Source organism: Nocardioides jensenii JCM 1364 = NBRC 14755 (assembly GCF_001552535.1).
Classification (GTDB): Bacteria; Actinomycetota; Actinomycetes; order Propionibacteriales; family Nocardioidaceae; genus Nocardioides; species Nocardioides jensenii.
In genome coordinates this window covers 1-178,261 of record NZ_BCRJ01000008.1, presented here as the reverse complement: position 1 = coordinate 178,261, position 178,261 = coordinate 1, and the positions used below count along the sequence as shown (strand labels likewise).

At 66.5% G+C, this 178,261-nt stretch carries 190 protein-coding genes, 1 tRNA gene and 1 pseudogene; 81 read left to right on the top strand and 111 right to left on the bottom strand.

Going from position 1 to position 178,261, the window contains the following annotated elements:
- A partial coding sequence (gene nudC / locus NJ4_RS05135) for an NAD(+) diphosphatase (RefSeq protein ID WP_157550736.1) occupies positions 1 to 785 on the top strand: 785 nt, incomplete at its 5' end.
- 9 nt (positions 786 to 794) lie between these two features.
- Here nudC and NJ4_RS05130 read toward each other — a convergent pair.
- Positions 795 to 1,040 (bottom strand): mycoredoxin, encoded by a 246-nt coding sequence (locus NJ4_RS05130; protein WP_217996759.1) that lies wholly within the window; start codon positions 1,038 to 1,040, stop codon positions 795 to 797.
- Between the two features lie 75 nt (positions 1,041 to 1,115).
- Between NJ4_RS05130 and NJ4_RS05125 the strand changes: the two genes are divergently transcribed.
- The 4 genes from NJ4_RS05125 (at position 1,116) to NJ4_RS25915 (ending at position 4,389) form a co-directional block, all read left to right on the top strand.
- A complete protein-coding gene (locus NJ4_RS05125; protein WP_067431141.1) occupies positions 1,116 to 3,152 on the top strand; it encodes an ATP-dependent DNA helicase UvrD2 in 2,037 nt (678 codons plus the stop codon).
- Positions 3,153 to 3,603: 451 nt separating this feature from the next.
- Positions 3,604 to 3,912 (top strand): WhiB family transcriptional regulator, encoded by a 309-nt coding sequence (locus NJ4_RS05120; protein ID WP_067431138.1) that lies wholly within the window; start codon positions 3,604 to 3,606, stop codon positions 3,910 to 3,912.
- A 71-nt stretch (positions 3,913 to 3,983) separates the two neighbouring features.
- Positions 3,984 to 4,136, top strand: coding sequence for a hypothetical protein (locus NJ4_RS05115; RefSeq protein ID WP_245644463.1), 153 nt, complete (start codon positions 3,984 to 3,986; stop codon positions 4,134 to 4,136).
- An 88-nt stretch (positions 4,137 to 4,224) separates the two neighbouring features.
- A complete protein-coding gene (locus tag NJ4_RS25915) occupies positions 4,225 to 4,389 on the top strand; it encodes a hypothetical protein (RefSeq protein ID WP_169799215.1) in 165 nt (54 codons plus the stop codon).
- Between the two features lie 62 nt (positions 4,390 to 4,451).
- On the opposite strand, the gene NJ4_RS05110 is transcribed toward NJ4_RS25915, so the two are convergent.
- Together NJ4_RS05110 and NJ4_RS25910 are read right to left on the bottom strand one after the other, a co-directional pair.
- Positions 4,452 to 5,375, bottom strand: coding sequence for a hypothetical protein (locus tag NJ4_RS05110; RefSeq protein ID WP_157550733.1), 924 nt, complete (start codon positions 5,373 to 5,375; stop codon positions 4,452 to 4,454).
- A 139-nt stretch (positions 5,376 to 5,514) separates the two neighbouring features.
- Positions 5,515 to 5,673 (bottom strand): DUF5679 domain-containing protein, encoded by a 159-nt coding sequence (locus NJ4_RS25910; protein WP_168618186.1) that lies wholly within the window; start codon positions 5,671 to 5,673, stop codon positions 5,515 to 5,517.
- Between the two features lie 149 nt (positions 5,674 to 5,822).
- On the opposite strand from NJ4_RS25910, the gene NJ4_RS05105 reads away from it, so the two are divergent.
- The 3 genes from NJ4_RS05105 (at position 5,823) to NJ4_RS05095 (ending at position 8,482) form a co-directional block, all read left to right on the top strand.
- Positions 5,823 to 6,626: an enoyl-CoA hydratase/isomerase family protein gene (locus tag NJ4_RS05105; protein ID WP_067431128.1), complete on the top strand. Its 804-nt coding sequence runs from the start codon at positions 5,823 to 5,825 to the stop codon at positions 6,624 to 6,626.
- Positions 6,627 to 6,912: 286 nt separating this feature from the next.
- A complete protein-coding gene (locus NJ4_RS05100) occupies positions 6,913 to 7,944 on the top strand; it encodes a PHP domain-containing protein (RefSeq protein WP_067431124.1) in 1,032 nt (343 codons plus the stop codon).
- 10 nt (positions 7,945 to 7,954) lie between these two features.
- Entirely contained in the window at positions 7,955 to 8,482 is a 528-nt protein-coding gene (locus NJ4_RS05095; protein WP_067431121.1) for a M48 metallopeptidase family protein, read from the top strand.
- A 39-nt stretch (positions 8,483 to 8,521) separates the two neighbouring features.
- Here NJ4_RS05095 and NJ4_RS05090 read toward each other — a convergent pair whose 3' ends face one another.
- Positions 8,522 to 9,076: an NUDIX hydrolase gene (locus NJ4_RS05090; RefSeq protein WP_067431118.1), complete on the bottom strand. Its 555-nt coding sequence runs from the start codon at positions 9,074 to 9,076 to the stop codon at positions 8,522 to 8,524.
- On the bottom strand, positions 9,073 to 10,383 hold the full coding sequence (locus tag NJ4_RS05085; RefSeq protein WP_067431115.1) for a zinc-dependent metalloprotease: 1,311 nt from the start codon (positions 10,381 to 10,383) through the stop codon (positions 9,073 to 9,075). Before NJ4_RS05085 ends, NJ4_RS05090 begins: the two co-directional genes overlap by 4 nt.
- A gap of 54 nt (positions 10,384 to 10,437) precedes the next feature.
- Between NJ4_RS05085 and NJ4_RS05080 the strand changes: the two genes are divergently transcribed.
- The 10 genes from NJ4_RS05080 to NJ4_RS05035 all read left to right on the top strand — a co-directional run bounded on the left by NJ4_RS05080 (position 10,438) and on the right by NJ4_RS05035 (position 18,245).
- Positions 10,438 to 10,875, top strand: coding sequence for a molybdenum cofactor biosynthesis protein MoaE (locus NJ4_RS05080; RefSeq protein WP_067431112.1), 438 nt, complete (start codon positions 10,438 to 10,440; stop codon positions 10,873 to 10,875).
- Between the two features lie 80 nt (positions 10,876 to 10,955).
- Complete coding sequence (locus NJ4_RS05075; protein WP_245644462.1) at positions 10,956 to 11,207, top strand: hypothetical protein; 252 nt, start codon at positions 10,956 to 10,958, stop codon at positions 11,205 to 11,207.
- Between the two features lie 53 nt (positions 11,208 to 11,260).
- Positions 11,261 to 12,313, top strand: coding sequence for a YlbL family protein (locus tag NJ4_RS05070; RefSeq protein WP_067431109.1), 1,053 nt, complete (start codon positions 11,261 to 11,263; stop codon positions 12,311 to 12,313).
- Complete coding sequence (locus NJ4_RS05065; RefSeq protein ID WP_245644461.1) at positions 12,310 to 12,873, top strand: PPA1309 family protein; 564 nt, start codon at positions 12,310 to 12,312, stop codon at positions 12,871 to 12,873. The genes NJ4_RS05070 and NJ4_RS05065 overlap by 4 nt, the downstream gene beginning before the upstream one ends.
- The gene (locus NJ4_RS05060; RefSeq protein ID WP_082748182.1) at positions 12,870 to 15,827 is read left to right on the top strand and encodes a UPF0182 family membrane protein; all 2,958 of its coding nucleotides are present in this window, start codon (positions 12,870 to 12,872) and stop codon (positions 15,825 to 15,827) included. The genes NJ4_RS05065 and NJ4_RS05060 overlap by 4 nt, the downstream gene beginning before the upstream one ends.
- A gap of 50 nt (positions 15,828 to 15,877) precedes the next feature.
- Positions 15,878 to 15,951, top strand: a tRNA-Met gene (locus NJ4_RS05055).
- Positions 15,952 to 16,133: 182 nt separating this feature from the next.
- On the top strand, positions 16,134 to 16,364 hold the full coding sequence (locus NJ4_RS05050; RefSeq protein WP_067431106.1) for a helix-turn-helix transcriptional regulator: 231 nt from the start codon (positions 16,134 to 16,136) through the stop codon (positions 16,362 to 16,364).
- Positions 16,365 to 16,370: 6 nt separating this feature from the next.
- Positions 16,371 to 17,567, top strand: coding sequence for a tyrosine-type recombinase/integrase (locus NJ4_RS05045; RefSeq protein ID WP_067431104.1), 1,197 nt, complete (start codon positions 16,371 to 16,373; stop codon positions 17,565 to 17,567).
- The gene (locus tag NJ4_RS05040; RefSeq protein ID WP_217996757.1) at positions 17,564 to 17,938 is read left to right on the top strand and encodes a BrnT family toxin; all 375 of its coding nucleotides are present in this window, start codon (positions 17,564 to 17,566) and stop codon (positions 17,936 to 17,938) included. The genes NJ4_RS05045 and NJ4_RS05040 overlap by 4 nt, the downstream gene beginning before the upstream one ends.
- Entirely contained in the window at positions 17,922 to 18,245 is a 324-nt protein-coding gene (locus NJ4_RS05035; protein WP_217996756.1) for a hypothetical protein, read from the top strand. The genes NJ4_RS05040 and NJ4_RS05035 overlap by 17 nt, the downstream gene beginning before the upstream one ends.
- On the opposite strand, the gene NJ4_RS05030 is transcribed toward NJ4_RS05035, so the two are convergent.
- The 33 genes from NJ4_RS05030 to NJ4_RS04870 all read right to left on the bottom strand — a co-directional run bounded on the left by NJ4_RS05030 (position 18,246) and on the right by NJ4_RS04870 (position 48,059).
- Positions 18,246 to 19,562 (bottom strand): hypothetical protein, encoded by a 1,317-nt coding sequence (locus tag NJ4_RS05030; protein ID WP_067431102.1) that lies wholly within the window; start codon positions 19,560 to 19,562, stop codon positions 18,246 to 18,248.
- Positions 19,562 to 19,858, bottom strand: coding sequence for a hypothetical protein (locus NJ4_RS05025; protein ID WP_067431099.1), 297 nt, complete (start codon positions 19,856 to 19,858; stop codon positions 19,562 to 19,564). The genes NJ4_RS05030 and NJ4_RS05025 overlap by 1 nt, the downstream gene beginning before the upstream one ends.
- Positions 19,859 to 19,979: 121 nt before the next feature.
- Positions 19,980 to 20,495: a hypothetical protein gene (locus tag NJ4_RS05020; protein WP_157550755.1), complete on the bottom strand. Its 516-nt coding sequence runs from the start codon at positions 20,493 to 20,495 to the stop codon at positions 19,980 to 19,982.
- Between the two features lie 81 nt (positions 20,496 to 20,576).
- Positions 20,577 to 21,005, bottom strand: a complete 429-nt coding sequence (locus NJ4_RS05015; protein WP_067431093.1) for a single-stranded DNA-binding protein — start codon at positions 21,003 to 21,005, stop codon at positions 20,577 to 20,579.
- A 404-nt stretch (positions 21,006 to 21,409) separates the two neighbouring features.
- The gene (locus NJ4_RS05010) at positions 21,410 to 23,173 is read right to left on the bottom strand and encodes a type IV secretory system conjugative DNA transfer family protein (RefSeq protein WP_067431090.1); all 1,764 of its coding nucleotides are present in this window, start codon (positions 23,171 to 23,173) and stop codon (positions 21,410 to 21,412) included.
- Complete coding sequence (locus tag NJ4_RS05005) at positions 23,170 to 23,658, bottom strand: hypothetical protein (protein ID WP_067431087.1); 489 nt, start codon at positions 23,656 to 23,658, stop codon at positions 23,170 to 23,172. Before NJ4_RS05005 ends, NJ4_RS05010 begins: the two co-directional genes overlap by 4 nt.
- A gap of 2 nt (positions 23,659 to 23,660) precedes the next feature.
- Complete coding sequence (locus tag NJ4_RS05000; protein ID WP_067431085.1) at positions 23,661 to 24,716, bottom strand: ArdC-like ssDNA-binding domain-containing protein; 1,056 nt, start codon at positions 24,714 to 24,716, stop codon at positions 23,661 to 23,663.
- Entirely contained in the window at positions 24,716 to 26,248 is a 1,533-nt protein-coding gene (locus NJ4_RS04995) for a VirB4 family type IV secretion system protein (RefSeq protein WP_067431083.1), read from the bottom strand. Before NJ4_RS04995 ends, NJ4_RS05000 begins: the two co-directional genes overlap by 1 nt.
- Positions 26,245 to 26,649: a hypothetical protein gene (locus NJ4_RS04990; protein WP_067431079.1), complete on the bottom strand. Its 405-nt coding sequence runs from the start codon at positions 26,647 to 26,649 to the stop codon at positions 26,245 to 26,247. Before NJ4_RS04990 ends, NJ4_RS04995 begins: the two co-directional genes overlap by 4 nt.
- A gap of 61 nt (positions 26,650 to 26,710) precedes the next feature.
- The gene (locus NJ4_RS04985; RefSeq protein ID WP_067431076.1) at positions 26,711 to 28,177 is read right to left on the bottom strand and encodes an SCO6880 family protein; all 1,467 of its coding nucleotides are present in this window, start codon (positions 28,175 to 28,177) and stop codon (positions 26,711 to 26,713) included.
- A 2-nt stretch (positions 28,178 to 28,179) separates the two neighbouring features.
- The gene (locus tag NJ4_RS04980; RefSeq protein WP_067431073.1) at positions 28,180 to 29,469 is read right to left on the bottom strand and encodes a conjugal transfer protein TrbL; all 1,290 of its coding nucleotides are present in this window, start codon (positions 29,467 to 29,469) and stop codon (positions 28,180 to 28,182) included.
- A gap of 28 nt (positions 29,470 to 29,497) precedes the next feature.
- Positions 29,498 to 29,812 carry a DUF6112 family protein gene (locus tag NJ4_RS04975; protein ID WP_425489391.1) on the bottom strand — a complete coding sequence of 105 codons (315 nt, stop codon included), beginning with the start codon at positions 29,810 to 29,812 and terminating at the stop codon, positions 29,498 to 29,500.
- A gap of 55 nt (positions 29,813 to 29,867) precedes the next feature.
- Positions 29,868 to 30,599 (bottom strand): DUF6349 family protein, encoded by a 732-nt coding sequence (locus NJ4_RS04970; protein WP_067431070.1) that lies wholly within the window; start codon positions 30,597 to 30,599, stop codon positions 29,868 to 29,870.
- Positions 30,596 to 30,883, bottom strand: a complete 288-nt coding sequence (locus NJ4_RS04965) for a DUF6112 family protein (RefSeq protein WP_067431203.1) — start codon at positions 30,881 to 30,883, stop codon at positions 30,596 to 30,598. The genes NJ4_RS04970 and NJ4_RS04965 overlap by 4 nt, the downstream gene beginning before the upstream one ends.
- Positions 30,884 to 30,900: 17 nt before the next feature.
- Entirely contained in the window at positions 30,901 to 31,989 is a 1,089-nt protein-coding gene (locus NJ4_RS04960; RefSeq protein WP_067431067.1) for a M23 family metallopeptidase, read from the bottom strand.
- A 6-nt stretch (positions 31,990 to 31,995) separates the two neighbouring features.
- Complete coding sequence (locus NJ4_RS04955; protein ID WP_245644460.1) at positions 31,996 to 32,607, bottom strand: hypothetical protein; 612 nt, start codon at positions 32,605 to 32,607, stop codon at positions 31,996 to 31,998.
- Positions 32,608 to 32,688: 81 nt separating this feature from the next.
- Entirely contained in the window at positions 32,689 to 33,675 is a 987-nt protein-coding gene (locus tag NJ4_RS04950; RefSeq protein WP_082748181.1) for a ParB N-terminal domain-containing protein, read from the bottom strand.
- Positions 33,668 to 34,525 (bottom strand): hypothetical protein, encoded by an 858-nt coding sequence (locus tag NJ4_RS04945; protein WP_067431056.1) that lies wholly within the window; start codon positions 34,523 to 34,525, stop codon positions 33,668 to 33,670. The genes NJ4_RS04950 and NJ4_RS04945 overlap by 8 nt, the downstream gene beginning before the upstream one ends.
- Positions 34,522 to 34,875, bottom strand: a complete 354-nt coding sequence (locus NJ4_RS04940) for a hypothetical protein (protein ID WP_067431052.1) — start codon at positions 34,873 to 34,875, stop codon at positions 34,522 to 34,524. Before NJ4_RS04940 ends, NJ4_RS04945 begins: the two co-directional genes overlap by 4 nt.
- Positions 34,872 to 35,777, bottom strand: a complete 906-nt coding sequence (locus NJ4_RS04935) for a bifunctional DNA primase/polymerase (RefSeq protein ID WP_082748180.1) — start codon at positions 35,775 to 35,777, stop codon at positions 34,872 to 34,874. Before NJ4_RS04935 ends, NJ4_RS04940 begins: the two co-directional genes overlap by 4 nt.
- A 161-nt stretch (positions 35,778 to 35,938) precedes the next feature.
- Positions 35,939 to 37,255, bottom strand: coding sequence for a hypothetical protein (locus NJ4_RS04930; protein WP_067431049.1), 1,317 nt, complete (start codon positions 37,253 to 37,255; stop codon positions 35,939 to 35,941).
- 58 nt (positions 37,256 to 37,313) lie between these two features.
- Positions 37,314 to 40,409 (bottom strand): LysM peptidoglycan-binding domain-containing protein, encoded by a 3,096-nt coding sequence (locus tag NJ4_RS04925; RefSeq protein WP_067431046.1) that lies wholly within the window; start codon positions 40,407 to 40,409, stop codon positions 37,314 to 37,316.
- Positions 40,406 to 40,831 carry a pilus assembly protein TadG-related protein gene (locus NJ4_RS04920; protein WP_082748179.1) on the bottom strand — a complete coding sequence of 142 codons (426 nt, stop codon included), beginning with the start codon at positions 40,829 to 40,831 and terminating at the stop codon, positions 40,406 to 40,408. Before NJ4_RS04920 ends, NJ4_RS04925 begins: the two co-directional genes overlap by 4 nt.
- Positions 40,828 to 41,253, bottom strand: a complete 426-nt coding sequence (locus NJ4_RS04915) for a TadE/TadG family type IV pilus assembly protein (RefSeq protein WP_067431038.1) — start codon at positions 41,251 to 41,253, stop codon at positions 40,828 to 40,830. Before NJ4_RS04915 ends, NJ4_RS04920 begins: the two co-directional genes overlap by 4 nt.
- On the bottom strand, positions 41,250 to 41,603 hold the full coding sequence (locus tag NJ4_RS04910; protein WP_245644459.1) for a TadE/TadG family type IV pilus assembly protein: 354 nt from the start codon (positions 41,601 to 41,603) through the stop codon (positions 41,250 to 41,252). The genes NJ4_RS04915 and NJ4_RS04910 overlap by 4 nt, the downstream gene beginning before the upstream one ends.
- A 22-nt stretch (positions 41,604 to 41,625) precedes the next feature.
- On the bottom strand, positions 41,626 to 41,814 hold the full coding sequence (locus tag NJ4_RS04905; protein WP_067431031.1) for a hypothetical protein: 189 nt from the start codon (positions 41,812 to 41,814) through the stop codon (positions 41,626 to 41,628).
- Positions 41,815 to 41,858: 44 nt separating this feature from the next.
- Entirely contained in the window at positions 41,859 to 42,764 is a 906-nt protein-coding gene (locus tag NJ4_RS04900) for a type II secretion system F family protein (RefSeq protein WP_067431018.1), read from the bottom strand.
- Positions 42,761 to 43,435, bottom strand: a complete 675-nt coding sequence (locus NJ4_RS04895; protein ID WP_245644458.1) for a type II secretion system F family protein — start codon at positions 43,433 to 43,435, stop codon at positions 42,761 to 42,763. Before NJ4_RS04895 ends, NJ4_RS04900 begins: the two co-directional genes overlap by 4 nt.
- A 179-nt stretch (positions 43,436 to 43,614) precedes the next feature.
- Positions 43,615 to 45,084 carry a CpaF family protein gene (locus NJ4_RS04890; RefSeq protein ID WP_082748177.1) on the bottom strand — a complete coding sequence of 490 codons (1,470 nt, stop codon included), beginning with the start codon at positions 45,082 to 45,084 and terminating at the stop codon, positions 43,615 to 43,617.
- Entirely contained in the window at positions 45,081 to 45,791 is a 711-nt protein-coding gene (locus tag NJ4_RS04885; protein WP_245644457.1) for a hypothetical protein, read from the bottom strand. The genes NJ4_RS04890 and NJ4_RS04885 overlap by 4 nt, the downstream gene beginning before the upstream one ends.
- Before the next feature lie 56 nt (positions 45,792 to 45,847).
- Complete coding sequence (locus tag NJ4_RS04880; RefSeq protein ID WP_067431011.1) at positions 45,848 to 46,516, bottom strand: SAF domain-containing protein; 669 nt, start codon at positions 46,514 to 46,516, stop codon at positions 45,848 to 45,850.
- A 32-nt stretch (positions 46,517 to 46,548) separates the two neighbouring features.
- A complete protein-coding gene (locus tag NJ4_RS04875) occupies positions 46,549 to 47,496 on the bottom strand; it encodes an ATP synthase (RefSeq protein ID WP_067431008.1) in 948 nt (315 codons plus the stop codon).
- Entirely contained in the window at positions 47,484 to 48,059 is a 576-nt protein-coding gene (locus tag NJ4_RS04870) for a hypothetical protein (RefSeq protein ID WP_067431006.1), read from the bottom strand. The genes NJ4_RS04875 and NJ4_RS04870 overlap by 13 nt, the downstream gene beginning before the upstream one ends.
- A 376-nt stretch (positions 48,060 to 48,435) precedes the next feature.
- On the opposite strand from NJ4_RS04870, the gene mobF (NJ4_RS04865) reads away from it, so the two are divergent.
- The 10 genes from mobF (NJ4_RS04865) to NJ4_RS04820 all read left to right on the top strand — a co-directional run bounded on the left by mobF (NJ4_RS04865) (position 48,436) and on the right by NJ4_RS04820 (position 69,656).
- Positions 48,436 to 51,918, top strand: coding sequence for a MobF family relaxase (gene mobF / locus NJ4_RS04865; RefSeq protein WP_067431003.1), 3,483 nt, complete (start codon positions 48,436 to 48,438; stop codon positions 51,916 to 51,918).
- 106 nt (positions 51,919 to 52,024) lie between these two features.
- Positions 52,025 to 52,336 carry a hypothetical protein gene (locus tag NJ4_RS04860; RefSeq protein WP_082748175.1) on the top strand — a complete coding sequence of 104 codons (312 nt, stop codon included), beginning with the start codon at positions 52,025 to 52,027 and terminating at the stop codon, positions 52,334 to 52,336.
- Positions 52,337 to 52,468: 132 nt separating this feature from the next.
- Complete coding sequence (dpdE, locus tag NJ4_RS04855) at positions 52,469 to 55,696, top strand: protein DpdE (protein ID WP_067430991.1); 3,228 nt, start codon at positions 52,469 to 52,471, stop codon at positions 55,694 to 55,696.
- Complete coding sequence (dpdF, locus tag NJ4_RS04850; RefSeq protein WP_067430989.1) at positions 55,689 to 58,235, top strand: protein DpdF; 2,547 nt, start codon at positions 55,689 to 55,691, stop codon at positions 58,233 to 58,235. The genes dpdE and dpdF overlap by 8 nt, the downstream gene beginning before the upstream one ends.
- Positions 58,236 to 59,105 carry a hypothetical protein gene (locus tag NJ4_RS04845; RefSeq protein WP_067430988.1) on the top strand — a complete coding sequence of 290 codons (870 nt, stop codon included), beginning with the start codon at positions 58,236 to 58,238 and terminating at the stop codon, positions 59,103 to 59,105.
- On the top strand, positions 59,102 to 62,095 hold the full coding sequence (dpdH, locus tag NJ4_RS04840; RefSeq protein ID WP_067430987.1) for a protein DpdH: 2,994 nt from the start codon (positions 59,102 to 59,104) through the stop codon (positions 62,093 to 62,095). Before NJ4_RS04845 ends, dpdH begins: the two co-directional genes overlap by 4 nt.
- Positions 62,088 to 62,762, top strand: coding sequence for a hypothetical protein (locus NJ4_RS04835; protein WP_157550730.1), 675 nt, complete (start codon positions 62,088 to 62,090; stop codon positions 62,760 to 62,762). The genes dpdH and NJ4_RS04835 overlap by 8 nt, the downstream gene beginning before the upstream one ends.
- Positions 62,759 to 67,156, top strand: coding sequence for a protein DpdJ (gene dpdJ, locus NJ4_RS04830; RefSeq protein WP_067430979.1), 4,398 nt, complete (start codon positions 62,759 to 62,761; stop codon positions 67,154 to 67,156). Before NJ4_RS04835 ends, dpdJ begins: the two co-directional genes overlap by 4 nt.
- On the top strand, positions 67,153 to 67,671 hold the full coding sequence (gene dpdK, locus NJ4_RS04825) for a phospholipase D-like domain-containing protein DpdK (RefSeq protein ID WP_067430975.1): 519 nt from the start codon (positions 67,153 to 67,155) through the stop codon (positions 67,669 to 67,671). The genes dpdJ and dpdK overlap by 4 nt, the downstream gene beginning before the upstream one ends.
- A complete protein-coding gene (locus NJ4_RS04820) occupies positions 67,668 to 69,656 on the top strand; it encodes a hypothetical protein (RefSeq protein ID WP_157550727.1) in 1,989 nt (662 codons plus the stop codon). The genes dpdK and NJ4_RS04820 overlap by 4 nt, the downstream gene beginning before the upstream one ends.
- A gap of 2 nt (positions 69,657 to 69,658) precedes the next feature.
- Here the strand turns inward: NJ4_RS04820 and dbpB (NJ4_RS04815) are convergent, their stop codons facing one another.
- The 4 genes from dbpB (NJ4_RS04815) to NJ4_RS04800 are packed head-to-tail and all read right to left on the bottom strand — an operon-like array spanning position 69,659 to position 73,569.
- Positions 69,659 to 70,765 carry a DGQHR domain-containing protein DpdB gene (gene dbpB, locus NJ4_RS04815; protein ID WP_067430969.1) on the bottom strand — a complete coding sequence of 369 codons (1,107 nt, stop codon included), beginning with the start codon at positions 70,763 to 70,765 and terminating at the stop codon, positions 69,659 to 69,661.
- A complete protein-coding gene (gene dpdA, locus NJ4_RS04810) occupies positions 70,758 to 71,987 on the bottom strand; it encodes a tRNA-guanine transglycosylase DpdA (RefSeq protein ID WP_067430966.1) in 1,230 nt (409 codons plus the stop codon). Before dpdA ends, dbpB (NJ4_RS04815) begins: the two co-directional genes overlap by 8 nt.
- Positions 71,984 to 73,120, bottom strand: a complete 1,137-nt coding sequence (dbpB, locus tag NJ4_RS04805) for a DGQHR domain-containing protein DpdB (RefSeq protein ID WP_067430963.1) — start codon at positions 73,118 to 73,120, stop codon at positions 71,984 to 71,986. Before dbpB (NJ4_RS04805) ends, dpdA begins: the two co-directional genes overlap by 4 nt.
- Positions 73,117 to 73,569, bottom strand: a complete 453-nt coding sequence (locus tag NJ4_RS04800; protein ID WP_067430961.1) for a hypothetical protein — start codon at positions 73,567 to 73,569, stop codon at positions 73,117 to 73,119. The genes dbpB (NJ4_RS04805) and NJ4_RS04800 overlap by 4 nt, the downstream gene beginning before the upstream one ends.
- Before the next feature lie 517 nt (positions 73,570 to 74,086).
- Here NJ4_RS04800 and queC point away from each other — a divergent pair.
- From queC to NJ4_RS04760, 8 genes are all read left to right on the top strand, one after another.
- Positions 74,087 to 74,785: a 7-cyano-7-deazaguanine synthase QueC gene (gene queC / locus NJ4_RS04795; protein WP_067430960.1), complete on the top strand. Its 699-nt coding sequence runs from the start codon at positions 74,087 to 74,089 to the stop codon at positions 74,783 to 74,785.
- Entirely contained in the window at positions 74,782 to 75,417 is a 636-nt protein-coding gene (queE, locus tag NJ4_RS04790; protein WP_067430956.1) for a 7-carboxy-7-deazaguanine synthase, read from the top strand. The genes queC and queE overlap by 4 nt, the downstream gene beginning before the upstream one ends.
- On the top strand, positions 75,414 to 75,782 hold the full coding sequence (gene queD, locus NJ4_RS04785; RefSeq protein WP_245644455.1) for a 6-carboxytetrahydropterin synthase QueD: 369 nt from the start codon (positions 75,414 to 75,416) through the stop codon (positions 75,780 to 75,782). Before queE ends, queD begins: the two co-directional genes overlap by 4 nt.
- 4 nt (positions 75,783 to 75,786) lie before the next feature.
- Entirely contained in the window at positions 75,787 to 76,584 is a 798-nt protein-coding gene (locus tag NJ4_RS04780; protein ID WP_082748174.1) for a GTP cyclohydrolase I FolE2, read from the top strand.
- On the top strand, positions 76,581 to 78,875 hold the full coding sequence (locus tag NJ4_RS04775) for an AAA family ATPase (protein ID WP_067430951.1): 2,295 nt from the start codon (positions 76,581 to 76,583) through the stop codon (positions 78,873 to 78,875). The genes NJ4_RS04780 and NJ4_RS04775 overlap by 4 nt, the downstream gene beginning before the upstream one ends.
- A 227-nt stretch (positions 78,876 to 79,102) precedes the next feature.
- Entirely contained in the window at positions 79,103 to 79,567 is a 465-nt protein-coding gene (locus NJ4_RS04770) for a hypothetical protein (protein ID WP_157550724.1), read from the top strand.
- The gene (locus tag NJ4_RS04765) at positions 79,564 to 80,706 is read left to right on the top strand and encodes an ADP-ribosylglycohydrolase family protein (RefSeq protein ID WP_067430947.1); all 1,143 of its coding nucleotides are present in this window, start codon (positions 79,564 to 79,566) and stop codon (positions 80,704 to 80,706) included. Before NJ4_RS04770 ends, NJ4_RS04765 begins: the two co-directional genes overlap by 4 nt.
- 110 nt (positions 80,707 to 80,816) lie before the next feature.
- Positions 80,817 to 81,830 carry a tyrosine-type recombinase/integrase gene (locus tag NJ4_RS04760; protein ID WP_067430944.1) on the top strand — a complete coding sequence of 338 codons (1,014 nt, stop codon included), beginning with the start codon at positions 80,817 to 80,819 and terminating at the stop codon, positions 81,828 to 81,830.
- A 182-nt stretch (positions 81,831 to 82,012) separates the two neighbouring features.
- Here the strand turns inward: NJ4_RS04760 and NJ4_RS04755 are convergent, their stop codons facing one another.
- From NJ4_RS04755 to NJ4_RS04740, 5 genes are all read right to left on the bottom strand, one after another.
- A complete protein-coding gene (locus NJ4_RS04755) occupies positions 82,013 to 82,684 on the bottom strand; it encodes a hypothetical protein (RefSeq protein WP_067430941.1) in 672 nt (223 codons plus the stop codon).
- Positions 82,685 to 82,776: 92 nt separating this feature from the next.
- Complete coding sequence (locus NJ4_RS04750) at positions 82,777 to 83,199, bottom strand: DUF6153 family protein (protein ID WP_067430939.1); 423 nt, start codon at positions 83,197 to 83,199, stop codon at positions 82,777 to 82,779.
- Positions 83,200 to 83,299: 100 nt separating this feature from the next.
- Complete coding sequence (locus NJ4_RS26870; protein WP_281178254.1) at positions 83,300 to 83,434, bottom strand: hypothetical protein; 135 nt, start codon at positions 83,432 to 83,434, stop codon at positions 83,300 to 83,302.
- A 27-nt stretch (positions 83,435 to 83,461) separates the two neighbouring features.
- Positions 83,462 to 84,028 (bottom strand): DUF4396 domain-containing protein, encoded by a 567-nt coding sequence (locus NJ4_RS04745; RefSeq protein ID WP_245644454.1) that lies wholly within the window; start codon positions 84,026 to 84,028, stop codon positions 83,462 to 83,464.
- Between the two features lie 11 nt (positions 84,029 to 84,039).
- Positions 84,040 to 84,645 carry a TetR/AcrR family transcriptional regulator gene (locus tag NJ4_RS04740; protein WP_067430936.1) on the bottom strand — a complete coding sequence of 202 codons (606 nt, stop codon included), beginning with the start codon at positions 84,643 to 84,645 and terminating at the stop codon, positions 84,040 to 84,042.
- Between the two features lie 83 nt (positions 84,646 to 84,728).
- On the opposite strand from NJ4_RS04740, the gene NJ4_RS04735 reads away from it, so the two are divergent.
- Both NJ4_RS04735 and NJ4_RS04730 read left to right on the top strand, forming a co-directional pair.
- Complete coding sequence (locus tag NJ4_RS04735; RefSeq protein ID WP_067430933.1) at positions 84,729 to 84,950, top strand: hypothetical protein; 222 nt, start codon at positions 84,729 to 84,731, stop codon at positions 84,948 to 84,950.
- Positions 84,947 to 85,486 (top strand): hypothetical protein, encoded by a 540-nt coding sequence (locus NJ4_RS04730; protein ID WP_067430930.1) that lies wholly within the window; start codon positions 84,947 to 84,949, stop codon positions 85,484 to 85,486. The genes NJ4_RS04735 and NJ4_RS04730 overlap by 4 nt, the downstream gene beginning before the upstream one ends.
- A gap of 22 nt (positions 85,487 to 85,508) precedes the next feature.
- Here NJ4_RS04730 and NJ4_RS04725 read toward each other — a convergent pair whose 3' ends face one another.
- The 4 genes from NJ4_RS04725 to NJ4_RS04710 all read right to left on the bottom strand — a co-directional run bounded on the left by NJ4_RS04725 (position 85,509) and on the right by NJ4_RS04710 (position 88,358).
- Positions 85,509 to 86,333 (bottom strand): DUF3152 domain-containing protein, encoded by an 825-nt coding sequence (locus tag NJ4_RS04725; RefSeq protein WP_169799212.1) that lies wholly within the window; start codon positions 86,331 to 86,333, stop codon positions 85,509 to 85,511.
- A 10-nt stretch (positions 86,334 to 86,343) separates the two neighbouring features.
- Positions 86,344 to 87,180, bottom strand: a complete 837-nt coding sequence (locus NJ4_RS04720) for a F510_1955 family glycosylhydrolase (protein ID WP_067430925.1) — start codon at positions 87,178 to 87,180, stop codon at positions 86,344 to 86,346.
- A gap of 66 nt (positions 87,181 to 87,246) precedes the next feature.
- Positions 87,247 to 87,810, bottom strand: a complete 564-nt coding sequence (locus NJ4_RS04715; protein WP_067430922.1) for a DUF305 domain-containing protein — start codon at positions 87,808 to 87,810, stop codon at positions 87,247 to 87,249.
- Positions 87,811 to 87,893: 83 nt separating this feature from the next.
- Positions 87,894 to 88,358: a DUF6153 family protein gene (locus NJ4_RS04710; protein ID WP_067430919.1), complete on the bottom strand. Its 465-nt coding sequence runs from the start codon at positions 88,356 to 88,358 to the stop codon at positions 87,894 to 87,896.
- Positions 88,359 to 88,521: 163 nt separating this feature from the next.
- Here NJ4_RS04710 and NJ4_RS26505 point away from each other — a divergent pair, with 163 nt between their 5' ends.
- The 8 genes from NJ4_RS26505 to NJ4_RS04675 all read left to right on the top strand — a co-directional run bounded on the left by NJ4_RS26505 (position 88,522) and on the right by NJ4_RS04675 (position 92,761).
- A complete protein-coding gene (locus tag NJ4_RS26505; protein ID WP_245644453.1) occupies positions 88,522 to 88,881 on the top strand; it encodes a hypothetical protein in 360 nt (119 codons plus the stop codon).
- An 8-nt stretch (positions 88,882 to 88,889) separates the two neighbouring features.
- Positions 88,890 to 89,528 carry a sulfite exporter TauE/SafE family protein gene (locus NJ4_RS04705; protein ID WP_245644452.1) on the top strand — a complete coding sequence of 213 codons (639 nt, stop codon included), beginning with the start codon at positions 88,890 to 88,892 and terminating at the stop codon, positions 89,526 to 89,528.
- A 313-nt stretch (positions 89,529 to 89,841) separates the two neighbouring features.
- On the top strand, positions 89,842 to 90,192 hold the full coding sequence (locus NJ4_RS04700) for an arsenate reductase (protein WP_067430917.1): 351 nt from the start codon (positions 89,842 to 89,844) through the stop codon (positions 90,190 to 90,192).
- Complete coding sequence (locus NJ4_RS04695) at positions 90,189 to 90,641, top strand: MerR family transcriptional regulator (RefSeq protein WP_067430909.1); 453 nt, start codon at positions 90,189 to 90,191, stop codon at positions 90,639 to 90,641. The genes NJ4_RS04700 and NJ4_RS04695 overlap by 4 nt, the downstream gene beginning before the upstream one ends.
- Entirely contained in the window at positions 90,638 to 90,928 is a 291-nt protein-coding gene (locus tag NJ4_RS04690; RefSeq protein ID WP_067430902.1) for a hypothetical protein, read from the top strand. The genes NJ4_RS04695 and NJ4_RS04690 overlap by 4 nt, the downstream gene beginning before the upstream one ends.
- A 176-nt stretch (positions 90,929 to 91,104) precedes the next feature.
- Positions 91,105 to 91,512: a redoxin domain-containing protein gene (locus NJ4_RS04685; protein WP_245644451.1), complete on the top strand. Its 408-nt coding sequence runs from the start codon at positions 91,105 to 91,107 to the stop codon at positions 91,510 to 91,512.
- 6 nt (positions 91,513 to 91,518) lie between these two features.
- On the top strand, positions 91,519 to 92,412 hold the full coding sequence (locus tag NJ4_RS04680; protein ID WP_067430896.1) for a cytochrome c biogenesis CcdA family protein: 894 nt from the start codon (positions 91,519 to 91,521) through the stop codon (positions 92,410 to 92,412).
- Between the two features lie 10 nt (positions 92,413 to 92,422).
- Entirely contained in the window at positions 92,423 to 92,761 is a 339-nt protein-coding gene (locus tag NJ4_RS04675; protein WP_067430893.1) for a YnfA family protein, read from the top strand.
- A gap of 136 nt (positions 92,762 to 92,897) precedes the next feature.
- Here the strand turns inward: NJ4_RS04675 and NJ4_RS04670 are convergent, their stop codons facing one another.
- From NJ4_RS04670 to NJ4_RS04660, 3 genes are all read right to left on the bottom strand, one after another.
- Positions 92,898 to 93,143, bottom strand: a complete 246-nt coding sequence (locus tag NJ4_RS04670) for a YgaP family membrane protein (RefSeq protein ID WP_067430891.1) — start codon at positions 93,141 to 93,143, stop codon at positions 92,898 to 92,900.
- A gap of 192 nt (positions 93,144 to 93,335) precedes the next feature.
- Positions 93,336 to 93,722 carry a carboxymuconolactone decarboxylase family protein gene (locus tag NJ4_RS04665; RefSeq protein WP_067430889.1) on the bottom strand — a complete coding sequence of 129 codons (387 nt, stop codon included), beginning with the start codon at positions 93,720 to 93,722 and terminating at the stop codon, positions 93,336 to 93,338.
- A gap of 44 nt (positions 93,723 to 93,766) precedes the next feature.
- Positions 93,767 to 95,932, bottom strand: a complete 2,166-nt coding sequence (locus tag NJ4_RS04660) for an MMPL family transporter (RefSeq protein ID WP_067430887.1) — start codon at positions 95,930 to 95,932, stop codon at positions 93,767 to 93,769.
- A 116-nt stretch (positions 95,933 to 96,048) separates the two neighbouring features.
- Here NJ4_RS04660 and NJ4_RS04655 point away from each other — a divergent pair, with 116 nt between their 5' ends.
- The gene (locus NJ4_RS04655; RefSeq protein ID WP_067430885.1) at positions 96,049 to 96,450 is read left to right on the top strand and encodes a DUF302 domain-containing protein; all 402 of its coding nucleotides are present in this window, start codon (positions 96,049 to 96,051) and stop codon (positions 96,448 to 96,450) included.
- A gap of 1 nt (position 96,451) precedes the next feature.
- The gene (locus NJ4_RS04650; protein ID WP_067430883.1) at positions 96,452 to 96,712 is read left to right on the top strand and encodes a metal-sensitive transcriptional regulator; all 261 of its coding nucleotides are present in this window, start codon (positions 96,452 to 96,454) and stop codon (positions 96,710 to 96,712) included.
- A gap of 54 nt (positions 96,713 to 96,766) precedes the next feature.
- Here the strand turns inward: NJ4_RS04650 and NJ4_RS27130 are convergent, their stop codons facing one another.
- Both NJ4_RS27130 and NJ4_RS04645 read right to left on the bottom strand, forming a co-directional pair.
- Complete coding sequence (locus NJ4_RS27130; protein WP_082748169.1) at positions 96,767 to 97,081, bottom strand: DUF202 domain-containing protein; 315 nt, start codon at positions 97,079 to 97,081, stop codon at positions 96,767 to 96,769.
- On the bottom strand, positions 97,078 to 97,434 hold the full coding sequence (locus NJ4_RS04645; protein WP_067430881.1) for a YidH family protein: 357 nt from the start codon (positions 97,432 to 97,434) through the stop codon (positions 97,078 to 97,080). The genes NJ4_RS27130 and NJ4_RS04645 overlap by 4 nt, the downstream gene beginning before the upstream one ends.
- A 337-nt stretch (positions 97,435 to 97,771) precedes the next feature.
- On the opposite strand from NJ4_RS04645, the gene NJ4_RS25525 reads away from it, so the two are divergent.
- Positions 97,772 to 98,188, top strand: a complete 417-nt coding sequence (locus NJ4_RS25525; RefSeq protein WP_067430880.1) for a hypothetical protein — start codon at positions 97,772 to 97,774, stop codon at positions 98,186 to 98,188.
- A gap of 67 nt (positions 98,189 to 98,255) precedes the next feature.
- Here the strand turns inward: NJ4_RS25525 and NJ4_RS04635 are convergent, their stop codons facing one another.
- Positions 98,256 to 98,774 (bottom strand): MerR family transcriptional regulator, encoded by a 519-nt coding sequence (locus NJ4_RS04635; RefSeq protein WP_217996754.1) that lies wholly within the window; start codon positions 98,772 to 98,774, stop codon positions 98,256 to 98,258.
- A gap of 92 nt (positions 98,775 to 98,866) precedes the next feature.
- Between NJ4_RS04635 and NJ4_RS04630 the strand changes: the two genes are divergently transcribed.
- The 8 genes from NJ4_RS04630 to NJ4_RS04595 all read left to right on the top strand — a co-directional run bounded on the left by NJ4_RS04630 (position 98,867) and on the right by NJ4_RS04595 (position 106,357).
- On the top strand, positions 98,867 to 100,366 hold the full coding sequence (locus NJ4_RS04630) for a SulP family inorganic anion transporter (RefSeq protein WP_067431179.1): 1,500 nt from the start codon (positions 98,867 to 98,869) through the stop codon (positions 100,364 to 100,366).
- A gap of 289 nt (positions 100,367 to 100,655) precedes the next feature.
- The gene (locus tag NJ4_RS25005) at positions 100,656 to 101,264 is read left to right on the top strand and encodes a fluoride efflux transporter FluC (protein ID WP_245644450.1); all 609 of its coding nucleotides are present in this window, start codon (positions 100,656 to 100,658) and stop codon (positions 101,262 to 101,264) included.
- Positions 101,261 to 101,623: a DUF190 domain-containing protein gene (locus NJ4_RS04620; RefSeq protein ID WP_067430878.1), complete on the top strand. Its 363-nt coding sequence runs from the start codon at positions 101,261 to 101,263 to the stop codon at positions 101,621 to 101,623. The genes NJ4_RS25005 and NJ4_RS04620 overlap by 4 nt, the downstream gene beginning before the upstream one ends.
- The gene (gene crcB / locus NJ4_RS04615; RefSeq protein ID WP_157550721.1) at positions 101,620 to 101,991 is read left to right on the top strand and encodes a fluoride efflux transporter CrcB; all 372 of its coding nucleotides are present in this window, start codon (positions 101,620 to 101,622) and stop codon (positions 101,989 to 101,991) included. Before NJ4_RS04620 ends, crcB begins: the two co-directional genes overlap by 4 nt.
- A gap of 127 nt (positions 101,992 to 102,118) precedes the next feature.
- Positions 102,119 to 102,802: a phosphatase PAP2 family protein gene (locus tag NJ4_RS04610; RefSeq protein WP_157550718.1), complete on the top strand. Its 684-nt coding sequence runs from the start codon at positions 102,119 to 102,121 to the stop codon at positions 102,800 to 102,802.
- The gene (locus tag NJ4_RS04605; protein ID WP_067430869.1) at positions 102,799 to 103,638 is read left to right on the top strand and encodes an undecaprenyl-diphosphate phosphatase; all 840 of its coding nucleotides are present in this window, start codon (positions 102,799 to 102,801) and stop codon (positions 103,636 to 103,638) included. Before NJ4_RS04610 ends, NJ4_RS04605 begins: the two co-directional genes overlap by 4 nt.
- A 259-nt stretch (positions 103,639 to 103,897) precedes the next feature.
- A complete protein-coding gene (locus tag NJ4_RS04600) occupies positions 103,898 to 105,145 on the top strand; it encodes an MFS transporter (RefSeq protein WP_067430866.1) in 1,248 nt (415 codons plus the stop codon).
- Positions 105,146 to 105,340: 195 nt separating this feature from the next.
- Positions 105,341 to 106,357, top strand: a complete 1,017-nt coding sequence (locus NJ4_RS04595) for a tyrosine-type recombinase/integrase (protein WP_010831425.1) — start codon at positions 105,341 to 105,343, stop codon at positions 106,355 to 106,357.
- Between the two features lie 61 nt (positions 106,358 to 106,418).
- On the opposite strand, the gene NJ4_RS04590 is transcribed toward NJ4_RS04595, so the two are convergent.
- Both NJ4_RS04590 and NJ4_RS04585 read right to left on the bottom strand, forming a co-directional pair.
- The gene (locus tag NJ4_RS04590) at positions 106,419 to 107,543 is read right to left on the bottom strand and encodes a HupE/UreJ family protein (RefSeq protein ID WP_169799211.1); all 1,125 of its coding nucleotides are present in this window, start codon (positions 107,541 to 107,543) and stop codon (positions 106,419 to 106,421) included.
- Between the two features lie 64 nt (positions 107,544 to 107,607).
- A complete protein-coding gene (locus NJ4_RS04585; RefSeq protein ID WP_067431176.1) occupies positions 107,608 to 107,994 on the bottom strand; it encodes an ArsR/SmtB family transcription factor in 387 nt (128 codons plus the stop codon).
- Positions 107,995 to 108,047: 53 nt separating this feature from the next.
- On the opposite strand from NJ4_RS04585, the gene NJ4_RS04580 reads away from it, so the two are divergent.
- Entirely contained in the window at positions 108,048 to 109,088 is a 1,041-nt protein-coding gene (locus NJ4_RS04580; RefSeq protein WP_067430860.1) for a cation diffusion facilitator family transporter, read from the top strand.
- Positions 109,089 to 109,508: 420 nt separating this feature from the next.
- Here the strand turns inward: NJ4_RS04580 and NJ4_RS04575 are convergent, their stop codons facing one another.
- The 8 genes from NJ4_RS04575 to NJ4_RS04540 all read right to left on the bottom strand — a co-directional run bounded on the left by NJ4_RS04575 (position 109,509) and on the right by NJ4_RS04540 (position 116,066).
- Positions 109,509 to 109,868 (bottom strand): hypothetical protein, encoded by a 360-nt coding sequence (locus NJ4_RS04575; RefSeq protein ID WP_067430857.1) that lies wholly within the window; start codon positions 109,866 to 109,868, stop codon positions 109,509 to 109,511.
- 178 nt (positions 109,869 to 110,046) lie between these two features.
- Entirely contained in the window at positions 110,047 to 110,955 is a 909-nt protein-coding gene (locus tag NJ4_RS04570) for a metallophosphoesterase family protein (RefSeq protein WP_067430854.1), read from the bottom strand.
- 96 nt (positions 110,956 to 111,051) lie between these two features.
- A complete protein-coding gene (locus NJ4_RS04565) occupies positions 111,052 to 112,215 on the bottom strand; it encodes an MFS transporter (RefSeq protein ID WP_067430852.1) in 1,164 nt (387 codons plus the stop codon).
- A gap of 185 nt (positions 112,216 to 112,400) precedes the next feature.
- Positions 112,401 to 113,018 carry a hypothetical protein gene (locus tag NJ4_RS04560; RefSeq protein WP_067430849.1) on the bottom strand — a complete coding sequence of 206 codons (618 nt, stop codon included), beginning with the start codon at positions 113,016 to 113,018 and terminating at the stop codon, positions 112,401 to 112,403.
- Positions 113,015 to 114,001 carry an ABC transporter permease gene (locus NJ4_RS04555; protein ID WP_067430846.1) on the bottom strand — a complete coding sequence of 329 codons (987 nt, stop codon included), beginning with the start codon at positions 113,999 to 114,001 and terminating at the stop codon, positions 113,015 to 113,017. The genes NJ4_RS04560 and NJ4_RS04555 overlap by 4 nt, the downstream gene beginning before the upstream one ends.
- On the bottom strand, positions 113,994 to 114,908 hold the full coding sequence (locus NJ4_RS04550; RefSeq protein WP_067430843.1) for an ABC transporter permease: 915 nt from the start codon (positions 114,906 to 114,908) through the stop codon (positions 113,994 to 113,996). The genes NJ4_RS04555 and NJ4_RS04550 overlap by 8 nt, the downstream gene beginning before the upstream one ends.
- Positions 114,905 to 115,639 (bottom strand): ABC transporter ATP-binding protein, encoded by a 735-nt coding sequence (locus NJ4_RS04545; protein WP_010834836.1) that lies wholly within the window; start codon positions 115,637 to 115,639, stop codon positions 114,905 to 114,907. Before NJ4_RS04545 ends, NJ4_RS04550 begins: the two co-directional genes overlap by 4 nt.
- A 154-nt stretch (positions 115,640 to 115,793) precedes the next feature.
- Positions 115,794 to 116,066, bottom strand: a complete 273-nt coding sequence (locus tag NJ4_RS04540) for a hypothetical protein (protein WP_067430840.1) — start codon at positions 116,064 to 116,066, stop codon at positions 115,794 to 115,796.
- A 735-nt stretch (positions 116,067 to 116,801) separates the two neighbouring features.
- Here NJ4_RS04540 and NJ4_RS04535 point away from each other — a divergent pair.
- From NJ4_RS04535 to NJ4_RS04480, 12 genes are all read left to right on the top strand, one after another.
- A complete protein-coding gene (locus NJ4_RS04535) occupies positions 116,802 to 117,467 on the top strand; it encodes a response regulator transcription factor (RefSeq protein ID WP_010834838.1) in 666 nt (221 codons plus the stop codon).
- 28 nt (positions 117,468 to 117,495) lie between these two features.
- Entirely contained in the window at positions 117,496 to 118,866 is a 1,371-nt protein-coding gene (locus tag NJ4_RS04530; RefSeq protein WP_010834839.1) for a sensor histidine kinase, read from the top strand.
- A gap of 464 nt (positions 118,867 to 119,330) precedes the next feature.
- Positions 119,331 to 119,912: a TMEM165/GDT1 family protein gene (locus tag NJ4_RS04525; protein ID WP_010834840.1), complete on the top strand. Its 582-nt coding sequence runs from the start codon at positions 119,331 to 119,333 to the stop codon at positions 119,910 to 119,912.
- Positions 119,913 to 120,234: 322 nt separating this feature from the next.
- Positions 120,235 to 120,615, top strand: coding sequence for an ArsR/SmtB family transcription factor (locus NJ4_RS04520; RefSeq protein ID WP_036491572.1), 381 nt, complete (start codon positions 120,235 to 120,237; stop codon positions 120,613 to 120,615).
- Positions 120,612 to 121,313, top strand: coding sequence for a cation transporter (locus tag NJ4_RS04515; protein ID WP_442937089.1), 702 nt, complete (start codon positions 120,612 to 120,614; stop codon positions 121,311 to 121,313). The genes NJ4_RS04520 and NJ4_RS04515 overlap by 4 nt, the downstream gene beginning before the upstream one ends.
- Complete coding sequence (locus tag NJ4_RS04510; protein WP_067430838.1) at positions 121,313 to 122,224, top strand: cation diffusion facilitator family transporter; 912 nt, start codon at positions 121,313 to 121,315, stop codon at positions 122,222 to 122,224. Before NJ4_RS04515 ends, NJ4_RS04510 begins: the two co-directional genes overlap by 1 nt.
- Positions 122,208 to 122,699 (top strand): methyltransferase family protein, encoded by a 492-nt coding sequence (locus NJ4_RS04505; protein ID WP_036491574.1) that lies wholly within the window; start codon positions 122,208 to 122,210, stop codon positions 122,697 to 122,699. Before NJ4_RS04510 ends, NJ4_RS04505 begins: the two co-directional genes overlap by 17 nt.
- Complete coding sequence (locus tag NJ4_RS04500) at positions 122,696 to 123,265, top strand: hypothetical protein (protein WP_036491575.1); 570 nt, start codon at positions 122,696 to 122,698, stop codon at positions 123,263 to 123,265. Before NJ4_RS04505 ends, NJ4_RS04500 begins: the two co-directional genes overlap by 4 nt.
- Positions 123,266 to 123,651: 386 nt before the next feature.
- Positions 123,652 to 123,882: a helix-turn-helix transcriptional regulator gene (locus tag NJ4_RS04495; RefSeq protein ID WP_067430832.1), complete on the top strand. Its 231-nt coding sequence runs from the start codon at positions 123,652 to 123,654 to the stop codon at positions 123,880 to 123,882.
- Positions 123,883 to 123,888: 6 nt separating this feature from the next.
- Positions 123,889 to 125,085 (top strand): tyrosine-type recombinase/integrase, encoded by a 1,197-nt coding sequence (locus NJ4_RS04490; RefSeq protein ID WP_067430829.1) that lies wholly within the window; start codon positions 123,889 to 123,891, stop codon positions 125,083 to 125,085.
- Positions 125,082 to 125,441: a type II toxin-antitoxin system RelE/ParE family toxin gene (locus NJ4_RS04485; protein ID WP_245644449.1), complete on the top strand. Its 360-nt coding sequence runs from the start codon at positions 125,082 to 125,084 to the stop codon at positions 125,439 to 125,441. The genes NJ4_RS04490 and NJ4_RS04485 overlap by 4 nt, the downstream gene beginning before the upstream one ends.
- A 53-nt stretch (positions 125,442 to 125,494) precedes the next feature.
- The gene (locus NJ4_RS04480) at positions 125,495 to 125,800 is read left to right on the top strand and encodes a helix-turn-helix domain-containing protein (protein ID WP_067430826.1); all 306 of its coding nucleotides are present in this window, start codon (positions 125,495 to 125,497) and stop codon (positions 125,798 to 125,800) included.
- Positions 125,801 to 125,812: 12 nt separating this feature from the next.
- Here the strand turns inward: NJ4_RS04480 and NJ4_RS04475 are convergent, their stop codons facing one another.
- From NJ4_RS04475 to NJ4_RS04310, 34 genes are all read right to left on the bottom strand, one after another.
- Complete coding sequence (locus tag NJ4_RS04475) at positions 125,813 to 127,099, bottom strand: hypothetical protein (protein ID WP_067430822.1); 1,287 nt, start codon at positions 127,097 to 127,099, stop codon at positions 125,813 to 125,815.
- Complete coding sequence (locus tag NJ4_RS04470) at positions 127,099 to 127,419, bottom strand: hypothetical protein (protein WP_067430819.1); 321 nt, start codon at positions 127,417 to 127,419, stop codon at positions 127,099 to 127,101. Before NJ4_RS04470 ends, NJ4_RS04475 begins: the two co-directional genes overlap by 1 nt.
- A gap of 119 nt (positions 127,420 to 127,538) precedes the next feature.
- Positions 127,539 to 128,012: a hypothetical protein gene (locus tag NJ4_RS04465; RefSeq protein WP_245644464.1), complete on the bottom strand. Its 474-nt coding sequence runs from the start codon at positions 128,010 to 128,012 to the stop codon at positions 127,539 to 127,541.
- 162 nt (positions 128,013 to 128,174) lie between these two features.
- Complete coding sequence (locus tag NJ4_RS04460) at positions 128,175 to 128,615, bottom strand: single-stranded DNA-binding protein (RefSeq protein WP_067430816.1); 441 nt, start codon at positions 128,613 to 128,615, stop codon at positions 128,175 to 128,177.
- A 113-nt stretch (positions 128,616 to 128,728) separates the two neighbouring features.
- Positions 128,729 to 130,489 carry a type IV secretory system conjugative DNA transfer family protein gene (locus NJ4_RS04455; RefSeq protein WP_067430813.1) on the bottom strand — a complete coding sequence of 587 codons (1,761 nt, stop codon included), beginning with the start codon at positions 130,487 to 130,489 and terminating at the stop codon, positions 128,729 to 128,731.
- Entirely contained in the window at positions 130,486 to 131,091 is a 606-nt protein-coding gene (locus tag NJ4_RS04450) for a hypothetical protein (RefSeq protein WP_067430810.1), read from the bottom strand. Before NJ4_RS04450 ends, NJ4_RS04455 begins: the two co-directional genes overlap by 4 nt.
- Positions 131,088 to 132,194: an ArdC-like ssDNA-binding domain-containing protein gene (locus tag NJ4_RS04445; protein ID WP_067430807.1), complete on the bottom strand. Its 1,107-nt coding sequence runs from the start codon at positions 132,192 to 132,194 to the stop codon at positions 131,088 to 131,090. The genes NJ4_RS04450 and NJ4_RS04445 overlap by 4 nt, the downstream gene beginning before the upstream one ends.
- Before the next feature lie 213 nt (positions 132,195 to 132,407).
- On the bottom strand, positions 132,408 to 133,844 hold the full coding sequence (gene merA / locus NJ4_RS04440; RefSeq protein WP_456093713.1) for a mercury(II) reductase: 1,437 nt from the start codon (positions 133,842 to 133,844) through the stop codon (positions 132,408 to 132,410).
- A gap of 18 nt (positions 133,845 to 133,862) precedes the next feature.
- The gene (locus tag NJ4_RS27225) at positions 133,863 to 134,351 is read right to left on the bottom strand and encodes a hypothetical protein (protein ID WP_067430802.1); all 489 of its coding nucleotides are present in this window, start codon (positions 134,349 to 134,351) and stop codon (positions 133,863 to 133,865) included.
- A 122-nt stretch (positions 134,352 to 134,473) separates the two neighbouring features.
- The gene (locus tag NJ4_RS04430; protein WP_067430799.1) at positions 134,474 to 135,994 is read right to left on the bottom strand and encodes a TraC family protein; all 1,521 of its coding nucleotides are present in this window, start codon (positions 135,992 to 135,994) and stop codon (positions 134,474 to 134,476) included.
- Positions 135,991 to 136,386, bottom strand: coding sequence for a hypothetical protein (locus NJ4_RS04425; protein WP_067430796.1), 396 nt, complete (start codon positions 136,384 to 136,386; stop codon positions 135,991 to 135,993). Before NJ4_RS04425 ends, NJ4_RS04430 begins: the two co-directional genes overlap by 4 nt.
- Before the next feature lie 57 nt (positions 136,387 to 136,443).
- On the bottom strand, positions 136,444 to 137,913 hold the full coding sequence (locus NJ4_RS04420; RefSeq protein WP_067430793.1) for an SCO6880 family protein: 1,470 nt from the start codon (positions 137,911 to 137,913) through the stop codon (positions 136,444 to 136,446).
- A complete protein-coding gene (locus NJ4_RS04415; RefSeq protein WP_174524581.1) occupies positions 137,910 to 139,133 on the bottom strand; it encodes a conjugal transfer protein TrbL in 1,224 nt (407 codons plus the stop codon). Before NJ4_RS04415 ends, NJ4_RS04420 begins: the two co-directional genes overlap by 4 nt.
- A 97-nt stretch (positions 139,134 to 139,230) precedes the next feature.
- Entirely contained in the window at positions 139,231 to 139,503 is a 273-nt protein-coding gene (locus NJ4_RS04410; protein ID WP_067430786.1) for a DUF6112 family protein, read from the bottom strand.
- 102 nt (positions 139,504 to 139,605) lie between these two features.
- Positions 139,606 to 139,896 (bottom strand): DUF6112 family protein, encoded by a 291-nt coding sequence (locus NJ4_RS04405; RefSeq protein WP_245644448.1) that lies wholly within the window; start codon positions 139,894 to 139,896, stop codon positions 139,606 to 139,608.
- A 57-nt stretch (positions 139,897 to 139,953) separates the two neighbouring features.
- Positions 139,954 to 140,814 (bottom strand): M23 family metallopeptidase, encoded by an 861-nt coding sequence (locus NJ4_RS04400; RefSeq protein WP_407668044.1) that lies wholly within the window; start codon positions 140,812 to 140,814, stop codon positions 139,954 to 139,956.
- 249 nt (positions 140,815 to 141,063) lie between these two features.
- Positions 141,064 to 141,750, bottom strand: coding sequence for a hypothetical protein (locus tag NJ4_RS04395; protein ID WP_067430780.1), 687 nt, complete (start codon positions 141,748 to 141,750; stop codon positions 141,064 to 141,066).
- A 14-nt stretch (positions 141,751 to 141,764) separates the two neighbouring features.
- Positions 141,765 to 142,592, bottom strand: a complete 828-nt coding sequence (locus tag NJ4_RS04390; protein WP_456093712.1) for a hypothetical protein — start codon at positions 142,590 to 142,592, stop codon at positions 141,765 to 141,767.
- Positions 142,593 to 142,776: 184 nt separating this feature from the next.
- Positions 142,777 to 143,622 (bottom strand): hypothetical protein, encoded by an 846-nt coding sequence (locus tag NJ4_RS04385; RefSeq protein WP_067430774.1) that lies wholly within the window; start codon positions 143,620 to 143,622, stop codon positions 142,777 to 142,779.
- 407 nt (positions 143,623 to 144,029) lie between these two features.
- Entirely contained in the window at positions 144,030 to 144,956 is a 927-nt protein-coding gene (locus tag NJ4_RS04380) for a bifunctional DNA primase/polymerase (RefSeq protein WP_082748184.1), read from the bottom strand.
- A 175-nt stretch (positions 144,957 to 145,131) separates the two neighbouring features.
- Complete coding sequence (locus tag NJ4_RS04375; protein WP_067430770.1) at positions 145,132 to 146,271, bottom strand: helix-turn-helix domain-containing protein; 1,140 nt, start codon at positions 146,269 to 146,271, stop codon at positions 145,132 to 145,134.
- Positions 146,255 to 146,932: a hypothetical protein gene (locus NJ4_RS04370; protein ID WP_067430767.1), complete on the bottom strand. Its 678-nt coding sequence runs from the start codon at positions 146,930 to 146,932 to the stop codon at positions 146,255 to 146,257. The genes NJ4_RS04375 and NJ4_RS04370 overlap by 17 nt, the downstream gene beginning before the upstream one ends.
- A 146-nt stretch (positions 146,933 to 147,078) precedes the next feature.
- Entirely contained in the window at positions 147,079 to 150,135 is a 3,057-nt protein-coding gene (locus NJ4_RS04365; protein WP_067430757.1) for a LysM peptidoglycan-binding domain-containing protein, read from the bottom strand.
- A complete protein-coding gene (locus NJ4_RS04360) occupies positions 150,132 to 150,560 on the bottom strand; it encodes a pilus assembly protein TadG-related protein (protein ID WP_067431164.1) in 429 nt (142 codons plus the stop codon). The genes NJ4_RS04365 and NJ4_RS04360 overlap by 4 nt, the downstream gene beginning before the upstream one ends.
- Positions 150,557 to 150,988: a TadE family protein gene (locus tag NJ4_RS04355; protein ID WP_067430755.1), complete on the bottom strand. Its 432-nt coding sequence runs from the start codon at positions 150,986 to 150,988 to the stop codon at positions 150,557 to 150,559. Before NJ4_RS04355 ends, NJ4_RS04360 begins: the two co-directional genes overlap by 4 nt.
- Entirely contained in the window at positions 150,985 to 151,392 is a 408-nt protein-coding gene (locus NJ4_RS04350; RefSeq protein ID WP_082748163.1) for a TadE family protein, read from the bottom strand. Before NJ4_RS04350 ends, NJ4_RS04355 begins: the two co-directional genes overlap by 4 nt.
- Positions 151,361 to 151,546 carry a hypothetical protein gene (locus tag NJ4_RS04345; protein ID WP_067430753.1) on the bottom strand — a complete coding sequence of 62 codons (186 nt, stop codon included), beginning with the start codon at positions 151,544 to 151,546 and terminating at the stop codon, positions 151,361 to 151,363. Before NJ4_RS04345 ends, NJ4_RS04350 begins: the two co-directional genes overlap by 32 nt.
- Positions 151,547 to 151,569: 23 nt before the next feature.
- Positions 151,570 to 152,475 carry a type II secretion system F family protein gene (locus tag NJ4_RS04340; protein ID WP_157550710.1) on the bottom strand — a complete coding sequence of 302 codons (906 nt, stop codon included), beginning with the start codon at positions 152,473 to 152,475 and terminating at the stop codon, positions 151,570 to 151,572.
- Entirely contained in the window at positions 152,472 to 153,203 is a 732-nt protein-coding gene (locus NJ4_RS04335; RefSeq protein WP_217996753.1) for a type II secretion system F family protein, read from the bottom strand. Before NJ4_RS04335 ends, NJ4_RS04340 begins: the two co-directional genes overlap by 4 nt.
- Before the next feature lie 119 nt (positions 153,204 to 153,322).
- Positions 153,323 to 154,798: a CpaF family protein gene (locus NJ4_RS04330; protein ID WP_245644446.1), complete on the bottom strand. Its 1,476-nt coding sequence runs from the start codon at positions 154,796 to 154,798 to the stop codon at positions 153,323 to 153,325.
- A complete protein-coding gene (locus NJ4_RS04325; protein ID WP_067430734.1) occupies positions 154,788 to 155,564 on the bottom strand; it encodes a P-loop NTPase family protein in 777 nt (258 codons plus the stop codon). The genes NJ4_RS04330 and NJ4_RS04325 overlap by 11 nt, the downstream gene beginning before the upstream one ends.
- A gap of 5 nt (positions 155,565 to 155,569) precedes the next feature.
- Complete coding sequence (locus NJ4_RS26865) at positions 155,570 to 156,178, bottom strand: SAF domain-containing protein (protein ID WP_281178255.1); 609 nt, start codon at positions 156,176 to 156,178, stop codon at positions 155,570 to 155,572.
- Between the two features lie 93 nt (positions 156,179 to 156,271).
- Positions 156,272 to 157,189 (bottom strand): hypothetical protein, encoded by a 918-nt coding sequence (locus NJ4_RS26325; protein ID WP_157550707.1) that lies wholly within the window; start codon positions 157,187 to 157,189, stop codon positions 156,272 to 156,274.
- A gap of 23 nt (positions 157,190 to 157,212) precedes the next feature.
- Positions 157,213 to 157,830 carry a hypothetical protein gene (locus tag NJ4_RS04310; protein ID WP_157550704.1) on the bottom strand — a complete coding sequence of 206 codons (618 nt, stop codon included), beginning with the start codon at positions 157,828 to 157,830 and terminating at the stop codon, positions 157,213 to 157,215.
- A gap of 285 nt (positions 157,831 to 158,115) precedes the next feature.
- On the opposite strand from NJ4_RS04310, the gene mobF (NJ4_RS04305) reads away from it, so the two are divergent.
- Both mobF (NJ4_RS04305) and NJ4_RS25520 read left to right on the top strand, forming a co-directional pair.
- The gene (gene mobF, locus NJ4_RS04305; RefSeq protein ID WP_217996751.1) at positions 158,116 to 161,649 is read left to right on the top strand and encodes a MobF family relaxase; all 3,534 of its coding nucleotides are present in this window, start codon (positions 158,116 to 158,118) and stop codon (positions 161,647 to 161,649) included.
- Between the two features lie 127 nt (positions 161,650 to 161,776).
- On the top strand, positions 161,777 to 162,121 hold the full coding sequence (locus NJ4_RS25520; protein WP_067430728.1) for a hypothetical protein: 345 nt from the start codon (positions 161,777 to 161,779) through the stop codon (positions 162,119 to 162,121).
- A gap of 54 nt (positions 162,122 to 162,175) precedes the next feature.
- Here the strand turns inward: NJ4_RS25520 and NJ4_RS24995 are convergent.
- The 6 genes and pseudogenes from NJ4_RS24995 to NJ4_RS04270 form a co-directional block, all read right to left on the bottom strand.
- A pseudogene (locus NJ4_RS24995) lies at positions 162,176 to 162,448 on the bottom strand (integrase core domain-containing protein); the annotation flags it as partial.
- A 398-nt stretch (positions 162,449 to 162,846) separates the two neighbouring features.
- Positions 162,847 to 163,050: a YgaP family membrane protein gene (locus NJ4_RS04290; RefSeq protein WP_067430721.1), complete on the bottom strand. Its 204-nt coding sequence runs from the start codon at positions 163,048 to 163,050 to the stop codon at positions 162,847 to 162,849.
- A 318-nt stretch (positions 163,051 to 163,368) separates the two neighbouring features.
- Positions 163,369 to 165,534: an MMPL family transporter gene (locus NJ4_RS04285; RefSeq protein ID WP_067430718.1), complete on the bottom strand. Its 2,166-nt coding sequence runs from the start codon at positions 165,532 to 165,534 to the stop codon at positions 163,369 to 163,371.
- A 38-nt stretch (positions 165,535 to 165,572) separates the two neighbouring features.
- The gene (locus tag NJ4_RS04280; RefSeq protein WP_067430712.1) at positions 165,573 to 166,397 is read right to left on the bottom strand and encodes a sulfite exporter TauE/SafE family protein; all 825 of its coding nucleotides are present in this window, start codon (positions 166,395 to 166,397) and stop codon (positions 165,573 to 165,575) included.
- Between the two features lies 1 nt (position 166,398).
- Positions 166,399 to 167,877 (bottom strand): MBL fold metallo-hydrolase, encoded by a 1,479-nt coding sequence (locus NJ4_RS04275; RefSeq protein ID WP_082748162.1) that lies wholly within the window; start codon positions 167,875 to 167,877, stop codon positions 166,399 to 166,401.
- Positions 167,878 to 167,885: 8 nt separating this feature from the next.
- Positions 167,886 to 168,188: a rhodanese-like domain-containing protein gene (locus NJ4_RS04270; protein WP_067430709.1), complete on the bottom strand. Its 303-nt coding sequence runs from the start codon at positions 168,186 to 168,188 to the stop codon at positions 167,886 to 167,888.
- 142 nt (positions 168,189 to 168,330) lie between these two features.
- Between NJ4_RS04270 and NJ4_RS04265 the strand changes: the two genes are divergently transcribed.
- The 9 genes from NJ4_RS04265 to NJ4_RS04225 all read left to right on the top strand — a co-directional run bounded on the left by NJ4_RS04265 (position 168,331) and on the right by NJ4_RS04225 (position 174,668).
- A complete protein-coding gene (locus NJ4_RS04265; protein ID WP_067430706.1) occupies positions 168,331 to 168,735 on the top strand; it encodes a DUF302 domain-containing protein in 405 nt (134 codons plus the stop codon).
- Complete coding sequence (locus tag NJ4_RS04260) at positions 168,735 to 169,001, top strand: metal-sensitive transcriptional regulator (RefSeq protein ID WP_067430698.1); 267 nt, start codon at positions 168,735 to 168,737, stop codon at positions 168,999 to 169,001. Before NJ4_RS04265 ends, NJ4_RS04260 begins: the two co-directional genes overlap by 1 nt.
- Complete coding sequence (locus NJ4_RS04255; protein ID WP_067430692.1) at positions 168,988 to 169,509, top strand: rhodanese-like domain-containing protein; 522 nt, start codon at positions 168,988 to 168,990, stop codon at positions 169,507 to 169,509. Before NJ4_RS04260 ends, NJ4_RS04255 begins: the two co-directional genes overlap by 14 nt.
- A 96-nt stretch (positions 169,510 to 169,605) precedes the next feature.
- Positions 169,606 to 169,845, top strand: coding sequence for a YgaP family membrane protein (locus tag NJ4_RS04250; protein WP_067430687.1), 240 nt, complete (start codon positions 169,606 to 169,608; stop codon positions 169,843 to 169,845).
- A 10-nt stretch (positions 169,846 to 169,855) separates the two neighbouring features.
- Complete coding sequence (locus NJ4_RS04245) at positions 169,856 to 170,623, top strand: sigma-70 family RNA polymerase sigma factor (RefSeq protein WP_067430684.1); 768 nt, start codon at positions 169,856 to 169,858, stop codon at positions 170,621 to 170,623.
- A 125-nt stretch (positions 170,624 to 170,748) separates the two neighbouring features.
- Positions 170,749 to 171,318: a DUF2243 domain-containing protein gene (locus NJ4_RS04240; protein ID WP_067430681.1), complete on the top strand. Its 570-nt coding sequence runs from the start codon at positions 170,749 to 170,751 to the stop codon at positions 171,316 to 171,318.
- 13 nt (positions 171,319 to 171,331) lie between these two features.
- Positions 171,332 to 172,249 (top strand): cytochrome c oxidase assembly protein, encoded by a 918-nt coding sequence (locus NJ4_RS04235; RefSeq protein WP_217996750.1) that lies wholly within the window; start codon positions 171,332 to 171,334, stop codon positions 172,247 to 172,249.
- Between the two features lie 14 nt (positions 172,250 to 172,263).
- Entirely contained in the window at positions 172,264 to 173,670 is a 1,407-nt protein-coding gene (locus tag NJ4_RS04230) for a cytochrome ubiquinol oxidase subunit I (protein ID WP_067430678.1), read from the top strand.
- The gene (locus tag NJ4_RS04225; RefSeq protein WP_067430675.1) at positions 173,667 to 174,668 is read left to right on the top strand and encodes a cytochrome d ubiquinol oxidase subunit II; all 1,002 of its coding nucleotides are present in this window, start codon (positions 173,667 to 173,669) and stop codon (positions 174,666 to 174,668) included. Before NJ4_RS04230 ends, NJ4_RS04225 begins: the two co-directional genes overlap by 4 nt.
- Before the next feature lie 605 nt (positions 174,669 to 175,273).
- Here the strand turns inward: NJ4_RS04225 and NJ4_RS04220 are convergent.
- The 4 genes from NJ4_RS04220 to NJ4_RS04205 are packed head-to-tail and all read right to left on the bottom strand — an operon-like array spanning position 175,274 to position 178,014.
- Complete coding sequence (locus NJ4_RS04220) at positions 175,274 to 176,188, bottom strand: cytochrome c biogenesis CcdA family protein (protein ID WP_082748161.1); 915 nt, start codon at positions 176,186 to 176,188, stop codon at positions 175,274 to 175,276.
- Positions 176,185 to 176,892, bottom strand: coding sequence for a DsbA family protein (locus tag NJ4_RS04215; RefSeq protein WP_067430672.1), 708 nt, complete (start codon positions 176,890 to 176,892; stop codon positions 176,185 to 176,187). Before NJ4_RS04215 ends, NJ4_RS04220 begins: the two co-directional genes overlap by 4 nt.
- Positions 176,885 to 177,352, bottom strand: coding sequence for a hypothetical protein (locus NJ4_RS04210; protein WP_067430670.1), 468 nt, complete (start codon positions 177,350 to 177,352; stop codon positions 176,885 to 176,887). The genes NJ4_RS04215 and NJ4_RS04210 overlap by 8 nt, the downstream gene beginning before the upstream one ends.
- Complete coding sequence (locus NJ4_RS04205; RefSeq protein ID WP_217996748.1) at positions 177,349 to 178,014, bottom strand: ArsR/SmtB family transcription factor; 666 nt, start codon at positions 178,012 to 178,014, stop codon at positions 177,349 to 177,351. Before NJ4_RS04205 ends, NJ4_RS04210 begins: the two co-directional genes overlap by 4 nt.
- Positions 178,015 to 178,261: the final 247 nt, after the last annotated feature.

The following is a 178,261-nucleotide window of genomic DNA, read 5'->3' as shown; positions in this document are numbered from 1 at the left end:
CCCGGGTGCGGACGGCGGGCGCCGGCCCGGTCTGGGTGCGCCCCGACGAGGCCCCCGAGGGAACCCGCGTCCTGCTCGGCGAGCGCGGCGGCCGAACACACTTCGCGGTGCTGTTCGACCCCGAGCAGGCACCCGGCGAGCGCGACGAGTGGGTCGGGCTCCGGGCGCTGGCGCCGCACTTCATGGACCACGACTCCTCCGAGGCGCCGTTGGCCTTCCACGCGATCGGGCTGGCCGAGTGGCACTGGCGCACCCGGCACTGCCCCGCGTGCGGCGGCCGGCTCGAGTCGCGGCAGAGTGGCCACCTGCTGGTCTGCACCGTCTGTCAGGGGCAGCAGTTCCCGCGCACTGACCCAGCGGTGATCATGGTCGTCGCCATCGGCGAGCCCGGGGCCGACGACGAGTGCTGCCTGCTGGGCCGCGGTGCCGGTTGGGGCGAGGGACGGTTCTCCACGCTGGCCGGCTTCGTGGAGCCGGGGGAGTCCCTGGAGGACGCGGTACGCCGCGAGGTGTTCGAGGAGGTCGGGGTCGAGGTCGGCCCGGTCGACTACTTCGGCAACCAGCCGTGGCCGCTGCCGACCAGCCTGATGCTCGGCTTCCTCGGGCGTGCCACGACCACCGACATCGTCATCGACGACACCGAGATCGCCGAGGCACGGTGGTTCACGCGCGCGCAGATGAAGGCCGAGGCCGAGGCCGGCACGATCGTGCTGCCCGGCGGCGTCTCGATCTCGCGTTCGCTGGTCGAGCACTGGTACGGCGGCCCGCTCCCCGGCCGCTGGTGACTCTCCCGGTCAGGCCAGGGCGGCGATCTTCGCCTTCACCTGGGCCAGGCTCGGGTTCGTCTGCGCGGATCCGTCGGAGTAGACGAGAGTCGGCACCGTCTGGTTGCCGCCGTTGGCCTTCTCGACCAGCTCGGCAGCGTCGGGCTGCTGCTCGATGTCGACGATGTCGTAGCTGATGCCCTCCCGGTCCAGCTGGCTCTTCAGGCGGTGGCAGTAGCCGCACCACGGCGTGGTGTACATCGTGAACTCGCTCAACGGATTGTCCCCTCGGGCATCTAGGCTGCTTGGTGTTCGACCGACTCAACCGCACTCCGAGGTGAATTGTTCCCGATGGCCCGTCCTGACAGCCTGCTCGACGCACTCGACCCCGAGCAGCGACAGGTCGCCGAAGCGCTGCGCGGGCCGGTGCGGGTGCTGGCCGGTGCCGGCACCGGCAAGACCCGGGCGATCACCCACCGCATAGCCCACGGCGTGGCCACCGGCGTCTACCAGTCGACCGAGGTGCTGGCGGTCACGTTCACCACGCGGGCCGCGGGTGAGATGCGCACCCGTCTGCGCGAGCTGGGTGCGCCGGGTGTCCAGGCCCGCACCTTCCACGCCGCCGCCCTGCGCCAGCTGCGCTACTTCTGGCCGGCCACCCACGGCACCGAGCTGCCCACCCTGACCGAGTCGAAGCTGCCGCTGATGGCCCTGGCCGCCCGGCGGCAACGCCTCGGCGTCGACCAGGGCACCCTGCGCGACCTCGCCTCCGAGGTCGAATGGTCCAAGGTCAGCAATGTCCGCCCCGAGGAGTACGCCGCCCTGGCCCCCACCCGGGGGCGCGAGGTCAACGGCGTCGACCCCGAGACGGTCGGCCGGGTGTTCGGCACCTACGAGGACGTCAAGCGGGGCCAGGGCCGCATGGACATGGAAGACGTGCTCCTGCTCAACGCCGCCCTGCTGGCCGAGGACGAGCGGGTCGCGGCGCAGGTCCGACGTCAGTACAAGTTCTTCGTGGTCGACGAGTTCCAGGACGTCTCGCCCCTCCAGTCGGCGCTGCTCGACCTCTGGCTCGGGGGGCGCGACGAGATCTGCGTGGTGGGCGACCCGGCGCAGACCATCTACAGCTTCGCCGGCGCCAACGCCGACTACCTGCGTGACTTCCCGGGCAAGCACCCCGGCACCACCGCGATCGATCTGGTCCGCAACTACCGCTCCACGCCCGAGGTGATCGGCTCGGCCAACCGGCTGCTCGCCGGCAGCAGCTCCCGGGGCGTCCAGCTGGTGGCCCAGCGTCCCTCCGGCCCGGCAGTCGCCTATCGGGAGTACGACGACGAGGTCGCCGAGGCCGAAGCAGTCGCGGCCGAGGTGCTGCGGTTGCGTGACTCGGGGGTGTCGTTGGGGTCGATGGCGGTGCTGTTCCGCATCAACGCCCAGTCCGAGGCGTTCGAAGATGCGCTTGCGGCCCGCAACCTCGCCTATGTCGTGCGCGGGGCGGCTCGGTTCTTCGACCGCCAGGAGGTGCGCCAGGCGATCACCCTGCTGCGCGGCACGGCTCGCTCCGGCGGCGGTGGCGACGACCTGGCCGCCGACGTGCGCGGCACGCTCGGCGGCATGGGCTGGACCGCCGAGCCGCCCTCGGGGCGGGGCACGGCCCGTGACCGGTGGGAGTCCCTCCAGGCGTTGGTCTCCCAGGCCGAGTCCGCGGCCGCCCAGACCGAGGTGTCGCTCGGCGACTTCGTCGACGATCTCGACCGGCGCGCAGCCGAGCAGCACGCACCCGTGGCCGACGGCGTCACCCTGGCCACCCTGCACACCGCGAAGGGCCTGGAGTGGGACGCCGTGTTCGTGTGCGGCGCCCAGGAGGGCTCCATCCCGATCTCGTTCGCCCAGACCCCGGCCGAGGTCGAGGAAGAGCGCCGTCTCCTCTACGTCGGCATGACCCGGGCTCGACTGCACCTGTCGGTCTCGTGGAGCCTGTCGCGCAACCCCGGCGGTCGTCGTACCCGCAAGGCGTCGCGGTTCCTGACCGGCCTGAGGCCAGACACCGGCAGCGCGGCCGAGCCGAAGCGGGCCAAGAAGGCAGCCCGGGCAGCCATGTGCGGCACCTGCGGTCGTCCGTTGTCGACGGCGGGGGAGCGCAAGGTCGGCCGGTGCATGGACTGCCCGGCGACCTACGACGAGGACCTCTTCGCCCGGCTCAAGGAGTGGCGTCGCCAACGGGCCAGTGACGACGGGGTGCCGGCGTACGTCGTCTTCACCGACAAGACGCTCGAGGCGATCGCCGAGGTCAAGCCGACCGGAGACGCCCAACTGCTCAAGATCAGTGGCGTCGGAGCCACCAAGATCGAGCGGTACGGCGAGGAGTTGTTGGCCCTGATCGACTGATCCGAAGAAAATCCGTGAAATACCCATAAAATCGATTGCCCATTACAGGGTTCCCGCGATAGTTTTCCTCTCACGCAATCAAACGCGCACACGATCTTGGCACGATCAGCGCCCGACGCACCGAAGGAGGTGGCACCAGTGAACAGCATCACGACTCGAATCACGACTGCGAACCAGTCGCGCATCGTCATGCCCACCTACGCCGCCTTTGGCGTGTCTGCGTGCGCTGGTGCCGATGTCCCGGCTCGCAAGCGCGTGATTGCTCTCGTCACGGGAGCAACCCAGGGGACCACTGTCTGGAGTCCACCGCCCTGTTGAGTTGACACTCAACTGGCAGCCTCCAGGCCGCGGAACCCGAGAACCGGGATCCGCGGCCCTTTTGTTTCTCCACGCACCGACGTGGGGGACCCGGATCAACAATCACGATCAGGTCGAAGAGGAGGTGACACACATGACCATCAGCGAACTCAAGCCGCCCGCCGATTCAACACTGGGCGAGCTGCACGCGGCGGCCGACACCGTCGACGACGAACTGCTGCCCTGCCGGGCCAACAACCCGGAGCTGTTCTTCGCCGAGTCGCCCACCGACGTCGAGTACGCCAAGGCCCTGTGCACGGACTGCCCGGTCCAGGCACTCTGTCTCGCCGGCGCTCTCGAGCGGCGCGAGCCCTGGGGCGTTTGGGGCGGTGAGCTCTTCCTCCAGGGAGTAGTGATCCCCCGCAAGCGGCCGCGCGGCCGTCCCCGCAAGAACGCCGCCTGACGCGGCCAGCACAAGAAAGTCGATCACTTGTCATGACCACTCACACGAACCGGAGCACCACGATGAATCTCATGCATGAAGAACTGGCGCGCGCACAAATGTCCGCGCGCCTGGGAGAGGCGCAACGCAACGGCCAGGCCCGGCGACTCGTCGTCGCCCGCAGGTTGAGCCGCAAGGCGGAACGCGCTGCCGCACAGGCGCGTCTCGCCATGGCCCGCCTCTGATCAACCACTGAGCCGGCACGAGGGGACAGTTCCCCTCGTGCCGGCTCGGCGCATTCCTACCGTCCAGGCGCCGGCGTAGGCTCGCCACGTGGCAGCCACCTGTGACTTCTGCGGTCGTCAGTCCGATGATGAGAACCTCCCGCTCACCTGGACCACGGCCGTCGAGAACGGCCGTCGGCGCACGTTCTGTGACGTGTGCTCCCGCGAGCACCTGCGCGCGATGGAGAGCAAGCTCGACAGCGAGTGGTGGTAGCAGGACCGTCGAACGGCTCGGAGAGACACCACGGCGGATCGTCGCGGACACCCCTCACGGCCTCACATGGCGAAGGCCCGACCCCAGCCGCATCCGCACGCCGGGTGCTGACGCCACGGCGTCGAGCCCAGTTCGAGGGCCGGGTCGAAGGTCAGCGTCGAGCTCCAGCTGCGTGGTCGGTGGCCGTCGACCCAGTTGAGCAGGTCGCGCACCGCCCACAGCATGGCCATCTCGAACAGGTCGTGGTGGATCGGCTCGGGGAGACCGTCGGGCGTCGCGGCCGCGTCGACGTACTGCGCCACGATGAGCGGCCGGCGCGGGTCGCGGTCGGCGAGGTGGGCGTCGATGCAGCGCAGGCACGCCGTCTCACCGGGCACGACGAAGGGGCCGAGGCGCACGACGCCCTCGCTGGTGCTGACCACCAGATGAGGGAGGTCGGAACGCACCCACTCGTCCAGGCGATCGCGGTCGGGTTCGCCCCGGGCGACCAGGAGGGCGGCATCGGCACGCGAGGTGGTGGCCGTGGTGGAGACACCGCCGCTCGTGAGCACGTCCACGATGCGACGCTCGGAGCGACGGTCGCCCTGGTGGGCGACCCCGATCGTGGTTCCACGACGACGAGCCAACAGGTCGGGACCATCCCTGCCGTTGTCCCCGAGATACGCGGCCAACGACTCCCGGCCAACCTGGTCCCTGGCGGTGCCCAGGGCCGAGAGGAATCCGTCGGCGTCGAGGACGAGCGCCTTGTCGAGCAAGCGGTTGCAGAAGCGCAGGACCGCCGGCGTGAGTTCGCAGGCGGGCCCGGGAGGGACGCCGTTGCGCAGGTCGAGGAGCACGGCACGGATCTCGTCGGTGTCGGGTGCGGTGACAGCGAGGTGGGCGACCAGCCCGACCTGCAGGAGGCCGTCCTCGCGGCGGCACACGCGAACTCCGGGGCGCAGCAGAGGCCGGGCCGGGAATCCGGGGTGTCGGGGCAGCCGAGGCATGCCGGCACTCTCACACAGAACATCGATGTCGCGCTCGCGTCATCCACAGGCTCGCCCAGCACCGGCGAGAGGCCCGGGTCGTGCAACGACGCAGCGGCGCCGCCCCCGAGGGGGACGGCGCCGCTGCGGCTGCTCGGTGTTACGCCTTGCCGAGGATCCGGTTGAGGTTGGTGCCACACTCGGGGCAAACGGCCTTGGCCATCCGCGTGCCCTTGTCGTTGACCTTGACCTCACCCGAGGCCTCACGCTTGGCCTTGCACTTCACGCAGTAGAACTCGCCGCTCCAGGTCTCCGCCATGACGGCCTCCTTGCCTAATTGTTTCTCGGTCGTCGCGACGGGGGGATCGGGGAAGCCCGCCGGGGTTCCCACGCCGGGCATGTGAACCATCAAAAACCCTACGTCACGCCTGCGTACAGGCGTGGGAGGCGCCCCGTTAGGGTGCCGACATGCCCGAAAACGACGATCTCACCTTTCTCCGTCTGGACCGCCCCCGACCCGGGGTCGCACTCCTCACCCTGGACGACCCGGACCGACGCAACGTGATGTCCGACGAGATGACCGACTCGTGGGTGCGTGCCCTCGACGAGCTCGCCGCAGACCCGGAGCTGCGCGCCGTCGTCGTGACCGGGGCCGGCACCTCCTTCTGCTCGGGGGGTGACATCGGCTGGATCGCCAGCGAGCCCGACGCCTCGGTCGATCGGCTGCGCACGCGCATGCTCGCGTTCTACCGGGCCTGGCTCTCGATCCGGCGACTCGAGGTGCCGACCATCGCCGCCATCAACGGTCACGCGATCGGGGCCGGGCTCTGCATGCCACTGGCCTGTGACATCCGGTACGCCGCAGCCGGCGCGAGGCTCGGAGCACCGTTCGTCAAGCTCGGCATGCACCCGGGCATGGCCGCGACGTACCTCTTCCCGGACGTGGTCGGCCGGGCAGCGGCCCGCGACCTGCTGCTCACCGGGCGCATCGTCGACGCCGAGGAGTCCCAGCGTCTGGGCCTGGTCAGTCGGGTGATTCCCGATGAGGGTTTTCTCGACGAGGTGCTCGACACCGCCGCCGGGGTGGCCGAGACGGCGCCGATCGCGAGTCGCTGGACGAAGCTCGGCCTGGCCGGCGCCGGGCACCGCGACATCGAGGCGGCCCTGCAGTGGGAGGCACTGGCCCAGCCGGCCACGCTGGCAACGACCGATCTGCAGGAAGGCATCTCTGCTGCGCGGGCCAAGCGCACTCCCCGCTTCACCGGGCGATGACGGCGAGGCGGCGACGGGCCGGCGGACCAGAAGGGCGAGAAGAGGCCCCTGACCGGCACTCCCACACGTGCCTTCCCCTTGCGAGTGTGGAACTGCCCCGCCGAAGCGGATGGCCCGGGGCCCCATCCGTGCCGACGCTAGGGGCACCCATGGTCCCGGGTCAATGGGGTGGTGGCGGCTGGTCGACCCCACCTGTGGAGAACACTGTGGAGAACGTGTGGAAACCACGGCGGCCGCTGTGGAACTGTAGGAAGTCACCGTGGACGAGAGTGGAGGAGTCGAATCCATGACCGGCGACCCGATCAGCCCGGTCGCGGCACTTCGCCGGATCGCCTTCCTGCTCGAGCGTGCCCGCGAGGACACCTACAAGGTCAAGGCCTTCCGCAGCGCCGCCGCCACGATCCTCCCGCTGACCGAGGACGAGCTCTCCGGACACGTCGCCGACGGCACCCTCACCGACCTGCCGGGCATCGGGGCGAGCTCCGGCACGGTGATCACGCAGGCGTGGCGCGGCGAGGTCCCCGAGCGGCTGGCCGCACTCGAGAAGCAGTACGCCGGCCCGCTGGCCGCGGGCGGACGGGAGCTGCGGTCGGCACTGCGCGGCGACCTGCACTCCCATTCGGACTGGTCCGACGGTGGCTCGCCGATCGAGGAGATGGCCTTCACCGCGATCGAGCTCGGCCACGACTACCTGGTCCTCACCGACCACTCACCGCGACTGAAGGTGGCCCGGGGACTCAGCGCCGAGCGCCTCGGCCGACAGCTCGGGGTGATCGACGCGGTCAACACGCATCTCGGAGACGGCTTCCGCCTGCTCAAGGGCATCGAGGTCGACATCCTCGACGACGGGTCGCTCGACCAGAGCGACGAGATGCTGGCCCGGCTCGACGTACGCGTGGCCAGCGTGCACTCCAAGCTGGCGATGGACCCCGCCGCGATGACGCGGCGGATGGTGGCCGCGGTCGGCCAGCCCTTCACGAACGTGCTCGGCCACTGCACCGGCCGGCTGGTCACCGGCAACCGCGGCACCCGGCCGGGCTCGCAGTTCGACGCGCGGGCGGTCTTCGAGGCCTGTGTGGCCCATGACGTCGCCGTCGAGATCAACTCACGGCCCGAGCGACGCGACCCGCCGACGAAACTGCTCGAGCTGGCCCGCGACCTCGGGTGCCTCTTCTCCATCGACAGCGACGCTCACGCCCCCGGCCAGCTGGACATGCTCGACTACGGCTGTGAGCGCGCCGAGGCCGCCGGAATCGAGCCCGAACGGATCGTCAACACGTGGCCGGCAGACCGCCTCCTGGCCTGGGCGAACCGCTAGCCTGCAGGCCATGGGGGATCCCGAGATCGAGGTGCGCCGCTCGAAGCGGCGCCGCCGCACCGTGTCGGCGTACCGCGACGGCGACAAGGTCGTGGTGCTGATCCCGGCCTCGCTCAGCCGGGCCCAGGAGGCCGAGTGGGTCGAGACGATGGTGGCCCGGCTCGACCGGCAGCAGAAGCGTCGGCGGCCCTCCGACGAGCAGTTGGCCCGCCGCGCCGCGGACTTGTCCGAGCGCTACCTCGGGGGCCTGGCCGTGCCCGATTCGGTGCGCTGGGTCGAGAACCAGACCACCCGGTGGGGGTCGTGCACGCCGGGAGACCGCTCGATCCGTCTGTCCTCGCGACTGCAGGGCATGCCGTCCTGGGTGGTCGACTACGTGCTGATCCATGAGCTCACCCACCTGATCGAGCACGGCCACAACGAGAAGTTCTGGGCCTGGGTGGCGCACTACCCGAAGTCGGAACGGGCCAGGGGCTACCTCCTCGGCTACTCGGCGGCCTCGGAGATGGAGCCGCCCTCCAGCGAGCTCGACGAGTAGGGCGGGACGACGAGTCCGGGCTCGGTGTCCGGCCGCGGCTCAGCCGGCAGCGAGTCTGGCCCGGGCCAGCTCGATCAGCTCACGCATGTCGGAGCCGATGCCGTCGGGCAGCGCGTCCACCGGCCACCACCGCACGTCGAGCGACTCGTCGCTGACCGCGTGGTGGGCGCCCGGTGGCGCCACGGCGACGTACCGGACGTCGAGATGGGCCACGGTGCCGCGGGCGTCGCAGAACGGGACGGCGTGCTCGTCCAGCTGCACCGGCAGCGGGTCGAAGTCGACGCGGGGCAGCCCGGACTCCTCGAGGGCCTCCCGGTGAGCCACCTCGGCGAGCGTCGCGTCCCCGTCCTCACAGTGCCCACCGAACGCGAACCACTGCCGTGCCTTGCCGTGCAGGTTCAACAGCACCTCGGTGCCGTCGGTCGAGACGACCAGGGTGCCGGCCGTGACGTGGTCGGGAAAGCAGGAACGCGACATCCCGTCAGGGTGACGCTCCAGGTGCGCGACGATGCGCCGTCGGTGGCGCTCCTGCTCCGGGTCGGGTGCAGACCAGGCACCCAGCACGGCCAGGGCGTCGGCGTGCAGGGACCTCACTCGCGTGGTTCGTCGCCGGACGCGCCTTCGGTGTTGCCCCCGTCGGAGCCCTCGTCGAGCAATTTCGCCAGCTCGGCGTCGAAGTCATCGTCGGCGGGGGTGAGGGGTTCGGCGGTCTCCTCGCGGAAGCCGAGCGGGTCGTCGAGGTCGGCCGCCGTCGGCAGGAGGTCGGGGTGCAGCCACACAGAGTCGCGGGCGTCGGTGCCGTGCCGGGACCGCAGTGAGCCCCACAGGGTCGAGGCGTCGCGCAGGCGCCGCGGGCGCAGCTCGAGCCCGACCAGCGCGGCGAACGTCTCCTCGGCGGGACCACCCGCGGCCCGGCGTCGGCGTACGGCCTCCTGCATCTTCACCGCAGTGGGCATCCGCTCCGTCGTGGCCTGGCCGACGACCTCGTCGACCCAGCCCTCGACCAGGGCGAGCGTGGTCTCGAGACGCAGGAGCGCGGCCTCCTGGGCGGGCGTCTGCTTCGGCTCGAAGAGGCCCCCCTCGAGAGCCTCCTGGATCGCCGTCGGGTCGGAGGGGTTGAGGTTGCGCATCTGCTCCTCGATGCCCGAGGTGTCGATCGCGATGCCGCGACCGTAGTCGGCCACCGCCGAGATCAGGTGCTCTCGCAGCCACGGGACGTGGGCGAACAGCCGCTGGTGCGCGGCCTCGCGCAACGCCAGATAGAGGCGTACGTCGTCGGCGGGGACGTCGAGGCCCTCGGCGAACGCGGCGACGTTCGAGGGGACCAGTGCTGCGCGACCGGCGGGGCCGAGGGGGAGTCCGATGTCGGAGGCGGTCAGCACCTCGCCGGCGAGCCCGCCGAGGGCGGCACCGACCTGGCTGCCGAACATGGCTCCGCCCATCTGGCCGAGCATGCCGATCAGTGGACCGGCCATCTGGCGGGCCTCCTCGGGGAGGGCGTCACCCATGGCGGCCACGACGTGCTCGGCGACGGGATCGACGAGGACCTTCCAGACCTCACGTGTGGACTCGATCCATTCCGCGCGGCTCCAGGCCGCGGTCGACTGCACACCGGAGGGGAACTCGCAGGCCTCGTCGAGCCAGTGGTCGGCCAGGCGCACGGCGTCCGCGACGGCGTCCTGTTCACGCTGTGAGGGTGTGGGGTCAGGGCTCTCGGCGACCGCTCGGCGGGCGATGTCACCGGCCAGGTTCCAGTTCACCGAGCCCTCGTGAGGCGTCATCATGGCCTGCATCTGGCTCATCAGACCGGAGAGGTCGGGCATGCCGGACGCGCCGAAGAGTTGTTCGAACGGCGTGCCCTTGAACGGGTTCTCGGGCTGCTCGGCGGGGTCGTCAGTCATGTCCCCAAACTACTCGGTCACTGGTGGCTGCCAAGAGGGGAATAGGGTTTCGGCATGGCTTCTGCTTCTGGCGAACGCGTTCGGTTGGTGGCCCTGCGTGAGCAGGCCCTCGATGTCGACGAGGTGCTCGACGCCTTGGGCGACCGGACCGCGGGGGGACTCAACCTCTTCGTCGGTCGGGTCCGCGACCACGACGGCGGCCGTGGCGTCACCGGCCTGGAGTACGCCGCCCACCCCAGTGCGGAGCAGCGGTTGGCCGAGGTGTGCGCCTCCGTGGCCGCCGAGCACGACGTGATCGCGCTCGCCGCCGTCCATCGCGTGGGGTCTCTCGCGATCGGGGACGCCGCGGTGATCGTGGGGGCCGCGGCGGCTCACCGCGACACGGCGTACGCCGCCTCCCGGGTGCTGATCGACCGGCTCAAGGCCGAGGTCCCGATCTGGAAGCATCAGCTCTTCGCCGACGGCGACCAGGAGTGGGTCGGGTCGCCCTGAGCCGCTGATCTCGGGAAATCGTGCGTGGTCTCCCTGAAAGTCTTCGGCGATCGGACGCCCTCGCATGGCACGCTGGGGGTGTGGAGATTCTGTGGTGGCTGGCTCCGCCGGCGGTGATCACGATCCTGGCCATGCTCTGGATCACGTGGTTGGGTCGGGAGGGTCGGGGCGAGGTCGACCGGGACGTGGCTGCCCAGCGACTCGAGCGGGCGCTGCGCAAGGACCACCCCGCCCTGTCTCGACCCGGGCCCGCAGCGAGCCGTCCGCGCGACCGCAGCACCGGCATCGCCGTCCGCCCGTCGGGCAGCCGGGACGATCGCCGCACCGCCTAGGTGCACCCGGCCACCACGCCGACTGATTTCGCCCGGATGAGAAGGTTGGCGGCATGAGTCGGCGCACCCTGGCTATTGCCATCTCCGTCCCGTTGCTGGTGGCGCTGTGGCTCACTGCCGCCCTGGTCCCGATTCCCTACGTGACCTTCCAGCCGGGCGTCACCGTCGACATGCTCTCCGAGGCCGGTGGCCAGGAGCGGATCCAGGTCAACGGCCACAAGGCCTACTACGACGACGGGACGCTGCGGATGACCACGGTCTCGGTCACCCGCGCGGGCGAGTCGGTGAGCGTGTTCGCTGCGATCGAGGCCTGGTTGAGCAAGGACGAGGCCGTGCAGCCCTACTCCGCGGTCTACGAGGAGGAGGAGACCGAGGAGTCGAGCCAGCTCGAGTCGGCCCTGATGATGACCAGCTCCCAGGACGACGCGGTCGCCGCGTCACTGCGCGAGCTCGGCTACACGATCAAGCCTGCGGTGGAGATCTACAACGTGGAGAAGGGCCTGCCCGCCGACGGCAAGCTCAAGGTGCGCGACCGGATCCTTGCCATCGACGGCACCAAGGTCAACTCGCCCGGTCAGGTGGTCGACCTCGTCGGCAAGGCCGACGTCGGCGAGCCGATCACGTTCGACCTGCTGCGGGACCGGAAGAAGGTCACCGTCAAGGTCGCGCCGGCCCTGGTCGACAAGCGCAAGCGGGTCGGCATCCTGCCCGGAGCCGGCTACACCTTCCCCTTCGACGTCTCGATCAACATCGACCCCCGCATCGGCGGACCGAGCGCGGGGCTGATGTTCTCGCTCGCGATCTATGACACGTTGACGAAGGGATCGCTGACCGGCGGGCGCAACATCGCCGGCACCGGCACGATCACCGACACCGGCGAGGTCGGTTCGATCGGTGGCATCCAGCAGAAGATCCCCGCAGTGCGCGATGCCGGAGCCGAGCTGTTCCTGGTGCCCTCCGACAACTGCGACGAGGCCCTGGGTGCCGAGAACGGCGACGTCCGCCTGGTCCGCGTGAAGACGCTGAAGGACGCGATCTCTTCGATCAAGACGTGGGTCAAGGACCCTGATGCCCCCCTGCCCTCGTGCGAGAAGGAGACCAAGTGAGCGAGATCGACGGCGAACTGCCAGACCCGGCCCTGGCCGCGGCCGTGCTGGAGATCGAGTCGCACGCAGCGGTGGACGGGTGGGACCAGAAGTCGCGGCTCTATGCGCTGGTGCAGACTGCCAGCCTGGTTGTGAAGGAGCCGGCCCTGGCCGCGGCGATGGGGCTCGACGAGTCCAGTGCCGAGGGCTCCTTCACGCCCATCGAGCAGGAGCTCGACGCTGCCCTGCCCTTCGAGACCGTGCTGTCCTCGATCCTGTGGCCCGACACCGTGCACGGTTGTGCCGCCGTGGTCGAACGTCTGGTGCTGCCGCCGAGCGCCGACGGCCAGATTCCTGACGACCCGGCCGAGGCGCAGGCCTTCGCCGCCGAGCACCCCGACCGCCAGGAGGTGCGCATCGTCGCGGGAGTCACCCGAGCCGGGGCGACCTACTGTGCCCTGCGGCTGCGAGCCCACGACGACCAGCAGTCCGTGGTGGGCGGCAACGAACTTGTCCCTGAACTGGTGGAGCTGTTGCGGGCGACCCTCGAGGTCGACCCCGACGAGGAGATACGCACATGAGTGACATGTACGACGACGACGCCGGCGACACCCGCCAGGACGAGCCCAGACGACCCTCGCGGGCGAGGGCGTTGTGGATCACGCTGGCCGTCGTGGTGGCGCTGTTCCTCGCCTTCACCGGGTTCACCGCCTTCTGGACCGAGCGACTCTGGTTCGACTCGACGGGCTACGGCACGGTGTTCTCCACCATGGTGCGCACCCGGATCGGGCTGTTCCTGGTCTTCGGCCTGGTGATGGCGCTGGCCGTGGCGATCAACCTCGGCGCCGCGTTCCGCTACCGGCCGATCTTCCGCCCGGCCTCGCCGGAGCAGGTCAGCCTCGATCGCTACCGCGAGGCGGTCAACCCCATCCGCATCCTGCTGCTGGTCGGGGTCTCGCTGGCGATCGGCGCGTTCGCTGGCGCCACCGCATCGGGCAAGTGGCGTGAATACATGCTGTGGCGCAATGGTGGTGACTTCGGCAAGGAGGACCCCTACTTCCACAAGGACATCGGGTTCTACGTGTTCGACCTGCCCTGGCTGCACTTCATCGTGGACTTCTCGATGGCCGTGTTGATCGTGACGTTGCTGGCCGCCGCGGTCGTGCACTACCTCTACGGTGGCATCCGCCTCCAGTCCTCGACGGACCGATTCTCCGGAGCGGCCGCGGCCCAGCTGTCCCTGCTGCTCGGTCTCTTCGTGCTGGTGAAGGGCATCGACTACTACCTCGACCGGTTCGACGTCCTCAATGAGGGCGGGTCGCTGATCACCGGGATGAACTACACCGACGACAACGCGGTGCTCCCCGCCAAGAACATCTTGATGTTCATCGCGCTGATCTGCGCGATGCTCTTCTTCGCGAACGTCGTACGACGCACGTGGCTGCTGCCGTCGGTCGGCCTGGGCCTGATGGCTCTCTCCTCGATCCTGCTCGGTCTGATCTGGCCCGGCATCGTGCAGCAGTTCCAGGTCGAGCCGTCGCAGGCCGACAAGGAGGCGCCGTACATCGAGAAGAACATCGACGCCACGCGGGAGGCGTACGGCATCGACGACGCCAAGATCACTCCGTTCGCCGGCACCTCGACCCTGACCAAGGAGCAGCAGGACGTCGAGAAGAGGACCCTCCCCGGCGTCCGGCTCGTCGACCCGTCGCTGATCCGCTCGACCTTCGAGCAGACCCAGCAGGTGACGAACTACTACAGCGTCGCCGACGTGCTCGACGTCGACCGCTACATGATCGAGGGCCAGGAGCGCGAGGTCGTGATCGGCGTCCGCGAGATCAACCAGGACGGGCTGCCCGACGACAGCAAGAACTGGTCGAACCTGCACACGGTCTACACCCACGGCTACGGCGTGATCGCGGCGTTCAGCAACCAGCGCGACGCCGACAACGACGCGCAGTCCACGGGAGAGACACCCGAATGGGCCGAGGAGAGCATCCCGCCCACCGGTGAACTCACCGACCTCACCCCCGACGGCTACCGCGGTCAGATCTACTTCGGTGAGCAGAGCCCCAACTACTCCATCGTCGGCAAGGCCGACGACAAGGACAAGGACGTCGAGCTCGACCTGCCCGGCTCCGACGAGAGCCGCAACACCTACACCGGCAAGGCCGGCGTCGACGTCGGTAGCACGTTCAACCAGCTGCTCTACGCCTGGAAGTTCGGCGAGCCCAACATCCTGCTCTCAGGTCGGGTCAACGAGAAGTCCAAGATCCTCTACGACCGCAATCCGCGACAGATGGTCGAGAAGGCGGCGCCCTGGCTGACCGTCGACTCCGACCCGTTCCCGGCCGTTGTGGACGGCAAGGTCGTGTGGCTGCTCGACGGCTACACCACCACCGACCAGTACCCGCTCTCGGAGCGGGGCTCCTACCAGGAGATGACCAGCGACTCGCTCGACGAGGGCAACGAGTTCCGCACGTTGCCGACCGACGAGATCAACTACATGCGCAACGCGGTCAAGGCCGTCGTCGATGCCTACGACGGCACGGTCACGCTCTACGCGTGGGACGAGGACGACCCGCTGCTCCAGGCCTGGCGCAAGGCCTTCCCCGGCACCGTCAAGGACAAGGACGAGATTCCCGCCGAGCTGCTCGAGCACATGCGCTATCCCGAAGACATGTTCAAGGTGCAGCGCTACCAGCTCGGTGCCTACCACGTCACCGACGCCAAGAGCTTCTACGAGGGCAAGGCGCGTTGGCAGGTGCCCGAGGACCCGAGCAAGGCGGGCACCCTGCAGCCGCCGTACCGTCTCTCGATCCGTACGCCGAGCAGCGGTGAGGACCCGGTGTTCTCGCTGACGTCGGTCTACGTGCCCAACAAGCGACAGAACCTGAGCGCCTTCGTCTCGGTCGACGCCGATGCCTCCCTCCCCAGCTACGGGACGCTGCGCGTCCTGGCGCTGCCGGACAACATCCAGATCGCCGGGCCCGGCCAGATCGCCGGCCGTTTCGGCTCGGACTCCGCGATTCAGGGGGAGCTCGAGAAGCTGTCGAAGAACTCCAACGTGCGTCTTCAGTACGGCAACCTGTTGACCTTGCCCGTGGGCAAGGGGCTGCTCTACGTACAGCCCGTCTACTCGATCCGCAGTGGCGCCAGCACAGCCAACTATCCGGTGCTGTCCTACGTTCTCGTCTCGTTCGGGGAGAAGCGGGGCATCGGGAAGACTTTGGCGGAGGCCGTCGCCAAGGTCCTGGAGATCAACGAGAGCTCCATCGACAAGGGCGCAGGCGGCAAGGGCGGCGGTGGCACCGACACCGGGAACGGCGGCGGGCAGCCGACCGGGACGCTCTCGCAACAGGTGCTTGCCCTGCTGGAGCGGGCCGACGCCAGGTTCAAGGAGGCCGAGGAGGCACTCAAGGCGGGCGACTTCGCGGCCTACGGCACGGCCACCAAGCAGGCCGAAGCGCTGGTGGCGCAGGCGTTGGTCGCGGCCAACCAAGCGGTCGAGGAGACGCCGAAGAAGGGGGAGTAGCCCCCCGATTTGAGTGAGCGCACCACGTCGCGTAAGGTTCTGTTCACCGGCGCGGGGTGGAGCAGCTCGGTAGCTCGCTGGGCTCATAACCCAGAGGTCGCAGGTTCAAATCCTGCCCCCGCTACAAAATTCAGGCTCGGTTCCCTCTGGGGAACCGAGCCTGAAAGCTTTCTAACTTGACTCGGTCATCACAAAGTCATCATCTACCTGTTCAGCAGGTGCCGTCCGCGGGCCGCTTGCCCAGTTGCCTTGGAGTGTCACGGGACGCCATGGAGCGGCTCGGAGCGTCCGGCCCACCTACTGGTCATGAAGACCCAAACGCATCCACTCAGTGGGCTCGACCCGCTGCTCAGCATCGAGGACCTTGCGGAGTACCTCGGGGTGCCAGTCACGACCATTTACGACTGGCGTGTCGACGGCAAGGGTCCATGCGGTGTCCGTGTCGGGCGTCATGTGAAGTTCATTCAGAGCGACGTGCTCGCCTGGATCGAGGCCCAGCGCGAGGTTCGGCCCGGCGGGCACAGGGACGGACGGTGACCTGAGATGGGACGTCCACGCACAGCGATCGGCACGTTCGGCGAGTTCACCTACGTTCCTGCGTCCAACGGCAGGATCAAGGCGCGCGTGCGCTTCCGCGACGACGATGGACAGCTTCGGCTCGTCCAAGCGACGGGAGACAGTCGCAAGTCTGCGGAGCGAGCACTCAAGCAGAAGCTCACGCGTCGCGATCGCTTTTCCGCCGGCAGCCGAGACCTGTCGGGAGACAGTACGTTCGGTCGGCTTGTCGAGGTGTGGCTCGCGGATCTCGATCTCACCGACAAGCTTGCGCCGAGCACACGCGCGCTCTACGAGCGCAACATGCGCCAACTCGTGATGCCGGCCTTCGAGTCCCACACCCTCCGTGAGATCAATGTGCGGAAGGTCGACCAGTTCATCAAGAAGCTTGCGTCCACCAAGAGCTACAGCACGGCCAAGCAGGCTCGGACGGTCCTCAGCCTCGCCTTCGGTCTGGCAGTCCGGTACGACGCTTTGAAGGAGAACCCGGTCCGCGGGATTGCCAGGATGCACAAGCCGCCGTCGCAGACCATGGCGCTGACTCTTGAGCAAGTCGACGCCATCCGAGACGCCGCACGAGGTTGGCGCCGCGCGCCGGGAACGCCGGGGCCGCCACCGGACGGTCAGTTGGAGCAGATCATCGAGGTCATGCTGGGCACTTCTGCCCGCATCGGCGAGGTGCTCGCGATCCGCAAGTGTGATGTCGACGTCACCGTGTCGCCGGCCACGGTGCGGATCTGCGGCACGATCGTGTCGCCGACAGGCAAGCCGACGTACCGACAGGCTCACCCGAAGACACAGAAGTCGACCCGTGTGGTGTCGGTCCCAAGCTTCGCGGCCGAGGTGATCCGGCAGAGACTCGTCGTCGTCGGTCCCGAGGCGCCGGATCACCTGCTGTTCTTCACCCGCAACGGCACGCCGCTGACGACCAACAACATCCGTCGGCGCCTGCGGGCAGTGCTTTCGGAAGCCGGGATCGACGCGGTCACTCCGCACGCCTTCCGCCGCACGGTCGCGACCGTTCTCGACCGGGCAAGTGGGCCGGACCTCGCTGCCGAACTGCTCGGTCACACCTCGTCGAAGATCACCAAGGAGCACTACATCCAGCCCGACGAGGCAGTCGATCCTGTGACGGCCGAGATCCTGGAGTCGCTTGCTCCGAAGCGATCGAAGGAGCAGCCATGAACGACGACATCGTGGAACCGACACCTCTTCCGCATCGTAATGCAATGCATTACGATGGTCGAGTGTTCGAGCGCGTCGACTGGTCACAGCGCGGCGCCTACATGAAACGTAAGCACGGCGTCACGCCAGCGATCGCGGACGAAGCGCTCGAAGACCCCAACCGGGTCGTCATCGACCCTGACTACAACAGCGAGAGCGGCAAGAGCGTCAGGATCATCGGATTCTCGGTGACTGCAGATGATGTGATCACCGTGATCGTGCTGGAGAACGACGGGATCGAGTACGGCGTAAACGGATGGACAGCGAACCAGAGAGACCGGCGGTACTACGCCGACCAGAGCGAGGGAGAAGCCGATGAGCACCAAGATTGAGGACTTGCTCGCAGCCGAGGCCGAAGCCGCTGAGGCAGCCGAGGCGACGAGCGACCCCAACGCGCCGCTTCCCGCGCACGTGAAGGTCACCCGCGGGACGGCGCGGTCCAAGAACCTCCAGGTCCGCTTCCGCGACGAGGAGTTCGACGAGCTGGCCGCATACGCGGACCAGCGCGGGCTGCCGGTGTCCACGGTGGTTCGGATGCTCGTTCTACAGGCGGTCGCACCGGCCGACGATCTGAAGGCCGCACTCGACCGGCTCGAAAGCGATCTTGCCGCCGTACGGCGCAAGGCGCTCAGCGCCTGATCACACCGACAGACCCGGCTGCGCGCTGCGGGGCTCGGGGCGATGAACGAGGGCTGCTGCGAGGTCGTCGCGACTCGCGGCAGCCCTTTTCGGTGCCGTAGGTGCGGGTGGCTTGGGGCGAAGCTCGTCTCGGACGATCTCCACGAGCTCGGGTGTGATGTCCGCGGTGATCGGCGCGTACCGCTGGCGGGTTGGCTTCACGATGCCGCCGGCATTTGTGTCAATGCGCGGAATCGGGACGCGCGCGAAGTAGAGCCGCTCGTGCGCTCCATGCTGGATGACCTGCGTGATGCGTTCGTCGATCTCGCGCCCAAGGTGTGCGAGGTGACGGAGAGGGCCGGAGTCGGCCGCTTCATTTCCGGCCTGGACAGCGCGTGCGAACTGCTCGATGCGACTCGCGGCGAGGGCCGCTTCGCCCGCGGCGGGACCGCCGTTGCCGACCATCCCACCCACATCGTTGGTGGCGCGGATGAGGCGGAGGTAGGTAGACGCGCGCCGAGACCAGTCGGTCGCGGCGCGCGTGTCAAAGGTGGCGGCGTCGCGGGAGACGATGCGCTGTGAGTCGAGCACGAGGCGCAGGCTGCGGGCGTCGGGAAACTCGCCAAGGTGGCCGAGCAGGTTGTGTTGGGCCTGGAGTACGCCCGTCAGGCCGGGCAGGGCCGGTCCCTCGACGAGCGTGGGGCGGGGCCGCCAGCCGCGGAGGTCGATCGTGTAGTCAGGTTCGTCGTATCCGGCGAAGGTCGCGCAGGTCTCCGCTGCGCGGCCGAGCCAGCCGGCCTCCTTGAGCGGCCGCCAGCCCGGGATGTTGGAGTAGCGACGGTCGAGTCCGACGAGACCGCGGACCACGTCGGAGGCGTCCTTGAGGAGGGTCATGCACTGGACCTGCGAGAGTCGGCCATACCCGAGGCCGGCGTCGAAGTCGTGTTCGCCGAGCGTTGCGGCCCGCGCGACCTGCCGCCAAGACTCGACCATCGCGAACGGCTGCTCGGCGGTCAGCTCGTCGAGACCTGGAAATCCGCTCGAGCTAGAGATCGCCACGTCGAGTCGGTGGCGCAGTTCCTCTGCCGGACCGCGGGTCCGGGTGCTGGTCCCTTGGAGGTTCATCCGTGGGTTCGCCGCGCGGACCGCCTGAACGCACCACACAAGCGCTGAATGGCGGTAGCGCCCGATTTGCTCGCCCAGCAGTCGACGTTCGTCGGCCGTCGTGGTCTCCGGGATGGTGTGGCTCCCGGCGCCACCGAGGCGTTGTTGGACGCGGTGCTGGCGCAGCAGGGTGCTGAGTTCGGCGCGCAGGTGGCCACCGTTCTCGGCGTACATCAGGGGATGTCTTTCGCCTTGGCCGCGTCGAGCATGTCAAGCAGAAGCTCGACCTGGAGCGCGTCGACACCGTGACCCAGGAGGTCCTCGATCGCACGCTCCGTGATCCCGTAGAGGATCTCGGCGCCCTCGTCGTCGACGTCGCTGATGCCGGGGATGTAGTCGCCGTGAATGACGTCGAGATGGAGCAGGACGCGCTCGTACTCGGCTGATGCTTCGTCGTTGTACGCGCGCCTCGCAAGCGCCGCGAGGTGCGATCGGGCCTCGGCGAGAGTGATCGCGTGAGAGAGCAACATGAATGGTTCCTTTCGATTCCGGGACCTGAGTCCCGCTTGATGACTCCACCTGCCAGGACGGCATCGAGGGCCGGCTGTGTGGATTGCTGTGGACGGCTCTGGGCGGCGGCGCTGCTGTGGATCAGCCAGCCCGGGCAGCGCGGACCCGCTCCTCGATCCGGCGGCGAGCAGCGACGTCCTCGACCACGAACTCGATGAAGTCGGCGCCGCGGTCCTCAATGACGACCTCGGCCCCGGCAGGTTGGGTGTCTTCACCCGGCCAAGTCGTCTGTCGCGTAGGTCGGTCGTGGTCGAGGCGGGTCCCGCAGGTGGCGACCCATTCGCGCAGTCGCTGGCGGGCGTCGGCGAAGTCGCGGTGCCACATGATCGGGGCTGACGGCGACCCATCGGGGTCGTAGGTGTTCAGCCAGTGCAGGTGCAGCGCTGAGAGCTCCCAGATCAGCTCGTCATGGCGATGCCAGAAGGGCGGGATCACCGTCGGCGGGAGACCGTAGGTCGAGCGAAGCCAGTCCACCCACGCATTGAGGTCCAGCCACTCCGCTTCAGCCTCTTCGCTGGACAGCAGGTTCCAGTTCAGCGGCCGGAGCGGCTCTTCCGGCTCCTCGGGCCCGGAGTATTCGGCTGAGCCGTTGAACATTGGATGGATGCTCGCGTCGAAGTCGGGGTCGAGCAGTGACTCCTGCGGGCCGTCGACAGTCGGCATGGCTGTTGCTCCGACTCAAAGGCCGACGACTCGCGGCGGCTCATTCGCCGCGGTCAACTGATCGGCCGGTGGGTCGGGCTGGTTCGCCGGCGTCCGGTCGACCGAGTAGCGGGTCCAGGTGGTGTCGTGGCCGATGTGCTTTGCGACGAACTGCTCCCGGGTCACGGTCTGTTCGTTCCACGTCTTCTCGTACTCGGTGATGTAGCCCGAGGCGACGAACTGATCGCCAACCCGGAATCGGGCGTAGGCCCGCTTGGCAGACTCGCCGTACATCACGAGGTTGTGGAAGGTCGGGTCGAGCTTGGTGAACGAGCCGTCGGGCTCCTTGCGCCAGTGCTCGACGCCCACGCGGGCGTAGAACCGGGCGTCCTTGGTGTCGGGCTTGGTCAGTTCGGGTGCCGTGGCGATGAAGCCGTTGAGGCTCATCTGGGTCGGGATGGTCATTGCTGACTCCTGCGATCTCGCGGACGCCTCGGATGGCGTCCGCTCTCAGAAATCAGGTGTCTGCGATAGGCCGCGACCGGGGCGGTGTCTTGCTAATCTGAGGGTGTCCCTTCGGCTCCATGGACCTACAAATGCGGGTGAGCCGGGCGCATCAGCGCATACCGCCAACGTGTCGTTCGTCGTTAGAGGCGAGGCGCCACTCCATTCAGGTTTTTCTGTTGGAGGGCGCCATGTGCACCAAGATTCCGTACGCCAACCGCTGGCTCGCGCGTCGAGTGTTGGCCAAACTGCAGGAGCAGGGACGACCTGTGCAGTCGATCCATCCGTGCTTTTCGGGCCACCGAGGGGCATGGCACGTGACAAGTCAGAAGCAGCGGCAGTGGTGATCAGCGCCAGCATGTCGTTCACCGTCGTCGGAGGGTTGCCTCGATAGCGGTCCGGTCGATACGCAGTTCCTCGGCGTCACGGCGCACGGTCCATGGGCGCAGGTCCGTCACCACGGGCGGGGCGCTGCGGAGGAGGACCAGAGCTGTGCCGAACGGCAGTGTGCGGATCGCCTCTGGTGGCATGACCGCCACGCGGCGCATCGAGCGTTGGAGGGACCGCGAGCCATAGTCGCCGACCGAGATGGTGTCGGTCCGTTCGTCCCGCTCGCCGATGAGGGCAGAGAGGTCCTGCAGGTCACGCGCGGCCGATGTCCCGCCAAGCACGACCTTCACGATCGACGCGTCCCAGATCGCGCCAGCCGCGTGGTCACCCCACTTGTCGCGCGCCTGTGACAGGGACTGCAACACCGGCATCGTCGTGATGCCAGTGCCTCCGCCTTCAGCCATCAGGACCGGCATCGACGGCAGCGGTGACAGGTTGCCGATCTCATCCAGGGCCATCAGGAGTGGTGGATCGAGCCGCGCCCCGGGGGAGGCCGCAGCGAGGTGACGGGCCGTCTCGACGAGGTCCTCGATGAACGCCGCGACCAGTGACCAGGAGGCGCCGGCGCCAGCACCGGTCGCGAGTAAGTACAGCGTGCCGTTGCTGGTCAGGAAGCTCGCGGGGTCGAACTCTTCACCTGGTGCTGGCGAGACTGCGTCGAGGACGCGCGGGTCGGCCAGACAGGACAGCGCGAGGGAGACCCCCATCCAGATTGAGTCCCGGGTCCGCGGGTCGGAGTGGATCATCGACTCGAGCGAGTCGGCCCAGCCAGGTGCGGCGTGTGGGTTGCTGCTCAAGATGGCTACCGCGTCAGCGGCTGCTGACGGCGAGAGAGTCCACGCGAACAACTCAGCGGGGCTACGCCGGTCGAGTGCTGCGGCGTGGAGCAGCGACTGCAGCGCGGTGCGAGTCTTGCCCTCCCAGAATCCGCCCGACTCGACCCCTCCCGTCGACAAGCCAGTCGCCGACGCAAGGCCCGTTGCTCGGATCATCGCGGTCAGCGGGTCTTCGCAGCCCCGCAACGGCGACCACCGCAACCCGGACGGGAGTCCGTCTGCCAGACGCTGGGGGTCGAAGACCGCCACCGGCCCGCGACGGCTGCGGGCAGTGATCGTGGCCGCGATGTTGTCCGGCCGGGTCGCGGTGGTGATGACCGCGCCCGGCGCATCGAGGATGGCGTTGATGACGACGTGCAGGCCCTTTCCGGAGCGAGGCGGTCCCAGCAGAAGGATCGAGTCCTCGACCGAGGCCCACACCTCAGTGCCGTGAGCCCGCCCGAGGAGGTAGCCGATGTCCGGGGCGTCGGGACGGTCAAGCGATGGTCGGAGAGTCCGGCCGCGCGCCAGGAGGGACTTTTTTGAAGCCGTCACCCGAACATCGCGTGTCGTGGCAGTGCCGGCGAGTCGGTGCGGGTCACGTGTGGTGCGCTCACGCCAGCCGGTGACTCGTCGCCAGACAACCAGCACCGCGCAGACGACGGCAGCGACCATCAGGGCGACCACGAGCCAATAGAGCCATGGGGACATGCCCGGCGTGCCCAGCGCCCTCCCCGGTTGCTCGGGGTCGGCGAGGACGCGCAAGCCGGATGCCCAGCCGTGCCTTGGCAGATCGGCGCCCGTTGCCCAGGCGGTGACCGTGCCTGCGAGTCTCAGTGCGGCAGCGAGGCAGCCAAGTGCGGCGATTCCGATGAGCCCGAGGTTGACCAAGTCGTTGTCGACGGACTGGCCGCGGGGGTTCATGCGCCGATCACCCTGACGGTTCCAGAGGTCCGCCCCAGCAGTACGACATTGCCTCGATGCGCGGCGAGCAGAGCGGGCGGAAGGCGGTTCTCCAGCGGGTCGACCCCGTGGGGGTGTTGTCCGATGATGACGGCGATGGACACTTCCTCGTCGGGGAGGAAGCCATCAGCGGCCAGTTCCGAAGCTTGGTCGGCTGCATTGCGCTCACTGGACCGTGATCGTGGAGTCACGATGTCGGTGAAGGTGTTGCCGTCCGACTCGTGGACCTCGACACGCAAGGGTGCGCCGAGATCGTCGGCGATCGACTTCACGACCTTGGCGAGGTCGTCCCGGGTCACAGTCCCTTCCGCGGCATACGGCTCGCGGTCAAGGCGGACGTCTAGAAACCCAGAGTCGTTGACGACCACCTCGACCAACGGCATCACGACGGGCACCTTGAGACTTCCATGGTCGTCGCGCCGGTAAGGCGCCGTGGTGTTGAGCATGGTCAACGCCCCAGGACATCGACGTGAGTCCGAGCGGGCGGCGTGGCCAGTGCTGGTGCCCGATGGGCTGCGGGCGTGTCTCGGTCCAGACCGGGAGGGTTCCCGTCACCGACCTTCGTGGTCGGCAGGTTGTCGAGAATGGTGAGCGACGCAGCACGGACACGGTCGGCCGTTGCCTGGACGACCTCAACTGGTGACTTGCCGGGCACGTCGCTCGCCCAGGTTGAGACGTAAGGAACTGTGTAACTCGTCGTGTCGAGCCCATGAGCAGCCCCGACCATGAGCGCGACCGACTCGGCCTCGACCTCAGCGATTCCGCGGTGCATCGCGGCGTCGATGTTGTCGGGCCCGTGGAGCATCACGTGACCGAGTTCGTGGGCCAGCGTCTTCACCTGCGCGGCGTCGTCCATGTCCATCCGGACCGAGACCTCGTGGGTGATGTAGTCGGTCAGTCCGTTCGCTCCGCCGATCGACCGAGCGGTGGAGACCAAGCGCAGCTCGAACCCGCGAGCCACGATCTGGTCCGCGAGTCCGTCCCAGAGACCCTCGGGGGCCTCGCCTTCGAGCAACTGCGGACGTGGCGGTTCGGGAACCGGCTCGCCATCGGTTTGCGAGATGTCCCAGACGTGCGCGGGCTTGAGTCCGATCATCCGTGAGCGCACGGACTCGCCCCACTGCGGCTTCTCACCACGACCGAGACGTCGCCACGAATCGGGGTTCTCCGGCGTCGTCGAGGCGAACCGGGCCGTCACGGGCGCAAGGATCGCGTACCCGCCCTGCCCCTTCACAACATGGCGGTTCAGGCTCAGCCACTGCTTGAAGCCGGCGACGTACGTCGGGACCGGACCGGGCACGCGGCCTTCCTGGTACGCCGCGTTGTGCTGGCTGAAGATCAAAAGGGTGTTGTTGAAGGAGCGGGATCGGAATCTGGCAGCGAACTCCAAAGCTCGACGCCAGTCATCGCCGGTGACGAGTGCGCCGACGGCATCGGTGAGCTTCTGATGCAGGGCGTCGATCTTGGCTTCCCGTTCGGCAAGGCCGCGAGTCTGAGTCCTCATCACACTCCTCCGTTCGAGGTCGTCTCGGAAGGCAGGTGTGGGGGAGTGGCCGCATTCATCCGGCCCGTTGTGTCGAACAATTCGAGCTCGGCCGGATGTAGCTGATGTTGGACAACGAACGAACGGTGCTTGATCCGCCACAACCCCTGGCCGGTGCCAAGCGTCGGCAAGAGCGACTGCTCGGTCCCGGTCAACCCAAGGGCCGTCGCGGTCGATCCGAGCTGGTCCGACTCTTGGCGGTAGACGATCCGGGTCTCGGCGTTGGCGAGGAGCGACGAGGCGAGCGCCCGCATCGCGCTGCCCTGATCGCCGACGTTGTCGAGGTCGGACAGCTTGTGGAAGATCAACATGTTGGCGATGCCGTAGTGCCGGGCAAGGCGCCAGTGGGCGTCCATGCGGCGCAGCAGCGCGGGATGGGACATCAAGCGCCACGCCTCGTCGTACACAACCCACCGCTGCCCACCTGCGGGGTCGAGTAGTGCCGACTCCATCCAGGCCGAGGCGCAGGTCATAAGGACCGAGATCAGAGTGGCGTTCTCGGTGACCCGAGACAGATCGAGGGAGACCATCGGCAACGTTGGGTCAAAACGCACCGTGCTGGGGCCGTCGAACAGTCCAGCCAGATCACCGGCGACCAGCCGTCGCAGCGCGTGCCCGACAAGTCGGCCGTCCTCTGCCAGCCGACCATCCACGTCGGTCGAACGATCCGGGGCAAGGAGTCGGTCGACGACCATAGGGAGCACTGGCACGTCTGACGAGTGGACCGCGTCGGACAGCGCGACGTCGATGGCGGTGTGTTCCAGCGGACTCAGCCGGCGGTCGAGCACGGTCTCGGCCAGCGCTCCCAGCAGGTCGCGACGTCGAGCCGTGACCTGGGCGAGCCACTGAGCGTCGTCGACCGACTCGGGACGGTGACCCTCGTCGAGCGGATTCAGACGGTTGGCCATCCCGTGCCCGAGGGCAATCGCCCGTCCGCCGACCGCTTCGGCGACTGCGGTGTGCTCGCCCTTCGGGTCGCCGGGCACGTACACGCGTCGGCCGAAGGGAATGGAGCGTGTGTAGAGGCTCTTCGCCAGCGCCGACTTTCCCGAGCCGACGATGCCGGCGAGCACGAGGTTGGGCGCGGTGATCAGGCCGCGGGCGTACAGGACCCACGGGTCGTAGACGAACGAGCTGCCGCTGTAGAGGTCCTGGCCGACGAAGACACCGTCGCTGCCCAGGCCGCCCTCGGCCAGGAACGGGTAGGCGCCGGCCAAGGTCGCGGAGGTGTCCTGGTGGCGTGGGATCCGCAGCCGCCCCGGAGTGCGGAGCGCGGCCGGGCCATGATCGCCGGACTTGGGCAGGACGACCGTCGCCTTGCGCTCCGCAGTCAGCGCATCCGACTTGGTCTTTGCCTGGGCCTTGCGTGTCTCGCGGTCCTCGGCCAGCCGGGACTTCGCCGCGGCACGACGCAATCGACGGTCACGGCGTCCCTCTCGGCGAGGTGAGACGAGTACGGCGCTGTGAAGGCGGCCGTCCTGCCAGCCGCTCACAGCCCGATCCTGTGATCTGCGGCGGGCGTTGTTGGCCGGGAGTGCTCTGGAAACTCGCGATGGTAGGCAAGCATGGCCTCGGCCTCGTGTGCGTTCGCGATGACGTCGCCTACCTGGCGGATCATTTCTCCGGCTCGATGCAGGTCCCACGACACTCGGTACGACGCTGAGCGGGCTTTCGCGGATGCCTCGGGCACCCACTCGCCCTTTCGCAGACCACCGTCATGAAACGAGGCAATCTGGTGCAGCGACTGACTCATGGAGGCGACAGCCGATGTCAGGGAGCCGAGCACCGAGTAGATATGGCGGGGGTCGTCGATGGATCGGGTCGCGTGGGCAAGCGCGCGTAGGGCGGTTTGGACTTCGTCGGCGTCGGCTGCGGGGTTCTCGAACGTGGGCATCTGGGTCTCCTCGGGATCAACGTTTGTGTCGATCAGCAGGTGTGCATGGCTGCACGCGCGTTCAGACCTGGCGACAGAGCGGGAGGGCAGCTGCCGAGAACGCCTGCGCCTGCTGGCCCCAGAGCCGTCGGGTCTCGCAGGACGCTTGGATCGCCGCCTGCTCGATGTCGGCAACGGCACGCTCGAGCTCATCCGGGTCCTGAGCGCTGACCGCGATGAGTCCCGTGGTGCGGAGGATGCCGTGGCCGGCGGTCAGGTCGGCTTCCTGCTGGAGAACGTCGTTGAATTCGGCGCTCTGTTGCGCGTCCTCGATCTGGCCGATGCGCTGCCGCTGGGACGCGTCGGAGATGTACTCGGTCTTCTTCTTGCGGATGTCTCGCGCTGCCTGGTCCGTGCGGAGCGGCGTGTAGAGCAGGGTGAAGGTGCGCCTGACTCCAGAGGAGAGCAGGACCGGCGCGAGGAATCCCGGGTAGACGAGCGACCGCGGCCATTCGCTGATCCAGAGCACGCAGTGATGCGCGGAATCGCTTCGAACGCTGGACCAGTTCTCGCTCACCGCCACCGGGCCGGCGGTCGCAAGGTCGCGCCCCATGTCGCCGTGACGCTCCAGGGCTCCGGCAACGACGGGGTCGTAGGCCGAGCGAAGGATCACCGCGAGATCGCCCGGCTCCAGCCATGCTGAGGGCGAGAGATCCGCGGCCCGCAAGGCGGCCGTCACCGTCGCCATCTCCTGGCGCAGCACGGCTGCCGCCCCACGGTTCCCGCCGCCCGCCGCCTTGATGGCGCGCGCGGCTGCCTTCATGTCGAGCGAGATCGACACGGTGCTCGCGTGGCGCTCGCCGGCTGGCCCAGCGCGCTCGATCAGTTCGGCATAGGTGTTTGACGTGAAGGACTCGTCGTTCGCGCCGTGCTGAGACCACCACTCCGCGAGGCCCTTCCCCGAGTCGGGGAGAGTGCGCTCCATGACCTGGACCGACGACATGCGACCCGACCGGCATGCCGTAGCGAGCACGCGTCCCCAGCTCGTCACACGCCTCTGCTGTTCGATCGGGTCGAGAAGGACAAACGCGGGGTGGGTGACGCCGACGATCGCGGTGAGCGTCGAGCGGTGCGGGTCCTGGACCATCGCGGCGCCGGTCTCAGGGTCGTGCCACTGGCGCAGTCGCGCGGCGTCCCCTGGCAAGGCCAGGGTTCCTGCCGGCCGAGGCTTCACGACGTGACGTCGGAAGAGCAACTGGCCGCCGCTTGAGCGCCACAGCCACCGGGCGACGATCGGGAACCACTCGACGAGCTTGCGGCCGCCAACACCGATCCATGCGAGTCCTGCTGAGACGGCCATGATCGGAAGCGCGTACGCCAGAGCGGCACCGCCGCCCGAGTACAGCGCGAAGACGAACACGACGGCGCCGACGCCGACCACGAGTAGTTGGCTTGCGGACAGCCCGAGAAGCACACCGCGGCGAGCCAACCGGGAGAACTTGACGGTCGAGAGCTCGTAGTCGCGCGGACCAGCGCTTGCGGTGCTCATCGTCAGCTCCCTGAGCGTCCGGCGCCGGCAGGTACCGAATCGGCCGTGGACGGCACCGGCGGCGACGGCGGCGCAGGCTGCGAGGCCGCCGTTGTCTGCTGATCGGCGTGGCCCGCGACGGCAGCACCTGTTCGCGGTCCGGCGCTGGCAGCTTCCCGCGCGACCATCACGCCGCCGACCACAGCTCCTCCTGCCGCCGCTGCACCTCCGCTCGCTGCTGCACCGCCTCCTGACGCTGCATTGGACCCACCCACGCTCCCGCCGCCTGAAGGCGCCACCGCCGGTGTGGGCGGCGTACCGCCACCACCACCAGAACCGCCGCCAAGGACCTGGGCGGGCTCGGCCATCGGGCGTCGGCTCATCGGGATCGGCATCGGCCGGTTCAGCGCGGACTTCGCCTCCTGCTCGGCCGACATCGCGTGGTACATGTCGAAGCCCATGAAGCTGATCGCCTTGTAGGTCATGTACGGCGCGAAGCCTGCGATGAGCATCAGCACGACGCCCGCGATGGGTTCGCTGACCGACTGCAGGTCGGCGTCGATGGGCGCAGAGACCTGGGCTGTGGCGAGCAGGAAGATCACGACGAGGACGACCTTGGACAGGATCAGTGCGATAACGAACTGCGCCCACTTGCCGAGCCAGCCGCGAGTCTGGTCCCAGCTCGAGCCGGCGAGGGCGATCGGTGCGAAGACGATGGCAACGAGGAGGAGGGCCTTCCGGACGAGCAGGCTGATCCACACGATGACGGCCGCACCGATCGCGAGCCCCGCGAGGAAGATCGTCAAGATCGCGCCAGCGCCGGGCGCCGCGACATTGATGCCGACGAGCCCAGCCGTGAGAAGACCGATGCGATCACCCATCTCGGTCATGTTGGTGCCTGCGGCGTTCACGATCCCGATGCAGAGCTGATCGGTGATCTCCAGAGCGATCGCCAGCAGGGCGAGCGCGACGAACGATCCGAGGATCGACTTCGCCAAACCGAGGGCAGCGCGCGTTAACGCGGCCGGTTCTCGGCGCACCATCCCGCCGATCACCTGGAGCATGAAGAAGCCGAGCATGATGAAGATGGCGACTCCGAACAGGATGTTGTAGACCTTCGTGTACTGGCTGCTCGTGATGTCGACCATGGTGGTCGAGTCAAAGACCTGCCAGACAGACTCGAACATCCACGCGGCGGCATTGCCCATCGCCTGGGCGAGCCATTCGAACGGGGCGGAAACGAGCGCGCCCGCGGCCTCGCCAGCCACGTCGCAAACCCCCGAGATCACTGGCACATCGCATACGTCGACCATCACGGCCTCCTTGATCCGTAGGTGCCGGTCAGACGGCCTGGCCGACGTTCCAGAAGAAGTTCACGAGTGCGACGGACGCACCTGTGATGATCGCGGCGCCAAGGCCGACGAGAACGCCGAGCTTGCCGCGCCCCGCGAGGTGAGGGTTCGACGAGTTGGCGCCGAGCGCCCACACGACCGCGGAGATGATCAGGGCGAGTACGGCGAGGATCAGGCCCACTGTCATCGAGGCGCCGACGATGCCGCGCAACTGGCCGATGCCGGGCAGGCCGTTCGAGTTGGGGTCGATCTCGATGTCCATCGGGAGCAGGGACACCACTGAGTGCAGTCCGATCTGGTTCACGGTTCCTCCAAGGTTGGGTAGGGCCTACGTCGGTCAGGTGTTCGTTGGCGTCCGCTCAAGCGCCGAGAGCGGGGCCAAGGCTCGTCGTGGAAGGCCGAGTTGGTTCGCGTGCCACCGCACTGAATCGACGCTGAGAGACCCGCCGCTTGGGCTCTACGGCCGTGTGAGAGATGTCGTAGCCGGCCCAGGGGGAGCGGCCTGGGACGTGTCGAGTGCCGCCGTGGCTGCGCTCGGTGATGACGGGCGCACCGACGACCTGCATTGACGGTGGGTAGTTCTCCGCGATCCACTTCTTTGCGGCTTTCGACAGCCCGGGCTGGTCAATGGAACGCAGTCGCGCAGGCACAATCGGCAGCTCACGCCAGCCAGGGAAGGCGTGGTCGTGCCAGCCCTCGACCGCAGTGTTCTCATCACTCGCGATCACATGCCAGCCGTCCGGCTCGCAGATCGCTTGGTAGATCAGGTCTCCGACGCACTGGCACCCACCGTGCCCCTCGCCATGCGTCCAGGGCTCGCAGCGCAGGTCGGCCGTGAAGAGATCGAAACCGTGCTCGCCAACGGCGACGCGTCCGGGCACGGCGATCGCCCGGTGCCACATCCGGCTCTGCGTTCGTGACTGGTCGAGCTTGTGCAGAAACTGCCACTGCTCGTGTGCCGCTTCCAGGTCTGCCGCCGGCCAGTACGCCGCAGTGAAGCCCAACGGAGCTCCGGACCACCCGGGCGCTGCTTCGACGGCGGATTCGTGGAGGATCGCCTCGATGTCGAAGGCGAGTTGTTCGTCGGTCACAACTGCGCACCGACATCGAGCAGCCAGTTCGCCCAGGCGAGCGCGCCACCGGTTAGTGCGGCGCCCCCGAGCGCGACGAATAGTCCGGTCTTCGCCTTGCTCGCCGCGTGCCAACTGCCGTTCCAGGACGAGATTGCCCAGGTCGCGCCACAGGTGACGACCATGAGCACGGAGATGATCAAGCCGTAGGTGAGCAGGGCGCCCACGATCGCGCGGAGTTGGCTGGAGCCGCCAACCGCCCCGAAGTCGGGTCCGACGAGCGGGAGCAGGTAATGAAGCCTCATGCCCATCAGGTGTCGGCCTACGGCTCGGCGGTCCAATGCAGATGGTCGTAGTGGCCACCGGTGACGCTGTTGGGGTCGTACATCCCGCCGCCGTCGTACTTCCTCCAGCCTTCGTCGGCACGAGCGACTGACCAGATCCGGCCCTGCCAGATGACGTACGCGACGCCGAGGGTCCTGGCGTTGTCCTTCACCCAGTTGGTGACCTGCCAGCCGTAGTCGAGGGCTTGGCCGCTCGCGGCCGTGCCGAGGGCATTGCCGAACGTTCCGTCGCACGCCCGGCCCAGCTCATGCTCGTTGTCATGTCCGGCACGATCGGCCCAACAGGCCCACGAACTCTCCGGGAAGTTGGCTCGGATCTGCGCGAGGATGTGGGCGGTTCGCTCGGTGATCTGGCCGTCGGTCGTCGGGTCGTCGACGAGGTTTCCCGCGTTGTCGCCGTTGAACGGCGATGCCGGGCCACCAGAGGCTGCGCATCCCGCGGAGGCCGGGTTGCTACCGGCTTCGATGTCGACGGCTCCGTGGCTCGCGAGCCACGGCTCCGGGTCGATTGGTGCGCCGTCGGCGCCGCCGGGCCTGACCTCGAAGTGGAGGTGAGGACCAGTCGAGTATCCGGCCACACCAACGTCTGCGATGTACTCGCCAGCGGTCACGGACTGGCCGACCGTCACGTGGATCCCGTTGGCGTACATGTGGGCGTAACCGGTAGCGACGGTTCGGCCGCCGACGTTGTGCTCGATCAGAATCAGGTTCCCGTAACCGCTCGCAGCACCCGCGAACACGACGCGCCCGTCGGCAGCGGCGAGGATGTGGGTTCCGGTCGGTGCTGCAAAGTCAACGCCTGTATGGAGCTTCGTCTCCCCGGTCACTGGGTGGACGCGGATTCCGAAGCCACTCGTCTTGACCCACGTGCCTGCCGGCAACGGCATGACCACATGTGAGGTTTCAGGGATCGGGGGAGTCGCATCTCCGACGTTGCTGAAGGCGCCGCTCGTCGTTGGCAGGCATGAGGCTTGGGCGGCGGGATTGAGCAGGGCTCCGAGGGCGAGCAGGAAGACGGCAGGACCGAGGGTCAAAGCCAGTACGCCGCTGATGACCGCCTTGCGCATCCGCGGTCACTCCAGCGGATCGTCGAGCCTGGAGAGGCGCAGCAGGTGGCACTTCGGATACGTCGGCGCGCAGACGATGAACACGGTGAACGCGACCTCGTGCTGGCTTGCGACGTCCTCGCCTCCCCAGACGCCCTCTCGGTGGCGCGCTCCTCTGATCGTGAATGCGGTGGTGCCTGGCAGCAGTTCGTCGCCTGCCTGTGCTTCGGCAGTCGCCCACAGGTCGGGCATCTCGACCGACGCGACCTCGATCCACTGTCGGGTCTCGTATTTCCTCAGCTCGATCCAGATTTGGTCGGTCGGGAGGTAGTTGGCGATGTCAGAGACCAGTCCGGCGGACGATTCGCCGGTCGGGTCCGCCACGGAGACCAACTGCTCGGTCAGCGAATGAGGAGTGCTCGTGGTCCGGGTGTCCCAGGCAAACAGTGTCGTCGCGACTTGTCGCGCGAAGGCCTCCGGTTCAGCCGCGTCCAGCGCCGGTGGCGAGGTCTGGGTCGCGATTGGTTCAGACGAAGGAGTTGCGGACGTCGTTCGTGGCTCCGCGGACGGATCGCGGTTCGCGAACGCCGCGTAGCTGACAACAGCGACCAGGAGAAGCAGGACACCGACCGCGACCACGAGGAGGCGGCGCCACCGCGTTCCGGTCGTATCGGGAAGCTGGATCCACATTCGTCGTCCTTTCGTTTCTCTTGCGACCCATCAGGCCGGCGTGAGCGCGCGCTCCGCCTCGACCGTTCGCGCGAAGGCCGCCGTCTCGTCCAGGACTCGGTTGAACATCGCCCAGTCCTCAGCGGAGAGCTCAGTGGCGACTTGGTTGGCGTCGTAGTGCCTGGACCAGCCGTCCATCTCGCGCCAGACCATCGCGAACGACTTCACGGACCGCTTTGCGTTCGCTGCTGCGGCAGCTCGCCTCGCCCGGTTCTCGCGCATCCGTCGCAGCCGTTCGGCGTCATCCCGGGCGCGCTTCGCGTCGGCCTCTGCGTCCACATCCACGTCAGGGGATTCCATGCGCCGCTCGGCGGCCTCGACCACAGCTCGCACGCGCTGATAGCCGGGATCGACAGGACCGCCGTTGCGAATCCGCTCGAGCTCATCGGCGGCCACCTGACGTACCCCAGCGGACAGGTCCCGGTCGGCCGCCACGCGTTCCATGGCGAGGATCTGGTTCAGCCGGGTGTACGACGCGGAGCCGGTGATCATCTCGGCAGCCCGTCGTCGCCCGTCGCCGTGACCCCGGGGGAACGGTGCCGCCGAATCGGCGGCACCGTCCTGAGTACCACCGTCTTCGCGGCGGCCGCCGAACTGAGTGGCCTCCTGCCGACGCGCTGCGTCCTCTTCGAGAAGGGCCACCATCTCCTTGTAGAGCTGCGCCGCTTCGTACGTCGTCAGCGGCTTGTGGGTCAGGTTGTCGTCGCGCTCGGCGAGCAAGAGAGTCAGCTCGTCGCTGAGCCCCGAGCGCACCCAGACCCGCACGTTGCTCCATCCGAGCTGTCTGGCTGCTTCGAGCCGGCGGAACCCGCAGATCAGGAAGCCGTCAGTCGTGATCGTGATCGGCTGCAGGAGGCCGAAGCGTTCGAGAGACTTCTTCAATTGATCGAGGTCGCCGGGATCGCGTCGGTGGCGCGCGCCAACATGAATGGACTCGATGCTTCGCTGGAGCTCCGCGCGACCGCGTGACTCAGGCATGCGCCCGCTCCGTTGCGACGGGGGCTGCGCTCGCGATGGCGTCGGCGATGCCAGTGAGGTGAAACAGTTCGTCGTAGCGTTCACCGGTCAGGAGGCGCTTGAGAATGCCTCGCCCTGAGGCCGTGTGTTCGAGATTCGGCAGATCGTGTCCGAGCACCGCATGGAGGACAGCGATCCACGAGTCCTGATCGATATCCAGATGGCATCGGATCGACGGGTCGCGGCGCAGCGACTCGAAGGTGCTCCGCTTGTTTCCGGTTCGGATCAGGCGCGCGGCGATGCATTCCAAGGCCATCTGGGCCGCCGCTCGCGACCACCCCGAATCCACGAAGAACTCGACCGCAGTCTCGAGCGCGACCCAGGCGTTCGTCGGCTCGGCGTCTGGTTCCTCGCTGTCGGGATCGACCGCCAGCGGATCTTCCACGTCCGACAGGTCGTCGAGTGACCAGAACGAGGGATGGAAGTCCGCGAGGCTCGTCTCGTGATCGCTGATGCGGTCGGCGTCGTGGAAGTCGGTGACGTCGTCGGTGCGGACCTGGTCAGTGCCGCAGAGCAGTCCTTGTGCGCGCTCTTCATAGAACATCTGAAGTGCCACGGCGTGCGTGATCACTGCCCAGGGGTCGTCGGCAATCCGAGCCGCGCGAGTGCGCATGACGTCCCACGCAGCGGCAGCGGCCTCGGCCGGCTCGCGATGGTGCTTTGCTGCGAGGCCGGCGTACTTCCGGGTGGTCAGCGCCATCAGTTCGGCGACGTCAGGGTCGTGCTCCCATGGGCGGTCGCCTCCGTAATGAACGTCGACGAGGAGCAGGCGCAGGCGCTCGGGGTCGTCAAACGGGTGGATGTCGCTCATAGCTCGACTCCTCGATCTGTGGTGGGTGTGCTCGGCAGCGGGCGCGCGATCGCGCGTCGCGTGACCCGGGCGGCGGAGCGTGGCGCGCGCTGGGCTCGACGGTTCAGTTCGGCCTGCAGGTCGATGCCGCGACGGATGAACTTCGAGCCGACAACCGTCGGAAGTTCACTCGGACGGACCCATGCGACGGACGAGGAGGCAGCGTCCTGCGCGGCTGTACTGCCGGGCGTTCGAACCGAGGGATCCGCATGCTTGGCGAGCTCGCTGAGTTGGTGGTCGACCTGTTCACGGGGCGGCTCGGGGGCGTCCAGGGAGCGGTCGATGTGGCGCTCGTACGGGTCGGTGTTCACAACGTCACCGCCTCAACCGCTCGGGTAGGGCCCACGGCGTTCGCCGGCCCCAGTCGCGTGGCGATCCGGTACGCCGAACGGATGGTCGCGGTGGCCTCCCGATCGGACAGTCCGGCCTGCTGCGCTGCCTCGCCCAGAACGCCAGCCGCCTTCTGAAACGGGTAGTTGGACTCGGCCATGCGGCAGGCGGCCCAGAACAGGCCGCCGTTGCGATCGCCCTCGGGGCGGCTCGCGACCCAGTCCGCGAGCTTGTCCGGACGGGCTCCCGCGCTGGGAAGGTCAGGCGGCGGGGCGTGTCGGCGAGGTGGATCGAGGAAGTTCCGGAGCGCTGTGCCATCGATGGAGCGAGGCTGATGGGAGGCGAGAGCGACCAGTTCGTACCCGCGCTGGCTGCCGTCGGCGACGACAACTCGCGAGGGCGGGGCGATGACGTACCCACCGTCTCCTCGGAAGTCGACGTGATGCCCAGGCAGTTGCCATGACCGGTGCTCCTGCCCGGGCCAACGAAGGAAGTAGGCGTGGAGGCCGCCCGACGGTGTTCTGACCTGCCACGCCCAGCTTGAGACGAGACCAGCGTGCTGCGCCTTCTCGAAGGCGCCGAAGCCCGAGCCGCCCGCGTGGACGTCGACATCCACGACGTCGATGCCGGACGCGGCACCGGTGGGGATCCCGAGGTTCGCCGTTGGCCACGCCGACCACCATCGGGACACCGGGCCCGGGTCGGCTGTGGCGTCGTGGAATCCGTGAGGCGTCAGGGGCCGCTTCTCGCCTGGAGCACATGGGAAGACCGGAATGCCGTGTGCAGCCAGGTTCAGCGCCGCGGATGCCGGAGAGACGTCGGGTGCGCCCAAGTCGCGTACGAGCTGAGGTGACCAGCGCGCGTTGGCGGTTGAGTCGTTCATGCCGACCACGTTGCGCCCAGGGGGGCACCAATTATCGCCCGTCCTAAGGGGGCCCGTCCCAGGGACGGGCGCCCCCGTCAGGAAGCGTTTGTGCAGGTCAGGCGGGGGCCCGTCCTAAAGTTGAGAAAGTTTCGGCAGAGTCCTTGCGCGACGCTGGATTGTCAGGATGCGCGGGCCGGGAGCACCAGCAGCGTCCCGTCGCTGTGCTTCTCGATCTCGATCAAAACGTCAGCGGTCGGCGACGTTGCGCTGTGAGCCGGGGCAAGCGCACGCAGCCGGTATGACGCGTCGAGCAGACTGTCGACCTGCTTGCGGGTCATGACCTTGTCGATGAGCCGCTTGGGAGAGCGCAACTCGAGTGCGGACAGTCGCCAAAGTACGTTCTGGATGCGTCCTTCCAGATCGTTGATCCGCTGCTGATCAGTCCGCAGGCTCTGCACGAAGTTCTCGAACGGGTTGTCGTGATCGCCTTGGCCAGCCTCTACGCCTTGAAGGACGATCACGCGGCGCTTGAGAGCGATCGCGAGCGCAGCCATCTCGAGATGGGCGCGGAACTCGCCGCCGTCCTCGGTGATTCCTGAGAACGCCGCTTCTAGTTCAGCAACATCGACATGGTCGTCTTCGAGGACCGCGTCGAGCGCGGCCTCCCACTTCTTCACGCGAGTGATTGCTCGCTGGGAGGCAGTGCTGATGGCGTGAACCGCTGAGTCCAATCCGAGAGAGGATCCGATCTTGCCCCGGTCGAGCAGCAACGCGGTTGCCTTGTCGATGGCGTCGCGGCAGCCGTCGAGTTCGCTGCGCTCCGACTCGAGCTTCTCGTCATGCAACTTCTCGAGGAGTTCGGTGATGTTCTCGATGGCCTTCTGGCGTTCGTGGTCGGCGTAAGCGCTGGCGCTAACCGCCACTGCCATGAGCACAAGTGGCGCGGCGACGGTCAGAGCGGTGCCAGCGACGGCCGTACCTGCGGCCGTGCCGACGGCGGTGCCCGTCGCTCCGGCGGCTGCCGCTTCGACCGGCACGAAAGTGGCCTTCGCGGCGACGACACTCTTGCCGGTGCTGGCTACCAGGTCGCCATACACACCGCCGTCGACTGCCTTCGATGCCATTGGCTTCACAAAGCCCTTGCCGAATTGCGAAGCTACCTTCGACGGCACGTGCATTCGGTAGAGGACCTCGCTGGATTGCGCGACTTGAGTGACAGACGGAACCTTCGATGAGGCGTTCACGAGCCGCGAGAGCTCCTGCGCGAGTGGACTCATGGCGTCGAGGGGGAGCCCAGTCGACCGCTCCCGCTTCGCCGGTAGTGGGTGCGCCTCCAAGGTGACCAACGGCGCCGATGCAAACGCCGCGAGCGCCGAGCGGAGCTCGGACAGGCGCTCGGGGGTGAGGGCTCCCTCATCCGCGAATGCTGGAACGGTCGCGCCCTTGGTGGTGGACAGGGTCCAGAAGGGCACGATCGTGCCGTCAACGTCGCTCATCGATCTCCTTGGTCAGGAGTCACACGATAGCCGCCGGAGCCGACAGATCTGGTGGCCTTCAGGAGGCTGAAGGGCGGCGGGGTGCTCTCGGCGCACGTTGTTGACCCCATCCGTTGTTCTTCACGATCTCCTTGGTGCGCACCGGCAAATCGACCGGCGGCTCATGGTCGTCCCGACGGTCGAAGACGTCCTCGCTGAGCATCTGTTCGGCGGCGTCGGCGTGGCCCTGAGTTTCCAGGACCTTGGCAAGGTCCAGCCGACTGACTTCGTCGTACGGCGCGGCCGTGCACGCCTTCTCGGCGGACTGACGGGCTAGGTCGAGGTCACCTCGCTGGAGGGCGTCGAGGACAACGATGTGAGCCGTGTCCACGATGGCGCACGGAATGAGGTCCTGTAGGCGCTCCGCGTCGAGAAGCCAGTTCCACCCCTGGTCGCGCAGCTGATCGAACGGTTTGCCGCCCACGAGTTGCAGCGCCTGGACGAGGTCAGCGATGCCATCGTGACCCCGCGCTTGGCCACGCGCGCGGAGGCGACGGAAGAGGTCGACGTCCACGAGGAGGTCCTCGACCTGGTACCCGTGCCATTCCGCGTCCGGGCGGTCGCCCTGTTTGGGGATGTGCCACTCGCCGGTGCGGGGATCCTTTCCGAGCCACTCCCGCACGTAGCCGATGTCTGTTCGGGCGCGCGGCTGACCGATGTGGAATGCCTCGGCGATCGCTCGCGACATCGCGCCCTCGGGGTGGAGCGCCACGAAGGCGAGCAGTTCTGAGTAGTACGGCCGGCGCTTGACGATCTGCTCGACCACCTTGCCGTGGGCCGTGACCCGAACCGGGCCGAGGAGCGTGAGCCGCGGAAGCCGAGAGTCTTCGTCGAACCATGCCGCGACGTCCTCGTCCAACAGTGGGTCGAGGTCCGCGAGAGCCTCAGCAACTTCGTCGGCAGCCCGGGGCGCAAGCTCGTTGATGTCCTCCTCTGTCGCCGCCGCTACCTCCACGTACGCATCGGTACGCTCCGGCAACAGTGACGTGGAGTCGGTCGCGCCGACCAGACGCGGACGCGTGTACTCGGTGCGCAGCGCTCCGGCCTGATCGGCAACCGACCGCCAGCCATCTGCGGCGTGTGCGAAGTTTGGGATGTCGGTGGTCGGCGTCACTCTCGTGACGTCGACAATGGCGGCGCAGAGCGTTGCTTCCTCGGCTGTCAGCCCAGCAGCGACAACGTCGAGCCCGATGGATGGCGTCACGAGGCGGCCAGCGGCAGTGAACTCGAAGACGGTCGCACTCTCCGACGGCGTTGCGGCCACGGTGACGACTGCAACCCCGAATCGCCCTGCCGACCGCGCTCGGGCTTCGTCAATGACACCGGCAAGGTCGATGTCGGTTGCGATGACCACCAGCCACGGATCGGGTTCGTCGCCCTGCCGTCGGCTCGCAGCTTGGATCTCGGCCGTCACGGAGTGGACGGCCTCGTCGTCCGCCTCGTGAGTGCGGAGTCGCAACGTGTCCAGGTCGCCCAGTTCCTCGCCGATACCGAACGTTTCGGTCTGCACAAGTACCGACCATGGGTTCAGGGCCAGCTCGGCGGCAGCATGCCGCGCGAACGCCAGGGCCTGATCGCCGTCGCCAGATAGTGCGATGGAGCCCAGCGGTTCGAGGTTCACCAACCACAACGCTCCGTGGTCGTCACGACCGACGCTCACGAGCATGGGGTACGGCGGCAGAACGTCGTCGTCCACGCCGACTGTGCCGAGTTCGACCTGCCAGCGCTGCTGCTCGCCCTTCCACGGAGCTGCGAGCTCCACGTGTTCGGCGAAGTGGAATGTCGCGACTCCCCGAGATAGGGAGACGGATGTCAGCGCCGGGAGTGGCGTGTCCCTGTCCCGCGCCTGAGCAGCGATGTTGTTGAGGGCGGAGTCGAGCCCTTCGATGTCGTCGGCCGACCGGTCGCCGTGTGCGGTCGCTGTCTTGTCGATCTTGATCAACTCGGGGGGATTGGGGGCCAGCGTCTGCCCCGGCCGGCGGTAGCGGAGTTGAGTGCGGCGATGTGCGCGCACCGCTAGGAGAACGGCGCCAGCGAGGAGTCCGCCACCGGCAACTCCCGGCAGTAGCCAGGCGGGCGCGCCTTCGGCTGGCAGGTCGTCCCCATTGGGCACGGGTGTGGGCGGCTCGGCCGCGGGCTGACTCGGCTCAGCTTGAGGTGTCGGGATTTCAACCTCGGGCTGCTCAGCAAGTGGGGGCTCGGTGGTTGGCGGCGGCGCGTCCGGGGTCCTATGGCCATCAGGTTTAGCCGGGTCGTCCGCTCGCGGAATCGTCAGCTTCCAACCGGGGCGAATCACGTCAGGATCCTCCAGGTGGGCGCCGTCGGGCTGATCGGTCGCGCGTGATGCCTCGAAGATCTCCGGATACCGGGTGCCGTCGCTGAGCTCCTGCTCAGCGATCTCCGACAAGGTGTCGCCTGGCTGAACCACGACGATCTCGGAATCCCTCGACTCGACGATGGGCACGCGAAGCACGGTTCCGGGCGTGATGAAGTCCGGGCGGCCATCAAGGACTTCCCTATTGAGATCGACGAGTTCGGTGAAGCGGGCGCCATCCCCGAACAACCGCTCGGCGATCCTCCACAGACTGTCGCCTCGGGCGACCGTGTACTCGCGTGTCTGTCGCTTCTCGGCCGTCGACTTGGGTTCGACAGACACCTGCGGAACTGGCTCCGCCGAGACCGCCTCGGCGCCCATCGGCGTAGGCGACACGGGCGCAACAGCGGCGGCGGCGTGCGCAGGCGGACTCGGCAGAGCGGCGGCGATGGTCGGAGCCGCCATGAAGAGCAGGGCAGCAGCGCCGACTAACTGGGCTGCGAACTGTTGGGGCACTCCGAGTCCGGGCAGCGCGGGCGCGGGGACGCGGCGGACCTCCGAGACTGCTGCCAGAAGCACGGATCCCGTCATGACTGCCCAGGCGCCCCAGCCCACGGCTGCGAAAGCCGCGAACGCGAGGCTTCCGTCATCTGGTCGGGTGAGCATTCGCCGGAGTTCGCCGAGATCCGCATCCCACGGGGCGAAGCCGATGGTGATGAGGACCGCCGGGAACGCCACCACCAGCCCGAGCAGGGCAATACAGGCGAACAGCCCGCGTATCCGTTGACCGATTGTCGTCATTGCTCCGTGCCTCCAATGGTTCTTACAACCCGTGCGGATGCCTCGCCGGTGACGGTCAAGTCCGAGATGCCGATGGCTCCGAGGAACTGGGGGTCGTAGTGGTCAGTCACGGTCACCGTGACCGTGTCGCCGCCGGTGATCTCGACGGTTCCCTCGACATCAGCGGCCGCGAGGTACTCCTTGGCGGCCGTCCGCGCAGCCGCCAGATCGACGTCGACCGAGCGGCCCTCGATTGCGGCCGGAGCCTGAATCCGTTGCCCTCCGGCCCGTGCGGCCTGGGCGGCGATGTCGTGAGCTCGCTGCTGGGCATGCACTTGACCGCCGAGGTCGACGGCAAGACCGACGAGCATGATCATCACGAAGCTTGCGGTGACCAGCCAGACGCTGATCGAGCCTCGCTCGTCACGGACGCGGCGGGTCACGACCGCTCCCGGAACGAGTCAAGCGGCGAGGTGACTGTCGCCGTCACGCTGCGCGATCCAGGGACGCCGGGCACCGCGAGATCTGCGAGGTTGAGTTGGCACGAGACGGTGACCTCGACGGACCCTGATGTTCCGACGGGCTTCGCGAAGTCGGACGAGTCGATCGAGACCTGAACGGTGATGCAGTCGATGCCTTGGTTCGCCAAGCTGGCTCGCGCTGCCTCCTCGGCGGCGGAGCGGGCCTCCTGACTCGTTCGTGCGATCGATGCAGTTCGCGCGCCGTCAGCCGCGGCGGACTCAACCGCTCCGTGAGTCATGGCAGTGCGTCCGCCGAAGATGATCAGCCCGACGAACAGAGCGAAGGCAGGCACGCCGATCACCGCCTCGATGGCGGCGGACCCTCGCTCGTCTCGCTGATTCACGGCTCCGTGATCCTCTCCGTGGGAAGCGAAGCCGACTGCTCGATCCGTGGCGTCCATCCCGGGATGACGCTCAGACTGTGGCCAGTCACTGTCACGGTGACTGTCGTGGCCGTCCGATCAGCCGTCACGCTGACGGCCGACAGCACGTCGTCGCCGCCCGCATCGGAGACGAACGCGTCGGCGGCAGCGACGCCATCAGACCGCGTTCCAGTCTCTGCACTAGCCGCACGAGCCCCCTCCTGCGCGGCGGCAATCGCCACCGTTCGGGCGTGGTAGAACAACGCGGCCTGCATCCCTAGGAACATCACCGCGAACAACGCAGGCAGCAGGATCACGAGCTGGATCGACACCGACCCGTGCTCGTCCCTTCGCCTACTTGATGTTGCCGGCCTGCGCTGTGACATAGGCCTTCACCGCTGCCACCACCACGCCGACGATGGCGATCACGGCGACAGCCCAAAGCACGTGCTCCGTGGTCACTGAGCCGCGCTCGGTTCGCGCACGCATCCGTGCGTCGAGCCCGAAGGCGACTCCGAGTAGGAGTCCGATCAGTCGGTTCATCTCGTTTCCTTCCTGTCCGCGGTCCTTTCCCGTCGGGCTGGCTATTAGGTGTTGCTGAACATCCGGAGCAGGGACGGTGCGACGAGCAGCGCCATGAATACGACTCCGAGCAGGGACCCGGGGATGGTCATCCGCTCACCGACGGCGTTGGCCTCGGCGACTTCGTCGTTGAGCATTGCCGTGCGCATGGCGGCTGACCGGGCACGCAAGTGGCTGTACACGCTGGCGCCTTCCTCGCCGGAGAGCCGCATGATGTCTGCGAAATCGTCGAGTTCCGGGAGGCCGAGTTCGTCCGCAAGAGTGTGGAGCGCGTCCCACGGGGGCTGACCCGACCACCGGGATCGCGTCAGTTCCTCCGACAGTCGGGTGAACACCCACGAGTCGCCGACAAGTGCCGCGGCCTCCATCGCCTGCCGGACGCCCGAACCGTTGTTGCGCTCCAGAGCCACGAGATCGATGTAGGCGCCCAAGGCACGCGCGAACTCGAGTCGAGCCTTCTTGGCGTCGTCGATCACGTTGTAGTTGGGCACGAAGAACATCACTGCGGCGAGGCCGACTGACGCTGCGCCAGACAGGGTGATCGGGAGCCCCAATCCGAGAAGGTTGAAGAACAGGGACAGCAGGGGCGGAATCAGCAGGCCGAGGAACGCGAAGACGATCTTGTCTCCGTAGAACTGCGCCACCGAGATGCGGAGCACCGCAAGCTCGCGAGTTGGCGTGCGCACCCAGAGGCCGGCAGGGAGCGACTTGATGGCCCAGAGCCCGATCCGTTCCTTGCCCTTCGGTGCGACGTCCGATGGCCCGAGGGTCCGGCGAGGGTTGCCCGCAGCGAGTCGACTGAGTGCGTCAGCAAGGTCCGGCTCGGTCGGCAGGACGCGAATGACGAGCAGGGCCATCCCGAACGAGATGAGAGCTCCGCTGGCGAGGGCTGTCACGAGACCGGGCGTCATGTCGCCTCACCCGTCCGAGCGACCCGAGCTCCGAGGAACCGTGGCAACTCCCGGCCGATGGCCATCCGCTTCATCCAGACAAGCGTGCCGACGTACGCCGCAAGGAGGCCGACGAGAATCACCTGGCCCAACGGACTTCGGTACGGCTCAACGTACGTTCCGGATACGGCGAGTACGACGAGGACGCTGGCGCTGATGATCGTCACCCACCGTGCTGTTGCCCGGGGCTTGGCCCGATCTGCCTCGACCTGCCGTCGAGCACGGACGTCTGCCGCCACTGACTCCGCGAGGCCATCGAGCACGCTCGCCAGGCCGGCCCCGCGCCGTCGAGCGCCGAGAATCAGGTTGGCGGCCACGAGGTCTCCGGTGGAGTCGTCCAGTTCGTCGGCGAATGCGCGCAGAGCCTCTTCGGTTGCCCAGCGCGCCCGGAGCCGCGCGACGAGCCGTGTCACTTCGGGCGCGATCGCAGCAGGAGTGGATCGCATCGTCGCCACCAGCGCCTGCTCAAGTCCGACGCCTACCGTTAGGACACCCGACAGCGACCGTGTCCATTCCTCCATCGCTTCGAGTCGCACGATCCGTGTCTGTGCCGGGCCGGATGACAGTAGGGCGGGAAGGCCGACGAACGCGATGGGAACGAGTACGAGCGCCATCGCCCAGCCCGTCACCATGACAGCGATCAGACCGGTGATGGCCCCGGCTGCCAGGAGCCCTTGGGTCTGCCGCGGCAGCGGCTTCAGGTGACGCTTGCGTGGTGGCCGCTCCACAACTGGCGAGGGCGTCAGGCCGACCACGAGTGCGATCACTCCGCCCACGATCAGGGCACCTGCGAGGGCTGGGACGAGGATGATCATGACGTGCGTCCTTGCTGGAGCAAGTAACCAGAGAGGTCGAAGCCGTGCTCTGTGAGCGCTCGGTAGGCGTCGGGGAGAACATTCGGTGTCGCGACTCTGTCGGAGTCTGGCGAGAAGACGTGCGTCGTCGCGTAGCCCGTCTCCCTCTCGCCGGGATCGAGGGCGATGATCTCTGCCACCCGCCGCCGACGAGTCGGCCCAGAAGGACCAGTCGTCGTCTGGAGGTCGAGGTGCACAATTAGGTCGACGGTCGCAGCGAGTTTGCTGGTGGCGAGGGCCTGAGTGACGTGCGGTCCCGCCTCCATCGCGCAAGTAACGAGCTTGCGCACGGCCGCGACGGCATCCGAGGCGTGTGTCGTTGAAATGGAGCCGGTGCCGGACTCCATCGCCTTGATCATTGCCCAGATCTCCTTGCCTCGGACCTCGCCGACGATCTGGCGCGAGAGGTTGAACCGGAAGGAGTCGACGAGGGCCTCGTCGAGGGTGAACTCGCCAGCCTGCCGTCCGTCGACTCCACGCTCGCCGGAGCCCGGCCTGGCCTCCCAGGGGTGCACGATCCGGTGCCGATCGAGCAGTTCGTGGAGGTGGAGCTCGTACTCGGTCTCGAATGTGCCGATCGCCTCAAGCGGGTCGATCTCGGCGCACAGTGCGCGCACGAGGGTGGTCTTTCCTGCTCCCTGACATCCCGAGACGACGATGCTCCGGCGCGCCTTCACCGCAGCCGACAGGAAAGAGGCGGCTACCGGCGTCAGCATCTGACGATCGACAAGATCCTCCAGCCGAACCTCCATGAGTCGGTGGCGACGGATGACGACGGACGGGCGCGGCGTGACCCAGGCCGCGGCCGCGAGACGGGAGCCACCATCCAGCCGCAGGTGGAGTCGAGGCTGCGCCTCTGAAAATCCGCGTGCATTCACCTCGCTGCGTGAGGCGAGGAACACCAGGAAGTCGATGAGGTCGTCATCGGAGTCAGCGACCGATGGACCTTCGAGCAGCGAACCGTCAATCAGTTCGAGCAAGACACGGTCGTGACCGGTGATGATGATGTTCTCGATGCGGTCGTCGTCAACGAGCGGCTGGAGCCGACCAAGGCGAAAGAGGGAGTCGAACACCGCGTGCGCCAAGCGGGACTGGTCAGCCGCGGACATCGACGCGGAGCCCTCGTTCACCCGGTCGACCATGGCTGTGTCGATGAGCTCGAGAACGATTGCTCGCCCGAGTTCCTGCTGGCCGGTTTTGTCGAGTCGACCGCGGTCGGCCGCTACGGCCTGACTGAGTTGGTCTGAGGCCTTCGCGCGCAGTGCAGCGACCATCTGCCAATCGACGCCCTCGGCGGCCTGCGGTGGCGCGAGTGGCATCCGCGACACGGACCCGATGTGCCGCGGCGCTGCAGTCGCGACGTCGGTTGCCGGCTGGGTGAACAGCGGCAGAGTTCGTGGATCGTCCGAGAACCGCCCGGAAGTCATGACTTCACCTGCGCGAGGAGTGCCGATCGGCGCCGTTGGATCACTCCATGGATCGCCTCGATGCTGGCTCGAACGCTCCTCACGTACGAGGCAGTGTCGAAGTGCTTCGGTTGCTGCGATCCGCGGTGGAAGACCGCGGCGCTCGCGGCGTCTTCGGCGATGCTGGCAATCACAGGCTGGCCGACGACTGAGCTGACCTCGGTCGCGCCGTAGGGCTTGCCTTCGCCGATGAGGAGGATGCCTGATTGCCTCAGGTCGCCTGGTGGTCGCGCAATGGCATCCGCCCACGTCCGCGCTGCCGAGAGCGCCGGGAGGTTGGTGCGAGTCACCAAGAGAGTCAGGTCCGCTGCGTCCATCAGCGCCGCCGGGGATCCCGAGAGTCCCAGCCGGCCGGCGTCGATGACGACGTCCTGCCCGTTCTCCTCGAGTTGGCCCAGTGTCTCCGCCAGCGGAGCCCACACATCACGCAACGCAGCGGCCTGGGTGCGAGATCGTGTGCCAGCGAGCAGGCTGACGTGCGTTTCAGGAATCAGTCGGATGGCCTCCCTCAGCGCATCAGATGGCGACAGCGCCGAGAGCGCAAGCTCGATGATGCCCACGTCGTACTCGCGCGTTCCTCGGAAGTAGCCCGCCAGGACGGCGGAACCGCCTGTCGGGTCCGCCTCAACCAGGACCACCGGACGCGGCCAGAGGAACGCGAAGGCCACCGCAGTGGTGGTCACCCCGGGCGAACCGGACGCGGACGTGAGGGTGATGACAGCCATCAGCGATCCCTGGCGTCCAGGACCAAAGCAACGTGGCCGGTAGCGATCCGAGCGGCCAGTACCGCTGCATCCTCATGGCGAACCAGCAGGTCGACGACGGTCTCGCCCGTGTCTTCGTTGACGTGCACGGCGACTACCTCGGCGTCGCTATACTCCGGGGTGCCGCCTGGAGCATCGCCTTCGGCGGCTGGTGTCACAACGACCCTGACGTGATCGCCAGAGTGCAACGCCAAGCCGGGCGCCTGAGCCGGAGTGAGCGCAACCCCAACGACGGACTCGCCTGTCGCCGGGAGGGAGGCGGCCGTGAAGGACTCAGGGGTCAGGGCCGATCCGCTCGCGATATCGAACGCCGCGCGTTGGCCGACCACCGACGCGAACCTGTCCGCTGAGACGGGGGTGAGGGCGGGGTCGGAGCTGAGGCGAACTGTCGTCAGATCGCTCTCCTCGATGACCGAACCGCGCTCGATGTCGGTCCGGGCAACGAGGACTTCCTGGCTGTTGGTCGTCACCGACCATGTCCAGCCCGCGACCACGGCACCAAGGCAGATGGCGACGATCGCAACGGCGACCATCCCGGGCTTTCGACGCAGCTTTGGCGGCGGGGCGATCGCGCCGTCGGTCGAAGTCAGGTCGCGGCCTGTCTTGTCGTCCCGAATGGATGTGGTCATGGGTCCCTCGCTTGTCCTCCCGCGCAGGTCGCTCAGTTCACGAGCACCTGCGCCTCTCCGATGGAGATCTCGACAGCACGGGTCAGGCCGTTCAGTCGGATCGTTCCGGTCTGCCCCGCGCCTGCCCAGGTGATGACCCAGTCCGACGTGGCCGTGACGGTGTACTTGTTGCCGGGCTTGCCGGCACTCGACTTCTGATAGGTGTGGCCGCACGTCGGTGACGACCGGTCGTCGTACTCCGCCTTGTACGGCGTGCCGGGCCCGTTGCAGATGACCTCGGCTCCGTCACCCATGTCCCAGGTGACGCGATGGAGACGAGCCGTAGCGGTGACGGTGATGCCGCCAGCCGACGCGGAGGCGTTGATCGGCCCGACCGTGTGGCTGTCGGGGTTGGCTGCCCACATCCAGACCGGCATGCCGACGATCCCGATGCTGCCGGGTCCTGGCTTCGGGGCGATGCCGATGTTGATCGCCGACAGGTTCATCTGATCGATCGCAAGCGTCGCGACCTCCCGCGGTGTCGGTCCGGCACCGGAGTTGGGCGGCTGCGCGGCCGACCACATGTAGATCTCGAGGTCGGTCTGAGGCTGGTAGCAGCGATAGACGGCGCCATCGCCGGGCTCGTGCCCCTGCCAACCCGGATCCCCGGCCGGTGGTTGTGGGTCGACGAGCCAGATGTAGCAGTTGTAGTTGTTCGACCAGTAGCCGTACTCGCTCGAACAGGGGACCGGTCCCGGCGGCGGCTTGTGGATGTTCTGGGCCGTTCCATCCCAGTAGCAGGACTGTCCGTGTCCGGTGTCCTTCGGCCCGGGATCATTCGGTTCTTCGGGCGCAGGGACTTCGATCCAAATCAGGCAGACGCCGGTCTCCGGATCGGTGACCTGGCACGTCGTGTCAGCGACTGCGCTGGTGCTGGCGCTGAGGATCAGGCTCGCGGCTGCGAGTGCGGTGAGGACGACATTGGTGATCAGGCGTCGCATGGCGTTCGCTCGATGTCCTGGCTGGAGGCAACACGCCACGCGCCATCGGGATCAGAGTCCCACTCGTAGTTCGCGACCGAGTACCGGATCCACCCGGTGTCCGGTCGGTCTGGGGTTACGACGGACTTGCCATCCGCGTCGAGTACGTCGACGCCGCTGACGTCGAAGCACACATCGATCTGCACGGTCGGGACCTTGCCGGCCTGCGGATCCGAGTTGTCGAGGTTGACCGACTGGACCTCAAGCTCGACGACTTTCGTCTCGCCGGTCTGGTGCAGCCCTTGCTTCCGCTCTCGCTTGAAGAGCGTCTGCTGTGTCGCCAACTCGGTGCTGATCGCCACCGACTTCAGCATCGACAGCGGCTGGTCCGGGTCACGCCGAAGCTGGTTCCGGATCGCGTAGTAGTCGTTCACCGTCGCGGTCGCCGCCCCTGTGGCGGACTCCGAGGGAGACGTCGGCGTCGGGCTGCTTGAGGACGGGCTCGACGCCGGTGGATTGGAACGCGGATCGGCCGGATCGCCATCGTCATTGGCGCACGACGTCCCGGCGACCAGCAGCAGCACCGCGGTCGCGAGTGAAAGTACTCCTCGTGAGTTCGTCATGGCCGAGTCCCTGCGAAACTCCCCGAGATTCCCCCGAGGAAGTTCGAACGGCGTCCGGCCAGCGGTCCGACGCGAACGCCGATCTGTCCTATTGAGTCACGACAAATAGGCCCTGCGCAACAGTTCCTCATCCGAAGCTCCTTCCGAGTCGACGCGTTGCCGATCACTCCACAGGTGTCGAAGCCCGCCCGTCCTGTCCAACCGCCGGCCTCGATTTCGTCCTACACCTCTTGCAGAACGAGGCCCGGCCGTCTCCGCCGTCAACTGTGGATGGACACCTGCTGCCGGCGGGTTGTGGACCTGAACCGACACCTTCTGGTCGAGGAGGTGAGGCGCGGTGACCGTCTCGATGCGCGTGATGTCAGCGGGTACTGGCTACCAGTACCTGCTCAGGAGCGTGGCCGCCGGCGACGGCAACAGGCGGCTCTCAACGCCGCTTACGAGGTACTACACCGAGGCGGGCACGCCGCCAGGGCGCTGGCTCGGATCGGGACTCCACGCGCTCGGCAACGGGGAGATCCGCCAGGGCGATGTCGTCGGGGAGCAGCAGCTCGCGTTGCTTCTGGGCACCGGCAGCGATCCAGTGACTGGCGAGCCGCTCGGACGCGCGTTTCCAGTGCACGAATCGAAGGCCGATGAGTACGGGTCTGATGCTGGCCCCTCAGCCCGCCGGGCCGTCGCCGGGTACGACCTGACGTTCAGCGTTCCGAAGTCGGTGTCGGCTCTCTGGGGGGTGGCGGATGAGGGCACCCAAGCCTTGATCGTCGAGGCCCATCACCGCGCGGTGGCTGAGGTCATGGACCTGGTCGAGCGCGAGGTTGCTGCCACCCGTCGAGGCGTCAGCGCAGGCAACGGGGCAGTCGCGCAGGCCGACGTGGCCGGGGTGATCGCGACCGCTTTCGATCACTGGGACTCACGTCTCGGCGACCCGCAGCTCCACACTCACGTCGTCGTGTCGAACAAGGTCCGGACAACCGAGGACGGGCGGTGGCGCAGTTTGGACGGGCGCCCCCTCCATGCGTCGGTCGTCGCCCTGTCGGAGCACTACAACGCTGTGCTGGCTGACCGGCTCACACGCACATTCGGAGTCGAATGGGAACAGCGAACCCGCGGCGACAACCGGTCGTCTTCCTGGGAACTGGCGCCTGTGCCAAACGAACTCGTCGGCGAGTTCTCCTCCCGATCACGCGGCATCGAACTGGAGACCGACCGCCTCGTCGAGGCGTACGTCCGCGAGCACGGAGGGCGCCCGTCCTCCGCGGCCATCATCCGGTTCAGAGCCATGGCGACTCTGTCGACGCGGCCTGAAAAGACCATCCGATCCTTGGCGGATCTCACGGAGGAGTGGCGAGGACGGGCGGGTCAGATCCTTGGGACGGGCGCCCCCGAATGGGCTCGCCGGATCACAGGCTCGATGGGCGCCCGTCCTCAACCCGCGGGGCTTCTGCGCGCCGATGACATCCCGCAGGAGGCAGTCGACGAGGTCGCCGTGGCGGTCGTCGATGCCGTCAGCGAGAAGCGGTCGACCTGGCGCCACTGGAACCTCTGGGCTGAGGCCTCACGCCAGACAATGGGCTGGAGGTTCCAAAGCGCCGACGACCGCGAGCAGATTGTCGGGCTGATCGTGGCCGACGCCAAGGCTCGGTCGGTCATGTTGACCCCACCCGATCTCGCACAGCTCCCGGAGATGTTCGTCCGCGCGGACGGCACCTCACGATTCCGGCCGCGCCACTCGACGATCTACTCGTCGACGGATCTTCTGGCCGCCGAGGATCGGCTGCTCGAACTCAGCCGAATTACGGATGCGCCGATCGTCGGGGTCGATGGAGTCGCCCGAGCCGCTTCGACGGAGGACGGTCAACACCTACTCAGCGACAGCCAAGCCGAGGCCCTTGCGAAGGTCAGCGCGTCTGGACGTCAACTCGACCTGCTAGTCGGCCCGGCCGGGGCGGGTAAGACGACGGCGATGCATGCCCTCCAACGGGCCTGGCGCGCCGAGCACGGGCGCGACAGCGTGGTTGGTCTCGCGCCGAGTGCGGTGGCAGCGCAAGTCCTGGCTGAGGACCTCGGCATCGAATGTGAGAACACGGCCAAGTGGCTCCACGAGTACGACCGTGGCCGGGTCGCGTTGCACGGCGGACAACTCGTGATCATCGACGAGGCGACCCTTGCCGGCACCCTGACGCTTGACCGGATCAGCCGAATCGCGGCCGAGGCCGGCGCCAAGGTGCTGTTGGTCGGCGATTGGGCCCAACTCCAGTCGGTCGACGCCGGCGGTGCCTTTTCGCTACTCGTCAGCGAACGGCCGAATGTCGCCGAACTGACCAATGTGCATCGCTTCGTCAGCGAATGGGAGCGCGAGGCGTCCCTCGATCTCCGCTTCGGACGCAGCGACGTCATCGGCGTGTACGCCGAGCACGACCGCCTGAAGGAGGGAACGACCGATGAGATGACCGACGCCGCGTACGCCGCGTGGCGCGCCGACACAAGGTCTGGGCGGTCCAGCGCGCTTGTCACGGAGGCGACTCGGTCGGTCTTCGAACTCAACAAGCGGGCCCGTGCCGAGCGGATCCTCGATGGCGACACTCGGGCGAGCACCGAGGTCCGCCTTATCGACGGCAGCCACGCATCCGAGGGTGACCTGATCATTACCCGACGCAACGACCGGCGGCTCATGCCGCTGCGAGGCGGCTGGGTCCGAAACGGCGACCGGTGGCAGGTCCTGAGTGTCGGTAGGGACGGGTCCGCCGAGGTGCGCCGGATCTCTGGCGCTGGGCACGGCACCGTCAGGCTGCCAGCGCCTTACGTCGCAGAACATGTCGACCTTGGGTATGCCGTCACAGCTCACCGCGCCCAGGGCATCACGGTCGACACCTCACATGTCGTCGTCGCCGGGACGACGACCCGAGAGAACCTCTACGTGTCGATGACCCGGGGGTGTGAGTGCAACACCGCCTACGTCGCGCTCGACCAACCGGACGACAGCCACGCCGCTCCGGAGCCCGACGAGGTAACGGCCCGAACGGTTCTTTACGGAGTCCTCCAGCACTCGGGCATTGAACTGTCCGCTCACCAGACGATCCGTGCTGAGCATGATGCCTGGGGCTCGATCTCCCAGTTGGCCGCCGAGTACGAAACGATCGCAGCTGCCGCTCAACGGGACCGATGGGTCGAGCTGCTCGATCGCTCGGGGCTCACCCGCGAACAGGTCGACGACGTCGTGCAGTCGGACTCCTTCGGTCCATTGACGGCCGAGCTTCGTCGAGCCGAGGCGAACCACCACGACCTCGATCTCGTCCTGCCGTCGGTCGTCGGGAGGCGGGGCTTCGGTGATGCCGTCGACATCGGCGCCGTCCTCATGAGTCGCGTCAGCCACGAGACTGGACGTGTCCGCCGCGGGAAGCGCAGCGCCGAGCCCAACCTCATCGCGGGGCTGGTCCCGGCGGCCGACGGTCCGATAGCGAGGGACATGGCGGACGCGCTGCGAGAGCGAGCCCACCTCATCGAGGATCGAGCACTTGCGCTCGCCGAAACGGCGGTCGACACCAACGCGCAATGGCTCAAACGACTCGGCACGGCACCCGACGACGACGCTGAACGGTCGCGGTGGATGCGTGAGGTCGCGACTGTCGCCGCTTACCGCGACCGCTACGGGATCTCGGCTCGAAGCGCGCTCGGCGAAGAACCCGCGACGGATGCCCAACGCCGCGACGCCGGTCGAGCTGAACAAGCCATTCGCCGGGCACGGTCCACCTCGAAGGCTGAGGCCGTCGAGATCGATCGCGGGAGGGTGCTCCGACGAGGAGCTTCGATCGCGTAGTCCACAGGTCGGCGTTTGTCGCGGTTATCCACCACTCCGTCCACAGCCAGTCCCGGCCGCGTCGAGCCGTGCCACGTTCGGTCGCACGAACCGATGGGAGAACCCAATGCTTGCCCTGCTGTGGAACATCAGCGCCGCCCTCCGCGGCTACCTGCGCTTCTACATGCCGACCAACCGCGCCCTCGACTGGCTGCGGACGCCTCGCGGACTCAAGTGGGCTGTCCCCATCGCGCTCGTCGTGACGCCTGCCTACACCTTCGGGATGAGCGTCGCTGCCGTCATCGCTACGAGACCGGGCTTCGGGTGGCTGTACCTCCTCGTCCTCCTCTTCAGTTGGAACGCGATGAAGTTCATCTGGATGGCCGTTCTCAGCGTTCCGCTCGTGGTTCGTGACCTGGTCCTCCGAGGGGCCGGGTGATCGACTGAGGCGTTTCGCCGCATTGATTCCAGACGATTCGACCGGATTCTGTCGGTCGCCTTCACTAGAGTGCCTTGACGGAGCCCCTCGCGGAGCTCGGACAGGAGTTTCGTCGAGGATTGGGTGGTACGGGTGGCTGGCACTCTCGGCTCACTCGTCACGTTTGAGGGGGCGCCTGGCATCGGCCGCGTCGCGGCCGTTGAGGACGGAACTGCCCGGGTCGACTTCTTTGAGTCCCCGGTCGAGGTCGAGGCAGATTCGCGCTGGATCGCGCTCGGGTTGCTGCGAGGTGTCACGCTCGACGAGCAGACGAGGGTCTTCGTACCCACGGTCGACGGACGGTGGCGGGCAGGCCGAGTGGTCGGGGGCCGCGCTCCGGACTATTTCGTGCGCTTTCCCAACGTGCCTTACGACGTCGACATCCCAGAGTCGACCCTCCGAGTCAGGTGGGATCGACCGACAAAGGATCCCCTTCAGGTTCTGTTGGCCGGTGCGAACGAGACTCCTCGATTCCGTGATGCGCGCCAACCGGTCCGCAACCTGCTGCTGGCGGAGCGAGCGGCGTCCATGTCGGCGACCGGGCTCATGTCGGCAGGGGTTGGCATTCACGAGCACCAGGTCAATGCAGCCCTTCGGGTCATCAACGATCCCGTTCAGCGCTACCTGCTGGCCGACGAAGTCGGAATGGGCAAGACGATCCAGGCAGGTTTCGTCGCGAGGCAACTGCTGATCGATGATCCGCGGCGGCGGATCGGGTTCATCGTGCCGGACGCGCTTCGCGAGCAGTGGCAATCGGAGTTGCTGGACAAGTTCTACCTAGATGATTTCGCGACTGAGGACGGGCGCCTCCCATTCGCCGTTCGAGGTCACGAAGAGCCCGACGTTTGGGAGAAGTTTCATGGCGCGGACCTGCTTGTAGTTGACGAAGCCCACCAGTTGGCGCGTGCGGAGTCGCCATTGGATGAGCCCTATCGGCAACTGACGACAGTGGCCCACGCGGTTCCTCGGCTACTTCTGTTGTCGGCCACCCCGTTTTCGCGAAACGTGACGAGCCACCTTGCCCTGCTGCATCTGCTCGACCCGAAGCTCTTCAAGTGGAGCGATCTGTCGGGATTTGCGCGGCTCCTGGAGACGCGGCGAGAGTTGGCGATGGCCGTGTTCGGGCTCGATGAGGAACCCGATCCCGAGAACCGCGAACTCCTTGAATATCAATTCGAGACGCTCAGGAGGCTCCTCCCGGAAGACGATCTGCTGGCGTCAGGCATGGCTGATGCCATGGAGACGTTCGGGCACAGCAGTGTGGCGGAGCCCGAGGAGTTGAATCGAGCGGTTGCGGTCGTTCGCGCCCACGTGTCCGAGACCTACCGCCTGCATCACAGAGTCATCCGCAATCGCCGCCACGTGGTCCAGCAGCACCGACTGGATGACGAGGGCAACATGGCTCCATTCGAGTTCACCGGTCGTGAGCGTCCCAAGGTCATTCGCCTCGATACGACCGAGGGAGACCTGGTTGTCGGAGCGGTCGAGACTTGGATGCGGATGGCAGCGGCGGAAATCGCTGACGCAGAGCTCGACCCGCAGCCGTATGCCCGCGTTGCCAGCGTCCTTGTCTCTCGCCTAGGCGCCGCGACTATCGCGGACGCCGTATCTGTGTTGAGAGCGCGAGTGACCGGAGTCTTGAGCGAAGCGGCACTGACGCCGCGGGAGGTGAACCGTCTCAACGCCGCTGAACTTCTGTCGTTCGAACAACGCATCCTCGACAACTTGTTGGAAGTACATGACGCCGACTTGTGCCGGAGGCTTGCCGAAGCGATCTTGAAGCGGATCCGGCCGGCTCAGCGCGTCGTCGTCTTCTGTGGTCCGGGGAGCCTTGCCGGCGACATCGCGACCGAGCTGCGGTCCATGCTCGGGGCGCCAAAGTCTGTCCATGAGCACCTCGCGGGGTCACCGACGGGAAGGCGCCAGGAGGCCGTGTCCGCTTGGCGCGATGCCGGTGGCGTTCTGGTAGCCGACCAGAGCGGTGACGTCGGCCGCAACTTTCAGCAGGCCGAGGTCGTGATTCACGCCCGACTGTCCTGGAGCCCGAACGAGTTTGAGCAACGCATCGGCCGGGTCGACCGATACGGCACCAATCGGACAGCAGTGCAATACGTCGTCTCCGATCTGGATCCCGACGGCCTGCACACGACCTGGCTTCGAATCTTGGGGACGGGCTTCGGGATCTTTGGACAGTCCATCTCTGCCATGCAGGAGATTGCCGATGATCTGGCCGATGCAGCTTGGAGCCAACTGCTCGTAGAAGGACGAGAGCATGCGCTTGACCGCGTCCCTGACATCCAGGCGGCGCTCGTTGCGGAGCGTCGCCGCATCAATGAACTCGATGCCTTGGAATCGAGTTACGCGAGCGGAGAGGGCGAAACGCTCGCGAAAAACATCTCATCCTTCGACGCTCGTCACGACCAGATCGAGCGGGCGTATTTGAAACTGATCACCGGGGCCGAGGGCTTCATGTTCTCGAGCCAGCGGCAATCTGACGGGAGCATTCGCGTCGACCGCGACCCGCAGCAAGCGCCCCTCGTGAGTCCACGTCTGCTCACGCGGATGGTCACTCGGCCGGAATCCCGAACTGGGTACTTCGACCGCTGGCAAGTGACAGCCGGGCGTCGGATGTTCCGGCGCGGGAATCCGTTGATCGATGGGATCGAGTCGATCCTTCAGATTGACGACCGAGGCCAGGCCAGCGCTCAATGGCGACTTGATCCTGGCTGGTCGTATGACCCACTTGTGTATTTCGGATATGACTTCGTGATTGAGGCAAACCTGGATCCGGTCGTTGAAGCGTTGGGACAGGGCGCTGAAGGGCTTGCGGTCGCAAGGCGTCGAGGGGACGCGGCCCTCGCGCCGACCTTTAGGAGAATCTGGATCGCGGTCAATGACATGGCTCCTGTGAAGGACGACGACGTTGTTGCGTATCTGAACCAGCCCGTCATGAAGGGTAGAGACGTCAACCTGAACCCGGCCCGGATTGACGCGCTTCATAGCGTTCTTGGCGGCGGTCACGTCCTAGCATCTTTGGGTCCAGCCGGCCTTTCCGCTGCGCGACAACACCTGGATCAGGTCGCAGACCTAGCACGGCTAACTGCCCTCGCGGCCAGGAACGTGTCCGCGAGGACAGACCTACTTGTTGCTCAGACCAAGGCGAGGCAAGCAGCGGACGGATTGGTGGCTGATCCCGATGCATGGGGTCGGGAAATTGCTGTCGGCCGGGCACTGGAGGACGGGGTCCGAGTTCCCAGTATCCGCTTGGTTGCGGTCACGTGCCTTGTGCGCTCGGCGCAGTCGTGGAGCGAGTATGTCTAGAGACGATCTGAGCGTCGCCTCCATAGCTCTCTCCGTGTGGCCGAACCCCCCTCAGGTTGACGCGGGCCAGACGTTGTCAGATGCGTGCACACGACTCCTCGATGCGATGTCAGGCTTGTCTACGGGCCACTCGGCGTGGCGGGATCTCGCGGCTCTCGTCAGGCAGGTGCTGGTCACCGCCGCGTCGACCTACGGGTCCTCTCCGGCTTTGACGGTGCCCGTGAGCCAGGAATGGCCCACTGCGGATCAATGGCGAGACCTTAACTGTGTTCCCGCGACCTTGGCTGACGGACGCCTCAGCATTCGGGCAGCCGAGTGGATCCCTGGAGGTCTGGACGAGTCAGCGGCGTCGGCAGTCGCGCGCGGCGAGGTACTCGCCGCGTTTCGGGACGCGGACCCCATGTTCGCTTCGGTGCGAGCCGACCCGTTCTGGCCTCGCGCCCACGGCGCCGAGTTCAAGACCTACCGTGGCGAGTCCCAGCGTCAATCGGCTCGTGCCGCGGTGATGAGTAGTGACGAGACGCTCATGGTTGCCCTCCCCACCGGGCGTGGCAAGACTGCCGTCGCCTGGTCCAAGACGATGCTCAGTTCGTCGGGTGTCACGATCGTGGTTGTTCCCACCATTGTGCTGGCGCTCGATCTCGAGCGCCGGACCCAGGAGTTGGCGCGAACTGCCAATCTCAGCCTTAGCCCCGACAACCGTTATGCCTACGTCGGATCACTCGATCCCGCGAGCAAGGAGTCCCTACGTCGGGCGCTTCGGGCTGGCACCCAACGCCTGCTCTACACGAGCCCAGAGGCCTTCGTCAGTGGGCTTGCTCCCGCCATCCTCGACTGTGCGAGGGAGGGGCGGCTTCAGCAGATCGTGATCGACGAAGCACATCTGATTGACCAATGGGGAACCGACTTCAGGCCAGAGTTCCAGACAATGCCCGGGCTCATCGACGAAGCTCGCACGGTTGCCCCCGTCGACTCGCGGCCGGCTGTTCTCCTCTTGAGCGCCACGCTTGGTCAGCGATCGGTTGATGTCCTCGACCGCCTCTTCGCAACCGCCGGGTCCTCCGCGATGGTGTGGGGAATGGAGTTGCGCGCCGAGCCCGCCGTCTTCGTAGACCGTGCAGTCGATGAGACGTCGCGGCAGGAGTCGATCCTGCGTGCCGTCGATGGCCTCCCGAAGCCGCTGATCCTTTACACGACGCGCGTCCGAGACGCGAAGGCCTGGGTCACCCATCTGCAAGATGCTGGGTACGGGAGAGTCGCTGGGATCACGGGCGAGTCGACTGAGCAAGAGCGCGCGGGTGTTGTGGAGGCTGTCCGCGGCGTTCGCACTGACGGCAGTCGCGTACCAACGTCAGTGGACGTGGTGGTCGGAACGTCGGCGTTCGGGCTTGGCCTCGACCTCCCAAATGTGCGGACCGTGCTGCATGCCTGCGTGCCGGAGACGATTGACCGCTACTACCAAGAGGTTGGCCGCGGTGGCCGCGACGGCCGTCCGACGGTCGCGTACTTGTGTGAGGCTCCCGCCGACCGTGAACTGGCGCAGCGTCTAAACTCCGCCGTTCTGATCGGCGACGAGAAGGGCTGGAGTCGCTGGCAGGACCTTCTGAGACAGGGCACCAACGTCTCTGGCCTTCGATACCGGGTCAACCGAAGCGTTGTCCCCGCGTATCTTCCCGAAGGGTTCAACGAGAGCGCGCAGTGGAACGTCCGAACGTTGACGCTCATGGCGCAGGCTGGAGCGATCAGGTTCCAGGTGCCTCGGTGGCGCGACGAGGCCGACGCGACCGATCGTGACGGGTTTTACGAGTCAGTGGGCGATCTTCTCGAGTTTGAACTGGCCAACGGGCAATTCCTCAGCCGTGCTGGGTGGACGGACGCAATGGAGAAACTTCGCGCCGAGTTGCGGTCGTCGCAGGAGTTGGCCCTCAGCGCCATGTTTGAAGTGCTTGAAGGCGGTCGCTGTGTTGGCAGAGTCCTCGCCGGTCACTACCGGGTCCGTCACGGCGGTGGGGTCTTGTCGACCACGCCCCGTTGCAGGGGGTGCCCGCACTGTCGGCTAAATCCCGAGGCGGCGCCGGGCCTTGATGTGCCGGAGCCCAGCCCGCGACTTCCGAGGGTTGGGACGATGGCAGATCCCCTCAGGCCGTGGCGAGGATCGTCGACGTGGGGACTGGTTTGGTACCCGGACGGTGAGCGGTACGACGTTATCCTTACCCGTCTGGCTCAGCGCGGTTTGCGCATGTTCGCCGGCCTCGACGTCATTGAGGCCGACGCGCTCCAGCGCAGCGTGCCATCGTCTCCGGTGATCCTCGATGATCCTGATTCGGCCGTCACGCTCATGCTGAGCCACCCGGATCCGCTCGTCGTTGTTATCGCAGGCGGGTACGTTCCACCACGTCTGCGTGAGAGGTTGGACCTGGGACTCACTACATACGTGATCGGTCCCCAGTCCACAATGAGTGACGTCAAACCAGGTTGGACGCTGGCGGACACCGCCGACGTGAGCATTCGAGCGAGCGCGCTCATGACGGAGTTGTGAATGAAGGTTCTGGACCCGGGCCAAGGGGTTGTTCTCCCGCAGGCCATGTGGCTTTGCTACTCCACCATCGCCAAGGTCCCCGGGCTCTCGGCCGAGGAGGTGCTGAGCCTTGTCTTGCCGGATGAGTTGCGGATGCACGCGCCGTCCGATGGGGCTCACGCGAAGCAGGCCATGTCCGCCCTAGTCGAGTTTGGGCTGGTCTCATCGGAGGACGGGCTCCTCAGTGCTGATCCGACAGACTCCGCCGGGTTTCTGCGCCGGTTGCGCCGCCAACTTGTGTGCCCGCCGTCAGACGTTTCGGCAACGTTCGAGGGCGCCCCGGATCTTCGTTCCGGGCTAGTTTGGTTGATGACGCAGAGCCCTTTCGTGCCGCTTCACTGGAAGAGCAACGTGCAGGTGGCCATGCCACCCGACCTATTCACAAACGACACTCGCTGGAACAACTTCCCGACGTGGGCAACGACCCTCGGGTTTGCCCGACCGGCTCTCCGCAGTCTCGTGCCTTCCGATGCTGCCTCCAGGAGCCACGTTGTCGCTGATCCGACTGAGGCAGTGCTTGATGCGATAGCTCAGCCCTTCTCGGAGCGTCTGCCGGTGGGCGTGCGAGTCCCGATCGCAGCCTTCATGGCCTTCTTGCGCAGCGAGTTGCCGGTCCTACCTGGACACCCATCGGCGACCTACGAAGGACTTGACGACGACCCACAGGACCAGCTCGCCGCGGTCGGTTTGGCACTGAACAGCGCTGAAGCGCGAGGCGTCTTGACGATGGGGTACCAGTCTGACCCGACCGGAGTCCTCGCCCTGCCTGACAACGGGCGCACGGCGGGCGCGAGGTACGTCTCGACGATTCAGATTGAGGCACCGAAGTGAGCACTCTTCCTGTTGGCTTCACCTGTTGGCGTGCTGAGTCTGTTGCGGCGACGATTCCGACCGAGGCGGCAACTCCTTCGGACCAGGTTCTCTTGGCCACACACTCGCCTCTGCGCATCCGGCGGGAGGGGGCTAAGGCTGGGAAGCGCGCCGCGTTCGTTACGGAGCATGACGTCGTCCGTGAGTTCCTGACCTCGACGCCCAATGCGGGAGTTCTCATCGCGCCCGTCCTTGGCGAGTCCGGCGCCGGCAAGTCTCACCTCGTTCGGTGGGCAAATGCCAACATTCCCCGTATCGGCGGGCGCCATGTGATCTACCTCCAGAAGACTCAGACAAGCCTCCGCGATGTCGTAGAGCAGTTGCTCAACAAACAGACCGGGCCGGCTTTCGATGAGATCCGGCGGCAGGTCTCTGGGCTTGGTACTTCAATCTCGGTCGACGAGATGGAACGCAAGATCCTCGCCGAGCTTGCCGAGGCGCTTCGCGCCCGTGAGCCGCAAGGATTTCTCGACAAGCCTCTCGTCGGTGAGCGAGGGCTCGGACTGCTCTTCTTGGACCCTCTGTTTCGCGAGCATCTTCTGCGTCCTGGATCTTTCATCAACAGGCGGGCACTCCACGCACTCAACGGCCGAGCTCCTGACGAGCCGGACGTGCCGCTGGAGTTCACGGTCGACGAACTCCCGCTGGACATCACTGACGTCGCGAACCTCGCTGACGCAGCAGCTGCTACGCGCACGTTGTTCAAGCAGTTGGCAGTCAACACAGACATGCAGCTCGAGGCCGTCCGAATCCTGAACGACCTGCTTGATCTTGCCGTGATGAAGGCGGCAAACCTTGGCGTCGGCAACATCAACCGCGCATTCATGAAACTCCGCGAGGAACTGGTTGGCGACGAGATCATCCTCTTGATCGAAGACGTCGCCTTGATCCAAGGCGTCCGCCGGGACCTCCTTGACGCCATCCATGAGTCGAGTGTGGTTCAAGGCCAGGAGAAGTACGCGACCGTTCGAACCCTCCTCGCGGTGACACCCTCGTACTACCGAGAGAACCTTCCGGAGACGTTCAGGACACGTGCTGAGGCAAGTTCGCCCAGCTATGTGGTTGACGTACAGATCGACGGTGGCAGTGCCAGCGACGCGGACCTCGTCGATTTTGTTGGCCGTTACCTGAACGCAGCACGGATCGGCAAGGACGATCTTGAGGCGGCGATGGTGACCACCAAGACCGCTCCGAACGCCTGCGACTCATGCCAGTTCAGCGATTCCTGTCACAGCATCTTCGGGACATCGGAGGCCGGCCACGGCCTATATCCATACAACGAGTCAGCGGTCTTGCGTGCAGTCCGGGCCTGCGCAGACGGGAGCCAACAGCAGGCCCTATTCAATCCCCGACGCGTGCTGTCCCGCGCGGTACGCGACGTACTCATGGAGGGGTCGGGACTGCTTCCACGCGGTGAGTTCCCGCCGGGACGCTTGCTGGCCGAGGAGTCCCGTGCCGCGGGAGTTGCGTCACTTCCTCTTTCCGTTCGTCAACGACTGGAGGACGACTACCCCAAGGACCTGGCTCCGCGACTGGAGACCTTGCTCGCGTTCTGGGGGAAAGCAGGGACGCGCCCAGTGGCGGGCGCTGTCTTCGAGACCTTTGGTCTAGATCCAATTGCATTCGACGGTGACCAACCAGACACCGACGATCGATCAACCGACGATCAAGATGCGACCTCAAAGCAGCCCGAGAACCTCCCAAAGTCCGTGCAGCGTCAGTTGGAGGCAGTCGAGGAGTGGTCCGCCAAGGACAAGACCCTCCCACAAGACATGGCGCGGGGGATCCGCTCGCTGATCCGTGAGGCCGTTCTAGCTCGCGTTGAGTGGTTCGACCCCGTTGTCAAGTCTCCTGACGCGGATACCGTGAGGAAGGCCCTTCCGGACAACGCGAGGACTGTCTCGATCGAGGGGGCACAAGAGGGCATCGGTCAAGGAGTCGAGCCGATCGTGCGAGTCGCTAGGAGCGCACGGAACGCGATGCTGTTTCAGGGCCTGGCCCTGATGCAAGCGGGCTTCCCAGAGTTGTCAGGCGACGCACTGGCGCGGCTGGATGCTATGGCCGCGGATGCTGTGCCCAAGGCGCGGGCACGGCTGCTCGGAACTCTGGAATACAGCGATGAGCCCATGATTGAGGCTGCTCGGTCGCTGATCATCGGCGCCTTGGTGTGCGGCCACATCACGTCGACCGCTCGCGACGTCGATCTGATCCGGGCAGTGGCGTGGAGGGGAGATCCAACCCGCGGAGATGGGGACTCCCGGCACCCGCAATGGGTCGATGCTTACAGGGCCTATGTCATTGAGCGCAACGGCGCGGTGGAGCGATTCCTCGGTGGGGTCGGAACAGCTCAGGGTGCCGGTGCGGTGCACGCGCTGGACACGGTACGGCTGACCAGGATCGTGAAGGCGGCTCGAGCGCAACTCCAAGAGTTGCCGTCGACGGTTCCCGGTTGGTGCGTGGATGCGAACAGGAAGCTCGCGATCTTCGTCCAAGTCGCACCGGCACAGGTCGCGCAGTGGGAATCGATTTTAGGCCGTGTTCGGCGCTTGCTGCCGCCCTCGGAGTCGTATGTGGATACCGTCGATGCCGTGGTTCTCGCCGCCCGAGAGGGCCAGGCCCAGGGACTCGTGAAGGTCCGCGACCTTGTGGCGCTCGAGCGCAGCAACGACGAAGCTCGAGGGTTCGACTCACGAGCCGTGCCCGAGGTCGAGAAGATCTTGGAGTCAACTTCCGGTCAGAGCGGTATCGCGCTGGCTCGTGTCGTTGGGGCCACGGTCGGCGCGGACTTGAAGCGCATCGCTGACTACCTTGAGGAGTCCGAACGATGGGTGGAGTCCGGAATCAGCGATGCTGAGATCGACTCGGGCACCAAGGTCGACATCGATGAAGCCATCGAGCGTCAGATCAGCCGATGGATGAGCATCGTGACGAATGGGGCAGTCGATGAGTGAAACGCAACCGGGCGGCCTGCTGGTTCGCGCCAAGCGCCTCACGAGCTTGGCCCGCCAGGCACGGGAAGGCGCTGAGGCCGTCCAAGACCACACGCGGACCGAAACCGCGCTGGCCAAGTTGGACAGCTCACTCCGGGAACTGGAAACGGCTGTGAGGCTTCAGTCCAAACTTGTCGAGAAGGGTGTCGCCGCGCAGACCGAGTTTGATCTGACGAAGGCGCCAGAGGAACTGAAGAAGCACATCGTGACCGTCGGGCGGCCCAGCCCGCAGTTGCTCCAAGCTCGCGCGAATGACGCTGGCAAGGCCGTGCGGGCACTCTCGGACGCCGCGTCGTCGGCTTGGTCAAGTTGGGCGCAAAGTCAGCTCGACGAACTGCCTGTCGACCGTCTCGCTCGGCTTGGCTTCGAGCGGAAAGGCGTCGAACTTCGCCTCGAGAGTATGAGGCGCATCGCGACTGCGCCGCCAACGCCCGACAGCGTGGACGCCTTCACTAGCTCCTTCGATACGGTCGCCTCCCGACTCGCCAAGGTGGAGCCCGAAGGTCCGCTGGATGCGCTCCTGGCGAAACTCCCGTGCCACCTCGACGAACTGACGGACGACGAACTGCGAATGCTCCGAGATGATCACGCAGACATCGCAGCTCAGATTGTCCTGAGGGTCGAATGATTGACGTCAGCGAGGAGCGACTCGGTGAACTACTGAGTCGTTTGGAAGACCTGGAACTGCCCCTGTTGGCCTGGGGGGTCGTTGATGGGTTTCTCAGTGAGGCCGACGTCACCAGGGCCATCGACGATCAGCGCATTTCCGAGTTCGCTGCGGGGGGCATCGAGGTCCCGACCGTGGAGGAGTACCTGGATATCCTCGGGCGCAGAGGGCTGCTTCTCCGCCTGCCCACTGGCGAGGTTCGGTTTCGCAGTCGATTCGCAGAGACGCTCCGACTCCTACGTCTGTTGCGCCAGATGTGGCCGCCGAAGGACACCAATGCCGACGGCTGGTGGCGGGCCTACGCGCCGCTTGTGGCCGACTACCGACTGCGCGTCTCGTCACGTCGGTATCCGAGACGGCAAATGAATGTGGCGCAGGTCGCGGATGCCCTGCGGCCAACCGCTGGGTGGGGACCCGCGAAAGACGAGATGCTCAGCCGAGTCGTTGGATCCTCGCTTCTAGCTCCGTTTCAGGTCCGCGCAACTGAGTCCATCTTGGGCGCCATCGCATCCGAGCGGCCCTCCGCCAGGATCGTCACCGCGGGCACCGGTTCGGGCAAGACCCTTGCCTTCTACCTGCCGGCACTACTCGACCTCGCAGGTGGCGAGGGAGGGCGGCCGCGGCGGGGACCCCACACGCTCGCGCTTTACCCGCGGATCGAATTGCTACGGGACCAAGCACGAGAGGCAATGCTCGTTGGCGAGCGTGCTGGTTTGATCGGCGAAGCCGCGCCGAAGCCGCTCCGGATTGGGCTCCTTTACGGGGCGACTCCGCGCAGGGCCGACTTTGAACGCGGGAAGGTGCGTGGTTGGTCGCGCACCCCGACCGGTTGGGTATCGCCCTATTTCCCGTGCCTCGGCGACGCGTGCGCGGGTGAGCAGGTCTGGCTGGATACCGACCGTACCGGGGGAGATGAACGCCTTACGTGTTCGGCGTGCGGCCGCGTGACCTCGAACGGCGCGTTGGCGATAACTCGCGAGACGATAGTCAGCAGCCCTCCGGACATCCTGTTCAGTACGACAGAGATGCTGAGCAAGCAGGCAACCTCGTCAAAGCTCGGTCGTCTGCTGGGTTGGAAGGGGCCGACCGGGATCCGCCTCGTTCTGTTGGACGAGGCGCATACATATGCCGGCGTCCACGGGGCGCAGGTGGCATTCGTGCTGCGGCGTTGGAGGCACGCACTTCGCCAGTGGGGCGTCGACAGCCCTGCCGTGGTTGGTCTGTCTGCAACCCTCCGCGATGCTGGACAGTTCTTCTCGACGCTGACTGGGGTGGATCGCGGCGACGTCGAGGTCATTGCGCCGGCACTGGGCGAACTTGCTCCCATCAGCCGGGAATATGGGGTCGTCCTCAGAGGCGACCCACTCTCGGGAGCGGCCCTCCTCTCGACCACGATCCAGGCCCTCATGCTTTTGGGGCGCATGCTCGATCGGACGCCTGGTCCGTTTGGGTCGGTTGCCTTTGCTTTCACCGACGATCTGGACGTCATCAACCGGCTTTATGACAACCTCCGGGATGCCGAGGGTGCCTCTACTTTTGGTCGTTCCCGAGGCACGGTGCTCGGAACACTGCGGGACCCTGGACTCCCGCACGCTGGGAAGCGGTACGACGACGGCCAGTCGTGGGACCTCGCTGATCGCTTGGGCCGTATGTCGGGACCGCTCCGGGTGGCGCGCACATCCTCCCAGGACACTGGGGTGGACGGGGCCGCAGATGTTGTGGTGGCTACATCCTCCCTAGAGGTCGGGTTCAACGATCCACGAGTCGGGGTAGTCCTCCAGCACAAGGCCCCGCGTGACATGGCGTCATTCCTCCAGCGGAGAGGACGCGCGGGTCGGCGCCTCGACATGCGACCGCTCACCGTTGTCGTGCTGTCGGACTACGGTCGAGATAGATCGGCCTACCAGTCATATGAGCAATTGCTGGAACCCGAACTTCGGGCGCGGTCCATCCCGGTAGGCAACCGTTTCGTCGTCAAGATTCAGGCGGCACATGCCCTGTTGGACTGGGTTGCTCGCGCCGGGTCCGTAGATGCCCGATCGTTCTCGGCGCCGCCCTGGTCTGCACAGGTGCCGGACCCCTCGCGGGTAGTCGATCTGCTCCGCGACCTTCTCGGTTCGGCCGTACGGCAGGACGAACTCAAAGCGCATCTACAGCGAGCCCTCGCGATCGGACCGGATGAGGCAGATGCCGCCATGTGGGAGGAACCGCGCTCCCTCCTGCTTTCCGTAGTGCCGACGATTCTGCGACGCCTTGAGAGCGGGTGGCAGACACTCCCTGGCGAGTCAGACGCGGGTGCGATTGTGGGGCAACCCTTGCCCGAGTTCCTAACTGCCACGCTGTTCGACTCGCTCAACACTCCGGACGTTATCCTCGCGATGCCAGCCGACTTTCGCACGGGTGAGCCGCAGACGATGCCAATTGGCCAGGCCCTCCGGGAAGCAGTGCCGGGCCGGGTCAGTCGGCGCTTCGGTCACGCGCACGCATCTCACCGCACCTGGCTTCCCGTCCCTGAGGCCGGCGACATTCTTGAACTGCGGGCCGTCGTTTCCAAGGGCCATGCTCTTGGCGAGTGGACGGACATCTCAGGCGAGACATTCATCGTCGTTCGCCCTCTCGAACTCCAACTCGAGGCACCACCGCGGGAAATCGCGGACACGTCTTCAACCCGACCAGTGTGGCGATCCGCCTTCTCGTATGAAGCTGCGTCCCTTCAACAAATGGATGTCCCCACCCCTTCGGCTTGGGCCGGATTCGTCTCCCAGTTCGCCTTTGCTCTGCACGTGTCGGGAGGCCCGCTGACCGTGCGGCGGCTCTGCATCGGCGCGGACGGCGAACTGGTGACTCAGGACAATCGCGGCCTCGCGCGTAGGCCGTTGGATGTGCGTTATTCACACGACGGGCATCCTGCGGCGCTCGGTTTCGAGATCGAAGCCGACGCCCTCGTTGTCGGTGGAGTTGTCCCGGACGCACCCGAGGGCGATGAACTGATGAGGTCGCCAGCTTGGCGAACTCTTTGCTTCCGCCGGAGGGTCATGGACGACTCCGCGCTGGATGGGCTGGCCAATCAGTTCCAGCGGCGATGGCTCGTGGAGGTGTACCTCCACGCCTTCGTCCAGGCAGGACTCGATGGAGCCAGCGCAACGGACGTAACGTCCGCTCTACGCGGAGGGGCCTGGGCTACCGATCTGACATCGTTCCTTGCCAGCGCCTACCGATCGGACGATCCGGGGTTGCTGTCTAGCCAGAGGATCCTGAGCGACCTCGAACATCTGGCTGGCGATTCTGCGGTGCGGGCTGTCATTGAGGACCATGCGCCGCTCCTCTCGACTGCCGACCTCAGCGCGACGACGGGTGACCTTCGCAGGCGCGCCTTTGCGGACACCCTCGCGGCCGCCGTGCTCGACGCGACCTTTGAGACCGTTCCGGATGCCCAGGAGTCAGATCTTGTTGCGGACGTTGTCTTCGACCAAGTCGACCCTGATCGTTTCGAAGTCATAGTTTCGGAGACATCAGTCGGTGGGCTGGGCGTCATGGAAGCGCTCAGCCGTGCCTACGCGGTCGACCCTCGGCGCTTCTGGGAGGCCGTCGGTCGCGCGGTTGGACCATCGGACGCGGAGGAGACCGACCGAACCCTGCGTCTCGCGATCCGTGAACTCGACGACGCAAGCTCCAGCTTCGCGCGTGCCGTTTCTGAATTTCGAGCCGCCACAGATTCCGGCTCGTTGGATGACGCCCTTTCGGCGGTGCGAGGGGCATGGACTGCGTTCGATGGCCCGCCAACGCACTTGGCCATGTCGACGTTCGCAGCGCGCCTTCTTCGTCCGGGTGCTCGACCTCAGATCGACCGCCGTGTGTCTTGGCTCGTGAAAGCCTGGCTAGAGCTCGAAGCTGAAGTGGGCGTGGAGATTGATGCGAGAAGCTTCGCCTTCTTCGCGGCTACGGGAGCGCTTGGCGAGTCGATTTCGCCGCTGAACCTAGATGCCGCCTTCAGCATGTTGTGGTCGAGAGGGCACGACGCGAGGAACCAGCGCCTCCAGTATTGGCAGCCCTTTAGGGACGACGTACTGATCGAGCGACTCGTCTTGGACGAGGTAGTGAGGGATCGTGCCGCTGTCGTGGACGTTACGCAGACCGACTGGCTGGACGACTATCTGGCCGCTCTCACAGCCGATGGTCGAGTTCGTCTGACGGCCCCAGACTCCGCCAAGGCTCACCTTGCATCGGCAATCAGAACGTGTCTTGCCTCTCCCGTGGAGCGCTCGGGATTGCGCGTCTACGCCCGCCTTGAGGGCGTGGGCAGGAGACTCGGACTTTGGCACGCGCGCATGGCGTTCGCAGAGGAGTTGCAATGACCCCCGGGCTGCAGCGAACTGTTCGCACGCGTCCTCGGAATGGCCTAGCGATCGTAGACGTGCTCGGGGGAGTGTTCGCATCCGAGTTGTGCTCACCGAGTCCGGAGTTGTGGCTCGTCAGCGGCTGGGCCAGTGACGTGACGGTTCTCGACAACTCGTCCCGTCAGTTCGACGGATTGCTCGGCCAAGACGCCGGTTCCAGCCTGACGCTTTCTGACGTCCTCCGTGCCCTAGCCGAGAGAGGCACCGTTGTTCATGTCGCCCTCCGAGACGTCGAGCACAATCGTGACTTCATGCGACGACTCGGCAATGTGGAGCGAATCCACACGTATTTGAGTGCCGACCTTCACGAGAAGATTCTCGTCGGTTGGGACTGGACGCTGAAGGGTTCAATGAACTTCACATGGAACGGTCTTCAGCGAAACGAGGAAAGCATCGATCTGCAGGTCGGGCCGACCGTCGCGTCAACCCAACGACTGGAGTTGCGGACTCGGTGGCTGGGGGCGGCCGAATGAACGAAACCCGAGTCGACGAACTGGTGCTGGCATTCTTCTCTAGCCCCAACGGCGTATGGCCAGGAATGGCCGCGGACCATCCTGCTGCTAGTCGGATCACGCCGTTTCTGCGTGCGCTGGACGCCCGCGGCGAGTGTCCGCTGATCCTGCCGCGTCGAGATGCTGAGGGCGACGCGTCGATTGTTTACGTTGTCTGTTGGGACCACTCGCATGCGGGAAGGATCAGGCCGCTGCTTCAGGCGGCAGTCGCTGACTACCTCAGTCCGTTTGACGGGCGCGTCGCATCGCTGCGCGCGTCGGATCCGGTTGAGGCATCGATTCTGTCGATGGTTGGTGCCGGTACCACGTTCGCGCTGAGGCCCAGTGGGCAAACGGAAGGACGCCTCGTCCTCGCGCTCCAGCGCCTGGCGCGTTCGCTGGCGGGCCGCCCTTTGCGGAATCCGGTGTTGCCACGGCCCGTGGGCCGGATGCTTCGAGAATTCGACCTGGCACTCGCGGCAGGTGCGACGGAGCAGTCGGCGGCCATACTTCGGGAGATCGAGCGAGCCGGTGGCATCTCGCACGAGAACGTGGCGTTCCTCCAGATTCAGCGACTCGGGCGACTCGGTCGCGACCGGGAACTTCTTGGCCACGGATCCCTGCCGACCATCGTCCACACTGAGCCGCCGCAGGCTGTGCGTGAAGCGATTCTCAGTGCCTGGGGGAGGTGCAATCTGCATGTCGATTCGCCCCTGGATTTGGATGCGGGGGCCGAACGCCTTGCACACGAAGCGGTTGACGTGGCGATGCTTGTCGGGAAGGGGCTTGCCAGCACCTCGGATCCAGATGCCGTTGCCGTGGGTGGTCTGGTGGCCTTGGCGCGCGGCGATGCTGAGTTGGCTCAGGCCCTGCTCCTCAATGATCACGTGTCCGATGAATTGCGGATCCGCCTGATAGGTCTGCTCCCGACGACGGACGTGCTCGCGGAGCAAGCCACTGATCGCGCGAACGAGGTTGTGCCCGGGCCAGAAGAAGTCGATACGCGGGAGGTGGAGCGCGGGGGCGTCGTCGCGCCAGCCCGTTCCTGGTTGGAGTGGCTCGATCAACTGGGGACAGCGCCATCGGTCCCGCCGATCAACGACTTGGTCGAGGCATGGGAGCCGTCTTGGCGCGTGGATGTCGAACTGGCCACGGCGATCGACGACCTCTCCGACCTTGCCACTGATGCACTGCTGGCGGGGGTCGCAGCGTTTCTTGACACTTCGGACCCGGGACGCCCTGCACCGCGAACGGCGAGAGCGCTGGCCAGTCGATATCTGGTTGAGGAGAGATTTGGGCCGGCTGATCTGTCGGCGCTCGCGGCGCTCGTGTCGATCTTCCTCAGCAGTGCGCCAGGTCGTGACGACTACTCCTCGCTTCTAGACGACATTGCCACCTTTGCCCCGCAGTGGATTTCGATCGCTTCGGCGGCCCAGGCCCTGGACCTCGCCGACGCCGTTGCATGCGGACCGCGCCCGGTGCCGGAAGCTCAGGCGCAGTTCCTCTCGACCGTCTTGGGGCCCCTCAACTCGCAACGGCATCGCCTCTCGGGCGGCCTGCGATCCCTTGCAGCCATCATTGCCAATGATGGGGGACTTGACTGGGACTGGGCAGTGCCGGATACATCGGAGGACGTTGGGTCGCCGGAACTGCCTGTCGGTACGAGCGTCCTGCTCTACAGCCTTGACGCGGGGACGTTGACGCGAGTCGCAGCATCACTGAGTGACCAGTATCCGACGTTAAGCATCCATCAGTCCTCGGACAAGGTCGGCAATGCGGCTCTCCGCCAGTACAGCCGCAAGGCGGATCTCATCGCTATCGCGACCGGCCGCGCCGCTCACGCCGCGACCGGATTCATCATCGACAACGCTGATCGTGGAAAGGTCTGTTACCCGGACGGGTGCGGGGCCGCGTCAATGCTGAGGGTGGTCGAGGCTGGGCTTGAAGAGTTGCGCTCCGCGAACTGACGTCACCTCTTGAGGGCGCGGAGAAGGTGACTGGTTAGCACCTTGACGTCGTTGGGCGTGTTCTGGATGCCGTTCCAGCGACGGACTTGCTCTTCGCCGAAATCCCAGGTTCCGCTCGTCCACGCGCAGTGTTCGCCAAGGCGTCCAACCGTCGCCTCGAGGTTCATGCCGGCGAGTTCCGCCGTCGGGACACCGTCGGTGAGGGCGTCCATGACGTAGCCCATCGCCTGGACGCCCGCGCCATGGGTCAGGCGAGACTTGGTCGGGGGTAGTTCCCATGCAGTCGGGAAAGCAAGTTGCACGATGGTCCAGAAGTAGTTCAGGTGAAGGACCATCTGGTCAACGTCGCCGGATCCGTCTTCAGGATCGCGGTACTGATAGAGGGCGCCGTCGTAGAGGCTGTTCTCAATCATCTTCAGGACGCTGTTGTCCTTGATGTAGCCATCGGCCATGGTCGGGGTCGAGATGCGTCCAGCGAAGGGTGCACCGGCCGCTCGGTTGCCGAAGTTGAGTCGAGCCATGACCTCTGCGGGCAGTTGCTTCCGGGCGTACGCCGTCGGCAGATGACCCATCGTGTCTGGCAGCAGTTCGTGGATCAGACCCTTGGGGAGGGGCTTCGTGTTGTTCACGAGGATGAACTGGCTTCGCTGCTCAGCTTCGCCGTGGGCAATGAAGCCAACGGCCGCAATCCCAAACTCAGCGAGGTCAGCGTCGCGAATCGCTGCACTGCGCTGCTGCCCGTCCACGAGCCAGGCCGGCTTCTGATCCTCGGGCAACGACTCGTCGATCGGAATGACGAGCTCGCCGGCGGAAACGTAGTCGACCGAACTGCTAGTTCCGGACGCGACGAAACTCACGCGGTCGTCGAACGCAACGACGACCGCGTTCGGAAGCATGGCTCCATCAGACTCGAGGTAGCGCCGGATCGCCCTGATGTGGCTGAGAACCTCAGGACGCTGGTAGCCCTGGAGCGTGATGTCGTCTCGGTGAACACGACTGACTGTTGCGAAGTCATGGATGCGCTTGCCGTCGACCCCAAAGGTGTAGATGAACTGCGCACCTTGGCGAATTCGGAGGGCGGGCAGTCGCAGTTCGTAGCGATCAGCCATCTGTTCTCCCGTGCGATTTGAGTTGCGCCATCTTCTTGGCAAGGACTGACATGTTGTGGAAGCCGCGGCGCTTGTTTCGTTCGGTGCCGCGGAAGACCCCGATCTCGACGCCGTGATCTCTGCAGATTCTGCAGTCACAGCGGGTCCATGGCGCTGCCTCAAGCGTCTCCTCGTAGGCAGCTAGGTACGACTTCTTGGATTGGCAGATGATCTCGTACTCGCAGAGGCGGTCGAGACAGATCCGCCTTGACATGGACGACCCGTCGTAGCTGCGCAGCGCCTTTAGAGTCTCCCGTTCAGCGGTGATCGCGTCCTTCTGGCTCACATTTCCAGCAAGGATGGCGCGCTTCAAAGTGGGGTTTCCATCGACCTGTGGGACGCGGAGGGCAACGTAGGCGCGCTCGACGGTGTGGAAGTTCTTACGATCGTCCATGAACGCCTGGCGGAACGCTGACGTGCTATCGAAACTCGTGACGCCTAGGTCTGCGAAGTCGTCCATCGACTCCACGCGTGTGATCCCGAGCAGGTGAAGTTGCGTGCCGTTCTTGAGAACGTCTGCGATCGCCGTCAGGCTAGCGAGAATCTGGCTTGTCTTCAGGGGGACCATGCCTCCGAGCGCGATGCGCTGGTAGCCGAGATCCTGAAGCGCACTGACACTTTCGGCGTAGGACTCGGGACTCCAGCCTTGAGCTGCGCCCACAGGTTCGACGGAACTGCCGCGGTCACGGTTGAGGGCGATGAACTCTTCCGCCAACCGAAGAGTGAGTCGTCGACGTTCCTCCCAATCGGGGTTTACGTCGTCGCTCGATGGATCTTCCGTGAAGCCGAAGACCACGTGGTCCGTGCTCACGCCCGCGTCGAAGCCACACTCTTCGTAGAAATCGAGAGTCTGAGCCGCCGTGACCGGAGGAACTGCTTCATCGACGTAGTTGAATGCGCCGTTGTCGCCAAGCGCCTCAACCCCCGGCGGGAGTCGGAAAAACCTATGCACCCCCATTCGGTGGAGGCGCGCCCGTTGAGCAGTCGAATACTTCCCGGCGCCCTTGATTGATCCATCCACGATCGACTTGCTGACCAGGATGCCGTGGTACGGAGCTGCCGAGAGAACCTCGTGGGCATAGCGGTCATCGCGTTGTCGTACCCGGTGGGCCGGGTACTCGTCACGGAGGAAGTCGTAGGAAGGGCTGACCAGATCCTGACTGTCTGGAAAGTAGAACCTCACCTTCGGCCGGTCCGCTCTGCGAGGTATGTGCGGACGAGGTAGTTCGAGAGGGCGCTGATGTGCCGCGGGGTGTTCTGCAAGTCGTCCCACGGAAGTCCCAAGTCCTCCCAGACGCCGCTCGTCCAGCGACACTTCTCGGCGACAAGCGCGAGTTCGGCCGCAGCCTGCTGCTGAGCATCCGGATCATCGTCACGGACGTGTGTCATCACGCGATCCATTAGTCGCCCCATGGCGCGGATGCCGACTCCGCCCGTCAACCGCGACTTCGTCGCGGGTTTGCCCCAGGCTTCTGGGAACGTCTGGCGGACGGCGCCCCAGTAGGCGATGAGGACTCGGCGGATCCCTTCGGTGTCGGTCGAACCTGTGGCAATGTTGCGATAGGGGAACAGGACTCCCGAAGGCGATTCGATGGATTCGCGGATGGCTTCCACGAGGCTCGTGTCCGTCACCACGGCCGCCTTCTTCTGGCCCGTCGCCGTAGACGCTCGTCTGATTAGGCCGCGGAACGGTGAGTCGACGTCGTGATTCAGCATGTCGACTAGCGCGGACGGCAGTTGCCTTGTGGCCATGCGCGCCGAGGGCACACGGGAGATCTCGGGAAGCAGTTCGGTGACCAAGCCGGTCGGAAGCGGCTGCACCGTATTGACGCGCAGGAACTGCTCTCGCTGGACCTCAAGGTTCTGCGCCACAAAGCCGGCGACCGGCACTGGCAGGCGGCGGTTCTTGGTTCGCGCGAGGGCAAGGCTCCGCTGCTGCCCATCAACGATCCATGCTGGACGTGGCCCATCGTCATCGAGCGCAATCGGAATCTCGAGCGTTCCAGCGACGGCCAGTCCGTCGGTCGTCCCCGGTCCCCGGCTCGACTTGAACTTGACTTCTGGCGGCAGTGCAAGGATCAGCCCGTTGGGGAACACCGGGTTCTCGGAATCCAAATACTCCTGAATCTGTTTGACGTGCTTCTGCTTCTCAGGGCGTTGATAGCCGATGAGCTTGCCTGCCTCGTCCCGACCGATACGTGCTACGTCGGCCACCAAGTCGACCTCTTCTGCTGCGAGGGTGAAGAGGTAGAGCGGTGTGTCATCACTCTGAAGAACCTTGAGTGCTCGGCGCACCAGCCAATGCGGGTCAGTCACGATGTGGCCACTTTCTGGAAGAGCGTCGAGAACCGTCCTTGCTCGCAAGCCAGTCCAGCTTCGCGCAGAGACTTCAGCGCACTGGTCTTCGAGATGCCAGGGGTTCGAGCCCGCAAGGAGTCGACGAAATCAAGGACGCCGTCGTCGCTCAGTTGTTGCCTGTTGTAGACCTCGCGGTGTCGCTCACGATCGGCCCATGCGAGCCACGCGCCGGTGGCGTGTGGGCTGAACGCGCCTTGTTGCGACAGGCGAAGCCATTGGATCGCCATGCGAACGTTGAGGCTCGTGGCCGTACCTCCGAGAGAGCGTCGAAGCGCTCGGTCTGAAGCGATGCGATTGTCGTCTGGGACTTCCTTCGATCCCCCGAAGACGAGGAGTTCATCGGCCGCGAACCGGTCAGTCAGGTCCGTGGCGATGACGCGAGCGTAGTTCTCCGAGAGCACCCACATGGATCGATGCCGCCGCCCACGGGCGACATGTGGCAGCGCATCCCACCACTCTCGTGCTTCCGTGGTCGACGACGCGACGGAGTCTTCGTGGCCAGCGCTGAATGTTGCCGCGTAGGCGGGCGACCGATCTTGAACGGGCCGCAAGCCAAGGCCGGCCGATGCAACCAGCACCTCAGGCTCAAACCCGACCTCCCGCGCCGTCGAGATGAGGAGCTTGACCTGACTCCAACTCTCGCCCCTGTATAGGTCGAGGAGTGGAGTCGTCCCATGGGCGGCAGCGAGTGCATCACGCCATGTCCGGGCGCGATCGACTACCTGGCCTGGGGGAAGATTGCGAGCCATGAGTCCGTGGGTCGGGGTCGCTGACTTCCTGTCGGTGCAGGTGACGACGATCGTCAGTTTCTGTCGCGACATGACCTCTCACTCCAAAACTACGTGCCTTGTGCGGCTACTCTATCGTGTAGTTTCTGGTTCAGGCAGCAACCCAGAGCGTGTGTGGATAGGAGAGGTGTAGCGCATGAAGAGGAAAGCCGTCGTCCTGTTGAGTGGCGGTCTGGATTCCACCACGGTGCTCGCCATCGCCAAGGACCAGGGCTTCGAGCCCTACGCACTGAGCTTCCGCTACGGGCAGCGCCATGAGGTAGAGCTGGCCGCTGCGCAGCGCGTCGTTGCCGCCGCCGGCGTCGCGCGTCACGTGGTCTGTGACATCGACCTTCGAGTGTTCGGCGGCTCGGCGCTGACGGCAGATGTCGACGTTCCGAAGCATGTAACCGCTGACGAGATCTCCGGAGACGAGATCCCGATCACCTATGTACCGGCTCGCAACACAGTCTTCCTCTCCTTTGCCCTGGCCTACGCCGAAGTCGTCGGATCGACCGACATCTTCATCGGCGTCAACGCACTCGACTACTCGGGATACCCCGACTGTCGCCCCGAGTTCATTGCTGCCTACGAGCAGATGGCAAACCTGGCCACTCGGGCCGGTGTCGAGGGGAAGTCGCTGAAGATCCACACGCCGCTCATCGACCTTACGAAGGCTCAGACGGTCGAGATTGGCCAGCGATTGGGCGTGGACTACTCGCTGACCTCGTCCTGCTACGACCCCGACGCGGAAGGTCGCCCATGCGGTCACTGCGATTCCTGCCTCCTGCGCCTCAAGGGTTTCGCGGAGGCGGGCCTGACTGACCCCCTGACGTACCAGGAGTCGGGCACGTGACGTACAAGGTCAAGGAGATCTTCTACACGCTGCAAGGCGAGGGCACACACGCCGGCCGACCGGCGGTGTTCTGCCGCTTCAGTTCCTGCAACCTGTGGACCGGCCGGGAAGCCGATCGCGAACGAGCGATCTGCAAGTTTTGTGACACCGACTTCGTCGGCACCGACGGCGAGGGTGGCGGCAAGTTCGCCGATGCGCAAGCGCTCGCGGAGGCCGTGGCGGCGAAGTGGCCGGTGAACGGCGGCGGACAACCGATGGTCGTCTGTACCGGAGGCGAGCCCCTTCTGCAGTTGGACGTCGAGGCCGTGGAGGCATTCCACTCTCGCGGGTTCTACGTTGCGGTTGAAACGAACGGAACGGTCGCTCCGCCGCCCGGGATCGACTGGCTCTGCGTCAGCCCGAAGATCGGATCGGACCTCATCGTCGAGAAGGGCCACGAACTCAAGTTCGTTGTCCCGCAGGGCGGTGTCGACCCGACCGCGTTTGAGCACCTGGACTTCGAGAGCTTCCGAGTACAGCCGATGGACGGTCCAGACGTGGCCGCGAACACCGAGTTGGCCGTGAAGTTCTGTCTTGACCACCCGCGATGGCAACTGAGTTTGCAGACGCACAAGCACCTAGGAATACCGTGACCTACACCTCTGAGATCTACAGGGAGTTCACTTTCGAGTCGGCTCACAGGCTGCCGAACGTGCCTGAAGGCCACAAGTGCTCGCGTCTGCACGGTCACTCCTACCTGGCTGTCATTCATGTAGCGGGCCCGGTAGGCGAGGACACCGGGTGGGTGCAGGACTTCGGCGACATCAAGGCGGCGTTCAAGCCCCTTGAGGAACAGCTCGATCACCACTACCTGAACGAGATTCCGGGATTGGAAAATCCGACCAGCGAAGTGCTGGCCAAGTGGATCTGGGATCGACTGATCGACGTGCTTCCGAACATGACCGAGGTTCGGGTGCGTGAAACCTGCACCTCCGGCTGCATCTACCGCGGGGAGTAATCAGATGGCGCTGCCGGACATCCAGGACGAGTTCGACAATCGCGGGATCGAACTTGATCGAGTCGGCATTGCAGGCGTGCAGTACCCGATCCGATTCGACGATGGCTCAAGTCAGCATGCGGGAATCGCGACTTTCGACGTCACCGTCACCCTCCCGGCCGAGCGCCGCGGGACCCACATGAGCCGCATGGTGGAGGTCATTCACGACGAGCTTCAGGATCTGGAGCCCGACCGGCTTCCTCAGGCGCTGAAGGTCGCGGCGGACCGTCTCGACGTGGACATGGTCAGGGTTCGTGTTGGTTTGCCGATGGCGTTCCTCGTCCAGGCACCGGCGTCGGGCAAGCAAGCCTGGCAAGTCTGTGACGTTGAGTTCGCGGCGCAGTTGACCTCCGATGGTCCGGAGCTCGCGGTAACGGTTGGTACAGACATCACGAGCCTCTGTCCTTGCAGCAAGGCGATCAGCGACTACGGTGCCCACAACCAACGGAGCCGAGTGCGTCTCACCACCTTCGGGCGCGACGAAGACATCTACCCGCTAGACGTCGCGTCCGCTTTCGCCTTGATTCGCTCCGTCGGGTCGAGTCCGGTGTTTCCGATCATCAAGAGGCCCGACGAGCGGGTCGTCACCATGACTGCGCACGACCACCCGGCCTTCGTGGAAGACATGGCACGGGACCTCTCGCGTGCATGCCGGGAGCGTCGCGTCGCACACGAGATTTCGGTGAGGAACTTCGAGAGCATCCACAGCCATGATGCGGTGGCGAGTGTCCACTGGGCCCCGCAGGAACGGGTCGTGTCATGAGACTCAAGACGGTCTACGTGCGATTCTTCCGATCGCTGAACATCGACTACTTGCGGAAGTACCGGTCGGGCTCGGCGACGGATCGTTGGGACGTCGTAGGTCCCAACGACCAGTTCTATCCGTTCGTCAGACTGAACCTCGAGTCTGACGTCACGACGATCGTCGGAGCCAACGAAGCGGGCAAGAGCCAGTTTCTGACGGCAATCAAGTGTCTGCTCAACGGCACTGGATACGTGGAAGAGGACTTCTGCAGGTACTCGACGTGGTTCGCGGAGGACGATGGACCGCGACTGCCCGAGTTCGGTGGCGAATTCACGGATCTGACGCCTGACGACCTTGAGAAACTTGGGGCCCTTGCGGACTGGCAGGAGAAGGCGCCAGAGACGTTCCACCTCTTTCGGTTTCACGACCGGATTGTCGTTTACATCGGAGACGAGGAAGTAGTTGTCGACGACGCATCGGCTCTCGGGTTGCCCCGTGCGTTCGACATCGATGCCAAGGTCCCACTCCCTGACAGTGTTGAGATCGCGTACCTGGCCGCGAAGGGAGACCGTGTCTCACGAACCCGACGTTCCTGGCTAGAGCGAATGCGGTTTGTGGTCGAGAACCCGGAGGCGCTCGTTGCGCCTACCGACGGCACCACGCCTCGTCCGGCCTTCGCAGGCAAAGACGAGGTGCCATCCGAATCGACGTTGGCGCAGTGGGACCTCGCCAAGCGACTGCTTGTCGACGTTGCGGGGATCACCGCACACGACTTCGAGCAACTGAGTTCTGCTGTTCAGTCTTCCGATGCGTATGCCGAGGCTCTAGTCGCCAAGATGAATCGCAAGTTGGCCGACTCTCTTAATTTCCGCAAGTGGTGGACGCAGGATTCAGAGTTCTCTCTCCAACTCCGGCTCCGCGACTTCGATCTCGTCTTCACGATCCGTGACCGCACCGGCACTGACTACACCTTTCGGGAGCGAAGCCAAGGGCTGAAGTACTTCCTTAGCTACTTCGTCCAGTACCTCTCGCATGGCGAGACTCGGGATGAGGAGATCCTCCTCATGGACGAGCCGGATGCCTTCCTCTCCAACTCTGGTCAACAGGACCTTCTGCGCATTTTCCAAGCGTTTGCTCACCCCGAGGACGGCCGAGACCCGGTTCAGGTCATCTACGTAACCCATTCGCCGTTCCTTATTGACAAGAACCACGCTGAGCGCGTCCGAGTCCTTGAGAAGGGCGACGGGGAGGAGGGCACGCGGGTTGTACAGAACGCGGGACGAAATCACTTCGAGCCCCTGCGGACCGCGCTCGGTGGTTTCGTAGGTGAGAGCACGTTCATAGGGACATGCAACCTGCTCCTTGAAGGCCAGGCCGATCCCATTCTGCTCGCGGGCGCGAGCAATGTTGCCCGTAAGGTCGACCCGGTCGGTCACGCTCTCGACCTCAACAGTCTGACCCTTGTCGCCTGCGGCGGCGCATCCAACGTTCCCTACATGGCCTACTTGGCCCGTGGTCGAGATGAGGATAAGCCGGCAGTCATGGTGCTCGTCGATAACGACGACGACGGCCGCGACGCGGCCGATCGGATCAAGGCGACCAAGGGGCTCATTCCGCACGGGCTGGTGTTCAATGTCGCCGACTTGCCAGACGGCTCAACTCGGCCTGCAATCGAACTCGAGGACCTGGTCCCAGCAGAGCTCGCGAACGCCGCGGTTCTGCGGGTCGCTGAGCAGGTTCTCACGTCTGACGATTCCGCGCGGTTCAAGGCGTCGTGGAAGTCCGTCAAGCCGAAGGCGGGCAGCAAGTTGTTTAAGCTCCTTGAAGCCGGCGCCGAGGCTGCGAGCGTTGCAGCGGGGCTCGACCGCGAGCTTGAGATCCCAAAGGTCGCCTTCGCGCGAGCAGTTGCAGACCTGGCTTCAGAGAGCAAGCCAACTCAGGTTGTAGTGCGCGCCTACTACGACTCGTTTGCTCCGCTGATCGAACTCATCAACCTCAAGCAGCGTGAAGCTGACCGCCTTCAGGCCGGCGTGAAGGTATCCACCATCATCAAGCGGCTGCGCAAGGCCTTCATCGACGACCACCCAGGGGATGTTCGGAAGAACGCCGTCACCGGTTTGCTTGAGGCGTTGGTGTCGCAACTCCCGGCGGATCCACTTGCCGACGGTGTTCTGGACAAGATTCGTGCGATCCAGCGCGACTTCAAGTTGGCGGACGAGCCTCGGTCGCTCGTTGACAGCCCGGACACGCTGCGCGACGCGCTAATGAGCTTGAGTTACGCCCCCACGCACGCGGTTCAGGACGCGTAGTCGTCGGCAAGGTCCGACAGTCGTGGGCGCTTGGGATCCCGGACCTAGGTAGCGCTCGGCTCTGAGCAAGTTCTGTCGGCGCCTGCGGTTACGGTAAGCCCGATATGAGTGAAACCTATTGCCACCTCTGTGACGCTGACCCTTGCTACTGCGGGCAGCACGGTCAGGTCGCGTACGTCCAGCACAAGACATTCGAGCGTGGTGCTCCCAAGGGTCTAGACGCCGCTGTGCGGGAGTTCGTGCTGTCCTCGCACGAGGCGGGTGTCCGCGAGAACTGGACTGGATGGCTGAACCGAATCGTCGAGCACTTCGGCGAGGAAGACGCGCCCCGCCCGGTCTGGAACCGGGTCAGTAATGACCTTCAGAGGGAGTGGCTGCTAATCAGTCACCCGGCGCACGACGGCCCGATGATGCCTCCCGCCAGCTACCCCGAGGTGCGGCGGCTCTCACTCCCAGATGCCATAGCTGAGGTTGAGCGACTGATCGACAGCGGTGGGTGGGCGGTAGGAGAGAAGGGTCTGAGGCTTTGGCAGGTTGTCGAGCGCATCGGAGACGTCCTCTACATCTCCATCTATGAGGCGCTTCACGACATGAACGGGCGGAATCATCGAGTCACCACTGTGTCGCCTGGTGGCAATCCGTCCCAGTTCTGGTACGTGCGGCCGGAGCTCTCCACGAGCGGTGCCGCATGACCACTGGTCGGGTGCCCGAACGACAGGAACTTGAGAGCTATCGCTCTCGCGTCCGCGGCTGCCTTCTGGGCGGCGCGGTCGGCGACGCGCTCGGTGGACCGGTGGAGTTCTGGAACCTGGAGCGGATCCAGCGCGAGTGCGGACGAGATGGCGTCAAGGAGTACCTGCCCGAAAACGTCTCGGGCGCCCGCGCGTACGGCCGTATCACCGACGACACCCAGATGACGCTCTTCACCGTCGAGGGCATGATCCGTGCTTCGGTCCGGCAGGACCGCGGCCTCGGCTTCACTGCTGGGGTACTCCACCACGCCTATGACCGATGGCTCGACACCCAGCTTCAGAGCGGCCCGGACGGCGAACGAGACGGCTGGCTCATCAACGAACGATGGCTGTACTCCCGCAGAGCGCCAGGCAACACGTGCCTCTCGGCACTCGAAGTGCCGCGAGGCGGCCGACGCAAGCTTGAGCAGTTCGGCGCGGAAGCGACCAACATGTCTAAAGGATGCGGCGGCGTCATGCGCAGTGCTCCATTTGGGCTCGTCCCGCACTGGGTCTGGCCATCGGATTGGCAATTCGACTCAGCAGCGCAGGCTGCCGGGTACACGCATGGCCACTCGACCGGTCAGATGGCGTCGGGGGCGCTGGCCGTTCTCATCGGCGCGATCATGCGTGGTTACAACCTGCCACGGGCGATCGACGAGGTGGAGAGCCAGCTCCGCGCCCGCCATGGCTCTGCCGAGGTCTACCAGGCGATCAAGCAAGCTACTGAGGTCGCGCGCAGGGGTCCGGGGCCGGAGCACATCGAGTCGCTAGGCGGCGGCTGGGTAGCGGAGGAGGCGCTTGCGATGGCGATCTACGCCTCGCTCGTCTACCAGGAGCCCGGTCAGCTGCTCGACGCACTGTCGCTCGCGGTGACCCATTCCGGCGACAGCGATTCCACCGGCGCGATCTGCGGCAACATCCTCGGTGCCCTTCATGGGGAAACGGCGTTGCCTCCTGAACTCGCATTCGAGGTCGAAGGACGCGACACGATCCTTACGCTGGCCGACGACTTCATCTACGAGTTCACCGCCAGCGAGCGGCTGCACGGCGAGTACGGGCCGAGCACGAGGTGGACCGAGCGCTACCCGGGCTGGTGACCGCCGGGAGATTCGACAGGTCATCAGAACGTCAGTCTTTTCTGACGAACCCGCCGATTGGTCGCCTGCCCGGTGCTGGCAGCTGGCGCGGTCGCCGCTACGACAGGGCGATGACCACGATGATGAGCGCCGCACTGCCGGCAACCGTCCTTGTCCACCCGATCGACCCGGTCGGCATCATGCCGCGGGGCTTGACCGACACCGACGGCGAGCGGATCGCCGCCGCCATCGAGGCAGCCCGCACCCAGTCGACCCGCCACGTCTATGCCGGCGTCTGGAGCCGCTGGGAGCGGTGGTGCACCAGCCGCGGAGTCGCGGTCCTCCCCAGTGACCCGCTTGCGGTCTGCGCGTACCTGACCGAGCAGGCCGCGGCCGGCCGGGCGATGGGCACCCTCGACCTCATCTGCACGGTGATCCGCCACGTCCACCTCGCGTGTGACCTGCAGAACCCGGCCGACAGCCTCGCCGTCGGCCGGGTGCGCCGCGGCCTGCGCCGCACCTACGGCTCGGCCCCGAGACGGCTGGCCCGACCCCTGTCGGTGGAGGAGATCCGCCAGATCGTCGACGGCATCGACCGCACCACGCTGATCGGCACCCGCGACGCCGCCATCATCCTGCTCGGCTACGCCTCGGCCATGCGTCGGTCCGAACTCGTCGCCCTCACCTTGGCCGACATCGAGGACAAGCCTGCAGGTCTGATGCTCCACATTCGACGGTCCAAGACGGACCCCGAGGGCCACGGCGAGGTCGTCGGCGTCGCCCACGGACAGCACGCCATCACCGACCCCGTTGCCGCCCTCAACGTCTGGCGCGAGATCCGCGGCGCGGCCCCCGGACCGGTCTTCACGCGCATCTGGGGGAGCACCGTCAGTCTCCAGGCGCTCAGCGGACATGTTCCGGCGCGGATGCTCCGCGCCAGGGCCGAAGCCGCCGGGCTCGACGGCACCCGGATCACCGCCCACTCGATGCGCGCCGGACACGCCACCGCCGCCGCGCTCGCCGGGGTCCCATTGGACCGGATCGCTGCCCAGACTCGGCACAAGGACCTCTCCGTCCTCGTCCACCGCTACATCCGCCCCCTCGAGGCACTCGCGACAACCTCGAGCAAGGACCTCGGGCTGTAGTAGCCGTCGGGGCGATCGCGGCGACGATGCGCCGGGCGTCGATCTGCAGCCCCCGCAGGTTGCCGTGCGCGCTGCTGTCAAACCTCATCACATGAATGGCCGGGGCCCGCAGCAATTCATGGCGTGTGGCTGACCTGCAGGGACCGCGCACTCGTGGCGCGCGGCCCGCCGCAGACCCGGGGTCAGTGGCTGTGCGACGTGTGACCGTCGTCAGCGGGCTCGGCCGGCGCCTCCGACGGCTCGTGCCCCGTGTGGCCTCTGTCCGCGGGTGCCTCGGCCGGCGCCTCAGGCGTGTTGGTGGTCGAGTCCCCGCCATGGGTGTGACCCTCGGAGTCGATGGTGTTGCCCAGCGCGGACATGCCGAGCCAGGTCAGTCCCGCGACTACGATGACACCGGCACCGAAAAGGCTGAACGCGTGACGCCAGCGGCCGTCGTTGTCCTTGGCGATGAACGCGGCGAACGACATCACCAGGCCGATCGGCGTCATCGCCGCGGAGCGCTCAGGGAACTGGGTGAAGTGCTGGATGCCGCCGCCGACCATGCCGACACCGAACGAGAGCAACAACGAGAACGCCACCAGGCCGAGGACCTGTCGGGCGTTCGGGCGTTCCGTGGCAAGGAAGAACTCGTTGACGATCGTGCCGAGCAGGAACACCAGCGCCCCGACGATGCAGATCACCGTGTACTGCGGCGGGTCGATCGGGTAGTGGACGACGGCGCCGGCGATGAGGGCGGCGCCCATGAAGTAGAGCATCGCGCCGATGTAGCGCGCGTAGAGCGAGGGCGTTCGTTTGGCGAGCTCCGCCTCGTAGGCGGCCACGTCGTCGGGGGAGAGGTCGTTCTGAACGGTCATATCAGATGGGCCTTTCGAACTTGAGTGTGTGAGAGCAGGCGGAAGCGGCACACGGCACCAAGTCGTGGTGCGACGTGGCGCCGGGCATCTGCTCAGCAGCGCAGAATCGACAGACGGTGCAGACAGGGAGGATCGGCGGATCGCGAGAGAACAGCGATGCGTGAGCCGATCCACCGGGGTATGACTACGACGTACAGGATTCGCCGCGAGATGCCACGGCTCAGCGCGAGTGCAATGAGCGCGGCCATGAGGCAGAGAAGCGCCATGCACAACTCGGCGACGCCGCTGTTGTCATCGTCGGCGGGCGACTCGGAGTCTGCTGATTCTGGCGCCTTGCTCCCAGCGGGTTCGGTGTGGTGCTCGCGGTCGGCCGCTTCCGCAGCGAGCGGAAGTGCCGCATGGCCGGCATGACCTCGCTCGTGCGATGTGAGCGAGTGCATGGCGAAGACGCCGAAGACAACCGCAAAGAGGGTCGCCAGCACCAGGGCGCTGCGTTGCCTCCTGTGCCCGGTCACGCTTCAAGACCATACGGAGGCCAGGTAGCGAATTACCAAACAGAAGGCGTCAACACGCGGGAATGCGTCGAGAGTCACGGCCCAGAACGGGGGTGCTCGGTCACCGTCCTACGTGCTGGCTAGATCCGTGGGAGGGGGCCGGGTCGCGGTCGTCCTCCAGTTCGGCAGCGGTGGAGACGACCAGTCCGCCGAGGAGGAAGCCGATGACGCCGGCGGCCAGAGTGTTGGTGTTCATGTCCTTACTCCGATCTCGACTGGGTCGTCAGTGGTGGTGATGGTGGCTGTCATGCCCGGCATCGGCCTCGGCCTCATGCGCCGGATGCGCCTGCTCCGCCTGGTGGCCCGAATGAGCGGCTGGCTCCGCGTCATGGCCGGTGTGATCGGTGTGCCCGGCATGGAACTTGTGCGTGAGCGCGTGGCCCTTCCCGCGGTCGATGAGGTACCGGTTGACAGGGAAGGCGGCGATGAAGGCGACCGTCAGGGCGATGATCATGCCGAGCCAGAAGATCGGGTTGACCAGCCCGGCCTGCATGGCGCCGGGGATCACAGCCATGACCAGGTTGTCGACGATCTCCATCACCGCGATCGACAGCGTGTCCGCAGCGAAGACCACGCTCAGCGCGGCCCCGAATCCGGCACCAGCCTGGATCAGCGGCAGCGTCGAGAGGGTGTAGCCGAAGAAGAACGCGAGCGCGACCGCCAGCGCGATGGTGACCGCGTTGGTCAATCCGAGTGCAGTGCCGATCATGAGACCGAGGATCTCGCCGATCGCGCAGCCGGTGAGGCAGTGCAGGGTGGCGTTGGCGGCCATGCTGTTGCGCGCGTCCATGGATCTCCCCATCAGTGGCGGGTGGTCGGGCCGGTGGAACCAGAGGCCGACCCTAGGCATTCCTTCGCCAGGGTGGCGAGCCCGGCTGCCTCACCGCGACTGCCAACGCTGCCAGCCCCTTCGGCCGCGTGCAGGATGTACGTTGCGAGTAGCTTGGCCGCGATGTCGGCGCGCACTTCGCCCGCCGCCTGCGCCGCGAGTACGGCATCGATGAAAAGCCGCTCGAGCTCGGTGGTGTTGCGCTGGTGCTGCTCACCGGCATGGACCAGTGCCGAAGTGTCGGGGGCTCCGGCGCGTCCTCGGTGGAAGCAGATCTCGGCGTAGTGGTCGATGAGCCGCTCCAGACCTTCTCGTGGCGTACCGGCACTGGAGTGGGCCTCGCGGAGCGTGGCGAGGTGCTCCTGGACGTGCTCGGCATGGCTCGCCACGAGGATCTCCTCGACCCCGCTGAAGTACTTGTAGAGGGTGGCCCTGCTGATCCCGGCGTGCTGCGCCACCAGCCCCATCGTGACGCCTCGTATCCCGCGCTCGTGGGCGAGACGCCAGGCCGCGTCGAGGATTGCCGCTCGTACATCGCGGCGGTGTTCCTCGACGGTGTCCTTCCAGAGCTTCGGCACGCATCGACCATACGCCTTGTCGTGCCTCAAGACATCATGCATAGTGCTAGAGACAGAGTGTCTAGTAAACGGAGGATTGTGAGATGACGGACGATGGCGACCAGAGGTCGATCTCGAGTCCTGTCGGCGACGAGGCACCCCCAGGGATGCCGTCCTGGGTCAAGTACCTCCTCCTGGGACTCCTCGCGGTCGTGCTGATTGTGGTGCTGGCCATGCTCGTCGGGGGTGGCGACCACGGGCCCGGCCGCCATGGGGCCTCGCACTCCGCGCCAGTGCGGCCTGATGACACCGTGGCTCTCACGTGACCGTCCGCCCGCGCGTTCGGCGTCTGCTGCTGGCCGTACACCTCGCGTGTTCGATCGGCTGGATCGGGGCGGTCTGCGCATACTTGGCGCTGGCGTTCGCCGTACCGCCTGCCAGGGACCCCGAAGTGGTCCGGGCGGCGTGGATCGGGATGGAACTCGTCGGCTGGTACGCCCTCGTGCCCCTCGCGGTCGGCTCCCTTGTCACGGGCATTCTGATGGGCGCCGTGACGAGGTGGGGTCTGCTGCGGCACTACTGGGTGGTCATCTCGCTGGTGGGCACCACGCTGCTGACCGCGGTCCTCATCTTCCACATGCCTGACGTGAGCGCGCAGGCCGATGTCGCCCGTGTCGCGACCGATGAGCACCTGCTGGGCATGGGCAGCGACATCACCCACGCCGTCATCGGACTGGTCCTGCTGGTGGGCATCCTGGTGCTGAACATCTACAAACCCAGAGGCCTGACCCGGTACGGCTGGCGCAAGGAGCGCGCCGAGCGGGCTCGCCAGTCTGAGCGCCGGACCACGGCCAGCGCCTGATCGGCCGGGCGGATCCCTCCCGTCAGTGGCCGACGAGGTCGACGAGGGCGGGCCACGGGTTGGCCTGGCAGCCGTCGAGTCCCTTGGTCTGTTGCAGCATCACCGGGGCAGGCTCGCCTGGGACCGGGCAGTCCACATGCGGGTAGCCGAAAGCGTGACCTGTCTCGTGGTTGACCACGTAGCGCCGGTACGCCTCCAGGTCGCCCGCGTAGCTGTCGGCGCCGAAGCTCCATCGCCACGCATTGATGACGACGTCCGTGCCGTTGCGGCAGGACAGGCGTCCGCCGGTGTCGAGAGGTGCACACAGGGCGTCGGCGGTCTCGGGGCTCGCCAGGACGATGCGAAGATCGGCGTGGTCATCGACGCGCGCGAGTCGGTGATGGGCCGCCCATCCGCGGCCGTCAGCCAGGGTCGCATCCACGAATCGGGCGACGCCCTGGGGCGCGAACGGCAGGCCCTTCTCGACCTCGACCCGGTACGTCGTCGCCCCTTCCGCGTCGGCGGGTGGGGCGGGGGCGACCTCGAAGGCTCCTGTTCCTCGCTCCGGAATCCTGGTCGACGATTGCGCCCCGGTGCGGGGCTGCCTGTCACTCCGCCTGTTGACCTCGATTTCGCCGTCTGGTTGCTCGAGCGGGGGTGTCGCGGAGGACGCGGCAGCGGACGGCGAAGCGACGGGAACCTGGCGGCGAACGTCCGGGTCGCCGGCCATCGAGACGACGGGCGCCGCGATGAGTGTGCTGGTCGCGAGTGCGGCCACGCCCGCGATCAGGTGTCCGCGACGCGTGCGGGTCGCGCGATGTCCGCCGGACCTTCCGCGGTGGGGTTTGGTGGCCTTGTGTCTGCTCATGTCGGCTGCCCTACAGGACGGGTGTCCACGTCTTGCCTGCATCCGTGGAGCGGAAGACGGCGGACTCGGTGGCGGCGTACCAGGCCTGCTCGCTAATCGTGAAGGCCGCCGGTTGCCCGTCGATCGAACCGACCTCTCGCCAGGTCTTGGCGTCGTCGTCGCTGACCCGGACGACGCCGTCCGGGTCGATCCCCGCCAGAGCGCCCTCGGGCGTCGTGTCGAGGTAGATCGTGGTCGGTCCACCGAGCTCACGCGTCTCGCCGGTGGCGGCCTCGATGCTGATCAGCTTCCCCTCGCCGGTGGTCGCGGTGAGCCGATCCGCACCAGCGCGTGCCGCGACACTGATGAGAGGAGCCGTGAGGACAACGTCGAAGCTCGTGCGGTCCTCGGTACGCAGCAGGCGGCCGGCCGTGGCGTCGTAGGCGTACAGAACGTCCTCGGTCGGCTCGAGGATGTGGAAGTCCGCCTCGCCCTGGAGAGCGAGCGGGCTCCATGTCTTCCCGGCATCGGTGGACTCGATGAGCCCCAGGTGTGGAGGCAGGTCCTCGCGCAGATCGGGGTGGCCGCTACCCAGGAAGTGGCCCGGTCCCACGACGGTAAACGCCATCGTGTCCTGCCACCGGTCCGCGACCCGGGTGGACTCACCCGAATCGTCGACGTGGAACAGCCCGAAGTGGGTGGCAACGTAGAGGGTGTCGTCGGCCGGATCGACTCCCAGCCCGTGGATGTGGCCGACCGACGTGTCGTCCGCGGGCTGCGGCTCGGGAGTCGAGTCGGTGGCGCAGCCGGCTGACACAAGTGTGACGGCGAGGGTGATGGTCGCCGAAGCGAGACGGGTTCGATGCATGACGAGGACTCCGGATCGAGGGGGCCGGGCAGGCCGGTTGGCCGGCCTGCCCGACAAGAGGTGAGGTCAGGGCGTGAGCAGGCCCTGCATCGTCTGGATCTCCTCGGTCTGGGCGGTCTCGATGCCTTCAGCCAGCTCGATGGCGTCGGCGTACTCGCCGTCAGCCTGTTCGGTCTTGGCCATCTCGATCGCACCCTCGTGGTGCTCGATCATCATCGTCAGGAACATCTGGTCGAACTCTGCCCCTGATGCGGCTTCGAGGTCGGCCATGTCGCCCTCCGACATCATCCCGGGCATGTCATCGGTCGACATGTCGCCGTGGTCCATGCCGGACATGCTGTCGGCGGGGACGTCCTCGCCCCAGGACTCGAGCCATCCGGTCATGGTCTCGATCTCCGGGTCCTGTGCTGCCTCAATGTCAGCGGCCAGATCCTTGACCTCCTGGCTGTCGGCACGGGTCTCGGCGAGTTCAGCCATCTCGATGGCCTGTTGGTGGTGGAGGATCATCTGCTGGGCGAAGGTGACGTCGGCGTCGTTGTGCCCGGCGGTCGTGTCGTTCTCGTCGTTCCCGCAGGCGGCGAGGGCCAGCAGCGAGGCCGCGAGGAGCACGGCGGTTAGGGTCTTGCGCATGGGCGGTTCTCCATCTGTGTGATCGGTGTCTGGGTAGGCGGAAGCCCGAGTCGCCCCGGCGGGGGACTCGTGGCAGGTGCCTCTCAGCAGCGGATCACGCAGAGTCGGAGTAGATCGGGCGGATCGCGCTCCCGCCCGATGAAGACCGGACGTGTCCAGGTCGGGAGCATCCATTGCGGGAAACGAAGACTGCGCCGCGCCAACAGCAACGCGATGCCGAGCAGTAGCCCGCAGAGGATCGCGAGGCAGAGGCCGAGCAGGCTGGCGCCTGGATCACCGTCCGGCTTCTCATGTCCGCCGGTCGGAGCAGACCCGTCAGCGGTCCGTGAGCCCGACCCCTTCGAACTGTCGCCCGACATGATCCCGTGGCCGGTGGCATGGCTGGAATCGGCCGAGACGGCGCTACTCGCGGGTGCCATCGCCATGGTGTGCCCGCCGGTGTGGGAGCCCCAGCCGTGCATCGACAGGAGCCCGAACAGCGCCAGGGCTACGGCGGCGAACATGAAGCGCGCCCCCGGTGCCCAGCTCGGAGTTCGGAGTTCCCGCATGCCGTCGATCTTAGGCAGGCCGGGGATCGTTAGCGGCTCTGGTCCCGCTGAGTGCGGTCAGCCCGAGTCCAATCAGCCTTATGTGACCAACGCGCTGGCAGTGCACGTCTCCTCGGCCCAGCCCGCTCGCGGGTGGCTGCGACGGCGCCGCTACGACAGGGCCATGAACATCCTCATGCTCGCCGCGCTGCCGGCCACCGCACGCCCCACCTTCGCTTCCACGACCACGGACGATCCTGACCTGACGCGCGTAGGGCTCACGTCCGTCGATGCCGCGCGCATCGGCGAGGCCCTCGCCGCCGCACGCACCGACGGCACCCGACGCCTCTACAACGTGGTCTGGGGCCAATGGCAACGATGGTGCGCCGAGCGTGGCGTCACCGCCGTGCCGGCCGACCCACTCGCCGTCTGCGCCTACCTGACCGAACGCGCCGAAGCAGGCCGCGCCACCGGCACCCTCGACATGGCCTGCACCGTCATCCGGCGCTGTTCGGGTTCGCCGCCCTGCAGGCGGTCATCCTGAACAAGGCCATGAGCCTGATCGTGGTGATCACGGCGCTGCCTGCACGCGCCTTCGCGGTCACGTGGGCTCAGGTCGCTGATCACTGGTGGATCGTTGCCAACTTGCTCGCCGGGTCCCTTGTGGGTGCATGGGTGGCTGCAGGCTGGGCGACCCGGATGCACTCGCGCACCCTGCACCGCACCCTTGCCGTCCTGTTGCTCGCGATCGCGGTGGTGCTGGCGGGCACGCACTTCGCCGAGTTGGGGACGCTCGAACTGTCACCGGCAACCCGGGCGGTTGCCGGCGTCGCCGCTGGCGTGCTGATCGGCATGGTGGCGGCCTTCATGGGTGTTGCCGGGGGCGAGCTTCTGATCCCGACGATCGTGCTGCTCTTCGGTGCCGACATCCGGCTTGCCGGAAGCCTGTCGCTGCTGGTGTCGCTGCCCACGATGCTGGTCGGCTTCGCCCGCTACAGCAGCGACGAGACTTTCGCGGTGATCGGCGACAACCGCCGTTTCGTGCTGCTGATGGGCGCCGGCTCGATCACAGGTGCGGTGGCTGGTGGAGCCCTGCTGCCCTATGTCGGTGGCCCCGTCCTGATCGCAGTGCTGGCCCTGATCCTGGTCGCCTCAGCCCTCAAGGTCTGGCGCCCTCAGGCAACGGACTGAACCGCGAGACGCTTATCCGCGAGCCAGTCCTGCTGCGGGGCTCAGCGCCGCGGCCAGAGAGCTCAGCACCTCGCCTACGAGACCTGGGACCTGCCCAACCCGCAGGGCTGGGAGGCCCCCGGCATTCGGCCGCTCCGCGACCACATCGACGGCCTGGTTGCCGAACTGCTCGATCGGACGCTCGGCTCGCGACCAGCCGCACCCTGACGGATAGCCTCCGACGAGGCCCGGCGACTCGAACCACGCTCGATCTGAGAGATGTTTGCGAGCATCGCTTGCATCCCGTACCCAGGTACGGCCTTACGGTGGAGGCATGACGAACAACCTGATGGCCGACGACTGGGTGCCCTCGGCGTGCACGCTGCCCACCGTTGAACAGCCACTGCGACGTGCGGAGTTCGACGATCTGTTCGCCAACGACGTGCTTGCTGTGGACCAGACCGCACCGGAAGCAGTCCGCTTCGAGTTGCGCGCCGAACCCGAGGTCGTCGCGCGTGCCGCGGACCTGGCCGCCCGCGAGACCGGCTGCTGCTCGTTCTTCACCTTCGACCTCACCATCACCGACGGTCGGGCCACCCTGGTGGTCTCGGCCGCACCCGAGCACGCGCCGGTCCTGGGTGCACTCGCAGCCCGCGCCCACGCGAAGGCTGGGGCGCCCCGATGACGACCGGGCTCCGATCGGGGCAGGTAGCCGAGGCGGTCGGCGTCAACGTCGAGACCCTGCGCTACTACGAACGCCGCGGCATCATCGCCGAACCGGACCGCAGCCTGGGCGGACACCGCCTCTACTCCGAAGAGATCGTGACCACCCTGCGCGTCATTAAGGCGGCCCAGAGTTTGGGGTTCACTCTCGACGAGGTCGCCGAGCTTCTCGAGGCGGGCCGCCATCGGCACGGCGCTGGATCGGGCCTTCAGGCCCGCACCGAGGCCAAGCTCGTCGAGGTGGACCAGAAGATCGCCGACCTGCAGGCGATTCGCGAAAGCCTGATCGCGGCGCGCGACGCCGGCTGCGACGACCTCGTGGAGTGCGCCGCGGCCCAATGCGTAGACGACGACTGCTGCCCCATTCCCTTCTTCCAGATCGGGCAGCGCCCGGAATCGAGCACCGAGTGAACCTCTCCCTCAAGGACCGCCACCTGTACGGCGCGGGAGCCGCGGCCTGCGCCGTGTGCTGCGCCGCACCATTGCTGACGCTGCTGGGCATAGGAGTGGCGGGTGCGGCCGCGACCGTCGCGACCTTCGTCTTCGCCGGAATCGTGTTCGGACTCGTCGTAGCGGCCGGAGCGCTCCTCGCGGTCTGGAGCCAGCGCCGCCAGCGTCGCCAGGCTCCTCGGTGTGCGGACGAGGGCGGGCCGGTCGACATCGAGATCTCCGCGAGCCAGACCGGACCCCGAGCATGAGGAGCAGGGCCGCGGTTGCCGCACTTCTGGCGTCGCTGGTGCTGGGACTGGCCGCGTGCGGCAACGACGCCCCGAGCACTGACGTCCGTGCCAGTCCGACCCAAAGCCAGTCAGTCCCGGACCCTACGGACCCCAGTCCCCAGGGCGATGCGACGACGAAGGCAGCCGAGCCCACGGTGGTCGAGGAACTCCGGTTCACGGCCGAGGCAGTCGACGGAGAGCCCTTCGACGGCACCACACTGGCGGGCAAGGACGCCGTCCTGTGGTTCTGGGCGCCCTGGTGCACCGAATGCCGCCGCGAAGCCCCCCATGTCGCCAAGGCGCGGGCCGACAACCCCGACGTGGTGTTCGTCGGCGTCGCCGGACTCGGGGAGGCCGGCGACATGCGTGACTTCGTCGACGACTACGACGTGGACGCGTTCACCCACCTGGCCGACCTCGACGGATCCCTGTGGCAACGCTTCGGCGTGGTTCAGCAGCCGGCATACGCCTTCGTCGACGACACCGGCAAGATCGAGGTCTACCGCGGCGAGCTCGGTGAGGAAGGGCTCGCCGAACGGGTCAACTCGCTGAGCGGCAACTGACCGCACGTGCTCGACGAGACCCTCGCCTTCGCCCTCGCGGCCGGCACCCTGGCCGCGGTCAACCCCTGTGGATTCGCGATGCTCCCGGCGTACCTCTCACTCTTCGTGGTCGGCGCCGACCAGGAGGCGCGGCCCACGGCCGCGGCATCGGTCGGCCGTGCGCTGACTGCGACCGGCTCGATGACCCTCGGGTTCGTCGCCGTGTTCGGCGTCTTCGGGCTGGTGCTCACCCCGGTGGCGTCGAGCGTGCAGCGTTGGCTGCCGGTCGTGACCGTTGCCATCGGCGTGGTGCTCCTGGTGCTCGGTCTGATGTTGCTGGCCGGGCGGACCGTCACGGTGCACGTGCCGTTCCTCCGGCTGTCCAAGGATCCGGTGGCGAACCCGTTCGCGATGGTCCTCTACGGAATCTCCTACGCCATCGCGTCCCTCGGTTGCACCATCGGGCCGTTCCTGGTCGTGACTGCGACCACGTTCCGCGCCGGAAACACCGCGACCGGGGTTGCTGCTTACACGGCGTACGCCGTCGGGATGGGCCTGGTCGTTGGCGTCCTCGCGATCGGCGCAGCCCTGATGAACCAGACAGCCGTGGGGGCACTGCGCCGGGTCGCGCCCTACCTCACCCGCCTTTCGGGCGCTCTGCTGGTCCTCGTCGGCGTGTACGTCGCCTGGTATGGCTGGTACGAACTGCGGATCTACGCCGGGGACACGGCTGACGACCCCGTCATCACCGCTGCCTCCGAGGTCCAGAACCGACTCGCCCGATGGGTCGACCACCTGGGGCCGACGGTCTTCGCCACGGCACTGGTCGCGCTCGTCCTGGTCGCGATCGCTGCACGAGTGTGGTCAACGCGACGCACGTCCCGAGCCACCACCGCGACCTCGTCGCGCACTCCTGAATAGGCTGCCCACCATGGAAATCCTGCGAAGCGTCGGCTTGTTCGTGCTGGCGGCCGTGGCCGAGATCGGCGGAGCCTGGCTGGTCTGGCAAGGTGTCCGCGAGCACCGCGGCATCGCCTGGATCGGCGCGGGCATCATTGCCCTCGGGCTCTACGGGTTCGTCGCGACCCTGCAGTCCGACCCCAACTTCGGCCGCATCCTCGCCGCCTATGGGGGAGTGTTCGTGGCCGGCTCTTTGGCTTGGGGGATGGCGTTCGATGGCTTCCGCCCCGACCGCTACGACATCGTTGGAGCGCTGGTGTGCCTCGCCGGAGTTGCGGTCATCATGTACGCGCCCCGCGCGACTGCCTAGGTCGAATGCCCCATGGCCTGCCGACTGGTCGATGCCTTCTTGAGCAGTGAGCGATGATCAAGGAGTGAGTGCGACGGACAATTTCAACGCGGCTCGTGCCCACGTTGAAACGTGAGGAAGAGGAAGGCACAGGGGACTACGCCGAACGCGTTGCGTTGTCCGCGTCGGCCGGCGAGCTGGGGTTGAAGGCGCAGCCGGACGCGAGGCCGAGTTTGGTGAAGATCCGCACGGCCGGGCACAAGCCGGTAACGCTGGACTGCAGGAGGTTGAGGCCGACGAAGGTGGTCAGAAGCAACCACCAGGTCGATACCAGGCTGGCCAGCGCGACGCTGATCAGGATGATTGTGCCGGCGAGTGCGAGCACGGCCCGGTCGACGTTCATCGGTTTCCGCCGTTCTGGCCGAGGATCCGGCGGATCCAGGACGTGGGAGCGGTGGTGTCGGTGGGATGGCCTTCGCACCATTGGTCGGCGGGGACGCGGGCTTTGACCTGGGCGATGTGGGCGCCGCAACCGGACCAGGTGGTCTTGGCGCAGGTGCGGCATCGGACTGCTCTGCACATGGTGGGTTTCCTTTCAGGCCGGCGTGGAGCCGGACTCGGTGTCGTCTTCGAAACCGCAGAAGGCGTCGTAGGCGCGGGGGCCGTAGATGGTGGCAGGGCCGCCTTTCATCAAGAAGGTGACGCCGATGGCCTCGGCGGCTTCCTGGCGGCTGGCTCCGGCGCGCGCTGCAGCCTGGGCGTGCGAGGCGATGCATCCGTCGCAGCCTTCGACGACCCCGATCGCCAGAGCGATCAACTCTTTGGTCTTCACATCGAGTTCACCGGCGGTGAAGGCCGCCTTGTGGAGTTCACCGAAGCCCTTGTAGACCTCGGGGATCGCGTGACGGAGCTCGCGGTGCAGCGGCGCCAACTCGGACAGAACGTCCTTGCCGTGCTGGGCGTGGGTGGTAGTGGTGCTCACGCTTGTTCCTTTCGTCGGACCAGTGGTGCGGGGAGCGGCGATGTTCAGCCGTGGGCGAAGCGGATGTTCGGGAGGATCCGGGTCAGCCATTGAGGGGCCCACCAGGCTGCGCGTCCGGTGATGCGGAGCAGGACCGGCAGCAGGATCAGCCGGACGAGGAAGGCGTCGAGGAGTACGGCGACGCCGAGGATGATGCCCATCTCCTTGGGTGGAAGGGGGCCTGAGAGGGCGAAGGTGAAGAAGACCGCGACCATGACCGCTCCGGCGGCGAAGATCACCCGGCCGGAATGGGCGACCGCGCCGACCATGGCCTCATGTGGGTCACCGCTGCGTTCGTAGTGCTCCTTGGCCGAGGCGAGCAGGAAGACCGTGTAGTCCATCGCGATGGCGAAGATCATGGCGAAGAAGAACACCGGCGCCCAGGCGTCGAGGAATCCTTGGGACTCGAACCCGAAGAACCCGGCGCCCCAGCCTTCCTGGAAGATCAGCCGGGCCACCCCGAAGGCCGCGGCGGTCGAGAGCAGGCTCACCAGGGTGCCCAGCAAGGCGATGAGCGGCGCCTGGAGTGCGACGAGCAGCAGCAGGAACCCCAGGGCGAGGATCACGCCGACTACCAGGGGGGTCGAGTCATCGAGCTGGGTCTTCAGGTCGAGGTTCTCCACCGCCGCGCCGCCGACCAGAGTTGTTGACGGCAGTTCGGCACGCAGTCGGTCGACAGTCGCAGCCAGGGCCGGATCGGACGGGTCGACCGTGGGGATGGCCTGGATGAGCGACAGACCAGAGCCATCAGAGGCCGGTGCAGCGGGCATGGCGCCGGCAATCCCGGGATCGCCGGCCACTACAGCGGCGGCCTCCTTGACCTGAGCCTGCTTGACGATGATCTGCAGGGTGCCGGGGGCGCCGGGACCGAAGCTTTCCTGGACCAGGTCGTAGCCGATCCTGGCCGAAGCGTCTTCGGGCAACACCTTGATCGACGGCATCGCGGTCTTCAGCCCGAAGATCGGTGCAGCCAAGGCGACCAGGACGATCAACGAACCCAGTCCCCAGATCAGTGGACGTTTCCACAGGCGTTCTCCCCAGGCGGCGAACCGGGCGGAGCGGTGCTCTCCGGCGCGGACCCACGGGAGCGAGAACTTGTTGATCCGGTCGTCGAGCTTGAACAGGACCAGCGGCAACAGCGTCAGGGTCGCGGCGAGGACGAACAAGACCGCGAGCATGATGCCGCCGGCCATCGACCGGAACGACGGGGAGGGCACCAGCATCACCGCGGAGAGTGAGATCAGCACCGTGGCGCCGGAGAGGAGCACGGCCTTGCCGGCGGTGTCCATGGTCTCCGCGATCGCGGCGCGTGGCGATTCCTGCGACCCCATCCGGGCGGCGCGATAGCGGACAACCAGGAAGAGCGCGTAATCAATGCCCAGAGCGAGGGCGAACATCATCGCGAAGTTCATCGCCCAGATCGAGACCGGGACGAACTGGTTGATCAGCACCAATGAGCCAGCTGAGGCGACCAAGCCGGACAGGGTCAGGAGCAGCGGGAGCCCGGCCGCGACGAGAGCGCCGAACGCGAGGACCAGGATGGCCAGCGTCACCGGCCACGAGAACAACTCCGACTTCAACATCGCGCTCAGATTGGCCTCGTTGAAGTCCGACCACAGCAGCGACGCACCCGTCGGGTTCACACTCACACCGTCGCCGGACAACTCCTGGAGTGGCCCCTTGACGTCGTCGGCGACCCGGACCATCTCGTTGGTGTCAGCCCCTGCGCCGGCCAGCAGCACCGCAGTCTTGCCGTCCTGGCTCAGGGTTGCCCCTGGTCGTGGCTGGATCACCTCGGCGATTCGCGGGTCTGCGTCGAGCAGCGCGGTCGCCCGAGCCAGCACGTCGGCGCCAGCTCCTTCGGTCACCGGTCCGTCGGTAGAGCGGACAACCACCTGAATGGCCGAACTCGCGTTGCCGCCGAAATGGTCACGGGCCAGCTCGCGGGCGGCGACTGACTGCGATCCGTCGGCCTGCCATCCGGCACCGGAGAGCTCGCTCTCCACTCGTGGCGCAAATGCGCCGAGCCCGACGATCAGCAACATCCAGATCGCGGCCGTCGTACGGCGCCGACGGGTCACCCACACGCCGAGCCGACCGAGGGGGCCGGGATGGAAACCGATCTCCGGGTCGAGGTCGGATCGAGACGGGCGGGACGCGATGGCAGTCATGGATCACTCTCTTCGTGAGGAATGTTAGATACCCTAGGGGGTATGCATTCTTGAAGTCAAACACCCCGGGGGGTATCGTGATTCCCGACCGCACCAGCCGCGCAGGAGGCAGCCCGATGAGCAGTTACACGATGGCCACAACCGTGGAGCGGGATTTCCCGGAGACCGTCGAACTGGTCCGCGCCGCCCTGGTGGCGCAAGGTTTCGGGATCATCACCGAGATCGACATGAGCGCGACGTTGAAGGCCAAGCTAGATGTCGACATGCCTCCGCAGGTCATCCTCGGGGCATGTCGTCCAGCACTGGCCCACCAGGCATTGCTTGCCGATCCGTCCATCGCGACACTGCTGCCCTGCAACGTGGTCGTTCGCAGCGTGCGACCAACGACCACCACCATCGAGGCGTTCGATCCGGCCTTCATGGCCAAGATCGCCGACAGCGACGCGGTCCGCACGGTGGCAGCCGATGCCCGTGAGCGGCTGACCAACGTGCTCGAAACTCTTGCGAAGGAGATCTGAAATGCAGCTCGAAGCCGAGGCCATGAAGCCCGTGGTGAACCGGATCAAGCGCGCCCAAGGTCAACTGGCCGGCGTGGTGCGAATGCTCGAGGAAGGCCGCGACTGCGAAGACGTGGTCACCCAGTTGGCTGCGGTCTCCAAGGCCCTCGACCGGGCCGGCTTCGCGATCGTCGCCACCGGTCTCCAGCAATGCATCACCGAGGGTGGCGCCGACAGCCTCGACGTCAAGAAGATGGAGAAGTTGTTCCTGTCCCTGGCGTGAGTATCTCTTCGACAGGGGCGGACCACCAGGGGCGAGATGCTCGGGGCCAGTCGGTCAGCCCAACATCTGTGCAACGGCTGCTAGCCCCAGGGTGACGACCGCAGCCGCAACGGCGAGAGGTTCCCATCCGTCGCCGGAGCGCACCGATGGGGATGCCGAAGCCGCGCACCGGCCGCGCGTCCAGCTGTTCCAGAGCACCCAGAGCCCCAACGGTCCAGCGATCCCCAGGCTGACCCAACTCGCCGCTTCGACGCGGTCATGGGTGATGCGTGCCAGCAGAAGGCTTCCAACAACCAGAGAGACCGCGGTGCGCTGCCAGGCCAGCGCAGTCCGCTCGACTGCCAGGCCCGTGTCTCGAGGCGAGGTCACAGAGCGACCACCAGCAGCACGACGCCGGCCACGACGACGCCAACCGCGATTACGGCACCAACGGGGGAAGCCGGCAAGGGCGCCTGGTGTCGCATGGCCCGCTCCGCAAGCGCCCACCGCACCCATGACGTGGCGGCGGTGACCACGCCAAGGACGATCATCAACGTGGCCAGGATGTGCTGCGCGGACGAAGGAATCGAAAGGGTCACGGTGTCGACGGCGACCCCCGCGGCGAGAAAGGCAAGCGACGTGCGAATCCATGCCAGGAAGGTGCGTTCGTTGGCGAAGGTGAAGCGCTCGTCAGGCTCTACGCCGCCTCGAAACACCCACGCTGGCCATCGCTGTCGGCTCACACCACCAGAGGCTATTCGAGCGAAGGCATGGAGGCGGTCGCAGTGCCTGCGACCGGACCGACAAGGGCCCCGCTGCCCGAGTGGCGCCTCGCGCTTACCGCCGAGCGCAAAGAGCCCAGACGATCGCCCTCTCCATCGACTCGGTCTTGGTGCCGTGAGCGATGATCAAGGAGTGAGCGCGACGGACCATCTCAACGCGGCCGGAGAGCGGCCCGAATGCTGGTGCTGTGGAGGGACCTTCACGGAGTCCGCACTCGTGCGGCTCGGCGCACACCATGAGGTCGCACTGTGCTTCGACTGCGCCCGGTGGCCAATCGCCGCGCCGTCGAACAGTCCGATGGCGATCGTGTCGGGATGCGGGTGCGAGGCCGGCGCAGCCTACGAACTGTCAGAGCCCAAGTCATCCTCCTGGGCATTCACGACTGGCCGCTCATCGGCCCCGTACTTCGACGACTTGATCGGCGGCTCCCATGACCGGGTCCCCGAAGTCGAGGTACCTACTGGACGTATCCAGATCCTTCATGTCCCTGACTGCCCCTTGGTCGACGACGTTGTCCAGATGGTCCGGGAGTGCCAGGACGACTCGGGCGATTCCGGCGCCCCGGAGCTACGCGTCGGTGCGTACCCGTCGCCAACCGTCGTCATCAACGGCCTCGACGTCACGACTGGGGAATCAGTCGCGGGAGAAGCACGCTGTCGGCTGGACTTGCCAACGAGAGAGCAGATCCTCAACGCGCTCGCAAGAGACAGGTGAGTTCGAGATTCAAAGCAAGCCCAGAAGCGGTCCACCTTGGGGCCGCCCGGACGTGCGGAGGGTGCGCTCAGGCGAGCTCGCGGCCCAGTTGACTGATGAACTCGTCGGCCATAGCGAGTTGGCGCTCGAGTTTCTCGCGACGCTGCCCAGCGTCGGTTAGCAGTGCGGCAAGCCGCTCCCGTGCCTCTGCATGCGGGCCGACGGAGTCGCCGTCTCGGAGCACCTCGATGTCCCGCATCGCCGCACGCATCTCATCGAGGGTGAACCCCAGCGGCTTCATCCGCCGGATCACCAGGATCTTCTCGACATCAGCCTCGGTGTAAAGCCGGAAGCCGCCGTCCGTGCGCCCCGAGGGACGCAGCAACCCGACTTCCTCCCAGTGCCGCAGGCTCCGCAGCGACAACTCGGTGCGGGCGGCGACCTCGCCGATCTGCATCACAACGCCGTCGTCGGTGGGGGCGTCCTGGGTCGGCTCGCTCGTCACGGGTGGGCTCTCTCGCATCGATCGGATTTCAACTCTCACGTTACGTGAGGGTAGGGTGGTGCTCAGACTTCCGCCGGCGAAGACGCCGGCACGCGTACCCATGGTGCGCACCATCTCGATCCAACACCAACTCGAACGTGCCGGTCCTCGTGCAGTGCCGGGCGCTGAGGGTTGCTGCCCCGAACGGAGCCCTCTTGAGCGCCACCACCACCCACACGCCCGAACCCACGGTGCGCACCGCCCTGCGCTCGCCGAAGCTGCTGCGGACCGAGGTGCTGGCCGGTCTGGTCGTCGCCCTCGCGCTGATCCCCGAGGCGATCTCGTTCTCGATCATCGCCGGGGTCGACCCGAGGGTCGGTCTCTTCGCTTCCTTCACGATGGCGGTGGCGATCTCCTTCCTGGGCGGTCGTCCGGCGATGATTTCCGCGGCGACCGGCGCCATCGCCTTGGTCATCGCACCCGTGATGCGCGACTACGGCTACGACTTCCTGATCGCCACCGTGCTGCTCGGCGGACTGATCCAGGTTGCGCTCGCCGCAGCCGGCGTGGCCAAGCTGATGCGGTTCATTCCGCGCTCAGTCATGGTCGGCTTCGTCAACGCGCTGGCGATCCTCATGTTCGAGGCCCAGATCGACCACATGCTCGACGTGCCCTGGGCCGTCTACCCGATGATCGCCGTCGCCATCGCCGTCATCGTCGGCTTCCCCCGCGTCAACAAGGTCATCCCCGCTCCGCTGGTGGCCATCGTCGCGCTCACCGCCTTCACCATCGTTGCTGCGGTCAACGTGCCGAACGTCGGCGACGAGGGCGAACTCCCCGACAGCCTTCCGGCCTGGTTGTTCCCCGACGTCCCCTTCGACTTCCACACCTTGGAGATCATCGCCCCGTACGCCCTGGCGATGGCACTGGTCGGCATCCTTGAATCCCTGCTGACCGCCAAGCTCGTCGACGACATCACCGACACCCACTCCGACAAGACCCGCGAAGCGCTCGGCCAGGGCGCCGCCAACGTGATCACCGGCTTCTTCGGCGGCATGGGCGGCTGCGCGATGATCGGCCAGACCATGATTAACGTGAAGGCCTCTGGAGCCCGGACCCGGCTCTCGACCTTCCTCGCCGGCGTCTTCCTGCTCATCCTGGTCGTCGGCTTCGGAGACGTCGTCGCCCTGATCCCGATGGCTGCCCTGGTCGCCGTGATGATCATGGTCTCGGTCGGCACCTTCGACTGGCACAGCATCCATCCCAAGACCTTGCGCCGGATGCCCAAGTCCGAGACCACGGTCATGCTCGCCACCGTCGTGGTCACCGTCCTGACCCACAACCTCGCCATCGGCGTCGGCGTCGGAGTCCTCGTCGCGATGACCCTGTTTGCTCGCCGGGTCGCGCACCTGACAGAGACCAACCGAGAACTCGTCGAGGACGAGCACGGCGCCAAGGCCGTCTACCGGGTCACCGGCGAGCTGTTCTTCGCCTCCAGCAACGACCTCTACACGCAGTTCGAGTACGCCGAGGACCCCGACCGCGTGGTCATCGACCTCTCCGACTCCCACATCTGGGACGCCTCCACCGTCGCATCACTCGACGCCATCACCACCAAGTACGAACGCAAGGGCAAGACCGTCGAGATCACCGGCCTCAACGAGGCCAGCGCTGAGAGGCACGGCCGACTCACCGGCGAACTGCCCTCGCACTGAGGTTCAGGGCAAGGGGTCGGCCATCTGTCGGTGCATCTTTTCCGCCAGGTCGTCACCAGTGCGAGCCGCCTTGGGCAGATTCCTGCTCAATCATTGCGTGCCGGACACGCCACCGCGGCCGAGCGCGTCCAGGCCACGGAGATGGCTGTCGGATCACCGCGGTGTCGGGCGGCTGTCTAGGATGGGAGAACACGATGGCGGTGGGGCTCGCCGACAACCGTGGCGCCAGGCCACCAACAGTCCCTACCTGAGACAGGTAGGAGTTCGTGTGCCCAAAGAAGATGAGCCCGTGACGGTCGATCCACTCAACGACCTCCCGATTGATCCCGATACCGGGACGGACGTCCTCGCGCACGTGACGCACCGATGGCGGACCTTCCTCAGGTCGCGGTGGGACGTGCTCCTGGTCATCGGTGCCGGGGGCGCTCTGGGGAGCTTGGCCCGCTGGGGTGTCGGCGAGCTCGTTCCGTCCTCGAGCGAGTCGTTCCCGTGGGCGACGTTCATCGAGAACATCTCCGGCGGCCTCGCCCTCGGCGTGCTCATGGTGTTCGTGCTCGACGTGTGGCCACCGCACCGCTACCTACGCCCCTTCCTGGGCGTCGGCCTCCTCGGCGGCTACACGACCTTCTCCACCTACATGCTGGACTCACGGCACCTCCTGGCCGAAGGCCAGGTGGCGACCGCATTCGCGTACCTGGGCGGCTCGCTACTGGCCGGGCTGGCCGCGGTCTGGTTCGGCATCGCCTCGGCCCGCCTCGTCGCGTCCGGATCACTGCACCGAAGACGACAACCGCAGCAACCAGCGGACCGCGAGCAGCCCGAGCACCCGACCCCCCAGCACCTGACCCCCCAGCACCTGACCCCCCAGCACGTCGACGACCAAGTGAGGAACCCATGACGCTCCAAGGCGCCGCGACCAGGCTGACCATCATGGTGGGCGAATCCGACCAGGCCCACCACCACCCGGTCTACACCGAGATCGTGCACCGGGCACACAGGGCCGGCCTCGCCGGTGCCAGTGTCTTCCGCGGCATCGAGGGGTTCGGCAAGTCCAACCACATCCACACCACCCGGCTGCTCTCACTGAGCGAGGACCTTCCCGTGGCGGTGGTCATCGTCGACACCGACGAGCGGATCCGCGGCTTCCTCCCCGAGTTGGAGGACCTGGAGATCGAAGGGCTGGTGATCCTAGAGCCGGTCGAGGTCATCCGGTACGCCGGCCGCGGACCGTCCGGAGCAGCGGAGGACCTCCGGTGACGGTCGCAATGGTGCTGCTCGGTGGCGCGATCGGCGCACCCCTGCGCTACCTCACCGACCTGGGCGTGCAGTCGCGACACGACAGTGTCTTCCCCTGGGGGACCTTCACCGTGAACGTCCTCGGCTCCCTCATCCTGGGCGTCACCGCAGCAGCGGTCGTCGACCTCGGGTCGCCGCCGTGGGTGCTGGCCCTGGTCGGTACCGGGTTCTGCGGTGCGCTCACCACGTTCTCCACCTTCGGGTTCGAGACCATCCGGCTGCTCGAGGAAGGGTCGGTCCTCACCGCCGCAGCCATCAGCGTCGCAAGCCTCGCCGTCGGACTGGGCGCCTGCGCGGGTGGCTTCGCGGTCGCCGGCGCACTGCTGTGAGACCGCCTCAGGACCCGCGGCCGAACCCAGGGCGCGAAGCCGCCCGCCAAAGAAGGAGAACAATGATCAACGCTCCGAGCAGGACGCGCTCGTGACGTCGGCCGAGAGAAGGACCAGCGACTCAGGGATGCCCGGGCGGCTTGAGCAACCGGAGAGTCTCAGCGGGCTCGGGGCCATCCGGGTCGGGTGGCTCCTCACTGTCGCGGTGCTAGTTCTGGGTGCCCTGACCGTCGCGTTGGTCCTGGGCTTCGGCCCGCTCGACCGACTCGATACGACGGTGGCCGGTTGGGGTTACCGGGCAACGTACGGCCACCATGGCTTGAGCGGCTGGTGGATCGGAGTGGCGGCGTACGGGCAGCCGATGGTGCTCCGTGCCGCGCTGGTGCTCATCGCCCTGTACTTCGCCTGGAAGCGCCGCTGGGCGTTGGCGATCTGGCTCGTCGGCCTCACCGTTGCCGAGAACGTCATCGCTCCCCTGACCAAGCACCTGCTCAGCCGGCCCCGGCCCGACTGGCTCCACCCCATTACGGTCGAACACAGCCTGTCCTACCCCTCCGGTCACGCCGCAGCTGCCGGGACCTTCACGACCGCCATGATCCTTCTCGCGCTCGCGACGTTGAGCCGCGGTTGGCGGCGGGGGTTGATGCTGGTGTTCGCCGTGCTCGTCGGTTTCATTATCTCGATGGACAGGATCTTTCTCGGCGTGCACTACCTCAGCGATGTCATCGGAGGAGTCCTTCTCGGGGCGGTCATCGTTCTCGCCGGGTGGCTGTTGATGCTGCGGCGTCTGCGCGAACGGCATACGGCATGACCCTGTGGCAAGCAGTGCTGCTCGGCATCGTCGAGGGCATCACGGAGTTCCTGCCGGTCTCGAGCACCGGTCACCTCACCATCGCCGAGGAGCTGCTCGGGCTGCCAGTCGACGACCCCGGCGTCACCGCTTTCACCGCTCTGATCCAGGTCGGGGCGATCGCGGCGGTGCTCGTCTACTTCCACACCGACATCCGAATCCTGGCGGTGGCCTGGGTCCAGGGCATCGTCGTGCCCGCAGAACGACAACGACCTGAGTATCGGACGGCCTGGTACATCATCGCCGGGTCGATCCCGATCGGTGTCGTCGGCTTTCTCGCCAAAGACCTGATCGCCGGCCCGCTGCGCTCCCTGTGGGTGGTGGCCCTTGCGCTCGTAGCGTGGAGCCTGGTGATGTACCTGGCCGAGCGCGTCTCCTCACGTCATGGCGAAGCGGAGCGGGCGCTCACCCTGCGTGACTCGGTGGTGATCGGGATGGTGCAGTGCGTGGCGTTGGTGCCCGGCGTGTCGCGATCCGGAGCCACGATCAGCGCCGGGCTTTTTCGCGGGCTCGACAGGGTCACGGCCACGCGGGTGTCGTTCTTCTTGTCCATCCCGGCACTTGTCGCGGCCGGCGCCTACGAGGGGGTGACCACGGCGTCGCAGATCTCCGCCACCGTCGGATGGTGGCCCACCGTGATCGCGACTGCGGTGAGCTTCGTCGTTGCCTACGCATCCATCGCGTGGCTGCTCCGGCTGGTCGCGGGGCACCCGATCACTGTCTTCATCGGCTACCGGGTCGGGCTGGCGCTACTGCTGATGGCAGGTCTTGTCTCGGGTCTGGTGAGCGCCACGTGACACGTCCTCGGGTCAGCTGGAGTGGACCTGGTCCTAAACGCCCTCCTCGCGTGGCGATGAGCCGTGATCGCCGCCGGTCCAATCCTCGACGACTACGGACCACCAAGATCCCCAACACTTCCGGGAAGCCAGCCCCTTCATCTCTCCGAGCACGCCGATGGCAGCACCCGAACCGAACGCCAGCATCCGCGGCCCAGGTCCCCGCCGGTGAAGGACCTGGCAACCGATCAACGACAACCCCCAGCGTGGGGATCGCCAGATGACGACATCGCCGACCCCGGCGCCCCACGTGCCGGCCATGCGGCCGTGGCACTTCGTGCTCGTCTTCGGCCTGGTCAGCCTCCTCGCTGACATGGTCTACGAGGGAGCCCGCAGCATCATCGGCCCCTACCTCGCCACTCTCGGCGCGAGCGCAACCCTGGTCGGTCTGGTGGCCGGAGCGGGTGAGTTCATCGGCTATGGCCTTCGCGTCGTCACGGGCTACGCCGTGCAGCGACGGGGCAACTACTGGACCTGGACGATCACCGGCTACGCGCTAACGGTGCTCAGCGTCCCGCTGATCGGTGCGACGGGTGCGATGGCGCCAGCACTGCTCCTCTACGCCTCCGAGCGGCTCGGGAAGGCGGTGCGGTCGCCGGCGAAGGACACCTTGCTGTCCCATGCCTCGGCAGGCACTGGTCGGGGAAGCGCCTTCGGCGTCCACCAGGCACTTGACCAGACCGGCGCTGTGCTCGGACCGCTTTTGCTCGCGGCTGTCCTGGGGTGGCGCGAGGGCGACTACCGGCTTGCTTTCGGGGTGCTACTCGTGCCTGGCGTGCTCGTGATCGCGCTGTTGCTGTGGCTGCGCAGACGCGCCCCCGACCCAACCGAGTACGAGACCGGCCTGGCCGCACCCATTCAGGCCCCCGCGGCTGCTCTCGACACCCATCGCCTGCCGGCGCTCTTCTGGCAGTACGTCGCGGTCCTCGCTCTCCTGTCGTGTGGCGTGGCGTCGTTCCCGTTGCTGGCCTTCCATGCCGTGACGACGGGTCTGCTGCGCGACAGCCTCGTTCCCGTTCTCTTTGCCGTGGCGATGGCCGTCGACGGCGCGAGCGGGTTCCTGGTGGGGCGGCTCTATGACCGGCGCGGAACTGTCGTCCTGCTCGCCGTCCCGATCGCGGCAGCGGCAGCTGCGATCGCATTCGGCCACACCGTGGAACTTATGTGGGCCGGTGTCGCGATCTGGGGAGTCATCAACGGCGTCCTGGACTCCACCGTCAAGGCCGTGGTCACCGAGATCGTGCCGAGCGCGTCACGTGCGTCGGCGTTCGGCTGGCTCGCGCTGGTCCGTGGCTTGGGGCTCCTAGTCGCGGGCGGTGTCCTCGGACTCGCGTACGACCGGAGCCCACAGACCGTCATGGTGGTGATCGTCATTGCGAACGTCCTCGGCCTGGGAGGACTGGTCCGCACACTGCGCAAGATCGATCGCGAGAAGACGGCCCCTTTCTCGGGAACCGGGCGCGGCTGAAAGGAGTCGGCTCTGTCGTCCGACATGGCGGGTGGGAACTTGCGGGACCTCCGGCGTTGGGTAATTTGTGAATTCAACACGTCATCAGAAGGTCAGCCTTATGTGATCAACGCCGTGCCGCCGCAGTCCGGTGAGCCGCGTATCTGGCGTTGGGGGAGCGGGCGGCGCCGTTCCCAGGGCCGGTACAACCCGGCCATGACCCACTTCATGAACGCCACCCTGCCCACCAGCACCACCCTTGACCTGATCCGGCCCGAGCCGCCGGCCCTGCCCGCCGGGATCACCGAGCTCGACGCCGCCCGGATCACCCGCGCGATCGCGGCTGCCAAGAGCGAAACCACCCGCGGCGTGTACGCCCAGGTCTGGGGGCACTGGGAACGCTGGTGCGCCCGCCGTGGCACCACCGCCCTGCCCGGCGACGCGCTGGCCCTGGCGGCCTACCTGACCGAACGCGCCGAGGACGGCAGGGCGATCAGCACCCTCGACATGTCCTGCACCGTGATCCGGCACGTCCACCGGATGACCGGCACCGACGACCCGGTCGCCTCCGAGGCAGTCCGGCAAGTCCGCCGTGGCCTGGTCCGCACCTACGGCGCCGCACCACGACGCCTGGCCCGGCCGCTCACCGTCGCCGAGATCCGCCAGATCGTCGCCCCCATCGACCGCAGCACCCCGATCGGAACCCGGGATGCCGCGATCATCCTGCTCGGCTACGCCTCCGCCCTGCGCCGCGGCGAACTCGTCGGACTCACCCTCACCGACATCGAGCACAAGCCCGCCGGCCTCCTGCTGCACATCCGCCAGTCCAAGACCGACCGCGACGGCCACGGCCAACAGGTAGCCGTCGCCCACGGCCAACACGCCCTCACCGACCCCGTCGCTGCCCTCAACGCCTGGCGCGCCGCCCGCGGCGAAACCCCCGGCGCCCTGTTCACCCGGATCTGGGCCAGCACGGTGAGCCTCCAGCCGCTGTCGGGCCATGTGGTCGCCCGCATGCTCCGCTCCCGCGCCGAAGCCGCCGGCCTCGACGGCACCCGGATCACCGCCCACTCCCTACGCGCCGGGCACGCCACCGCCGCAGCGATGGCCGGTGTCCCCCTGAACCGGATCGCCGCACAGACCCGACACAAGGACCTCACCGTCCTCGTGAACCGCTACATCCGCCCGCTCGAAGCACTCGCCACGACCTCAAGCCGCGACCTCGGCCTGTGACTCACATGCAGCCGCCAGTTGCCCATCAGTTCCCGCAGGCCGGTCGTTCCAGGAACACGAGCTAGCCGGCTGGCCGCAACCAGGCGTCTGCGAAGGCCTCGATGCTGTCGAGCTCGAAGGTCCCGCAGGTCAGCTCGTCCTGCTGGTGCAGGACCTTGACGGCCGTGGCGGGATCAAGTCCGTCGCTGGGGATGCGGTCAGCCCCCTTGGACGTCACTGCTCCGGCCACGACGCCTCGGGCGTCGGACGATGCGACGTAGTCGCGCAGTTTGGCAAGGTCCGCGCTGTCGATGTCGGGTGAGTAGAGCACGACGACGTAACCGTCGCCGAGCGAGTGACCGAAGTCGTTGACCGGTATCACTTCGCCCGGGGAGTAGAAGCTCCGCTTCGGGTGCCCGCCGCTCCCGGGGAGGGTCTCGGAGAGGGCCTCGATAGTGCAGCTCGTACCGTCCGCCAGTCGGACCGGTTCAGGGCCCGGCTCGGCCATGAACGCATTGAGCGCCACGAGTGCGCCGGTGACGGATCCGCCAATGAAGAGCGCTGCCGACGCGAGCTGGGTGGCGAGCTGCTCGCGCGATCGAGGCGCGTCCACGCCCATGTCACCGTCCTCGTCGATCACGGCCCCAGTGGGAGGTCCCGAGTCGTTTGCACCCGTCGTGGGTCGGACAAGGAACGAAGCGAGCAGTGAGCCCACCACAAACATGGCGAAGATGGCCGTGGCCTGGCCAACTTCAATGCCGATGTTGAAGGCGATCACCTTCAGCAGACGTCCGTTCTCAGGAAGCCCCAGGTCGGCGAACCGCGTGGCCAGCCCCAGGCCGTGGACCAGGCCGAAGTCGGCGACCACAATGCCGAACCAGCCCCAACGTCGCGGTCGGCCAAGAATGCCGACGCAGCCGACGAAGGCCACCGAACCAGCAATCACGGCATCGACGTAGTCGGCATTGACCTGCCAGCCCAGAAGCGTTGCGGCGATAAGTGTCGTCGAGTGCCCCAACACGAAGATGCTGATCAACTTGACGGACAGTCCGAAGGACTGGGCGACAAGGAGGACCCCGGCGACGAACGCGAGGTGGTCCCAGCCGGTGAGCATGTGGGTGATGCCGAGCTCGATGAAGCCGAACACGGATGCATCGCTCGCGTCGCCGCCGATTCCGTGCGCGTAGGCCGGGGCCGGCGCACTCACCGATACGAAGAGGAGGGCGAGCCCCAACGCGGTTGGGACGCCCCGCGTCTTCACCTTCGGCATGTCAGCGCAGCGTCGCATCGGTCGCAGGACGAGCGGTCTCGTGGCTGTGGGGAACGTCGCTGTCCAAGCCGCGGTCGGTGTGGTCGGCATGGAAGAGCGCCTCGTTCAAAAGCGCACGCACGTGGCTGCTACCTGCCGCGTAGTACATGAAGGTGCCTTCACGTCGTCCGGTCACCAACCCTGCTAGGCGCAGCTTGGCCAGATGCTGGCTCACCGCCGAGGGCGACGATTCGACCAGCTCGGCCAGGCAGTTGACCGAGGTCTCACCCTGGAGCAGCGCCCACAGGATACGGATCCGGGTGGGGTCCGCCAGGAGACGGAACGCGTCGGCGGCGAGGGTGACCTGGCGTTCGTCGGGCATGGCGAAGTCTGGAAGGTCGGCGTGCATGAAGGACATCATAGCGTTTGCGTATATGCGCGGACACGCGGATACTGGGCCGCATGTCAGAGCACGAGCACGAACATGAGCACGGGGGTGCCCCGGTGCATGGACACGACCACGCCGATGGGCTGCTCGGTAAGCTGAAGCAACTCGTCAAGCCGCACAGCCACGACGCCGCTGACTCCGTCGACAGCGAGCTGGAGGGCAGCGCTGAGGGCATCCGAGCGGTGAAGATCAGCCTGGTCGTGCTCGGGCTCACGGCCGTAGCTCAGTTGGTGGTCGTCTTCCTGACGAACTCGACGGCCCTGCTGGCCGACACGATCCACAACTTCTCCGACGCGTTGACCGCCCTGCCACTGTGGGTGGCCTTCGTGCTGAGCCGCCGCGCCGCCACCCGTCGCTACACCTACGGGTTCGGCCGGGCGGAGGACCTGGCCGGGATCTTCATCGTCGTGATGATCGCGCTCTCGGCGGCCGTGGCCGGGTGGGAGTCGGTCGACAAGCTGGTCAACGGTGCCACCGTTACCTACCCGTGGGTCGTGGCAGCCGCGGGTGTCGTCGGCTTCATCGGTAACGAGCTCGTCGCCGTCTATCGCATCAAGGTCGGGCGACGCATCGGTTCCGCTGCCCTTGTCGCCGACGGTCTTCACGCGCGCACGGACGGATTCACCTCCCTGGCAGTGGTCGCGGGCGCCCTGGGCGTCCTCCTCGGCTACCCCCTGGCGGACCCCATCGTGGGCATCTTGATCACCCTCGCCATCCTCGTGGTGCTTCGAGGCGCCGCCCGGGACATCTACCGGCGCCTGATGGACGCGATCGACCCGGCGGTCACCGAAGCCGCTGAGCAGACGCTCCTGGACACCCCCGGGGTCACCGGCCTCGAGCGTGTCCGTCTGCGCTGGATCGGCCACCGGATCGTCGCCGACGCTGGCATCACCGTCGACGCAGGCCTGGGAGTCATCGCCGCCCACGACATCGCCAATGAGGCACATCACCGACTGCTGCACGGGGTTCCCAAGCTTTCGGACGTCACGATCCACGTCAGCCCCGAACCGGCCGACGACAGCGATCACCACGACCTTCTCGACCACCATGCGTAGGGCGACGACGCAGCCACTGCGCGGCCGATGCCTCCTCCAGGCAGCCGCTCGATCAAGAAGGGGTTTGCGCAAGGAGTCCTGACTGGACACTGACGATCGGGTCGAGCCTGTCGCATCGAGACCAGCACCGTCGTTCGGCGTTCCTGTCCGCAACGTGACCGTAGACGAGCCACCCATCGAGTTCGCAGTCGCAAAGGGCCCAGCCCTGTACAAGAGCCCGGTGCAAAGGCCCGGTACAAGGGCCCGGTACTGCCGGACAGACCACACGATCATCTCCAGCGACGATGGCGAACGGCCCCGTCCCAGCGCAGGTGAGATGCCTCGACGAAACAGAAAGGTGGGGCCCGTTGCGTTGAGCAACGAGCCCCACCGATGTGCCGACTGCCGGCGGTTCAGCGACCTGAACGGGGGACAGGTCGCTTACTCGGTCTCCCCGGACTCGTCGGCGTCCTGGTGGCCGGGCTCGTTGGGGTTGGCGTCGGGACCCTGGTTGGGACCGTCGTCGGCCTCCTCAGCGCCTTCAGCGCCCTCGGTGCCCTCAGCCTCGCCGGACTCGTCGGCGTCCTGGTGGCCGGGCTCGTTGGGGTTGGCGTCGGGGCCCTGGTTGGGGCCGTCGTTGGCCTCCTCGGCGCCCTCGACCTCGCCGTCGCCTTCGGATTGCTGCACGATCGGGGCCGGGTCGTTGGTCGAGGCCTGGGCGGTGACTGCACCCCCGATGCCGAGTGCCGCCAAGATCGCGGCGGCGCCGGCGATTGCGGCGTTGCGCTTGAGGTTCCTCATGGTGTCTCCTCGGTGGGTGGTCGCCGGTTGCGACCTCGCGCCTTCAGAGTGCCTAGGGATCGCTGTGAGGACGCTGAGGAATCCTGAGGACCTCCTCATCACCGCCCTCCAACCGGGCCGCTGGGTGGCACGTGTCCGCTCGGAACGGTTCGATGCCTCTTGCATCGCCGGCGGTTGACTAACGGCGGAGGGTGAACATGTCGACGAGCATCCCGTCCTGGTCGATGGCCCGGAGCACGATGCGGTCGCTGTAGACCAGCAAGTCCGCGAAGTGGAGTGTCGATGCGCTCACCGCGGTGAAGTCCTCCTGCCCTGTTGGTCGCAGCTTTGCACCAGCGCCGGACACGACGTAGGTCACGCCGTTGATGGCCATCGAACGCTGGTAGTCGTGATCGTGCCCGGCCAGGACCAGAGGCACGTCGTACTTTTCGAAGAGCGGTGCCCAGAGCCGCTGCACTTCCTCGTCCGATCCGTGGTACCCGGCCGAGTAGGCGGGCTTGTGCATCGCGACGACGGTCCACGTGCCGGGTGGCTGAGGAGTCCCGAGCGTGTCTTCGAGCCATGCGGTCTGGCTGGGGTCATCGGTGCGTTCCGTGTCGAGGACGACCAACCGCAGCTGCCCGATACGCGTGGCATACCAGGTGGTGTCTCGTCCGAGAGCGCCCAGGATCTGCGTCTGTTCACCGCTGGCGTAGTCATGGTTGCCCAGTACCGGCACCAGGGTGGTCCCGCTCTCGAGCAGGGCGGCGAACGGATCGGTGACGGCGTCGTCGACGAGGTCAACTTCGCCGTCCTCGTAGATGAGGTCCCCCAGGAGCAGCAAGGCGTCATAGGGTCCACCGTTTGCCTGCGCTTGCTCGGTCATCTGCTCGGCTGTCGCCTCCTCGGCGCTGTCGCCGGTCCCGGTGTCGCCGGCAACTGCGACCCGTACCAGCGGGGGCCGGGCGAGGGCTGGCACCTTGTCGCCGGTGACTGGCGACGGCAGATCCGCGGACCGGTCGAAGCCGATAAGGAGCACCGCAGCCGCGAGTGCTGCCAGCGTTGCAATGATGGTGACACCGATCAGGGTCCTTCGCCGGGTCAGCACCCCGTCATCGTCGCCGAGTTCCCCTGAGAGAGCGCTGAGAACCCCTGGCTGCCCGGTGGCGGAGGTTGGTCACGGCGGTTTGAGCTGTGTGGGCGGTCAGACCGGCGTGTGCGTGGCGCGTCGGCGCAGCGCGACCGCAAGTAGGGCCGCGGAGAGGACTTGAGCCACGGCCACCAGGGCGACGAGCAGGGGGCGGTGGTCGGTGTAGAGGCCGCCTGCCAGCGTCCCGCCGGCCAGGGCCGCGACGCCTTGGAACGCCGCGAAGACGCCGTAGGCGGTGGCGAGCCGGCGCTGGGGGACCAGGTCGGCCACCAGTGCCTTGACGGTCGAGTCCTGGACGCCGGTCACCGCCCCCCAGATGAGGACGCCCGCGAGGACGAGGGACCAGGTGTCGGCAAGGGCGAGCACCGGGACGGTGACGATGAGCGCCGGGAGCGTGTAGAGGATGGGGGCGCCCCAGCGGTCGTAGGCGAATCCGGTGCCCAGGGCGGCCACCGCCTCGGTCGCCATCGCGGCGGCGTAGAGGAGTGGGACCACGGCCGTCGCGACCAGTCCGGCCTCGACAAGGTGGTAGGAGATGACCCCGAACGTCATCAACCCCAGCGTGCCCAGGGCGCACGAGACGGCGAAGGCGTAGAAGTGCGCCGGCAGCGCCTGCGGCTCGACGACTGAGCTCCCGTGGGTCGACGGGCCACCCGACCCCTCGTCCTCGTGCGGGGCCTCGAGCTCGGGTCGTGCTTCGTCCGAGTGGCGTTTGAGGGTGAGCAGCAGCAGCATGCACACCGCGCCCGGGACTGCCAGGGCCGCGAACGCGGGCCACTGGACACCGGCGAGGGCGATGACGCCGGCGACCAGGAGGGGACCGGCGAACGCCCCGACCTGGTCCAGTGCCTTGTGCACGGCGAAGCCACGGCCACGACCCACCGAGACCGCCACGCGCGCGAGCAGAGCGGACTTCGACGGGCTCCGGATGGCCTTCCCGGCGCGCTCGAGCAGGATCAGCGTCGCTGCCAGGAACAGACCCGCACTGCCCACGAACGGCGCCACCGCCAGCAGAGGCACGCAGATCGCGGTCATCGCGTAGCCGAGGATGGTCAGCGACCAGTACCGGCCGCTGCGGTCCGCGAGCGGACCGGAGAACAACCGAAGGATCAGCGCCATCGCCTCGCCGGCGCCGGTGATGAGCCCGACGACGAGTGCGGTGGCGCCCAGGCTCCCGAGGAAGGGCCCCGCGATCGAGCGCATGCCCTCGTAGACCATGTCACCCGCGAGACTGACGGCTCCGAACGCGACGACCGTCCGCCAGGGCGACCACCTGGGCCGCCTGGGTGACTGGGGGCTTGGCGCGGATGCGTTCATCGACCCGTCTATCCCCGAGTGCGGTCGACGAGTAGCCACGCGGCCAAGCCTAGGCAGACTCGGCGCACGGAGCTGGGTTGCCCTCTTCAGTCGGCTTCTTCTGCGCCGCCGGCGTCCTTGGCGACGGTGAGGGTCTGGGGTGCACTGTCGGAGGCACTGACCTCGACGGTCACATCGAGCGGGTTGGTGTCGGTGTAGTAGAGGCCGTACTGGTTGGTGGGGAAGTGGTCGGCCTCACCCGTGTTGTCGAAGTGGATGACCCTGCTGGCTCCCGGTGCGACGGTGAAAGATGGCGGGAGCTTGGTGTAGTAGGACTCGGTGTCGGACGTCTTGGAGTCGGTGATCGTGTAGTACACCTCGAACCCGGACAGGTCGGCGCTGCCGCTGTTGGTGACCGCGATCTCGAGGTGGTCGTCCGCGGTCGCCCCGGAGGCGTCGACGTTGTTCTCGACCAGGACGCTGTCGATGGTCAGTGCCTGGGTCGTCGAAGTGTTCTTGATCGGGTTGGACTGGACCGGCAGGACCGCCGAGCTGTCGGCGGCACTTCCGCCTGCGGATGGGGTCGTGTCGCCGGCGCTGCTGGTGCTGGAGCCTCCGCATGCGGTGGCGAGTGCCAGGACGGCCACGGCCGCTACGGTTGCCAGGGCCGCTCGGGTCGCTCGGCCGGGGTGCCGGCGGGTGTGGTTCTGGTTCTGCTTCGTCATGAGTTTCCTCCGGTTGGGATGGGTTGTTGGCGGGTGAGGGTGCGGCGCAGGCCGAGGAACAGGACGGCGGTGTAGGCGAACAGCCAGCCGATGTCGTGACGGGTCTCGTTGAGGAGCCAGGGGAGGCCGTAGGGCCGGTAGCGTTCCTTGACGTCACTCATCGCGAACGCGAATCGCTCGAAGTGCTTGGCGAGCGAGGCTTCCTCGATGCCGGTCCGCACCTGCTCGTATCCGGTGAAGTGGGTGAGGACGGCGACTTCGCCGTCGTGGTTGAGCCCCAAGGCCTGGAACAGGCCCCCGGGGAGCTGGTTGTCCGCGTCGAGGGTGTCGCCGATTTGGGGGAGGACGAGGACGACCAGGAGCCAGATACCCAGTGCGATGACCAGGCCGTTGGCGGGCATCTTGGCCTTGGCGGTGGCGATGGCGCCCAGGCAGTAGAACGCGCTGAGGTAGAGCAGCGCCGCGACGCAGGCCAGCGTGAGCCGCAGGACTTGTGCGGGGTTGATCCAGTCGTTCCCGATGGTGCCGAGCGCGACGATGCCGACGACCGCGGTTGCTGCGATGAGGGTGGTGAAGATCGCTAGAGCGCCGAGGAAGGTTCCGGCGGCCAGCTCCGTGCCGGTCAACGGGCGGGACCGCAGCAGGGGGAGGGTGCGGCTGACCCGCTCGCGCGACACCGAGAGGTACCCGAGGGTGATCGCGATGATTGCCCCGATGATCTCCAGGTACTCGAACGCGCCGCGGAGCAGGGAGAGGACCGCGAGCGGCGAGGGGGCGATCCGGGTCAACCCCTGCGCTTGTGCGGCCGCACGGTAGGCGTCGTACTCCGCGAGCTGTGCGGCGTAGTCGGTGGCCCCGATGAACACGGAGAAGCCGGTGGCCACGACCAGGATGGCGAGCAGGATGATCAGTGCACGGCTTCGGACGGCGGCTCGATACTCGTGCCGGGCGACCTGCAGGATGCGGTTCGTGGACTCACTCATCGGAGGCGCTCCTGGCGTAGTCGTGGCGCTGGATCCGCCAGAGCACCAGCACGAGGAGCCCAAACCCAGCGATGAGAGTGGGCACGATGGTGAGCACCGTCTCGGTGGTGGGGCTGGTGGGTGAGGTGCCGAGGATGTTTCCGGCGGCGGTCTTGTACTGCTCGACGATGGACAGTGGTTGGGCGTGCTGGGTGACTCGGAAGAACGCCTGGGAGGTGCCGGCGGGTTCGGTCAGCGGGTTGAGTGACTGTGTGGGTCGTAGCCCTGAGGTGAACTGGGGGACGACGAAGGTGATGACCAGCCACACGCCGATCGCGGAGAGCAGGGCCAGGGAGCGTCTGCGGGTGAGCAGGGCCGTCAGTATGCCGACCAGGACGAAGACCGCCAGGTAGGCCCACGAGAGGACGTAGAACCCGGTGAGCCTGCCCAGGTCCGAGGAACCGAGGGTCCGGTTCACGGCGAGCAGCGCCACGATGCTGACCACGCCGCACCCCACCAGGGTCAGGGCCAGGAACCTGGTCGCAGCCAGAACCTTGCCCAGGGCGTACTGGGTGCGGGTGACCTGCCGGGTGAACAGGAGCCGACCCATCCCTTTGCTCTGGTCATCGACCATGCTCAGGTGCCCCACGACCAGTGCCAGGAGCGCCCCGATGAGCGGGATGTAGACCACCATGTTGGACAGCAGCGACAGGTTCGGCTTGAGCAGGAATGGGTTCGGTGGCGCCGGCTGTCCCGCGGCTGCCTGCAACCGGACCGCCTGGTCGAAGACCCGCACGATCGTGTGGTGGCTGGACCAGCCCAGGACCCCGGCTATGGCCGTGACGGCCAGCATCGTGATCAGCCCGACCAGGGCGACGTGTTGGCGTCGCAGCAGCAGGCTCTGCTGCGAGGCGATGGTGCCGATCATGAGGCAAGGTCCCCGACTCGGACGTAGATGTCCTCCAGCGAGGCCTCGTCGGGGAACCGTCGCATCGTTGCCTCGATGCTGTCGTTGTAGATGAGCTCGCCATGGTTGAGCACCCCGATCGTGGTGCACACCTTGGAGACCTCGTTGAGCTGGTGGGTGTTCATGAACACGGTCATGCCGAGGTCGCGGTTGAGTTGGAGCACGGTCTCGCGCAGCTGTCGCACCCCCATCGGGTCCAGGCCCGAGGTGGGCTCGTCGAGGAACAGGACGTGCGGTCGGTGCACGATGGCCTGGGCGATCCCGATCCGTTGCCGCATGCCTGTGGAGAACGTGCCCACCCGGCGCTTGGCAAGATCGGCACACCCCAGGTATTCGAGGGTTTCCCGTGCAGCGGCCCGGGCGTCGGGGACGCCGGAGAGCTTGGCGAGGAACTCCAGGTTCTCAGCGGCGCTCATGTGCCCGTACATGCGGACATCGGCCGGCAGGTAGCCGATGAGGCGGGTCACCTCGCGCCGGTCGGTGACCACGTCGTACCCGCAGATCGTTGCGGTCCCGCCCGTGGGCTCCAGCAGGGTGGTCAAGATGTTCATCGCGGTGGTCTTGCCGGCGCCGTTGTGCCCCAAGAAGCCGAAGATCTCGCCCTCCCCGATGCTCAGATCCACATCGCGCAACACCAGATCGGTGTCGTAACGGTGCTGGAGGCCCTGCAGCTCGATCACAGGTTCGCTCATGACGTTCTTCCTTACGTGCGAGTGGATGGGTGATGGTGCGTGTCTCGGAGCAAGCCGTCCGGGCGGAGAGGTGGGACCCGCTGCCAGGTGGCAACGGGCCCCACCGATGTACCGACGAACTGGCGACGCAGCGACCTAACGGGGGATCGGTCGGCTACTTGGTCTCGCCGGACTCGTCGGCGTCCTGGTGGCCGGGCTCGTTGGGGTTGGCGTCCGGGCCCTGGTTGGGACCGTCCTCGGCCTCCTGCGACTCCGTCTCGGTGCCCTCAGTGGCGTCGTTGACCTCGCCGTCACCGTCCGACGTCTGCACGGTCGAGGGGGCAGGGTTGGTGTCGGCCTGGGCCGCTGTGACGGCGCCGCCGAGGCCGAGAGCGGCCAGGACAGCGGCGGTCCCGACGACCGCGGCGGTTCGGTTGAGCTTCTTCATGGGACTTCCTTCCGTAGCGGTCGCGGTTGCGACCTGTAACCCAGAGTGCGCAAGGGCGACTGTGAGGGTGTTGAGGAATCCTGAGGGTGTTCTCAGCGCCGGGGCGAGAGATCGATGGTGATCGGGGACAGCTCGTGGGAGTCGACGTCCCTTCGGAGTGGTGGATCGCGCGGAGCATCGGACAACCGCCCTCACCCAGCGGTGCCTGGGCCTGTGCGCCTGTGCCGTCACTGCGGACCGGTGTGCGCATCGCAACGGGCCGGCGGCATCATCGGCGAGGCGATCGTTTCCCGCTCCAGGTGCGCACGGCTGTCGACCTCCTCGGGGTCAGCAGCAGAAATGGAGCGTTGCCGATCTGGTCGACCGACCAGATGCGCTCGCGTCGGCCTCGTGGAGAGGCGGACTGTACGTGGCTCATGTCCTCGCAGCCGCCCAGCCTCGAATCCAGGGAAGCGCCCAGACGTGTCCAGCGGTTGAAAACATCGCTGATCTTCGCGGCGACCTGATCCGCGTCACCCTGGGAGGGATAACGGCGCCAACCAGGACGGTCCCGTCGTAGCCACACTGCCAGACATGGGCGACCGAGGCGCCCCGGTTGCGTCGACGTCGCTGCTGGATCCCAGTGCCGGTAGCGACGCGGACGGCGTACCCGTCGCCGCTTCTCAGCATGTCCACAGTCGCGACCCGCCAAGATAGGTGCTGACAGGGAACGGAGGTCGGCCGGTGCGGGTACTTATGGTCGAGGACGAGGTTCGTCTCGCCGAGACGGTGCGCCGCGGACTGATCGCTGAAGGCTTCGTCGTCGACATCGTGCACGATGGCGCCGAGGGACTCGCCGAAGCGCAGGCGAGGGACTACGACGTGATCATTCTCGATATCATGCTGCCCTCGTTGAACGGCTACGACGTGTGCCGGGGACTGCGCGAGTCTGGTGTATGGACCCCGGTGCTGATGTTGACGGCCAAGGACGGGGAGTACGACCAGGTCGACGCCTTTGATCTCGGGGCGGACGACTACCTGACCAAACCGTTCTCCTTCGTTGTGCTGGTCGCCCGGCTCAGGGCACTGGTACGACGTGGTGCGCCGGAGCGTCCCACGGTCTTGAGGGTGGCGGACCTGACGCTCGACCCGGCGACGCGGGTGGTTCGGCGCGGCGAAACCGACCTCGACCTGACCCCACGGGAGTTCGGAGTGCTGCACTTCCTGATGCGCCACCCCGGCGAAGTGGTCTCGAAGCTGGAGATACTGCAGGGGGTGTGGGACGTGAACTACGAAGGCGACGAGAACGTCGTTGAGGTCTACGTGGGATACCTGCGCCGCAAGATCGACCAGCCCTTCGACCGCCAGTCGATCCAGACGGTCCGGGGCGTCGGCTACCGTCTGTCCGGCGCGGGGAGCTGAGCGGCCGATGCGAACGAGATTCCGTGGTGTGCGGTGGCGGACCACGGTGGCGGCCACCCTGGCCGTCGCGCTGTTCCTCGCCGTTGCCGCGCTGGCCTTCGCGTTCGCGCAGCGCCAGCAGCTCGAAGGGTCCATCACCGAGGCCGCACGTGGTCAGGCCGCGGATATCGGTGCGCAGGTCGCGGAGGGCGGCGCCGGCGCTGGGCTCACCACCGGTGCAGGGGATCAGTCCCTGGTGCAGATCGTCGACGCCGCTGGCAACGTGCTCGCCGCCAGCCCGTCGGTGGAGGGAGAACCACCGGTGGTGGACGCCCGACCCGAACCGGGAACCACCACCACGGTCCGTTCCCGCGCCCTGCCGATCGGGGAGGGCGAGGAGTTCGTCGTGGTCGCCCAGGGAGTCTCAGGTCCTGACGGGCCCGTGGTGGTCCTGGTCGCGCAAAGCCTCGAGCTGGTGGGACAGTCCACCGCGGTGGTGGTCAACCTGCTGCTGATCGGCTACCCCGTGGTCCTGCTGGGGGTCGCGCTTACCTCGTACTGGCTCGCGGGCAGAGCGCTCGCGCCGGTCGAGGCCATCCGTAGCCGGGTCGCGCAGGTCCAGGGAACCTCGGAGCTGGATGCGCGGGTGCCGGTGCCTGAGGGCGACGACGAGATCGCCCGGCTTGCCGTCACGATGAACGCAATGCTCGCCCGGCTCAAGACCGGCAGCGACCGCCAACGCCGATTCGTCGGAGACGCCTCGCATGAGCTGCGCAGCCCACTGGCCACCATCCGGGCCGCCCACGAGATCGCGGCGCTGCATCCCGAGAGCCGTGACTGGACCGCGACCAGCAGCGACGTGCTTGCCGAGCTCGACCGCCTCGACCGCCTGGTCGCGGACCTTCTCCTGCTGGCCCGCGCTGACGAGCACGGACTGAAGCTTCGATCTGTTGATGTCGACCTCGACGACCTGCTCACCCACGAGGCTGACCGACTCCGCAAGCTCGGACCCCTCAGCGTGACAGTCGCGGCGCCGCCTGTGCGCATCCACGGCGACCCCGTCCAACTGGCCCGGCTCCTGCGTAACCTGGCCGACAACGCCGCACGGCACGGCGAGACTCACGTCGATCTCAGCCTTCAGATCCGCGGCAGCAGTATCGAGGTCGCGGTCGAAGACGACGGACCGGGCATCCCAGAGGCCGACCGCGAACGGGTCTTCGAGCGCTTCGTGCGGCTGGACGAGAGCCGCGCGCGCGTGAGTGGCGGCACCGGCTTGGGGCTGGCGATCGCCCGCGAGATCAGCGTCGCGCATGGCGGCAGCCTCCGCGCCGAGGCCGGAGCGCAAGGTGCTCGCTTCGTCCTAACCCTCCCCTACGAGGAGCACGAGACCGGCGCTGTCGGCAGTCACGCCATCCAGTGATGCAGGGCCCGGTCAAATGGATAGAGGACCGTGTACGAACTCAGGATTGGTGGCACGGCTCCAGGCTCGTAGCAAAGCTCAGTTCCATCACCCGCCAAGCATTGCGTAGATCTCAGCGCCGTACGCGCAGGGTGGGTCACTGGTTATGCAAAGCAAAGCAAGCACGTGGAACCGGCTGGGCCACACCACTCGCTCGCGGATGCGGCACCGGGAGGGGGCGCTCCGGCTACACCCCCCCGGATTCGTCCGGCAGCCTCGATGTCGGTAATGTTCCGGTCTGAAAGGGAGTAGTCCCCAACACCCGTGTCGACATGCTGGCCCTCGGGCCCGGCGCGAGAGGCCACCTCGGTGGCGGACGAGACTTTCGACCAGTTGCAGACCCATTCAATGGACGCGCCTGGTCGAAGGGTCGTCCAGAGTCTGTGACACGCCCTCCGGCCAAGCCCGGAGAGGACTCCCAACCCATGTACGCGTTCCTGCTGAGCACCGCCGTGATCTTCGTGGCCGAACTCGGCGACAAGAGCCAACTGATGGCGATGACCTTCGCCGCCCGATACCGGGTACGTGACGTGCTCATTGGCATCACCGCCGCTACAGCCATCGTTCACCTAGCCTCAGTGGGCATCGGGTACTGGGTCGGCGACGCCTTCGCCGACCAACAGCACTGGATCTCGATAGTGGCTGGCGTCGCGTTCCTTGGCTTCGCCGCGTGGACCCTCCGCGGAGACGAGCTCACCGAGGACGAGGCAGCCAAGGCACGCTCCAGCCAGGGGGCGGCGATCCTTGCCGTCGGTGTCGCTTTCTTCCTCGCCGAACTCGGGGACAAGACGATGTTGGCCACCATCACGCTGGCGACCCAGGAGGGCTGGCTCGGGACCTGGATCGGCAGCACCGTGGGGATGGTCGCCGCCGACGCCCTCGCCATCGTCGTCGGAGCCCTGCTCGGCAAGAACCTCCCCGAACATGTCATCAAATGGGGTGCCGCCGCGCTGTTCGCCCTGTTCGGCCTGTTGCTTATCGCTGACGGTGTACGCATCCTCGTTTAGCTGGGATCCGACGGCCGCCGCGCTCGCCGGTGTCCCGTCATGGTCTCGGTGGGACGACCCCCTGGTCATCGGCGCCGGTGGCGGGCAGCGAGATCCACGGGTCGTGGTCACAGCGCGACCATGCCCAGCATCACCCCGCAACTGGGAGCCGGACCCTGCCTACCGTCGGTCATGTCCCGATTCACGACACGCCATCGGCGAACGTCCGGACAGCCAATCGTCGGGACCACCAGTGCCTCGAGGCGATGCCCCGGATGGCGTCGAGAGGTCCCCTCGGAGCATGACTTGGCGAATCTGTCGCAACTGGCGCTATTATCGCTGCATGGCGATCAAAGTGGTTGGTAGCGACTCCCTCGCTGCGGGCATCGACGAAGCCGCTGCAGGGCGGGCGGCAGCGTGCCTCTTCCGTGGCATGGGCGACGCGTCGCGGGTTGCGATCCTGCGGCACCTATTGCTGGGGGAGCACAAGGTCGCCGACCTGACCGCCCACCTGGGACTGGCTCAGTCGACGGTGTCCAAGCACCTCGCGTGCCTGCGCGACTGCGGACTGGTCGAGTCGCGGCCGGTGGGACGCTCGTCGGTGTTCTCCCTGACCCACCCGGACGCCGTTCTCAAGGTGTTCGCGGCCGCCGAGGAACTGCTTGCTGCCACCGGCGACGCGGTCACGCTCTGCCCGGTCTATGGCGAGGGAGCCGCGCAGTGAGCCCCAATCTCGAGATGCCGACCTTCACCGCCGACCCCGGCCGGCGCATGCAGCTCGGCCGCCGGGCTCAGTTGCTCGCGGCCGCCTCGGTCACCTGGAACGTCGTCGAGGCCGTCATCGCGATCACCGCGGGCCTGGTCGCCGGGTCGATCGCACTGATCGGCTTCGGGCTGGACTCGGTCGTCGAGGTCAGCAGCGGCCTGATCATCCTGTGGCAGTTCCGCCACGCCCTGCCCGAGTCGCGCGAGCGGACCGCGCTGCGGCTGATGGCGGTCTCCTTCTTCGCCCTGGCGGCCTACGTCAGCTTCGAGTCGGTGCGGGCACTGGTGACCGGCGCAGAACCCGACGCCTCGCCCGTCGGCATCGCGCTGGCGTCCCTCTCGCTCGTGGTGATGCCGTTCCTGTCCTGGGCCCAGCGGCGCACCGGACGCGAGCTCGGTTCCAACGCGGTGGTCGCCGACTCCACCCAGACGCTGCTGTGCACCTACCTGTCCGCGGTCCTGCTCGTCGGCCTGGTCCTCAACGCCACGCTCGGCTGGTCCTGGGCCGATCCCATCGCCGGGCTCGTGATCGCCGCGGTCGCGGTGAAGGAGGGCCGCGAGGCGTGGCGCGGCGAGAGCTGCTGCGCCGTACCTCCGGGCGAAGCCGCCGAGGCGGCTGTCTGCAACGACGGCTGCTGCCACGACGAGAAGCGCTGATGGGCGCGGGACACTCGCACGGGTCGCCAGCCGGTCACGCCGGTGGTCGCTACCGGACTCGCCTGGCCGGCGCGTTCGTCCTGGTCGCGGCCTTCTTCGTCATCGAACTCGTCGCCGGTGTCATCTCCGGCTCGCTGGCGCTGATCTCCGATGCCGGTCACATGGCCGCTGACGTCGTTGCGCTCGGCGCCGCGCTGGTGGCCACCAAGATCGCGACCCGGCCCGACTCGACCGGTCGCCGCACCTACGGCTCCTATCGAGCTGAGGTGTTCGCCTCCGGCCTGACCGTGCTGATCATGCTCGGTGTCTCCGTCTATGTCGTGGTGGAGGCGGTCGGTCGCATCAGCGCAGCGCCGGAAGTCACCTCGAGCGCCATGCTCGTCGTCGGCGTCATCGGTCTGGCCATCAATCTCCTCACCATGCTCCTGTTGCGCGCAGGATCGAAGGAGTCGCTCAACGTCAAGGGCGCCTACTTCGAGGTGGTCTCCGATGCGGCGGGCAGCGTCGGAGTCATCATCGCCGGGCTCCTGGTCGCCGCAACCGGCAACGGAGTCTGGGACGCCATCGTCGCGCTCGGCATCGGCATCTTCGTCGCCGTCCGCGCCATCATCCTCGGCCGCCAGATCCTGGCGGTTCTTGGCCAACACATCCCGGAAGGTATGCAATTGGACGAAGTCGTGGCGGACCTTGAGGCCGTAGCCGGGGTAGCCGACATCCACGACCTCCACATCTGGACGCTGACGTCGGGGATGAACGTCGCCACCGCTCACCTCGTGGTTGACGAGGGTGTCAACCCGCAGACCGTCCTGGTCGCGGCACAGCACGCCCTGGCCGAGCGGCACCACATCGAGCACGCCACCCTTCAGGTCGAAGCCGTCAAGGGGGTGCAGTGCCATGAGCTCGGCTGGTGAGCTGCGACGGGTTCCGCCGCTCGGATGGATGGCCGTCGGCCTGGTGGTTCAGAGGCTACTTCCCGATCGCCATCGGCCCAGCCGGACGTCATTGGGGCTGGCAGTGGCCGTCCTCTCGGCCAGCCTGGGGCTGCTGGGCTGGGCCGTGACCGCCTTTAGGCGCCGGCAGACGACCGTCGATCCACTCTCACCGGAGCGCGCCAGCCAGCTCGTCAGCGACGGGCCGTTCCGGGCCACCCGGAACCCGATGTACGTGGCCATGGCGGGCGTCCTCGTGGCCAGTGCACTCGCCCGGCGCTCGACCCTCGGCTTTCTCCCCGCAGCCGGGTTCGCCCTCCGCATGACCAAGGCTCAGATCGAAGCAGAGGAGCGCGCGATGGCCGACAACTTCGGCGCGGAATGGGACCGTTACGTTGCCACCACGCCCCGGTGGCTGAGCCTCCGATCGTTCCCCAGCAGGAAGCCGACTGCATGAGAAGCCGCACCTACGTTGCCCTCACACTGACCGCGATCATCGGGCTGAGTGGCTGCGCCAACGACACCGACCGCACCGACCCGGGAAAGGACCTCACGATCGCGACTCCGACGTCCGACGTCACTCCCTCCCCGGACGACGCCGCGATGCCGCCATGGCCGCCCCCGAGCGACGTGGCCGCGCGCGTGGCAGCCGCCGGACTCGACCTGGGTCCCATGGGCACCGCCGAGCACTACCACCCCCAGCTCCGCATCGTCATCGACGGCGGCGAAGTCCCGGTTCCGCCCAACGTCGGTGTTGACCCGAGCACAGGTGCCATGTCTGCACTGCACACTCATGAAGGCGACGGAACCATCCACATCGAGGCCGACTCCGTGGGCGAGGTGTTCACGCTCGGCCAGTTCTTCACCCAGTGGGGCGTCACGCTGACCCCGGAGCAGATCGGCGGCGTCCGGGCGAAGGCGGGGCGACATGTCGTCGTCACCAGCAACGGCACCAAGGTCACCGGAGACCCGGCTGACCTCCGCCTGGAGCCCGACCAGCAGATCGTGCTCACCCTGCGATGACGGACGCCGGGAATCGACCCGTCATCGAATAGTCATCGGAAACGATGGGCAAGCGTTCCGAGACGTTCCGATACTGTTGGAGGCGTCCGATGGGGAACCTCCTCAACAACACGAGGTTTTCCAGAGGGACCCGAGAAATGCTGTAGTCCGGGACAGGCCTCCGATCACGTCCAGAGGTCGCAGGTTCAAATCCTGCCCCCGCTACAAAGTTCAGGCCGGGATTCAGTGCGAATCCCGGCCTGAAAGCATTTGAGAATTGATCAACCCTCCAGAAACCCTCCGTTTTGCGACGCTTCTAGGCGTGCCGGTTGGTAGCCCGTCCGGGTGGCACCCATCACCTCCGGTTGCCACCGATCGGTCCGGGCCACTCTGCGCACCTGATGTGCATGAAGACCGACGTGAATCCGCTGAGTGGACTCGATCCGCTCCTGAGCATCGACGAGCTGGCCGAGTACCTCGGCGTCTCGATCAAGACGATCTACGAGTGGCGCCAGAACGGGCGTGGGCCCGTCGGGATCCGCATGGGTCGCCATCTGAAGTTCGCGGTGTCGGACGTGCGTGCTTGGTTGGACAACCGGCGAGAGTCCCAGCCCGGACGACCGGTGGAGCGGGGGTGAGAGCCCATGGCTAGGCCCCGAACTCCCATCGGTACGTACGGCGATATTGAGTTCACCACCCTGCCGAACGGCACCATCCGCGCTCGCACGCGATTTCGTGACCATGACGGTCAAGTCCGCCGGGTCGAGGCGAGCGATACGACACGCAAGCTCGCCGAGCACCGGCTCAAGGAGAAGCTGACGCAACGCTCAGGATCCAGTCGTGGACTTGGCGAACTGACGCCCGACAGCTCCTTTGCTCGCCTGATCGAGGTCTGGCTCGGAGACCTGGACCTGGAAGGAAAGATCGCCCCCAGCACGAGAGCGCTCTACGAGCGCAACATGCGCCAGCTGGTGCTGCCCGCGTTTGAGCACTTCGCACTCCGTGAGATCACGGTCAGCCGTGTCGACCAGTTCATCAAGACTCTGGCAACGACCAACAGCTACAGCACCGCAAAGCAGGCAAGGACCGTGCTGAGTCTCGCGCTCGGCTTGGCCGTGCGTTACGAAGCGATGGTGAAAAACCCAGTGAGAGACACGGTCCGCCTCCGTAAGCCGCCGTCGCAGGCGATGGCATTGACGGTGGCCCAGGTGGAAGCCATCCGTGGCGCGGTGCGGGGATGGCGGCGGGGCTCGGGCGTCCCCGGTCCGCCCCCAGATGGACAGTTGGAGCGGATCATTGAGGTGATGCTCGGAACCTCGGCCCGGATCGGTGAGGTCCTCGCCATCCGTAAATGCGATGTTGACGTGACGGGCTCACCAGCCACAGTGCGAATATGCGGGACGATCGTGTCTCCCAAAGGCCGGGCAACGCATCGACAGCCTCACCCCAAGACGATGAAGTCGATGCGCACGGTTTCCGTGCCCAGTTTCACTGCCGAGGTTCTCCGAGAGCGCCTGGTCAAGATCGCTTCGGAGGACCCTGAACATCTGATCTTCTTCACACGCAATGGCACGCCGCTTACGACGAACAACGTGCGACGCAGGTTGAGAGCGGTCATGTCGGGAGCGGGCATCGAGGGCGTCACGCCACACTCGTTCCGTCGGACGGTCGCCACCATGCTCGACCGCGCGGGCGGGGCGGATCTCGCGGCCGAGATGCTCGGTCACACGTCGTCTGAGATCACCAAGGCGCACTACATCGAGCCTGACGAGAAGGTGAACCCGGTAACTGCCGAGATCCTTGAGGCATTGGCTCCACGGGTGAGGGAGGCGGACCAGTGAATGACGACCGCCATACCCTTTCCCATGTAGAAGGAAAAGGGTATCCTTGGGTTGTTGGCCTGGGGCTGATCGAGGACTGGCTCAAGTCGGCAGACGACGACACCTACGACCAGATCATCGCGGCGATCCGGATCCTTGCCACCGTTGGCCCGGGACTAGGAAGACCGCTGGTGGACACCATCGTGGGATCGCGACACAACAACATGAAGGAACTACGGCCAGGTTCGTCAGGACGGAGCGAGGTGCGGATCTTGTTCGCCTTCGACCCGAAGCGGCACGCGATCATGCTCCTGGCTGGAGACAAACAAGGGCGCTGGGACAAGTGGTACCGCGAGAACATCCCAGTCGCGGGATGACCGGTACGACGCGCACCTGGCGCGAGTGAAGAAGCAGAAGGGCGGGAACTGAGATGGGCAAGACGTTGGAGGACCTGCTCGCAGAGCGGCCGGGCAACCCAGAGGTGCAGGAAGCCCACATGAAGCGGATGCTCGCCGAGGTCCGCGCCTACAAGCTCCGTGAGCTACGCGAGATGATGGCCCTCACTCAGACTGACGTCGCTGAGACGCTCTCGGTCAGCCAGAAACGAGTCTCGGAGATCGAGCGTGGCCAGGTCGACTTCACCAAGGTCGACACCCTGCGCCGCTACGCCGACGCACTCGGCGGCAGCCTCAAGGTGGAGGTCACCGTGGGGGATGAGACCTACCAGATCGCCTGACCCTCGCCGCGCTCAGAGCGACAACTCTGAGCGCGGTTGCGGCCCCTGGCGTTGGCCCGTCTCGACGCTCTTGGTGAAGGACGCGCGTGAGCGTGCTGAACCAACCGGAACGCGCGGCTCATCAGGTTTGGGCGTCAGACGGGTCTTGGCCGTGGCCAACACCGGGGCACCTGGAGGTACGTCGAGAGGAATGTGGCGGGATCGCTGTTGCCTAACCGCGCCACCGGCTGACAGGTCAACGCGAGGGATGCCGACGCGCATCAGGTAGCTGCGGTCGTCGGCGCCTGCCGCGATGGTCTCGGCGACGCGACGGTCGATGTGAGTGAACAACGCGTCGAGGTGCCGCAGTGCCCGCGCTTCGACGGGGGTGTTGGGATCGATGCCACGAATCCGCGATGCGGCGAGGGCACCTTGCGCGGCGGCCACTCCGTGGCCAACGAGGCCGCGGAGGTTGCGGGTCTGGTCGACCAGCAGCGAGTAGGTCTCGGCCCGTTCGGCCCACATCGCGGCGACGTCGCGATGGCCGCTCCCGGCCGGGGCGAGGTTGGCGGCGTGGTGGGAGACGATGCGTTGGGAGTCCAGGATCAGTCGCAGGCTGTACGCGTCGGGTGGGTAGCTGAGCCGTACGAGGAGGTTGTTCTCTGCTTGGAGTACCCCGCCCAGGCCGGGAAGAGTGGGCCCGTCAGCCAGCCGCACGGGTGGACGCCAGCCGCTGCGGTCGACGGCGTAGTCAGGTTCGCTGTATCCCGCGTGGGCGGCGCAGACGACGGCTGCTCGGCCGAGCAGGTCCGCTTCGTCGATCGGTTCCCAGTCGGGAACGGCATCGGTGTAGCGGCGGTCGAGCCCGGTGAGGGCACGGGTGATCTCGGAGGCGTCCTTGAGGACGGTCATGGCTTGGGCGTCGGTCAGGTGGCCGTAGCTCAGTCCGGCAGCGAAGTCGTGTTCTCCCAGGGCGGCGCCTTTGGCTGCTTGTCGCCAGAGGTCGACGAGGTAGTTCGGATACGGTGTGGCCAGTTGGTCCACGGTCGGGAGCGGAGCGGCATAGGCGGAGCGTGCCGCGGCGAGCCTGTACCGCAGTTCCTCTGCCGGCCCGCGAGTGCGCGGTGTCGTCCCGCCGAGTTCGGCGTTGGGGTTCGATGCTCGTACGGCCTGCTGGCACCACACGGTGATGCTGTGCCGGAAGGATCCGACCAGCTCGACAGCATCTGCAGGCAGGTCGTCGACGTCAGAACCGTTGCGGGTGATTTGCATGAGTGTGCCGAGTGCTTCCCGCAGTTGGGCGGTGTTGTCGCCGTACATCAGAACTCACTGATGTCCGCGCACGGGTCGTCGCGGTCCCGTGCCACGTCGAGCATGTCGAGCAGCAGCTCGACTTGGAGTTTGTCGACGCCATGGTCGGCGAGTTCCTTGACCGCGCTGACGGCGATCGCGTGCAAGATCGCGCGGTCGTCGGTGAAGCCGGCCGCATCGAGCGCGGGGATGTCGTCGCCGTGGATGAGGTCGAGGTAAAGCAATGCGTGCTCGTATTCGACCGCGCCGTCGAACGTTGCCGCCTCGTCGGCCAGGGCTGCGATGTAGGAGCGGGCTTCGGCCAGGGTGACCGCGTGGGCAAGGAGCATGATGATCTTCCCTTCAATCGAGTGAAGTGCTTTGGCAGTCACCGTCCGCCACCTGGGCCCGCAGCTGTCGGGTGAACCGGGGTGCCTGTGGACGAGTCGGCCTTCGTCCACAGGCACGGTCAGGACGCGCGTTGCGCGACTTGGTCCTCAACTTGGCGGCGTGCGGTGACGTCTTCCATGACGAACTGGACGAAGTCGGCGTCCCGGTCACACACCTCTGCTTCGTGACCGGCCTCAAGTGAGGGTTCGCCAGGCCACGTCGTCTGTCGGGTGGGGCGGTCCCGGTCGAGGCGGGTGCCGCAGGCTGAGACCCAGTCGCGGAGCCGAATGCGGGCATCGGCGAAGTCTCGGTGCCAGCCCAACGGCGACGACGGGGAGGCGTCGGGTCCGTAGGAATTCAGCCAATGCAGGTGAAGTGCGGAGAGTTCCCAGACGAGTTCGTCGTGACGGTGCCACATCGGAGGAACCACGGTCGGTGCCAGCCCGTAGGTGCCTCGAAGCCAGTTCACCCAAGCGTTGAGATCGAGCCACTCGGCTTCGGCCTCGTCGGCACCGAGGGTGTTCCAGTTGATCGGCCCTAACGGTTCCGCCAACGAAGACGACTCGAAAGACTCCGACCACCCGGACTCATCAGATGAGGCCGCAGGTGGGTCGAGCGTGTCGAGGTTCTCCCACGTGTCGAACACCGGATGACGTTCGTCATCGAGCAACGAGGGCTGAACGCCATCCGCGTCGGAGGACTTGGATGCCATGGCTCAGAGCCCGATCGCAGCAGGCGGCTCGACCGTACGGTCAGATTCACGACCGGCCTCGGGGCCAGCGTCCCGTTCGGCCGACGGCGTCGGGCGGTCAACGTTGTAGCGGGTGCGGGCGGCGTCGTGCCCGATCCGGCGAGCGACGAACTCTTCACGCTGCACGGTGGTGCCGTCGCGCTCGAACTCATACTCGTGGACGTAGCCAGAGGCGACGAACTGGTCCCCGACGCGGAACCGGGCGTAGGCCCGTTCGGCGGAGGACTTGAAAAGCACCATGTCGCAGAACAGCGGGTCGAGTTTGGTGAACGCACCGTCTGCTTCTTTGCGCCACTGCTCGATCCCGACTCGTGCGCGGAATCTGGCCACGTCGCTCTTGCCGTACGTCAGCTCGGGTGCAGCGGCGATGAAGCCATGCAGGCTCATCTGCGTTGGGATGGTCATTGTCGACTCCTGACCTCGCGCGACGCCATGACTGGCAATCGCTCTCAGAAGTCAGGTGCACACCATCCCCCCCCGGGATTGACGACTTGACAGCGAGGGGGACATACGTCGGCTCAGCGTCGCCGCAGGGCTGACTCGATGGCAGACCGATCTATGCGTAGCTGGGCAGCATCCTTCCGGGCAGTCCACGGCCGCAGATCCGTGACCAGCGGTGGCGAGCTGCGCAGCAGAAGGAGAGCAGCGCCGAACGGCAAGGTGCGGATGGTCTCGGGTGGCATGACCGAGACGCGCCTGGTGGAGCGTTGGAGGGACCGGGATCCGTAGTCGCCCACGGAGATGGTGTCGGTCTTCTCGTCGCGTTCGCCGATGAGTGCGGAGAGGTCCTGCAGGTCGCGCGCTGAGGATGTGCCGCCGAGGATGATCTTGACGATGGAGGCGTCCCAGATCGCGCCGGCGGCGTGATCGCCCCACTTGTCCCGTACCTGAGACAGGGACTGGAGGACGGGCATCGTGGTGATGCCGGTGCCACCGCCCTCGGCCATGAGTACCGGCAGCGAGGGGAGTGGGGAGAGGTTGCCGATCTCATCGAGCGCCAACAGCAACGGTGGGTCGAGGCGCGCGCCAGGTGATTGGGCTGCGAGGCGGCGTGCGGTCTCGACGAGGTCTTCGATGAACGCGGCGACCAGTGACCACGAGGCACCAGCTCCCGCTCCGGTGGCCAGCAGGTAGAGGGTGCCGTTGCCAGTAAGGAACTCGGTTGGGTCGAAGTGCTCGCCGGCCCGAGGTGTGACGGCGTCGAGCACACGAGGATCCGCAAGGCAGGACAAGGCAAGGGAGACGCCCATCCAGATGGAGTCGCGGGTACGGGCGTCGGCGTGGATCATCGAGTCCAACGAATCTCCCCACCCGGTTGCAGCACCGGAGTGAGAGGCCAAGATCGCCACCGCGTCGGCCGCGGAGGAAGGTGACAGGGTCCAGGCGAACAGTTCGGTCGGGCTTCGGTGATCGAGGGCTGCGGCGTGCAGCAGAGCTTGGAGTGCGGTTCGCGTCTTGCCTTCCCAGAAGCCACCGGACTCGACGCCACCGGCGGATAGCCCAGTGGCTGAGGCGAGGCCGGTGGCGCGGATCATCGCCGTCAACGGGTCCTCACATCCTCGGACTGGCGACCAGCGCAGCCCGGCGGGGAGTCCTTCGGCCAGACGTTGGGGGTCGAACACGGCCACGGGTCCGCGTTCTTGGCGGGCGGTGATGGTGGCGGCGATGTTGTCGGGTCGGGTTGCGGTGGTCACGACTGCGCCGGGTGCATCGAGAATGGCGTTGATGACCACGTGCAGGCCCTTGCCGGAACGGGGCGGGCCGAGTACCAGGATCGAGTCTTCGACGGAGGCCCAAATCTCCATGCCTCGAGATCGCCCGACCAGATAGCCGACGTCGCCGGCGTCTGCGTGGTCGAGGCTCGGTCGCAGCGTCGAACTGCGTCGTAGGAGGGCCTTCTTCGATGCCGTGCTCACGACGTCGTGGCGGGTAGCGGTCCCGATCAGCCGGCGTGGGTCATGCTGCGACGTGTGTCGAAGGGCCGCGATGCGGCGCCACACCATGACGGCGCACGTCGAGCCGATGGCGAGCATGAGGACGAGGACGGACCAGAAGGCCCACACGGAGATCTCGGCTCCGAGCGCTCGGCCGGGATCGCCTGGGTTGGCAAGGACTCGGAATCCTGACGTCCAGCCAGCATCGGGTTGTTCAGCCCCGATCACCCCTGCAGTCACGGTGCCGGCGAGCCGCAGGACCGCGGCCACCGCGCCGAGTCCTGCGATCGCGATGAGCGCAAGGTTGACCAGGGTGTCGTCTACTGGTCGCGCGCCGCCGTTCACGACGCCTCACGAACCGACTCAGATGCTTTGGGTGGAGTGGCGCTGACGGCTCCGGAGGTGGCGCCGAGCAGCACCATGTCAGCGCTGTGTCGTTCGAGAAGCGCCACGGGGAGGCGCAGCTCAATGCTCCCGTCGGCCTCGGCTGCGCTGCGGTAGATCACGACCGCGATCGTGATCTCCTCGCCGTCTGCGAATCCGGTACCAGTCACCTCGCCTGACCCGAGCTGGGCCGACAACGTCGTACGTCGAGCCGTGACGTCCTGCGCGTGGGTAGACGGTGGGACGGCAGGACCGTGTGATCGGTCGATGGGTGCTGTTTTGGGGGTGTGGAAGTCGGTGAACACCTTGCCGTCAGGTTCGTGGATCTCGACCCGCAGGGCCGAGTCGTGCTCGGTTGCGATCTGGTCGAGCAGCTGCCGGAGTCCAGCACGAGATATCTGACACTCTCCGCCGGTGTCCTGGCTGGGGAACGGAAGCTCGTCGACCGTGACGTCGAGCAGGCCGTCCTTGTCTACGTCGATGCGGACCAATGGCAGGACGACGGGGATCCACGGCCTGCTGGTGGATCGCCGGTACGCGGTAGCGGGGTTGAGCAGGCTCATATCTCAACCACCTGTTGCACGACGACCGGACGTGGTTCGGGTACATCTACGCCGCGAGCCGGAGCCTGCCTGGCGGGTGCCTGGCGCTGCGCCGTTTCCCGGACGAGTCCGGGAGGGTCGCCGTCGCCGACTTGGGCGGTGTCGAGTTGGTCGAGCACGCGAAGGGAGGTCGTACGGACTCGCTCTGCAGTGGCTTGCACGACTTCGACGGGGTCGGCGCCGGGGACGCTGCTTGCCCAACTCGACACGTACGGAACCGTGTAGGAGGTGGTGTCGAGCCCGTGGGCGGCGCCGATCATGAGGGCCACTGATTCGGCCTCGACCTCGGCAATGCCACGGTGAAGCGCAGCATCAACAGCCGTGCCTTCGGTAGCACCGCGAGTGTCGGGTGAGTGGAGCATGACGTGACCGAGTTCGTGGGCCAGTGTCTTGACCCGTGCAGCATCGTCCATGTCGGCACGCACTGACACTTGCCGGGTGGAGAAGTCGGTGAGCCCGTTTGCGCCTCCGATCGCCGCAGCATCGGGGACCTGGTGAAGCGTGAACCCGAGGGCTTCGACCTGGGCTGCGAGTCCTTCCCACAGTCCCGCTGGCGCATGGCCAGCCAACAGTGTGGGCGCCGGCTGTGTGGGTAACGGATCGCCATCGGTCTGGGAGACGTCCCACACATACGCGGGCCGCAACCCGACCATCTTCGTTCGCGCGACCTCACCCGGCTGGGGGCGTTCGCCGCGGCCCAGACGGCGCCACGACTCGCTGTTGTTCGGGGTGCGGGAAGCGAACCGGGCGGTGACTGGGGCAAGGATCCCGTACCCGGATTGGCCCTTCATCACTTGGCGCCCGAGTGTCTGCCACTGCTTGAACCCCGCCACGTACGTCGGAGTCGGCGCCGGAACCCGCCCGAGCTGGAAGGCCTCGTTGTGCTGGATGTAGATCAGCATGACGTTGTTGAACGACCGGGAACGGAACCGTGCCGAGAACTCCAACGCACGGCGCCAGTCCTCACCGCTGACCAACGCGCCGACCGACTCGGTCAACTTCGTGTGCAGCGCATCGAGTTTTGCCTCCCGCGCCTGCTGGGACTCGCGTGTTTGATGCCGCATGCCGGCTCACCTCCCTGACGTGTCTTCAGTCAGGTGTGCTCCCGTTGCCCCACGGCCGGAATCGCAATCTACTTGGGTTTCGTTCGATTCAGCCGAGCGGTCGCAGGTACAGCACGCCGCAGCGTAGTCGCTACGACGTAGATCTTGAGCGAGCGATCAGGCATGACGGCTCGTCGCCGTAGCCGCCGCTCTGGATGAGCTCTTGTGTAGCCCTCATGCGCAGCAGGACAGTTGCGAGGGGTCAGTGGTGAAGGCCTTGGCGGCGATACGGATGCCTTCGGCCATGGTCAGGTAGGGGGCCCATGTGTCGGCGACCTCGGCGATGGTCTTGCCCAGGAGGTGGACGCCGGCGGCGGCCAGTTCGCCGGCGTCCTTGGCGACGGCGGTCAGGCCAAGGATCTCGCGTGTGTCGGCGTTCGCGACGATCTTGATGAACCCGCGGGTGTCGCGGTTCACCAGTGCGCGGGGCACGTGGTGCAGGGGCAGTACACGGCAGTCGCAGGGAATACCGGCGGCGATGACGTCTTTCTCGGTCATGCCGACCGCGCCGATGGCGGGGCTGGTGAAGGTCACCCGCGGTAACCGCGCGTAGTCGACGGCTCTCTCGGTGTGGGAGAGGGCGTTCTCGGCGACCAGGGTGCCGTGGTGGGCGGCGACGTAGACGAACTCGGGGTGCCCGGTGACATCGCCCGCTGCCCAGATCCGCGGGTTGGACGACAGCAGTTGATCCGTGACAACGACTTCCCCGGTGTCACCAGGGTTCACTCCGACGGCGAGGAGGTTCAGTCCGTCGGTGACGGGGCGGCGGCCGAGGGCGACCAGGACCTGGTCGGCGCGGAACTCTCGTGTTCCGCTGGCGACGTCGGCGCTCACGACGACCTTGCCGCCTATTTCGCGGGAGACTCGCGTCGGTACTGCGTGGCGGACAACGCGGATACCCTCGTCGGCGAACACCTCCTCAAGCGCCTTGGAGACGTCTGGCTCTTCTTTCGATGCCAGTCGGGAGCGCACCAGCATGGTGACGTTCGTCCCCAGCCGGGCGAACAGTTGTGCCTGCTCTAGGGCGACATAGCCGCCGCCGAGTACGAGCAGTGACTCGGGGACCTTGGTCAGTTCCATCGCCGTGGTCGAGGTCAGGTGCTCTGTTTCGTCTAGGCCGTCGATCGGCGGTGCCCAAGGCCGGGAACCGGTGGCGAGCAGATAGTGCTCGGCCTCAACGGTCTCGACGCTCCCGTCGATCTTGGTGACCTCCAAGACTGGTGCATCAGGGGTGCCTGCGAACGCGGCGTCTCCTCGCCGGACCTGCCAGCCGTAGGAGTCGGCGACGTCGACGTACTTCTCGCTGCGCAGGGATTCGATCAGCGTCTGCTTCCCCCCGATCAGAGCGGCCATATCGACAGGGTCCGCCTTCGTCGCGATCCCCGGGAAGCGCTCTGGGGCGTCCTCTGCGACGTGGCGCGCATTGGCTGCGGCGATGAGGACCTTCGAGGGAACACAGCCGGTGTTCACGCAGGTCCCGCCGAGTGTGCCGCGTTCGATCATCACCACCGACTTCCCCAACGTGGTGGCGCGGATCGCGGCGGCGAACGCGCCGCCGCCGGATCCGATGATTGCGAGGTCGAACTTTGTATGCATCGCTTGTCCTGTCACCGCTTGGTTGTGTCCGTCTCAGCCATACTGGACCTTCCAGTACAGGGGAAGGTCAAGCATGGCCTCGCCGATTGATCGGAGCCCGTTATGCGCATCGGGAAACTCGCCCAACGGGCGGGCACAAGGGCCAAGACGCTGCGGTTCTATGAGAAGCAGGGCCTGCTCCCACCGGCTGACCGCACACCGTCGGGATATCGGGACTATGAGCCCGACGCCGTAAACCGGATCGACTTCATCCACCGCGGCCAAGCGGCAGGTCTCACCCTCGCCCAGATCCGTCAGATCCTCGACATTCGTGACAGCGGTAGTTCGCCCTGCGAGCACGTCCGGAACCTTCTCGACGCCCGCCTGTGTGAGATTGAGCAGCAGATTGCCCAACTCACCGCACTGCACGACTCCGTCGTAGCCCTGCGCGATGCCGCTGCCGACCCCGCACCTGCCACCTGCGATCCCGGTTTGGTCTGCCGATACCTCTGAACTGCTCTCGAATGCCAAGAGCTGAGCCATGGGATCTGTCCCTCTCACCCTGGTCGACGGACTGAGCTTCCTCATCGCCGGCCCGGTCCGCGTCCGCCTGGCAGTCTGGCTTGACCACCGCGTCGAGAAGCGGCCGCGCATCGGGCGACGGATCAGGCAGGGGGGCCAGAATTCCTGGAATCGCGGGAGTCCCCGGTCATCCGGCCTGCGGTGTCGAACAGCTCCAGTTCGGCAGGATGAAGCTGATGTTGAACAACGAACGAGCGGTGCTTGATCCGCCACAGCCCTTGCCCTGTGCCGAGCGTGGGCAGCAACGATTGCTCGGTTCCGGTGAGGCCTAGTGCGGATGCGGTGCTTCCGAGTTGGTCGGATTCTTGGCGGTACACCACGCGTGTCTCGGCGTTCGCCAGCAGCGAGGACGCCAAGGCGCGCATCGCTGAGCCGGAGTCGCCCACATTTTCGAGGTCGGACAGTTTGTGGAACACCAGCATGTTCGCGATCCCGTAGTGCCGGGCGAGGCGCCAGTGGGCGTCCATGCGTCGCAGCAGCGCAGGATGTGACATGAGTCGCCAGGCTTCGTCGTACACGACCCAGCGTTGTCCGCCGTTGGGATCCAGGAGCGCGGACTCCATCCACGCCGACGCGCACGTCATCAGCACCGAGACCAGAGTCGCGTTCTCGGTGACGCGCGCGAGGTCAAGCGAGATCATCGGCAGCGTCGGATCGAACCGCACGGTCGAGGGACCATCGAACAGCCCGGCGAGGTCGCCGGCAACCAACCGGCGCAGAGCGTGTCCAGGAAGGCGTCCGTCTTCGGCCAACCTGCTGTCCGGCTTGGTTGCCGGGTCGGGCTCCAAGAGTCGGTCGACGACCAGTGGCAGCACTGGCACTTCTGCGGTGCGTACGACGTCGGCCAGCGCGATGTCGATCGCGGTGTGCTCCAACGGTGAGAGTCGCCGGTCCAGCACGGTCTCGGCCAGCGCCCCGAGCAGGTCGCGTCGACGCGCGGTGACTTGCGCCAACCACTGCGCATCGTCGATGCCGCCCGGACGGTGGCCTTCGTCGAGCGGGTTGAGCCTGGTGGACATGCCGTGGCCGAGCGCGATCGCTCGGCCGCCCACGGCCTCGGCGACGGCCGTGTGTTCACCTTTCGGGTCACCGGGGATGTAGACACGGCGGCCGAACGGGATCGACCGGGTGTAGAGGCTCTTGGCGAGCGATGACTTGCCTGAGCCGACGATCCCGGCCAGTACGACGTTGGGTGCGGTGATGAGGCCGCGGGTGTAGAGCACCCATGGGTCGTAGACAAACGAACTGCCCGAGTAGAGGTCCTGGCCGACGAAGACGCCGTCACTGCCGAGCCCACCTTCGGCGAGAAATGGGTACGCGCCGGCAAGGGTGGCGGAGGTGTCTTGGTGGCGGGGGAGTCGCAGTCGGCCGGGTGAGCGCAACGCAGCCGGGCCTGGTTCGCCAGCCTTGGGCAGCAATACCGTCGCCTTCCGTTCGGCGACCAGCGCATCGGACTTGGCCTTCGCCACCGACTTCTGCTCCGCGCGGTCCCGGGCCAGCAAGTCACGTGCCGCGAGCTTGCGGGCCTTGCGGTCGCGACGTCGTTCACGCTTCGGCGCAACCAGGACTGCGCTGTGTAGCCGCGATCCGTCCGGGTGGGTCACAGCGACACCCCGTTGGCGGTGTGCCCGCGACCAGGGGCTGCGTGGTGGCGGGGCTGGTAGACGATCGTCGCCTCGGACGCGTGCGCGCTGTCGATGGACTTGCCGACACTGTTCAACATCTCCGCGGCGCGGTGCAGGTCCCACGAGGCGCGATAGGCAGCGCCGGTCTGTCGCGGGTCGATGATTGTCGCGTCTGCGCGTGCTCCATGCTCGTCATGAAACGAGCCGATTTGATGCAGGGCTTGGCTCAAGGATGCGATGGCCTGCGACACGGACCCGAGCACGCCATAGATCTGCGACGGGTCTTCGATGCGTCGGGTGGCGTGCGCGAGACCGCGCAATGCTTGCTCAGCTTCGGTGGCATCGACGGCGGGGTCTTCGAACGTCGGCATGGTGTGCTCCAGAGGTGTCGGGGATGGTCACCAACGAGGTGTGTACGGCTGCCCGGGTCAGACGCTGCGGCACAGCGGCAGCGCAGCCGCGCTGAACGCCTGTGCTTGCTGGCCCCAGAGCCGTCGGGTCTCGCAGGAGGCTTGAATCGCAGCTTGTTCGATGTCGGCGACCGCCCGCTCGAGTTCCTCTGGGTCGCCTGCGGTGATGGCGATCAGCCCGGTGACCCGGAGGATCCCGTGCCCAGCAGTGAGATCCGCCTCCTGCTGCAGGACGTCGTTGTACTCGGCGCTGTGTTGCGCGTCTTCGATCTGCCCGATCCGTTGACGTTGCGCGGCATCGGAGACGTACTCGGTCTTCTTCTTCCGGATGTCGCGCGCGGCCTGGTCGGTGCGCATCGGGGTGTAGAGCAGGCTGAAGGTGCGGCGGATCCCCGACGACAGCAGCACGGGGGCGAGGAACCCAGGGAACACCAGCGACCTGGGCCATTCGCTGATCCACAGCACGCAGTGGTGCGCGGAGTCGGATCGCAGCGATGACCAGCTTTCGGTAACCGCAACCGGGCCGGCGGTGGCGAGGTCTCGGCCGACGTCGCCGTGACGCTCCAACGCTGCCCCGACGTCGGGGTCATAGGCGCCACGCAGGATCACAGCCAGGTCACCGGGTTCGAGCCAGTCCGACGGGGAGAGGTCAGCGGAACGGAGCGCGGCGACGATGGTCGACATCTCCTGCCGCAGGACAGCAGCAGCGCCCCGGTTGCCGCCCCCGGCCGCACGGATGGCTCTGCTGGCGGTCTTGAGGTCGAGTGACAGCGAGATCGTGGAGGCGTGCCGCTCACCGGCGGGTCCGGCGCGGTCGATGAGCTCGCCGTACGTCGTTGCGGCAAACGAGTCATCTCCGCTTCCGTGCTGACGCCACCACTCGGCCAGCCCTTTCCCGGAGTCGGGCAGGGTCCGCTCCATGATCTGCAGCGACGCGATGCGTCCGGAGCGGCAGGCGGTGGCCAGGACACGTCCCCACCCGGTGACGCGGCGTTCTTGTTCGAGGGGGTCGAGCAGGATGAATGCCGGGTGCGCGACCGAGACGATCGCGGTCAGAGTGTTGCGGTGCGGGTCATGCACCATCACGGCCCCGGTCTCGGGATCGAGCCATTGCCGCAAGCGGGCGGCATCACCGGGCAATGCGAGCGTGCCGACAGGTCGTGGAGCTACGACCCGTCGCCGGTAGATGAGTTGGCCGCCGGTGGATCGCCACAACCAGACGGCGGCGATGGGGAGCCACTGGATGAGCTTGCGGCCACCGACTCCGACAAACGCGAGTGCGGCGCAGAAGAGAATGACGGGGAAGGCGACGATCAGGCTAGCCCCGCCGCCGACGTACAGCGAGAACACGAGCATCACGGCGCCTATCCCCACGACGACGAGTTGGGAGGCGGCCAGCCCGAACAGGACACCTCGCCGGGTGAGGCGGGAGAACTTCACCGGCTGGAGTTCGTAGTCACCGGGCTTCGAGGAGGTAGCGGCGTTCATGACTTGCCCCCAGAACGGTTGGATCCACGATTCGACATCGGAGGAGTGGGATCTGCGGTGTGGCCCGGAACAGTCCCGGAAGCGCCGGTCGGAGCAGCGGCCTGATCGGCCTGGCCAGAGGCTTGGCTGGAGACGAAGTTGCCCAACTTGGGTCCGGCGCTCGCGGCTTCCTTGGCGACCACAGCACCTGCTGCGACCGCGCCACCCGCGGCAGCACCGCCCCCACCAGATCCCGCGCCACCTGAACTTCCAGCGTTGGGTGCGGCAGTCGGGGCCGGGGCACCACCCGAACCACCAGCTCCACCACCACCGTTGCCCCCGCCGAGGATCTTCGGCACAGTGCCGCCGGCTCCGCCGCCTGAGGGAATCGGGAGCGGTCGGTTCATGGCGGACTTGGCTTCCTGTTCGGCTGACATCGCGTGGTACATGTCGAAGCCCATGAAGCTGATCGCCTTGTAGGTCATGTACGGCGCGAACCCGGCCATCAGCATTAGCACCACACCCGCGATCGGCTCGCTCACCGATTGCAGATCAGCATCGATCGGTGCCGACACTTGGGCGGTCGCGAGCAGGAAAATCACCACGAGCACGAGCTTGGACAAGATCAGCGCGATCACGAACGTCGCCCACTTCCCGATCCAGCCGCGGGTCTGGTCCCACGAAGCACCGGCCAGGGCAATCGGGGCGAAGACGATGGCAACGAGCAGAAGGGCCTTGCGAACCAGCAGGCTGATCCACACGATCACGGCTGCGCTGATCGCCATCCCGGCGAGAAAGATCGTCAGGATCGCTGCGGCCCCCGGTGCTTTGAGGCTGAGTCCGCCGATGCCGACAGCCAAGAGCGCGATGCGGTCGCCCATCTCGTCCATGTTCGTTCCGGCGGCGTTGACTATCCCGATGGTGAGTTGGTCGGTGATCTCCAGAGCCACCGCGAGCAGGGTGATGGCGACGAAGGACCCGAGGACCGATTTGGCCAAGCCAGTCAGGGCTCTGGTCAGGGCGGCGGGTTCTCGTCGGATCATGCCGCCGATGACCTGCAGCATGAAGAAGCCGAGCATCACGAACACCGCGACCCCGAACAGGATGTTGTAGACCTTCATGTATTCGTCGCTGGTGATGTCGACCGAGGTGGTGGAGTCGAAGACGGACCAGACCGACTCAAACATCCACTCAGCTGCGTTGCCCATACCCTCGGCGAGCCAGTCGAACGGCGCGGTCACCAGACTCGCGGCCGCATCACCGGCCTTGTCGCACACGGTGGAGACCACCGGTAGATCGCAGACACCCATCGCCGTTGCTCCCGTCGCTTGCTGAAGTTCAGACCGCTTGGCCGACGTTCCAGAAGAAGTTGACCAACGCGACAGATGCGCCGGTCACGATCGCGGCGCCGAGGGCGATGACGACGCCCAACTTGCCGCGGCCGGCCAGATGAGGGTTGGACGAGTTCGAGCCCATCGCCCACACGACGGCCGAGATGATCAAGGCGAGGACGGCCAGGATCAGGCCGACGGTCATGGACGCGCCGACGATCTTGCGGAGCTGTCCGATGCCGGGCAGTCCATTGGAGTTCGGGTCGATGGTGATGTCCATCGGCAGAACCTGAGCAAGGGCGGGAAGTAGCTCAAGGTGAAACACGATTCCTCCTGAAGTCGCTGGATGTACCTGTTCGAGAGGTGCGCACCCCGACGCAGCTCACAGCGCTGCGCCGATGTCGAGGAGCCAGTTGGCCCAGGCAAGCGCACCACCGGTCAGCGCGGCTCCACCGAGGGCTACGAAGACACCGGCCTTCGCCTTCGAGGCGGACTGCCAGCTCCCGTTCGACGACGAGATGGCCCAAGCCGCTGCAGAGACGATCAGCATCAGGCACGCGAACAGCAGCCCATAGGTCAGCAGCGCACCGATGACCTTGCGCATGTCACCGGCGCCACCAACGGCCCCAAAGTCAGGACCCGTCGTGCGTTGCATCAACTCGATGGTTGTCATGCCGGAAAGGTGCGACAGCCCGTCCCAGGTCTTACATCTAATGCAACTTCCGACTTTTCAGTTCACGGTCGTGAAGTGCAGATGATCGTAATGTCCTCCGGTGATCGCGGCGGGGTCATGCATGCCGCCTCCGTCGTAGGTGCGCCACCCCTCGGCCGATCTCGCGACGGACCAGATCTTCCCCTGCCAGATGAGGTACTGAACACCGAGTGTCTTCGCGTTGGTCTTCATCCAGCTGGTGACCTTCCAGCCCAGGTCGAGGGCAGAGCCAGTGGCCTTGGTGCCGATGGAGTTGCCGAACGTTCCGTCGCAGGCACGGCCGAGGGAGTGCTCGGAGGGTTGGCCGGGGCGAGGGGAGTAGCACGACCATGCGGTGCTGGGGAACTGTTGGCGAACCTGCGCGAGCACAGCCGCGGTGCGTTCGGTGATCTTCCCGTCGGTGGTGGGGTCGCCGACCATGCCATTGGGATTCGTCCCGTCGTACGACGTCGCATCACCCTTGGGCCCGCAGCCACCCTCCTTGCTGGGTGACCCATTCGTCAGGTCGACGGCTCCTTGCGCTGCGAGCCATGGCGCGGGATCGACCGGGGCCCCGCTCGCGCTGCCGAGGCGTAGCTCGAAGTGCAGGTGGGGCCCGGTGGCGTAGCCGGTGGCGCCGACCGAGGCGATCTGTTGACCAGCGGTGACCCGGTCGCCAGCCTTGACCATGATGCTTGCCGCAGCCATGTGGGCGTAACCCGTGTCCATGCGCTGACCAGCGACCGTGTGCTCGATGAGGATCAGGTTCCCGTAGCCTGCCGACGGTCCCGCCGAAGCGACACGTCCGTCCGCCGCAGCCAGAATCGGTGTCCCTGACGGGGCGGCGAAGTCGGTGCCGCTGTGCAGTTTGTAGACACCGGTGATGGGGTGTCGTCGCATCCCGAACGCGCTGGTTTGGATCCACGTGCCTTTCGGCAGAGGGAACACAACACGCGAGGACTCCCCAACCGGGAGAGCGGTAGTCGTGTCATCGTCGGAGAAGAACGTGAAGTTCACCGACGTTGCCGGCAGACAGGACGCTTCTGCGGCGGGATTCAGTATCGCCGTCAGCGACAGGAGGACGGCGGCCGGGCCGAGGAACAGCATGACCAGCCCGCCGATGATGACCTTCGACATCACGGGACTCGCCTACTCCAGGGGCTCGTTCAGCAGCGACAGTCGCAGGAGGCGGCACGCGTCGTACGTCGGCGCACAGACGATGAAGACGGTGAAGGTCACGTCGTGGCGGCTGGCGACAGGTTTGCCGTCCCAGATGCCGTCGCGGTGACGGATGCCGCTGATCGTGTACGCCGTAGTGCCTGGCGCAAGCGTTGCGCTGCCCTGTTCGAGCGCGGTGGCCCACTTGGTCGGCACCTCGACCGATTCGATCTCGATCCATTGCCGGGTTTCGTATTCGCGCAGGTCGATCCAGGTGGTCTCCGGGGGGAGGTAGGCGTCGACGTCGCTGATCAACCCCGGTGATTCCTCGCCGGTCGGGTCGGCGATCGTCGCGATCCGTTCGAGGTACGCCGTCCGTGGCGCCAACGCGGTGGTGTCCCAGTCGAAGATCGCATGCGCGATGACCTCGGCGAACTCCGCTGGGTCAGCGACCGGTGGGAGCCCCGGGAGAGTGCCGTCGTCCGGTTCATTCGCTGGATCGACCAGTAGCTCAGGTCCGGCGGACGTCGTCGGGTCAGCAGGTGCGGGAGCAGCAGTCTGATTGCGGGTGAGCAGCACGTAGGTGATCGCTGCGGCAACGAGGAGCGCGACGGTGATGGCTACCACGATCAACCGGCGCCGACGCAGGTCCGGATCGTAGGTGGAGGAACGCAACATGGCCAGTCACCCCTTCACGCACTCGCCACGACGTCACACGAACGGCGCTCGCATGGGCGGTGTTTGCGTGCGGCTCGCGCATGGTCGGCAAACTCCACGGAGGCAGTGAGAGTTTGCTGGAAGGCCGACCACTGGGCGTCGGTCAGTTCCTGCCCGACCTCGACCGGGTCGTACCGGTCGGTCCAGCCCTCCAGGTCTTCCCAAATGAGGACGAAGGAGTGAACCGAACGCCGTGCTGCCTCGGCTGCAGCCTCACGCTTGCGCCGATTCTCAGCGATGCGGGCGGCGCGGTCGGCCCTCGCCTGGGTCAAGGCTTTGGCCGCGAGTTCCTCCAGGTCTTCGGCCGTGTCGTCGTCGGGTTCGCGGTCCTCGGCGAGCTTCAGTGCGGCCCGCACCCGTTGGTAGCTGGGATCGACAGCACCACCTTCGCGGATCCGCTCGAGTTCCTCCTCAGCGACGTTTCGTACGTCAGCCGGTCTGGCGTCGTCGGCAGCGATGGTCTCGATCGTGCAGATCTGTTCGAGCCGAGTGTGTGAAGCCGAGTTGGTCACCAGTTGCGCTGCTTGATTGCGCGACTTTCCTGGGTCGCCGTGCGGTGGTGCCGATTCGGCACCACCGTCGCCTACTTCCCCGTCGTCGGCACCGAACCGTGTCGCGCGTTGGCGTCGCAGGGCGTCCTCGGTCAAGAGGTCCTTCAGTTCCCGGTAGAGCTTTGCGGCATCAAATGGGAGCAGCGGCCGGTGAAGGGTGTTCTCGTCCTGCTCGGCCAGCAACTGCGTCAATGGGTCAGAGATCCCGGTGCGCACCCACACCCGCAGCGTGGGCCAGCCCAGTTCCTTCACGGCCTTCAACCGGCGGTGACCGCAGACCAAGACTCCGTCCGGTGTGATCGTGATCGGCTGGAGGAGACCGAGCCGATCGATTGACCGCATCAGCGGTGCGAGATCCCGCTCAGGGTCGGAGCGGTGCCGGACCCCGATGGTGATGGAGTCGACGCGTCGTTCCAGCTCGATGTGCCCGGTCGCCTCAGACATGGGACGCACCCTCGCTCTTCGGGGCGGTGGCCGCGAACACGTCCGCGAAACACACTACCGAGCTGAGCTCTGCGGGCAGGTAGCCCATCATCAGCAACTGGAGCAGTCCACGTCCTTCGCGAGTTCGTTCAAGGACCGGGTCGTCGATGCCGAGCAGCGCCTGCAACACCGCAACCCAGTCCGGGTGAGACAGGTCCAACAGGGCTTCGGCGTGGTGGTCACGGGTCAGACGCGCGTACGCCGTCGCGCGGGAGCCGGAACGGATCAGCTGACCGCACACGTACTCGATGCACCAATGCGCGGATGCCTCCGGCCAGCCGTTGTCGACCAGGATGTGCGCGGCCTGTTCGGCAGCCACCCACGCATTCGTCGGCTCCTCCGTGACCGACGGGGAGGACAGCACGTCCCAGTCGCGGAGTTCCTGCTCGGGCGGCACATGGAACGCCGGATGGTAGTCGGCCAGGTCGTTGTCGCGGTCACAGAAGCGTTCGGCGTCGTGGTTCGCGGAGATCTCGGTTCGACGCGCCTGGTGGTTGGAGCACAGCAGGCCTTGGGCGCGGGCGTCGTAGATCAAGGTGATTTGCACCGCTCGGGTCACCACCGCCCACGGGTCGATAGCCGTACGAACCGCACGGGTGCGCATCGCCTCGAACGCCGCGACCGCGGCATCCTCGGGTGCCAGGTCGTACTTGCGAGCGAGCGCGGCGTACTTCGTTGTCGCGAACCGCATCAGGTCTTCGGCATCAGGGTCGTGCTGCCACGTCCCTGCTGGGGAGTACTGCAACCGGACCAGCAGAAGGCGCAGCCCCTGGGAGGTCGTGAACGCCGGCGTGTTCACAGTCCCAGCCCTTCAGGTGCAGCCGATTGGGGCCGAGAGATCGAGGAACGTGTCGTACGCCGTGCGGCCCGCGCGACCGCTGCCGGCGTCTGTCGTGCCCGCGCCGACAACGCGGTCTGCAGGTCGATCCCACGACCCGCCGCCGGCGATCCGATCTTCATCGCCAGTTCGGTCGGGCGGACCCACACGACACCGCGAGACGACGCGGGGGCCGCCCCAAGGTGCGTGGCCGTTTGGGAGGGGTCGTGTCGCACAGCAAGCGGCGAGACCTCACGCTCTGGCGCCTCCGGAGGCGTGGCGTCGGGGATGCGGTCGAGTTGACGTTCGTAGGGCTCGGGGCCGTTCATGGGATTACCTCGTCTGATGAAATCGGAAGCGAACTGGGGCAAGAGTGGGCTGCGGCAGCGTCATAGGCGGACCCCCTCAACCGCCTGCATAGGGCGCGGGCATCCACTCCGCGTGGAGTCGGCGCCCAGGCGGGTGGCGATGCGATAGGCGGACTGGATGGTCGTCAACGATTCGCGGTCGGACAGCCCGGCCTGCCGTGCTGCGCCGCCGAGAACGTCGGCGGCGACGTCGAAGCGTTCCCCGGCTTCCGCCATCCGGCACGACGCCCAGAACAGGCCATGGTTGCGCTCGCCTTCGGACAGGGATGCGACCCACGCCGCGAGTCGATCTGGACGTGTCCCGACGACGGGGAGGTCGGCGGGCGACCGGGTTGGACGAGGCGGGTCGAGGAATCGTCGCAAAGCGCCAGCGTCCACCGAGTCAGGTTGATGAGTGGCTATGTCGATGACCTCGTACTGGCCGATCGTGTTGTCGTCCTGGGTCACGTGCGACGGGGGCAGTACGACGTACCCGCCGTCGCCGCGGAAGTCGACGTGCTTGCGGGGTACCTGCCAGGACGGCTGGCTCGCATCGTCGGCGTGTAGGAAGCAGAGGTGAAGCCCGGAGGAGGGCGTCTTCACCATCCACGCGGGATCACCGAGCAAGCCCGAAGTGCGCGCACTAAGGATCGCGTCGTAGCCATTGCCGCAGGCGTGGACATCAACGTCCACGACGTCAATCCCCGATGCCATGCCGGTTGGCATCGCGACGTTCGCATCCGGCCAACGGCGCCACCAGTCAGCGACCTGATCGGGGTCGAGCGACGCGTCTCGGAACCCGTGCGTCGTGAGCGGACGCTTCTCCAGCGCCACGCACGGGAACACAGGCACGTCGGCCGCTGCGAGGAGTTCGGCGGCCTCCCGTGGCTGGGTAGCCTCACGAAGTTGGACGACCAGCGCGGGAGACCATCTTTGGGTCGACGTCCTGGGCTGTGTCGAGTCGGTCATGCACTCGACTCTGATCAGCACCCGTATCCGACTACGTTCCCCCTACTGATCAGTAATGGTGGGGGAACACCCCGCTTCGGGGACGTTTGCGCAGGTCAATGGGCGTTCCCCCAAAGTCAGAAAATCGACAGAGAGTCGACGTCCTCCTGCCTCGGCCCGTAGGTGACAGTTCTGTTCAGACGCGGCGTCGGTCGCGCAGGCTTATCACGGCCGCTGGCGCGGATTCGATCTTGTCAAGGCCGAGCGAGAGACCGTCTGGGTCCTGCGCCCATTGGCGGAGCAGGTCAGAGGGAAGACCAAGATCGCGGCTTGCGACGCGGCGGTCGCTGCCGTAGATCTGTGTGAGGGCCTGGCCGAACAGAAGGGGTTTCTCGTTGTCGACCTCGACTGGCTCGTGCTTGCGCCAGCCCTGCGAGGACCACTGGATGAAAAGGCTCCGTTCGCGCTCGACGCTGATGAGTTTCAGGTCCCGAGCTCGTTTGATGATGCTGGCTACTGGCGCACCGAACTGTGCCTTGATGCCGAGGTAGCCCTGAAGGTTCAAGGACTCGCTGAGCTGATCGATGACACCGTCTCGCGGCAGCAGCATGGCTCGGGCGAAGTGGTGAGCGCGCTGCTCGGCTGGGTTGCGACCGCCGCGGATTGGGGAAACGAGTCCTTGGTCAAAGATGAGGTGCCCGAGCTCATGTAGCACGGCGAAGCGTTGTTCCGCGCCACTCATCTCAGAGACCAGCGCCACCAGCGGTCGGCCTGTCGCTTGGTGGGGCATCGAGATGCCCTTATGGTCAGCGCGGTCCGGGTCAAGGTGTTCCAGGTCGGTGATGACGCCGACGCCCAGGCGCTCGAGTTCGCGTGTGGCGTTCTTGATCGGCGTCGTCGGCGCGAGACCCATACGAGTGCGAGTAACGGTTGCGACCTGCTCAACAAAGCCGCCGTGGTCGCGAGGGTCGACCAGTGAGGTTGCGTGGTAGCCGGACGCCAGCGAGATGTCCTCAAACACGCGTGACGCTTCACGGTGGAGTCGCTTGATACGGCGCTCATCGGCGGCAGTTGCCTTTGAGTTCTTCCAGAAGGTTTGGACGAGGATCTCGCGCTCCGCCGTGGGCACGTCGAAGAAAGACACGGGCACTTGGTAGGCCAAGGCCAGCTTGGTGACTAGGTCAGCGGGAAGCGGACGTTCGCCCTTCTCGATCCGGGAGAGGAACGACTGATTGACGTCGATCCGTTCGGCCAGACCCGTCTGAGTGAGGCCGAACATCTCGCGGAGCGCCCCGAGCCGCTGACCGCGGCGTTCGATGTCACTGCTGCTTGTCATTGGTGTCCCTCTTGAGGAAAAAGTCCTCCTCTGCGGCGTCACCGTCGAAGCGTTTCGTGGTGTGAAGTTCACCGTTGGGGAGAATGTTAAAGAAGAAATTGCAGCCTACGGGTCGGCCGAATTGGCCTGCTTCGGTGGTGTGAAGGATGCGGCTCTGAAATGTGTTCAGGTCCACAGCCTCGTTCGCGTCGCGGCCGTAGTCCCAGGCGAAGTGGAGATCGATCTGGTCGGCGCGGGTGTGGTGGATTCCGTCCAGTTCGAAAAGAGTTGCTGGGGTGGCCCAGCGTTGCCGACGACTCTTGCTCGACCCTGCCGGCGGAATGCCGCCAGGGTGGACCCGGCGGTTCTCCTTGAGGAAGTCGACATTGAGACCGGCTTCCGAGTTGATAAAGACAATTTGCCCCATGAGGCGCGAGTCGCCGCCGAGGATCCATCCTGGAGGCAGGGGGTGTTTCTCAAAGTACATGCGTAGCTCGGCTCTGGCCGTAAGCGACCAGAGGTGGGGCTGTTGCCTGAACACGAAGCGGGCATTGTGCTTGTTGGCGAAACTCAGCGAGTGCGACAGTCCCTCGAACCACGGTGAGGCCATCGGAGTGAGGTGCTCATGAAGTTCATGGATCAGCTCATCGGGGAGCTCGTGTTCGGAGGAGGTTTGGGTCATAATCCGGCTTCCTGGTCCCAGTTGGTCATAATATGACGCGCGTTGCAAGACTATAGAAGCATGTTCCCCCAACCTGCGCAACTAACTAGACTCACCAAGACCGGCCCTGTGAAGTGATTGGCGCGGTTTGAGACGGATCGACGTGATCAATCGGGTGGCGTCGATCGTCGGAGTTGAGCAACTGTGCGTGCCGGAAGGTCGATCGGCCCCAAATGGTCGTCGGTTCGGTTGTGGACCGCGTTGGTGAGGAACTCGCGTGCAGCATCCTCGTGACCTTGGGCGACAAGGACCGCCGCGAGATCAACACGTGCCACTTCGTCGTACGGAGCGGCGATCCGAGCGGTCTCGACAGCGTGGAGAGCTCGGTCGAGATCGCCATCCGCAAGCGCAGCGGTGACGACGTCGTGAGCGACGTCGACGATGGCGCAGGCGAGGATCTCGTCGTCTCGGGAGTCGGAGTCCAGGAGCCAACTCCACCCGCTCTCTCGCAAGTCGGAGAAGGGTGCGCCCCCAACAAGCCGCAGGGCGGTGTCGAAGTCATCGTGACCATCAATGCCGCGACTCTGCCCACGGGCACGTAACCGGCGGAACAGGTCGGCGTCGACGAGGACGTCGTCAACTTGATAGGTCCAGACCCCCGCTTCCCCGGCGGCTCGTGATTGTGCGGCGGCAGGGAGGTGGGGTTGCCCGGTGCGTTCGTTGCGGCCGAGCCACTTGCGGACCATGGTGATGTCAACGCGGACGCGGTCCTTGTTCACCGAGAATGCCTCGGCGATCTGCTTTGTGGTGACGCCCTCGGGGTGGAGCGCAAGGAAAGCGAGCATTTCGACGTAATGGGGCTTGCGGCGCGATACCGCCGCAGGGTCGCCGTGAGCCTGGGCTCGGACCGGGCCAAGGAGATGAAGCCGGGGGAGTCGGCAGTCGTCGTCGAACCACGCCTTCACATCCGCGTCGAGCTCGGGATCCAGTGGTTCGGCAATCGTCATCGTCGGCGCGATGGGATCGGGGTTGGGTTCGTTGACCTCCTCGTCGACAGCCGCTGCTGGCGGCGACACTAGTTCTTCGACAGTTCGAGCCTCGCCAGGGTCCGGGAAGGCATCGGCGCACACCATGGTCAGAGATCCTGAACGGTCTGTCGCAGACCGCCACGCGGGTTCGGATGTGCGATTGGGTGGGGACGGAACGGTCACGGCATCCCGGGTGGCCGACACAAGCTCAGCAGTGGCCGTCGCCTCTGCTTCGGTAAGCCCTGCCGGAGACAGGTTGAGGTCGAGGTCAGGGATCAGGAGTCGGCCGCCGTCGCTCAAGTGGAAGGCGATGTCGTGCGCGCGCTCGTGGCCGCCGACGGTGACGAGAGCGGCACCTACGCGGTCGTGGCGGGCGGCGATCGACTGTGCGAGTTGGTCCGCTCCGACAGCTGAGACTGTGACGACAGCGTGAAAGGTCTCAGGCTCGCGGTCACCTTGCTGGACCAACTCTTCAACCATCTGCGTGAGGAAGGCCGTGTCGTCACTGGTGTGGTGATGAAGGCGCACGGGGTCGAGATCAGCCAGTTCGTCGGCGATGCCGATCGTGTCGATGTCCGCCAGAACTGACCATGGGCTGAGCGTCAGTTCAGCCGTGATTGATCGAGCCAGTGCCTTCGCAGCCGTGTCGTCACCGGCGATCCTCACGCAGCCAAACTCCTCAAGGTTGGTCAGGACAAGGTGCCCCGACGAGGTTTGCCCGACGGCAGCGAGCAACGGGAAGGGCGCAGGGCGGTCGGATTCGGGTAGACGCTGTTCGATGGTGAATGACCATGACGACCCGTGCTCGGTCCAGCCGGGTGGGGCCGGAGCCTCTTCGGCGAGGTGGAGTGTCACGAGGTCGGAAGCCATCTCGACCGTCTGGAGCCGGGGGAGCGGCTGCCCAGTCAGCTCCAGGCCTTCGGCGAAGTGACGAAGCAAGCGATCGAGATCTTCGATTCGCGGCACCGTGGCAGATTCGGCATGGCGCGCGGACTTCTCAACGTCCGCCAACTCCTGCGGCGGCGCTTCAAGGACTTCACCGGGATACCGGTATCGCATCTGCCGACGCCGATGTCCACGCAGGACCAGGAACAGCGAACCCGCCAGCACAGATCCAGCGCCAGCGAGCCCCGGCAGCAACCATCCAGGCGTCTCGGACGCCGTCCCATCCGCAGCGGCATGGGTGTCGTCGGAATTCGGCTGCGGCTCGGCGCTCGCCTCCGGCTGTGTCGGCTCGACGGTGGGTGGCTCGACCACGGGCGGCTCCTCGGGGATGGCCGGCGGCTCTATCTCCTGCCCGGGTGACGCCTCTGGTGCTGTGCCATTGGGGATGTCCAACTCCCAGCCGGGACGGATGAGATCAGGGTCGGTCAACCGTGCGCCGTCCGGCTGAGTTGTGGTGCGGGAGGCGTCGAAGATCTCGCCGTATCGCATTGGGTCACCGAGCTCTTCATCAGCGATGTCCCACAGCGTGTCGCCTTCCTCGACGACGTACCGTGCGTCAGCGTCAGGTGTGGGGTCTACGGGGTCAGTCGTCGGCGCTGGCAGTTGGAGTACGACGCTGGTCGCGAGGAACTTGGGGCCGTTGGGGAACTGGCCGGGGTTGAGGGCGACGATCTCGCTGAACCGTGCGCCGTCGCCGAGGTGCGTTTCGGCGATCTTCCAGAGACTGTCGTGGGGCCGTGTCGTGTACGAGACCGGGGCAGGTTCGACCTGCTCCGCGACAACGGTGCGTGATGTCTCGGCGGACGGCACCGACTGAGCAGCCGGAGCCTGGGCGGGACGCACATCGTGCGGTGTCTGGTCCTGCGCATGGGCCGGCACTGCAGCGAAGGTGATCGCGAGAGGCTGCGCCACCGTGAACAGAAGTGCAGCCGCGGCCACGAGTTGAGCGGCGAGGTGTTGCCCGGTCCCGATGACGGGCAGTCGCGGTGCACGGACCCCACGGACCGTTGCGATCACCTCGCTGATCAAGCAGAACGTCATCACCGCCCACGCCAGCCACGCGACGATCCCGATGAGGATCAGGGCGACCGTTCCGTCGTCGGGGCTGAGCAGCAGCATCCGCAGCTGAGACCAATCGACGTTCCAAGGAGTGGCTCCGATGAAGATCAGCAGCATGGGGGTGCCGATCAGCACGACGAGAATGAGAACGAATGCGGCAAGGCCGCGGATACGTGGATTGATTCGGGTCATCGCTCGAGTCCTCCGGTAGTTCTGATCAGTCGCGCCGAGGCATCACCGGTGACCTTGAGGTTGCCGACGCCGACGAGGGAGAGGAACATCGGCTCGTAGATGTCCGTCACGTTGACGGTCAGGGTGTTGCCGCCGGTGACCGTGACGGTGCCCTCGACGCCGGCCGCAGCGAGGTACTCCTCGGCGGCCTGTCGTGCAGCGGCGGTGTCGAGCGCGACGTAGCGGCCTTCGACGGCCGGTGCGGCTTGGACTTGTTGCCCGCCCGTGCGCGCGGCCTGGGCAGCGACGTCGCGGGCACGCTGTTGGGCGTGGACCTGGCCACCGAGATCGACCGCGAGGCCGACGAGAATCATCATCGCCAGCGTTGCGGTGATCACCCAGATGCTGATCGATCCTCGCTCGTCATGGACGTGTCGCTGTGTCATCCAGATCGCTCCCGCCATGTGTCAAGGGGGCTGGTCATGGTCGCCGAGATCGTGCGGGTGCCTGGCACGCCCGGCACCGACAGGTCTCCGAGGTCGAGAAGGCATGTGACTGTCACTTCAACCCGGGCTGGGGTGCCGACGTTGCGGCTGAACTGTTGGGTGTCGACGTCGACATCGATGCGGAGGCAGTTGATTCCTTGGTTGTTCAAGCTGATGGACGCTGCCTTCTGTGCTGCTGACTTGGCTTCGGAGTCGGTGCGCAGGATCGAGGCGGACCGGGCCGCATCAGAAGCCGCAGACTCGACCGATTGCTGGGTGATGGCGGTGCGTCCGCCGAAGATGATGAGGCCCACGAACAGGCCGAACGCAGGCACGGCGATGGCTGCCTCGATCGAGGCAGAGCCACGGTCTCCTCGTTGGATGTTCATGGTGTCGTGAGCCGTTCAATGGGGACGGTGGCGCTTTGGCGGATGGTGAGATTCCAGCCGGGGATGACGCTGAGGCTGCGCGCCTCAATCACGACGGTTGCCGTCGTAGCCGTACGGTCAGCTGCCGCGGTGGGTCCTTGCAGTACGTCGTCACCAACGTCGGCAATGAAGTCTTCAGCCGCGGTGACGCCACGTGACTCGCTTCCGTTCTCGGCCCCAGCGGCCCGTGCGCCCTCCTGCGCAGCAGCGATCGCCACGGTCCGGGCGTGGTAGTAGAGCGCGGCCTGCATTCCGACGAAGAGCACCGCGAAGAGGGCGGGCAACAAGATCACCAGCTCGATGGAGACCGAGCCTCGTTGATCCCGTTGCCGGTCAGTTGATCTTTCCGGCTTGAATCTCGACATAGGTCTTCACCGCCGCAACCACGATGCCGACGATGGCGATCACCGCCACCGCCCACAGCACGTGCTCGGTGGTCACCGATCCGCGCTCGTCACGTCGGGGTGGGTCGTTCCACGAGAACGCCCACACCATCACCATCGCGACCAGTTGCCTCATCGTCTTCTTCCTTCCTTCTCTGTTCAGGTGCCGCTGAACATCCGCAGCAGTGAAGGCGCGACCAGCAGCGCCATGAAGATGACCCCGAGTAGGGAGCCTGGAATGGTCATGCGTTCGCCGACGGCGTTGGCTTGTGCGACCTCGGTGTTGAGCATCGCGGTCCGCATGGCCGCTGATCGCGCACGCAGGTTGGTGTAGACCGCAGCGCCCTCTTCACCGGAGAGGCGCATGATGTCGGCGAAGTCGTCGAGCTCGGGGAGGCCGAGTTCCTCAGCGAGCGCGTGCAACGCATCCCAGGGCGGTAGGCCGGACCACCTGGACCGGCCGAGTTCCTCGCTGAGCCGCTGGAACACCCAGGAGTCTCCGACGTCGGCTGCTGCTTCCATCGCTTGGCGTACGCCGGAGCCATTGTTGCGCTCCAACGCGACGAGGTCGATGTAGGCACCCAGTGCACGGGCGAACTCCACTCGCGCCGTCTTCGCGTCATCGATCGCGTTGTAGTTGGGCAGGAAGAACATGACGATGGCCAAGACCACAGAGGCGAAGGCCGGGACGATCAATGGGAACCCGATGCCCAGCACCTCGAAGAACACCGCGAGCAGTGACGGAGCAACCAGCCCCAGGGCAGCGAAGGTGAGTTTGTCGCCATAGAACTTGGCGAGTGAGATCCGCAGGAGCGCCAGTTCGCGCACCGGGGTACGCACCCACATCCCGGGTGGCAGAACCCTGATTGCCCAGACCCCGATGCGTTCCTTGCCGCTCGCAGCCGCGTCGGGTGCGTCGATTGAGGTCTGATGACGCGATGGGGTCAGCCGGATCAGTGCTTCAGCCAGGTCGACCTGGGCGGGCAGTAGACGGGCCAACAGCAGAACGCCGCCGAGCATGACCAGGGCGCCGGCCGCCATTGCCAACGGCAACCCCGCGATCACGACGTACCCCCAGCAGCGTCGGGCGCAGACAAGAACCGTGCCAGCGGCTTTCCGATGGCCATCCGCTTCATCCAGACCAAGGTGGCGACGTACGCCGTCAGCAGCGTCACGAGAATCACTTGACCCAAGGGGCTGCGGTACGGCTCGACGTACGTGCCGGAGATCGCGAGCACCACCAGCACGCCGACGCTGATGATGGTGACCCACCGTGCGGTCGCCCGGGGCTTGGCCCGGTCGGCCTCGATCTGTCGACGAGCGCGCACGTCAGCAGACACCGACTCCGCGAGACTTTCCAGCACTTGGGCCAGACCTGCGCCACGACGCCGGGCAGCAAGGATCAGATTGGCCGCGACAAGATCCCCGGTCGCATCGTCCAGCTCGTCAGCGAACGCACGTACGGCGTCCTCGGTGTCCCACCGCGAACGAAGCCGCGCGATCAAACGACCCACCTCGGGCCGGATGGCAGCCGGTGTGGAGCGCTGCGTGGCCACCAGCGCCTGCTCCAAACCGATCCCGACGGTGAGGACCCCGGACAACGAGCGCGTCCACTCCTCCATCGCTTCGAGCCGGCCGATGCGCGCCTCAGCACCAGAGTTGGACAACAGGACCGGGACGCCGACAACGGCGACAGGGACCGCGAGCAAGGCGAGCGCCCAACCAGTGACGAGCCAAGCAAGTACGCCGCCGACCACGCCGACCATCAGGAGTCGCTTGCTCCGCTGACTCAATGGTTTCAACCGAGTCGGGCGCGAACGGGGTGGGGGAGCTTGTGAGGGCTTCAGCCCGAGGACTAGGCCGATGGCACCCGCCACGATGAGGGCACCTGCCACCGCCGGCACGAGCGCGGTCACGAGAGCACCTGCTGCTCGTTGAGGAATGCGCCGAGGTCGAACCCGAACGAGGCGAGGGCTCTGTACTCGTCAGGCAAGACATTAGGTCTGGCATCGCCGGCGGCATCAGGCGAGAACAGGTGGGTCGTAGCGTACCCGGTCTCACGCTCACCCGGAGCGACCGCGATGACCTCGCAGACCGACCGATGGCGACGGAACCCGCCTGGAATGCGCTCGGTCGTCAGGTCGAGTTGGACGACGAGATCGATGGTGGAGGCCAGCTTGCTGGCCGCCAGATCATGGGTGACGTGGGCTCCGGCTTCCATCGCGCAGGTCACCAGTTTGCGGATCGCAGCGACGGCATCGGAAGCGTGTGTTGTCGAGATGGATCCGGTGCCCGACTCCATTGCCTTGATCATCGCCCAGATCTCCCGGCCGCGGACCTCGCCGACGATCTGACGCGACAAGTTGAACCGGAAGGAGTCGACGAGGGCCTCGTCGAGAGTGAACTCGCCCGCCAGCCGGCCATCAGGTCCACGTTCACCAGATCCGGGCCGGGCCTCCCACGGATGCACGATCTTGTGACGCCCCAACTGGTCGAGATGAAGCTCGTATTCGGTCTCGAACGTGCCGATGGCCTCGTGCTCATCGATCTCGCAGCACAAAGCGCGGACCAGAGTCGTCTTGCCGGCACCCTGACACCCGGCGACCACGATGCTCTTACGTGCCCGGACGGCGGCACGGAGGAACGAAGCAAGGAGCGCCGAGAGCATTCCGCGTTCGACGAGATCGTCGAGCGTGACGTGCATGAGCCGGTGACGACGGATCACGACTGATGGTCTCGGGGTCACCCACGCGGCGGCGGCCAGCCTGGAACCTCCATCGAGTCGCAGGTGGAGCCTGGGTTGTGCTTCGGAGAAGCCGCGGGCGTTGACCTCGCTGCGCGAGGCGAGGAAGACCAGGAAATCGATGAGTTCGGTGTCAGAGTCGGCGACGGGAGGGCCGTCGATGAGGGAACCATCGGTCAGCTCGAGGTGCACGTTGTCGTGTCCGGCGATGATGATGTTCTCGACGCGGTCGTCATCGACCAGTGGTTGGAGTCGCCCCAGGCGGAACAGCGAATCGAACACGGCCTGCGCCAGCGCCGTCTGCTCAACACCAGACCACGCCCCGTCTCCGGCGTCGACTCGTTCGGCCATCGCTGACTCGATGAGATCCAGCACGATCGCCCGGCCCAACTCTGCCTGGGCGGGCTTGTCGAGACGGGTGGTCGCGGCGGCCATCGCCTGGCTCAGTTGTTTCGAGGCGAGGGATCGAAGCGAGGCAACCAACGTCCAGTCGACGTCCGGGCGGGTGCTCCCCAAGATTGTGAGCGGCTCAGCTGGGATCGACGAGACGGCTGCCGTGCCGTTGGGCAACGGCTGACCGAAGAGCGGAAGGTCGATCAGATGCGGGTCGGCATTCGTCGGTCGCACGAGATGGTCACTGGACACCGGAATACACCTCCGTGGAGAGCTCGGCGCGCTGCGCGGACACCGTGGCGTGGATGGCCGATATCGCGGCTTGAAGACTGCGGACCAACGGGCTTCGATCGAAACCAGCAGGGATCGACGTACCCCGGTGCAGGACCTCCGCGGACTCGGGGTCGTCAGCCATTACGCCGAGGACCGGGAGTCTGAGTACGCCGCCCACTTCCTTCGCCGAATAGGGCTGACCCTCGCCGACGAGAAGCGTGGTCGGATGAGACCACGCCGGCGTTCCTCGCTGGGCGGTGTCCGCCCACGACCTTGCAGCCGAGATTGCCGGCAAGTGCGTGCGACACAGAAGTAGGGCGAGATCTGCCTCGGCGAGGATGGGCTCGGGCCAACCAGTGAGCCCGAGGCGGCCGCAGTCCACGAGAACGTCCTGGCCGGTCGACTCGAGTTCACGCAACGCATCGGCCAGGGGTAACCAGAGCCCGGCGAGTGCTGCAGCTTGGGTGTGCGCGCGGGTTCCTGCGATGAAGCCGGCGGTGGAGGAACCGATGGGTTGAGTGGTTCGCGGCAACAAGTCCGCTACCTCGCTTGACGATAGGGCGAGTTCGACCAGGCCCTGGTCGTAGGCGCGAATCCCTCGGAAGTAGCCGGCGAGGATGCCGGAGCCACCTGTCGGATCAGCCTCGACCAAGAGAACTGGTCTGGGCCACAGCAGCGCTAACCCGAGTGAGGTTGTCGTGACGCCGGGAGAACCCGAGGCTGAGCAGAGTGCGATGACAGCCATGCGGCTCAGCGCTCCCTGGAGTCGAGGACGATCGCCACGTTGCCGGTGGCGACTCGGGACGCGAGCTGCGCCGCCTCAGCGTGGGGGACCAGCAGGTCCACGATCAGCTCGCCAGTAGTATCGGAGAGTCGTACGCCGACCACCTCAGCTTCGCTGAATGGGGGAGCCCCCGCAGGCGCATCGCTTCCCTCGGCCGGGGTGACGACAACACGGACACGGTCCCCGGCGCGAAGATCCATGCCGGGAGCCTGTGCCGGGGTGAGAGCGACACCAACGACCGACATGTCGCTGCTCGGCAGGACCGCCTCGGCGTAGGTGCTCGGCGTCAGGAGTGAACCGGCCGCGATATCGACGGCGGCACGTTGCCCCACCACGGTTTCGAGGGAACTCGCGCCAACAGGCTTCAAGGCGGGGTCGGAGTTGAGGCGGACCCGGACCAGATCGTCGGCCTCAATGACGGCGCCTCGCTCGATGTCAGCGCGTGCAGCGAGTACCTCTTGGGTGTTGGTGGTCGTGGTCCAGGCCCAACCGCCGATGAGCGCTCCGAGGCAGATGGCGATGACGGCGCCGGCTATCAATGCCGGGCGGCGTCGAAGTTTCGGTGGCGGCGCCATCGGTGGCGCGGTCGGGGCTGAATCGTGAGCGGGCTCTCGCCCGGTTCGTGTCGTCGTGCTGCTCATCGTTGATTCGCCTCTCGTTCGTGCCCGCTAATCCACGAGCACCTGTGCCTCGCCGACGGTGATCTCGACCGAGCGCTGCAGCCCGTCGAGGCGGATGGTTCCGGTCTGACCGGCGCCTGCCCACGTGATCACCCACGCGGAAGTAGCCGTCACCGTGTACATGCCACCGGGCTCGCCAGCGCTCGATGTCTCGTAGACGTGCCCACAGTCCGGAGACGGCTGCTTGCCGTGCTTCGCCTGGTACGGCGTCCCCGCGGAGTCGCACACCACCGTGGTTCCGTCACCCATCTGCCACGTCACTTTCCGGACTGTCGCTGTCGCGGTGATGGTGATGCCGCCCGCGCTCGCTGTCGCGGTGATCGGGCCATAGGTGTGGTCATCGGGACTCTGCGCCCACATCCACACCGGCATGCCAACGAGACCGATGCGGCCCGCTGCCGGGGATGGTGTGATGCCGATGTTGATCGCACGCAGCGCCATGTCGTCGATCGCAATCTGCGCGACGTCGCGCGGGCTGGGACCTGCTCCGGAGTTCTCCGGCGCGTCCGCGGACCAGATGTGGATCAGCAGGTCAGTCTGCGGCTGGTAGCAGTCGTACACCGCGCCATCGCCCGGCTCGTGACCTTGCCAAGCGGGATCACCAGCCGGAGGCTGCGGCACCAATGCACGGATGTAGCACCGGTAGGAGTTCGACCAATAGCCGTACTCCGACGAACATGGCACCGGACCTGGCGGCGGCCTATTGATGCCCTGCTTCGTCCCGTCCCAGTAGCAACTCGCGCCGGTCCCGGTGTCCTTCGGCCCGTCATCGACTGGATCCGTGTCAGGCACGTCGACAACGACCCACACCAAACAGACTCCGGTCTGGGGGTCGATCTGATCGCAGACGGTGTCCGCAATTGCAGGCGTGGCTACGGCGCAGAGCAGGTAGCCGCCCAGGAGCACTGCTGACGCGAGGAGTCGACAACTCACCCCGCGCACGGTGACTTCTCCAAGTCCTTGCCCCCGGCAACCCGCCAGCCGCTGTCGGGATCTGAAGTCCAGGAGTAGTTCGCGACGATGAGACGTGTCCATCCCCGGTCAGCGCGTTCGGGCGTCACGACCGATTGGCCCGTGGGGTCGAGCACGTCGACGTCGCTGACGTCCCAACAGACATCGATGGTCACCGTCGGAACGTGCCCAGCCTTGGGATCGGAGTTGTCGAGGGTGACCGACTGGACGTTGGCTTCGACGACTTCGGTATTCCCGGTCTGTCGATTTCCGGCACTCCTTTGGCTGTCCAGGAGGTGCTTCTGAGCTGACAGTTGTGTGCTGATCGCGACGGCGTCGAGGTCGGTCGCGGGGGAATCGGCATCTTGCCGAACCTTGTCGACCGTCGCGTAGTACGCGGTCACCGCCTCGACCGCGGATGCAGACGCTTCATCCTTGGGCGACGTCGCAGACGGGCTTGGTGAGGTGACCGTTTCGCTGACGCTTGGTGCCGGCGTCGGCGTTGAGTCCGGGTCGGCATCTGAGCCGCAAGCAGTCATCACGGCGAGCAGTAGAACTGCCGTCGCTACCGAAAATGCTCCTTGCGATTTGGTCATGCCCGAGTCCGTCCGCCGCCACCGGACCTCTCCGGTGTGAGCAACAGACGGTGCCCCGATGGCGGATCCACCGAGTTCACCGCCTACAACTATTGAGCCATTGAAATTTGATCTACGCAACATTGATGGTTCCTCTCGCACCTCACCAGACAAGGTGCATCGCAGTTTCCCGCACCTGAGCCGCCCGCTCGTCCCGTCGATTGCACCCTCACCCTCAATCCGGTCACACCTCTGGCACAGCGAGGGGAACAGCCGGTGCACCTTGCGTTCGAGGAGGTGAACCGCGTGACGGTCTCGATGCGGAAGATGACCCCTGGCCACGGCTGCAACTACCTGCTCAAGAGCGTCGTAGTCGGCGATGGCAACCGCTCGCTGAGAACTCCGATGACCAGGTACTACACCGAGGCTGGAACGCCGCCAGGCGTGTGGTTGGGCTCCGGCGTGACCGAGTTCGGCAACGGCCAACTCGCGTCAGGGGCTGAGGTGACGCCCGCGCAGCTGGAGCTCCTTCTCGTCCACGGGCGTGACCCGGTGACGGGGGAGCAGCTTGGTAGGGCGTACCCGACGTATCCCTCAATTCAGGAGCGGATCGACAAGCGCATCGCGTCCCTCGACAACGCACTGACCGACGACGCCCGTCAAGCTGAGGTCGCCCGCATCAATCACGAAGAGGAAGCCCGCGGGCCGAAGACCGCGGTGTCCGGATTCGACCTCACATTCAGCGTCCCCAAGTCAGTGTCCGTGCTGTGGGGCCTCGCCGACGCAGACACCCAGAAACGACTCGTCGAAGCCCACCACGAGGCGGTCGCCGAGGTGCTCGCATTCTTCGAACGCGAGGTCGCAGTCACCCGTGCAGGAGCCAACGCTCGCAACGGAGCGGTCGCCCAGCACGAGGTTGCGGGGGTCGCGGCCACCGCCTATGACCACTGGGATTCCCGCTGTGGCGACCCGCAGCTTCACACCCACGTCGTGGTGTCCAACAAGGTCCGCACCATCTACGACCAGAAATGGCGCAGCCTCGACAGCGTCCCGATCCACCGCAGCGTCGTCGCGATCTCGGAGCATTACAACGCGGTCCTCGCCGACATCCTGACCCAACGATTCGGAGTGCAGTGGAACAGACGCGACCGTGGCACGGACCGTACCGAAGCTATGGAGATCACCGGAGTCAGCGAGGAACTGATCAAGGAGTTCTCCAGCCGCTCCCGCGAGATCGACATCGAAACCGACCGCCTTATCGAGGGGTACGCCGCACAATACGGTCGCAGACCGTCGCCGAAGACGATCGTGGAGTTACGAGCTGAAGCCACGATCGCTACCCGCCCGGAGAAGGAACTGCACTCGCTCGCGGAACTAACCGACGGCTGGCGCCAACGCGCCGAAGACCTCCTTGGGCCAGGGGCGACTGAGTGGGCCCGAGGCATCACCACAGGCTCCACATCTGCGTTGAGTGCTGAGGATGTGCCACTCCACTTGGTCACGAGAATCGGCAGGGATGTCGTCGAAGTCGTGGGGGAGAAGCGCTCAACCTGGCGCCACTGGAACCTGTGGGCCGAAGCATCCAGGCAGACGATGGAGTGGCGCTTCACGACCACTCAGGATCGTGAAGCTGTCGTGGGGATGATCGTCGACGCAGCAACCCAAGCCTCACTGCGCCTGACACCTCCGGAGTTGGTGATCAGCCCTGAGGCGTTCCGCCGCGAGGACGGTTCGAGCCGATTCCGGCCGCAGTATTCCACCGTGTTCAGTTCAGCCAGCTTGCTTGCTGCCGAAGACCGGCTGCTCGTACGGGCAACCACCTTGACCGCACCCGTCGTAAAGCGGTCGGTGATCGAGGGCGCCAGCAGCCACGCCGTGCTCGGTCATCAACTCGCCGAAGGACAAGCCCAAGCCCTCGCCAAGATCGCAGATTCCGGCCGGAAGATTGACCTACTCGTTGGACCAGCCGGCGCCGGCAAAACCACCGCCATGCGCGCCCTGCACGCAGCCTGGACGACCGCCCATGGTCCCGGCTCAGTGGTTGGTCTCGCGCCATCGGCCGCTGCAGCCCAGGTGTTGGCCGATGACCTCGGCGTCGCCTGTGACAACACCGCGAAGTGGCTTCACGAACACGACCACGACCGCGCCCAGTTCAAGTCGGGGCAGCTCGTGATCATCGACGAGGCAACTCTCGCTGGCACCCACACCCTGGACAAGATCACCGGCCTCGCCGCCGCGGCGGACGCGAAGGTCCTGCTGGTGGGGGACTGGGCACAACTGCAATCTGTTGATGCCGGTGGAGCGTTCTCGATGCTGGCCGAGGCACGCGACGACACCCCTGAATTGGTCGAGATCCTGCGTTTCGACCACGACTGGGAGGCGGCCGCCACCGCTGCTCTGCGTGAAGGCGACTCCGACGTCATCGGCACCTATATCCGTAACGACCGAGTCCGCGACGGCAACACCGACGCTATGACCGACGCCGCGTACGACGCCTGGCGCCACGACACCCAGGCCGGGCTGTCGAGCGTTCTGGTCACCGAAGCCCAAGCCACCGTCAGCAAACTCAACCAGCGAGCCCGCGCTGAGCGCATCCTCTCCGGCGAAACCGAAGCAGGACGCGAGGTCCAGTTGGTCGACGGCAACCGCGCCTCGGGTGGCGACCTGATCATTACCCGTCGCAACCAGCGCCAACTCCGTTCCTTGCGAGGCGGGTGGGTCCGCAATGGCGACCGCTGGCGGATCACCGACGTCCTTCCCGGCGGGTCCGTCCTGGCCACCCGGCTCGACCAGAGGGCTGCTGGTGCCGTGGTCCTGCCCGCGGCGTACGTCCGCGAGAACGTCGATCTCGGTTACGCGATCACCGCTCATCGCGCTCAGGGGATGACCGTCGACACCGGCCACGTCGTCGCCTCCGGTGCCACCAACCGCGAGAATCTGTACGTGTCGATGACCCGCGGACGCCGCTCGAACACCGTCTACGTCGCGCTCGACGGCCCCGACGACACCCACACTCCGCCGCAGGAGGACGAGGTCACCGCACGGACCGTCCTGTACGGCATCCTCAAGCGCTCCGGAGCCGAGTTGTCCGGCCACCAGACGATCAAGGCCGAGCAGGGCCAGTGGTTCTCCATCAGCCAACTTGCAGCCGAGTACGAGACCATTGCCGCCGACGCCCAGAGCGACCGCTGGACGAAGTTGGTCTACGAGATCGGAATCGACGACGCCGACGTTGAACGACTCCTGGCCTCCGACTCCTTCGCGCCACTGACCGCAGAGTTCCGCCGCGCCGAGGCCAACGGCTACAACCTCAACACGGTCCTGACGCGGGTAGTCGCCAACCGCGGACTTGCCGATGCTCACGACATCGGTGCCGTGCTGACCAGCCGACTCCACCACGCCGCCGCGCGACCCAAGCGAACCGGTCGGCGGCGGGCCGAGCCGGACCTGATCGTCGGCCTGATCCCAACCGCAACGGGGCCGATGAGCCCCGAGCAGCGCCGGGCGCTCGGCGAGCGGCGCGAGTTGATGGAAGCTCGCGCCGTCGCCCTGGTCCATCGCGCCATCAACGAACGTGAGCCGTGGGTTACCGCAGTTAGTCGTCCGCCTCCGGACTCAGCTGGCTCGCCCGCCTGGCGCGACGCCATCCGAATCGTCGCCGCCTACCGCGACCGCTACGACATCACAGGAGCCCATCCGCTCGGGACGGTCCCTGAGAGCATCACCCAGCGCGCTGACCGAGATCGCGCTGCGGCCGCACTACGACGGGCGCAGGAGGTGGCGAGCGACTCGGCAGAGCGCCGTGTGACTCAGGTCCAGTCGACCGCGATCGTTCGCTGACGAGTTTCCACAGGTGCTTGCCATCCGTGGTTTGTCCACAGGGGCCAGAGTTGGTTGTCACGGCACTCCGGTCCCGCGCTACCCCGGAGAGATGACATCAGTTCGTTCGTCCGAAGGGAATGCCGCCATGATCTTGATGCTTTCGGTCCGCCTGGCCGCAACAGGCCATGCCTACCTGGACGCTTACGCGCCGACCAACATCCTCATCCGCAGCCTGCGCGCTCCCGACGGCCAGCGGATGGCTGTACCCGTCTCCGCAATGCTGGCGGTGGCCTACGGAATGGCCGGAGCCGGGCTGACGTCGCTCATCGAGTACGGCGGCTCTGGCTGGCTGAATCCACTCGTGATTCTGTGCGCCTGGAACACGATCAAGTTCGGTTGGGTTTCAGTGGCCTCCGCGGCATGCAGCGCCAGGCGAATTGTTGCTCACCCACTGCGATCTCGCCGGCGAGCGAAAGTGCACGGCGCATAGCCAGGTGTATCCGGCCACCACGTTGGTCACAGGCACCTGATCGGGGGCCTGCTTGCCTCCGAGTGATCTGTGGCGTCGGACAGTGTTGTAGTGCTTGAGCCAAGGTGCAGGGGCGGTCGCGCGGTCGTGGTTGCTGGTGAAGGGTTGGCGGTGGGCCCACTCTGTGGCCAGGGTGCGGTTGAGTAGCTCGGCCTTGCCGTTCTGCCAAGAACAGTGGGGCTTGATGAATTTCTGCTTCGCCCCGAGTGTGGCGCATACCCGCTTGATGTCGTTTGAGTGCCGTTAGGCGAAAGGGTTGTCGGTCATGACCCGCTCGATCCGGGTGACGGCGAACGCCCGGACGTGAAGGCCAAGATGTACGAGGTCATCGGCGCCTCCGTAGGCGATGGGCTCAAGTAGATCCTCGATGAACGTGCCCCGGCGACCGACCACCTTGCCGAAGCAGGCCTCGCTGACGATGTAGGCGACCCGATTCTCCACGGAGCCAAGATGCCTTCGCGTGACTGCGAGCGCCTCGTAGGAGATGTCGAGCACTGTGATGTCCTCGTGGCCCTCGGCGAGGAGCGCGTCGGGGAGCCGGGACACGCCGGCGCCGATGTCGACCGCCGGGCCGGGCTTCGCGCAGGAGTTTCACGGAGTGGTGGTTGCGTCGCGTCGAACCACTAGACCGTGTCGAGGTTGCGCGAGCGGAAGACGGCGGTTCCAGTGACCAGCGTCCTCGTCGCTCATCGGAAGGCGCAGCCACCGCTGACACCGAGCCGACGGAAGATGACGGCGGCGGGGCAGAACCCGGTGATGCTCGACTGAAGCAGGTTGAGCCCGACGAAGGCGGTCAGCAGCAGCCACCACGGTGATAGGAGGGCCACCAGCAGGGCGCTGAGCAGGGTCATGGTGCCGGCGAGGAGGAGCACGGCACGGTCGAGGTTCATGGCTTGCCTCTGAAGAGGCGGCTGAAGAAGCTGGAGCCGGCCTCGTGGGGGTGACCTGCGCACCGGTCAGCGCGCGGGACGCGGGCGAGGACCTGGTCGACGTGTTGGCCGCAGCCGGCCCAGGTGGTTTTGCCGCATTTCTTGCAAGTGACTGCTCGGCACATGGTGGAGCTCCTTCGGTTCGAGGTGGTGCAGGAAATGAGTGAAGGTGTTGCGACGGTGATGGAGGTGTGGTCCGGACGCCCGCGGGGGTGGGGGTAGGGCGTCCGGACCGCGTGCTGCGGCGTAGGGGGATATGCCGCGGTTGTCGAGGGGTGTTCAGCCGTGCGAGAACGTGATGGTCGGCAGCACTTTGCGCAGCCAGGCCGGCGACCACCAGGCCGCCTTGCCGGTGAGGCGCAGCATGACCGGCAGCAGCACGAGGCGCACGAGGAAGGCGTCGAGCAGCACGGCGACGCCGAGCACGATGCCCATCTCCTTGGGTGGTAGCGGGCCGGAGAGTGCGAAGGTGAAGAACACCGCGACCATGACCGCGCCGGCGGCGAAGATGACGCGTCCGGAGTGGGCCAGCGAGCCGACCATCGCGTCCTTCGGGTCGCCCGAGTGCTCGTAGTGCTCCTTGGCGGAGGCCAGCAGGAAGACGGTGTAGTCCATTGCGATCGCGAAGATCATCGCGAAGAAGAACACCGGCGCCCACGCGTCCAGGAAGCCCTGGCTTTCGAAGCCGAAGAAGTCGGCGCCGATGCCTTCCTGAAAGATCAGCCGTGCGACGCCGAAGGCGGCGGCGGTCGAGAGCAGGCTGGCCAGTGTGCCGAGCAACGAGATCAGCGGCGCTTGGAGCGCCACCAGCAGCAGGAGGAAGCCGAGAACGAGCACGACGCCGATCACCAGCGGTGTGGAGTCGTCGAGCTGGGCTTTGAGGTCGAGGTTCTCCACCGCCGCGCCTCCGACGAGTGCGCTGTCGGGCAGGTCGGTGCGCAGCCGGTCGACGGTGTCGCTGAGGGCGGGGTCGGACGGGTCGACGGTCGGGACGGCCTGGATGAGGACCAGCCCGCTGTCGTCGGCTGCCGGCATGGCGGGCATCGCGCCGGCGATGCCGGGGTCGGAGGCGAGCACGGTCTTCGCGGTGTCGGCGTCGGATGCCTTCATCACGATCTGGAGTGTGCCGGGTGCACCTTCACCGAAGGACTCCTGGACCAGGTCGTAGCCGATCCGGGCGCTGGCGTCCTCGGGCAGGACTTTGATGGAGGGCATGGCGGTCTTGAGTCCGATGATCGGTGCGGCCAGGGCGAGCAGCACGATGAGCGCGCTCAGACCCCAGACGACGGGGCGCTTCCACAGTCGCTCGCCCCAGGCGGCGAACTTCGGGGAGCGGTGCTCGCCGGTCTTGGCCCAGGGCAGTGACAGTTTGTTGATCTTGTGGTCGAGCTTGAACAGCACCAGTGGCAGCAGGGTGAGGGTGGCGGCTAGGACGAAGACGACCGAGAGCATGATTCCGCCGGCCATCGAGCGGAAGGACGGCGAGGGCACCAGCATCACCGCCGACAGTGAGATCAGGACGGTGGCGCCGGAGAGCAGAACGGCCTTGCCGGCGGTGTCCATGGTCTCGGCTACGGCTTGGCGTGCGGAGTTGCCTGACCCCATGCGGGAGGCGCGGTAGCGGACGACGAGGAACAGCGCGTAGTCGATGCCGAGCGCGAGCGCGAACATCATCGCGAAGTTCATCGCCCAGATCGAGACCGGGACGAGCTCGTTGATGAGGACCAGGGAGCCGGCGGAGGCGACGAGGCCGGCGAGGGTCAGGATCAGCGGCAGGCCGGCGGCGACCAGCGCGCCGAAGGCGAGCACGAGGATGGCCATGGTGACGGGCCAGGAGACCATCTCGGACTTGAGCATCGCCTCGAGGTTGGCTTCGTTGAAGTCCGACCAGAGCAGCGAGGACCCGGTCGGGTTGACTTGGATGCCCTCGACGGAGAGGTCCTGGAGGTCGCCCTTGAGGTCGGTGGCGACACGGACCATCTCGTTGGTGTCGACACCCGCGCCCGCGAGGATGATCGCGGTGCTGCCGTCCTGGCTGATGGTCGCGCCGGGCGTCGGCGCGATCACGTCAGCGATGCGGGGCTCGGCCTCGAGCATCCGGGTCACCCGGGCGAGGACCTCGGCGCCGGGTCCCTCGGTGACGGGTCCGTCGGTGGAGTGCACGACGACCTGGATCGCGGAGGAGGCGTTGCCGCCGAAGCTCTCCTGGGCCAGTTCGCGTGCGGCGACGGACTCCGAGCTGTCGGCCTGCCAGCCGGCGCCGGACAGATTGTGCTCGACCTGGGGGGCGAAGGCGCCCAGGCCGACAATGAGCAGTAGCCAGACGCCGGTGACGAGCTTGGCGTGATTGGTCACCCAGAGGCCGAGGCGGCCGAGGGGTCCGGGTCGGAAGCCGGGGGTGAAGTCGGGGGAGGCGCCCTTCGACGGGGCGGTGGTGGTGCTCATCGATGTTCCGTTCGGTGATGGGTGAGGGATGGGTCTGATCAGAAAAGGGTGGGGACGGCGCTCGCGGCGGTGTAGACGGCGACGCCGAGGATCAGGACGGCGAAGGCGGCCTGGAGCCGGTTGGTGCCGACACGGTCGGCTAGACGTGCGCCTGCAACGGCTGCCGCCGCTGACGTCACGGTGAGGACGGACACGGACGTCCAGTCTGGCTGGGGCCCAGATCCGGCCCGGACGACCAGCGCGGCGGCGCTGGTGATCGTGATGACCACCAGTGAAGTACCGGCGGCGTACTCCATCGGCAGTGCCAGGGCGAGCAGGAGGGCCGGGACGACGAGGAACCCGCCGCCCACGCCCAGGAAGCCGGTCAGTGCCCCGACTACCGTTGCAGTCAACAGCACCTTGAGCGCCCGGGGGCATTGGCAGGCGAACGTGGGGCTGAACGTGATGATCGGATCGTCCAGCGTGGGCCGGGCGGCGTGCCGTGGGTCGACTGCGCGACCGTGACGTAGCTGGCGCCAGGCCAGCATCCCGCCGACCAGCAGCATCAGGGCGGCGAAGGCGGCCAACAGGACGTCCTCGGAGACCCGGTTGGACGCCTCTGCTCCTGCCACCGCCCCGCCGATCGCGACCAAGCCGAAGACCAGGCCGCGGCCGAGCAGCACGTTGCCCGCGCGGTGTGCGGCAATCGCCCCGATCAGGGAGGTAGCGCCCACGACCACCAGCGACCCGGTGGTCGCCTGGGAGGCGGACTGGTCGAGCAGGTACACCAGCACCGGCACGGCCAGGATCGACCCGCCGCCGCCGAGCGCCCCCAAGGACAGGCCGATGAGCGCGCCGGCGGCAACGGCGAGGATCAGGGTCATCTCAGGCGTCGGGCTCGTCGGCGCCCTCGGTAGTGTCGCCCTCGGGGCTCACCAGGTGCAGACCGACCTTCTCGGCGTTCTCGAAGGAATCGTCGACCGCAACGGGGGTGCGGCCGGCGGCGGCGACGAACGAGGCGGCGACCGAGGCGCGGTAACCGCTGGCGCAGTGCACCCACACCTCACCGGCTGGCACCTCGCCGACGCGGCGGGGCAGCTCGTGGATCGGGATGTTGATCGCCCCGTCAATCGCTGCCGCCTCGTACTCGTCAGCGCGGCGCACGTCGAGCACCACGACCTCGCGGTGGTGGCGCACCTGCGCCAGGTCGGCGAAGGTGGCGGTGGGGAAGGTGCCGAGTTCGCCGTCGGTCCAGTCCTGCGGTCCGCCGGTGGCCCGGGCTGCGGGCCGGTCGATTCCGATCCGGACAAGTTCGCGCTGGGCGGTGGCTACATCCTCGGCGGTCTCGCCCAGCAGGGTGACCGGGGTGCCCCACTCGATCAACCAGCCCAGATAGGTCGAGAAGGCACCGTCGAGTCCGAAGTTGAAGGTGCCGGGGGCATGCCCGGCGGCGAAGACGGTGCGCGTGCGCAGGTCCACCACCCACTCGCCTGCCTCGATCCGGCGCCGCAGCTCGGAGGCGGCGGCTTCCTGGACAGGGGAGAGGTCGGGCGCGGACGGGCCAGCGGCGTTGGCCGGTGACATGTGCACGTAGTACGCCGGCCAGGCGCCGAGTCCGTCGAGGAGCTCGCGGACGTAGGTCTCCTCGTCCTGGGTCAGGACCGGGTTCGAGCGCTTCTCGTCGCCGATCGTCGAGGCGGTGGCGTCGGACTGCGTGGCCGAGCAGAACGACCCGAACCCGTGGGTCGGGTAGACCTCGGCCTCGTCGGGCAGCTGCTCGGCGAGCTTGTGCGCCGATGCGTGCTGGTGGCGTACCAGCGCATCGGTGTGCTCCTCCCCGAGCAGGTCGGGCCGGCCGGTGGCGCCGTAGAGCAGCGAGCCGCCAGTGAACACGGCGTACGGCTCCTCGCAGTCAGCCCCGTCGACAGAGAGCGCGTAGGACAGGTGGGTGAAGGTGTGACCGGGGGTGGCGATCGCGCGGACGCGCATCCGGTTGCCGACCTCGACAACGTCGCCGTCGGCGACCGGCGTGCGGTCGAAGGACACCTGGTCCTCGCCGTTGACCAGGTAGGCCGCTCCGGTCGCCTGCGCGAGCGCCAGGCCACCGGTGATGTAGTCGTTGTGGATGTGGGTCTCGAAGACGTGGGTCAGTCCGACGCCGTCGGCCTCGAGTACCTCCAGCACCCGGTCGATGTCGCGCTGAGGGTCGACCACGAGGGCGACCTGGCCGTCGTGGACCACGTAGGTGCGGTCCCCGAGCGAGGGGGTCTCCAAGGTCCGGACGGTCAACCCCTCGGCTGGCCGCTGCTGCGCCTCCTCGGTCGCCGAGGCTGGCGCGGGTGTCTCGGTGGTGTCGTCAGTCATGGTTCGCCTCACTTCTCGATCGGTCGCCCGGAGCGGGCCCAGGCGCTGGTGCCGCCGACGACGTTGATCGCATCGAAGCCGTTGGCGGTCAGGACGTCGGCCATCGCGCTGCTGCGGTTGCCCGAGGCGCAAACCACGTGCACCGGTCGGTTCCGGTCGATCTCGCCCAGTCGGACGGTCAGCTGCCCCATCGGGATGTTGGTCGCACCGGGCACGTGGCCCTCGCGAAATTCAGCAGGTTCACGGACGTCGACTACAGGCGCGCCCTGATCGATCGCCGCAGCGAGCTGGTCGACGGTGGTCTCACGCATACGGGGGACTCCTTTGCTGGCTTGACTACACAACCCCCCGGGGGGTTGTGTCGAACGTTAGCACATCCCCCAGGGGGGTTGTATGATTGTGCGTGCAGGCCAACCACGGGCCTCGTGATCGGTACCCGGGAGGAAAAGACCCATGACGCAGTACACGCTCGAAACCACGGTGCGCCGCCCCTATGACGAGACCGTTGAGTCGGTGCGCGCCGAGCTCTCGGCCGCGGGGTTCGGCATCCTCACCGAGATCGACCTGAAGGCCACGTTGAAGGCAAAGCTCGACGTCGACGTCGCATCCAAGATAATCCTGGGGGCCTGCCGCCCCGAGCTGGCCCACCAGGCGCTGCAGGCGGACCCCTCGATCGCCGCGCTGCTGCCCTGCAACGTCGTCGTCCGGGCCGTCGACGACACCACCACAGTCGTCGAGGCATTCGACCCACACGCCATGATGTCTCTCGCAGGCGAGGCCGACGACAACCTGCGCACCGTCGCGACCGACGCACGGCAGCGGCTGACCGCGGCCCTAGCCGCACTGGAGACAAACTGATGGACCTCGAACCCACCGAGATCAAGGCGATCATCACGCGCATGAAGCGCGCCAACGGACACCTGGCCAGCGTCATCCGGATGATGGAAGAAGGGTCTGACTGCGAGTCCGTCCTCACCCAGTTGGCCGCGGTCAACAAGGCGCTCTCTCGCGCCGGCTACGCCATCGTCGCCACCGGACTGCAGCAATGCCTGACTGAGTCCGATGACGGGCTCGAGGGTGTCGACGTGAAGAAGATGGAGAAGTTGTTCCTTGCCCTCGCCTGAGACCGGGGCCGAGCGGGTCGCCGGCGACCGGGCGCCGGGCGTTCGCATCGCGCTGACATCGCTGGCCGTAGCGCTGGCCGTGCTGGTGGCCGGTTGGGCCGCGTACCAGTCAAGCGAAACGGGACCCACATCCGGCGCCGACTCCGAGAAGAACGGACTCTCGAGTTCGCAAGGCACCGGCCCACCGGCCGAACAAGCGCGGACCGTCGCCGCGCCCGAGACCGTTCGTGAAGCCCTCGACCAAGGAGCGGTGCTTCTCGACGTCCGCACGCCAGAAGAGTTCTCCGCAGGTCATCTCGCCGGTGCACGGCTGGTCGACGTCTCCGCACCTGACTTCGAGGCAGTTGTAGCTGACCTCGACCCGGACCGGACCTACGTCGTGTACTGCGCTTCCGGCAACCGTGCAGGTACCGCCATCGAGACCATGGCACGGCTGGGCTTCGGCCACCTCGTCAACGGCGGCGGGTTCACTGACCTGAGTACCTCCGGCTTGTTCGCGACCGAATAGGCCACGGCCCCACCGCCATTCGGTTTGTATCGAACGGCGTCCCTACTGCGTCTACAGATACACAGCACCACCAATTCGAGGACAACCGGAGGACTGATGAAACTCAACATGGGACGCGCGGACCGCTTGATCCGCACATTCATCATCGCGCCCGCACTCGTAGTCGCGGGGATCGTCATGGGCCCGCTCGGTGCGTTGTCGCTACTCTTCTACGCGCTCGCGGTGATCATGGTGGCTACTTCCGCGGTCGGCACCTGCCCGCTGTACTTGCCGTTCGGGATCCGCACCCTAGGCCGCGACCGACGAACGCCCTCAGCGCCCACTGCAGCGGGGTGAACCCTCGCCGTTGAGCCCAGACTTCGTCGACGAACTCGTTGCGGAACTCCCGCGACTGCGGGCGTATGCCTGGTCGATCACTGGTAACCGACATCAAGCCGAAGACTTGGCGCAGGAGACACTCGCACGCGCCCTTGAACGGCACGACACCTATCGCGGCGACGCCCCGCTCGGGGCATGGCTGCGCCGCATCCTGCACAACTTCGCCGTCGACCAGGGACGCCGTGAGCGGGAGACACCACGTGAGGACGTCGCAGCGATTGCCGACGCTGCATGGAGGGACGACGGCTGGACAGTGGACGCCGCCGCGGTGGTCGAGCGTGCAGGGACAGCAGACGAACTTCGCGACGCCCTGCTCGCCCTACCGTTCAAGTACCGATCCGCGGTCGTTCTCCACGACATGGAAGGACTCACTGTGCCCGCAATCGCCGCCATCCAGTCCGTGTCGTTGTCGGCGGCCAAACAGCGGCTTCGTCGCGGGCGAATGATGTTGGTCGCCGTACTCGAACAGAGGCAGATCCGTCGTCGCGACTCGCAAATGTCGCGGTGCTGGGACGCCCGCTCCCAGATCAGCGACTACGTTGACGGCGAGCTGCCAGACACTAAGCGCCGGCAGCTGGAAGCACACCTTGTGCGATGCCCGAACTGCCCTCCAATTTACGCCAGCCTGGTGGGCGTCACGGCCGCTGTCGGGGCGCTCGGCGATGAGGCTGCGCTCGGCCCGACCCAGCTAGAGCGGACCCGCGAGGCATTGCGGCGGCGGCAGATGAAGCGATGATGACACCAGGAAACGGAAGAGTTGAAGGTGCGCTCCATCGTGGTGCCGCGCTCTGGTGCTGCTGCGCCGAATAGCTCGGCCCGAATGGGGTACTCGTTTGTAAGGCCGAACCTAGGAGATGACTCATGTCCGCAAATGCCCAATCGGAGGACGCAACAACATCAACTCGAGAGCCTCGGAGCCTGGCCACGCCAGGAATCGTGCTCGGCGTCGGGCTCGGCGGGTTTGTCGACGGGATTCTGCTGCACCAACTGCTGCAGTGGCACCACATGCTGACCTCGACCGACAGCGACAACATCGGGGTCCGCTATTACCCCGACAGCACTGTGCACGGGCTGGAGATCAATACCGTGTGGGACGGGCTCTTCCACACCTTCACCTGGGTCATGGTGCTGGTTGGTCTCGCGTTGCTGTACTCGCGAGTCCAGCAGTCGCGAGGACGAGTCTGGAAGTCCCGAGCGCTCTGGGGCTGGGTGCTTGTCGGATGGGGTGTCTTCAACCTGGTCGAGGGAATCGTCGACCATCACATCCTCGGCATCCACCACGTGCGTAGTGGAGACAATCAGATCTGGTGGGATCTGGGGTTCCTCGCGCTTGGAGCACTGTTGGTGATCGGGGGCTGGCTGCTACAGCGCGGTGCCAGCTACTACGACACGGCGGCTGCCTCGATGGGTCCGGACCGCACTCGCTCGTGAGGAGCGCTGGATTATGTTGATCTCCGCGAGAACCCATTTGAATCAGGAGGTACTCGCACACGGGGGCCACCAGGACGAAACTGGGATGTGGACCGTGCTGGCGGGCTTTCTCAGTGTCTGGCTGCCGCTGCTACTCGTCTCCTGTGTGGCCGTCGGCTACGTGTGGCTGGCCATGAGGGAGCGCGGCCGCAGAGGTTGGCCGATGTCTCGAATATTCTTGTTCTTGTTGGGGTCGGCGCTGATCATGGTGGCGCTGGGACCGGGGCTGGACGGCTACGCCGACCGTGACTTCGGTGGACACATGGCACAGCACCTGGTGCTGGCCATGATCGCTCCATTGGCACTCGTGCTGGCAGCGCCGGTCACGCTATTGCTGCGTCAGTTGCCGCACCGTGAGGCGCGACGACTGGGACGTCTGCTGCACACGCGCCCTGTCCGCGTGCTCTCACATCCCTTCGTCGGACTGATGCTGACCAGTGGGGGCCTGATCGTGCTCTACTTCACCCCGTTGTACGCGGTGAGCACCCGCAACGACGCGGTGCACATCGCCGTGCACTTCCACCTTGTCGCCTCGGGACTGTTGTTCGCTTGGGCGATCGCAGGCCCAGACCCCGCGCCGGCTCGGGCGTCGGTGCGGCTCAGGCTAGTGGTACTCGGACTGTCGATTGCGATCCACTCGGTGGTCGCCCAGCTGATCTTCGCGGGTCTCCTTGTCCAGGTCCGGGAGCCGATCGCCGAGATGCAGGCGGCGGGAAACCTTATGTATTTCGGAGGCGACATCGCCGAGTTGCTGCTCGCCGTCGCGCTCCTGGTGACCTGGCGAACAACGCCATCTCCGTCGCGCCCGCTCGGTCGAACCGGGACACCACGCGCCAGCGGAATCCTTGTCACCTCGACGCCCGCCCCCATCCGTGCTGGCGCTGCGGAGTAGGTATCGCTGTTGTGATGATCGACCTGCTCTCTCTAGCCACGGCCGTGGACCCGGAGGGTCTTCTGCCAGCACGCCAACAGATGGCGCTGTCGTTGGGGTGGCACATCATCTTGGCCTGTTTTGGCGTCGCGTTCCCGGCGATGATCTTTGTAGCGCACTGGCGCGGGATCGCGCGCGGCGATGTGGTGGCACTGAGATTGGCGCAGCGATGGGCGAAGGTGTCGGCTGTGTTGTTCGCCATCGGCGCGGTCTCTGGCACTGTGCTGAGTTTTGAGATGGGTCTCCTCTGGCCTGGCCTGATGGGTGAGTTCGGCGACGTGCTCGGGCTGCCGTTTGCACTGGAGGGCCTTTCGTTCTTCGTCGAGGCGATCTTCCTCGGGATCTACCTCTACGGCTGGGGCCGAATGCCCCCACGCCGTCATCTGCTGATGGTGGTGCCAATGGCGGTCGCCGGGGTGGTCGGGACCTTCTGCGTGATCTCGGTCAACGCTTGGATGAACGCGCCGTCCGGGTTCCGGATCGTGGACGGCCAAGTGGTCGATGTCGACCCGTGGGCAGCGATGTTCAACGACATCGTTGTCCTACAGTTCGCCCACATGTGGGTCGCTGCCTACATGGTGGTCGGCTTCACGATCGCCGGCGTGTACGCCGTGGGCATGCTTCGCGGCCGGCGCGACCGCCACCACAGACTCGGTTTCGCGATCCCGTTCGTCTTCGCCAGCATCGCCGCGGTCGCCCAACCTGTGATCGGGCACCTGCTCGGCGGTGACCTCAGCGACCGGCAGCCAGCGAAGCTCGCCGCATTCGAGCTGGCCACCACCACCGAGGCTCCCGCACCCCTGCGGATCGGCGGGGTCTTGGTCGACGGCGAAGTGTACGGCGCGATCGAGATCCCGCGACTCGGATCGATCATCGCTCGGAACTCGCTGACCGCCCCGGTTCCTGGCTTGGACACAATCCCGCCAGAGAATCATCCACCAGTCAACATTACGCACTGGGCATTCCAGACGATGGTCGGCATCGGCACCCTGCTGGCACTGGCCGTGGTGCTCTACTGGATCGTCCGATGGCGCGGTCACGACCTGCGGGACCGGCGGTGGTTCCTGCGGTTCGCCGCCGCCGCCGGACCACTTGCGGTGCTCGCCATGGAGGCCGGCTGGATCGCCACTGAAGTCGGTCGACAACCCTGGATCGTCTACGGCGTGATGCGCACCTCCGAAGCGGCCGGCAGCAACTCCGGGCTGTGGTGGTTGTTGGGCACCACAGCGGTCATCTACACAGCCATGACCGCGGCGGCGGTTACCGTGCTGCGGTCCATGGCACGACGCTGGCGCGAAGGTCAGCAGGAACTGCCCAGCCCCTATGCTCCGCAGGAACCGAACCGCCACTACGACCCTCCATCCGGTAGCGAGTCCTCATGACGCTCGCCGTGGCAGTCGCGGGCGCAATGTTCATCGGACTGGTCGCCTACGCCATCTTGGGCGGAGCCGACTTCGGCTCGGGCTTCTATGACCTGACCGCCGGCAGTACCAGCCGAGGCGCGGAACTGCGCACCCAGGTCGACCACAGCATCGGACCGGTGTGGGAGGCGAACCACGTCTGGCTCATTTACGTCCTGGTGACATGGTGGACTGCCTTCCCCGAGGCGTTCGCCGCCGCGATGTCCACTCTCATCGTTCCCCTACTGTTCGCTCTGCTCGGCATTGTGCTGCGTGGCGCGGGCTTCGCCTTCCGCAAGTACTCAGCCACGATCGGCCAAGCCCGCCTCTACGGCGCGATCTTCGCCGGCTCCTCACTGATCGCTCCCTTCTTCCTCGGAGCCGCTGCAGGTGCCGTCGCCTCGGGGCGCGTCCCGGCCGACGGTGACGGAAACGTCTGGACGTCCTGGATCACCATTACCTCCCTCAGCGTCGGAGCAGTCGCCGTGGCCAGCTGCGCATTCCTCGCTGGCACCTTCCTCACCGCAGACGCGGTCCGCGCCAGCCGTGAACAGCTCGCGGAGCAGCTCCGACGACGAACAATCGGAGTAGGTCTCCTCACCGGCGCTCTGGTACTGGGCGCGCTGGCGTCCATCGCCCAGGACGCACCAACTTTGGCCGAGGGACTCACTGGGCGCGCGGCACCGCTGATCGGCACCTCGATAATCGGAGGCTTCCTGAGCCTGATCCTGCTCTGGTGCCGGCGCTCTGGCGCAGCCCGGTTCGGTGCTCTCTTGGCCGTGGGATCGGTCATCGTCGGATGGGGGATCGCCCAATACCCATGGCTGCTGGTCGACGAGGTCACCATCGCGGAGGCCGCCGGAGCACCGGCTACGCTGCAGTCGCTACTCGTGGTGGCTGCCTTGGCCGGTATCATCGTGCTTCCCGCCCTCGCCTATCTATTCCGGCTGACCCAAACTGATGCCTGGACACACCATTGATCTCGGCCCGCGGGTCGTCGGACGTCATTTCCCCGGACACCATCGGCGGGCCCGGTTTGGAACCATCACACGCCGAGCCATCGGGATTGCTGCTCCTGTGATCGACAGTGCGGCTCCTCGTGGCGCGCGAGCGGATGAGCGGCGGTGACTGGCCGAGCAGACAACCTCGCCCGCATAGTCGGACGGTCGCGCGGACACCGCCCCGACCGCAACGGCAACGGTGGCGCCGCTGTCCCGTACAACGCGTGGAGGACTCACTCCTCACGCCCACCATGGATCACGCTGACCTGCCCGCCGGCTTGGGCGTGGAAGAGGCCGTCGTATTGCCGAGGCGATCACCGCCGCGCATTCGGAGTCAACCCGCGCCATGTGCGACTGGTCCTGCGGTCGAGGATCCCGCACCATCGTGGAACGCACTTACGGTCGGCGCTTACTCCGCGACCGACGACATGGCGGGGCACCCGCCGCCTTCGCTGGATATGTGCCTATCGCGCCCAGATGCGAACTGGCGCCAGTCAGTCGGATCTCGGTGGCCATCGCCGGCTGGACGCGCACCGACATGCTCGTCCGGTACGCACGTGCCGCCTTGCGCGCCGCCGGGCTCGTCATCGGCGCAGGCTGTGGTCCTGGTCGGTGCCGACACGTCCGCTCGGACCTGTTGCCCCGCGCTTGTCGGCGCCCCCGGGGTCACTGTGCCGGTGGCGCCGCCAGGCGAGCGTCGCAGCGCCGAGCAGGACACCCGCTGGCAGCAGCCAGTCCGGGACCGCGGCGGCCCAGTCCGCGATGGCGCGCTGGGCTGAGAACTCGAGGTCGACGGTGTCACCCATGCCGAATGCCCCGGTGATGCCAGCGGTCCCGTCATAGCGCAGGAACACAGCGCCGATGGTGACGAAGAGTAGGCCGGCGACGGCGGAGGTGGTGTGCACGCGCAGCGGTCCCCAAGCCAGGATGCGGCCCTTCAACCAGCGGCGCCCGCCGAGGTCGAAACGGTCCCAGAGCGCCGCGAGGGCCAGCAGCGGCGCGGTCATGCCGAGCGCATAGACGGCGAGTAACGCGCCGCCACGCCACGGCGAGTCCTGGACGGCGGCCACGGTGAGTATCGCTCCGAGTACCGGACCGGAGCAGAACCCGGCCAGGCCGTAGACGCCGCCGAGGATCAGGGTGGAGAGCCAGCCGGAGCTCTCCCGGTTGCTCGACCAGGATTGCAGGCGGCCTGCGAACGGCATGGCGAAGCCCTTGCCGAAGAGCTGGAGGACCCCGAGTCCGATGATGGTCCAGCCAGCCACTGCAATCAGCAGGGGACGGTGTCCATAGAACACCGTGGATGCGGCGGCGACACCGGTACCCATCGGAACCAGCGTGAGCAGCAGACCGCCGTAGAATACCAGCGTCCGCGCCACCAAAGCGCGTTTGCTGGTGAAGGCATAGGCGAAAAACGAGGGCAGAAGCAGGGCGCTGCACGGGGAGAGCAATGAGAGGATCCCTGCCGCGAAGGCCGCGAGCAGGCCGACCTCGGTCACGACGCGTCCGCGGCTTCCTCGATGACCTGCTCGAAGACCTCGGTGGGCTGGGCGCCGACGACGGGGGTGCCGTTGATCAGGAAGGAGGGGGTTCCTGTGATGCCGATGGCCTGGCCCTCCTCGAAGTCGGCGGCCACCAGTTCCCTCGTGGCATCGGACGCCATGTCGGCGCGGAACTGCTCGACGTCAAGGCCGATCTCCTCGGCTACGGACTCGACGTAGGCCTCGTCCAGTCTGCCGCTGTTGGGCGGCAGCTGATCGGCGTACATCACGTCGTGGAACTCCCAGAACTTGTCTTGGGCAGCGGCGGCACGGCCGGCCAGCGCCGCGGTCGTTGATTCGGGCCCCAGGTAAGGGAAGTCGCGCCACTCGATGCGCAGCGTGCCGTCGGCGACATACTGATCCACCAGCGTGGGCGCGGTGTCGCGGGCGAACTTCCCACAGAACGGGCACTGGAACTCCGAGTAGGCGATCAGCACTACTGGGGCGTCGACGTCCCCCTTGGCCATCGGGTCATCTGGCTGGCGGCGGGCGAGCTGCGCGAGCGGGTCATCGCTCGGAGCGGCCCGGGAGGACTCCCTCGCTGAGCCGGATGGTGCTGCCCCGGGAAGGTCGAAGAGCGTGACCAGGAGGGCGATGGCGGCCACGGCAGCCAGGATCAGGGGCAGGGTCGGGCTCTTGGTCGACGTGCGGGACTTAGGCATGGACTTCCTCGGTCGTGGTGGGGCAGGAGAGCTCGCCGAGCAGTCGCATGCGCAGCGCCCAGGCGAGAAGGATGACCGCGGCGATCTGGAGCAGCGGTTGGACCGGTTCGAACCAGGTCATCGCGCCGGCGGAGCCGAGTGCGAGCAGGACGAGCTTGTTGCAGACCGGGCAGCCGACTGCGAAGAAGGTCAGCACGCTCCCCACCCAGCCGCCGCGTGTGGCGGTGCGGTCGGTGACGGTGCGCTCGGGGGTGGCGACATAGGAGGCGAGGAGCACACCGGCAAGCACTGAGGAGACCAGGAGAGATGGCCATGCCCACCAGGTCGGTGGGACCTCGCGGCCGAAGATCGGGGTGTCGATCAGGTCGGTCGGGACGGCGATGAGCAGGACAAAGCCTGCGCCGAACAGCGCGGCGGTCAACCAGCGTCGCGGGGGCCACAGCCTCAGCGCGGTGATCATGCGCCGACCTCGACGGGGTGGCCGTGGGTGCGCCATTCCAGCATCCCGTCCTCGAGCCGGAGGGCCTGGATGCCCTCACCCCCGAGTAGCCGGATGGCGTCGTGGGCGAGCACGCAGTAGGCGCCACGGCAGTAGGCGATGATGCGGCGCTCCTCCCTCAGCTGCTCCACCGCTGAGGACAGTTGGTCGAACGGCAGGTTCCGGGCGCCCGGGATGTGACCCGCGGCGTACTCCTCGGCAGGGCGTACGTCGAGGACGCGTGCGTCGCCGCGATCGAGCAGCTCGGTCAGCTCTTGCCGGGTGATGATGCCGACCTCTCCCGTGCCGGGGAGGTTGAGGTAGGCGTTCAGCGCGCGCTCGACGTCCGCGGAACGCGTGCGAGCGATGGTCAGCATCGCGTCGTACAGCGAAGCCACGTCGTCACCAGCGAGCCGGTAGTAGATCCGGGTGCCCTCGCGGCGGGTCTGCACCAGGTTCGAGAGTTTCAGCACCTGAAGATGCGCCGACACGGTGCTCAGCCCCATGTCCGCCGCGCGGGTCAAGCCCTCGACGGTCCGCTCGCCCTGGGCGAGCAGGTCGACCAGCTCGAGGCGCTTCGCGCTGCCGAAGGCCTTCCCGACCACCGCCAGCTCCTGAAATACGGCGTTCCGTGGCTCACTCATCCGTTCCTCCAATGAATAGTGGAATAGACCCTAGCGGACCGACGCGTACGCCTGTGCGGCGGGGAGGGGGCGGGTCAGCGGAGCTTCAGCAGCCTGCTGAGGACGCCGCCGCCGGTGCGTTCGGCCCTGGGGTGCCCGGGGCGCGACTGTCCGGTAGGCACGCGTGCCTTGACCTGGTTCACGTGCTGGCCGCATCCGGCCCAGGTGGTCTTTACGCAGGTCTTCCATCGTTCGTCCGTCGCGAGGG

Excerpts from the sequence above, each read along its gene's own strand:
- NJ4_RS05125 (WP_067431141.1), top strand. The coding sequence starts at position 1,116 with ATGGCCCGTCCTGACAGCCTGCTCGACGCACTCGACCCCGAGCAGCGA.
- NJ4_RS05120 (WP_067431138.1), top strand. The coding sequence starts at position 3,604 with ATGACCATCAGCGAACTCAAGCCGCCCGCCGATTCAACACTGGGCGAG.
- NJ4_RS05115 (WP_245644463.1), top strand. The coding sequence starts at position 3,984 with ATGCATGAAGAACTGGCGCGCGCACAAATGTCCGCGCGCCTGGGAGAG.
- NJ4_RS05110 (WP_157550733.1), bottom strand. The coding sequence starts at position 5,375 with ATGCCTCGGCTGCCCCGACACCCCGGATTCCCGGCCCGGCCTCTGCTG.
- NJ4_RS25910 (WP_168618186.1), bottom strand. The coding sequence starts at position 5,673 with ATGGCGGAGACCTGGAGCGGCGAGTTCTACTGCGTGAAGTGCAAGGCC.
- NJ4_RS05105 (WP_067431128.1), top strand. The coding sequence starts at position 5,823 with ATGCCCGAAAACGACGATCTCACCTTTCTCCGTCTGGACCGCCCCCGA.
- NJ4_RS05100 (WP_067431124.1), top strand. The coding sequence starts at position 6,913 with ATGACCGGCGACCCGATCAGCCCGGTCGCGGCACTTCGCCGGATCGCC.
- NJ4_RS05095 (WP_067431121.1), top strand. The coding sequence starts at position 7,955 with ATGGGGGATCCCGAGATCGAGGTGCGCCGCTCGAAGCGGCGCCGCCGC.
- NJ4_RS05085 (WP_067431115.1), bottom strand. The coding sequence starts at position 10,383 with ATGACTGACGACCCCGCCGAGCAGCCCGAGAACCCGTTCAAGGGCACG.
- NJ4_RS05080 (WP_067431112.1), top strand. The coding sequence starts at position 10,438 with ATGGCTTCTGCTTCTGGCGAACGCGTTCGGTTGGTGGCCCTGCGTGAG.
- NJ4_RS05070 (WP_067431109.1), top strand. The coding sequence starts at position 11,261 with ATGAGTCGGCGCACCCTGGCTATTGCCATCTCCGTCCCGTTGCTGGTG.
- NJ4_RS05060 (WP_082748182.1), top strand. The coding sequence starts at position 12,870 with ATGAGTGACATGTACGACGACGACGCCGGCGACACCCGCCAGGACGAG.
- NJ4_RS05050 (WP_067431106.1), top strand. The coding sequence starts at position 16,134 with ATGAAGACCCAAACGCATCCACTCAGTGGGCTCGACCCGCTGCTCAGC.
- NJ4_RS05045 (WP_067431104.1), top strand. The coding sequence starts at position 16,371 with ATGGGACGTCCACGCACAGCGATCGGCACGTTCGGCGAGTTCACCTAC.
- NJ4_RS05040 (WP_217996757.1), top strand. The coding sequence starts at position 17,564 with ATGAACGACGACATCGTGGAACCGACACCTCTTCCGCATCGTAATGCA.
- NJ4_RS05035 (WP_217996756.1), top strand. The coding sequence starts at position 17,922 with ATGAGCACCAAGATTGAGGACTTGCTCGCAGCCGAGGCCGAAGCCGCT.
- NJ4_RS05030 (WP_067431102.1), bottom strand. The coding sequence starts at position 19,562 with ATGTACGCCGAGAACGGTGGCCACCTGCGCGCCGAACTCAGCACCCTG.
- NJ4_RS05025 (WP_067431099.1), bottom strand. The coding sequence starts at position 19,858 with ATGTTGCTCTCTCACGCGATCACTCTCGCCGAGGCCCGATCGCACCTC.
- NJ4_RS05020 (WP_157550755.1), bottom strand. The coding sequence starts at position 20,495 with ATGTTCAACGGCTCAGCCGAATACTCCGGGCCCGAGGAGCCGGAAGAG.
- NJ4_RS05015 (WP_067431093.1), bottom strand. The coding sequence starts at position 21,005 with ATGACCATCCCGACCCAGATGAGCCTCAACGGCTTCATCGCCACGGCA.
- NJ4_RS05010 (WP_067431090.1), bottom strand. The coding sequence starts at position 23,173 with ATGAACCCCCGCGGCCAGTCCGTCGACAACGACTTGGTCAACCTCGGG.
- NJ4_RS05005 (WP_067431087.1), bottom strand. The coding sequence starts at position 23,658 with ATGCTCAACACCACGGCGCCTTACCGGCGCGACGACCATGGAAGTCTC.
- NJ4_RS05000 (WP_067431085.1), bottom strand. The coding sequence starts at position 24,716 with ATGAGGACTCAGACTCGCGGCCTTGCCGAACGGGAAGCCAAGATCGAC.
- NJ4_RS04990 (WP_067431079.1), bottom strand. The coding sequence starts at position 26,649 with ATGCCCACGTTCGAGAACCCCGCAGCCGACGCCGACGAAGTCCAAACC.
- NJ4_RS04985 (WP_067431076.1), bottom strand. The coding sequence starts at position 28,177 with ATGAGCACCGCAAGCGCTGGTCCGCGCGACTACGAGCTCTCGACCGTC.
- NJ4_RS04980 (WP_067431073.1), bottom strand. The coding sequence starts at position 29,469 with ATGGTCGACGTATGCGATGTGCCAGTGATCTCGGGGGTTTGCGACGTG.
- NJ4_RS04965 (WP_067431203.1), bottom strand. The coding sequence starts at position 30,883 with ATGAGGCTTCATTACCTGCTCCCGCTCGTCGGACCCGACTTCGGGGCG.
- NJ4_RS04960 (WP_067431067.1), bottom strand. The coding sequence starts at position 31,989 with ATGCGCAAGGCGGTCATCAGCGGCGTACTGGCTTTGACCCTCGGTCCT.
- NJ4_RS04950 (WP_082748181.1), bottom strand. The coding sequence starts at position 33,675 with ATGCCTGAGTCACGCGGTCGCGCGGAGCTCCAGCGAAGCATCGAGTCC.
- NJ4_RS04945 (WP_067431056.1), bottom strand. The coding sequence starts at position 34,525 with ATGAGCGACATCCACCCGTTTGACGACCCCGAGCGCCTGCGCCTGCTC.
- NJ4_RS04935 (WP_082748180.1), bottom strand. The coding sequence starts at position 35,777 with ATGAACGACTCAACCGCCAACGCGCGCTGGTCACCTCAGCTCGTACGC.
- NJ4_RS04930 (WP_067431049.1), bottom strand. The coding sequence starts at position 37,255 with ATGAGCGACGTTGACGGCACGATCGTGCCCTTCTGGACCCTGTCCACC.
- NJ4_RS04925 (WP_067431046.1), bottom strand. The coding sequence starts at position 40,409 with ATGACGACAATCGGTCAACGGATACGCGGGCTGTTCGCCTGTATTGCC.
- NJ4_RS04905 (WP_067431031.1), bottom strand. The coding sequence starts at position 41,814 with ATGAACCGACTGATCGGACTCCTACTCGGAGTCGCCTTCGGGCTCGAC.
- NJ4_RS04900 (WP_067431018.1), bottom strand. The coding sequence starts at position 42,764 with ATGACGCCCGGTCTCGTGACAGCCCTCGCCAGCGGAGCTCTCATCTCG.
- NJ4_RS04895 (WP_245644458.1), bottom strand. The coding sequence starts at position 43,435 with ATGGTGACGGGCTGGGCGATGGCGCTCGTACTCGTTCCCATCGCGTTC.
- NJ4_RS04890 (WP_082748177.1), bottom strand. The coding sequence starts at position 45,084 with ATGACTTCCGGGCGGTTCTCGGACGATCCACGAACTCTGCCGCTGTTC.
- NJ4_RS04880 (WP_067431011.1), bottom strand. The coding sequence starts at position 46,516 with ATGACCACATCCATTCGGGACGACAAGACAGGCCGCGACCTGACTTCG.
- NJ4_RS04875 (WP_067431008.1), bottom strand. The coding sequence starts at position 47,496 with ATGCGACGCCTGATCACCAATGTCGTCCTCACCGCACTCGCAGCCGCG.
- NJ4_RS04860 (WP_082748175.1), top strand. The coding sequence starts at position 52,025 with ATGCTTGCCCTGCTGTGGAACATCAGCGCCGCCCTCCGCGGCTACCTG.
- dpdF (WP_067430989.1), top strand. The coding sequence starts at position 55,689 with ATGTCTAGAGACGATCTGAGCGTCGCCTCCATAGCTCTCTCCGTGTGG.
- NJ4_RS04845 (WP_067430988.1), top strand. The coding sequence starts at position 58,236 with ATGAAGGTTCTGGACCCGGGCCAAGGGGTTGTTCTCCCGCAGGCCATG.
- NJ4_RS04835 (WP_157550730.1), top strand. The coding sequence starts at position 62,088 with ATGAGTGAAACGCAACCGGGCGGCCTGCTGGTTCGCGCCAAGCGCCTC.
- dpdJ (WP_067430979.1), top strand. The coding sequence starts at position 62,759 with ATGATTGACGTCAGCGAGGAGCGACTCGGTGAACTACTGAGTCGTTTG.
- dpdK (WP_067430975.1), top strand. The coding sequence starts at position 67,153 with ATGACCCCCGGGCTGCAGCGAACTGTTCGCACGCGTCCTCGGAATGGC.
- NJ4_RS04820 (WP_157550727.1), top strand. The coding sequence starts at position 67,668 with ATGAACGAAACCCGAGTCGACGAACTGGTGCTGGCATTCTTCTCTAGC.
- dbpB (WP_067430969.1), bottom strand. The coding sequence starts at position 70,765 with ATGGCTGATCGCTACGAACTGCGACTGCCCGCCCTCCGAATTCGCCAA.
- NJ4_RS04800 (WP_067430961.1), bottom strand. The coding sequence starts at position 73,569 with ATGTGGGTGCTCTCGGAGAACTACGCTCGCGTCATCGCCACGGACCTG.
- queC (WP_067430960.1), top strand. The coding sequence starts at position 74,087 with ATGAAGAGGAAAGCCGTCGTCCTGTTGAGTGGCGGTCTGGATTCCACC.
- NJ4_RS04780 (WP_082748174.1), top strand. The coding sequence starts at position 75,787 with ATGGCGCTGCCGGACATCCAGGACGAGTTCGACAATCGCGGGATCGAA.
- NJ4_RS04775 (WP_067430951.1), top strand. The coding sequence starts at position 76,581 with ATGAGACTCAAGACGGTCTACGTGCGATTCTTCCGATCGCTGAACATC.
- NJ4_RS04765 (WP_067430947.1), top strand. The coding sequence starts at position 79,564 with ATGACCACTGGTCGGGTGCCCGAACGACAGGAACTTGAGAGCTATCGC.
- NJ4_RS04760 (WP_067430944.1), top strand. The coding sequence starts at position 80,817 with ATGACCACGATGATGAGCGCCGCACTGCCGGCAACCGTCCTTGTCCAC.
- NJ4_RS04755 (WP_067430941.1), bottom strand. The coding sequence starts at position 82,684 with ATGACCGTTCAGAACGACCTCTCCCCCGACGACGTGGCCGCCTACGAG.
- NJ4_RS26870 (WP_281178254.1), bottom strand. The coding sequence starts at position 83,434 with ATGAACACCAACACTCTGGCCGCCGGCGTCATCGGCTTCCTCCTCGGC.
- NJ4_RS04745 (WP_245644454.1), bottom strand. The coding sequence starts at position 84,028 with ATGGACGCGCGCAACAGCATGGCCGCCAACGCCACCCTGCACTGCCTC.
- NJ4_RS04735 (WP_067430933.1), top strand. The coding sequence starts at position 84,729 with ATGACGGACGATGGCGACCAGAGGTCGATCTCGAGTCCTGTCGGCGAC.
- NJ4_RS04725 (WP_169799212.1), bottom strand. The coding sequence starts at position 86,333 with ATGAGCAGACACAAGGCCACCAAACCCCACCGCGGAAGGTCCGGCGGA.
- NJ4_RS04720 (WP_067430925.1), bottom strand. The coding sequence starts at position 87,180 with ATGCATCGAACCCGTCTCGCTTCGGCGACCATCACCCTCGCCGTCACA.
- NJ4_RS04715 (WP_067430922.1), bottom strand. The coding sequence starts at position 87,810 with ATGCGCAAGACCCTAACCGCCGTGCTCCTCGCGGCCTCGCTGCTGGCC.
- NJ4_RS04710 (WP_067430919.1), bottom strand. The coding sequence starts at position 88,358 with ATGCGGGAACTCCGAACTCCGAGCTGGGCACCGGGGGCGCGCTTCATG.
- NJ4_RS26505 (WP_245644453.1), top strand. The coding sequence starts at position 88,522 with ATGAACATCCTCATGCTCGCCGCGCTGCCGGCCACCGCACGCCCCACC.
- NJ4_RS04705 (WP_245644452.1), top strand. The coding sequence starts at position 88,890 with ATGAGCCTGATCGTGGTGATCACGGCGCTGCCTGCACGCGCCTTCGCG.
- NJ4_RS04700 (WP_067430917.1), top strand. The coding sequence starts at position 89,842 with ATGACGAACAACCTGATGGCCGACGACTGGGTGCCCTCGGCGTGCACG.
- NJ4_RS04695 (WP_067430909.1), top strand. The coding sequence starts at position 90,189 with ATGACGACCGGGCTCCGATCGGGGCAGGTAGCCGAGGCGGTCGGCGTC.
- NJ4_RS04675 (WP_067430893.1), top strand. The coding sequence starts at position 92,423 with ATGGAAATCCTGCGAAGCGTCGGCTTGTTCGTGCTGGCGGCCGTGGCC.
- NJ4_RS04670 (WP_067430891.1), bottom strand. The coding sequence starts at position 93,143 with ATGAACGTCGACCGGGCCGTGCTCGCACTCGCCGGCACAATCATCCTG.
- NJ4_RS04660 (WP_067430887.1), bottom strand. The coding sequence starts at position 95,932 with ATGACTGCCATCGCGTCCCGCCCGTCTCGATCCGACCTCGACCCGGAG.
- NJ4_RS04655 (WP_067430885.1), top strand. The coding sequence starts at position 96,049 with ATGAGCAGTTACACGATGGCCACAACCGTGGAGCGGGATTTCCCGGAG.
- NJ4_RS04650 (WP_067430883.1), top strand. The coding sequence starts at position 96,452 with ATGCAGCTCGAAGCCGAGGCCATGAAGCCCGTGGTGAACCGGATCAAG.
- NJ4_RS25525 (WP_067430880.1), top strand. The coding sequence starts at position 97,772 with ATGGCGATCGTGTCGGGATGCGGGTGCGAGGCCGGCGCAGCCTACGAA.
- NJ4_RS04635 (WP_217996754.1), bottom strand. The coding sequence starts at position 98,774 with ATGGGTACGCGTGCCGGCGTCTTCGCCGGCGGAAGTCTGAGCACCACC.
- NJ4_RS04620 (WP_067430878.1), top strand. The coding sequence starts at position 101,261 with ATGACGCTCCAAGGCGCCGCGACCAGGCTGACCATCATGGTGGGCGAA.
- NJ4_RS04610 (WP_157550718.1), top strand. The coding sequence starts at position 102,119 with ATGCCCGGGCGGCTTGAGCAACCGGAGAGTCTCAGCGGGCTCGGGGCC.
- NJ4_RS04605 (WP_067430869.1), top strand. The coding sequence starts at position 102,799 with ATGACCCTGTGGCAAGCAGTGCTGCTCGGCATCGTCGAGGGCATCACG.
- NJ4_RS04600 (WP_067430866.1), top strand. The coding sequence starts at position 103,898 with ATGACGACATCGCCGACCCCGGCGCCCCACGTGCCGGCCATGCGGCCG.
- NJ4_RS04595 (WP_010831425.1), top strand. The coding sequence starts at position 105,341 with ATGACCCACTTCATGAACGCCACCCTGCCCACCAGCACCACCCTTGAC.
- NJ4_RS04585 (WP_067431176.1), bottom strand. The coding sequence starts at position 107,994 with ATGCACGCCGACCTTCCAGACTTCGCCATGCCCGACGAACGCCAGGTC.
- NJ4_RS04580 (WP_067430860.1), top strand. The coding sequence starts at position 108,048 with ATGTCAGAGCACGAGCACGAACATGAGCACGGGGGTGCCCCGGTGCAT.
- NJ4_RS04575 (WP_067430857.1), bottom strand. The coding sequence starts at position 109,868 with ATGAGGAACCTCAAGCGCAACGCCGCAATCGCCGGCGCCGCCGCGATC.
- NJ4_RS04565 (WP_067430852.1), bottom strand. The coding sequence starts at position 112,215 with ATGGTCTACGAGGGCATGCGCTCGATCGCGGGGCCCTTCCTCGGGAGC.
- NJ4_RS04560 (WP_067430849.1), bottom strand. The coding sequence starts at position 113,018 with ATGACGAAGCAGAACCAGAACCACACCCGCCGGCACCCCGGCCGAGCG.
- NJ4_RS04555 (WP_067430846.1), bottom strand. The coding sequence starts at position 114,001 with ATGAGTGAGTCCACGAACCGCATCCTGCAGGTCGCCCGGCACGAGTAT.
- NJ4_RS04550 (WP_067430843.1), bottom strand. The coding sequence starts at position 114,908 with ATGATCGGCACCATCGCCTCGCAGCAGAGCCTGCTGCTGCGACGCCAA.
- NJ4_RS04545 (WP_010834836.1), bottom strand. The coding sequence starts at position 115,639 with ATGAGCGAACCTGTGATCGAGCTGCAGGGCCTCCAGCACCGTTACGAC.
- NJ4_RS04540 (WP_067430840.1), bottom strand. The coding sequence starts at position 116,066 with ATGAAGAAGCTCAACCGAACCGCCGCGGTCGTCGGGACCGCCGCTGTC.
- NJ4_RS04535 (WP_010834838.1), top strand. The coding sequence starts at position 116,802 with ATGGTCGAGGACGAGGTTCGTCTCGCCGAGACGGTGCGCCGCGGACTG.
- NJ4_RS04525 (WP_010834840.1), top strand. The coding sequence starts at position 119,331 with ATGTACGCGTTCCTGCTGAGCACCGCCGTGATCTTCGTGGCCGAACTC.
- NJ4_RS04520 (WP_036491572.1), top strand. The coding sequence starts at position 120,235 with ATGGCGATCAAAGTGGTTGGTAGCGACTCCCTCGCTGCGGGCATCGAC.
- NJ4_RS04510 (WP_067430838.1), top strand. The coding sequence starts at position 121,313 with ATGGGCGCGGGACACTCGCACGGGTCGCCAGCCGGTCACGCCGGTGGT.
- NJ4_RS04505 (WP_036491574.1), top strand. The coding sequence starts at position 122,208 with ATGAGCTCGGCTGGTGAGCTGCGACGGGTTCCGCCGCTCGGATGGATG.
- NJ4_RS04500 (WP_036491575.1), top strand. The coding sequence starts at position 122,696 with ATGAGAAGCCGCACCTACGTTGCCCTCACACTGACCGCGATCATCGGG.
- NJ4_RS04495 (WP_067430832.1), top strand. The coding sequence starts at position 123,652 with ATGAAGACCGACGTGAATCCGCTGAGTGGACTCGATCCGCTCCTGAGC.
- NJ4_RS04490 (WP_067430829.1), top strand. The coding sequence starts at position 123,889 with ATGGCTAGGCCCCGAACTCCCATCGGTACGTACGGCGATATTGAGTTC.
- NJ4_RS04480 (WP_067430826.1), top strand. The coding sequence starts at position 125,495 with ATGGGCAAGACGTTGGAGGACCTGCTCGCAGAGCGGCCGGGCAACCCA.
- NJ4_RS04475 (WP_067430822.1), bottom strand. The coding sequence starts at position 127,099 with ATGTACGGCGACAACACCGCCCAACTGCGGGAAGCACTCGGCACACTC.
- NJ4_RS04470 (WP_067430819.1), bottom strand. The coding sequence starts at position 127,419 with ATGCTCCTTGCCCACGCGGTCACCCTGGCCGAAGCCCGCTCCTACATC.
- NJ4_RS04460 (WP_067430816.1), bottom strand. The coding sequence starts at position 128,615 with ATGACCATCCCAACGCAGATGAGCCTGCATGGCTTCATCGCCGCTGCA.
- NJ4_RS04450 (WP_067430810.1), bottom strand. The coding sequence starts at position 131,091 with ATGAGCCTGCTCAACCCCGCTACCGCGTACCGGCGATCCACCAGCAGG.
- NJ4_RS04445 (WP_067430807.1), bottom strand. The coding sequence starts at position 132,194 with ATGCGGCATCAAACACGCGAGTCCCAGCAGGCGCGGGAGGCAAAACTC.
- NJ4_RS27225 (WP_067430802.1), bottom strand. The coding sequence starts at position 134,351 with ATGGCTCAGCTCTTGGCATTCGAGAGCAGTTCAGAGGTATCGGCAGAC.
- NJ4_RS04425 (WP_067430796.1), bottom strand. The coding sequence starts at position 136,386 with ATGCCGACGTTCGAAGACCCCGCCGTCGATGCCACCGAAGCTGAGCAA.
- NJ4_RS04420 (WP_067430793.1), bottom strand. The coding sequence starts at position 137,913 with ATGAACGCCGCTACCTCCTCGAAGCCCGGTGACTACGAACTCCAGCCG.
- NJ4_RS04410 (WP_067430786.1), bottom strand. The coding sequence starts at position 139,503 with ATGGACATCACCATCGACCCGAACTCCAATGGACTGCCCGGCATCGGA.
- NJ4_RS04405 (WP_245644448.1), bottom strand. The coding sequence starts at position 139,896 with ATGACAACCATCGAGTTGATGCAACGCACGACGGGTCCTGACTTTGGG.
- NJ4_RS04400 (WP_407668044.1), bottom strand. The coding sequence starts at position 140,814 with ATGCGACGACACCCCATCACCGGTGTCTACAAACTGCACAGCGGCACC.
- NJ4_RS04395 (WP_067430780.1), bottom strand. The coding sequence starts at position 141,750 with ATGTTGCGTTCCTCCACCTACGATCCGGACCTGCGTCGGCGCCGGTTG.
- NJ4_RS04380 (WP_082748184.1), bottom strand. The coding sequence starts at position 144,956 with ATGACCGACTCGACACAGCCCAGGACGTCGACCCAAAGATGGTCTCCC.
- NJ4_RS04375 (WP_067430770.1), bottom strand. The coding sequence starts at position 146,271 with ATGACAAGCAGCAGTGACATCGAACGCCGCGGTCAGCGGCTCGGGGCG.
- NJ4_RS04370 (WP_067430767.1), bottom strand. The coding sequence starts at position 146,932 with ATGACCCAAACCTCCTCCGAACACGAGCTCCCCGATGAGCTGATCCAT.
- NJ4_RS04365 (WP_067430757.1), bottom strand. The coding sequence starts at position 150,135 with ATGACCCGAATCAATCCACGTATCCGCGGCCTTGCCGCATTCGTTCTC.
- NJ4_RS04360 (WP_067431164.1), bottom strand. The coding sequence starts at position 150,560 with ATGACACAGCGACACGTCCATGACGAGCGAGGATCGATCAGCATCTGG.
- NJ4_RS04355 (WP_067430755.1), bottom strand. The coding sequence starts at position 150,988 with ATGAACATCCAACGAGGAGACCGTGGCTCTGCCTCGATCGAGGCAGCC.
- NJ4_RS04350 (WP_082748163.1), bottom strand. The coding sequence starts at position 151,392 with ATGTCGAGATTCAAGCCGGAAAGATCAACTGACCGGCAACGGGATCAA.
- NJ4_RS04345 (WP_067430753.1), bottom strand. The coding sequence starts at position 151,546 with ATGAGGCAACTGGTCGCGATGGTGATGGTGTGGGCGTTCTCGTGGAAC.
- NJ4_RS04325 (WP_067430734.1), bottom strand. The coding sequence starts at position 155,564 with ATGGCTGTCATCGCACTCTGCTCAGCCTCGGGTTCTCCCGGCGTCACG.
- NJ4_RS26865 (WP_281178255.1), bottom strand. The coding sequence starts at position 156,178 with ATGGCGCCGCCACCGAAACTTCGACGCCGCCCGGCATTGATAGCCGGC.
- NJ4_RS04310 (WP_157550704.1), bottom strand. The coding sequence starts at position 157,830 with ATGACCAAATCGCAAGGAGCATTTTCGGTAGCGACGGCAGTTCTACTG.
- NJ4_RS25520 (WP_067430728.1), top strand. The coding sequence starts at position 161,777 with ATGATCTTGATGCTTTCGGTCCGCCTGGCCGCAACAGGCCATGCCTAC.
- NJ4_RS04290 (WP_067430721.1), bottom strand. The coding sequence starts at position 163,050 with ATGAACCTCGACCGTGCCGTGCTCCTCCTCGCCGGCACCATGACCCTG.
- NJ4_RS04285 (WP_067430718.1), bottom strand. The coding sequence starts at position 165,534 with ATGAGCACCACCACCGCCCCGTCGAAGGGCGCCTCCCCCGACTTCACC.
- NJ4_RS04280 (WP_067430712.1), bottom strand. The coding sequence starts at position 166,397 with ATGACCCTGATCCTCGCCGTTGCCGCCGGCGCGCTCATCGGCCTGTCC.
- NJ4_RS04275 (WP_082748162.1), bottom strand. The coding sequence starts at position 167,877 with ATGACTGACGACACCACCGAGACACCCGCGCCAGCCTCGGCGACCGAG.
- NJ4_RS04270 (WP_067430709.1), bottom strand. The coding sequence starts at position 168,188 with ATGCGTGAGACCACCGTCGACCAGCTCGCTGCGGCGATCGATCAGGGC.
- NJ4_RS04265 (WP_067430706.1), top strand. The coding sequence starts at position 168,331 with ATGACGCAGTACACGCTCGAAACCACGGTGCGCCGCCCCTATGACGAG.
- NJ4_RS04260 (WP_067430698.1), top strand. The coding sequence starts at position 168,735 with ATGGACCTCGAACCCACCGAGATCAAGGCGATCATCACGCGCATGAAG.
- NJ4_RS04250 (WP_067430687.1), top strand. The coding sequence starts at position 169,606 with ATGAAACTCAACATGGGACGCGCGGACCGCTTGATCCGCACATTCATC.
- NJ4_RS04240 (WP_067430681.1), top strand. The coding sequence starts at position 170,749 with ATGTCCGCAAATGCCCAATCGGAGGACGCAACAACATCAACTCGAGAG.
- NJ4_RS04235 (WP_217996750.1), top strand. The coding sequence starts at position 171,332 with ATGTTGATCTCCGCGAGAACCCATTTGAATCAGGAGGTACTCGCACAC.
- NJ4_RS04230 (WP_067430678.1), top strand. The coding sequence starts at position 172,264 with ATGATCGACCTGCTCTCTCTAGCCACGGCCGTGGACCCGGAGGGTCTT.
- NJ4_RS04225 (WP_067430675.1), top strand. The coding sequence starts at position 173,667 with ATGACGCTCGCCGTGGCAGTCGCGGGCGCAATGTTCATCGGACTGGTC.
- NJ4_RS04215 (WP_067430672.1), bottom strand. The coding sequence starts at position 176,892 with ATGCCTAAGTCCCGCACGTCGACCAAGAGCCCGACCCTGCCCCTGATC.
- NJ4_RS04210 (WP_067430670.1), bottom strand. The coding sequence starts at position 177,352 with ATGATCACCGCGCTGAGGCTGTGGCCCCCGCGACGCTGGTTGACCGCC.
- NJ4_RS04205 (WP_217996748.1), bottom strand. The coding sequence starts at position 178,014 with ATGAGTGAGCCACGGAACGCCGTATTTCAGGAGCTGGCGGTGGTCGGG.